The following is a 230,686-nucleotide window of genomic DNA, read 5'->3' as shown; positions in this document are numbered from 1 at the left end:
TTTTATCCATTTCTTTTTAGAGTTCACTACCGGCAAAATCACCGCGGAGGAAGCGCGGAGGGCCTTTGGCGTTTTTGTTGATAGTTACCGCAAAGTACGGCGCTTATCAGATGAAGAAATCTCGGCTATACCATATTTGGGGTTTGGATTCTGGGTTTTTTACCTCGGGTTTCAGTACGAAAATTTTGACGATTGGTCGAACCTGTTTTTCGGGCCTAAGTTTTTGAAAGAGCGTACTGCTTTGATTAAAAAGTGGATGGATACGGCCCATGTCTTGTTGCCGTAGCTGAAATTGCCAATCCGGTATAAAACAACAAAAGCGGCGTACAGCCGCGTTTGTTGTTTTATCAATAAAGATTTCGTTACCAGCCAGGTGTAAAGCCTAAGCCGAATACAGGTTTTTTAACGTCGGTACGGTTAAACGGCACAGCAAAATAAGGCTCGAGAATAAAAGCGCCGAAAACGTTTATTCTTAACGAAATACCCGCGCTTAAGGCCGGCACGCGCCCGTAAATATTTTGTGTGGTGATATTGCCATTACCGTCATTAAACTCCTGCGTACCAATTACGGGCGGGTCTTTGCGGAAATAGATATGATCGCCTGCGTTCCAGGCTAAGCCGGCATCAAAAAACAGGTTGAGATCGGTAAACAGGAATTTTGATTTAATAGCCGCCAGTTTTTCCGGACCGGTAAAGGGTAAACGGGTTTCAAAGTTAAATACCGCCAAACGGCTTCCCGAAAGCTGATCGATAGTGAAACCATTTGATGAAGTTTGGTTACGGTTGTAAAAAGTTTGTCCCTCGTAACCGCGGATATAGAACGGATAGCCCACAAAAAGCGGGTATAAACCCTTGTCTTCGCCAAAGCGGCCTGTTGCAAAAAAGCGGGCGGCAAACGTTACCGGCGCAACGCGTACATATTTCCTGAGATCAATTGTAGGCGAGAAAAATTTATAGGTACCAAAGTTGTAACCGGCTTCCAGCCTGTATCTGAAACCATTAAGCGGAGCAGTTACGCCAAAGTAAGAGTTATCGCCAATTAAAGCGGTTGAAAGCGTAAGTATGGAATACGATTTCAGGTTATAAAAATAAGTTGAACCGTAGTTTTGGTTGAGGGTGGCGGTTTCCTCATCGTTAGGGATTTTTTTCCTGTCAGAATTGATATAGTTTCCTATGTTGATCTGAGGTTTGCCGTTAACCATGGCAGTATCGATAGTATAGTAATCGGCATAGCGGTCGACACGGTAATAATTGTGCGATGCTGCTCCACTTACTTCAAAGCGTGTAGTACGCGAGAAAGGGTAGGAAGTGAATACCCTACCCGCATCCTCAAAGTTGCGGATGATATCAATATTGTCGGAATATACCGTTTGGTTTTTACCGCCAACATTCTTTACCGGGTAGGTAGCCGTATTAAAACCAAACTGGTAAGGGATGTGCGAAACGCCGACACCGAGGTTCCATCTGCCGGTTTGGTTTACATAAGTAACCGCTGCACCCGAGTCATAAATTTGCCCGTTGACCGATGCCGCCGCAAAGATCTGGTTACGTCCCAAAATATCGCTGAATACCCCCTGGATCCCGCTTGAAAGGCTGGTACCGTAAAAGTTACTCACCCCTACACCAATGCCGCTGCCCGCCAGGTAATCCAGCTTAAATTTGGAGCGGAAGGGGATAGCCTTTACCGAGTCGGTGGGGATTTTGCGATAGGCCAAAAAGTTGTTGAGGTTGGAGTTGATCAGATCAACACCTACCGAGCGGTTTGGCGGCAAGGTGCCTGCCGCAAAATTTACATCGCCTGCCTGTACTACAACTGGTGTAAAATCTGAAGCCTTAGCATTATAAATGGAATATTTTTGTGCACGGTAGTAGGAGTAAACCACATCATCATGATTGGAAATACTCAAAGCCGGCGAATATTCGGTAATGCCCGAAATGCCGGTGAACAGGTTGGTCATCTGTTCAATCTTACCGCCGTCGATAGTATAACGGTACAGGTTCCGGAAACCATCGCGGTTGGACAGGAAATAGATCTGTTTGCCATCGGCCGAGTATTGCGGGTTGAGGTTATTAGCCGTGTTAAAAATTTTCAGATCGGTGATCTTACCTGTTTCCAGGTCGAGCTCGGCGAGGTTGAAAGGGATATCCTGCTCCAGGCTTTGATCATAAGTTGTCCTGTCGCTCGAGTAGATGATCTTTTTACCATCGGGCGAATAACTCGGCTGGTAATCGGAATATTTATCGTTGGTAAGCCGGGTAATCTTTTTGGTATCGAAGTTATAGGAGTACAAATCGCTCTGTCCCTCAACCAATCCCTGGAAGGCGATATCCTTACCATTTGGCGACCACGACAGGTTACTAAACTGCTCAACCTGCTCCATCGAAATATCATCAACCACGTCGCCGCTTTTCAAATCAACCACATCCAGCCGGTTACGCCCCTTGCTGAACACGCTGAACGCAAACTTCTTCCCATCCGGAGACCATGCGCCGGCCGATTCGATAAAATTAAACTCATCGATATGGGTGTTGGATACCTTACTCGTGAGCTTTCGCAAGATCCGCCCGGTTTTGGCATCGGCCAGGTAAAGATCAATACTGAATAAACTTTTAGCCGAAAGGAAGGCTACATATTTGCCATCGGGGCTAACCGAAGGTGCAACCACCAGGTCGCCGCTATTTTTACTATCAACCAGTTTAATGCCTTTGGGCGTTTGGGTGGTATCTTTTAAAAAAGGTTTGTAGGTAGCCTCGATCGAGTTTTTCCAGAGGCGCGAAAGTGTACGATCGTCATAACCAAAAGTGCGCCTAATGCCGTATTCAAGGCCATATCGCGCAGCATTCTTAAAAAACGGAACAATCACGGTATCGCCATAAGTTGAACCAATGAACGACCAAAACGCCTCTCCGTAACGGTAAGGGAAATACTTGCTGCTCTCCGTCAAATCGCGTACGGTAGGTATATCGTGGTTTAAATAGGCATCGCGCATCCACATCGCCGTATAAGTATCTTTTTTACCCAACGACAGGTACTCGGCCATCCCTTCAATCATCCACAGGGGAATGTTATTGATATTTTCATATTCGGTTGAATCATGGCCCAGCAATAAACGATATTGAAAGGCGTGCACCAACTCGTGGCCTATAACGTGGCGGGTGGTTTGGTTGGTTTCCATCACCGGCATTACCACGCGGTTTTTAAGGCCCTCGGTAACACCGCCTGTACCTACGCTAATCTCACCGTCGATAGCTGTAGTTTGCTGAAAATCGGGGTGGTTGGCATATAGGATTATGGGGTTGGCATGTTTAAATGTATCCCTGAAAACCTGTTGATGCAGGGTGTACCACAATTCGCTTTCCTGGGCGAAGCGTTTTACCATGCTATCATTTTTCAGGTAGTAATAAATCTCAAAGTGTGGGGTTTTGTAAACGTTAAACTTCAGGTTTTTATACCTCACTTTATTCTGGCCAAAATACTGCGCCCTGGCATTGGTGCTTAACAACAATGAGCCAACAACTGCAATAAATATGATGGTATACTTTTTAACTCTATTGAAAAGTGAGTAAGCTTTATTCATATATTATTCAAGTAAATAGATATGGCTAATTTAACAAAATAAGGCTGCTTTTAATTAAAAAACAACCTTATTCATTTTATCTTCAAAAGTATAATAACTACCTGTTTTGTGCAGGAGGCGTGCTTTCCGGGTTCTCCGGTGCCGGTTCCTGTACAGGTGTTACGCCGGTTGTATCAATAGGGTTGCTTAAGCTATCGGTTGATGTGGTATCCTCTTCAATATGCGGCGACGGGCAGTTATAGGTTTTGCTGATCTTAGTCCACGGTCTCGGGAACGGGCCGTAGGTATAACCTAACGACTGATCGGCATAAACCTTTTCCATAAATCTGCCGAAGATAGGAAGTGCGGTATGTGAACCCTCACCGGTTTCGGAAGTGGTAAAGTGTACCGAGCGGTCGTCGGCACCTACCCAGATGCCGGTAACCAGATCTTTGGTGATGCCCATATACCAGCCATCCACGTAATCAGACGAGGTTCCGGTTTTGCCGCCTATCTGGTTATCCTTTTTCCATAAACCGTTGTATTCCCAAAGCGCCTGCGAGGTGCCGCCCGGCTCTTCCATACCTCCGCGGAACATATAAAGCATCAGCCAGGCTGTTTCTTCGCTTAATACCTTTTCGGTTTTAAGCTTAAATTCCTGTATCACGTTACCCTGCTGATCGGTAATTTTGGTAACCAGTAGCGGGTCTATCTTTTCGCCTTTGTTTAAAAAAGTGCTGTAAGCACGCACCATTTCATAAACTGAAACGTCGTTTGAACCTAAGGATACCGATGGCACCGATTTAAGCGGGCTTTCAATGCCGCAACGGTGCGCATACTCTACAATTTTATCCCAACCCACTTTTTCGGTTAGCTGCGCGGTAATGGAGTTAACGGATTTACCCATGGCCCAACGTAAGGACATTTCGCGGTATGAGAAGTGAAAATCGGCATTGTTGGGTTCCCAAACCTCGTCTTTACCGTTGTCTTTGTATTTGATGGATACCGGTTTATCGGTAAATTTATCACAGGGGTTATAACCATTATCAAGCGCGGTTAGGTAGGCGAAGGGTTTAAATGTTGAACCTGCCTGCCTGCGGGCCTGGTTTACGTGATCGTAGTTGAAGAAACGGTGATCGATACCGCCTATCCATACTTTTATTTTTCCGGTAGATGGCTCGAGGGTCATCATGCCGGTATTGAGAATTTTGGCGTAGTATTTAATCGAATCGATAGTAGAGAAAGTAGTATCCTGCTCGCCGTTCCAGGTAAATACCTTCATCCGTTTTTTGGTTTTAAAATACTCCTGTATTTTGATGGTATCGCCCTTGTATTTTTTGTCGAGCAGTTTATAAATGGGCAGGCGCTGCTCATTTTTCAGGATAAAATCTTTAATCTCAACACCTTTCGAATCCCGCCAGGGCGTTTTATTGCCCCACAGGTTATAAAAGCGTTTTTGCAACATTTTCATCTTTTCGGCAACGGCCTCTTCGGCGTATTGCTGCATTTTCGAATCGATGGTGGTGTAGATCTTCAGCCCGTCTTCGTACAGGTTATAGTCGTTTTCCTTGCACCATTTGTCCAGCCATTTTTCAACGGCGCGGCGCAGGTATGAGTCGCCATGCGAATCATCCTCCACATAGCTTAGGTCGAGATTAAGTGGGAGGGCTGTGTTAGCTTTATATTGCTCTGGTGTGAGGTAATGATATTTTTCCATCTGCCCTAAAACCACATTTCGCCTTTCGGTGGCGCGTTGCGGGTTACGGATGGGGTTATAGCTTGATGTAGCCTTCAGCATGCCGATAAGCAGGGCCGATTCGGCAGGGTTTAAGGCAGCAGGTTGTTTATTAAAATACTTTAGCGACGCAGTTTTTATACCATACGAGTTATTGCCAAAAGGTACGGTATTAAAATAAAGCGTTAATATTTGCTGTTTGCTGTAAACGTGTTCAATTTTAAAAGCAGTAAGCCATTCTTTGCATTTGTAAACTATGGTACGCAGCACAGGAACGCGTTTAATTATACCTTGCGACTTCTTTTTACGTGTTTCGAACAGGTTTTTGGCCAGTTGCTGGGTTACCGTACTGCCGCCGCGTTTATCGCCTTTAGCAGTTGACAGCATGCTGCTGAAAAACGAATAAAAATCTACACCGCCGTGACTGTAAAAACGGGCATCTTCGGTAGCTACAAGCGCATTTACCAGGTTGGGTGAGATCTCTTTAAACTCAATTGGCGAACGATTTTCCTTATAGTACTGGCCAATCAGCTTACCATCGGCGGTATAAACTTCCGAGCCTACTGACAGTACGGGGTTTTTAATATCCTGCATATCAGGAGAATATCCGAAAAGCCAGAGGAAGTTAAGTTCTATCGAACAGAAAAAGATAATTACAAAGTATATAAAGATGACAAAGTATCGTAGAAACCGGTTGCGTATGCGTCTGAACATTGGGTAAATATCAAAAATTATGGCACTATATCATAGCCCGTTTAACAAATAATAACAACGCCAAAAACAAGGGTAAATTTTAGGTTGATACTGGATTGATAACATATTTATGGTATGCAAAATACATAATAAATAGATTAAAAGTGATTTGGAGGTTAAAAACCAATTGTTGTGTGCCGGTAACGGTTGTTTTAAGTAGCGGGATTAAAACTTTATATTAGTTTTTGTGCTTTGTAAAAATATCTATTATATGAAAAACTTTACAGACCAATTTAAAGTAAAAAACCGCTCCAGATTCTCGCTTAAAGATCACGACCCCGCGTTTTGTGATGGCTATAAAAAAGAAGATGCCGCGACGGTATTACAGGGCTTAATTGACGAAACTTTCAAACTACAGGAGCAACTTTATGCTTCAAACAGTTATTCATTGCTTATTATTTTCCAGGCTATGGATGCGGCAGGAAAAGATAGCGCGATAGCACATACCATGTCGGGATTGAACCCGCAGGGCTGCCAGGTGTATAGTTTTAAGCAGCCAGGCCCTGAAGATTATGACCACGATTTTTTATGGCGGCATTATAAAGCCCTGCCCGAGCGTGGGAGGATTGGCATTCACAACCGCTCGCATTACGAAAATGTGCTGGTTGTTAAAGTTCACCCGGAACTTGTTTTGAAGGAAAATAACCCGGAGATAAGAAAGGTAAAGGATATAGGCAGGAAGTTTTGGGAGCAGCGTTATGAAAGCATCCGCAATTTTGAAAAGCACATCCATCATAGCGGCACCATTGTGATTAAATTTTTTCTCAATCTATCCAAAGAGGAACAAAAGGAACGCTTTTTGAAACGGATAGATCATCCTGAAAAAAACTGGAAATTTCAGATGGGCGATATTACTGAGCGCGAACTTTGGGATGATTATATGAAAGCTTATGAAAAAGCGATTGGAGAAACATCCACCAATGATTGCCCCTGGTATGTAGTGCCGGCCGATAAAAAGTGGTTTACACGGATTGCGATCTCAACCATTATCAGGGATACATTAAAGGGGCTGAAACTGCTATATCCCGTATTGCTAAAAGAAGAACTGGACAAGCTACAGGAAGCTAAGCAGCTATTGCAAAAACAGTAGTTGTGCAGTTATTGAGGAAGATGCACAGAAATTACTTGCTGTTGTCCCCCGCCGCTGTTGTGTTGTCACCAACAGCTCTACTCCATGCATGAAACGCGGGTTATCGTAAGTTTATAATCATTGGGGCTCGAAAAGTTGTTGGTGACAACACCATGGCTGTTCGGAAGATTTTTTGATTCCGCCTCTTGGGAGGGGTGTGATGGATTGCGCAGTGGCAGGGAGGGGTTTTTACACCTTGCCCGACGAATATGCAGGGTGTAGAAACCCCTCCCTACACCCTCCCAAGGGAGGGAATCGCACAATTCCCCGCTCTTTTATTTCTTCCGAACAGCTATGGTGACGACACCAACGACGGCAGTGAAAACTATTTAACCAATCCCTAACCTCCAATCACCAAATCACACCTACTTCACCGTTATCTCATCAGCAAAAATATATGATTGGCTTCCTTTATTCTCATGCCAATCAGGCAGCGGGCCATACTGCTTGGCTATCACTTTAATATAACGTGTACTGGTATTTAACGTAGCCGCAAAGTTTTGCGTTTGCACTTCGGTATCTTTAATACCAATTTCGGTATTAACGGTACTTGCTAATTTGTAGTTTTTACCGTCGTTTGATATCCAGAACTGAACATATTTAGGGAAAACAATCCAGGCGTCGCTATCCTGTAGCGTGTTCAGTCCTACCTCTGCAACGGGTTTAACAGCGCCCATATCAATAATGCCGATAAAATCCTTGCCCTGGTAGCCCTGCCAGTTGCCCAGTCGCCAGTTGGTGGTGCCGTGCTGGCCGTCAATCAGGCTCTCATCGCCTTTGGCGGCGTATTTGGGCAGGTATTTATTTACGATGGTTAGTTTAATATCATCGCGAAGCTTGATAAAGCTGGCTTCGTCAACAAAACTGCTTTTGTTATTTTTTATTGCGATGGCTTTTACGGTGATATTATTGCTTATGCTGATGGGCTGGGTGTACAATGTAGATGCAGCGGTAGGGGCCGAGCCATCCAGCGTGTAATAGATCTTTGCATCAGCATCCTGGCTTTTAACCTCGATGGTGAAAGGACGTTTAAATGATTTGGCCGGTGCTATGATGTAAGGATTGGCAACAATGAGGCTATCGGTAATTTTTGAGGTTGGTTTTTCCAAATCCTGCGTAAAAATGCGGTTGGCCAGTCGGCCGGTAAACACTTCAAAATCGCCCCCTTTGGTTATATCATCATAGTTGATAAAAAGTTTGCTGTACACTTTTTTATCAAGGTTCATGCCTTGCAGATAAATATTGGCGCGGGTGATACCGGCGCCGGGGTTCATGATGTTAAATTTTTTGCCGTTTTCGAGGTTGATAGTTGCCTTGTCAAACTGGGGGATTCCGATCTGAAAATCCTGCTGACCGGGAGCGATGTTATAAATCCCCAACGAACTCATCACGTACCAGGCCGACATCTGCCCGCAATCTTCATTCCCTGCCAAACCATCGGGTTTATTGCTGTATTCTTCGCGCAAAATGCGGCTTACATAAAACTGTGTTTTATCCGGCGAATCTGTAAAGTTGTACAAATAGGCTATATGATGGCTTGGCTCGTTGCCATGCGCGTACTGGCCAATCAGCCCGCTTACATCCGGAATATCCGCGCCTGATAATTTTGATTGGGTGCTGAACAACTCGTCCAGTTTTGTTTCAAAAGCTTGTTTCCCACCCGCTTTTTCAATCAGGCTTTCAACATCGTGCGGCACAAGGAATGAATACTGCCATGAATTACCCTCGGTATAATTTCCGTTAATCTCGGTAGGGTCGAATGGTTCAAACCAGCCGCCGTTAAAGCGGGCCTGCATAAAGGTGTTTTGGTTATTGTAAACGTTTTTCCAGTATTGGGCACGCTGAATATATTCGGCATAATCCTGCGGTTTATTCAGCATTTTGGCCATTTGAGCAATGCACCAATCGTCATAAGCATATTCTAATGTTTTGGATACCGAAGCATCTTCCACATCTGATAGTACCGCGCCGTTTTTGCGGTAAATATCCAGCCCAAACTGGTTGCGGTTTACCGCCGCTTTCATGGCGGTGAAAGCTTTTTCGGCATCAAAATCGCGGATGCCTTTGGCGTAGGCATCTACTATAACCGGGATGGAGTGATTGCCTATCATACAATAGGTTTCGGTAGTAGCCAGTGGCCATATCGGCAATAAACCGCCCTGCTCGTACATCGCCATAAAGCTTTTAATAAAATCGAGCGTGCGTTTGCGGTCAATCAGCGTTAACAGCGGGTTTTCTGCGCGGTAGGTATCCCATAATGAAAATACGGTGTAATAATCAAAGCCCTGGGCGGTGTGTACCTGCTGATCGAGGCCGCGGTATTGCCCATCCACATCGCTGTAAATATTGGGCGCTATCATACTGTGATAAAGCGCGGTGTAAAATATGGTTTGCTTTATTTTTGCATAGTCAACCTGTGGTACTTTTTTGGCCGGAGGCGCGTAGCTGTATGGCCCTGTACCTGCCGCCGGCTGGCTTTGCGGAACAGGGGCAGGAGCACCGCCTTCTACCTGAATCTTGTTTAACTCATGGTTCCAGGCTATGCGTGCATCTTTCTGTATTTTTTTGAAGTCGAAATCGGGCACTTCGGCATCCAGGTTTTTCAAAGCCCCTTCGGCGCTTACTGCCGAAATCCCAACTTTACTGATCACCTCGCCCGGGTTATCAAACTGTAAAAACAGTTTCACATTTTTACCCTGAACTTTGTTTTGCCCGGTTTGCACTACATTATTTAACGCTATACCATAGGTTTTAAAAGGTTTAGAAAATTTGGCATAAAAATATACCGGCTGATTATCGGCCCATCCTTTCGACATTCTGAAACCCCTTACTTCATGTTCGTTCACTACCTCCATCCACGAATCCACTACCTCATCGCGATGTTGTAAATCGATAATAATATTGGCCTTATCTGTTGATGGATAGCTATAGCGATGAACACCCACCCGCGTGGTTGCTGTTAGTTCAACGCCGATATTGTATTTATCAAGCAGGGTATGATAGTAACCCGGCGTGGCGTTTTCATTTTTTTTACTGAAGTGCGAGCGGTATTCAGTGTTTTTAAACTTCGGATCGCCGGTGGTGGGCATAAACAGTACGTCGCAATAATCAGGTACGCCGGTTCCGCTTAAATGGGTGTGAGAGAAGCCGTAAACCAAACTATCGGTATAATGATAGCCGGAGCAGCCGTCCCAACCCTCCAATCTCGTATCCGGACTTAATTGCACCATACCGAAAGGCATGACCGGTCCGGGATAAGTATGCCCATGCCCACCGGTACCTATAAACGGGTCAACCAGTTGCGCGTAATCCTTGTCTTTTTCTTTTTTCTTTTGTGCCGGTGAGATGAAAGGTACGGCGGTTAATAAGGCGATGGATAAAGATGAGCGAAATACGTGTTTTATGATTGACATATTGTTTATGGCCAGTTCTGTTTGAATGGGTACAAATTACATTAATTACGATGAATATTTGTTAACCATTACGGTTACTATTTTATTGTTATGATAGCATATAAAAAAACAGCGATGAATCCATGATTCATCGCTGTTTTTTCTTTTTAATGTAGAGACGCATAATTGCGTCTCCCGTATGCAATTCATGAAAGGAAAACGACTTTGCAAGGCTGCTTGTCCTATCGGAGACGCAATTATGCGTCTCTACGTTTTTTTAATTATCCCTTAATCACCCCAACTTTTTTCAAAAGTTTGCGGTTTTCCCTGCGGTGAATTAAACGGTAAACTATAGCGTAAATAATAGGTAATATCAGCAATGTAAGGATGGTGGAAGTCACCAAACCACCGATAACTACAATAGCTAAAGGTTTCTGCGTTTCAGAACCGATACCTGTTGAAACCGCGGCCGGCATCAAACCGATGGCCGCCATTAACGCCGTCATCACTACGGGGCGTACACGTGATATTACACCTTCCATAATGGCGGTATCCAAAGGCATATGTTCTTCAAGGTTTTTCTTAAATACCGAGATCAGGATCACTCCATTCTGGATACAAACCCCAAACAAGGCGATGAAACCTATGCCAGCCGAGATACTGAAGTTTGTACCTGTAATATGCAGGGCCAGAATACCTCCAATTAATGCGAACGGTACGTTCAGGATAACCAAAAACGCGTCTTTTACATTACCAAAAGTGATGAACAATATCAGGAAGATCACCAGTAAACAAATTGGCACAACGTGCGCCAGGGTAGCCGAAGCGCGTTGCTGGTTTTCAAACTCGCCCGCCCAGGCAAATGAATAGCCCTGGTCAAGGTGTACCTGCGCGTTAACTTTCTGCTGCGCCTCGGCAATGGTACTGCCCAAATCGCGGCCGCGGATAGAGAATTTTACCGCGATGTAACGGGTGTTGTTATCACGATAAATAAACGCCGGACCGGTTGTTGTTTTAATAGAGGCAATCTCCTTAATGGCAATTTTCGAACCGTTAAGTGTAGGTACCATCAGGTTTTCGATTTTATCCTGTGTATCCCTGAATTGTTTTTGATAGCGGATCCGTACATCAAAATGGCGTTCGCCCTCGTAAAGTTCGGTAGCCGCTTTACCGCCAATGGCCATTTCAATTACCGAGTTGGCATCGGCGGTTGATACGCCGTACAACGCCATCTTACGCTGATCGAGCTCGATCCTGAACTCGGGCTGGCCAAGGTTACGTAATACACCCAAATCTTCAACGCCCTGAACGCCTTTTAAAATGCTCATCACACTATCAGCCTTACGATCGAGCGTATTGAAATCCGGGCCGAAAATTTTAACCGCTAACGACGCGTTTACACCCGCAACGGCTTCGTCCACGTTATCGCGGATAGGCTGCGAGTAGTTGAATACCGCACCCGGTATTTTGGTGAGCTGGGCATCCATCTGGGCTATCAGCGCATCCTCGGTTAAACCTTTAGGCCATTCCTTTTTATTTTTCAAATCCACCTGGATCTGTACGTTGAAAAATCCTTTGGGGTCGGTACCATCGTTGGTACGGCCTACCTGGGCAAGGGTTTGTTTTACCTCGGGGAATTTTTCGAGGATCTGCATCATTTTCTGGTTGATGCTTTCGGCCTCGTTTAACGAAACGCTCATCGGCAGCTCGGCCTCAACCCAAAGGGCGCCCTCATTCAAATCGGGTAAAAACTCCGATCCTAAAAATCTGAAAGAAAAGAAAGTTACCGCCATAAAGGCTACAGCCACAATTAAACTCAGCTTTTGGTTTTTATAGGTAAAGCCAAACATTTTGCGGATACCGTTTTCAAAAAACAATACAACCGGGTTGTGTTTCTCTTTTACGTTTTTGCTTAGTAAGATACTTGAAAGCGCCGGTACCAGGGTAAGCGTAAATATCAACGCACCCAGCAACGCGAAACCAAGCGTGTAAGCCAACGGCGAAAACATTTTACCTTCTACCTTCTGGAAAGCGAAGATGGGCACCAAACAGGTAATGATGATGAGTTTGGAAAAGAAGATGGCTTTGCCCATTTCGGCACCTACATTTTTAAACAGACCCAGTTTGGCAAGGCCGTTAAACTTCTGCATGCCTACTTCTTTGGCCCGATGATCAAGCGCCACAAATATGCCCTCAACCATCACCACCGCGCCGTCTATAATAATCCCGAAATCTACCGCGCCCATCGAGAGCAGGTTGGCGCTCATGCCCTTTATGCGCATACATATAAAGGCAAACAGCAAGGCCAGCGGGATGATGATCACCACGGTAAGGGTGGTACGCCAGTCGGCCATAAACAAGAGTACGATTACGGTTACCAGTACAATACCTTCCAACAGGTTGTGGATCACCGTCTCGGTACAAAAGTCCATCAGGTTGGTACGGTCGTAAAAAGTATCTATCTTAACGTCTTTAGGCAGAATGTTTTCGTTCAGGTCTTTAACCTTGGCGCGGATCCTGTCTAAAACTTCGGCAGGGTTTTCGCCTTTACGCATTACGATGATTCCCTCAATAACGTCTTTCTGCCTGTCGCGGCTTACCTGGCCAAGGCGGGGCAAACCGGCTTCCTTAACCTCGGCAATATCGCGGGCCAGGATAGGCACGTTATTTACATTTTTGATAATGATGTTCTGGATCTCTTCGATGTTGTTGATCAAACCGATACCGCGTACTACATAAGCCTGGTCGTTTTTCTCAATCACATCACCGCCTACGTTAATATTACTGCGGTTAATGGCATTGTACACATCCAGGGAGGTTAGCTCGTATTTACGCAGCAGGGCAGGGTTAACACTCACTTCGTAAGTTTTTTCCTCGCCGCCAAAGCTGTTCACGTCGGCAACGCCGGGTACTGATTTAAACTGGCGGTCGAGCACCCAATCCTGTATAGCAGTAAGCTCGTGGATTGACTTGGTGCGGCTTTTTAAGGTATAGCGATAAATTTCGCCTGTAGGGCCGTATGGCGGCTCAACTTCTGGTTTTACACCGTCGGGTAAATCGGCATTGCCCAGGCGGCTTAGTACCTGCTGGCGGGCAAAGGCATCATCCACATCATCATCAAAAATGATACGCACGTATGATAAACCGAAAGCCGAAGTGGTACGGAGGTTAGCCTTTTTTTGTACCGAGTTTAAAACGGTCTCCATGGGGATGGTGATCATTTTTTCAACTTCTTCGGCGCTGCGGCCCGGCCACTGGGCTATAATAATGATCTGGGTATTGGTAACATCCGGAAATGTTTCAATAGGGGTGTTGGTATAGCTCCAAACGCCAATTACAGCCGTAATCAGTGTCATGAAAAACACGAAGTAGCGGTGCCTTAGCGAGAAATATACTATATTTTTAATGAATTTGTTCATTGTTAAATCGGTATTGAGTTTTAGGTTAAGCTGTTAAGTTTATAGTCGTTAGTCTTAAGTTTTAAGTCGAGAAAAGGAGTTCTTCAACTTGCCAAAAAGGCTTTTAACTTGCGACTAATGACTTTCGACTTAATACTTAGTCACCAGCAAGGGCATCGTACAACAGCAATTGGTTTTTTGAAATCACCCTGTCGCCCGGTTTTAAGCCCGAAGCGATATAGCTGGTATCCTCAACCGTTTTAATTACGCTTACTTCGCGCAGTTTTAGGTCGCATTTGTTGTTATAGATCACTACAAAGTTTTTGCTGTTATCAAAAACTACCGCTTTGGCGGGTACCGATACCGATTGTGCCTTATCTGTATTGCTGATCACCACATTGGTAAACATTTCTGGCTTTAACAACATGCCATCATTTGGCAGCACGATTTTGATTTTCATTACCTTATTATCCGGATCAAGCACCGAACTGATGGCATCAACCTTACCAGTAAAAACTTTATCAGGGTAAGCAACGGTAGTAACCCTTGCGGTATAACCGGTTTTAACCTTGGCAATGTCTGATTCGAAAACGTTGGCCCAAATCCAAACATCTTTCATGTTGGAGATAGTGAACATGGCGTTATTATTATCCGGGCGGATAAAGCTGCCTGCTGTGATGTTTTTCTCAACCACAAAACCGCTTTCAGGCGCTTTGATAACCAAGGTGCCACCGGCGCTTGTGTTGCCGCCGCCGTTAATGGCTATTTGCTCTTTTACTTTGTTATAAGCAGCTTCGGCCTTGTTGAAATTTTCTTTAGCCTCGGTGTAATCGCGTTCGCTCGAGATGCCGTTTTTGTACAGGTATTCTGCTTGTTCTAACTGGCGTTTGGCGATAGATACATCGGCTTTCGACGAGGTGAGATCAGTATAGTTACCGGCTACATCGGCGCTGCGTACAATAGCCAGGGTTTGGCCTTTGGTAACTTTATCGCCAAGGGATACCTTAACGTCAAGCACCTGTCCGCCCGAAAACGGGAATACCTTCACTACGGCGTTATCATCGTATGATACCTCGCCCGAGAGGCTCAGCTCATTTTTTATGGTTGTGGTTTTGGCAGTATCAATAGTGATCATGCGAGCCATCGAATCGGATACGCAAACCTGTTTGTTTTCAACCACAGGAGGCGTTTTGCCCTTGCAGGCGGCAAGCAATAGTAAAGCTGAGATGCCGGAAAACAGCGTTTCTCTTTTCATCATAGTAAGTTTTAAAAAATTTGTCAGGATTTAATTATGGTAGTGCCGGTAGCAAAGTTTAAATCGGCAATGGCTTTTTGCAGGTTGTATTGCTGCTGTAGTATTTTGAGCTTGGTATCTTTATAAGTATCAAAAAAATCAACAAACTCAACCAGGCTTATCTGGCGCTGCTGAAAGCTTTTCAGCATGCTGCCAAACAGTTTATCGTACTGCTCGTTAAAGGCAACCTGCTGGGTTGAAAACAGTTGTTGATTTAATTTATATTGATTAACTGCTGCTACAACATCATTTTTTAGCTGGAATTCGCTTTGCTTTAAAGTGCTTTCCTGGCTTTTGATATTGTATTGGGCCGATTTGATATTGCCCTGGTTGCGGTTAAACAAAGGGATAGGGAAACCGATCTGTAAGCCATAATAATGCGGCGCGTAGCTGCTGTTCTGGTCATAAGCTACACCAACAGTAACATCGGGCACGGCCAAAGCTTTTTGATAGGCGAGGTTATGGGTGGCCGAGCTTAACTGGTACTGGTTAGAAAGGTAATCCGGGCGGTTGGCCATGGCCTGGCTAATTAACGATTGGATGTCGAGATCAACGTTTTCAGCCGGTTTATCATTAACAATCGGTTGGATAAACGTGGTTTCTTTGGTTTGCAGCAGTGTTTTAAGCTCGGTTTGCAGATCGTTGATCTGGCGGTTGTTTTCCACCATGTCGTTTTGCAATCCAAATAACAAAGCTTTCAGTCGGATCAGATCCTTCATAGATGTGTTGCCCACATCGTACGATTTTTGGATGGCGTTAACCAGCTCGGTAGCCGATTTAACCTCGTTTTGGTAAACCATCTGCTGCGCGTTAAGCGTAGCCAGCTGGCTGAAATCAAGCTGCAGGTTATACTTCAGGTTGCGCATCAAATCATTAAAAGCGGCTTCCTGAACTTTCAAGTCGTCTTCGGCCACTTTAACCTGTTTGCCGCGCTTACCGGCCGTGGTAAAAACCTGGCTCAGCTGAACAAAAATTTGTCCGCCGCCGTTGCTGTGGTTAAAAAATTTGTTAGTGCTACCGTCATGAATGTTCTGATCGGTGCTCAGGGTAGGGTTATCCCACAGTTTAGCTTGTTGTATGAGTGCCTTTGAGGCATCAACATTATACTTTTGGGCAAGCAGGCTCAGGTTATTTTCAATAAACTGTTTTTCAGCGTCTTGAAAATTGATTTTTAACGTGTCTGTCTGTGCATCGGCCTTTTGTGATAATAAACTAAAAAACAAAGGGGATATAAATAGCAGGGATTTTATAGTTCGCATTTCCTTCTTCTAATTCAACAGAACAAAAATTCAAATTGGTTATGAATTTTGTATGAAGTGGAAGAAAACTAAGGGTTGTCTGAACCGGGATTTGGGTGGGGTGTGGGATGGGTTGGATTTTGTCTGAACCGGGATTTGGGTAGATTTATGGGATGGGCAGGATTTTGAACAGTTATTTTAAGGGGACTTTTTGTATAACAGAATTTTCTCTAATCAAAAAGAAAATCCTATTAATCAAAAAAATCCCCCCAAATCCCGGTTCAGACAATCCTAAACTCATCCGCATCCTTCAAAAAAGGCAATGCCTTACGTACTTTCGCCACTTCATCGCCAATAATGCTGAAAGTGTAAAGATCCTCTTCGTCCCGTTTATAATAAACCACATTGCCTGCAGGATCGATACAGGTTGAATCGCCGCTGTGGTAAACTTCGTTACCATCATGGCCAACACGGTTAACTGCAATTACATAAGCCTGGTTTTCAACCGCGCGGGCGGGGATGAGGGTGCGCCAGTGAGCGGCGCGGCGCTCGGGCCAGTTGGCAACGATGATGAGCAGATCGTAAGGGTTTTGCTCCACGTTACGCAGCCATACCGGGAAGCGAAGATCGTAACAGATTACCGGGCAAATGCGCCAGCCGTTTAGTTCAATAAAAAGCTTTTCGGTACCGGCGGTGTAGGTTTCATCTTCTTTGCCCATGCCGAAAAGATGGCGTTTATCGTAATGATTATAAGTGCCATCGGGGCGCATCCAGATGAGGCGGTTGTAGTATTTTCCGTTCTCTTTAATGATTAAACTACCGGTTATTACGCAATCATACTGTTGGGCGGTTTTTTCCATCCATTGCATGGTTTTGCCATTCATGGGCTCGGCCAGTTCGGCGGCGTTCATGCTGAAGCCGGTTGTGAACATTTCGGGCAGTATGATGAGGTCTGTTTTTTCGCGGATACCACCGGATAAGCGGAGCGTGATATTCTGAAGATTTTTATCGGTATTTTCCCAAAAAAGGTAGCCTTGAAAAACTGTAATTTTTAAATTTTCCATAGTTAGTAGTTCATGGTTGATGGATCATGGTTCATGGCAAAAAATGCATGGGGGGCTAATCCATTCCGGTAAAACTTAAACGACTCGGCCATGATCAATGAACTGTGATCCATGAACCTAATCAAACTTAAATGATTCGGCTATGATCCATCAACTATGAACCATGAACCAAAAAAATTAAATACGAATTAACCTATCAACGGCTTTATCCAAAGTTTCTTGCCTTTTGGCGAAACAAAATCGTAATACATGATGATCTATCCCCTTGCTGTAAAAGGCCGAAACCGGTATGGTAGCCACCCCAAATTCCTTGGCTATGCGGATAGAATAATCGGTGTCTTTTTCATCGCTAAGGCCACGGTAACTTACTGATTGAAAGTACGATCCGGAGCATGGTAAAAGCTCAAAACGGGTTTGCTCAAGGCCTTTGCGGAAGTAGTCGCGCTTCTCAGTAAAAAATGCTGTTAAGCCCAGGTAAGTTTCTTCATTTTTTAAATGTTCGGCAATGGCATACTGGATAGGCGTATTCACGGCGAACACCAAAAACTGGTGAATTTTGCGGAACTCATTCATCAAATAAGCCGGTGCCATACAATAGCCAACCTTCCAGCCGGTGGCATGAAAAGGCTTGCCGAACGATGCCACGATGAAGCTGCGTTGCTGCAGATCGGGGTAGCGGGCCATGCTGTGGTGGGTTTCGCCATCATATATCAGGTGTTCGTAAACCTCATCGCTCAAAATCAAAATATCCTGGTTTTTTACCAGTGCGCTTAGCTCGTCTATATCCTCCTTACGCAAAATGGTAGCGGTGGGGTTATGCGGCGAGTTAAGGATAATCATTTTTGTTTTTTGGTTGATGAGTCGTTTCACCATATCCCAGGCAATGCGATAATCGGGCGGTTCGAGCGCTAAGGATTTTACCACGCCGCCCATCAGTTTAATGGCAGGGGCGTAGCAATCAAAAGCAGGCTCAAAAATAATCACCTCATCATTAGGGTGGATCACCGCACTTATGGCCGTAAATATGGCCTGCGTGCCTCCGGCAGTGATGGTGATCTCCGTTTCGGGATTGTAAACAGCGCCGTAAAGTTTCTCTGTTTTTTCGGCAATACGCTCACGCAGGGCCATTACCCCGGCCATTGGAGCGTACTGGTTGTGCCCGGCTTTCATGGCCTTATTAACCAGCTCGATGAGCTCGGGCGAACAATCATAATCTGGAAAACCTTGCGACAGGTTGATAGCCCCCAGCTCGTTGGCCAGGGCCGACATCACGGTGAAAATCGTAGTTCCGGTTTGGGGGAGTTTTGAAACAACAGGTATCATCAATGGCTAAAGTAGGGAAAAAACCTTAGCAACCTATCCTTGTAACCCGGTATTTTTGTATTTAGAAATAATTTAATTTATAGGTTTAAACAAGTTGTCTGAATCAGAATTTACAGAATTTGAGAATTAACAGAATCAAGTCTGATCGTAACAAAGCAATTCTGAAAATCCTAAAATTCTGTAAATTCTGATTCAGACAAAATCCTGCCCATCCTATCAATCCCCCAAAATCACGGTTCAGACAATATCCCATCCGTAATCTTAGCAATATCATAACTGATCTTATTAATAAAACCCAGCTGCTCTTTTAGCAGCACATCTTCGGCCCGTTGTACCGGTTTTTCAGTTTCCGGATCCAAAACAGGGATTTTACCGATATTGAAATCAATATTTTGAGCTTCCAGCTTTTTGCCGGTATCATTAAGTACGGTGATGCTTTTTTTAATCAGCCTCATGGCGTCGGGATGGGCTACGGGAATTTCTTTTTTGCTTTGTGCCGAGGCTATGGTGGCGATGTAGGATGAGAGGATGTGGTTAAGTACCACAAACTTGTGTACATCTTTTATTTTACGCTGTTTGCTTTTGGGTTCGGAAGTCATCCGTTCGAAAGCGGCCGAGAGGTTGGCGGATTTTACGTAAACCTCTTTACGGGCCAGTTTATAAGTTGTTACGCTGATGGTTTTGCCCGAGATGCTTTCGGCAATGGTAACCAGGTAGTTGATATTGGCCACAATAACCTCGCGCAGGGTCTCCTGGATCTGTTCAAACTCCCAGGTGGGGAATATCAGGTAGCTGGCAATAAGCGCTATGCTCGAGCCGATAATGGTGTCGAGGATGCGCTCCTGGGCTACATCCAGTAATCCTACGCCTAAAAACTTAAACAGGATAAGCACATAAGGCGTCATGAAAATAACGCTTACTACATAATTAAGGCGCTGAAAGCTGTAAGCCCCCAGCATAAATATCACCAGGAAAATGAATTGTGCCGTTACATTGGGGATAAAGGTTAATATGGCAATGCCGATAACGCCGCCGCCAATGGTGCCTATTAAACGTTGGTAATTACGCTGTTTTGAGAGACTGAAGCCTGGCTTTAAAATTACAATAATGGTAAGCAACACCCAGTAACTGTGGTGTCCCAGCGATACAAATTTGGCGGTAATAAAGCCCACCAAACAAACCAGCGCCACCCGCAAGGCATGTTTAAACGCCCCGGAGGCCAGCGTAAAGTTATCAAAGAAGATATGCGGGGCAAAATCCTGGTGGGATACAAAGGCGGTGTACTCCACGTCGCCCTTGGGCGCGTTTAATGATTCGGCTGCTTTTGAGCTGTAATATTTGTAAATGTTATTGATCCCCTCGTTCAGCGAGCGCAGATTGATCAGGATTTTTTTAAGTACAAGGTTGCTTGTTTCGTGTTTGCTTTTGCCAATCGAATCAATTTTTAGTTTTAGCTTCTCCAGCTCGGTTGTAAAATCGGTAAGGTGGCGGCGGCGGGTATTGGATAGCACAATGTATGCTATATCGTCCAGTTCGTCGGCCATGCTGTGGATAATGCGGGCTATTTCGGCCAGGATGCCGGTATCTTTAAACTGCTCGCGGATGTGACCATAATCATAATGCGTAGCCATAATCTGCTCATAAATATCCACCAGGTCAACAAAAGTTAATACCAGTATCCTGCTCGGCGCGGTAGATTCGCGGGCCATAATGCGGCTTTTAAACAGTAGTTCGCGCACGGCATCCTGGTGTTGGCTCACCTGGATCTGTTTGGAAACCAGCTTGTGATAATTGGCATCGATATCGGTATCCGACAAATAAAAATCGGCCTTAATGCGTAAAAAGCGGGCTATATCGGTTACGTTTTCGCCAAGGGCCTGCTGGGCTGCGCGATAGGGGCGGATGCCGAAAAACAGCAGGCTGAATATCATATACCAAACGCCACCGGCCAGAATGATGGCACTGTAACCCAAAACCTCGGGTGCATCAAGCGCTTTATCCATCATGAAAATCATGATGAGCAATGAACAGGTACCTACCGAAGCCGCCCTGTTGCCATACACCGTAAACATGGAAAACAAAAAGGCGAAAAAGGTAATTTCGATACCGAGCGTAAATACATTAAGACGTGCGAAGCCGGTGATAACCGCCACCAAAAACAAACACAGGTTGCCCGCTGCCATGGCGTTGCGCTTGTGCGACACCGGTCCGGGTGTGTCAATTACGCAAATACACAATGCGCCCAGCGAAAGGGTTAGGCCCAGATCAAACTTGCCAAACTGCATTAACAGCAACGAAGGCAGTAAAATGCCTATACAGATCCTGATGCCATCTGAAAAATATTGACTGTAAAAGAAACTTTTTACTTCCCTTTTGTTTATTGACATGGTAACAGGTATACGTTGTAAATAGCCCAACTATTATAAGAAAATTTGTTTGCCCCGGCGCTGTTTTTATTAATATAATTTACAGGCCAAAAATGCGGTTGTAAATTTACATAATTTTAATTTATGGTCATTTTTTTGATGAAAATCATATTAATTGCATAATCGTGTTAATAAATATTTACTTTTTAATGAAATTAAATTAAAGATCAGTAAATTCACCCCCCGGAAAAAGGCCTCAGGCTAAACCAATCAATTTTACCTCAATTTAATTTTTTACTATGTCGCCAACGTTAAAACTCAACCAAAGAGAAGCAGCCTTTAACAACGAGGTTGTTACCCGATTTGAGTTATATAACAGTTTGTTTCAAACGCTACCGTTTTACCAGGTAAAAGATACCGGTATCTTATTGCCGTTCTTCAGTTCACATTGCGAAAAGGGTGCTATTACCCATGGCTCGCCAACCGAGATCATCGAATCGTTTTTCGAAAAGTACGTACCGGATATCGATCACCGGGAACAGATCAACCGTATGTTCAGGTTTATTCAGTATATTGAACGTCAGGTAGTTTTGTTTGATGCCATTGAAGATTCGTCATTTAATAAAATAGGTAAGTTTGATGATAGTGGTACCCTGCAAAGCCTTTTGCAACATGCTGCTATTAGCGATGAGGCCCGCCAGGACATTAGCGAAAAGCTGAAAGATTTTTCATTACGCCTGGTACTTACCGCACACCCAACCCAGTTTTATCCTGGTACGGTATTAGGCATCATGACCGACCTGATTGAAGCCGTAAAAACCAACGATATTACCAATATCGATGTGTTGTTGCAACAATTGGGCAAAACTCCTTTCTTTAATAAAACATCGCCAACGCCGGTTGATGAAGCCATCAGCCTGTCGTGGTTTTTGGAAAATATATTTTACCATGCCATATCAGACATTCAGGCTAAGCTTGAAGATGAGTTTGACATCGACGCTGCGAGCCGCCAGATATTGGAGCTTGGCTTTTGGCCGGGCGGCGACCGTGATGGTAACCCTAACGTAACCACCCAAACCACTAAAGAAGTAGCTGCTTACCTGCGTACGCGTCTGTTCAGGTGTTACTACCGCGATTTCCGTACGCTGAAACGCCGTATAACTTTCCGCGGTGTGGAGCAGGCTATGGCCAAACTGGAAAGCCTGTTTTACCGGAATGCTAATGAGCAATTAACCCCGGTTGATTTGCAAGGCGAGATATTGGAACTGTTGCTTTCAATAAAACAGGTTATCCTGAAAGATCACGACGGTTTGTTTGTTGATATTGTTGAGGATATGATCCAGAAGGTGCGCCTGTTTGGATGCTATTTTGCAACGCTGGATATCAGGCAGGATAGCCGCATTTTGCGCAAAGTATTTGAATACTGTACCAAAAATATTGATACCGAAGTACCTGAAGGCTACGGCGAACTAAGCGAAGTAGAGAAAATAAAGGCCATCATATTTAAAGAGGCTGATTTTGTTTGCCCTGAAGAAGAGCAGGACGCCATGATCCACGATACGCTGGATACTATAAGGCTGGTTAAGGAAATACAGAAAGGCAATGGCGAAAAAGCTTGCCAGCGCTTTATTATCAGCAATTGCCAGCGTGCATCTGATATCCTTCAGCTTATCGACCTGTTTTTATGGAGCGGTTGGAAAAAAGACAACCTTAGCATTGATTTTATGCCGCTGTTTGAAACTGTGAACGATTTGGAACATGCGGCCGGTATTATGGAGCAGTTATACACGCATCCGTTTTACGCCGAACACCTGAAAAACCGCGGCAACCAGCAAACCATTATGCTTGGTTTCTCGGATAGTACTAAAGATGGCGGTTATTTAATGGCTAACTGGTCTATTTACAAGGCTAAAGTTGAGCTTACCGCTATGGCCCGTAAATATGGTATCCAACTGGCGTTTTTTGATGGCAGGGGTGGTCCGCCGGCACGTGGTGGTGGTAAAACTCACCGTTTTTATGCATCGATGGGTAATGAGATCGCTAACGATCATATCCAGTTAACCATCCAGGGGCAAACTGTAAGCTCGCAATACGGGTCGGTTGAAACCGCAAGGTTTAACATGGAGCAGCTGATTAACGCGGGCGTGGTATCAGCCCTGCATCCAAACCGTAACGATTTGCTGGATAGCCGCCATAAAGAATTGATTCAGCAAATGGCCGATATCAGCTACAAGCTGTTTGTTGATCTGCGCGCGCATCCGCTGTTTGTAGAATATTTGGAAAAATTCAGTCCGCTGAAATTATTATCGAGAATCAATATCAGCAGCCGTCCAACTAAACGTAACGCCGGTGCGCAACTGAAACTGGAAGATTTAAGGGCTATCAGCTTTGTAACTTCATGGAGCCAGTTGAAACAAAGCATCCCCGGTTTTTACGGTGTAGGTACCGCGCTGAAAAGTGTAAAAGAAAGCGGCGGTTGGGACGAGATCAAAGAACTTTATCAAACATCAGGTTTCTTTAAAACCATGCTGGATAACTGTATGATGTCGATGTCAAAATCTGATTTCCGCGTAACAGCATACTTAGAGCAGGACGAGAAATTCGGTGAGTTCTGGAAAACGCTGAAAGACGAGTTTGTACTTACCCGCGAAATGTTGCTCGAACTAACCGGCAGCACCGTACTGATGGAAGAATACCCGGTTGAGCGCCGTTCTATCGCCATCCGCGAGAAGATTGTGTTGCCGCTGGTAATTATCCAGCACTATGCCCTGCAATGTTTAAATAACGAAAAAGACACCGAGCTTAATGATGTTTACAACAAGCTTGTGATCCGTACGGTTTACGGTATAGTAAATGCCGGCCGTAACCTGGCTTAGCAGTTTATTGTTTTAATTTTATATGTTCCCGCCACCTGTTAGTATTAGCAGGTGGTTTTTTTATTTGGTGAGTGGTTGATTGGGTTGATTTGGTGAGTGGTTGTATAGGTTTTCCGGAGTAGAAAGTTTGAGATTTCAGACACGCGAAGCCGCTAAGACGCAAAAGTTTTTTGTGGATGGTTGGTGAGTTTTAAGTGTGCAAAGAGGTTAAGGCGTAAAGGTTTTTTGTGGGTTGCTGGTTAGTTTTAGGCACGCAAAGGCGCGAAGACGCAAAGATTGTTTGTGGATTGTTGGTGAGTTTTAAGTGCGCAAAGAGGCTAAGGCGCAAAGGTTTTTTTGTGCGCTTTATTTTAATACCACATAGTTTGTTCGGAGGGAAATGTTTTTCCGTCAGTAGGAAAGCTTCGGGTGAAAGCGGGCAGAACGATGGTGGCCTTGAGCGTGGGGAGGGGCATAGCTACTTTTTGCAGAAGCGCAGGGTGGGAGCGAACGCAGTAGGGCAAAATTTAGCAGCCCGTGGTTCTGCCTGGTTTGCAGGGCAAAGGCTGAGGGATGGGGCGCGAGCGCGGACCGTAGCGCAAAGAAGCCTTCCTGGTGACTTGATTTATTCGTTATATTATTTGTTTTTTAAAGGTACTCATGAGCTCGTTTTACTCGGTTTTGGTTCTTTTTATCAAGAAAAAGAACAAAGCCTCCCCGCGGCGATTGAGCGGGCCAATGTTTGTTGGATAACATAAAGCTGTTTAGAACCGGATAGCCGTAGAATGGATAAACAGTTCCGATAGAAATGATCGGCTTCTATTGCCTTTCCCATTTCTTAAACCTAACTTTAAAAGGTTCAGTACTTTAAACCTTTTATCCGATGAAAAAAATCATTATCCCGGTAAGTATTTTGATCTTTGCCGCTTCGTGCAAACAAAAAACAGAAACTACTATGTATAAATGGCCCGACGTAAAACCACCCGTTGCCGAAATTAAACAGCATATCCGCGATATTCACAACGATAAAGTTGTTGATAACTACTATTGGATGATCGACTACTTTAAAAAAGGTCCCGATAGTACTAAAGCTGTTGATTACCTGAAAGCCGAAAATACCTACCTGGATACCATGATGAGTGGCACCAAACAGTTTCAAAAACAACTGTTTGATGAAATGAAAGGCCGGATCAAAGAGAAAGATGAGTCGGTACCGGTATTGAAAAACGGTTACTACTACTATTCGCGTACTGATGAGGGGGCGCAGTATTACAAATACTGCCGTAAAAAAGGAAGCCTGGATGCTAAAGAAGAGGTTTTGCTGGATGTAGATGAACTGGCCAAGGGGCATAGCTATTATTCGGCCACAGGGTTTAATGTTAGTCCGGATAATAAATTGCTGGCTTATGGGGTGGATATGGTTTCGCGCCGCCAGTACATCATACATATTAAAAACCTCGAAACCGGCGAGATTTATGCTGATGCACTGATCAATACATCCGGCGGTTCTGTTTGGGCAAAGGATAATAAAACGTTGTTTTACACGGCTAAAAATCCAGAAACACTACTAACCGAAAAAATCAAACGCCATACACTGGGTGCTAAAGATGCTGATGCGGTTGTTTATGAAGAAAAAGATAAATCGAACTATATCGGTGTAGATAAATCAAAATCGGGCGATTATATTTTTATTGAATCGAGGGCTACGCTCTCATCCGAGATCAGGTACCTGGATGCAGCTAAACCTAACGATGCTTTCGGAATTTTCCAGCCCCGCGTTAAAGATGTATTGTACAGCGTTACTGCCCTTGCCGATAAGTTTTTGATAACAACCAATCAGGATGCTATCAACTTTAAACTGATGGAATGCCCGCTTGACAAAACTGAAAGCAGCAACTGGAAGGAGGTGATCCCTCACCGTAAGGATGTGTTATTGGAAGGCGTTGAAGAGTTTAAAGATTTCATCGTAATTACCGAGCGTAAAAACGGACTGAACCAATTCAGGGTGCGCAACCTGGCATCGGGCAACGAGCATTATGTTGATTTTAAGGAAGCTGCTTACGCTATTTACGTTGGTGCCAATCCCGATTACAGTAGCAAAACCTTAAGGTATAGCTATACCTCGCTCGTTACGCCGTCATCAACCTTTGATTACAACATGGAAACCAAAGAATCAAAGCTGATGAAGCAACAGGAAGTATTGGGCGGCTACAAAGCGGACGGTTATGTTACCGAGCGCCTTTATGCCACTGCTACTGATGGTACTAAAGTGCCGATCTCGCTGGTGTATAAAAAAGGTTTTGAAAAAGATGGTAAAGCCCCCTTGTTGCTTTACGGCTACGGATCGTACGGTTATACTGATGATGTATATTTTTCAAGTGCGCGCTTAAGTCTGCTTAACCGGGGCTTCGCGTTTGCCATTGCCGGCATCCGCGGAGGGCAGGAGATGGGCCGCCAATGGTACCTGGATGGCAAGCTGATGAAAAAGAAAAACACTTTCACCGATTTTATCGACTGCGGCAAATACCTCGTAGATCAAAAATACACCAGCAAAGAACATCTTTATGCCGAAGGCGGCAGCGCTGGCGGCCTGCTCATGGGCGCGGTAGCCAACATGGCTCCCGACCTGTGGCATGGCATCATTGCCGAAGTTCCGTTTGTTGACGTAGTGAACACCATGCTCGACGAAAGCATCCCGCTAACCACCAACGAATTTGACGAATGGGGCAATCCTAAAAACGAAGATGCTTACAAATACATGAAAAGCTATTCGCCGTATGAAAACGTGGAGAAGAAGGCTTACCCGAATATGCTGGTAGTAACCGGTCTGCATGATAGCCAGGTGCAGTACTTTGAGCCTGCCAAATGGGTGGCCAAACTACGGGCAACCAAAACCGATAACAACGTGCTGATGCTGCACACCAATATGGATTTTGGACATGGCGGTGCATCCGGAAGGTTTGATTATTTGAAGGATGAAGCTTTGAATTACGCGTTTTTATTTGCTTTGGAGGGGATTGAGAAGTAGGTGAGTGGTTGACCTTGTACTTTTTTCCACCACGTCATTGCGAGGAACGAAGCAATCGCACGGAAGCCGAGCGGATATGCACGTCTGCCCTGCATAGTTCGCGATTGCTTCGTTCCTCGCAATGACGTGGTGGTGAAGCTATGTGCTTGTGAATTTTATCCTTTTAAAATCACTCTCCTCATCTTTCATGCTAATTTACAGTAAGTAGCCATTTTAATAAATTCCGGTTCATTATATTCGGCAAAACCCTTTCATAGCATGAAAATACTTTACAAGCTAACGTTTGCCTGCACCATGTTTTTAAGCGCTGGTGCATGGGCGCAGCAGCCGGCTAATATGCAGTATTCGGTATCAATGGAAAATGCCGCCGGGAATTTGTACCATGTTGAGCTTACCAATAAAACCCACCTCAAAACGCTCGGTTTTAAAATGTGCGTTTGGACGCCGGGGTACTATCAACTGATAGATTTTGCCGGAGCGGTTCAAAATTTTACCGTAACCGATGCCAAAGGTGCTGCCCTCAAATTTGACAAGCCCAATAAAGATACCTGGAAGGTTGCCAACCCAACAGCCGGTGATGTAAAGATAAGCTATGATGTAAAAGCAGTAGTGCCGTTTGTTGGCAACGTGTATCTTGATGAAACTCGTGGTTACGTTACTCCCGGTGGCCTGTTCATGTACCTCGATCAGGAACTACGCCACCCGGTTACCATCAAAATGAAACCTTACAGCAAATGGAAGGGTCTGGTAGCAACCGGGCTGGATACACTGAAAGGCCAACACCATGTTTATAAAGCAGATGATTTTGATGTGCTTTATGATAGCCCCTTTTTAATGGGAGAACTGGAAGTATTGCCTCCTTTTGATGTTCAGAATAAACCTCACAATTTTATAGGGTACAAATTACCGTCTTTCGATAGGCAGGGCTTTATGGATGATCTGAAAAAGATTGTAGTTACGGCCAGCGGTATCATCGGTGAGATCCCTTACACGCATTATACTTTTTTATCCATAGGCGCAGGTGGCGGCGGTATCGAACACTTAAACTCAACCTCATTAAGCTTTAGCGGTGGCGAAGGTTTCAATACGCCCGAAGCCCGTAAAAAACTATATAACTTTATAGCACACGAGTATTTTCATCATTATAATGTGAAACGGATAAGACCGGTTGAGCTCGGTCCGTTTGATTACTCTAAAGAGAACCATACCAATATGCTTTGGGTATCGGAAGGGTTTACGGTTTATTACGAGTACATGGTTACCCGCCATGCCGGTTTAATGAACAACGAAGATATGTTCGGCGATTTTCAGAACAACCTGCGCAATTACGAAAACCAACCGGGGCATTTATACCAATCGGCCACGCAAGCCAGCTATAACACTTGGGACGATGGGCCAAACGGCAGGCAGGGCGATGATTTTAATAAAACCATCTCGTACTATGATAAAGGCCCTATTTTAGGTTTGATGCTCGATTTTAGTATCCGTAACGCAACTCAAAACAAAAGAACGCTTGATGATGTAATGCGCCTGCTTTACTACAAATACTACAAAAAATTAAAACGTGGCTTTACCGAGCAGGAGTTTAGGGATGAGTGCGAAAAAATCGCCGGTGCACCATTAGCCGAAGTATTTGAATATGCTTCGACAGTTAAACCGCCCGATTATCCCAAATACTTTGCTTATGGTGGGCTTGCGGTTGATACCACAACCCAAACGGTATCCAACGCCTGGGCCGGATTAAACATGCGCCAGGTGCGCGATACCATGCGGGTTACAACCGTAAGCTACCAATCACCTGCCTGGAACGTGGGCATCCGTGGCCGCAGCATTGTTTTAAAGATTGATGACGAGGCTGCTACACCGGCAGCATTGGGTAAGGCGCTCGATAATCGTAAAGAGGGTGATGTTGTGAAGTTTACGATTTTAAAGGACGGTGTTACTAAGGATATCAATGTAACGCTGGGCAAAAAGCGTGAGAAATCATTTAAGATAACACCGCTGCCCAATCCGGATAAATTGCAGGCTGAGATATTTAAAAACTGGACTGAGGGAAAGTAATTATTTTATTGTCTGAATCAGAATTTACAGAATTTTATGATTAACAGAATCTATACGTTAACGCTTTATTATTCTGAAAATTTTCAAATTCTGAAAATTCTGATTCAGACTAAATTTGCGTTAGCGATAGTAGCGGATACCGGCCTTGTGGCTAAGGCCCGTGCAGTATGAGCGGATAGCGCGGGCCGCAGGTAACGCCATAGTTATTCTTGTTAGAACTAACCTTAATGGCTTTTTACATAAGACGGAAATATTAATTATTTTTGTTAATAGTCCAACTGAGAGAGAATGACCAAAAGTAAATTAACTAATCTGCAATTAGAAATTATTAAATTGTTTAATTACGATTTGGCAGATGGTCAATTGCTTGAAATAAAAGATATTTTGGCTTCATATTTCGCAAACTCAGCAACTAAGGAAATGGATAAGCTATGGAATAATAATGGCTGGAATAATGAACTGATGGAGCAATGGGCTAACGAACGTTTAAGAAACAATCATAACAGCTAATCATCACCCCAACCACTCACCTAATCCAACCCAATCAACCTCTCACCCAAAAATCCACCCACCCCTTGCATTTGCATAATTAATCACTATCTTTGCACCCACAAATAACAAAATAATTAACGCTTTAATATTATTCAAGTAATGTATTTAGGTAAAGAAGCAAAGGCAGAGATCTTTGCAAAACACGGTAAATCAGCAGCTGACACAGGTTCGGCCGAAGGTCAGGTAGCTTTGTTTACTACTCGTATTGCTCACTTAACAGGGCATTTGAAAAAAAACAAAAAGGATTTTTCAACTCAATTATCACTGCAAAAATTAGTAGGTAAACGTCGTGCGTTACTTGCTTACCTGTATAATAAAGACATTGAAAGGTACCGTGCTATCATTAAAGCTTTACAGCTTAGGGATATCATTAAGTAATTCTCTCCTTTTTTATTTAAAAGCCATCCTGTTTTGAGGATGGCTTTTTTACTTTTGAAACATATATTTACACACATAAAATCCCGACGCGCTCCCGAAGATGAAAAGCGTGTCACAAACAAAAAAAGATGAGTTTAAACGTAATTAAAAAAGTTATCGATCTGGGCGACGGACGCACTATCGAAATTGAAACAGGTAAACTGGCCAAACAAGCTGATGGCTCGGTAGTAGTTAAAATGGGTAACACCATGTTATTGGCTACCGTGGTATCATCGCCCGAAGCAAAAGAAGGCGTTGACTTTTTGCCATTATCTGTTGACTACCAGGAAAAATACGCTGCAACAGGCCGTATCCCGGGTGGTTTTTTACGCCGTGAGGCCCGTTTATCAGATTATGAGGTTTTGATCTCTCGTTTGGTTGACCGCGCTTTACGTCCTTTGTTCCCTGAAGATTATCACGCTGATACCCAAGTGATGATCTCATTAATATCTGCCGATAAAGATATTATGCCTGATGCGTTGGCCGGTTTGGCAGCATCTGCGGCTTTATCTGTATCTGATATTCCTTTTAACGGCCCTATCTCTGAAGTACGTGTTGCTAAAATTGACGGTCAGTTGGTAATTAACCCAACCTTAAGCCAGCTTGAAAACGCTACTTTAGAATTTATTGTAGCTGGTAGCGAGCATGATATCAATATGGTTGAAGGCGAATCGAAAGAAATTCAGGAAGCTGAATTGGTTGAGGCCATCAAATTTGCCCACGCTGCTATTAAAGTTCAGTGTTTAGCTCAAAAAGAACTAACCATTGAAGTTGGAAAAACCGAAAAGCGTGTTTACAGCCACGAGCACAGCAACGAGGATTTGAAAAAAGCCATCTACGCTGCTACTTACGACCAGGTTTACGCTATCGCTTCGGCTGCTTCGGCAAAAGAAGAGCGCGGTGCTAAATTTAAAGAAGTACGTGACACTTTTATCGAAACTTTAGGCGAGATTGACGATATCACTAAAACTCTTGCTAAAAAATACTACCACGATGTTGAGTATGATGCTATTCGTAACCTGGTATTAGACGAAGGTAAACGTTTAGACGGTCGTACCACTACCCAGATCCGCCCGATATGGAGCGAAGTTGGTTACCTGCCATCTGCTCACGGTTCGGCGGTATTTACCCGTGGCGAAACCCAATCATTAACTTCAGTTACCCTTGGTGGTAAAGATGATGAGCAAATGATTGATGGTGCTTTCATCAACGGTTACCAAAAATTCCTGTTGCACTACAACTTCCCGGGTTTCTCAACCGGCGAGGTTAGGCCTAACAGGGGTGCTGGTCGCCGCGAAATTGGTCACGGTAACCTGGCTATGCGTTCGTTGAAACAAGTATTGCCTTCTGAAGACGAAAATCCATACACTATCCGTGTGGTTTCTGATATCCTGGAATCAAACGGTTCATCATCAATGGCTACCGTTTGCGCGGGTACATTAGCTTTGATGGATGCAGGTGTTAAAATTAAAGAGCCGGTATCGGGTATCGCGATGGGCTTGATCACCAACGAAATGGGTACTAAATATGCTATTCTTTCGGATATCCTTGGCGATGAGGATCACTTAGGTGATATGGACTTTAAAGTAACCGGTACTAAAAATGGTATCGTTGCTGTACAGATGGACTTGAAAATTAACGGTCTATCGTACGAAGTGTTAACCAACGCTTTAAACCAGGCTAAAGACGGTCGTTTACATATCCTTGGCGAAATGGCTAAAACCATTACCGCGCCACGTGAGGATTACAAACCACACGCTCCACGTATCGTTACCATTAAAATCGATAAAGAATTTATTGGTGCGGTTATTGGCCCCGGTGGTAAAATCATCCAGGAAATGCAACGCGAAACCGGTGCGACTATCTCTATCGAAGAGAAAGACAACCAGGGTATCGTTCAGGTATTTGCCGATAACAAAGCTTCTATCGATGCAGCTTTAGGCCGTATCCGTGCTATCGCTTCTAAACCAGAAGTTGGCGAAATTTACGAAGGTAAAGTAAAATCGATCATGCCTTTCGGTGCTTTCATTGAGATCATGCCAGGTAAAGATGGTTTGTTACACATCTCTGAGATAGATCACCGCAGGTTCGAAACTATGGATGGTATCTTCCAGATTGGTGACGAGGTAAGGGTTAAATTACTTGATATTGATAAGCAAGGTAAACTGAAGCTTTCAAGAAAAGTATTATTGCCTAAACCGGAAAAACCGGAGCAAAAACCAAATAATTAATCAATTTATTGATAGTGCAAAACCCTCTTCACGAGGGTTTTGCTGTTTTGTTTGGAAATATTTTTATTTTTTTAAAACAAAAGCCGAATATTTAAACTTATTAGCAGTTAAGATATAGTTGGTAAAACCAAAAATCCGATCCTGTTTGATAATAAAATGACCCCTGCTACTAACGATCCTTTAGACTTTCTGAACAGCAACCCACCCGGGATGCAGTCGGCCGGCTCGACCGATCTGGTGCAGCAGCTTTTGTACGAAATTATCAGGGTTAAGGAAATTATTGTTTACTACGACTCCATCCCCAACGGAGGCGGTCAGTTAGGTTCATCCATCCTGAACGAACTGGTATCAGAAGCCTATCAATCCTTAGTGAATTACGATACGGTGCTGATGAAGAAATATTACGATTTGTTGTTGAATTGCGATTGATCAGAATTTACAGAATTTTGGAATTAACAGAATGCTTTTGCATGTGTACATTCTATTCTGAAAATTCTAAAATTCTGTAAATTCTGATTCTGACTACAATAAAAGTATATCAATCTGATGCGCATGCACCATCCCCACCATTGGCGACCATGCAAACACCGTAAACCTGCCATCCTGCGAGGCTACAAGGGCTAAGGCATCCTTCTGGTCATAAACAAATTGCGCTGCTGCCAAATGCCTTGTACCGCCGTTTTGGGCCGGGTGGATAACGCGGGTTGAACAGCCTACTATGGGTTCGGTAACTACGATCTCTTCAACAGGTGAACTTTTGGCCGATCGGCCTATTTTGGCACCAAAAGCTAATAGCTCATGTTTATCATTTATCAAGGTAGCTCCATCAATAGAGGTTAATCCGCCTATGGTATCAACCGCACGGCGCATTTTTTCCTGCCATGACGTATGATAACGGTCGATACCCTCGTGGATCATCAGATCTGTAAGGCCTGAAAACGGTGGATCGACAGGGTAGGAGATTGGGGTGATGATGGATTCGCGCCATTCTTCGTTTCCTGAAGGTACAACCAATAGTATGCCGCCACGTTTGTGCGCCTGCATGGAGGTTGCCAGTTGAACCAGTACGTTTACCGGATCATTCCATAGTGATGGCAAGGTGAAATCAAGCATGGCCGAAAGCACATTCGGGCAATCGGAAATGCTGGAGCCGTGTTCATCAACTATTTTAATATCGTCGCCTTTTAATATGGCGATGTTTACAAATTTGCCAAAACCTTCAATGCGGCGGTGTTTGATGACCAGCAGGCCCGGTTCAATAACTTCCAGTACAAAGCAGTAGGCCGGGATAGCCAATGTAGTGCCCCATATATATAGCTCATCATTCTCAATCCATACCCCTAAATGAATGCCCGGTTCCTGCACGGCCGAAGCGAATTTGGTTAGGATATTAGGTGCGAGCTTTAGCTTATTCCCAAACAATAATGGCTGTCCGGCAGCCTCGGGCGGTAAAAATGCAAGCGTAAATTTGGGTGAGAAACCTTCTTCCCGGCGCAAACTGGCCCAAAATGAAATATCGATAAGCGATTCGATAATGGTGCAGCTTGGCGTAGGGGCAAGGTCGATCTCATTATTATCAGCAAGGGCTTTGGCGTGGAAATGCCTGAAATGCTTTTCAATAATGGTTGCCACTTTACCGGCTGCTTTATATGTAGGTCCTGAACTCAAAGTTTTGGTGGTGTCTTTCATTTAAATACTTATCTCAAAAGTAAAGTTAAATAAACGGGCAAGCAAACAAAGGCCTCAATATTGCAATTGGATGAACCAGCCTCACCCCAAACCCCTCTCCAGAGGAAAGTGGTTTAAAAATCAAAGACGCATTTTTAAAGTCCTCTCTTCTGGAGAGGATTTAGGTGAGGCCCGCACTTTATTGTCAAACCTTTATCATACTTCCGCCCAATTATCTCCCCAACGTCAGTTGTTAATCTGCATCAATTATTTTTTGAAATGATTGTAGCACTTTTGCAGCCGGAAACGATAATGTAATCATGAAACTTCTATCACACATCATATCACTCACACTGCCAGATACTACGCCTTTGCAGGTATCAGCGCTTTTAAACTTAGGTTTAACCTACGTACAACAAGGTTTTAATAAAGTATTCCATAAACCGCAACCTAAAAACAATCCTTGCGGCGAGTTGCAGCCTTGTATGTAAGCAGCCAACAAATTGCAGATAGCGCATCCTTCCGGGCAATTTATTAGCTAAATTCGCCGCATGGATCAGTTATCGGCTGCGGGCAGGTCAAAAATGCGGATCGCCAACAGTGTATTCTTCTTTGTTTCGGGCTTCGGATACTCATCATGGGCCTCGCGTATTCCATCCATTAAACATCAGCTTAATTTAAATGAAGCCCAACTGGGTTTGGTGCTTTTGGCCATGCCTATCGGTTTAATGCTTACCATGCCGCTAACGGCTAAAATGATCAAACATTTCAGCAGCCGCCGTATGATGATGATCGGTGCTATCGCCTTTTGCGTGGTGGTTTGTTTACCCGGCTTTACCGCCTATATGTGGCAATTGATGCTGGTGCTGTTTTTTGTTGGTTCAACCCGTAATATTTTAGGCTTATCAATGAATGCGCAGGCAGTGGGCTTGCAAAAACTTTACGATAAATCTATCATGGTAACTTTTCACGGTATCTGGAGCCTGGCAGGGTTTGGCGGTGCTGCAACCGGTTACCTGATGGTGCTATTCAATATCGCTCCATCATACCATTTATTAGGTGTAGGTATTGTGCTGATGATCCTCTCGGCTATATTTTATCCTACTACTTATGATTACCGTCCGCCCGAAACTCCGGGAAAATCGGTATTCTCCATGCCCGATAAGCACCTGCTTAAATTCGCACTCATTTCTTTTGCCTCTATGGCCTGCGAAAATACCTTGTACGATTGGAGTGGTGTTTACTTTGAAAAGGTAGTACACGCTACCAAATCATTTGCCGAGGCCGGCTTTGTGGTTTACATGGTTACCATGACCATTGGCCGTTTTGTGGGCGACAGGGTAGTATCAGCCATCGGCATCAAAAAGGTTTTAAATTATAGTGCCATACTGGTATTGGCAGGCTTACTGGTAGCTGTGTTTTTTCCTTTCACTTTAACTGTTTATTTAGGCTATGGGATGGTAGGGGTAGGCGTCTCCTGTATTGTACCGCTTGTGTTCAGTATGGCCGGCAAATCAACTACCATGAACAGCAGCCAGGCTTTGGCAGCCATATCTACAGTGGGTTACTTAGGTTTTGTTATTGTACCGCCCTTTGTTGGGTTTATAGCCCAGGCAGCTAATTTGCAGGTAGCCTTTTTTGTGGTGGCAGGTTTTGCTGCAATGATGATCTGGATGGTGACAAAAATTGAGGATGAGCACTCTGCGGTATCATAGTTTTGTCAAATAAGGCGCTTCCGGGTTGCATCAAAAAGGTTTTGGCTTATTATTGTGACATCAAATCTGCAGGTTTGTTATAACATCTACAAAAAATGAGCACAAACATTACCGATATCAGCGTTCAGCCGTCAACTGAGTTATTTATCAAAATGGTAGTTTCTAACTGGGAACTGCAAAACAGCCGTGTTAACGGTTTGCTTGATAAATTAACCGACGAAGAGCTGGCCACAGAAACAGCACCAGGCCGCAACAGCGGCGTTTACCTGCTGGGCCACCTTACCGCTGTTAGCGACGGAATGTTCACTTACTTAGGTTTGGGTGAGAGGCTCTATCCCCAACTCGATCATATATTTCTGAAAAATCCTGAAGATGCCGGTTTGGATAAACCTTCGCTGGCCGAACTAAAGGAGTACTGGACTAAAGTAAATGAGGTACTTACCGAAAAAATGAACGCCATGCAGCCAGACGACTGGTTTAAACCGCACAGCGCCATTGCTTTAGATGCTTTTGAAAAAGAACCTCATCGTAACAGATTAAACATCCTGATTAACAGAACTATTCACCAGGGATACCACATTGGGCAACTGGTTTACCTGGTAAAAAAGTAAGCGTTTGCACGACGGGATTAAGCACCAGAGGTTTAATCCATGACAATTGCATGAAACGTTTTTTACAAAGCGATGGTAAATAAAACCAAAAACCATTATACTTTTGCTTAACACTGTTAAATGATTTATCGGTGTAAGTAAAATGGCAAGTAAAGAACGAATTCAGCGCTTAAAAGAGGAAACCAGGATCAATATTCTGGACGCCGCGCTACAGATAGTAAAGCATGAAGGCTGGCAAGCCTTGAGCATGCGCAAAATTGCCGACGTAATTGAGTACACCGCACCCATTATATATGAATACTTTGCCAATAAGGATGCTATCCTGATTGAGCTTACCCGTAAGGGCTATGCTATTTTAGGTAAAGACATGACGGCAGCTAAAAACGAGCATAGCCGTGTTGAAGACCAACTGGAAGCCATGTGGCTGGCCTACTGGAACTTCGCCTTTGCAAACAAGGAACTTTACCAGGTAATGTTTGGTGTACAAATGAACTGCTGTTGTTGCGATATGATCAAGTCGCTCCCCGAGGCTCAAATGCAAACAACATTGGTTAGCGAGGCAATTAAACAACTCATGAAAATTGAAGATATCAACGACGAAATGATCTGTACCAAATACTACACCTTTTGGTCGGTTGTGCACGGGTTGGTATCCATAAACTTACTAAGCAGAGGTTTCTCTGACGATGTTAACCGCCAGGTTTTGAAAGATACCATAGGTGGTATTATCAGATCAATGAAAGATTAATTTTCATTGTGTCCTATAAATAACGCTGTTAAAATATCTAACGGTGTTAAATAAATATTAAGCACATTTTAACTCAAACACTCTAATACAATGAACAAGCTCACTCACAACCTGCAAACAGCACTTAACAGTGTTAAACGATTTAACGGTGTTGTAACATCTAATTGCTGCCGTTAGCTCAGCTCACGATAAAAAATCGTGTAATAACGATATATAACAAATTTAAATCGGTATATAGTATAGTAACTAATTGATGTACAGTTTGTTAAATAAGTGGCACTTCAATTGGAAAATATCAGTCAATAAAAAAATGAAAACAATCAATTCATCATATAACACGAGCCCAACAGCTCATATCAATCCTGTTCATTCATCACTCTTAAAATCACCACTCATGAAAACACTCGTATTAGCCGCAGTTGCAGCTTTAACATTATATGGATGTTCATCTGCACCGCAGGCGCCAACCGCGCCGCCGCCACCGGCATTACCGGTAGCCACTATTACTTCAGGTACCGAAACTACCTTCCAGGAATATCCTGCTTCAATACAGGGCACTGTTAACGTAGAGATCAGGCCACAGGTAAGCGGTACTTTAGATAAGGTATTCGTTGACGAAGGTGCTTATGTATCTGCCGGCCAACCAATTTTTAAAATTAACGAACAACCATACCGCGCTGCCTTAAATAATGCGCTGGCCAGCTTACATGCTGCCGAAGCTGCACAGGTAAACGCACAGCTGGAAGTTGAAAAATTAACCCCGCTTGTTGCCAACAAAGTAGTATCAGACTACCAGTTAAAAACAGCCAAAGCAGCAGCTGATGTTGCAAAAGCCAATATCGAATCGGCTAAAGCAAATGTTGCAACTGCACAAATCAACCTGGGTTATACTTTAATTAAAGCTCCTGTTAGCGGTTACATCGGCCTGCTGGCAAAAAAACAAGGTAGTTTGGTTGGCCCGACAGATGTTGCTGCATTAACTCAGCTATCTGATGTGCACGATGTACACGTTTACTTCTCATTGGGCGAGAAAGATTTCGTAGCTTTTAAAGAACAATATCCGGGTGCCAGCCTGAAAGATAAACTGAAAAATGTTCCTTCAGTATCCTTATTACTGGCTGATAATACCGAATATCCAAAACAAGGTAAAATTGATATTGTTGACGGCCAGTTTGATAAAACTACCGGCGCTATCACTTTAAGGGCAAATTTTGCTAATCCTGATGGCTTGCTGCGCTCGGGTAATACAGGCAAAGTACGTTTAAGCCTGAGCCACAAAGACGCCTTGATCATTCCTGAGGCATCAACTATTGAGATGCAGGATAAGGTGTTTGTATTTATTGTTGGTGATAGCAGCAAAGTGAAAAAACAACCTATCGAAATAGTGGGCAAATCGGGCGATCATTACCTGGTTAAAGATAAAGAGGCCATTAAAGCCGGCGACCAGCTTGTATTGGAAGGCATTGATAAACTACAGGAAGGCATGGTAATTCAGCCGCAAAAGCAAGCTGATAAAGTTGCTGCCGTAGTTAAACACTAATACATACACTTAAACTTTAAACGTCATGTTTCAGAAATTCATAGAAAGACCGGTACTCTCAACTGTTATCTCCATACTGTTGGTGATAGTGGGTGTACTTGGTTTAACCAAACTGCCCCTCGAAAGGTTCCCGAACATTGCCCCTCCGGCAGTTTTGGTATCGGCAGTATATCCCGGCGCTAATGCCGAAACTATTTTGCGCTCCGTAACCCCTTCGTTAGAAGAAGCTATTAACGGTGTGGAAAATATGACCTATATGACATCTACCGCCAGTAACGACGGTACATTGGGTATCACCGTTTACTTTAAACAAGGTACCAACCCCGATCAGGCTGCGGTAAACGTGCAAAACCGTGTGTCGCAGGCTTCAAGCCAGTTACCTGCCGAGGTTTTGCAGTACGGTATCACCACCACCAAACAGCAAAACAGCTTTATCGGTGCGATGGCCATTTACTCTGAGGATCCTAAAAAATACGATCAGACATTTGTTGCCAACTACGCGCAAATCAATATCGTACCCGAAATTAAACGTATTCCGGGTGTAGGTTCGGCCAGTATCTTTGGTGGTATTAAAGATTACTCTATGCGTGTTTGGCTTAACCCAAGCCAGATGGCAGCACACAACGTTACCCCTGCCGAAGTTACCGCAGCAATCCAGGACAAAAACCTGGAGGCTGCACCAGGTAAATTTGGTGAACGCAGTAACGAAGCGTTTGAATACGTAATTAAATATAAAGGTAAACTTACCAAGCCTGAAGAATACCAGAATATTGCCATCCGCGCAAATGCCGATGGTTCGGTATTGCGCCTTAAAGACGTTGCCCGCGTTGAATTGGGTGCATACTCATACAACAGCGTAAGTAACCTGAACGGCCATGACGGTATCATTATCGGTATCATCCAGTTATCAGGCTCAAACGCCAACGAAATCCAGATTGCTATTGATAACCTGATGGTGAAACTATCTAAAGATTTCCCGGTAGGTATCAAATACAACCAGTTTTATCGTACCAAAACCGACCTCGACGAGTCGATCAACCAGGTTGAGCATACATTGGTTGAGGCCTTCGTGCTGGTGTTTATCGTGGTATTCATCTTCCTGCAGGATTTCCGTTCTACATTGATCCCTGCTATCGCGGTTCCGGTGGCTATTATCGGTACCTTCTTTTTCATGAACCTGTTCGGATTCTCGGTTAACCTGTTAACGCTGTTTGCATTGGTACTCGCCATTGGTATTGTGGTGGATGATGCCATTGTGGTGGTGGAGGCGGTGCATGCCAAAATGGAGCATGACCCAACGCTTACGCCTAAAGCAGCCACTACCGAGGCCATGCACGAAATTACAGGTGCTATTATATCCATTACCCTGGTTATGGCGGCGGTATTTTTACCGGTGAGCTTCATGACTGGCTCAACCGGCATCTTCTATCGCCAGTTTGCCTTAACCATGGCTATCTCTATCATTATTTCGGCTGTTAACGCTTTAACCTTAAGTCCTGCCCTGGCAGCCTTATTCTTAAAGAATAAACATGCCGATGGCCATAACGCGCCTAAGAAAAGCTTTGTTGAGAAGTTTTATGCAGGCTTTAACGGCGGCTTTAACTACATGACCAACAAATATGTTGGCGGTCTGAAAGTGTTGATCCGCAATAAATGGATTAGCATGGCCGGTTTGGCCCTGGTAATTGTTGCCACCGTTTACATGGTGAACAAAACAAAAACAGGCTTTATTCCTACTGAAGACCAGGGTTTCGTAGCCATTGCGGTTAACACTCCATCAGGTACTTCATTAGCAGGTACTAACAAAACCTTTAAACAGGCCGAAGATCAGTTAAAAACTTTACCGTCGGCAAGGTTTGTTACCGCACTGTCTGGTTTCAACTTCTTAACCCAATCAAGCAGCCCGTCTGCCGGTGTAATCTTCCTGTTGTTAAAACCAACCGAAGAAAGGGGCGAGGTTAAAAACATCGATGCTATTCAGAATATAGTGAGAGGTAAATTAGCCGGTATTCCTGGCGGTACCTTCTTCGTGTTCAGCTTCCCAACCGTGCCTGGTTTCAGTAACGTAGAGGCGCTTGACGTGATGCTGCAGGATAAAACCAACGGCCGTTTAGATAAATTTAGCGGTGTTGCCAATAACTTCATTGCCAAACTGATGCAAAAACCGGCTGTGGCATTTGCCTTTACATCATACAAAGCCGATTATCCGCAGTTGCAATTAGAAGTTGATGACGAAAAAGCTAACCAATTGGGCGTAAACGTGAAAGATATCCTTTCAACCATGCAGGCTTATTTTGGTACAGCCCAGGCATCTGATTTTAACCGCTTTGGTAAATATTACCGTGTAATTGTTCAGGCGGATGTTGCCGACAGGACTGATCCTTCAGCTATCGACCGCGTATTTGTTAAAAATAATCAAGGTCAGAATGTGCCTATCAACACCCTGGTTAAATTAACCCGCGTGTATGGTTCAGAAACTGCTTCACGTTATAACCTGTTCAACTCTATCGAGATTAATGCTATCCCTAAACCGGGCTACAGCTCTGGTGATGCCATTAAAGCTATTGAGGAAACAGCTAAAGAACAGTTGCCACAAGGTTTTGCCTACGAATTTACCGGCCAAACCCGCGAGGAGATTGCTTCAGGCGGACAATCAACCATCATCTTCCTGTTGTGTTTGGTATTCGTATACTTCCTGTTATCGGCACAGTATGAAAGTTATATCCTGCCATTGGCGGTAATCCTTTCAATCCCTACAGGTTTGTTTGGTGTGTTCATTGTACTGGGCTTAACCGGTATCGAAAACAACATCTACGTACAGGTAGCGCTCATCATGCTTATCGGTTTGTTAGCGAAGAATGCGATTCTGATTGTAGAGTTCGCGGTGCAAAGGCGCAGGCTGGGGCATGGACTGGTACAATCGGCTATCGAAGCTGCACAGCTCCGTATCCGTCCAATCATCATGACCTCGATGGCCTTCGTATTCGGTTTATTCCCGATGAGTATAGCAACCGGTCCGTCTGCACAGGGTAACCACTCTATCAGTATCGGTGCTGCCGGCGGGATGGTTTCGGGTGTATTGTTGGGCTTGTTCATTATCCCCGTACTTTACGTGATATTCCAGGCCTTGCAGGAACGCATCAGCGGCAAACCGCAACCTGTTAACCACGGCAATGCACATGGCGAAAATGCAGCTGTATTGGAAACCGAAGTTTCAGCTTAATCAATTAAATATCAACTAAAACTATCGCGGCTTAACACCGCGATAGTTTAAAAACGATACAACAATGAAAAATATATTAAGCAGTTTGGCCATTGCGCTGGTAGTGCTGGCAGGCTGTAAAGTTTCGAAAGATGTTGCTACGCCAACGGATGCGCAACCTGAAACCTTCAGGAACGCGGTTGCCACCGGCGATACCAGCAGCATTGCCGACTTACAATGGAAAAACTTTTTTACCGATGCCGCCCTTCAAAAATTGATTGACAGCGCTATTGTTAAAAACTACGATATGCAGGTGGCCGTTAAAAATATTGAGGCTGCCGAATTACAGTTTAAACAGGTTAAATGGAACTACGCTCCCTCTGTTGGTTTAAATGTTACTGCAAGCACTAACCGTCCGTCTGATAACAGCATCAACGGGTTAAGCATTAATCAATATGGCATTGGTACCAAACATATTGAAGATTACAATGCCAACCTTGCCCTTTCATGGGAAGCTGATATCTGGGGAAAGATCCGTAATCAAAACCGCCAGGCTTTAGCCCAGTATCTGCAAACAACCGAAGCAAAAAAGGCTATCCAAACCAGCATTGTTTCAAGCGTATCGCAAGGTTACTATAACCTGCTGATGCTTGACGAGCAGCTGGAAATTGCCAAAAAGAACGTAAAACTGAACGATAGCACTTTACGCATCATCAAATTACAGTATGATGCCGGCCAGGTAACTCTTTTGGGTGTACAACAGGCTCAGGCCCAGTTAGAGGCTGCTGCCCAGCTGGTACCGCAGTTTGAGCGCGATATCAATGTTCAGGAAAATGGTTTGAGCATTTTGGCAGGGAGGTTGCCTAACGCTATTGAGCGTAATGTAACCCTTAATGATATTACCTTCCCCGATGCACTTTCGGCAGGTATACCATCGGCAATGGTGAGCCGCAGGCCTGATGTACGCAGCTCTGAACTGGCTTTAAATATTGCTAACGCGAGGGTGGGTATTACCAAAGCACAGCTTTACCCATCATTAACCATCACCGGCCAGGGCGGGTTAAACTCTTTTAAATCAAGTAACTGGTTTAACATTCCGGCTTCACTGTTTGGTACAGTTGCGGGTGGTATTGCACAGCCTTTATTTCAGCGTAAACAACTGCGTACCCAATACGAAGTGGCTAAAGTTGATCGTGAAAAATCGGTGATCCAGTTCCGCCAGTCGGTTTTGAATGCTGTTGGCGAAGTATCAGATGCTTTAGTAAGGTTGCAGAAATTAAAAGAACAACAAACAATAGCAGCAAACCGCGTTAAAACCTTGCAGCAGGCTACTACCAACGCCAGCATGTTATTTAAAAATGGCCTTGCAAACTATCTTGAAGTAATTACCGCCCAAAGCAATGTATTGCAGGGCGAGTTAGAACTGGCCTCGATAAAAATGGCACAACTTAGCGCCAACGCCGAGCTTTACCGCTCATTAGGCGGCGGCTGGAAATAATCTTCTTCTATCCTATGAAAACAACAAACGGCTCTGAGCAATCAGGGCCGTTTTTTTTTGCGCATCAAAAAACGTTTATCGCTTACTAAGCAACCCGGTTTGCACCACTTTCTGTATCGATCCATCAGCATTAAAGTGCAGTTCATCAACGCATATCGAACGCAGGTTGCCCCGGCCTGTAAGAACGCTGTTGTGGTAAAATGCATACCATTTGCCTTTATATTCAACAACCGAACCGTGGCTGGTATCGCAACCGGTAGGGTCGAGGTAAACACCTCCATACGTCCAGGGGCCAAGGGGGCTGGTGCTTGTGGCATAGTTTAACCTGTTGGCGCCTTTTTTATCTTCTGTATGGTTATCGGCGTAGGTTAAATAGTAAATGTTATTGCGTTTAAATACCCAGGTTGCCTCGTGAAAATCCTTCAGGCCTTCCATTGGTTTTAGGGGTTCGGCTATTTCGGTCATGTTGGGTTTTAGTTTGGTGCCAACACAGCGGCCTCCTCCGCCATAGTAAAAATAAGCCTGGCCGTCATCATCAACAAAAACACATGGATCTATCATTGATCGGCTGTCGCTGCCCAGGTTAAGATAGCCCTGCACTTTAAAATTACCCGCCGGTTGTTTGCTGGTAGCTATACCAACCTTCCAGGTGGTATCCCAGTTGCTGCCGCTTGGGTGCGGGAAGTAGAAATAGTATTTGCCGTTTCTGTAAGCGCAATCCGGGGCCCACATAAAGCCGCCCTCTTTTCGCCCCCAGGGTACCTGTGTGGCGTTCAGTATTTCGCCATGATCTTTCCAGTGCACCATGTCATCGGTAGAATATACGTGGTATTTATCCATCAGATCGCAGCCCCGCGGCGGGTCGATATCGTGGGAGGGGTAAACATATAATCGCCCGTCTTTCCATACATGGGCAGATGGATCGGCCGTATAAATATCCCTTACGATGGGGTTTTGCGCATAGCTTGCCGTTGATAAAAAAAGAATAGATAGTAAATAAAAAAGCTTTGCAGATGTTTTTTTCATATTGCAGCAAATAATTTGGTTTGCCGGCAAATAACATCTGCGCAATTAAAAAAAGGTTAATAATCCCTTAATGCAGATATTTATCAATTAAAATGTGACATGAAATTAGGTGCTATTTCATAATTATCAACCCAAAGCAATTATCTGCCCATTTATTACCAGTTTTGCAATTTGTTACAAAGAAAATAAACATAATTTCAAATTAAATTCATATCATAGCGGCCCAAAATGATTTGAGCTGACTTTTAATGAAAATTAAATTCGTACTTGTATTTCTTTTGTTTTGCGGCTCGGTTAAGGCCCAAAATGTCAACATAATCCCTCAGCCTAAGTTAGTTACCGCAGGCACGGGGCAATTCACTTTCAATAACCATTCAAGTGTAGGCGTAAATGACGCTTCCTTATTGCCGGTAGCACGTTATTTCCAGAAACAGGTAAATCAATCAACCGGTTTAACGCTTAATGTAGATAACAAGGATGCAGGGAGCACTATCCACCTGCTGTTAACCAACGGCGATCCAACTCCCGGAGCTTACTCGCTTAAAATATCACCCGAAGAAATTACGGTATCGTCATCAAACCGGGATGGTGTTTTTTATGGAGCGATGTCGTTACTGCAATTGCTTCGCGATCAGCCCCGGGGCGAAACCATCAGTTTGCAGGCGCTTGCTATTAATGATGTACCGCGCTACCAGTGGCGGGGTTTGATGCTGGATGAGTCGCGCCATTTTTTCGGGATGGAAAAAGTGAAGCAGATATTGGATTGGATGGCTTACTATAAGCTTAACAAATTTCACTGGCATTTAACTGATGCGCAGGGCTGGCGTCTGGAGATTAAAAAATACCCTAAGTTAACCCTGGTTGGCGGCAGGGGCAACCATACCGATTCAACTGCCGATCCTCAGTATTATACTCAACCGCAAATTAAAGAGATCATCGCTTATGCGGCCGACAGATCGATCACGGTTATTCCTGAAATTGATATGCCAGGCCATGCTACGGCAGCCAACAAGGCCTATCCGCAGTTTAGTGGTGGTAGCGTTGAAGGGTACGAGAATTTTACCTTCAATCCCTCAATCGATAGCACTTACCAGTTTTTGGGTGATATTATTAAAGAAACTACCGCGCTCTTCCCATCTAAAATGATGCACCTTGGTGGCGATGAGGTGGCGTTGGGTGTAAAAGCCTGGTCGCTTAATCCATCTATCGCCGGTTTTATGCAGAAAAATAATTTTGCTGATGTTGGCGAGCTGGAGCGCTATTTTTTTAAGCGGGTTGCCGATACCGCTTTAAGCACAGGTGCTAAGGTATTAGCCTGGGATGAAGCAACCGGTACAAACCTGCCTGCCGATAAGGCCATTATTTTTTGGTGGAGGCAAAACCTGCCCGGCCAGTTGCATTTAGCGATACAGAAAGGCTACCAGGTGGTACTTTGTCCGCGCCTGCCCATGTATTTTGATTTTGTGCAGGATGCCGATCATATCTCCGGCCGCCGCTGGAAGGGCGTTTACAATACTGTGGGCAGCGTGTATGGTTTCCCCGAAAAATCAATGCAGAATAATGAAGACTTGCAATCCAAACAAATAATAGGTGTGCAGGCCAATATCTGGACGGAAATGATCGGTTCAGAAAAACGTTTGGATTTTATGCTCTTCCCGCGTATTGCCGGTTTAGCCGAAGCCGGTTGGACAGCACCCGAACTGAAAGATGAGGAGGCATTTGATAACCGCTTAAAAGCAAGCATCAAAATTTATGATGCAGCCAATATTTACTATTTCAATCCGTTTGATAAGTTTTTTCACGATGAGGCGATAGATTTCGGTCCGAAGATCAGGAGGATGCCAAAGCCCGAATCGGTTGATTACAGTGATGAGGACAGGCCCCGCAGGCGGAGGCATGGAAGATCTTCGAAAAAAAGCCATTCTTCGTCGAAGCATTCATCTTCAAAACATTCGTCTTCGAAAAAATCATCATCTTCAAAAAAATCTTCTTCTTCTTCAGGCAAAAGCCACAAGTCATCGCATAAAAAGAAAAGATAACACATTATTGTAAAAAAGAAAAGGTCTGCTTTCCCCAGGGAAAGCAGACCTTTTCTTTTTAAAGCACTGGCTTCGCTAAACCCGCGGCAGATAGGCCGGCAGGTGGTTTACAAGTGCCTACCTGTACGAAGATAGATGCGTGGTTTTGATATTAAGGATGAACGATTTGCCAACGCTTATCTTTACGTTTTTATCTTTAAGAAGCCCCCTGATCACTTCATCGGCTCTCAATAACTCATACAAATCGCGCGCAACGGCCGATGTACTGATCTTGTTGGTTGCCTTGCCATCTTCGATATTGATATTAAACATGTAGCCTGATTTTCCTTTATCGCCCGCCGATTCAAAATCGGTAATGTTTAACTTAAACTGTTGATCTTCTGTAAGGCTCCTTTTAATGTGCAGGCGGATAACCGGCATATACTTTTGCCAGGTGGCTAAATAACTTCTTTCGTCCATAATTTATTTTGTAAAAGCAAAGGCCCTTGCAGTGTTTCATACAAGGGCCTTTAGGTTATTAAGTTCAGGAGGATATGAATCTCCTTAAATGTTTCGACTGTGTTTTATGAAGACGAGCCGCGGCTGGTTTTCATGAGTTTCAAAGTTACTTAAATAAAACGGGTAAAATAGAGAAGTGGTTTCAGATTGTTTTATACCCAAAATACGACTGCTGCAGGTTTGATGCAGCGTAACCAGCGGCAAATAGCTTTTGTAGTGGTAAATTAGGGGCAGGTTTTCAGCACGCCAATAACGCCGGGTTTATAAATGCTGTAAATTGCGCCCATTCGGCATTGCCATTTAAACCGTATTTACATGAACCTGTTAAAACGCCAAATTATCCTTTCAATTTTCTTTGCCCTGTTTTGCTGTCTTTGCAAAGCCGATCCTGTTTTTTACATGAACCAGGTAGCTTTTGATGCTCGCGGAGCCAAAACTATTGTTGTTCGAAACGATGCTAAGTTTAACCCCGGCAGAACATTCCAATTGCAAAACGCAGCAGGTAAGGCGGTTTTTACAGGAAAGCTAAGCGTAGTATTACATGTTGAAGAATGGGCAAAAGGTGCCAGCTTTTACCAGGCCGATTTTTCGGTTTTTAAAACAGATGGCAAATACAGGATAGCAATTGGCAAATCGGTATCCGACTGGTTTGAGATCAAAGAGAACGCCCTTGCCGTTACAACCATTCCATCGGTGCTAAGCTACTATAACAGGCAACGCGCCAACACCCCAACCGAATGGAAGGCCGATTCGGCGGTACGGCTGTACGGAAGCGATAAAACAGTTGATTTACGTGGCGGCTGGTGCGATGCATCCGGCGATGTAAGTAAATATTTTTCGCACCTGGCTTATGCCAATTTTATGTCGCCGCAGCAAATTCCACTGGTTACCTGGTCTATGATCAATACGGTTCAAACCGCGCCTGGCTTGCTGAATAAGTTGCAGGTTTATGATGGCATGGTGAACGAAGCACTTTGGGGAGCCGATTATATGATGCGGGCCTTATCAACAGACGATTATTTTTACATGATCGTATTCAGCTATTTTAATAAAGATCCTAAAGCCCGCCGCGTAGTAGGTTTAAAAGCAAACAGCGTAACCACAGATGAATACCAGGCAGCGTTTCGCGAGGGCGGTGGCATGGCTATAGCATCACTGGCACGCATCTCAAAATTAAAAAAAGATGGCGATTTTAAATCTGCCGAATATCTCGCCGCTGCCAAACGGGCTTTTGCCCATCTATTGGTGAACAATACCAAATATGATGACGATGGCAAGGAAAACATCATCGACGATTATTGTGCCCTGATGGCTGCCACCGAGCTATGGATAGCCACCGATAGCACATTTTACCGCGACCAGGCCCGTAAACGCGCGCAAAATCTTACCAAAAGAATGAGCCCTGCCGGGTATTTTATTGCCGATGACGGCGACAGGCCTTTCTGGCATGCATCAGACGCCGGAATGCCCATTGTGGCCTTATCCCGCTATCTCGATAAAGAGAAAGATAGCAACGAACGGGCAGCCGCACTATCTACCATAAAAAAAGCGTTGGACTATAACCTGAAGGTTACCGCCAATGTAGATAACCCCTTTGGCTATGCCCGCCAGTCGTTCAAATTTAAAGGCGCTGTAAAAGATGGTTTCTTTATCCCACACGAAAACGAAACCGGCTGGTGGTGGCAGGGTGAGAATGCCCGACTGGGATCCTTAGCTACGGCAGCTTTAGTTGGAGGCAGATTGGTTTATCCGGAAAAAGGTGGTTGGGGCGTTAAGAAAGAACTGGCCGGATATGCATCGCACCAGATAGCCTGGGTTTTGGGTTGCAATCCGTACCAGATGTGCTTTATGTATCAATACGGTAAAAACAATGTACCGTACATGAGTTCGAATTTCGGTCATGGATCGGGCAAGGGGGGCATCTCTAACGGCATCACCGGAAAAAAAGAAAACCCTGATGGCAGCGGCATCGACTTTAAAATGAAGGACGATGGTAATGAATGGCGCTGGACAGAACAATGGCTGCCCCACGCTGCATGGTATTTGCTGGCCGTTACGGCAATGGCACAGCAATAACAATTAAGCTGGCATTTTTTATACCTCAAATTGTCGTAATTACCGCCCGGTGCATTATCTTCATACAGCTAAGTTTGTATAGAAATAAAACCTATGGATTATGACATTAACCAATAATGCCGGAAACTACGCCGTTGTTAACGGCCTTAAAATGTATTACGAAGTTCATGGCGAGGGCTTTCCGTTGGTGCTCATCCACGGAGGTGGCTCGGATATCTACGTTACTTTTGGCAGGGTGCTACACTTGTTTGCCCAAAAACACCAGGTAATAGCAGTAGATCTTCAAGCTCATGGCCGAACACCGGACAGGGGCGCTCCTACTTCTTTTGAGCAGGATGCTGATGACATAGCTGCCTTATTAAAAAGCCTCGATATAAAGCAAGCAGATGTTTTGGGCTTTAGCAATGGCGGTAACACCGCTATGCAGTTGGCTATCAGGCATCCGCAGCTGGTGCATAAAATAGTGATCGCCTCTTCGTTTTATAAACGCTCGGGCTTTTTTCCTGGTTTTTGGGATTTTATGCAGAGTGGGAGCCTTGATACCATGCCTCAGTTTTTAAAGGATGCTTTTTTGGCTATAAACAACGATCCCGAAGCCTTACAAACAATGTATAACCGGGATCGTGACCGGATGTTGATTTTTGAGGATTGGAACGACGATGCTATCCGTTCTATTAACATGCCGGCGCTGGTGATAGCCGGGGATAAGGATGTAATTTCGCCTGAGCACTCGCTTGAATTATACCGGATGCTGCCCAATGCGCAACTTTGCATACTGCCTGCCGGTCATGGCGATTACATTGGCGATATTGATGAGATGGTAGGAGAGAAGGAATATCCTGCGGTAGCTATTATTGAAGGGTTTTTAACCGAGGTAAAGGCTTAAGATAGTAAAACCTAAAAACGAAAAACATCATTGAGAGTAACTATCATGGGAAACTCTAAAAAAAACGTGATGATGTATGAGAATAATATTTGATAATCAATTGTTTATGATAACGTCATTGCGAGGTACGAAGCAATCGCGAACTGTGCAGAGCCGACCTGCTTCCGTGCGATTGCTTCGTGCCTCGCAATGACGTGATAGGAAATAGCTTCTAAGCCTTCAAAGCAGTCTCCCTCCGCACAACCGGCGCTATTTTAGTGCCATAAATCTCAATAGCTTTCAAAATATCTTTATGCGGCGTAAATCCTGTAACCAGTTGCGCCACAAAACGCGTATTGCCAAAAAGCTCGTACTGCGCCATGATCTTATCAATAGCCTGCTGCGGATCACCCACTACCAGCGGACCGAAATCACGAAGGTATTCAAACTGATCCCTCGTCATGGGCGACCAGCCCCTGTCGCGGCCAACACGGGTCATGAGGGCTTCGTAGCTCGGGTAAAACTCGTCGGCAGCTTGCTGTGAGTTTTCGGCCACATAAAATTGGGAGCTGATGCCCAGTTGAAGCTTACTCAAATCATGCCCTGCCTTGGCGGCCGATTCGCGGTAAAGCTCAACAAAGGTTACAAAATGTTTTGGGGCGCTGCCTAAAATAGCTATGATCATGGGCAGGCCCAAAGCGCCCGCACGTTTTGCCGATGCAGGTGTACCGCCAACGCCTATCCAAACCGGGATCTCCGGCTGTAGCGGACGCGGATATACGCCCTGGTTACGCACAGGTGCCCGGAAGTTTCCTTTCCATGAAACAATTTCCTGCTTATTGATCTGCAAAAACATTTCCAGCTTTTCGGTAAACAGCGCATCGTAATCATTCAGGTCAAATCCGAATAACGGGAACGATTCGATAAATGAGCCACGCCCGGCAATCATCTCCACACGCCCGCCCGAAACCAGGTCGGCCGTAGCAAAGTTTTGAAAAGTGCGTACGGGATCGGCAGAGCTTAATACCGTTACAGAGCTTGATAAACGGATGTTTTTGGTGATAGCCGCCGCAGCCGAGATCAGGATTTCCGGTGCAGAGATCACAAAATCCGGCCGGTGGTGCTCGCCGAAGGCATAAACATCCAGGCCCACTTCATCGGCCAGCTTTACTTCTTCCAATAATTCCTGTACCCGTTTGTGGGCGTTTACGGCTTTGCCGCTTGTACCGTCGGGATGTACTTCACCAAAGGTGCTTATTCCTAATTCCATTTTTAATTATAAAGATCGGCCGCGTTCAACTCTTTCTTTTCAAAAGTTCCGGGTGCGGTAACATATACTTTAAGCGGTGCTACACGGGGCCTGTACCGGCCTGTTGCCGGAGGCGGCGCGTTGTATATATACTTTACCCTAATTTGATGAAAACCCTTTGCCAGCGGTAGCGCGTATTCTGCTTCGGTTAGCTGTATGCCATCAATAAACAGCTGGCTGGCAGCATAACTTGCAAGGGCGAAGTTATAAGTACCATCGGCCAAAATGTTCAGATAACCGTCATAAACCACACCGAAGTTAGGATAGTCTTTTTTAAGAGGCTCTGCATCAATTTTCGCTACCGTTGCCGAATCGGTTAATGTAACATAACTCAACTGATCAGGCGAAGTGAATGTGTTTTTGGCCAGTTTATAATTAAGGCCTTGTTTATTGGCCGTATGGCTAACAGCCGGCAGCGGCGCTTTGTTATACATCAAAGTACGTGTAGCAATGCTCCGGCGGCCAGACGGCGTAATCACGCGGGTACGTAATTCACGTTTTTCATTTTGAGGGATGGCAAAAGTGATAGGGCCATCATATTGCAGATCGGTATCCAACGGATCACGACCGTTTAAAGTATAGTAGATCTTCGCGCCGGGTACCACCGATTTTAAGGTGTAAACAAAATGAGGGCCCACAACCATCGTATCGATAGTGGTTAGCGCAGTAGGCACACGGTAATTGTAATTCATGGCATCCAGCCTTGCAAAATGTTTGGCCAATCGCACTTCCGAGAAATCGGTGTAGCTCTTGTTTTCGGGTTTACTCCAGGCTACTTCAGAGAGGGCGAATACCCTCGGCATAATCTGATATTGCAGTTTGGCTACGGTCGGCACATACTCCGTCCAAAGATTACCTTGCGTACCTATTACATATTTTTGCTCATCGGTAGTTAATTGTTTTGAAACGGGATCGTAGTTGTATGTTTCCTGCAGAGTGGCGTACCTGCCAAATGATATAGGCTCCTGCGGCGAACCGCTTTGGTAATGATCGAAGTAGTTACCTGTGGTTTGCGGTGTCATGATCACGTTGTGGTGTTGGCGGGCCGCGTTAATGCCGCCTTCTTCGCCCTGCCAGCTCATTACCGTGGCGTTGGGGGCAAGGCCGCCTTCCAATATCTCATCCCAGCCAATAATGCTGCGGCCTTTGGAGTTGATGAATTTTTCTATCCTCTGGATGAAATAGCTTTGCAGCTCTTTTTCATCTTTCAATCCTTTTTCTTTCATCAAAGCCTGGCAAAACGCCGATTGCTTCCATGGTTCTTTACCCGCCTCATCGCCACCTACATGGATGTATTTGCTCGGGAACAGCGCCATCACTTCCGTTAGCACATCCTCCAAAAAAGTAAAAGTTTGCTCGGTAGGGCAGTACAGGTTATTGATATCTCGTGGAGCTTTCTGGCCAACTACGGTATCGCATTTAAGTTCCGGATAGGCGCGGAGGGCAGCTTCAGAATGGGCTGGCATTTCAATTTCGGGGATAACGTTGATATACCTGTCGGCCGCGAATTTTACTACTTCTTTAATTTGGTCCTGGGTATAAAAGCCGCCATAACTTAATGAGTCGGGCCAATCGCGGTTGCTGCCAAACATGGTTTGCTGGCGGAAAGCGCCCACCTGGGTTAGCTTGGGATATTTTTTGATCTCGATGCGCCAACCCTGGCCATCAACCAAATGCCAGTGGAAAGTATTGAGTTTATACGAAGCGATAAGTTCTATAACCTTTTTAACCTCGGCTATGCTGAAAAAGTGGCGCGATACATCCAGCATCATCCCCCGGTAACCAAACCTCGGCGAATCTTCAATAACAACGCAAGGCAGTTTGTACGAGCCCGATGTTTCAACCGGGAACAACTGTAGCAGGGTTTGAATGCCGTAAAACAACCCGGCATCTTTACCAATGATGGTGATGTTGTGGCCGGTGATAGTTAGCTTATAACCTTCTTTGGGGAGTTTATCAGCGCCTTTGGAGGTCAGGATCAAACCAGTGCCTTTGGCCGTTTTAAGTTTTGAATTGTATTTACTGACCTTATTATTGAGGTGCCTGTTATTTTGCAGATAATCCTTCAGCCATAAAACTGCTTTATCTTTCGGGTTGTCGGCCTTGATTAGTGTCAACTGGCTAAATGTGTAGTTGCCAGTGTTTTTGGTTAGAGATGCGGGGGCCGGAATGATACCCAAGTGTGGATCATCGGTTGTTGTTTGAGCAGATGCCTTTTCTGTTTGAAAAGTAGCAAATAACAAGGCTGCGACGGCAAAGCATTTGGGTAAGGTTAATGTTTTTAAGTTCATAAGAGCATTAATGGTAATGAGAGGTGAAAGGATAAATTTAATTATTATCCTTTGGCATCGGCGCATTAAAGCTTGTGTAACAAATAATTGACAGGTTGAGGTCTATAGTTCAATGCCAAGTTGATACCCATTGTATTACTCGGCTCTTAAAAGCCTATCCTCGTAGATGTGTTGCCCCTCTGGGGCAAATGCATTGATGGAATGAGTGCTACAAACCTTTACCCCCTCTGGGGGATTTCAATTCAGCCAAAAGTATCCCAAAAGGGAACAAGACTTCAGTTCACCCAAAAAAATCTCCCAGAGGGGGTAAAGGTTTGTAGAAAACGTTTTAAGTGAAATTAAGAACCCCAGAGGGGTTCAACTTTTCGTCAGCAGTTAATCATCTCCCGCATAGTCCCAAACACTTTGATAACCATTTAACTGCTCTGCATAAGCTATCATATCCGCATAAAAAGATGAATAAGCCAGCGTTGAGCTATCGCCAATAATCACCAGCTTTTTACGTGCACGGGTCATGGCCACGTTCATGCGGCGGACATCGCTTAAAAATCCTATCTCGCCATCGCTATTGCTTCGGGTAAGACTGATATAAACAACATCCCGTTCTTGCCCCTGAAAGCTATCTATTGTGTTAACAGAAATTTTTCCGGCATAAGGCTGCAGCTCCGGCGAATCAAGCAATAACTGGTTCATAATCCTGATCTGTTCTTTATAAGGGGAGATGACCGCGATTGTCGGGAAATCCTGCTCATTATAATGGGCTTTCAAATCACTGGTTAGTTTACGCAGATGCTTGAATAAAAATGCGGCTTCTTCGGGATTGGCAGTGCTTGTACCTTCCTGCTTTTCGTCAAAACCACTTCCCGCGGTATCTATAAAGCTAACGGGCACATCCCCCGGAAATAACAATCTACTTGCTACAGATACGTTGGCTTTCAATTTACCTTCATAAAACTCCTTAGATGAAAAGCCCATGATGGCTTCATTCATGCGGTATTGCTCTTCCAATAAAACAACGGCTTCCGGATGCTGTGCCGCGCATTTTTCAAGTAGGGTAGTGCTCAATCCGTCTTTAGCCGCTTGTTGCGATTTGATGGTAGGCGGAAGTTGCAAATGGTCACCGGCCAAGATCAATTTTTCGGCCTTCAATATTGGGATCCAGCAGGCCGGTTCGAGTGATTGACCGGCCTCATCAATAATAGCGGTATGAAATTTTCTGTCGCGAATGGTGTAGTGATTGGCACCTACTAAAGTTGCTGTAACCACCTGGGCTTTGCTCAGCAGATCATCGGTAATAAATTGTTCTGTTTTATCAACCTCTTTTATCAGCTGGTGTGCGGCGTCGAACAAGGCCTTGCGCTGATCGCGCTCAGCTTTGCCGAAGTTGCGCTTGTATTTATGCGCCATGTTTTTGTATTCGGAGGCTTGCTTTTTTAGCTTTTTGATCTCCTTCATATCGGCATGGGTGCTTATCTTGCTGTCTAAGGTTAAAGCCATCAGCCTTTCGGATACTCTTGCGGGATTGCCTATCCGGAGCACATTTAAACCTTCAAGGCTTAATTTTTCGCTTAGCAGATCAACCGCGGTATTGCTTGGGGCTGTTACCAGGATTTGCCGCCCGTTTTGTTTAATAAGCGCTTTAATGGCCTGCACCAATGTGGTGGTTTTGCCGGTTCCCGGAGGGCCGTGTACTATGGCCAATTCCTGCGCGTCGATGATCTTGTTAACGGCTTCCTGTTGTGATGCGTTGAGGTTATTTATGGGATAGTGTTTTATGTGGGATGCAAACACCGGCGATTGCCCGCCTGTAAGCACCCGTGCTAAATGCCCCTGTTTTTGATCGTCGATGAGTTTAGCGGCGGCTTTGAGGGCTTTGCGCATTTCATCGTAGCTGTTATCGTCAAATAGCAGGTCGATGCCTAATTTTCCGTGGCGGGTCCAGTCGGGGAGTTCATCGGTGTTCAGGGTAAGTTTTAGGCGGTCGCCGCCCTGGTAGGCGATGGTGCCGTTAATGCGGTCGGTTTTTGGATCGTGGTTTGAAAACATTGCTGCCGACGCCCCGAACCTGAATTGGTGGGCAACATCCTGGTGCGAAGGGCGCTCAACCTCTACAGTTAAATAATCACCCCGGCCAATTTCTGTACCTCTTATTGCTATTGGGTACCATGTTAATCCGGCCGCGCGGCGTTCGGCGCTTGATGATGTTTCTGTTTGTTTGAGGTAGGCCTGCCTGTCTTCGTCCTGTTCGGTTTGTAACAGGGCGAGCAGCTTTTCAAAATAATCCATCCTGCAAAGATAACATTGCCCGGCGGCTTAGCGTAAAAGATGCCGATAAAGGGCAAACGAAACTACAACTACGTTTTTTTGTTTAACTTGTATATTAATAATACACTACCATGAGCCGATCAACTTATCTATTTATTTGCCTGGCCTTTCTGGCTGCCTTGCAAGCCTGCCAAAGCAACCGCCAGGCCAATAGTTATAATAATAAACAGGCCGATGATAACGCGGTAAACTTTATTAAAAATGGCGAAGAATCAAGCATCGCCTCAGTAAAAGCATCCGGCCTGGCTATTGCCAACTCCAAAAATCAAAGGGTGATCCAGTTTGCGAAACTCATGATAGATGACTATACCATGCTGGCCGACGATTTTAAAAAGCTGAGAATAGATAACTCGATAGCCGATTCGATTGCTATAACGCCGATACACGAACAACAGATCAAAGATCTGGATGTTAAAAAAGCAAAAGTATTTGATAAAGCTTATATCCAGATGGTTATTGATGACCATGCCGACCAAATAGCACTATACAAAAACGTTATTGAAGATAAGAAAAATGTGGAAGTAGCTGATTTTGCCAAAAAAATGCTCCCAGGCTTGCAGGCACATTTAGATACAGCTAAGTTGATCAGTATAACGCTGAAATAAAAAGTTGGGAATAGGAATTTCAGTTGAAAACTGAAATGATTGGTAACCACGGGTTGTAAACCCGCGGCAGTTTTCTTTTAAAATAATTTCAACTGCGGTTCAACCGGAGGTTTTGCTTTACCGAACACCGTACGCCCGCCGTATTTCCAGGAATCGTTGCGTTCCTGCTCAATTACTTTATCAAAGTTGGCATTTGGCGTAAAATCCTTTTCGGCATTCTCAGCGATTTTTGATAATCGTTTTATGGCTTCATTTTTATCGCTATTGCCCAACTTAGCTTTCTGAATGGCGCTTTGCAAAACACCAAGGGTTTCATCATAAACTTTAGTAGGCACCGGGAAAGGCGCGCCATCCTTACCGCCATGTGCAAATGAAAATCGCGCCGGGTCTTTAAAACGTGATGGTGTACCATGAATTACCTCGCTCACTAAGGCCAGCGATTGTAAGGTGCGAGGGCCTAAGCCTTGCAACAACAATAGTTCTTCAAAATCTTTAGGTTGTTTTTCATGAGCCAACCAGAGTACAGCGCCAAGTCGCTTCAAATCAACATCTTTAGCATGTACCTGGTGATGGGCTGGCATAACCAGTTTATTGATCTCATTGATCATCGTTCCCGGCTTTTCAGCTGCTATCTGCATTACGCCGGCGCGTGAGGTATCTGCCTGCTTATCGGTCATGTTAAGGATATAACCGCCATTTTTTCCATAAATAAATGTGTGCGGATCATCCACAAAAGATTTCAATTGTTCCGAATGCCAATGGTAACGGCGGGCAGTTCCACTTGCATCGCTCATACCTTGCTGCACCACGGCCCATTTGCCGGTATCGCTTAAAATAAAATTGTGGGTGTAAAGCTGAAAGCCATCCTGAATGGCGGTATTATCAACCTTAGCGCTTAGCTTGCTGCATTTCACCAGGTAATCGGCATCAAGCCCGGTGATTTCGCCAACCTTAAGTAGCTCGGCAGGTGTTTGGGTAGAGTGCTTGCCCTTGCCGCCGCAAATGTAAATGCCCAACTCTTTGCTATGCGGGTTGATGGATTTTTTCAAAGCCCCCATCACCGAAGTTGTAATACCCGACGAATGCCAGTCCATCCCCATAACCGCGCCAAGACTTTGAAACCAAAATGGATCGCTCAAGCGGCTCAATACTTCCTCTTTACCATAATCCATCACAATGGTTTCAACCACAGCAAGGCCAAGCTTTGCCATACGCTCGGCAAGCCATTGCGGTACGTAGCCGTAATGTAATGGTAAGTCAGCAGAACCGGATCGCTTCATGCTAACAAAGTTAACCGTTGATTTTGGTGATTACGCTGATTTCGTTGATTTTTTTCTCTTTTGAGATTAGAGTGATTTTTTTGATTTCACCGATTCTCTGAGGAATTATTAGAATTTGCTCAGCATTCTGTAAATTCTAATAATTCCCCCAAATTCGGGTTCAGACAAAAAAATCGTGCTAATCCAATAAATCTCCTCAAATCCCGGTTCAGACATCAGCGAAATCAGCGTAATCAAAATCCATCAACGGTTAATCCTCCTCCGCTTCACCCACATACATCTCATCAATATCCGCAGCAAATTTCTTCTCAATCACTTTACGCTTGGCCTTCATGGTAGGGGTAAGCTCGCCCTCTTCAATACTGAACAGGTTACGCTTTACTTTAAACGATTTGATGCGCTCAAATTTGGCCAGCTCGTTACTGTATTTGCGGATGTCGGCACCTATCCAGTCTACAATTTCTTTTTCATTGATGAAAAGCTCCGGTTTTTCGAAGAATTCATTTTTTAGGTTGAAAGCTTCCTGCAGGGTTTCTTTGGCGGGGACTACAATGGCGGCTATGTACTCGCGTTTATCGCCCACTAAAAATATCTGCTCAATTTTAGGGCTTTTGAGGTACGTGTTTTCAACCGGGGTAGGGTAAATGTTTTTACCGTAGGCATTTACCAGCATGTTTTTAAGCCTGTCGGTAATTTGCAGGTTCCCGCGGAAGAACCTGCCGATATCGCCGGTGTGGAACCAGCCGTCGCTGTCAATAACGTTGGCAGTTTCTTCGGGTTTGTTCCAGTAGCCTTTCATTACGCAGTGGCCGCGTACAACGATCTCGCCTTCTTCGGTAAGGGTATCTTCTTTAAAATTATCGTGTGTTTGGATGCTGTAGATCTGTTTGGTATCCACGTTTTGGATAGCCACCTCAATACCCGGAATAATACGGCCAACCGTGCCATAAATTACCCTGTGGCGCTCAGTAACGGCCATCACCGGTGATGTTTCAGTTAAACCGAAGCCTTCTAATATCACAATACCTAAATCGCCGAAAAATTCGCCGATATTTTTAGGTAGGGCACCACCGCCCGATACCATGAATTTTAACCTTCCGCCGGTTTTTTCTTTGATTTTGCTGAATACCAGTTTCTCGGCAATGTTGTGTTTTGCTTTCAGGATTGCGCCCGGAGCTTTGCCGGCTTCCTGTGCCAGGCGTACTTTTTTGCCAATCTCAAAAGCCCAAAGGAAAATTTTGGTTTTAATGCCGCCTGCAGATGTTCCGGTTTTGATGGCTCTATCGTGAATGCGCTCCAGTAGCCTTGGTACGCAGCAAAGGATGGTTGGTTTAATCTCCGCCATGTTTTTGGCCAATAATTCCAGGCTTTGAGCAAACGCAATTTGCGATCCTTTATAAATGGCTATGTGGTAAATGGTACGCTCAAATACGTGCGAAAGTGGCAGAAATGACAGGAACCTATCCGTTTTTTCAACGTAAGGAATCTGGATGAGGCTATTGATGGCGTTTTGCGTAAGGTTATGGTGTGTTAATACCACGCCTTTAGGTACGCCTGTAGTACCTGATGTATAGATGAGGCAGGAAGTATCTGTAGTTAAAATGGCTTCACGTGCCGCGTTAATCGCCTGGCGATATTGCTCAAACAGTTTGCGGCCTTCTTCAATTACTTCGTCAAAGCCGATTACGCCGGCGTTCAGGTTTACCTTATCGCTAAATTTTTCGTAGTCGTCAAAGGCCGGGATCAGGCGGATCAGTTCGGGGCAGTTGTTGGCTACCTTCAGCACTTTACGGAACAGGAAAGGGTTGCCGCAAATGATGGTTCGCGCGCCCGAATCGTTCAGGATATACTCTATCTCGTTTTCGGTAAGGGTAGGGTATATGGAGGTATTAACCGCACCAATCTGTTGCAGGGCCTGGTCGTAATAAACATAATTCGGACCGTTTTCGATGATGAGCGAAAGCCTGTCGCCTTTTTTAATGCCGATATGCAGAAACCAGGCCGAAATAGCATCAACCTTTTCTAACACCTCGCCATAGCTTATCTCCACCCACTCGTCTTTAACTTTGTGCAGCAGAAAGGTATGATCTAAGGGATGGGTATTGGCAACGGTATTACGAATAAAACTCGGAACGGTTGAAAGTTCGGGATTGTTGGTCATTGATTGTAATTGGATATTGTAAGCAAACTTAGTTATTTAACAACAAAAACCAACGCCGATTATTATTTACGCTGTTTCATGTTTTCCGTCAAAAAAATGTATAGTTCCTCAATAGGAACCATGCTCCTCGAATCTTTATTGATATCTTTTCCTTCTTCTGTCCAAAGAAAGGGATAGAAATTAAAGCCTTGGTCGGCCGAAAGGTTTTTGAGATCTTCCTGCCATGTTATCCATCTTAAGCCATTATAAAATTTGGTAAGGTCGCCGGCAAAACAAAAGCTTAAAAACTGTTGATAGGTGACGTGAAGTGCTTCCCAGGCGAGACGGTCAGGAGCGAGGTAATAAATTTGGCCCAAATCCTGGCCAAATTCGCCTCCATTTATGGCAAAGAAACCGCCTATAGCATCATCCGCTATCAATAAAAAAGGAGGCCGCTCGCCGTATTCGTTAAATGACTTACCTTTATTAAAGCCCGGTAAACTCCTTTTTAATCGAGCGCTCCCTGATCCAAGTATTCTTATCCAGCCGTTATCAATCAATATTCCGCCGGTGAAATAAATTACAGCTCCCATAAAAGAATGGGTTGTAACCTGGGCTTGATATATAGCTTCTTTGTTTTGCCCGGCAATCACAGGTAATATCTCTACTTTGTTTTTTGCTTCTGTTATTTCCTGTCGCAAAAGTGGCCACGCAGAGGTATCGGCTGTTAACTCTCCAGTACTGCGCATTTTATTTTGCCCTGATAGGTTCGAAGTTATAGCGATAAGGCAAATTGAAAAAAAGATAAACTTCATGATATGGTTATAATACAAATATATTAAACCGCTTAACATCATTTTGTAATAATGACAATGCTTTTAGGATAGGCGATATCGAATTACTGCGATACTTGTTACCTTGTACCAAAATACATAACCATGAAAATAATAATTATCGGGGCGTCGGGTACCATAGGTAAAAAAGTTACCGAAGCCCTGCAAGGCAAACATGAAATCATTACTGCCGGTTCAAAAAGCGGCGCTTTTCAATTGGATATTACTTCGCCCGATTCTATCGAGGCGTTTTACAAGCGAGTGGGTCCGTTTGATGCTTTGGTGAGCACAACCGGTTCAGGGCACTTCGGCCCGTTAGGTAGCACTACGCCTGCCGATTTTAAAAAGGGGATTGAAAGCAAGTTTCTGGGGCAGGTTAACCTGGTGCTGATTGGTCAGCATTATATTAATGCCAAAGGTTCGTTTACGCTTACCTCTGGCATACTTTCTGAAGATCCGGTGGTGTATGGCGTAAATCTTGGTGCTATTAACGGGGGATTGAACTCTTTTGTAATTGGTGCCGCTATCGAATTGGAAAACGGCATAAGGATCAACGCGGTAAGCCCGGGTGTGGTTGAAGATTCGCCGGGATATTTTGAATATTTTCCGGGGCATGAACCGGTTGCTATGGATAGGGTGGTGAATGCCTATGTTAAAAGTGTTTTGGGGGCGATAACCGGGCAGGTGATCAAGGTGTTTTAATATGCGCGACCAGACTTACGAAGTTTTTAAAACTTCGTAAGTCTAACATTGTCAAACTTTCCTTATCTTCACTCCATAATTACTATCTCTCCATATCAAACAAGGGTCGCTTAGGGCCCGGCCTGCGGTGCAGGTTCGGTAACATACTGCAATCGCGGTGGTGTTTTGTATTAGCCTAAAATTTCTAATTAACTTATTAAAACGGTAATGAAAATTACTCAAACAACGGCATGGGCTTTCGGCTGCCTATTGGCATGCATTAGCCCATCCGCAAAAGCAAATATTGATATGGATACCATCAGCAATAAACAAAAGGTATTATCATTTTATAAACAGATAATAGGTCAGCGCAAAACAGAGCTGATCCCCGAATTTGTAGTTGAAGATTATAAACAGCATAACCCTATGGTTAAGCAGGGGAGGGCAGGTTTAACCGAGATGATTAACTATATGAAAACCTTACCACCTCCGCCCGAAAATGTTAAATCGCCAATTGTAAGGGTTATACAGGAACGGGATTTTGTTGTAACCCACCTGGATGTTCAGTTTATGGGGAAACATATGGCGGTGATTGATCTGTTTAAACTTAAAGATGGTATGCTTACCGAGCATTGGGATGCGATAGACTCATTGCCCGATGAAAGCGGAAAAGAAATAACCGCTACCGATGGTATTGCCGAAGCAGACAAAAAAGCTTCTGCTGATGATAGCAAGAAGGTGATAGTAGCTTTTTATGATGCGATACTTAAAGGCCTGGATGCTAAGCATTTTATTGCGGCGGATTACACTGAGCATAATGCAGAGGTACGTGGTTCGGGGCTGCTACCTTATTTATCTACGCCGGATAGGGGTGTAAAACTACACCGGTTTATAGCCGAGGGCGATTTTGTAATGGTACAATCACAGTTTAATCGGTTAGGGAAAGTTTTTGTTTTTTATGAGATATACCGGATAGCTAACCATCAAATTGCTGAACATTGGAGTGTTGAGCAGGTTGTGCCGGATGGGGTAAATGTGGAGGATATGTTTTAGGTGTTCAGGTTTTGGAGTTTCAGTCAGAGACTGAAAGGATGGTTTACCACGGGTTACGTTGCGCTAAACCCGCGGCAAATTGTGGGTGAACTTAGCGCAGATTACTTCGTCCGCAGACTACTAAAAACAACAAGAGGCGCTCATCGCGCCTCTTGTTTGATATTTTAAGGTTGAAATTATACCGAAAAACTTTCGCCGCAGCCGCAGGTGCGGGTGGCGTTAGGGTTGTGGAAGTTAAAACCTTTGCCGTTCAATCCATCAGAAAAATCAAGTTCGGTACCGGCAAGGTAAAGGAACGATTTCATATCCAGCGCCATGCGAACGCCCTGGTCTTCAAAAAACTGATCTCCTTTTTTCTCTTCGTTATCAAAATCAAGGTTGTATGATAAACCTGAGCAGCCACCTCCCTGAACAGATACACGCAGAAAATACGAGGCATCAAGCCCTGCATCCTGCATCAGGTGTTCTATTTTGCTTTTTGCTTTATCAGTTACAGTTACCATGTTGTTGGTGAATAGTGAAAGGTGAGTTGTGCGTAGTTATAGCGAATTTTTAACCATTCACCATTCTCTGCTCTCCACTCACCAAACAATTAATGATGTACTTTTTCGCTTTCAATTGGCTCTAAGCCGTTTTTAACGCGGTAATCGTTGATGGCCGCTTTAATAGCGTCTTCGGCTAATACCGAGCAGTGGATTTTTACCGGAGGAAGAGCAAGCTCTTCTACAATATCCATGTTGTCGATTTTCATCGCGTCGTCGATGCTTTTGCCTTTAAGCCACTCGGTAGCTAAAGATGAAGAAGCGATTGCCGAACCGCAACCAAAAGTTTTAAATTTTGCGTCGGTGATAACGTTATTATCATCAACCTGAATTTGCAGGCGCATAACGTCGCCGCACTCGGGTGCACCAACTAAGCCGGTACCTACTTTGTGGCTGCTTTTATCCAAAGTGCCCACATTGCGGGGGTTAGTGTAGTGATCAATTACTTTATCTGAATATGCCATTTTTTTAAAGTGCTAAGTAGTAAGTTAAAAGTTCTGAGTCTTTGAAAGACCCTTTATATTAGTTCGAAAGTGGTAAATCCGAAATCGAAAATCCCAAATCCGAAATCAAATTAATGTTCCGCCCACTCAATTGAGTTAAGGTCGATACCTTCTTTAAACATTTCCCAAAGTGGTGAAAGTTCGCGCAGGTGGGTAACCGCTTTTTTGGTTACTTCAACAGCGTAATCAACTTCCTCTTCGGTAGTGAAACGGCCTAAACCAAAACGGATAGAAGAGTGTGCCAGGTCATCAGACAGGCCTAAGCTTTTCAATACATAAGATGGCTCTAACGAAGCCGAAGTACAGGCCGAACCTGATGATACAGCCAGATCTTTCATGGCCATCATCAAACCTTCGCCTTCAACATATTTAAATGAAATGTTGGCTACGTGTGGTAAGCGGTGTTCAACGTTACCGTTTACATAGCTTTCTTCCAATACGGTTAACGCTGATTGCAATTTATCGCGTAAAGCTGAAAGGCGTTTTGCTTCGCTTTCCATCTCTGCAATGCAAAGTTCGCAGGCTTTACCTAAGCCAACAATGCCCGGTACGTTAAGGGTACCTGAACGCATGCCGCGCTCGTGGCCACCACCGTCCATCTGGGCGGTAACTTTAACCCTTGGTCCTTTACGGCGAACGTATAATGCGCCAACACCTTTAGGTCCATACATTTTATGTGCAGATAATGCTAAAAGGTCGATACCATCGGCGTTAACATCAACCGGAATTTTACCAACAGCTTGTGTAGCATCGGTCATGAATAAAGCGCCATGTTTGTGAGCGATGGCTGCAATTTCTTTAACCGGTTGAATAACACCGATCTCGTTGTTGCCATACATGATCGATACCAGGATAGTTTCTGGGGTCATGGCTGCTTCAAGCTCGGCAAGGTCAACCAAACCGTCTTCTTTAACAGCAAGGTAAGTTACCTTACCGCCCATTTTTTCAACGTGTTTGCAGGCATCGAGCACAGCTTTATGTTCGGTTACCGCGGTTATAATGTGGTTACCTTTATCTTTATACATTTCAAATACCCCTTTAATAGCAAGGTTATCTGATTCTGTAGCACCAGAGGTAAAGATGATCTCTTTTTCAGATGCGCCGATCAATTTGGCTACCTGTTCGCGTGCGTAATCAACTGCCTCCTCTGCAACCCAGCCAAAAGCGTGGTTACGGCTTGCCGCGTTACCAAATTTTTGTGTAAAATATGGTATCATGGCCTCCAAAACCCTCGGGTCCATTGGGGTGGTTGCATTGTTATCTAAATAAATTGGGATATTCATAGTTCCTTCTGAAATATTAACAGAACAAAGATAAGCAAGTTTTTATTGAAATTCAGCTAAAATACTTCGCAAACAATTAAAGCTGACCAATAATTTACAATATTTGGACATGAACAAAGTTGAGCACATAGGCATAGCGGTTAACAGTGTTAAACAAGCGGGCGAGATCTACTCAAAACTGCTCAATACACCGGTATACAAAACCGAAACTGTTGAGAGCGAGCATGTGCTCACCGCTTTTTTGCAAAGCGGGCCAAATAAAATTGAATTGCTGGAAGCGCTTAATGATGATAGTGCTATAGCTAAGTTTATAACTAAAAAAGGGGAGGGGATACACCATATCGCTTTTGACGTAGACGACATTGAAGCGGAAATGAAGCGGCTTAAAGCAGAGGGTTTTGTTTTATTAAATGATGAGCCTAAACGTGGCGCTGATAATAAACTGGTTTGTTTTGTGCATCCGAAGAGTGCTAATGGGATACTAATAGAGTTGTGCCAGGAGATTGTCTGAATCAGAATTTACAGAATTTTAGGATTTTCAGAATTGGAAAGACTTATTTTATAAATACTTAGTTTTGATTCGATAGTTACAGTTGGTATTCTGTTAATCCTAAAATTCTGTAAATTCTGATTCAGATAATATTTTTATTTTTACGTTTCTGATATTCACTTTTATTATTACATTTGCACCTCTTTTAAGTAAAAAGTACAGAAGGTAAGTTTATATATAGATAATGAAAAAAGATCTGCATCCATCAAATTACAGATTAGTTGTATTTAAAGATATGTCTAACGACTATTCTTTTATCACTAAATCTTGCATCGATACCCGCGAAACCGTTAAATGGGAAGATGGTAACGAATATCCATTGGTTAAATTAGAGATTTCTCACACTTCGCACCCTTTCTACACCGGTAAAATGAAACTGGTTGATACTGCAGGTCGTATCGATAAATTCCGCTCACGTTACGCCAAAAAGTAATTTTTGTGTGACTAAATATTTACAGGTCCCGGCTTTGCAGTCGGGACTTTTTTTATTTTTGCGCCATGGCAATTATCCTTTTCGACGATAACGCACACCAAACGCTACTGCCCCTCACTTATACCCGGCCGGTTGCCGATCTGCGCATCGGTATCATGACCATTGCCGAAAAATGGGCTAAATACCTTAACAGCACCTATTCATTCCATACGCTTGATTATTTACAGGCTAAATTTCCTGTAAAAATTGAGGCCGATAATATTTTTATAAACGGTGCTGTATGCCCCGATGAGGGCCTGCTTGAAGCTATTGATAAGCTACAAACCGGTCAGGCGTTAAAGTATAATGATCAGCTGATAGCAGTTCGCCTTAACGCCACTGATGCTGCCGCGTTTGATGCCGGGGCTGATTTTGGCGATTTAGTGGTCTATACCAATTTATTTGTTGCCATTAAATACCCCGAAGATATTTTCAGGAAGAACGATATCGAGCTGCGTAAGGATTTTCAGTTGTTAACCAAAGGCCGTACGAGTGCTTCCATTAGCCCCACCAATACCATTATAGGTACTGATTTTTTTGCCGAGGAAGGTGCGGTGGCCGAATGCTCAACTTTTAATACCCATAACGGCCCAATTTATTTATCGGCCAATACCCAGGTATGGGAAGGTACCAACATCCGCGGAGCTTTCGCTATCTGCGAACATTCGCAGGTGAAGATGGGTGCTAAAATTTATGGTGCCACTACGGTTGGCCCGTATTCGAGGGTGGGTGGCGAGATTAACAACGCTATCATCTGGGGATATTCATCAAAAGGGCATGAGGGCTATTTAGGTAACTCGGTGCTGGGCGAGTGGTGCAACATCGGTGCCGATTCAAATAACTCCAATCTTAAAAACAACTACGCCGAAGTAAAGCTTTGGGATTATACCACAACCCGTTTCCGCAAAACAGGATTGCAGTTTTGCGGATTAATCATGGCCGACCATGCCAAATGCGGCATCAACACCATGTTTAATACCGGCACAGTGGTGGGGGTGGGGGCCAATGTTTTCGGGGCGGGCTTCCCCAGTAATTTTGTGCCCGATTTTTCGTGGGGTGGTGCAAAAGGTTTTGAGGTTTACGCGTTTAACAAGATGCTGGAAACAACGCAACGGGTTTTTGACCGCCGCGAGCACCGTACCTTTAACGAGGTAGAGCAAAACCTGCTGAAAGCAGTATTTGAACAAACAGAAGAATACAGACAACTTTTTATGTAAGGGTGAATGGTTGATTGGGTTGAATAGGTGAGTAGTTATCATGTTTATATTAAATAAGCCAACCACTCACTCAATCAACCCAATCAACCATTCACTAAATAAAACAACCCATTCACTAAACAACATAAAACAACATGAGAAAGAAAATTGTTGCCGGCAACTGGAAAATGAACCTTGACTACAACGAGGGTTTAGCTTTGTTTTCAGAGATCATCAATATCGTAAATGATGAAATTACCGGTACACAGCAAGCTGTAATTTGCAGCCCGTTTATCCACATTCACAGTTTGGTACAACTGGCCAAAGGTTATAATAAGGTTGCAGTAGGTGCGCAAAACGCACACCAGGCCGAAAGCGGTGCTTACACCGGCGAGATCTCTGCAAAAATGATCAAATCAACTGGTGCTGCTTATGTGATCTTGGGTCACTCGGAGCGCCGCCAGTATTTTGGTGAAACCAATGCTTTGCTTGCTCAAAAAACTGATACGGTTTTGAAGCATGATTTAACCCCGATTTTTTGCATTGGCGAAACTTTGCAGGAGCGTGAAACCGAAACTCATTTTGATGTGATCAAAACCCAACTGGTTGAAGGTATTTTCCATCTTAACGCCGAAGATTTCGGCAAACTGGTTATTGCTTACGAACCTGTTTGGGCTATAGGTACCGGTGTTACCGCAACATCAGCACAAGCGCAGGAAATTCACGAGTTTATCCGTAAAGAAATTGCCGCTAAATACAACCAGGAAGTTGCTGATGCTACTACTATCCTTTATGGCGGTAGCTGCAACCCTAAAAATGCTGCTGAGTTATTTGCCCAGGGAGATATTGATGGCGGCCTGATTGGCGGTGCATCATTAAAATCGCGCGATTTTGTAGATATCGTGAAAACTTTCAATTAGTAGATAGATGTGAGACGTGAGATTTGAGACATGCTCAAACAGAAACAGGGAATGAGTTGTTCATTGTAAATGAATTCTCATATCTCAAATCTCATATCTCAAATCTAAAAAAGCAAATGAAGCTTTTAAGAGTTCTTTTACCTGTTTTGGTAGACTTTGGCGTTTTCGGGCTGGTGGTATATTTTAATATGCCCGACCATCCCATGCGCATTGGCGAAATAGGTAACGGCAACTTATACAGCCTCATGGCATACTTTCATTTGTTTTGGGGTTTGCTGCTGGCCGATGGCATCCTTACCCAATATCTTATTATCATTCCCCTTTGGAACAAGGCTGTACACGGAGGTGCTAATTCCCGCTGGATTATAGGTGCTTGTATTGCCCTTGTTTGCGTATTGTTTGCCGGCGCATTGAGTTATATCATTTGGTTACCGGAGCAGGGTTATGACCCGCTGATTAGTTTTTGGTGGTATATGACCGAGATCCAGGCTGTTTATTGGCTGATAAACTTTGCGGTATTATACCTGCTTGATGTGAAAAAGATAGGCGCACCATCCAAACCCGCTGAGCCGGAAATGGCAACGGAATAAGATCTTTTGTTTGTTGAAGTTTTGGGCTGCAAAAGATGAAATTTTTTTAAAATGAATTATTACGAATTACTTTTTACCACCATCACTACCGAAGATTACCAGCAGGATCTGTTGATCAATGCTTTGGGCGAGATTGGTTTTGATACTTTTGAAGAGCTTGAACTTGGTTTTAAAGCCTACGTTCCCGAGGATATTTTTAACCAGGAGCTGCTTGACGAACAGTTGCTGCCTTACAAAGAGCTGTTTACCTTTAGCTATGAAATAACCCTAATCCTACAAAAAAACTGGAACGAGGTATGGGAAAGTAATTTTGAACCGATAGAGATAGGGGATAAGATTTACGTAAGGGCAACTTTTCATCAGCCCAAACCAGAGTTTGAATACGAAATAGTGATAGACCCGAAAATGGCTTTTGGTACCGGGCACCATCAAACTACAGCCATGATGCTCGGCTTAATGCTGGAAAATGAATTTGCCGGTAAAAAAGTATTGGACATGGGCTGCGGTACCGGGATACTGGCCATTATGGCTGCCAAACTTGGCGCAACGGATATCACAGCTATAGATTACGACCCGGTTTGCTACGAAAGCACCATCGAAAATTCGGCCTTGAATAATATTGATAACATCAAACCACTCTGTGGCTCAAAAGAAGTTATCCCCGACGAACAGTACGATACCATCCTCGCCAACATCAACCGCAATATCCTGCTGGACCAGGTGGAACGCTACGCCCAGGTTTTAAAAACCGATGGCGAAATCTATTTCAGTGGTTTTTACGAATCGCCAGATTTGGATATCATTACCGATGAAGCCCGTAAGTATGGTTTGAAATACATCACCCATAAAAAAGATAAAGAATGGGTGGCGGCTAAGTTTATAAAGTAAAGGGACTCGATAACATCGATGCATTATAACACCACGTCATTGCGAGGAACGAAGCAATCCCAAACTATACAGGGCGAACGTGTATAGCCCCTCTGTAAATAGGGGATTGCTTCGTACCTCGCAATGACGTGGTTTGTTTTTATCAGGAAACTTTGAAGATTAATACCCCACAGTAAATCTCCTCTTCACAAACCGGTTGTTTTCCAGTTCATCCAAAATAGCAACAGCCAAATCTGCTACCGAAATTTCGTGTTCGTGCTTATCGTTAAATACAGGCTCATCGGTACCTGTACGGTAAACGCCGGTGCGGGTGCCGGGATGAAGGTGGATGGCAGGGCTCAGGAAAGTCCAATCCAGTTCTTCTTCTTTTTTAATGATGTTCAGATAGTCGCGGGCGGCGGTAGCACCTTCTTTCCATTCGGCGGGGAATTGCGGGCTATCAACCAGTTGCTGGCCGGCTATGTAAAGACTGCCTGCACCACCAACAACCAACAGGCGTTTTACGCCGGCTTGTTTGGTAGCCTGCTGTATAGCTTCAGATCCTTTAATGAAATCGCTGTACAGGTTAGGGTTTGTCCATCCGGCATTAAACGCGTTTACCACTGCGTCGGCACCTTTTAAAGCTTCGGTTAGTTCATCAACATTGTAAACATCGGCGGTTTTTAGGATGATTTTATCGCTTTCAATATCGGTTTTGGGGTTACGGGCTATGGCGGTTACTTCGTATCCGCGTTGTAAAGCTTCGTTCAATACAGCTTTTCCTACAAAGCCGGTGGCTCCAATCAGTGCAATTTTCATGTTGTTGTTTGTTTTAATTGTAATTAAATATGTTACAGTTTTGTTTAAAATTTTTTAGTCGAACTGATTTACAAAATCAAAAATGGTTATGGTGCTTAATTTTTTGATGATGGCAGCCTCAACATCATCGGCCAGATGGTCAAGATGGGCATTGATTTGCCTGCCCACCGGGCAATCCGGATTGGGTTTGTTTTTGGCCTGGCCCAAAGCAGGAGGTAACTTTACAGCTTTATAAACATCGGCCAGGGTAATTTTTTGCGGCGGTAAGGCCAGGCTGTAGCCGCCGGCTTTACCCTCTTTACTTTCAATCAGGCCATAGGCGCGCAGTTTGCGCATCTCTTTACGTACCAAAACGGGGTTTACATTCATGCTGCCGGCCACATAATCAGACGATAACAATTGGCCCGGTTGTTTGCATAACAGGGTGAGTACGTGGGTTGCTATTTGAAATTGTCCGTTCATTTATCTGTAATAAAAAATATTACAGTACAAAAGTGTAATTTAAATTTTAAAAAGAAGAATTTTTTGCGGTTTTTTGCCAGCTAATTACATTGCGATGAGAATTGTAAGCGGGGAATTTTAATTAAAAAATACCCTGTTGTGGGTATGTTTTGGAGTAATTTATTTACAGTACTTTAAAGGATTTGCCAATGGTTGTAATTAACTACACTTTAAAATAAAAAATTATGCAAATTAGTTGATAATTAGCGTGATAATAAATATTATTGTAAAGTAATTAACTTTTGCGAAACCTACACAATTAATTAAGTTCACATGAAAACACTTGGAAAAAAAATCAGATTATTACGTCATCAAAAGGGGTGGAGCCAGGAGGATGTTGCAAAGCGATTAGACATTTCCATACCCGCTTTTTCAAAAATCGAAACCGGGATCACAGATATCAACCTTTCAAGGCTTGAGCAGATTGCTAACCTTTTTGAAATGACAGTGGTTCAGCTACTAACATTTAACGATACCGAACAGGATCAGAAGTTTGTTAACGAGCTTGAAACAGTTAACAAGCGTTTAATGGACCGCGAAACTGAAGTAATCGATTTGCAGAAAAAAGTAATTGAGCTATTTGAAGAACTTCGACACTCAAAAGTAACAGCATAAATTAAATAGCCCGGTTTACGCCGGGCTATTTAAATATATAACGCATTGTTAAATGCTTTTTGCCAAAGGTTGCACCCACCGCTTCATGGATGGCAATCATTTTGTCGTTAAAATCTCCTACCCACGATAACTCCAGTTCATCATAACGTTTTAAGGGTAATACATATTCCTTCAGTTTAATGAACATCCCCGATTCGAGGCCATGTTTCTGAAATTTTTGTTTAGTGCCCATCACAATAGCGCGCATGCGCGATACACCTTTCCACCTGTAATATAAAAACTTGAGTTTTCCTACCAGGTTAAGCTTGCCGTTAAGGGGTTTGATCATTTGGTTGGCATCCGGTAAAATAATCATAAACGATGCCGGTTCATTATCCACATAAGCAAACCAGATGAGGTTTTCATCCATGAGGGGTTTCATTTTTACAAAACTTTCCATAATGGTGCTGTGGGTTATGGGCACAAAGTTTTCAAAATCCTGCCAGCCATCGTTATAAATCTCCATAAAGTCGGCCGCGAACCGGCCGATCTTTTTGGCTTCCAAATGCCTGAAATCATAGCCGGGTTTTTTGGCAACCCAGTTGGCTATTTTAGTAAACCTTTCGGGGAACGGTTTATGCGCATCAACATGGTTGGTGATCTGGGCGTATTGGGTAACAAAGCCGTAGTCATCAAAAAATGATTGATAATAGGGGTGATTATAGTTCATGCCATACGAGGGTTGCGTAAACCCTTCAACCAGTAAGCCCCAAAAGTTATCGTTTTCGCCAAAGTTGATGGGGCCGTCCATGGCTTCCATTCCCTGTTGTTTTAACCAGTTTTTAGCGGTATCGAATAGTAAAAACGCAGCTTGCTTATCGTTAATGCATTCAAAAAAGCCCATGCCGCCGGTTGGCTGTTCATAGTTATAGGCTTTTTTATCGTTAACAAAGGCGGCCACACGGCCAATCAGCTCGCCGGCATCGTTACGTAAAATCCAGCGGGTGCATTTACCGTGCTGATGAAAATTGTTTTTTGCCGGATCAAAAACCGCTTCGATATCATTATCAAGCGGGCAAACCCAGTTATCGTCGTTTTTATAAATGATCCGCGCAACGTTTAAAAACGCTTTTTTTGATGCTTTGTCTTTTACTTCGGTTATAGTCATATATCAATTTGCCCTTCAGGCCGAAAATAAAAAAAAGCACTCAGAGGCATAGTCTGAATGCTTTTATAAAAGTACTATATGTTTAGCGATTAATAATCGTCTTCGTCGTCATCATCAAATGATTCGAAACCGCCGCGACCCAAATCGTCATCTAACGGACCATCAAAGTCATCATCATCGTCATCAAACTTCTTCTTGGCAGATTGTGGTTCAAGATCGTCATCCTCCTCATCGTTTTCTGAATCCTGGATCTTTTTAGTGTTCGGTTTCTTTGGCGCTCCCATTGTAATGGATTTTATAAATTAAACTTTAATCAATAATAATAATTTAAATCAGATAACGAAAAGCGTTTTTTTCAAATCTTTTATCCCTACCGATTTAATAGTAAAAATAATTAAAATTGATTTTTTTTAAAAACGTAAATTAAAATTATTCTGATTGTTCGCCAATGCTGGCTGTATTGTTTGTAAGCTCCTTAAGTTGAGGTAATTCGTCGATGCTGTTGATGCCAAAATAATCCATAAACATGCCGCTGGTGCCATATAAAATAGGCTTTCCGATAGCTTCCGACTTGCCAACTATAGCTATTAGCTCTTTTTCGAGAAGTTTTTGGATCGAATAATCGCAGTTAACCCCGCGGATCTGCTCAATATCCGGTTTGGTTACCGGTTGCTTGTAGGCAATAATGGCCAGGGTTTCTAACGCAGCCTGGCTCAGCTTTTTCTTTGATCGTTGGAGTTGTAACAGATTAATAACCGCGTGATATTCCTTTTTGGTTAAAAACTGGTAACCGTTACCAATTTTTACCAGCTCGATGGCTAAACTATGGTGCTGATATTTTTCGTGAATGCGGTTAATGGCATCGGTAACTTCCTCGTTAGCAAAATCGCGCTCAAAAGCTGCCTGCAAACAGTACATAATCTCCTCCATCCGGATAGCCTGTTCCGACGCGAAAATAAGAGCCTCTATGTATTGTTCCATTTTTTAAGTCAGAAGTCTGAAGTTTTAAGTCGAAAGTCAATATAGTTCAATACTACAGACTTTCGACTTAAAACTTCAGACTTGATACTAATAATTAATAACCTGTTCTTCAATTTCAACCGGAATATCGCGCCACTCGTAACGTTGGGTGCGGAGCTGAGGCTCAAAACCGGCTTCTTTTATGGATTCCTGGATACCTTTGGCGGTAAAGCGGTGTGGGGCGCCTGCGGCCGATACTACGTTCTCCTCAATCATGATCGAACCGAAATCATTCGCGCCGGCATGCAAACACAATTGTGCTACCTGCTTACCCACCGTAAGCCATGAGGCCTGGATGTTTTTAATATTAGGCAGCATAATACGGCTGAGGGCTATCATGCGGATGTACTCATCGCCGGTTACGTTGTTGGTAATGCCGCGCACTTTACGCAGCAGGGTGCCATCATCCTGAAAAGGCCAGGGTATAAAGGCGATAAAGCCATAATGGCCTTCCGGCTTTTCGGCCTGTACTTCACGAATCCATACCAGGTGCTCAAAACGCTCTTCGATGGTTTCGATGTGGCCAAACATCATGGTTGCCGAGCTTGGCAGGTTAAGCTGATGAGCGGCACGCATTACATCAAGCCATTCTTTACCGCCACATTTACCCTTCGAAATTAAACGGCGAACACGATCATTCAAAATTTCGGCACCGGCGCCGGGCAGTGAATCTAAACCGGCTTCCTTCATGGCACGCAGTACATCAATATGAGCCATGCCTTCCAGTTTGGCAACGTGTGCTATCTCCGGCGGACCTAAAGAATGCAGTTTTAATTTGGGATAAAGCTGTTTCAGCTCGCGAAACAAATCGGTATAAAATTTCAGGCCCAGATCAGGGTGATGGCCGCCCTGTAATAAAAGCTGATCGCCGCCATAGCGGAAAGTTTCTTCGATCTTCTTTTTATAAGTTTCAATATCAGTAATGTAACTTTCATCGTGGCCGGGGCGGCGAAAAAAGTTACAAAATTTACAATTGGCTATACAAACGTTGGTGGTATTAACATTACGGTCAATTTGCCAGGTAACCTTGCCATGCGGAACCTGTATTTTACGGAGTTCGTTGGCGGTATACATTAACTCGGCAGTCGAGGCGTTGTTATACAGGTAAACGCCTTCTTCAAGCGTCAAAAAATCAAACCGCAACGCGCGTTGCAACAGATTGGCTGTATTCATATCAGGCAAATATACGTAAGTTGGTAATTTGATTTAGCCCTTGTTAAATAATTGACAAAAAAGTTAAGAAGCTAAAAGCATAAAGCCGAAAGCATAAAGCTAAAAGCATAAAGCCGCTTTACTTATTTGCTCTGCTTTCAGCCTTTTTGCTTTTAGCTTTCCGCTTTCTGCTTTAAGCTTAAAAAGCCACACGTCCTTTCTCCAACCTCAAAACCTTATCAACGCTGTTGGGTATTTCGTGTTGATAGTGGGTTACATAAATTAGCGTGACATTGCTCAGGCTGCAAATGGTATCAACAAGATTTTTAAAATGAAGCTGTTGATGATCGTCCATACCCTGGCAAGGCTCATCAAAAATTAGCAATGCCGGGTTTTTAATAAGCGCCCGGGCCAGCAGGCAAAGGCGCTGTGCGCTTGCGGGGATATTTTTGAGCAACACACGGGCATATTTTTCAATCTCGAGTGCCTTCATCCATCGTAAGGCAATTTCTGCGCGCTCTTTATTGCTTGGTCTGAATAAGCCTAAGGTATCATAATAGCCTGATTCAATTACCTGTAAACAACTGTTATCGGTGGGGAAGTACTGGTGCAGCTCTGGCGATACAAAACCTATCTTCTTTTTAATATCCCAGATGCTTTCGCCGGTGCCCCGTTTTTTATCAAATAAAATAATGTTGTTGGCATAGGCCTGCGGATTATCGCCGTTAATTAAACTTAACAGGGTTGATTTGCCTGCGCCGTTCGGGCCCAGCAAGGCCCAGCGCTCAGCCGGGTTGATCTGCCAGTTTATATCATCCAATACCGGTTTATCGCCGTATTGAATATGCACCTTGTCCATTTTAACAATAAGGTTGTAGGTTGCCGGGTTTTTATCAATGTTAAGCAGCGCGCTCAATTCGCCGTTATCAATGGTATCTGTTTTATCCTGCTCAAAAAGTTCGGGTTTAAAATCTTCTTTTTTGCTTTGGTGCACGATGGCTCCTTTGCTTAACACCGCCACATTCGTAATAACTGTCGGAATTTCGTGAATGGAGGTAGCCATGATGATATTGATGCCCGATGCTGCAATTTGTTGGATAATGCCATTAAACTCTTCGCGTGTTTTTACATCAAGCCCGGTTAACGGGTTATCCAGCATCAGCAGTACCGGGTTTTTAAGCAGGGCGGCGGCAATCATGAGGCGTTTGGTTTCGCCGTTTGAGAGTTTGATGATCTGTTTATCCAACAATTCATCAAGCCTTAAAAGTTTGGTAACCCTTTCAAGCGTCCATGAATTTTTATTGCCCGGAATCTGTTTTATGGCGTTGAGATAGTCGGTAACCGTTAAAGCATCTTCCGAGTCGGATGAGTTATAGCGTTGCTGATAATAAAAATCGGTAGTGTTTGAGAGGTTGCGGAAATGGTGCCGCGGTTCAACCAGTGCTATCAGTTTATGCGGGTTGGTTACTTTATCGGCGGGAATGAGGCTTGAAAACTTGTCCCAAAAATGATAGATGATCTCGCCGCCGGTAATATTAAAACGCCCTGCTATGGTTTGTAGCAAGGCGCTCTTGCCTGATCCGCTTTCGCCTATCAGGGCCCAGTTTTCGCCTTTGTTAATTTTAAAGGTTAAACCTGTAAAAAGTGTGGTATTTAAATATCGTACAGTGGCTTTATTTATTGATAATAGTGTATGAAGCATAATTTACAAGCAGAGTAGCCCGTAAATGTAACGATCTGCTTCAACACGATAAAAATTTTTAAAGTTTAGTACTGTAATGCTTTTGCTGGTTTAGGCCGTTTGCTTAAGTGTTTCGTGTCCTTGTTCGGTAGCAAACCCTGCGGCTTTTTTATTAAGTCTGTTCCACGTTGCAAAATCGGCAATAGAACTTTTTACAAAATTTTTGCAGTTTTTATCAGGGCAGGCAATATTCCAATAGCGTTTATGTTGCTCAACATGCGGACGCTTTCCGCATTTTATACAATTCTCACAAGGAAAATTAGGTTGTATTTGTAGTATCATGTTAAAATAGAATAAAGTAAAAAAAATAAGAATAGCAAAACACATGCCCGTTAGTAAAAAAAGCGGGGGATTAAGGTATTAGTTTTATAAAAAATTAACTATGGTGTCTGGTTTATAATGTTACAATGTAAACATTTAACTTTCAGATTTGTTTTTTATTATTTAAAGATTAATTTTTTAAAAGCACTTGGTTTGCCGTTGTCAAAAAAACGCTGTAGGACTGTATTAAACAGCAATTGATTTTTAAAATACTGTATACTTATCCATACAGTTTCAGCTTCGACCTGAAGCCCCGATGCCTCAAAATGTTCCTATTGCCATTGCCTGACATACAGGCCCGATTATTGAAATTCAATACCAACTTAATGAACCGGAAATAAAACCATCATTAAACTTTATCAAAAAAATCAACCATGAAAAATTTACAATTTTTATTATTCGCCCTGGTGTTGTTCACCTTAAGCAGTTGCTCGGTTATTACAGGTATTTTTAAAGCAGGAGCCATAACCGGTGTTATAGCGGTAGTTGTGGTTATTGCCATTATCATTTGGCTGATCTCCTTGTTTCGCGGCAAAAGCTAATTTCTTTGTTTGATAATTTTTATATAATTAATTAAACAATTTGGGTTAAGACGGGTTGGTAATTATATAAAACATCTAACCATGGAAAATACACAAGCAACAGTGCAAATTTTAAATGATCTGATACAGATCAACAACGACAGGATTGAAGGCTATCAACGCGCTTCGAAGGATTTGGGTGATGGTGATGCTGATCTGAAATCGCTTTTTACAAGACTAATTGGACAAAGCCAGGGTTATAAACTGGCGCTGGGTACCGAGGTTAGCGCTTTTGGAAAGGATATTGAAACAGATACCACTACCGGCGGCAAGCTGCACAGGTTATGGCTTGATTTGAAAGCGGCCTTTACCGGGCATGATACCCATAATGTATTGGAAGAGTGCGAATTTGGTGAAGATGCCATACTGAAAGCCTACCGCACAGCCCTGGAAGACGAACATCTGCCGGCTTACCTTCGTGAAACCATCAGCCGACAGGAGAGTGAATTGCTCGATGCTCATGACGAAATTAAAGCGTTACGCGATAGTGTTCACTAAATAGTGATTCAAAACAAATTAGCTAAGAGGGATGATCTGCAGATTATCCCTCTTTTTTTATGGCCGGGATGTAATGGTAACTGCAACAGGTTGCCAACTGTTTCTCTCGGCCCAGTCGCCATCGGTATACTTCATTTTAACTTCCCACACCGAGCGTTCCATCCTGCCACCGTTGTTTTCAATTTTAACCGATGAGGATATGTAATAAATACTTGTTGCCGTATCAATAAACAATGCTGTAGCACTACTGGCAAATACGGCTTTTTCGGGTTGTTTAAGTTTGTCTTTAATAAATACTTTGGCCATAGCATAAGCCTCAGTTTTAGTAGGCTTACGGTTAATATGAACCGTGCTGTTTTTACTGATACCAAGCGTTACAACAATTAAGGCTGTGATAAACAAGGTTGTAAAAATGCTGGCTATGCGTACAGGAGGGCGGCGATGCCAATTGGTGTTTTTTTGCTCATCGGCGTCGAGCGTTTTCCATTCGGAATATTTCATTGTGAATTGCTTTTTTGCATTAAGCAATAGTGAAGCAAATTGTTTGCAAGGCACTGCGCAAAAAAAAAACTCCCGGCAAGGCCAGGAGTTTTTTTCTAAAAGTTTATCCGTTAAACGGAAATTATTTTTTAGTTGAGTCTTTTTTAGTTGAATCAGCAGTCATTTTAGCTGAATCAGCAGTCATTTTAGACGAATCAGCAGTCATTTTAGCTGAATCGGCAGTCATTTTAGCTGAATCAGCTTTAGTTGAATCAGCAGAAGAAGCTGAAGATGAACCTTTACAAGCAGCGAAAGAAGCAGCGATAGCTAAAGCTAAAAAGCCTAATTTGAAGTTTTTCATTTTTTAAATTTTTTAATAAGTGATTTAATAGTTTACACCTTAATACCGTAAACAGAAAAAGGTAACCCATAATTTTTAAATTAATTTCAAAAAAAATTACAGACCGTCTTTTTTGTTGATAATCAGGCAAAAAAATGATGCAAAAGAAATAAAAACTTTATTAAACCACCAGTTTTTTTAAAACAGCAAGGAAATAGCTTCTAAAATAATGTAGCAATCCGGAAAAAAGGTACTTAGAAATTTTTACACGAATTGATTTTCAACCAGTCCGCAATTATTCGAATTACACGAATTTTAAATTTCTGATCAAATAAAATCCGTGTAATTAGATAATTCGCAAACATTCGTGCGGGAATTTCTTAGCTACTCATTTGGCTCTACAAAAGTCATTTCCTTTAACCTCAGCAATTATTATTTTACTGAATCTTTTTTTACAGTGTCGGCAGGCGCTTTGGTTGTGTCTGAACCTTTGGCTGTATCAACAGCGTTTTTTGCAGTGTCAATCGGAGCTTTAGATGAATCTGTTCCTTTTGGGGGATCGCAGGCGGTGAAAGAGGCGGCGATTGTTAAAGCCAAAAGGCTTAATTTGAGTGAGTTTTTCATTTTGCTAAATTTAAAAAGTTAATTTTTTTTGGTTTTTGTAGCTTAATACCTGCTTTTAAAAAAAGGTAACCCGCAAAAAAAATATAGTTAAATATCACGGTTTTTCGTTTAAATGAAGGGTTACCTTATCCAATTGGGCGGTATTAAGTGTAAATTTGCCGCAACGGAATGTGGCTTTAAACCTGAACCGTAAATGTCATCTGTATGTTATCAGATGGCATTTATTTGATTTTTTTTGAGATTGATGGGTTACAATTTCGCCTAAATAGTATTAAGAGTGAATAAAGACTTAAAAGCTTCGGCACCAACAGATAGCGAGATAGTACTTGGGATACTGAATAACTCGGAAGTTGTATTAAAAAGGTTGTACACAACTTACTTCCCTATGATATTGCAGTTGATCATTAATAATAATGGCGATGAAGACGATGCCAAGGATATTTACCAGGAAGCCATTATAGTTCTTTACAATAAAATTAAATCGGGCGATTTTGAGCTTAACAGTAAGCTTAAAACCTATATATACTCCGTTTGCCGCAGGCTTTGGCTTAAACGCTTAAGCCAGATGAACAGGTACGGAGGCGATATCAGGGATTTTGAAGAGCATCTGCCCGTTGAAGAAGCAGTTGATGACCATAGTGACAGGGATATACAGTTTGGCAAAATGGAGAGTGCACTCCAGTTATTAGGCGAACCCTGTAAAACCATTATGGAAGATTTTTATATCAAAAACAGATCGATGCAGGAGATTTGTGAACGTTTTGGCTATACCAATGCGGATAATGCCAAAACCCAGAAGTATAAATGCCTGCAAAGGCTGAAGAAATTATTTTTTCAGCAAAAGTAAAGGATCAAGAGATGAGTGACAACCAGATTACCCAGTTTATTGAGCGGTACCTTGACGGCAGCATGACTGCCGATGAGCGTACCCAATTTGAGCTGCTTCGCAAAAACGACGCGGCTATCGAAAGCAAATTTGTTGAGCACGTTCAGTTTATAGCTTTAATGAAGCAATACGGCGAACGCCTGGAGCTTGAAAAGCGCCTTAACGCAATTCATGACGAGATTGATGTGCACGCGCTGAAAGAAGAGCTGATCATCCACCCGGTGTGGATAGTGAGGATGTGGCGCAACCATCATTCAAAAATTTCGGTGGCTGCTTCGGTATTGATATTTGCCGTGTTAAGTGTGTTGATTGTTACCGGCAAGCTGAGTAGCGATAAATCGAAGTATGAAGAACTGAAAGGCCAGATCAATTCGCTAAAAACCGAAGTTGGACATATCGGGGCGGGCGGCCATCCTCAATCTGTAAAGCCCAAAGTTTTAAAAACACCTCCTGCTAATTTCAGGGGTACAGGTTTTGCTTTAACATCAAACGGTTACCTGGTTACAGATTACCATGTAATTAAAAATGCCGATTCGGTTTATGTGCAGAATGCGGCGGGCGAGTCCTTCCATGCCAAAGTAATTTATACCGAACCTCAGTACGATCTGGCTATATTGCAGATCAATGATTCGACATTCAGAAATCTCGGGCCTGTGCCTTACAACGTTAAAAAAGCAGAGAGCGATTTAGGCGAAAATGTTTACACATCGGGTTATCCCGGCGATAATGTAGTATATGGATACGGCGCTTTAACATCAACGGCCAATTACTCGGGCGATACTACCGAATACATGGTATCTATCCCCGTGAACCCCGGCAACAGCGGCGGGCCCTTGCTTGATGAAAAAGGTAATGTTATAGGTATCCTTACCGCGCGGCAAACACAAATGGCAGGTGCCGCTTTCGCAAAAAAATCGGCATACCTGTTAAAAACCATTCAGAATATCCCTACAGATTCATTGTCAAAAACACTTAATCTGAATAATAAAAATACGCTTGCAGGTTTAAACAGGAAGCAACAACTTAAAAAGCTAAAAAACTACGTGTTTATGGTTAAAGTGTATAACCAGTAATCAATTTGCCCAAGTTCCAATAAAAATTAATAATTAAGTGAGAGGGGAGACGCTGAGAAGTGTTTCCCTTTTTTGTTGAATGATGATTTTCTCCGCTACGTCATTGCGAGGTACGAAGCAATCCCCAAGAGGCAGAGGGGCTAAGCAAGTCCGCCCTGTACAGTTGGGGATTGCTTCGTACCTCGCAATGACGAGACGAGGATACTGCAGGTTTCTACCTATCCACCTCCCCCAAAACAAAATCAATCGAGCCCACAATTGCAATCAAATCGGCAATTAAAACGCCTTTGGCTAATTCCGGAAGTACGGAGAGATTGTTGAAACTTGGTCCGCGGGATTTTACGCGGGTTGGGATTTCTGATTTGCCATCGGCCATAAAATAAAAACCCAGTTCGCCTTTCGCTCCTTCGCAGCGAACGTAGTAATCCTGTGCTTTAGGGATGGTTTTGCGGGGCATTTTGGCCCGGGGATCAAAATCGGGCGTGCGTTTTAGTTCTTTTTGCAGGCGATCAAGGCATTGCTCAACTATACGTAATGATTGCTCAATTTCGTCAACACGCACTTTATAACGGTCCCAGCAGTCGCCAACCCGGCCCATCAGGCCTTTACCAACCGGGACTTCGAAATCAATTTCAGGATAGGCCGAGTAGTTGTCGATACGGCGCAAATCCCATTTTAAGCCGGATGCCCTTAGCATTGGGCCGGAGCAGCCGTAGTTTATAGCAACATCAAGCGGCAATACGCCAACATTGGCCGTACGCGATATAAATACCTGGTTATCGGTGAGCAGTTGATTAAGCTCAACCATTTTGGGCTTAAAATAATCAACAAATTCGCGGCAACGCTCTTCAAAGCCAACCGGCAAATCGTAAAACAAGCCGCCTACCCAAATATAGTTGTATAGCATGCGCGAGCCGGATGCCCATTCCAGCATCCCCATAATATGCTCCCTGTCGCGAAAGCACCACAGGAAAGGGGTAAAGGCACCAATATCGATGCCGTAAGTACCGATAGCAATCAGGTGCGATGCGATGCGGTTAAGTTCGCAAACCAGCACCCGTATGTATTCAACCCGTTTGGGAATTTCTTTATCGATACCCATCATCCGCTCAACGCCCATTACAAAGGCATGGCTGTTGTTCATGGAGGCCAGGTAATCAAGCCTGTCGGTAAAAGGGATGGTTTGCTGATAGGTTAATGATTCGGCGTGTTTTTCGAAACAACGGTGCAGGTAACCTATGTGGGGTATAACTTCTTTAACTATTTCGCCATCGGTAATCAGCTCCAGTCGTAATACACCATGGGTTGAGGGGTGCTGAGGGCCCATGTTAAGTACCATATCCTCAACACTGGCTTCGGCTATTTTTTTGTTGTACCTGCTTAGGGCTTCTTCGTATTTAGCGTTCGTGATAACCAATTTTTGCTCTCCGGTTAAAAAATAATACCCGGTGTATAGTATAAATACGCCGGGTATCAAAAATCAGTTTTTTTTTTCAATTATCAGGCTTCCGAGGCCCTAAATCGATCAAAGCCGGGTAATTATTTAACGGTCGACTTATCAGTCATTTTGCTTAGTTGGGTTGCTACCCATGCATAACTATACATGGCAATGGCTTTGGCCTTGCTGTCGCGGCTTTTAAAGGTCCAAACATCCTTCATAAATTCTTTATGGTTTTTGTTGTTCAGCGTATCAAAAGCTACCGAGATGGTTGGTGTTAATGAATAGGCCGAATGCCAGGTACCGAACGGAATAAACAAAGTTTCGCCGGGGCCTACCACAAAATGGATAGGGGTGGCATCTTTATATTTAGGATACTTTTCGTAATCAGGTTCAAAAATATTCAATTCAGAGCGCCAGGGGTCATCCGGGCGGGGGTATAACATTTCTTCCTGTCCGCGGGGGAATACAGTGAAACGTTTTTCGCCGTAAAGCTGGGTAATCCAGGCATTAAGGTGATAATAATCAATATGCATGTATGGGAACCTGCCACCGGGGCCGCCAACAAACATCTCAATAGCGCCACCCCATTTACCAATGTTAAACATTTTGTTGCGCAGCCAGTTGGGAGATGCATAGTTTAAATCCAGCGGATCTAAAAGCGGCATCAATTCAGGTATGGTTGAGGGGATATCGAATATCATAGGATAGGGAGCCGGCTTATCTTCGGTGCTGGCCTCAACCATATCCATAACCTGTTTCATAGTGTAAGTAGTACCACGAACATCTGTTTTTCGGTCGGGATAATTTTCGCGGAACCAATCGGGAGTGAAGAGCCCGTTTGCTTTCCAAACCCTGGCAGCCTTGGTAAATACCAGCGGGATGCCGGGTTTATAATGCTCTTCAATAAATTCCTCGTAAGTGATGTTATCTCTCCTGATGATATCCATAGTTTATAAGTTTGGGTTATACAATCTTACTAAAAAGATTTAATTAAACTATGGAGAATTATACGGTATGGAGATCAAATAGTTAAGGCCGGAATTTAATATTCATGGAAATTTCATGCTGGGATGGGATGAATGAATTTTCATCGTGAACCGGTATGAGCTACGGCATCTGAAGGAAATATTACGCCCCCTTGTCATCCTGAGGAACGAAGGATCTTCTTCGCCCTGTATAGCCGCTATGTAAATTGTAGAAGATGCTTCGTTCCTCAGCATGACAACGTTTTTTAACATGCCATAGGTAGGTGCGAAGCGAAGACGCCATGATCCGGGCTTGTTCAAATAAAAAAGGCGCATGTTTCCGCCTTTACTTAAAATATCTCAATACCTTAATCTATCTTGATGCCCTTATAATACTCCGCATTCTGATAATCCTTCCTCAACGGGAAACCTTCCCAATCATCCGGTAATAAAATCCTACGCAAATCGGGGTGCCCTACAAAATAAATTCCAAGCAGGTCGTAAGTTTCACGTTCGTGCCAGTCGGCAGTACGGTAAACCTCGTTTATGCTTAAAAACTCGGGGAGCGTGTTGCTTTCCTTATCGTGCGGCTTGCTTATTTTTAAAGTAAGCTGTGTTTTGTAGGGCATAGAGGCCAGGTGATAAACCACACTATAACGGTTAGCTTCATCATTATAATGCACGCCGGTAAGGCTCGACAAAAAATCGAAATAGGTTTTGGGGTTGTTCCGTAATTCAAGGCAAACAGCAGCAATATCATCCGGATTGATAAGTAAAGCCGGTTGTAAACCGTTGGTTTCTTCGCCAACAACTACACCGTCGCCAAATTTTTTAATAAGCAGGTTTTTAATATCTTCAAAACTCATGGTGCAAGGCGTACTTTTTTCCAGCTTTTTTTATCAGTTTTTTTATACAGGATACGATCGTGCATGCGGCTGGGGCGGCCCTGCCAAAACTCTATCAGCTGCGGTTTTAAGATGTAGCCACCCCAATACGATGGTTTGGGCACTTCTTTATCGGCATATTCAGCTTCCAACTCGTTCCATTTTTGCTCAAGCTCTTCGCGGCCATCAATTTCCTGGCTTTGCGGCGATACTACGGCTCCAACCTGGCTGCCTTTTGGGCGCGAATGAAAATATCTTTCAGATTCTTCCTTGCTTACTTTCTCAATAGTCCCTTCAATCCGCACCTGGCGTTCCAAACCCGACCAAAAAAAGGTTAAAGCCCCTTGTGGGTTTTTAGCTATCTCCTTACCCTTGCGGCTTAGGTAGTTGGTGAAAAACATAAAACCATCTGTATTAAAGCCTTTCAACAACACAATACGGGCCGATGGTTTGCCGGTTACCGTGGCTGTTGCGAGCGTCATGGCATTAGGTTCGTGCAATTTTGCCTCTAATGCTTCGTTAAACCATTGGTCAAACTGTTTCATCGGGTCGGCTTTGGTGGTTTTTTCCGACAGGGTAGAGGCGCTGTAATCCTGCCTTAAATTTTGTAGTTCCTGCTGATTCATTATGTTGCAAACTTACAAATTAATTAAACCGTATATAATGATGTAAATCATTATATGTAATTGAACATATTTTTACTATGCTTGTTGTGTATTTAAACAGCTAAACTTTATGCTTAGTCCTATATCGGCCGCGGCAGGCCATTTACTTATTTCGGAGCCTTTTATGATGGACCCGAATTTTAAAAGATCGGTAATTATTTTAACAGAATACTCTGAAGATGGTGCCATGGGTTTTATCCTGAACCACCAAAGCGAATATTTATTAGGCGATGTACTGCCCGATGTTTCTTATTCGGAGATAGCGGTTTATGAAGGCGGCCCCGTAGCCAAAAACACCCTGCACTTTATCCACTGCGCTCCCGATAAAATTGACGATGGCATTGAAATAGCCGATGGTCTATACTGGGGAGGCGATTTTGAACAGGTAAAACAACTGGTATCCAACTACCAGTTAGGCCCCAACGAGATCAAGTTTTTTGCAGGTTACTCCGGCTGGACACCGCAACAGCTTGACGAAGAAATAAAAGAAGACAGCTGGATAGTAGCCAATAAATTTGATGTAGAAAGCCTTTTTACCCTCGATGAGCAGGAACTTTGGAAACACGTAGTGGTTAACCTGGGCCAGCGTTATGCCCACATTGCTAATTTTCCGGAAAATCCGGCGCTTAATTAGAGAGATTAGAGGTTGGAGATTAGAGATTAGGCAGCATATTACTAAACAAATAAGGTCGCCATTTATCCGCGACCTTATTTGTTTACGGGTTTTTTCCATCAGACAACTAATCTCTAATCTCCAACCTCCAACCTCTAATCTCTATTCACCTTCCATTTCCCTTGCCGATTCTTCAACCTTCTTTTTAAGGGTTTCTTTAAAGTCGATAAGGTTTTTTACCAGGTAATCATCGGCGGTTGACAGGATCTGCGCTGCAAGGATGCCTGCGTTTTTTGCAGCGTTTAATGCTACTGTTGCTACCGGAATGCCGTTTGGCATTTGTAAGATAGACAGGATAGAATCCCAGCCATCGATAGAATTGCTTGATTTTACAGGTACACCAATAACCGGCAAATGAGTTAATGATGCCACCATGCCCGGTAAATGCGCTGCACCGCCGGCACCGGCAATGATCACTTTAATACCACGATCGGCAGCTGCGCGGGCGTAGCTGAACATTCTATCGGGTGTGCGGTGGGCCGATACTACGGTTATTTCATACTCAACGCCTAATTCGGCTAAAACATCGGCAGCATCCTGCATTACATTCAAATCGGATTTGCTGCCCATTATAATGGCGACTTTTGTACTCATAATTGGTTCATGGTTCATAGATCATGGTTCATGGTTCATGGTAGAATGGGCTAAATAGAGTTTTTTAGCGCGGTGATCATTTTTACCAATACTTCATAATCGGTGTATAATTCCTTAAATTTTTCTTCAGTGATATAATTTCGTCTTTTCGCAATAAAAAGACAACTCACAACTTCAATTGCAGATCTTAGGGAATATCCTAAAAAGACTTTAAAAACTGCTTTACTTTGGCCTGTTGAACCTTCAGCTATATTAAGAACAACAGAATCGGCAGCACGTTTTATTTGCGACGTTAAAATATAAATTTCTTCCTTTGGAAAGGTTTTTGTCAACTGATTTATGTATTCATCCAAATCCATGGCCTTCTGCCAAACCTGGAGGTCTTCGAATCTAAAAGCCATTTTCTACTATGAACTATGATCTATGAACCATGAACTTCTTAGCTTATTACTTTTAGTGTTTTCTGGACAAACTTTGCTTTTTCGATGGCTTTTTCCCGATCAGCATCAACAATAGTTACATGGCCCATTTTTCTGAACGGCTTAGTCAAAGCTTTACCGTAAAGATGAATATATACGCCTGGCACCTTCAGTACTTTCTCTATGCCCTGGTAAACAGCCGGACCTTCATAACCGGCCTCTCCCAAAACATTCACCATAATGGCATTGTTCAGGCTGGCGGTATCGCCTAAAGGCTGGTTAAATATCGCCCTTAAATGCTGCTCAAATTGCGATACCACGTTACCTTCAATGGTTTGGTGACCGCTGTTATGCGGGCGTGGGGCCAATTCATTAACTAAAATTCTACCTTGTTTATCCAAAAACATTTCAACAGCCAATAAGCCAACTATTTTCAGGCTATCAGCTATTTTCTTGGCTATCTGCTCGGCTTTTTGCTGTACGGCGAAGGGTAGGGTTGATGGTGCTATCAAAAACTCAACAAGGTTGGCTTTGGGGTTAAACTCCATCTCAACCATCGGGAAGGTGCTGATTTCGCCGTTTTCGTTACGGGCTACTATTACGGCAATTTCCTTTTCAAAATCAATCCATTGTTCTATCAGGCTTGGCTCTTTAAAAGCTCCGGCCAGGTAGCTTTCGTCAATTACTTTGTAAACGCCTTTGCCATCATAGCCATCTTTACGCAGCTTTTGGATGTATGGGAAAGGGATTAAGCTTTGTTGTAATTGTTGTGGCGATGTGATGATCTGGAAATCGGCGGTAGGGATGTCGTTTTCTTTAAAAAACTGTTTCTGCAAGCCTTTATCCTGTATCAGGCGGATAACGCGCGATTGCGGGTATACCAGCACGCCTTCTTTTTCCAGTTGCTCAAGCGCATCTACGTTAACCTTTTCTATTTCGATGGTTAACAGGTCGACAGTTTTGCCGAAGTTGTAAACGGTTTCGTAATCGCCTAATGAACCTACGTTAAACTCATCGCACAGCTTACGGCATGGGGCTTCGCGGTCGGGATCGAGTATTTTAACAGTAACGTTGTAGTTTATTGCTTGCTGTATCAGCATGCGGCCCAATTGGCCGCCGCCTAAAATACCCAGTTTTAAGTCTCCGTAAAATGCTTTCATATTTTTTGAAGATGCAAGTTTAGCCTAAATCTTTTAAAAAGCCTATAAAATGCGCAAACATCAGCGTTTCAACACCCGCTTTTTTGTCATGAGGTAATAAAATACGCTATGCACAACAATAAAAGTTACGGCAGTAATAAAATAAAGCGCCTTGTTATCCGGGCTTAAATTCTCCAGCCTGAAAGCTGTGATCAGGAACACTATCGATCCTGCATAATAAAGCACTAATCGGATAGATAAGTTATTGTAATATGCCGGATTAGCTAAAAACAGCGTAGGCAGGCTCATTACAAAAATGATAATATTTAAAAAAGCCACACTTTCGCTTAGTGATGGCAGAATGCTTTTCAAATCCTGATCAACCCCTTTGTTTTGTAAGGCGTAATAGGCGCAACTTGCCACGATGGATATGATTACCGAAAAAAGGAATGTTTTAAAAAGTTGCCTGGCGAGTGCCTTCATATAGTGATTTTGTTTGATAAGTATAACCGGCTTTTTCCGGCTTTTAAATATGCAAATTAACGCATCAATCGGCTAAATGCGCTAATCGTAATGTCACAAATTGATGGTGCATCGCCCGCACCAAATTCAAAAAGCCGTACCTTTGCCCCGTTTTTTACATTTTTAACATCTTTTTTATGAAAACTAAAATAGCAGTAGCAAACGGCGATGGCATTGGGCCGGAGATAATGAGCGCCGTTTTGAATATTTTTGAAGCTTGCAACGTACAGCTTGAGTATGAGTTTGTTGAAATGGGTAAATCTTATTTTGATGCGGGCCACTCAACCGGTATGACGGTGCTTGCCAAAGATACCATCGAAAAATTAGGTATCCTGTTTAAAGGCCCGATGGAAACGCCAAAAGGCAAGGGTGTAAAAAGCATAAATGTAACCGCCCGCAAAGTATGGAACACTTACGCCAACCAACGCGATTTCCGTACACTGAACGGTGTTGATACCGTGTTTTCAAAAGCCGGTATCCCTATCAATTTAACCATCATCCGCGAAAATATTGAAGATACTTATGGCGGCATTGAGCACCTGTTGACTTATGATGTTGCTGTTGGTCGCAGGATCATTACCCGCCCCGGTTCGGAGCAGGTAATCCGTTATGCTTTTGAGATGGCGCGCCGTAAAGGTTATACCAAACTGGCTTGCGGCCATAAAGCCAATATCATGAAACTTACTGATGGTATGTTTTTAGAGGTGTTTTATGAAGTAGCGAAAGATTTTCCGGAGATCCAGGCATCTGATATTATTGTTGATGATTTGTGCATGAAACTGGTATCACGCCCCGAAACTTTTCAATCTATCGTGTTAACAAACCTGCAGGGCGATATTGTATCTGATTTGTGTGCCGGTTTAGTTGGTGGTTTAGGTTTTGCTCCATCGGCTAATATTGGCGATAATATTTCCATTTTCGAGGCTGTACATGGTACCGCTCCTGATATTGCCGGTAAAGGTATTGCTAACCCAACCGCTTTGTTGTTATCGGGTATTTCAATGCTCCGTTTCCTTGGCGATTCGGCTAATGCCGCTAAAATTGAGAACGCTTTATTGTATACTTTAGAGCAAGGCGTGCACACCGGCGATTTTGGTGATAAAGCTATCCCATCGTCAAATACCAAAGAGTTTGCAGATGCCATTATTGCCAACCTGGGTAAACTGCCCGCCAATGGCGCTGCTATTGCAACCCAGGGCTTTGATGAAAAAGGCGAAGTATTTAAACCAAGCAAAAACAAGCTTACTTTAACCACCGGCGTAAAAGAAGAAATGATAGGCGTTGACGTATTTGTGCGAAGCGACCTGCAACCTGCCGAGCTTGCCGATTTGGCCAAAGTCGCCCTTACCGATAACTTTAACCTCGTGATGATCTCCAATCGGGGCACCCAGGTTTGGCCAACCGGATCTATCTATACCGAACTGGTGAACGAATACCGGGTACGTTTTGAGAAAAAAGACGGCCGCGAGGTGAGCCAGAAAGAACTGCTGCATATAGCTGCCGACCTGTCGGCTAAAGTAAAAGTTTGCTCGGTAGAGTTCCTGATGAATTTTGATGGTAAAATTGGTTATACCCTGGCACAGGGGCAATAATCAAGTCCTTAATATTACTAAAGCCTCCGGATGACTATTCGGGGGCTTTTTAGTTTAACTTACTATCTTTGCGACGTTGATGAAGACCGTTAAAAGCGGCGGCCTGAGCGATTCCCTCCCCTGGGAGGGTGTAGGGAGGGGTTTCTTCGATAGGCTTATTTGTTAAGCATAGCGTATAAACCCCTTCCCGCCATTTCACAGCCTGCCGCACCCCCTCCCGAGGGAGGGAATTAAAATGCGTTTCGTCAATAGTAATACCACCAAACACCATCTATGAAAGTATCCGGTTTTACCTTTATCAGGAACGCTGTACGTAACGATTACCCCATTGTTGAGGCCATCACATCCATACTGCCGCTTTGCGACGAGTTTATTGTGGTTGTAGGCAACTCCGACGACGGTACCCGCGGATTAATTGAAGGCATCAATTCGCCCATTATCAAAATCATTGATTCGGTTTGGGATGAGTCATTACGGGATGGCGGCCGTGTTTTCGCGGTAGAAACCGATAAAGCTTTCGCGGCCATATCGCCCGATGCCGACTGGTGTTTTTATATCCAGGGTGATGAGATGGTGCACGAAAAATACCATCCGCTGATAAAAAAGGAAATGCAGGAGGCTTTGAACAAACCCAATATTGAAGGGCTGTTGTTTAAATACCTGCACTTTTATGGTTCGTACGATTATTACGGCCATTCGAGGCGCTGGTATCGCCGCGAGATCCGCTTGCTGAAAAATATCAAAGGCATCCATTCCTACCGCGATGCCCAGGGTTTCAGGCTGAATGATCGTAAGATTAATGTTAAACTGATCGATGCTTATATTTACCACTATGGCTGGGCAAAACCACCCAAAGGCCTAAGCAACAAGGTGCGCAACTTCAACCAGTTTTATCACGACCAGGACTGGATGGAACAACATCTGCCCGAAACCTACGAATTTGATTACAGCAATGCCGACAGGCTGATCCGCTTTACCGGTACCCACCCGCAGCCCATGCAAAAACGCATCGCGGCTACCAACTGGAACATCGATTTTGATCCGAAGAAATTTAAAGATGGCATGAGTTTCAGGAGGAAGCTGCTTCAAAAAGTTGAAGATTTGACAGGATGGAGGGTAAGCGAGTATAAGAATTATAAGATTGTGGAGCGGTAATTAAACGCTCGCAGGCCGGAGGCCTGAAGATAGTCGACACTCGGCAGGAACCGAGCGTCTGCTTTAAGTGGCTGAGTGCAAAGGAAAATCGGTGAAATCATCAAATAATCGGTGAAATCCTATCAGCGAAATCAACCTAATCAAACAAATCAACGGTCATAGATTCTGCGCTATCACAAAACCGCTTGCCCAGGCCCACTGAAAGTTATATCCACCCAGCCAGCCGGTCACATCCACGCATTCGCCGCCAAAAAACAACCCGGGAACTTTTTTAGCTTCCAATGTTTTTGACGATAACTCATCGGTAGCAACCCCACCGCGCATCACTTCGGCCTTATCATAACCCTTATCGCCGGCCGGTTTTACTTTAAACTCGTGGATCAGCGCGCTGATCTCTTCAATATCGGTTTTGGTTAATGAGGCCATGTTTTTTTCAACCGGCAGCTTATCGCTTAAAGCTTCGGCGAATTTGCGGGTGTAAAGGCTTGCTATAAAGGCCAGCAGCATTCGTTTTCCGTTAGCTTCGCGTTCCTGTTGTATCAGTTCGGCAATGTTTTGGTTAGGGAGCAGATCGATATAAATAAACTCGCCGGGTTTCCAGTAGGATGAGATCTGAAGAATGGCCGGTCCGCTCAGGCCCCAGTGGGTAAACAGGATGTTTTCTTCAAAACTGGCTCTATCATTCCAAACACGGCAAAAAATACTGTTGCCGGATAACTGCTCGTACCATGGCTGATCTTTACCGGTAATGGTAAGCGGTACCAGGGCAGGGGCGGTATCAATAATCTGCAGGCCGAAGTTACGGGCGGTGCGCAATCCGAAATCTGTAGCGCCCATTTTTGGGATGGGTAAACCACCGGCGGCCATCACCACACTTGGTGCACTTATATATTCCTGTTTGCCATTCACTTCGGCACGAACAGTAAAACCATCGTCCGTTTTTTCAACTGCTTTAACTTCGGCATTGAGCCAAATTTCCTGGCCAAGGTCATCGCAAAGGTTGGTGAAAACTTCTACCACATCTTTGGCTTTGTCACTCTCCGGGAAAAGCTGGCCCAACGTTTTTTCTTTTCCGCTGATGCCGTAAGTTTCAAAAAAACTGATGGTATCATCAACCGTCCATTGCGAAAAGGCCGATTTACAGAAATGCGGGTTTTGCGATATAAACTGCTGATCTGTTGCGTACAGGTTGGTGTAGTTACAACGCCCGCCGCCGCTGATGAGGATCTTGGCACCCACACGGTCGTTTTTTTCAAGTACCAATACCCGTTTGCCTAAAAAGCCCGCCTGTACGGCGCACATGAGGCCGCATGCGCCTCCGCCAATTATTATAGCGTCGAAATCTGTTTGTTTTACTAAATTTGTACTCATGACGGATGTTTCGCAAATATCAGAATTTGGAAAGATACTCATCTTTATTATTACCGGGATAATAATGGTGTGCGTGATATTTTTTATCAACAGGCTTTTGGCTCCCAATAATCCTAATCCCGAAAAACTAAGCTCGTACGAATGCGGCGAAGAGCCAACCGGCAATGCCTGGCTGCCTTTTAACCCTCGTTTTTATGTTATAGCGCTGGTTTTTTTACTGTTTGATGTAGAGATGGTATTCATTTTTCCCTGGGCAACGGTGTTTGGCAGTCACGAAATTGCCGCGCAGGATGCCCGCTGGGGATGGCTTTCACTTACCGAGATGTTTGTATTTTTAGGCATCCTGATATTGGGCCTGATCTACGTTTGGAAAAAAGGCGACCTGGACTGGATCAAACCTAACCCCGTATTACCGCAAACCGACGTAATCATCCCGGTTTCTATATATGAGCAGCTAAACCAGGAGCAAAGCGCTTACGCAGTAAAGCCCTTCAGTACAGAAACAACTGTAACTGCCACTGCAACTGCTACTACCACTACCACTGCTACCGCAACTGAACAACGCAAACCCATGTTTAAACCCGCCTTTAAAAAGCCCGCAAATGAATAACGATATAACCAGCGAAAACGGTGGCGTAGTAATAACCAAAATGAACGATCTGCTTAACTGGGCACGTTTGTCATCACTTTGGCCTTTAAGTTTTGGGATAGCCTGCTGTGCTATCGAAATGATGGGTTCGATGGCTTCTACTTATGATCTTGACCGTTTTGGCGTATTCCCGCGCCCTTCAGCCCGCCAGGCCGATGTGATCATTATTGCCGGTACCGTTACCTTTAAAATGGCCGAGCGTATTAAACGTTTGTACGAGCAAATGCCCGATCCTAAATATGTGATCTCGATGGGCTCTTGCTCCAACTGTGGCGGCCCATACTGGCAGCACGGTTACCATGTAGTAAAAGGTGTTGACAGGGTGATACCGGTTGATGTGTACGTGCAGGGCTGCCCGCCGCGGCCCGAAGCATTGATTGGCGCTATTCTGGAGTTGCAGAAGAAGATAGAAACCGAGCAGTTGATAAAAGCATAACCCTTTAACCAAATAAATCCTTATGAAAGTCCTGCTCGTTCTCCTCATAAGTTTTATCCTCACATCGGTTTTATCCCGCTTTTTTATGGGCGATTGGAACTTTATCCTCGCCGGTAACGTGGCCATGATGCTGATGCTTTGGTTCGCATCATTAGGGCATTTTATGTTTACCAAAGGCATGGTGATGATGATGCCCTCGTTTATTCCGTTTAAAGGCCCGCTGGTTTACTTAACCGGCATAATGGAGATAGTGCTTGGGCCTTTACTCGTAATTAATGCCACAAGGCATGTGGCCGGTATTATTTTGCTGCTGATGTTTGTGATTATGCTACCCGCTAATATCAACGCCGCCATTAAACATGTCGATTTTGAAAAGGCCACCTACAATGGCAGCGGCAGAGGCTATCTGTGGTTTCGCATCCCGCTGCAAGTACTATTTATAGCCTGGGTATTATATTTTTCTATTGGTATTTGATTAGGGATATATCTTATCTTTAGGCAACCAACCAATTATGAAAAAGATAACCCACAGCGTGCTGATCGCCCTGTTCAGCTTTTTATCCATATCCGCTTTAGCGCAAACATCAACCCCAAAACAACCATTTTTCCCTAAGGGTACAATATTGTATGGCGATATTAATTACGCCGGCGATACCCTCAAAAAACACCTATTGGATATTTATCTGCCACCGGTTGTAAAGGATAGTTACCCGGTAATCATCTGGATCCATGGCGGGGCATGGATGCTGAATGATAAGTATGCCGATATGGGCTATATGCAAAAAACGGTTCAGGGTTTTATTGATAACGGTTATGCTGTTGCTTCTATCGATTACCGCTGGAGCACTACTGCACCATTCCCTGCACAAATTCAGGATTGTAACCAGGCTATCGAGTTTCTGTATCAAAACGCTTCGAAGTATAAACTTAATAAAGATAAGTTTGGACTGATAGGTTTTTCGGCAGGAGGACACCTCGCTTCCTTGCTGGCTTTATCCAATAATAACAACATCAAACAGTTTTATCCCGAAGGAAATAAACCTCATTTTAAAATAAAGCTCGCGCTCGATTTTTATGGGCCGTCAAATTTCCTATCGTTAAAAGGTGCGGATGTTAATGATCCTAAAAGCCCTGTGAGTTCATTGCTCGGCGCTTATGCTGTTGAAAGGCCCGATCTGGCTAATTTTGCCAGCCCGGTTACTTATGTTGATAAAAATGATCCGCCATTTTTAATTGTCCAGGGCGAAAAGGACGAATCTGTCAATTATACCCAATCGGTTTTGCTGAACTCTTATTTAAAACTTGCCGGTGTTAAAAATGAGTTGATCATTGTTCCCAATGCGCCGCACTACGGGGTAATGTTTGATGCGGAAGAGATCAGGAAGAGGGTGTTTTATTTTATGGATGAGTATCTGAAGTAGTGTCCGGGGTGTCAATCAGGTGTTCTTCTGTTATGGTTTTTAGCAGGTATTTTAATACCAGTGCGTTCCAATCCTGCATAAAAGTATAGCCTTTTTGCTGGGTTTTGTTCAGCTTGTTGTATACCATAAAGTAGTGGCGGTAATTGCTGATGCCAACGTCCCTGATATTTAGGGAAGTTTTGTCCCATGCAATGCTATCTTCGTTAAAAATCATTCCGCAAAGCTCAAAGCTTTGGCCTTCTTTAAACCTGTTATAGTATTCGGTATATCGCTTTAGAAAATGATGGCTCCAAACGCTGTTTACGAGGTCGGCCCAGTTTTTACCATACGCTTTTTTGCGTAAGCCATAATAACTGCTGAATTTTATAATGATATTTTTTTGATGCGTTGTTTTAAACTCGATCATAAAATGCCTGCCGATGGTAAAAGCACGACCGCTGATCCATTTGAAACCGTACCTGAAAGCTACCAGATCATCTACGGGTATAATAACAGGAATGCCGTTTGGTGCCATATCGATAGTGATGCCATCTTCGCTGATGGTGACTTTTTTATAAGGTTCTTTGCTTAAAAGTTTTGGTATTTCGATGGTGACAGGCGGTTTCATGTTGCTATTTAAATCTGATTTTTTTTGTAGAGACGCATCACACGCGTCTCCCATAGAACAAGCGGTGAGATTTGAACGCGGGAAACGCATGTGATACGTCTCTACATCAAAGAAAATCTTTACCCGTTTTTAGACATCGCCTAAGATAATTTAAATTAATTTTATGTTTGAGCAAAATATCGGGTATGGCAGTAATTACAGGTCAAAATCAAAAAAGTAAAGTAAAAAATATCCTGTTTGCGGGTTTTATTGCCGGTACGCTGGATGGCCTTGCAGCCATGCTGTTAAATTATAAGCTTAACCCTGCCGTTATTTTTAAATTTATTGCCAGCGGCGCGTTCGGGCCTGCGGCTTTTGGCGGTGGTGCCGAAATGATTGTTGCCGGGGTGTTTTTTCATTATATTATCGCTTTTGCTTTTAGTGCAGCTTTCTATCTTGCTTATCCTTTCTTTTTAAACGGATTGAAAAATAAATATGCCGTGGCCTTTATTTACGGCATAGCTGCCTGGATAGTGATGAACCTCGGTGTTGTACCGCATAGTAAAATAGCCATGAAAAATGGCTATCATATCCCGGTTACCACCATATTAACCGGTATGGCAACCCTCATTATTTGTATTGGCCTGCCCATTGTGTTGATAGCCGACAGGCAAAATAAAAATAAGCCCGACAACCATGCTGCAAAAAGAGATTGATACCCAACGCTTGAGTTTAAGGCAGCTTACCGAAGCCGATGCGCCGGACATTATGGCCATCCGGGCTAACGAGCAGGTAAACCAATACCTTGAACGCCCTAAAACCTGCACGCCGGATGATGCCCGCAACTTTATCAGTAAAATAGCAAGCATTGTAGCCGGAGGTGATGGTTATTATTGGGCGATAACCTTAAAACAAACCAATGAATTGATAGGAACGATATGTTACTGGAATCTTGAACCGGCCCAAGCCAAGGCCGAAATAGGCTACGAGCTTCACCCGGATTACCAGGGCAGGGGATATATGACTGAAGCTATTGATGCCGTTATATCCTTTGGATTTAACTCCCTCAATTTTGAATTAATAACCGCATGCCCGCTCAACGGCAATTCAAATTCGGTAAAGTTACTGGAGCGAAGCGGCTTTTTATTTTCCGGAGATTTTACGGATCAGGATACTGGAAGCAGATACCTCGATTATAGGCTAAGCAAATCCCGCTGGTTATCTGCAAAACCATAAAAAGAAAAGACCCGGTTAAAATAACCGGGCCTTCCTGGATTTAAAATTTAAAAAACATTTATTGATCACTATTAAGGCATCATGATGCCATTAATGCCATGTACCACACCATTGCTGGCTTCGGTATCGAAAGCAGTAACCAGTACGGCATTGCCTTTGGCATCTACAATTTGCAGGTTGCTTTTATCATTCACAGATAAATGAAGGGTTTGCCCATCTATGGTTTTCAGATCGGCCTTGCCTTTGCCGGCACTTAAGGCTTTGATAATATCGGCCTTGGTGTATTTACCCGCAACCACGTGATATTTCAGGATGGGAGCAAATTTGGCCGGGTTTTTCATTAAATCATCAAACTGTGCTTTCGGCAATTTGCTAAAAGCTACATCATTTGGTGCAAATATGGTGAACGGGCCAACAGCCTGCAAAGTAGGCTCTAACTGCGCCGATTTTATAGCAAGGGCCATTGGCGCGTAATTGGTTGAGGTGGCCATAACGCCAACCACATCGCCCGATGCGGCTGCTGTTGCTGTTGCAGCAGGAGCGGCAGTTGTTTTAGCAGTATCTTTTTTGGTTGTATCCTGTGTTTGAGCCATGGCCCTGGTAGAGAAAAATCCGATGGCTACCGAAGCAACGGCTATTAAAACTGACTTTTTCATGTTCATCTTTCTTTCTGTTTTTGTTAGTAATAAAATGTAAATGAGTAGCCGTTTGTGTCGATATAATTAATTAAAAGTTATTTAATTGGTTAATTACAATAGTTTAATAACTGGTAATTACACCAAATGGTTTTTAATTAATTGACATTTGTGGGTAACCCGGTGAGGGAGAGGAAGAAAAAAGCCCGTTTAAACTTGTTTTAAACGGGCTTTTTTATAAAAATCAAATGAGATGTTATTTTCTCGCCTTTTGCAATTCGGCAAAATAAGCAAGCAGTTTATCTATATTTCGTAAAGTGTATTTATGCTCGTGAATTTTGTCAACGGCCTCTGGCTCATCGCCCATTACATCGCTCATAATATCCTCAAAATTTTCGTCGGTAAGGCGCTTCATGCCGGCGGTATTTTCTCCGTAATAGTAAATAGTTTTCGAGCTGCCGCCACGACCGCCACCGCCGCCAAGGTTAATGCCAATGCCGCCGCCAAGTCCGCCGCCGTAGCCACCGCTTCCGTAACCAGCCGAAATACCCGGTGAGATACCGAAACCACTTCCGCCGCCGCCTCTGCCGCCTTTGGTCATATATAGTTTTACCGGTTCATCAAGCACTACCTGTACAAAGTCGGTTTCTTCTTTAGCCCAGGTTTCGTTGGCAGGGGCGTGAGCTACCACAAAGCTGTCTTTCCCGGCTACGTACGATTGCAGGTCGCTGGCGCTCAGTTTATAAGGATTTGTTTTCTCGTTTTCTTTAAATTCAATAAAGCCTTCATCTTTAATAGGGCTTTTGCCAGGCGGATTAGTGCGGATCAGCCCCGTTTCGCGATTGCCTTTAATATCGGTAAAACTGCCCGGCTGCCATTTTTGCGAATAGGCGGATATCCCACAAAAAACAAAAAATAAAATGAAGAGAATTGAACGCATAATAAGTTAAAATACTGATACAAATGAACGCAAATTTTAAGCTTTTAATATCAATCCGGTCTATTTTACATTTTTTGGCAGCTCGCCGGTTTTATAGTATTTAACCAGGTCGCCGATGTGTTTATGATCGAATGTTTGGTTGCTGATCCGTGCAAGTACTTCCGGTTTATCAGCCATTACTTTTGATAACAGTTCGGCAAAGTTTTCTTTGGTAACGCGGGTAAGATGTTCAGCGTCGGGCCCGGTATAGAATACAGAATAATTTAAATCAATACCACCGGCAAAGCTATATCCGGGTAAGCCGTTCATCGCTGCGGTGGGGTTGCCATAATTGCCGCCGGGGGTATAAGGTAAATAGCTGTACAATTTTTCGGGATTTTTGCTTAGCACGATTTTAATGATCGGGTTCAATTTAAAATCTTTGTTTTTGATCACCATAAAGGTGTCGGCCTCCATGGTGAAGCTTTTCATGAAATTGGTTGATACATAAACAAAATCGGCATCCTTGTTTTCCTTATAGCTGATGCAGCCGCCCTTGCCTTTGCCGAAAATGTTTTGATCGGCCAGGGTCCAGCTTACGTATCCCGTGTAAACTTTGTTGGTCGTATCAACAAACGAGCCGGGGACAAATTTATCAAAACGTTTGCTTTGCGAATGAGCGGTAACAGTAACACTTAAAATACACAACAACAGAAAAATAGTACGCATAAGATTTAGATATTTGAGGCGAAAATAAACAATTATTAAATGCATTTAACTGTTGATTTACGAAGCGATACCGTAACCAAACCAACCCCCGGCATGCTCGAAGCCATGTGGAGCGCCAAAGTGGGTGATGATGTGTTTGGCGAAGATGAAACCATAAACGCCCTCGAGGCCAAAGCCGCCGCCATGTTTGGCATGGAGGCTGGGATATTTTGCCCATCAGGCACCATGACCAACCAGATAGCCATTAAATGTTTTACCCAACCGCTTGATGAATTGATTGCCGATCAAACGGCACATGTTTACCGTTACGAAGGTGGGGGCATTGCCTTTAACTCGGGCGTATCAACCCGTTTGCTTGAGGGTTACCGGGGCATTATAACTGCCGAAATGATAGCGCCGGAGATTAACGCCGAGAATATTCATTATCCGCATACCAGCCTGGTGGTGCTTGAAAATACGGTTAACAAGGGGGGCGGCAGTTGCTATACGCTTAACGATATTAAACCTATTGCAGATTTATGCCGCGATAAGGGTTTAAAACTTCACCTTGATGGAGCACGCATTTTTAACGCGCTTACTCACACCGGTGATGCTGCTTTGGATTATGGTAAATATTTTAATGGTATTTCTGTTTGCCTTTCTAAAGGTTTGGGAGCTCCGGTTGGCTCGGTTTTACTGGCCGATAAAGAAACTATTAAATATGCACGTCGCATCCGCAAAGTATTGGGCGGAGGTATCCGCCAGGGCGGCTTTTTAGCAGCCGCGGCTATTTACGCTTTAGATCATCATATAGAGCGGTTAAAGATTGACCATGCCCATGCGCAGGTTTTGGGAGAAGAGTTACGCCGCCTCGCCTGGGTAAGCAACGTGATTCCTGTACAAACCAATATTGTGCTTTTTGATACTGTTGAGCCTGCCGCCGTTGTGCTGGCTAAGCTTGCTGAAAAAGGTATAAAGGCTGTTGATACCGGCAAACACCGCATCCGTTTTGTAACGCATTTAGATGTGCATCCGGAGCAGGTGGAGTATACGGTTAAGGTTTTAAAATCGCTGTAAAATCTCATTAAAAAGTAATGCCGAACTTGTTTCGGCATCCCACTTGCAAAGCAGCCAGTTAAGCAAAGCTGGCTACCTGTCCTGTGGGATGCCGAAACAAGTTCGGCATGACGGTGGGTGATATGTTATTCAGAAATCGCAACGTTTGTCTATTCAGGCGCCGAGGCTAATTACCCCCTATCAGCCGCCTGCCTTTCAACCATCCATTGCGGATATTCTTTAGTAAGGGCGCTTACTTCGTCAATACGCATCAGTTCATCGGCAGATAACTCCAGATCGATAGATTTAAGGTTATCATTTAGCTGATCGATAGTTTTGGCACCTATGATGGTGCTGGTTACGCCTTTCTGCAAACGCACCCAAGCCAGCGCCACCTGCGCCGCAGATACGTTGTGCTGTGCGCCAATTTCGGCTATCACATCAATAATATCATACGCTTTTTCTTTATTCACCGGCGGGAAATCGAAAATATCCCTGCGCGAATCGCCTGCCTTTTCGTTATTGCGGGTGTATTTACCTGATAAAAAGCCACCGGCCAGCGGGCTCCATGGCATTACGCCCAGGTTCAGATCTTCGGCTACGGGCAGCACTTCGCGCTCGATATCGCGGCCGGCCAGCGAATAGTAGTGCTGCAAGCCAATAAATTTATTCCAGCCGTGCTTTTCAGCAATGCCTGCGGCTTTCATAATCATCCAGGCTGGCCAGTTGCAGCAGGCTATGTAGCGTACTTTACCGGTTAGCACAATATCGTTAAGGGCGCGCATGGTTTCTTCAACCGGGGTGCGCTGGTCAACACCGTGGACATACAATATGTCGATATGATCTAATTGTAAACGCTTTAAACTGGCATCAACCGAATTAAAGATGTGAAAGCGCGACAGGCCTATGCTGTTAATACCTTCGCCCATTTTGCCGCGTACTTTGGTGGCAATCACCAGTTCGCTGCGATCAAAGCCTAAATCGATAATAGACTGGCCCAGTAATGTTTCTGATTCGCCCTGCGAATACACGTTGGCAGTATCAATGAAGTTAATGCCTGCATCAACAACGGTTTTCATCAATTGGTTAACGCCGTCTTGTTGCAGTTTACCTATTGCCGACCAAATGCCCTGCCCACCGCCAAAGGTCATGGTGCCAAAGCAAATTTCGGATACCAGCAAGCCGGTACCGCCTAAAAAATTGTATTTCATAAGTAGATGGATTTGTGTGGCGTGAAGTTAGGATGACATCCAGGCAATGTCAACCACAAAAAGTCAGCGAAAGGTAAAGTTGGGTATAGGTAACGAGGCTGTTACCAGGTAAATGAATGTGGTGAAAATAGATGAATAAATTTTTTTAATTAATTCTACTAAGTTTATAGATATTATAGTATATTTGTTGGCACAGCAATTAAGTACACATGATTATTAATATCGAAATAAAATCAGGCCTGTCTCCAACCTTTTACAAGGTTAGTAGCCCGCTGTGTATGTGTTGCTGTTATTAGTTTATTTCGCTCCCCCGCCGGTTTTCATTAAAATTTCACTGACCTCTTTAATCAATATATTTATGAATGCATCCTATAACACACAAGCTATAAAAGCCCATACGCAGGGCTGGCTAATGCGTTACAGGGTTATTTATGGATTATGCCGTTGTTGTTGCCAGGCTATCTGATACCAAATCCTAATCACCTGGAAAAACAACATTTATCTGATAACACATAATCTATTTTAACATGCAAACCACAAATAAAAATAAATACCCGTTTTTTGATCTTCTTGAAGTTGTTGCCGAACCCGATCTTTCTTTTCGTAAAGTAAAGTCGCTTAACCCGGTAAAAGCAGGAAACTTTGTACCTGATTTTAAATTAAGCAGCGATTACAGCCGCTGGCAGCAATTTTATAACGGTGCCGAAACACATGGGCGTTTACTGGTCAATAGTTTACTGAGCAAGCCGCTGGTAGTATCATTTTACTCGGGCCACTGGGGGGCTTACGGTTTAGAACAGCTTAAACAGCTCAACGCCCTGCAGCATGAGGTTAAGGCAAGTGGCGGAAGCTTGCTCATTATCACCGATGAGCGTACCGACGAATTGGAAAAGCTGGCCTGGGAGCACAGCTTGTCATTGAATTTTTACCATGACGCCGATAAGCAGATAGCACAGCAATTCAGAGTTTATTCGGACGATTACCCGGTATGGGACAGATTTTCGGGCATCGATGAAAATGCGCCGCTGTTGGCTACATACGTTATCGAGCCATCCAAACAGGTAGTGTATAATCATATCGACTGGGATTTTTTAGACACCTTTTCTGCAGGCGATATCATCAGTGCGGTTTACGAATCGGCTTTGATTGCAAACAGTAAGAAATCAGCATAAATTTTAGGCTAAAAGCAGAAGGCACAAAGCCTTAAGCTGATTAATGATTTGACCGTATATAAAGCAGCATACATTAAAACAAAAGCCGGACTAATGTTTAGCACATTGTCCGGCCTTTTTATTGTGTTGGGGGAAGAGCGTTTTATTTTAATTCGAGGGTTACCACCGATTTTGCAGGGAGGGCAACAACCAATTTTTCGCCATCTTTTTTGGCACCGTTAAATGCACTCAAATGAATTTTATTGGTGTCTTTAAAAGTATTAACATCGGTAAGATTAGCCGAGGTTAATACCTGGCCGCTAACGGTTTGCCATTTAATATCGCTCAAACTGGTTGTGATGGTAATGGTGTTATGCGGATCGAGGTTAACCAGCGAGATGTGCACTTTGCCGGCAGCATCCTGCGAGGCAGATGCGTTTACCGCCTCAATCTTTTTGCCGTCAACTTCATAATCAGGAACGTTTAATTTAATTGGTAGATATTTAGCGTCCTGGTGCACCTTGTACATGTCAAATATATGATAAGTAGGGGTGAGGATCATTTTCTCCTTATCAGTTAGTATCAATGCCTGCAATACGTTGATGGTTTGTGCGAGGGCTGCCATACGCACGCGGTCGCTGTGGTTATTGAATATGTTGAGGGTGGTGCCGGCAATCAGGGCATCGCGAAGGCTGTTTTGTTGATATAGGAAGCCTGGGTTGGTGCCCGGTTCGGGATCTGTCCATACGCCCCATTCGTCAACCACTAATGCCACTTTTTTATCAGGATCATACTTATCCATAATGGCCGAGTGCTTGGTAACCAGTTCTTCCATTTTAAGGCAGTTAACCATAGTGCCGAAATATTCCTTTTCGTCAAATGCCGTTGCCGAACCTTTTTTGCCCCAGTTACCGGTTGGGATGGTATAATAATGTAAAGAAAGACCTGACATCAGCCAGTTAGGGATGTTTTTCATACAAACTTCAGTCCACCGGTAATCATCAGAGTTTGGCCCGCTGGCTATTTTTTTCAGCTTGGCGCCAGGGTAATCTTTGGCAAAAGCCGCATAGCGTTTAAACAAATCGGTATAATATTCGGGCGTCATATTACCGCCACAGCCCCAGCTTTCGTTACCAACACCCCAAAAGGTTACTTTATAAGGCGCAGGATGACCATTTTTAGCCCGCAGCTGTACCACGGTGCTGCTGCTGTTAGAGTTAAGGTATTCAATCCATTTCGACATTTCGTCAACCGTGCCGCTGCCTACATTACCGGCTACATAGGGCTCACAACCCAGTAAATCGCAAAGCTGCAAAAACTCGTGCGTGCCGAAGCTGTTATCCTCGGTAATGCCGCCCCAGTTGGTATTTACCATGCGCGGGCGTTGCGCCGCAGGGCCAATACCGTCGCGCCAATGATACTCGTCGGCAAAGCAGCCGCCGGGCCAGCGCAGGTTGGGGATCTTGATTTTTTTCAGCGCATCAACAATATCCAGGCGAATCCTGTCCTGTTTTTTTACAGGCAGATTTTTATCAACCCAAAAACCACCATATATGCCATGGCCCAAATGTTCGGCAAACTGGCCGTAAATGTGCTTGCTGATGGTTGTTTTTGAATCGGTACTGATATTAAGTGTACCGGTTTGCCCGAATGCCGACGAGCCTAATAACGACAAAGCGATAACGCCAAGGTGTAAAAGCGGGTTCTTTTTCATTGAAACTTAGGTTTAACAGAATGAGCAGTAAAGAAAAGAAAAAAATATTAATAAGTGTTAAAATAACAATAAAAAATAACCGTTGATTTTTGGGGTGATTACGTTGATTTCGCTGATTGCTTGTATGGTGGGGAGTTGACCGTTGATTTTTGGGGTGATTACGTTGATTTCGCTGATTGTTTGTCTGAATCAGAATTTACAGGATTTTAGAATTAACAGAATGGGACGGTTTATTATCCAATTGGCAAAATCAAAAATCAATTGCCCCGTTGCCAATTCATAAAAACAATCAGCGCAATCAGCGTAATCAAACATCATCAACGGTCAAAATCGGTGTAATCAAAAAAAATCGGTGTAATCCCAGCAAAAAAAATCAGCGAAATCAACGTAATCAAGAACAATCAACGGTTCAGACGAATAAACTCATCAAAACCCTTGCTGCTGTAATCAGCCACGCCGGCATGCTTAAAAATCAGCTTTCCCTGCTTATCAAAAACGAGGGTAGTGGGGATGGTACCGTTCATCAGGCTATCGGGCACAGCGTTGGTTTGGGTGTAAAGGGGGAGGGAATAGCCGTTTTTATCCATAAAAGCTTTGGCTTTACGCAGATCGCCGTCAACATCAACCATAATGAATTTTACGTGCTCATCATTTCTGTACTTATTATACAATTGGTTTATGGTTGGCATTTCGGCAATACAAGGCGGGCACCAGGTAGCCCAATAGTTTACAAATACAACTTTGTTATGAAGAGTTTGAATAGATGACAGATTGCCCTCTGTGTTTTTAAACTGCAGATCGGGGATATTGCTGAAGTTTTTTTCTTCGGATGCAAAGCCGGCAGGATTGGGGTTGAAAATACCTATAGCCATCAACCCACGGATAAGATAGCTTCTGGCTTCGGGTTTAAAAATAACAAGCAGCAACAATGCGATGGTCAGCATGCTGATGATGTTTGATATCGATATTTTTTTCCGCTGGATCATAATTAATTTTAACTTGTATTAAAATAGCCTGCTTCGCGCCTTGCGTAAAAATCAGCCTAATGCGGTAACTTATCCCTTAACAGGCCATAAACCCATGTTCCCAGGATAGCGCTTAAAAGCGTAACCGAAGTAACCAAAAAGCCGCTGCCTATCTGCGCAAACAACGGACCGGGGCAGGCACCAGTAATGACCCAGCCGAGCCCGAAGACCAGTCCGCCGTAAACGTTTCCCCAATTAAACTTTTTATCGGGGATGATGACCGGCTCGCCACTTGCGGTTTTAATATTAAAACGCTTAATAATTAAAACCGAGATCATTCCTACCACAATGGCGCTGCCAATAATACCGTACATATGGAACGACTGTAACCTGAACATCTCCTGGATCCGGAACCAGGAAATCACCTCCGATTTTACCAGTACAATGCCAAACAACAGGCCTGCAAACATATATTTAAGGTTGCGCATATTATAGTTGTAAAAGGTAAGGTAAAATAAACCAGGTCATGATAAAGCCGCCTGCCATAAAGCAGCAGGTAGCTATTAATGATGGCCATTGCAGGTTGGAGATGCCCATAATAGCATGCCCGGAGGTGCATCCGCCGGCATAGCGGGTACCAAAGCCCACCATGAAGCCGCCAATCACCACAAAAACAAATCCACGAAGGGTAAGTAGCTGTTTAAAACTGAAAATATCGGCAGGCAACAAACCGGCAAAGCTTTTGATGCCCTGTTGTTGTAATAAGTTATGGGTATGCGGATTGATATTAACAGCGTGGTTACCATCTAAAAAATAAACTGCAATAAATCCGCCCACAACAATGCCTGCTACAAAAAGCAGGTTCCAGCTTTCTTTTTTCCAATCGTACTTAAAAAACGGGATTCCGGCCGGCAGGCAAGCCGCACAAATATGCCTTAATGATGATGAGACGCCAAAGGTTCTGTTCCCGATAATAAGTAAAACAGGTACAACAAGGCCAATTAGCGGACCGGCCACATACCAGGGCCAGGGTTGTTTTATAAGGTCCATATTAAAATAAACTTTAGCGTGTAAATATAGCTTATTGAAAAACTTTGCCAGCCCGCCTTAGCCGATTAAAAGTTTTATGGCTCCAATTTTTAATTTTATTTGCTTTAACAACAATGTTACAATATATTTACCCTTAATTATACACCCAATTAATAAACCCATCTGGTGAAAAGGCTTATTGCCATACTGCTGTTAAATGTGCATCTGTTCAATCTGGGCGGATATAACCTGGCATTTCAGTATTTTATCCACCGATCGGAAGTGCAGATTGTTAAAGAGATTTACGAAAACAAGATAGATAAAACCAGGCTTGTTGAAATTAAGATCCCGGTGCGGTTGCCAAACATAAGCAGTTGGAATGGCTATGTACAGGATCAGGGGCAATTACAATTAAAAGGCGTGTATTATAATTACCTGCGTTATAAAATAACGCGCGATACCATGTCATTTATATGTATAGCCAACGCAGTAAAAACGCGGTTGGTTAGTGCCAACCTTATTGTGGCCAAAGAAATAAGTGATGTACCGCTTGGCAAAAAGGGCGGGCATGAAGCTCCCCTTAAAAAAACAGGAGCTGCCAATGACTACAGCCTTCAGTTTATGCACTACCAGTTTCTTACTTATGGTGCCATGCTTAAGGTAAAACCCAATACTCTACTCTACCTACATACTTCACCCTTCATCGAGTCGCCCGGCAAACCACCTAATGCCGCCTGTTAATCATTACCTGTAAATTGTAAGTTTTTAGTTTTGCAGTAAGTAGCAGCTTATATGGCCGCCTGAGGTAGTTTTATGTCGATCTGGATTTTTGGGAAAGCCATATCCCTTTCAATCCCGCTAATTGCGTAAATGCTTCCGGTGTTATATCGGCTAAAACCAGGTAAGTTAATTGTGGATGTTTTTTGTACGATTGCTAACTGGATAAACCACTACCCAATCAAGTCAATCAACCATTCACAAAATTACAGCCCGTTCTGCAACAGTGTGTTATTACTAACCGTTCCCTAATTTTTTAAAATGAAATTTATGTCGCTGTATTATTACAGATGTAGTATAGTTATTTGCTTTTTTGTTGCCTTAGCGCAATTTGCCAAAGCTCAAACCGAAACCGATGCTTTGATGATCCCTAAAAACTATTTTTGTGCCGCCGCAGTATATTCCCACGGAAGTTGGGATCACTACTGGGAGGGGACATTTAAAAGGGATAATCCAAACTTAGGTACCGTAAGCACCAATACGTATACGCTGGGTGGCAACTACGGTTTGTCAAACCGTATCAACCTGTTAATGATGGTGCCTTTTGTTACAACCAACGCATCGGCAGGCACCCTGAGGGGCGAGAAAAAATTCCAGGATTTGATGTTTGCCTTTAAGTGGATGGCCGTGAAGGAAGAGATAGGCAGGGGCTTGTTCAGTTTCCATGCCATAGCCTCAGGCTCGGTACCGCTAAGCAATTACGAAGCCGATTTTCTGCCGCTTTCGGTTGGTTTACACAGCAAAAACGTAGCTATCCGCGGTTTGCTTAACTACCAGATAGGCAGGTTGTTTGTTGCCGGTGCCGGCCAGTACGTGCGCCGCAGCAATATCACTATCGACAGAAATTCATACTACACCACCGAAATGCATTATACTAACGAGGTTGAAATGCCTAACGTTACCAACTTTTTGGCAAGCGCCGGCTACCGCAGTTTGAGATTTAACGCCGAAGCCACCTTTACCAAAATGACAACTTTGGGCGGGTTCGACATCCGTAAAAACGATATGCCTTTCCCAAGCAACAAAATGAACGCCAATGTTGTGGGGGCCTTGTTTAAGTACAGCACGCCAATGGGTATTGAGGTTACCGCGGGCGGCAACTATGTTTTAAGCGGCCGTAACGTTGGCCAAACACGTTCGGGTTATATCAGCGTGTACTATGTGTTTAATACCAAGGGTGAGAAAAAGTAAGAAGGGGAATTTTTAAAGAATAACAAAATGAAAAAAACATTACTTAACATAATTACAGGTACCCTTTTAACCGCCACTGTTTTCAGTTCGTGTAAAAAGGATATTTTAGATCGCACTGCCCTGTATCCGGCGCTGGCGCCATCAAACCTTGATTTAACAGCCGATACCTGGAAGCCTGTTTTGATTTCCGATTTTAATGCCTTTACTGTAGCTGCGCCGGATGCTGTTACCTCGCCGGCTTATATAGCCGATTTGAACGAGATTAAAGCCTACCAACGTAACCTTACCGATGCCCAGCAGAAAGTGATCCAGTACTGGAGCGCGGGTTCGGTTTTAAGGTGGAATGAGATTTTGCGCGAGTTGGTGGCTAAGCACAATGTACCGCCTTATCAAAATGCCGATGGCTCTTACCCGGCACCAAATTCGGCCAACCCGTTTAATTATCCTGAGTTCCCGTTTTCTAACCCTCCTTACGCAGCGCGTGCTTATGCCTATGTAAGTGCATCGCAATATGATGCTTTGATTGCGGCCTGGCATTTTAAAAACCAATATAAGCGTACCGCGCCTTATAAAAATGATTCGGGCGTAAAAGCTTTAATTCCCGCTTCCGAGTTGCCGTCGTATCCAAGCGAGGATGCTGTAGTATCGGGTGCCACTTCCGAGATCATGAAACTGCTTTTCCCTACCGAGGTAGCCTACATTCAGCAAAAGGTTGATGAAGAAAAGTTTTACCGCATAGCATCGGGCGCTAACACACGTGCCGAATTCACAGCCGGCGAATCATTAGGTCGCCAGGTAGCATTGTTGTTTGCTGCCCGTGCCCGTGCCGACCGTGCCGGTAAAGCCATTGGCACACCCGACATTTGGAAAAACTTTGAAATAACGACCGCTGCCAAAGGCGAGCAGTTTTGGGTGAGTTTAGAAACACCGAAAAGGCCGCCGATGTTACCGCTGTTTTCAAAAGTGATCCCGTTTTTGTTTGATACGCTTACCGTTGCAGCCATCAGGCCTCCGGCACCTTATGCCACCAATTCGGCCGAGTTTAAAAAAGAAACCGAAGAGGTGCTGTCATTCAGTAAAAACCGCAGCCGCGATCATGAAGAGCTGGTTGCATTTTGGGCTGATGGTGTTGGTACCTACACGCCTCCGGGCCACTGGAACGCAATTGCCGCCGACGAATTTGTAAAACAAAAATACAGCGAGGTACGCTGCGCCCGTAACTTCGCCCTCTTAAACATGGCCGAAATGGATGCGGCGATAGTTTGCTGGGATACCAAGTATTTTTATTTTAACCAGCGCCCGTCGCAGGCCAACCCTAATATCAAAACGCTTACAGGTGTGCCTAACTTTCCGGCTTACACATCAGGTCACTCTAACTTTAGTGGTGCAGCGGCTACGGTGTTAACCTATTTACTGCCGGATAGAGGCAGCAAGTTTAATGATATGGCACACCAGGCGGCCATGTCAAGGTTGTACGGAGCTATTCACTACCGCAGCGATTGCGAAGTTGGTTTAATAACCGGAAATAAGGTAGGCACTTATGCCGTTAACAGGGGTAAAGCCGATGGCGCGGATGCCAAATAACAGGATGTTGAATTTGACGACGAATAAATAACAAATGCGCGGCTTAACTATCAACCAAAAAATATATTTCACGCTTCGCCTTGCGGTGGCTATGTGCTTTATCGGGCATGGTGCTTTTGGCATCATCACCAAAGCAATATGGTGCAATTATTTTGCTGTAGCAGGCATAGGGCATGATACGGCTTATACGCTGATGCCAATTGTAGGTACTGTTGATATCCTGATGGGTATCTCCATGCTGGTGTACCCAACCCGGGCAGTAGCCGGCTGGTTGGTGATCTGGGGACTGGTTACCGCTTCGATGCGACCGCTCTCGGGCGAGCCTTTTGCCGAGTTTATTGAACGCGCAGGTAACTATGGAGCACCATTTGCACTGCTGCTTTTGCAGGGTGGTTTTAACACAGGCTTTAAACAATGGTTTAGCCGCATGAACGATGAGATTAAGGTTGACGCTGCAACACTTTCAAAAGTGACAATCTGGCTTAGAGTATTTGGTTTTTTGCTGCTGATAGGCCACGGTTGGTTAAACCTGATTCAAAAACAAGGTTTATTAAACCAATATAACGCGCTTGGCTTTGGCAATCCGGCTCAAACAGCTCAGTTTGTTGGCTTTTTGGAAGTGCTGGCTGCACTGATGGTACTTATTCGTCCTTTTAAAAATATACTGTTTGTATTTATTGTATGGAAAATAACCAGTGAGCTTTTTTATCCCAAATATGAAATGTTTGAGTGGATAGAACGCGGCGGAAGTTATGGTGTACTGCTGGCCCTGTGGTTTGCGGTAAAGAAAGCACCCGCCCGTGCTATGCTATGGCCCTTTAAACAAACATCTGATTTGGAAGCTTACTAATCCGTTTTAAAAATTACTGAAAATGCTTTTTAGCAGGGGTAAAATACCCTGCCTTGCTATACTATTATCTAAACAATTATAAATGCTAACCAAAACGCCCTACTACAAAACTATGAAGAACTTTACTTTGAAAACTATTGGTGCTGCTGCCATCCTTATATTCACTGCCAATTTAAAGGCAAATGCCCAGGGCTGTGTGGCCATTAAAGGCACCGGAGGTTTAATGACTATCGAGCATCCGATGGAGGATTCAACCGGATCTGAACAAAGCTGGGAGATTACCGCCTCTTTCAGGTATTTTAAATCATTTCGCCACTTTAAAGGAAGTGAAGAACAAAAACAGCGTCTGATTATCGGCAATGAGGTAATTAACCATCAAAGCACCTACGATTTGTTCCTTACCCGTAATTTTGATCGTTTCTGGTCGGTTTCGATAGGTGTGCCTTATCTTATCAATACCCGTTCGTCATTATATGAGCATGGCGGCAAGGAACGACATAAATCGTACTCAAACGGTTTTGGCGATACCCGGATCATGGCCAGCCGTTGGTTGTTTGACAGCCACAAAACAACCAAGGGCAATATCCAGGTTGGTTTGGGTATTAAACTGCCTACGGGTGATGCCGACTACATGTCGAACTTTTACAATGTGATCCCATCAAAACGCCCGGTTGATCAATCTATCCAGCTTGGTGACGGTGGGGTTGGTATCATTGCCCAGTTTAACGGCTTCCTTAACTTTAACAGCCATTTTAGCGGTTATACCAATTTATACTACCTCAGCAATCCGCGTAATACAAACAATACCCGTACTTACCGCGAAACCCTGAGCGCAACACTGGCTAACGAAGCAATTTCGAGCGTGCCCGATCAATACCTTGCAAGGTTGGGTGTAAATTACACTTTTGGTGGTGCTTTACGTGCATTAACACTATCTGCCGGCGGCCGTATTGAGGGCATCCCGGTGCATGATGTGTTTGGCAAAAGCGATGCTTTCCGTCGCCCGGGCTATATCATTTCTGTCGAGCCATCGGTTAACTATGCCTTTAAACGCTTTAATGTATTTGCCAGCGTACCAATTGCTGTAAGGCGAGATCGTACCCAAAGTGTTACCGACAAAGAAAACTCGGCCATACAGGGCAAATACGTAATTGGCGATGCGGCTTTTGCCGATTATGCCGTCAATTTTGGTGTGTCTTTTAAATTTTGAGATTTTATATATACTTAGTTGAATTGGTGAAGCCGGGAGTGAGATCCCCGGCTTTTTTTGTTTACCGGAAATCTGTTTGGAATTTCCTTTTATATTAATCGAATCGTTTTTCGGTAGTGGCATTAGGTATGTAAAATATATTTTTTGTAATACTTTTTTCTTTAAAAACAATAGTTTTACGCTCATGAACACTCCCGAAGAAAACTTTGCGGCGCTGGGTTTAAACCTGCCGCCTGCACCAAAACCACTTGGCGTTTACAAGCCTTGCTTAGCTGATGGTAAATATTTATACCTGTCGGGCCATGGCCCTGTGCAGGATGATGCCAGCCTGATTATCGGTCGCGTAGGCGATACCATTAGCCAGGAGGATGGCAAGCTTGCCGCCCGCCAGGTTGGCCTAACCATGCTGGCTACCATTAAAGCCAACATCGGCAGTTTTAATAAAATCAAACGGGTTATCAAAGTATTGGGAATGGTAAACTGCACGCCCGATTTTGAAAAACATCCATTCATCATTAACGGGGCCAGCGAACTTTTTGCCAAAGTTTGGGGCGAAGAAAACGGCATTGGCGTACGCAGTGCCGTGGGTATGGGCTCGCTGCCTGATAACATCCCGGTAGAGATTGAGGCGCTTTTTGAATTAGAAGATTAATTTTTGTAGAGACGCATAATTGCATCTCCCGTATGCAAATTAGCGTAGATTGTTGCTCACAACGAACCTAAAAGAGACGGATTTGATGCGTCTCTACCTCAAATTAGACCAATTTTAACTCATGTCAGCAAACTGGTACAACATACAGGATCTTGATAGGCTGGATACCCCGGCGCTGGTAATTTATCCCGATAGGGTAAAAACCAACATTGCCACCATTACCGGTATGATTGATAACGTAGCCCGGCTTCGCCCGCATGTTAAAACCTATAAAAATGCCGAGGTAACCGGCTTACTGCTTGAAGCCGGGATTAATAAGTTTAAATGCGCCACCATTGCCGAGGCCGAATTGCTGGCCATGAGCAAAGCGCCCGATGTGTTGCTGGCTTATCAGCCCGATGGCCCTAAGCTGCACCGTTTTATAAGGCTGATTCATGCTTACCCCAAAACGCATTTTGCCTGTTTGGTTGATAACGATGCTTCGGCCAAAGAAATATCTGATGCTGCCGAAAGGTACAAGTTAAAGATTGACGTGTATCTGGATATGAACGTGGGCATGAACCGTACAGGCATTGCCCCTGGTTTTGAGGCTTTGCAACTTTATATGGATTGCGGTGTGCTGCCCGGCATTAACCCCGTGGGCTTGCATGCTTATGACGGGCACATCCATGATGTTGATTTACAGAAACGTGCCGAACGCTGCAATTTTGCATTCGATCCGGTTTTAAAGCTTCAGCAAAATTTAAAGCAAAAAGGCTACCCGGAGCCGGTTATTGTTGCGGGCGGCTCCCCAACTTTTCCTATTCATGCCAAACGGCCGTATGTTGAATGCAGTCCCGGTACATTTGTTTATTGGGATAAAGGATATCAAACAGGTATGCCCGAGCAGGAGTTTTTACCCGCAGCTTTGGTTATTACACGGGTTATCTCCCTGCCTGGCCCTACCAAGCTTTGTTTGGATGTTGGCCATAAATCAATCTCGGCCGAAAATGAGCTGAGTAAGCGTATCTACTTTTTAAATGCGCCCCAACTTTACCCGGTAAGCCAAAGCGAAGAGCATTTGGTGGTTGAGGCCGGTAAAAATCATCAATACCAGGTTGGCGATGTGCTGTACGGTATTCCGCATCATGTTTGCCCTACCGTAGCGCTGTACGAACGCGCTTATACAATCGAAGAAGAAAATATCAGCGGCGAGTGGCTTAACCGGGCCCGTGACCGTAAGATCACCATTTAAATCCCTCTGAAAAAAATGTTTGTTGTTGATGCCCATCTTGATTTAAGTATGAACGCCCTCGAGTGGAACCGCGATCTTACGCGCTCCCTCGCCGAAATAAATGAGCGTGAACAAGGTTTAACCGACAAACCAGACCGCGCCAAAGCTACCGTATCGCTGCCCGAATTACGCAAAGGCAATATCGGCCTGGTTGTGGCTACGCAGATAGCCCGCTATGTTGCACCCGGAAACCCGTTACCCGGCTGGCACTCGCCCGAACAGGCCTGGGCACAAACACAAGGCCAGGTAGCCTGGTACAAAGCTATGGAAGATGCCGGCGAAATGGTACAGATAAATGATCTTGCCTCCCTCGAAAATCATTTAAAGCTTTGGAACGATGGTACGCCAAAAGATAAAAAGCCGGTAGGGTATATATTAAGCTTGGAAGGTGCCGATTCGATAGTGACGGTGCGTCATCTTGAACGGGCTTACAATTATGGCCTCAGGGCAGTTGGCCCGGCTCATTATGGGCCGGGCAGGTATGCGCAAGGTACTGATGCTACCGGGTATATGGGGCCAAAGGGACACGAACTGTTAAAAGAAATGGAACGCCTCAATATTATTTTAGATGCCACCCATTTGTGCGACGACAGCTTTTGGGAAGCGCTGGATCATTTTAACGGACATGTTTGGGCAAGCCACAATAACTGCCGGGCTCTTGTAAATCACAACCGCCAGTACAGTGATGAAATGATTAAGGCGCTTATTGAACGTGGCGCGGTGATAGGTGCCGCATTGGATGCCTGGATGATGGTACCTGACTGGGTTAGAGGAGTATCCACACCAAAAGGCATGAACTGCAATATGGAGGTGATGGTTGATCATATTGATCATATTTGCCAGATTGCCGGCAACGCGCTGCACGTAGGTATGGGTACTGATCTGGACGGCGCTTTTGGCCGCGAGCAATGTCCTTATGATCTGGAATCCATTGCCGATTTACAAAACGTGCCCCATCTGCTTAAAAAACGTGGGTATACAGATGAGGATATTCAAAATATGATGCACGGTAACTGGCTGAGGTTTTTGAGGAAAGCCTGGGCGTAGTTTGGTTTGCAGTCGTCTGAATCAGAATTTACAGAATTTGAGAATTAACAAAATTTAATTACAATACAAGAATTCTGAAAATCCTATAATTCTGTAAATTCTGATTCAGACAAAAGATATACAAAACCCATCCCTTTCTTCACGCAATAGTAAAACCTGCCTTTAATATCTTTAACTTTCCTCAATAAAATCTACTTTGCAAAACACTTACCTTAAACTGGGGTATTGTGTAAATTGCTATCTATACTATGAATGCAGAACAATCGAGGTTAAAAGATACCGGCTGGAAAAAATGGGGGCCTTACGTGAGCGACCGCCAATGGGGAACCGTGCGTGAAGATTACAGCGCCAATGGCGATGCCTGGAATTACATTACCCATGATATGGCCCGCAGTAAAGCCTACCGCTGGGGCGAGGAAGGCATTGCCGGTATTTGCGACAGGCAGCAGCTGCTTTGCTTCGCGATTGCTTTGTGGAATAAAAAAGATCCTATTATTAAGGAACGTTATTTCGGATTAAGTAACCCCGAAGGAAACCATGGCGAAGACGTAAAGGAAATGTACTACTACCTGGATAGCACGCCTACACACTCGTACATGAAAACTTTGTATAAATACCCCCAAAATGAGTTTCCGTACAAGTTGCTGGTTGACGAAAACAAACGCCGCGGCCGCCACGACCCGGAGTTTGAGCTGATGGATACCGGTATTTTTGATAAAAACGAATACTTTGACGTTTTTACCGAATACGCCAAAAACGCGCAGGAAGATATCCTGATTAAGATAACCATCCATAACAGAAGCTATCAGGATGCGCCGTTGAATGTGATGCCTACTTTATGGTTCCGCAACACCTGGGGCTGGGGATATGATTCGCGCAAGCCTGATTTTACCGCTCACTCAAATAAGGTAATAAGCGTTTTTCAAAAAGAGCTTGGCCAGATGTGGTTGCATATTGATGGCGAGGCAGAGCTGTTGTTTTGTGATAATGAAACCAACTCGCGCAGGTTATATAATTATGATGACGGGCGTAAATATTATAAAGATGGTATAAATGATTACCTTATTCATGGCGCCGATACTGTTAATCCGGCCAGAATAGGTACCAAAGCCGCTGTAAATTACGATCTGGTTGTCCCTGCCGGCCAAAGCGTTACCCTGCGCCTGCGCCTTTCGGAAGATGCCAATTACGGTTTTGAAGATTTTGATGAGATTTTCGCTACCCGCCTAACCGAAGCCGACCAGTTTTATAACGACATCCACGGCCAAACCATGAACCCTGACAGGCGACTCATTCAACGCCAGGCTTTTGCCGGCATGATGTGGAACAAACAGTTTTATTACTCAGATATCCGCCATTGGTTAAGCGGCGATAAAGGAATGCCCCGTCCGCCCGCGCAAAGGGAAAATGCCCGCAACAGCAAATGGAAGCATTTAAACACCCGCGATATTGTATCCATGCCCGATAAATGGGAATACCCCTGGTTTGCCGCCTGGGACCTGGCTTTTCATTGCATGCCGCTGGCTACCATAGATATGGCTTTTGCCAAAAATCAGCTGGTATTGCTAACCCGCGATTGGTATATGCATCCCAATGGACAGTTACCTGCCTATGAATGGGATTTTGGAGATGCCAATCCCCCCGTGCATGCTATGGCCGTATGGAATATTTACAAAGCCGATAAGGAAGCCAACGGCGGCAAAGGGGATACTTATTTCCTGGAGCGGGTTTTTCATAAACTAATGCTCAACTTTACCTGGTGGGTTAACCGTAAGGACGAAGCCGGGAACAATATTTTTGAAGGTGGTTTTTTGGGAATGGATAACGTCGGCGTTTTTGATCGCAACACCCATTTGCCTTCGGGCCAACACCTGGAACAGGCCGATGGTACCAGTTGGATGGCCATGTATTCGCTCAACCTGCTGCGGATTGCCACCGAACTGGCCGAAACCGATAAAGCTTACTCCGATATTGCCTCCAAGTTTTTTGAGCATTTTATCTATATCGTAGGTGCCATGTCTAACTTCGGCGATAGCGATGAAGGGCTTTGGGATGATGAAGACGGTTTCTTTTACGATCAGATCCGCTTTCCGGATAATGGCTCGGTGAAAATGCGGGTGAGGAGTATTGTGGGTTTGATACCCTTGTTTGCCACCGAAGTGCTTGATGAAAAAGATATTGCTGATAACCCGATTTTTCAGGACAGGCTGAAATGGTTTGCCGAAAAACGCCCGGACCTGGCCTCGCTGGTATCGCGCTGGAACGAAAAGGGGCATAACGGCAAACACCTCATCAGTTTATTAAGGGGGTACCGCATGAAATCGCTGCTGAAATACATGCTTGATGAAAATGAGTTTTTGAGCGAATACGGTATTCGCTCCTTATCAAAATATCACCTCAAACATCCTTTCCATGTTTCGGTAAACGGTGTTGAATTTGGCATAAGCTATGTACCCGGCGATAGCGACAGCGGCCTGTTTGGCGGTAACAGCAACTGGCGCGGCCCGATATGGATGCCCATCAACTACCTCATCATCGATAGCCTTCACCGCTTTCACCAATATTATGGCGACGAGTTTAAAATTGAATGCCCCACCGGATCGGGCAATTTTATGAACCTGAAAGAGGTGGCCAATGAACTTTACGGTCGTGTTTCTAAACTGTTTATGATAAATGAAAACGGTGAGCGACCGGTGTACGGAAAAAATAAAAAGCAACAAACCGATCCCCATTTTAAAGATCATATCCTGTTTTACGAGTTTTTTGACGGCGATACAGGCAAAGGTCTGGGTGCAGCCCACCAAACCGGCTGGACGGGGTTGATAGCTAATTGTTTATATGTGGAGTGATTTTTTTGATTTTGGATTGCGAATGTTCGATTTCGGATTTTTTTGCGGGGATTAAACCGATTGATTTTTGCTTACACCGATTTTGACCGTTGATAATGTTTGATTACGCTGATTGCGTTGATTTTTCCATGAATTGGCAATAGGTCAATTGATTTTTGCTTTCGCCGAATGGGGGGTAGACCATTTCATTCTGCTAATTCTAAAATTCTGTAAATTCTGATTCAGACAATTCCTACGGTGAAAATGTGGTAAAATGAATTATTTTTATCAGCTTATAAACAAAATCTCATGGCAGATCAGGAGTCATCATCGCAATGCGCACAACAACCCGCCGAGGTTGATTTAGGTATTGAAACACTTTTAAAAGTTACATCCAGTACCGATCAGCGCCTTAGCGATATGGCTGATAATAAGGCCCAGATCCTGATCACGGTAAACTCGATCATTATATCGGCCATTATCAGTTTGGTGCTCCGTAAGCTTAAGGATAACTCGTTTTTGATAGTACCCTCGTACCTGCTGCTTACTGTGAGTTTAGCAACTATGATCCTCGCTATTTTATCAACCCGGCCATCAATACCGCGGGGCAAGTTCAGCGTAAAAGATTTAGAGAATAAAAAGGCCAACTTATTGTTCTTTGGCAATTTTTACCGCATGAAGCTGGATGACTTTGCTGTAGGCATGAAGCAGGTGCTAAACGATAAGGAATATTTATACGAAAGCCTTATTAAGGATATTCACACCCAGGGCGTAGTTCTCGGCCGCAAATACCGCCTGCTTAGGGCGGCTTATAACGTGTTTATGTTTGGGTTAATTATCGCTATTATCGCCTTTATTGTTTCATCAATGAAACATAATAGTTTGCCGGATATTATTTGAACCATGATTTATAGGATTCGAGTTCAGACAACATTCGTCAAATCCCGGTTAAATTTATTGTGTCTTTTTTACACAATAAATTTAATTTGCTGATAATTAATAATTAGCTTTACTGTACCAGTTAATTATTAACCATTATCAAAACATGATTTACAGCAGAAGAAACTTTATTAAAGGTGCCGGTGCGCTTGCTTTGGGCAGTGTGGCCTTATCTGGCAAGGCGGCAAGCTTTTTAACGCCGATGGAACATCACCCGGTTGGTTTGCAGTTGTTTACCTTTTTCGGCATTATTGATGAGGACGTTAAAGGCACTCTTACCAAAATTGCGGGTGTAGGCTATAAAGAAATAGAGTCGGCTTTCAGCAAAAAAGGTGGCTACTATGGCATGAAACCTAAAGAGTTTAAGGCCATGGCAAACGGTTTAGGTTTGAGTTGGGTATCGCACCACGTACTGGGTGCGCAGTTTAAGCTGCCTCCGGGTGCTAAAATGCCCTTAGGAGCGGATGGTAAGCCAATAGTGTTGCCGCCGGTATTAAACCTGCGCGATAATATGCAGCAGGTAGTTGATGAAGTTGCCGAGGGCGGTGTAAAATACCTGGTATGCGCCAATTCGCCTACCGCCACTTTAGAAGAAGTTAAAAGCACCATTGCTGTATTGAATAAAACCGGCGAAGCTGCAAAAAAAGCAGGGATTCAGTTTGCTTACCACAACCATGATATGGAGTTTAAAGCGGTTGATGGTAAAGTGCCTTACGATTTGTTGCTGAGCGAAACTGATGCCCAAAATGTAAAAATGGAGCTTGATTTGGCCTGGGCTGTTAAAGCAGGCAAAAATCCGGTTGAGATGTTTAAGGCTCATCCGGGACGTTTCCCGCTATGGCATGTTAAAGATCTGGACGCCTCACGCCAGAATATACAACCGGTAGGTGGCGGTACAATTGATTTTAAACCAATTTTCGCGGCAGCAAAATCGGCAGGAATGAAACACTTTTTTGTAGAGCATGATATGCCTAAGGATGCTTATGCCAGTATTACGGCCAGCATGGGCTATTTGAAAAATAAGCTGATGGTATAGCCGCTGTATATCTGAAATTTATTGTTATAAAATTACTGCCGGTGATAAAATTACCGGCAGTTTTTGTTATCAGTTGGTTCTGGTGGTAGTGTTTAAGGTTTTATTTGATTTTACTACTATAAAATTGACTTATAGCGCTATGAATTCGGCCTGATTTTGAAATAGCTCCTCTTAACAATTCCATAATGTGCGCTAATTTTGATTTAACTTGCCGTTTAAGTAATTTAAGGCGATAATTATTATTTGAATCGGGTGGTTTATGGCAGAAACATCTACAGAGCAACTAAAAAAAGTTTTAAAACCGGTTCATTTATGGGCTATTGCTGTAGGTTTGGTGATTTCGGGCGAGTATTTTGGCTGGAACCTGGGTTGGGCCGTATCCGGAACCATCGGTTTGCTGATCGCCACGCTGGTAATTACGCTAATGTATATCACTTTTATTTTTAGCTATACCGAATTAACCACTTCCATACCTCATGCGGGCGGGGCGTTTGCTTATGCTTACCGGGCTATGGGGCCGTTTGGTGGTTTAATAGCCGGCTATGCAACGCTTGTTGATTTTTTGGTAGCCACTCCGGCCATTGCGGTATCCTTGGGTAGTTATCTGCACTTTTTATACCCCGGTATCCCGGTAACCGAAGCAGCCGTGGGCTTTGTAGCTTTGTTTATCCTGCTTAATATGCTGGGTGTAAAGGAATCGGCCACGTTTTCGGTATTCATTACCATATTGGCCGTTATTGAGTTGTTGCTTTACCTGGGCATTGTATCGCCGCATTTTAAAACGGCTAATTATCTTGCCGATCCGATGCCTTTTGGCTGGGCCGGTGTGTTTGCGGCGCTGCCTTATGCAGTGTGGTTTTACCTGGCGATAGAAGGTGTTGCCATGGTAGCCGAAGAGGTGGATAATCCTAAAAAAAATATTCCCCGCGGATATATCTCTGCCATTATCACCTTAGTTGTACTGGCATTAGGTGTAATGATAATAACCGGCGGCTTAACCGACTGGCATAAACTAAGCCACCTGGATTATCCGTTGCCCGAAGCCATCGGTATTGTTTTGGGCAAGGGAAATGGCCTGACAAAAATTTTTGCCAGTATTGGTTTATTCGGGCTTATAGCCTCGCTGCATAGTATTATACTGGCATCATCAAGGCAGGTATTTGCCATGGCGCGCAGCGGTTATTTGCCGCGTGCGCTATCAAACATCAACCATAAATTTAAAACCCCGCACTGGGCGCTTATAGTAAGCGGCGTAGTGAGTTGTATTTTTATTTACCGGTTTAAAACAGACCAGATCATTATGCTATCTGTACTGGGTGCCGTGGTGATGTACATTATGAGTATGCTGAGCATTTTCATTTTACGCAAAAAGGAACCACATTTAAACCGGCCATTTACAGCACCACTATATCCGGTTTTCCCGGCAATAGCGCTGATTATTTGCATAATATGCCTTTTTGCATCGGTATATTTTAACCCGGATATGAGTTTGATTTTTGCCGGAGGCCTGGTAATTGTGTTGATAGTTTTTGTTGCGATGGGAAAACACAAAGTTGCATTAAACGAGGATATGATGAATGCGCCTGCAGAGCAAGGCGTCATTGAGTCATTGGAATAATCATTGGGTCATTAAGTCATTAGGTCATTGGTTTAGCGGAGGCACTTATTTAAATACTTTCAATAGCCTGATGAAAAAAGTGACATGATATCCCAATAATCTGCAGAAATAAAAAAATGACCCAATGACGCGCAGCAAATGACACGTAGTAAATGAAATAACAATGTACCGCCACACCATACATCACCGGGTTTATAAATTTGCCGATTTGAAAGCATTGCTCGGCAAGGCTTCGCCTTTACGCTCGGGCGATGAGTTGGCAGGCTTGTGTGCCGATGGCTATGAGGAACGTGTGGCAGCGCAGATTACCCTGGCCGATGTTCCACTTAAAAATTTCTTGAACGAGGCGGTGATTCCTTATGAACAGGACGAAATAACGCGCCTCATTATTGATGAACATGATGTTTTAGCGTTCAGCCACATCAGCCATCTTACCGTTGGCGAACTGCGTGATTGGCTTTTAAGCGATGAAACAGACTGCCATACTTTAACTACTATTGCGCCCGGTCTAACTCCCGAAATGGTTGCCGCTGTATCAAAACTGATGCGCAACCAGGATTTGATAGCCATGGCCGCCAAATGCGAGGTGGTTACCCGTTTTCGTAATACAATAGGTTTAAAAGGGCATTTCAGCACGCGTTTACAACCCAATCACCCTACAGATGATCCACGGGGGGTGGCTGCCAGTATTATAGATGGTTTGCTGTTTGGCAGCGGCGATGCGGTTATCGGCATTAACCCTGCTACAGATAGCCCGGCTGCGGTGAGTAGTTTACTTATTTTAATGGACGAATTACGCCACAGGTTTGAGATCCCCACACAAACCTGTGTTTTAAGCCACATCACCACTACCTTGCAACTGGTTAACGAAGGCGCACCGGTCGATCTGTGTTTTCAATCCATCGCCGGTACCGAAAAGGCTAATGCCAGCTTCGGCGTTAATTTGAGTTTGATTGAGGAGGCTTACCAGGCTACGCTGTCGTTAAAGCGGGGTACTGTTGGTAATAATGTAATGTATTTTGAAACCGGGCAGGGTAGTGCGCTCTCGGCGAATGCCCATTTCGGGGTAGATCAGCAAACCTGCGAGGTTAGGGCTTATGCTGTGGCCCGTAAGTTTAAGCCTTTACTGGTGAATACGGTAGTGGGCTTTATCGGTCCCGAATATCTATACGATGGCAAGCAGATTATCCGCGCAGCGCTCGAAGACCATTTTTGCGGGAAGCTGTTAGGCCTGCCCATGGGCGTTGACGTTTGCTATACCAACCACGCCGAAGCCGACCAGGACGATATGGATAACCTGCTCACCCTGTTGGGCGTGGCGGGCTGTAATTTTGTAATGGGCATTCCCGGATCGGACGATATTATGTTGAATTATCAATCCACTTCCTTTCATGATGCACTGTACCTGCGCAAGGTGCTTGGTTTAAAACCCGCACCCGAATTTGAACGCTGGTTAATTAAGCAGGGGATTGTTGATGATAAAGGAAATATGCTGCCGGTTAAGGAGCATGGGCTGTTGGGAGAGGTGAGGTAAAAGGGTAAAGGTGAAAGGCAAAAGGTGAAGGTTCTTTTCCATCCTTGCGCTCGTTATAAACGAGCGCTTAACATGGCTTCGCGATTGCATCGCGCGGTTTGCGTTATAAACGCAAACCCAATTAAGCACTCGTTGCAAACGAGCGCAAGATTATTGATATAAAGATTAAATGAAACGCAATATCCCACACGAAATAGAGCCATTAAAAGCCCTGCAGGAATTTACTTCGGCACGGATAGCTATCGGGCGCGTGGGAACGAGTATCCCGCTCAAACAATCGCTTGAGTTTAAGTTGGCTCATGCCCACGCACGCGACGCGGTTTATTCTGAATTGGATCTGGATAAACTTACAACATCACTTAGTCATTTCGGTGTGCCTGTAGTACATCTGCACAGCCAGGTTACCGACAGGCGGCAATACCTGCAGAGGCCCGATCTGGGGCGTAAGCTAAATAACGCATCTTTGGCTCAGTTGCAAAGCTACCGCGCTGAATTTGATGTTGCCATTATGGTTGTTGATGGTCTTTCGGCTACTGCCGTAAACGAAAATACAAAAGGCCTGCTCGAGGCACTGATCCCTTTATTAACCGACAGCGGGTTTAAACTGGCTCCGATAACTTTGGTTGAACAAGGCAGGGTAGCCATTGGCGACGACATAGGCTATGGCTTAAACGCCAAACTTTCGCTGATACTAATAGGCGAGCGGCCGGGCCTGAGCGCAGCCGACAGCCTCGGGGCATATCTCACCTACAACCCTAAGCCCGGCTTAACCGATGAGTCGCGCAACTGCGTTTCAAACATCCGCCATAAAGGACTTTCTTACAAAAAAGCCGCAAAAAAAATATTTTACCTTATTAGTGAAGCTTTTAAACGCCAGCTATCGGGTGTTGATTTAAAGGATAATGCGGGGCTGATAGCTGAAGGCTGAAAGCTTTATTTGCTTGTGCCGCGCTTTCAGCTTTTAGCCTTCGGCTTTCCGCTTATTTCTTCCTCGCTTCAATATAACCGTTAAATGAAATAGCATCGCGGTTGCTGCTGATCACCTGTAGCTGGCCGTAACCATCTTGCGAAATGCTTAGATTAAAGGTTTGTACATCGCGCCAGTCGGCTATGTTTTTATCTTTTGGTTTGATGATGATGTTCCAGCCGGTGCCTTTCGGGGTTGATGTATAGCTAAATTTGGTGGTGTTTAATTTAATACCACCATCGGTACTACCGGGATTAGGAGCAACGTATGCGCGGCCAAAATAGGGCAGAAATGCAACAATGGTATCCTTACCAATGGTTAAATCATAGCTTGATGTAAGCGCTCTACTGCCTCCGCGAAGCGGGACAGCAAAAGTTGCATTGAATATAAAATTTTGCGCCTCAACCATCTCCTTTATCTGGGCACGTGCAGCAGCTTTCTTTTCGGCTTTGGTTTGCGCATTGGTAATATTAATACCAACAAATATAAATGCAGCCAATAAGGCCATTTTGGTTAAAAGTTTCATGATAAAAATGTTTAAAAAAGGTTTGACGGTAATGGATAGTTCAGGTTTAATTACACTCAAATTTAAACAATCTTTTAAATAAAAAAGCCACCCCGAAAGGAGCGTCTTTAAATGAGAATATGGAAAGCTTAGATCGGGGCAATTCTCCTCTTGGTGTAGGGGACGGGTTTCTGCGCCATGTAAACTGATATGCGCAGCAAAGAAACCCCTTCCTGCCATCACACAATCCTAAACTTCTCTCGCCGGGGAAGGAATAAAAGCATCATTTCCAACTCCCGTAATCCCGGAATAAAAAAATTAACTTTTGAGGCTTTTTGCAATTTCCTCAATCCGCCCCGCAATAGCGTTAAACGATAAGTTATTTTGATAATATGCTAAAGACAACCTCCGCTTTTCCTTTAAATTCATTTGCCCGGTTTGCATAAGCACATCAAACAAAGCCTGCTCATTACCTGCCTCATACAGCATTCCGCATTCACCATTATTGGTAATCATCCGGAACGACTGGATATCGGTAACCAAAGGCACACACCCGCAGGACATAGCCTCGCAAACCGCCGTGCCGCTGCCTTCATAATGCGAACCCGACAGGATAAAATCAGCGCTGTTAAACCAGTAAAGCAGATCGGTATGCGGCCTTTTGCCTATGAGCCGGATTGCTTCCTTGTTAGGATGGATTTCAAGTAGTGATTGGATTTCGTCAAGTAACTCTTCAGTATGATAGATCATATAAAGCCTTGCACCGGGTATTTTTTCGGCAAATCTCAAAAAAGCCCTGGTCACATTTAAGGGGTCTTTATTATCATTAAGCCGACCGACCCATAAAAACGCCGGGTTGCCGGTTACTCCCGTTTTAGCCAGCGCTTCTTCCCGGTTAATGGGATAAAATACCGACGATACTTCCATCACCTCAAAAATTTTCCGGGGCGAGGATATATTGCCCTCCGTAACCCATTCCAGCCCCATATCGCGCGAGGCAAAAAGATAAGCGTCAATATACCTGTCTACCAGTTTTTGGGCAAGCTTTTTTAAGCCGGTAAAAGGTTTTTCGGCATGGTTTTGTACCATGATCTTCACCTTGGGGCCAAGCATTAAACGCAACTGGATAACCTGCAACGGAAAATGCAGGCTTTGAACAAATACCATATCCGGCTTAAGGCTTTTAATATAATTGTTAAGTTTCCAGGGTAAATACCGCGACCAGCTTGTGGCGAAGCGTTTAAAATGATAGTCAATGCCGTTTTTTTTCGCACGGCCTTCAAAATCGATATGCTCAATGCTGATCACTTCATTGGTACGGGCAAGCGCTTCCATGATGCCGGCATAGGCCCGCGTGCGTTCAAACCAGGCTTCGGGCCGGTTAAATTCGGGAATTTGCACGTAGCTGTTAAAAACGTATCTCATTTAAAAAATATCAATATCGGCAAAAGTGAAAGCCATTTTGTGAACCGGCAGATCCGCACCAAGGTTTTTTATAATTGTCGGGAACGAGGGGATAGGTTGCGCGTGATTTTTAAGCAGCATATACAGCACCGTCCGTTTATCGGCCTGGAAAATTATTTTTTGTAAGCCAAGTTTGCCCGCAATTTTTTGCAGTTGGGGGATGATCTTATCCAGATCGTTCAAAGCCAGGTCGATATCGCCAATAAACAATCCATCATTAATTTTGAACCAAACCAGTGTAGTATCCACTTTAATAGTGAAACTGTTGGTGTAATTGGTTTTATAATCCACGTAATCCGGGTCGCGCTTTACGCCGGCATAGCCTTCATCAATTACAGAGTTACGGATGCCGTTTCGAGGTGACAAATATGGCTTTAACCGCCGTTTCACAAAGCCATTATAGAGGTTTTTTAAAAACGGGAACTTATCAGCCAGTTTTTGCAAAGGCAACGTTTTAACGGGGATAATAAAACACTCCATATTGCCACCAATCTGCCAGTCCAGCTTGTTCACAAAGCCTGGTAACGAATTTTGATTGGGGAAACCAAACAACGTGCGGATCCCTTCGTTACGGCAAAGCTGGTATGTGAGTTCGGCAAGCTCAATAAACAAACCTTTGCCGCGGTGGTTGGGGTGAGTCATGGTATCTGCCGATTGGGCTGCTAATACTTTTTCTCCCTTACAATCTATAAAACAAGGAATCACCCCGTAAAACGCCGCGGGCCGGTTACCATCGTAAGCCAAAAAACCAACGTACATAACACCAGTAAAGGCGGTATTATATTTCCGCTTAAAAAAATCGGGGGTTATGTTTTTTTGGTAAACGGCCTCATGTAGCCTGGTTAGATCGGGCAGCCGCTCTTCGGTTAAACGCTCTATTCTATACCCTGCGTTATGCATAATGTCCCCTTATTATGGCGTTCATTTGGTTGGCTGTGGATATGAACGGGTTTACGGTAAAGCGCTCACGCATGCTTAGGTCGGTTCCGTCCTGCGGGTTCAAATAATCCGTGGCCAGTAGTTGGCTATATCCCGCCGCTTTAGCCGCCGATAAAACATCAGCATTGTACGAACCATAGGGAAAAGCAATGCCGGTTACTGCTTTGCCGGTTATGTTTTCGAGATAGGTTTTGCAGTTTCGCATTTCTTCACAAGCATCCGCCAAAGAGATACCGGCCAGGTCGTTATGATAATAACCGTGAGCGCCAATGGTTACCAGCGGCGAGGCGGATAGGGCCCTGATCTGATCGCTTGTTGTTTGTAACCAGTAATCATCATCCTGTCTGTTGGCTTTAAAATCAACCATCGTTTCAAGATAATTCATCAGTTCCGCTTTCTCATCAAACCCGGTTTTCCTGAATTCATCTGCAAGTAATTTCCCCGTTTGGGTAACGTATTTAAAGTTTCGGTTTTTATGGCAGGCGTAATTTTTATAAATGAGTTTTACCGGACCATACTTCCCTGCAATACTTAAAAAATCGTTCCATAAAATATCAAACCCTGCATCGCGGATAGCGGTGATAAAAAATGTGGCCGGTATTTGATATTTGTTAAGCAGAGGAAGCATGTAATGATAATTGTTGGCCAGGCCGTCGTCAAAAGTTAGGCAGATATTATATTTATCGTTACTGAATTTACCTGCGTAATAATCGGTTAGCGAAATTACATTAAAATGCTTTTTATAAAATTGCAGATGCTCCTCAAACCGTTCGACAGGTATAAAAAGCGTATTGAATTTATGTGGGTTGGTTTTGCAAACGTTATGGTAGAGAATAATTCTGCTGCCGCGGGCATTGCTGTAAAAAGTCGTATCCATGCCCAAAGCATGACGCGCGTTGCCGCTAAAGTAAGTGGCCTCACGCCTGGATCGTTGCCATATTTTTTGCAGTAAACTCATGCGGCCGGCAGTGCAGGTTGAGGTACAGGAAAATTGGCGTTGGGCTTATAACTTTTTATCTCATCCATAAGTTGGTGAATATCGCCCTGTATATATTTAAAATGGCCGCCTGTAAATATTTTACTGTACCGGGCCGTTAAAATATTGTTAAGTTGATGATAAAGCGATTCATCAAACAGGCGGATCTCGCCGCCCTGTATCACCAGTAAAATATCATCTGGAGTGATGTTATAAAACGCTGTTAAGCCGGTTTTACGTTTGGCTTTGGCCACCACAATATCAGCATCCAAACCTGCGGCAATTTGCCCTTTATTTAGTTTCCAGGTTTTGGCGGCTGCAATAGTTAATGACTGGTATAGCTCATCACCGCTAAGCAAAGCGGTTTTGCGGGCCAGCCTGATGTGCTGCCACACGTCCCAATGCCCGGTAAGGGTACTGTCGGTACCAAACAAAATAGTGGTTTGCTTTTTTAACTCATCTATCGGTGCGGTTTTATTAAGCAGATAATAGTTTGATTCGGGGCACCAAACCAACGCTTTAAAATGTTTGGCCTGCTTAACATCCATAGCCACCCCATGAATGCCGATCAGTTTCCGGCCAAGCATGTTCCATTTAATCAGTTCGCTGATCTCGTTATGAGCTATATCATCAGTTCCTTCGCCAATGTGAATTACTGCAGGTTGCCCCATCTTCATCGGGTTGTTTAGGCGCTTTTTCCAGTTTTTGTCAAATTGTACCGAGTGGATGCTTTGGTAACGATCGATTATATCGATCAGCGCGTTATCAATAACCGGTTTTTCGCCATGGTTTACCACGGTGGTAACCCCGCATAGCAGGTTTTTGTAAACTCCCCATTTTTCGCGTAGCCCAATAGGTATTTTCAACACAGAGGCTATTTCATCGGCATAAACCTCATGGATATAATTACCCCATTGGGTATAGTTTTGATAGATTTTAATACCCAATTGCGGGAACAGGTTAAAATCTAAATGATCGTGCGAGTTGATCAATCCCGGAAACGCCAGTGCATCCACAAATGTGATCTGGTTTGAATCGTCCATAGGTGCGGGCGCAACGGTTTCAACAAGGCCGTTATTCAGCCTGATGTTTACCGCGCCATCGGTTCCGGGTATCAAAACATTATTCAGTACCATCGCCGCGTTTTAAATGTAGCCCGTAAATAATGGGGTAGCCTTTGTATTTTTCGTACACATGAAGCGCGTTTTTATCTGCATAATAATGCTTCATGCTTTCATCTATCTTTATTTCCTCTTCGGCAACTAAAGTGAAACCGTTTTCAAGCAGTAGATTTTTGATGAGGCTAACCGGGTGCACAAAATTCTCGACCGCTATAAAATCGCGCCCGTGCTTAAAAGTACGTTTGCCGCCGTTAGCCAGTGTTTGCGGGTGGAAATCGGTTATTACAATATCTCCGCCGGGTTTCAGGATGCGCATCCAGGCTTGCAATGCCGTTTTTATATCGGGAATGTGTGCCACGGTAAGCGTGGATACGATGGTATCGAAACTGTCATCGACAATACCTGTAAATGTATCCTCTGTAATCTGGTAAGTATCTGCCTCCGGAAATTTTTGCTGTAACCGGGCCAGCATCCCGCCCGAGGTATCAAAACCTGTTAAACGCGCCGGGTTTAAAGCAATTAGTTTACTCCAGTGCCTTCCGGTGCCGCAGCCTATATCGGCAACCTGCTTGCCGCTGATAATGGCGCTGTTTACCAGGCGGGGGAAAAGGATCTCATCCAGGTCAAGCATCAGGTTGCCGGGTTGCTCATCGTAGTTTTCGGCCCAAATGTCATAGGCTTCAACCGAATTTTTCTCCAATATGGCGGCTGGGAATAAACGTTGTTTGATATAGTTTTTAACGGTATGGATCACGGCCCTTTTGTTTTAAGTTGAATAATTCATGTGTTGAATTGTTAAAAAAGTGAAGACCGTGCGATTCCCCTCTTGAGAGGGGTGTAGGGGTGTGTTACTCTGCGCCTGCTTTATCGCTCGTATAACACACCCCTTCTATCACACTTATCCTTCGCGCCCCCTCTCAAGAGGGGAACTTAAAAGCCCAATAGTTAAATTGAAGGCTATGCTCTCAAGAGGGGGAACTAAAACATTCCAACACTTATGCTTTATACCTCAATTACGGACGATAAATACCAATGGTTGCCAGCCAATTTATTTATAAGCACAGGCAACCCGCCACAAAACCGGGGCGTATTTATTGTGTGAAAACGATGAGTGTGGTTTGAAACTCAATTGTTGTATGGGCAATCCCCCACATTTGTGATTGGGTATGGCAATGGGGCTTATTTTGAAAGTGTAAACACTCCTTTTGTGAGATGGGGAGTAAAACCAATAAAAATAACGGGATGGGTATTCAGGGTACCTTATACATTCCGGTAAACAGGTGTTGAGCTTTCTGGTAAACCCATTGCCGGGGGGATTGAAGGGAGTTGTTAGTTCTAAGTTGGTAGTCTTAAGTCTAAAGTCTGTTAGCATTGGGTTTTGACTTAGAACTTAAGACTATCGGCTTCAGACTTTATCAAAAAAATAACAAATGAACAAAATACTATTATTCAACCCGCGGAGCGCCAATAACAAATACCGGATCCCAAATTCGATATTGAATATCGCGGCTTCGGTTGAGGGTAAATACGATTGGGTAATTGTGGATGGCAATTGCGAGCTGGACCCGATGGTGAAAATAGATAGTTATTTACGTACGGGCGAGTTCAAATATTTCGGCTTTACGGTAATGCCTGGTCCGCAGTTAAGGCAGGCCATTATTGCGGCCAAAAAAATCAAGGAGTTATATCCCAATACCAAAATGATTTGGGGCGGGTATTTTCCATCGAATCAACCTAACGCTGTATTGTATTCCGGCTATGTTGATTTCATTATAAACGGCCCCGGCGATCATGCTTTCCCGTTGCTGATAGATGCTTTGGAAAACGGTACGCCTTACGAGTTTATCCGTAACCTGATCTATAAAGCCGAGGACGGCAAGATCATCAAAACCGCGAAGGAAGACCTGATTGAGCAGGATTCCTTACCGGCATTGCCCTATGATAAGCTGAACACGTTTTATCCCATTACCAAATTTTTAGGCAAAACTTACCTCGGCGAAAAAACAATGGCCTATCACTCCAGTATCGGTTGCCCGTTCACTTGTTCGTTTTGCGCGGTGGTACCTATTTATGAGGCCCGGTGGAAAGCCAAATCGGCACAAAACGTTTATAACGATGTAAAATACATTAAAGATAAATGGGGTGCCGATGCCATCGAGTTTCACGATAATAACTTTTTTGTATCCGAAAAACGCGCGGTTGAATTTGCCAACCTCATCAAACCTGAAAACATGACCTGGTGGGGCATGGCCCGTATCGATACCATGTCGAAGTTTAAAGATTCGTCGCTGGCCGCCATTCGTGAGTCGGGTTGCAAGATCATCTTTTTTGGAGCCGAGAGCGGCAATAACTCCATTTTAGAGCAGATGGACAAAGGCGGCACCCAAACCGGCGATCAGATCATCGAGTTTGCCGAGCGCCTTAAAAAGTTTGACATCATTCCCGAATACTCGTTTGTATTAGGCACACCGGCACCAACGCCTGAGCAGGTACAATCGCAAATTGATTTCGAGATAGATTTTATCAAAAAGGTAAAAGCGGTTAACCCCAAAACCGAAATTGTGATATACACCTACAGCCCCGTACCAACCGAAGGCTCTGAACTGTACAAACAGGTGATCAAAAGCGGTTTCCGTTTCCCCGAAACGCTGGAAGACTGGATCAGCCCGGCATGGGAAAGTTTCGACCTGCGCAAAAATCCGCTTACCCCGTGGCTTACACCCGAGATGATAGATAAGATCAGGAATTTTGAAACCGTATTGAATGGCGTGTACCCAACGGTTACCGATATCCGCCTTAACATGATTAAACGTGCGGCCATAAAGCTGATAGCCACCATGCGCTACAAGGCCAGCATGTACCAATATCCGTATGAAATTAAACTGCTGCAAAAAGTTTGGCGCTACAGGCAGCCCGAAATACAGGGATTTTAAGCTATGCAGATAACAACGCAATCCATATCGCACACTTTTAAGCGTTTCCGTACGCTGCAAACGCACAAAATAGCGGCGTTGCCGATCGTTATTTTGATGCCGCACAGCGCTTGTAACTGCCGGTGTGTAATGTGCGATATATGGAAGGATAATAAAAACCTTAAACAACTTACCGAGGCTGATGTAACCAATCTGCTGGGCGCGTTACGGAAATTCGGCACCAAACAGGTACTCATGTCGGGCGGGGAAGCTTTGCTGAATACCAATTTTTTCAGGCTGTGCGAAATTTTGCGGACCGAAAAAATCAAGGTTACGTTGCTCTCAACAGGTCTTTCTATCAAAAAAAACGCGCTCAATATCCTGAAGTGGGTTGATGACCTGATCGTTTCGATAGATGGCGACGAGGCCCTGCATGATGCTATCCGTAACGTGCCCGGTGCTTTTAATAAGCTGAAAGAAGGGGTGGAGACCATCAAATCAATCGATCCAAAATACCGCATTACAGCCCGCACGGTAATCCACCGGTTAAATTTCAGGAACTGGCCAAATATTATCGAGGCGGCAAGGCAAATGGGTATCGACCAGGTAAGCTTTTTACCTGCAGATGTTAGCAGCCACGCCTTTAACCGTCAAACTGCCTGGGCCGAGCCTAAACAGCACGAGATTTTACCCGGCGAGCGCGAACTGATAGATTTTCAGCAAGTTGTTAACAACGTGTTGAGTAAGCAGGATGATTTCACCAATCGCTTCATTGCCGAATCGCAGGCTAAGATCCGGGATATCTATCATTATTATGCCGCGTTTTATGGGCATAACGCGTTCCCTTTTAAAAAATGTAACGCGCCATGGGTATCGGCAGTAATTGAGGCCGATGGCGAGGTGCGGCCGTGCTTTTTTCATGAGGGGATAGGTAATATCAGGGATAATAAGCTCGATGAGATATTGAACAGCGAAAAGGCCATGAGCTTTCGCAAAACGTTGGATATGGCGAATGATTCAACCTGTGTTAAGTGTGTTTGCTCGCTGAATTTATCGCCCTTGGCGAGGTTGGATTGAGAAGACAAGAGAATAATTAAAAGAGATAAAAAGCGGGGGGAATGTGCGATTCCCCTCTTGAGAGGGGCGGAGGGGTGTGTTATATGCCATGCGGATAAGTCGCTTGTATAACACACCCCTTACACCTCACGTTCCTTCGCGCCCCCTCTCAAGAGGGGAGTTTAAAAGCCAGGGTTACCATGAACAATATACTGTTTTCACATTCCTACTTTTTACGTTTCGATCCCAAACAATGGTCGATAGGGCAACCTTATGCGCCGCTGGGGACTATTTACGCAGCCGCGCTGATGCGGGAGCATGGTTATAAAGTAAGTTTGTTTGATACCATGTTTGTAAAAAGTCCGGACGAGGTTATCCCGGAGTTAGATAAACATAAGCCCGATTTTTTTGTGATTTATGACGATGGCTTCAACTACCTCACCAAAATGTGCCTCACCAACATGCGCGAGGCTGCTTTTAAAATGGCAAAACTGGCCAAAGCGCGGGGCTGTAAGGTGATTGTTTCCAGTTCTGATTCAACAGACCGGTATGCCGTTTACCTGGCCGAAGGTGCCGATTTTGTGATCCTGGGCGAAGCAGAACAAACTTTATTGGAGCTAACTACGCTCATAAAAAACGGGGGTGAGGACTATTTCGATATCAAAGGCCTCGCTTACATGAACGGCCGCGAAATCATTAAAACACCTCAACGCCCCGTAGCCAAAGATTTAGATAACCTGCCAATGCCCGCCTGGGATTTGGTAGATATGCATAGCTACCGCGAAATGTGGCTCAAAAATGCGGGGTATTTTTCGCTTAACGTGGTTACCACCCGTGGCTGCCCTTTTAAATGTAACTGGTGTGCCAAACCTATTTATGGCAACCGCTATAACTCGCACAGCGCGCAATATGTGGTGGATCAGATCAAAATGCTGAAGGCACGCTACGGCATGGACCATATCTGGTTTTGTGATGATATTTTTGGTTTGAAACCAGGTTGGGTGCAGGAGTTTTCAAAACTACTGAAACGGGAGGGGATCAGCATCCGGTTCAAGATCCAGTCGCGGGCCGATTTATTGGTAGATGATGAGGCGGTTGAAGCCCTTGCATCGGCCGGTTGTGAAAATGCCTGGATAGGCGCCGAAAGCGGCTCGCAAAAAGTATTGGACGCGATGGATAAAGGTATTACCATCAATCAGATCCACACGGCTACCCATCTCATGAAAAAGCATGGCATTAAACCATCCTTCTTTATCCAGTTTGGTTACCCCGAAGAAACAAGGGATGATATCACATCAACCATTGATATGATCAACGAGTTGCTGCCCTACGAAATAGGCATTTCCGTATCATACCCCTTACCAGGTACCGGCTTTTACGAACGCGTAAAAAACGAACTGAAGAAAAAAACCAACTGGACAGATTCCGACGAGATGGCCTTGATGTTCAGCAACACCTATCCGGCTTTTTTCTATAAACAGCTGCACAAATATGTACACCGCAACTACCATAAACACCTGGCCAAAAACAGCATGCGCAAATTGCTCAATAATCCATTCGGCAGTTCGGCAAATAATGTAAAAAAAGCGCTTTCGGTGTTTTACTACACGCCGCTTACCTACATCGAAAAGCTGAAGCTGGATAAATTTGAAAAAGCGATATGACCGGCACAGCACCACATAAAAACGAGCAACTGGCCGAGGCAGCATTCAGTAACCAATCGGTAGTTTTTGATGAGCTTTATTCGGCCGATAGCATCATCGCTTATAAGCGCAAGCGGGTGCGCGATCATATCCTTCAATATGTTAAACCCGGAGGGCATATCCTTGAGTTAAACAGCGGTACCGGCGAAGATGCCTTGTATTTTGCGCAACAGGGTTTTAAAATACATGCTACCGATATTTCGGTAGGTATGCAACAGCAATTGAGCGATAAGATGGCAACGCATGGTTTTCAACACATTGTAAGCAACGAGATATGTTCTTATACCCGGCTTGAACACTTAAAAAATAAAGGCCCTTACGATTTGATCTTCTCCAACTTTGCCGGCCTTAACTGCACCGGCGAGCTTGATAAAGTGCTTAGTTCATTTACTGATTTGCTGAATCCTGGCGGGATGGTAACCCTGGTGGTACTCCCTAAATTTTGCCTTTGGGAAACGCTGTTGATTTTTAAAGGAAAGTTTAAAACAGCTTTACGTCGCTTTTTTAGCAGCAGGGGCAGGAGGGCACATGTGGAGGGTGTTTACTTTGATTGTTTTTATTACAATCCATCTTATATCAAAAAACAGTTGGCTGATGATTTTGAGTTATTAGGTTTGGAGGGTTTATGCACCATTGTTCCGCCATCATACATTGAAGGTTTTGCCGAAAAACATCCGCGGGCTTTTCGCTTTTTAACCGGGTGGGAAGATAGGCTTAAAACATTGTGGCCATGGAAGTATGTAGGGGATTATTATATTATTTCGTTGAGGAAGAGGTAAACCCGACACTGGTTGAAGTTTAGCGACAGCGTAACTTCGACCTAAACTGTGTTAAGCTTTCAGCTTAACTTTGTAACTATTTAAATTGAATTTTTTTTGGTACCGTGCTTCGGAAGCAGAATGCTTCCAACACTTTAGGACGAAGATACGCTGTCGCTAAACTTCGACCAGTGTTAGGATTATTATATTATTTCGCGCCACTCGGCTGGAGCCAAGCGGCGGCTGATGGGAAGTTACTGCGCCAACCGTTCTTCCGATTCCTGCAACAACATCGAAACTTTCAACCTATACCTTTCAATCAACTTACGCTGAAAATTCTCGGGCGAAGGCTTGGCAAAATGCTTGCTGGCCGCCATGCTCATTACCGTACCCCGCATATTCAGTTTCTTTTGCTCGGTTTTTTTGTTCCAACGGCCTGCGGTTATGCGCATAAAAGTGTTATCAAGCCAACTGCCAAAGCGATTGTTAAATAACATTTCTACAAGACTCTTATACCAGTGCTTTTTTAACGGATTTGCAATAGCCAGCCGCATGCATTTATTGGGCAAAAAATCGCTGCTCCAGGCGTTGGCCTTATAAAAATTTTCGAAGGTGGCATCGCCTTCAACCGGGATGATGGTTGCTACTTCAATAGCGGTGTAAATGTTTTTTTCAACTATTTGTAGCTGCGCTTCGTCAATGAAATAGTTCATGCAGTAGTTATGCTGTTTACCCACCAAAAAAGTAAGTTTTTTAAACAGGTGCATAAAGGTACGGGCCAACCACAGGCGGTTGGCTTCGGTAATAATGAAAAAATCGATATCTGAATTATCATCGGCACAGTTTTTTGATAGCGAGCCAGAGATGGCTATGCCGCGCACATAGGGAAATTTAACCAGGAAAGCGCCAACCTCTTTGGCTTTGATAATAAGCTCGGCGGCCTTTTTGTTACCTTTAATGCGCCTTACGGCAATCATATAATCGTTTTTGAGCGAGTAGAATTTATCAAAACGGAAAACCAGCTTATTATCTGTTATGTAAAGTAAAGCTTCGTCAAAATCGTTCTGGCCGTATTTGTTTTCTAAAAACAGATAAATTTCGCCCCGGGTAAGGGGATAATCCCACATATCAAAATATGCAAGGGTAGCTAAAATATTGTTACGAGTAATTAGCAATTGCCTGTTGTTTTGCCGGGATATTGTCGCTATACTTTTCACGTGTGGTTATATATAATGATGACGTGGCTAAGCGGGCGTGGGTTGCCTGTAACAAAACAATTTACACAGTAATTTTATGTTGATTTTCAGTTTGTTGTGCCTGCGATGAGAAAAAGAACAGCGAAAAGAATACCCCGTAAAAAAAGATGCCCTTATCCACATCCAAAAAGTTTTCGGAAAAGGAAACGCAGGTGATGATGAGCATAAAGCTCAGTAGTAAAATATCGCGTTTGATGATGGCCGTTCTGAAGCCAAATACCAGTACAAACAAGTAAATCAGCACGCCGATAACGCCCGATTTAATAAAGAAACTGATAAATTGGTTATGTGCGTTAAGTTCGGCAAGGTATGAGCGGTAAAAATGATGATCAAAAAACGGATCCTGGAGCAAATCAATCTCGGTACCGGCCCCATGCCCTATCACCGGCGATTGGGCGGCTACATTCAAAGCCACGCTCCAGCGGGCCAGTCGCGGGTCGGTCAATTCAACATCGGTAGGTTTGCTGAGGTCTTTTTTAAATTCGGTAACGAAGCGGTCTTTAAAGGCATCGGCAGTAAAAATGCCCGCTATCACCAGTAAAGAAACCGAAGCAGCAACAGTAATAAACTTTTTGCGCACACCTTTAGATAACAGAAACAGGGGTACAGCAATATTTACCACAACAATTATAGCTATAAACACCGATTTGGCACTCAATTGTACTATACCTACAGCCAGTACAGTGCAGCAAAAAAAGTAAACTATTTTAAGCCATCCGCGCGACTGGATAATAAACCGGTAAATAAAGTAAATAAGCCCGATGCCTATCTGCATCGAAAAAAAGGTGGCATGAATTTCAAGCGGTTCCGAAAAATTATGGTTGGTGAAAGTCGGCGAGGCCAGCGCCCGGAAAGGCAAATGGTAAAAACGAATGGTATAAAGCGCCTGCAAAAACAGGTAGATAATGGCAACAACACACCCTGCCGAAAAAAGGAGCAGCAGGTTATCCCGGTATTTTTTAAAATCGAGGGTGTTAAAGCAGCATATCAGCGGGATAAGCAAAATGGTAACCTGCCGGCCCAGTTCGGTAAAGCCCTGGGGCCTGTTGCTGGTGTAAATAATGCTGAACAGCGTTACAAAAAACACAGCTGTTAAAGCAAAGGTAGCCTTTGTAAAAACCGGTTTAACGTCGTCTTTACGGATCTGCACTATGGTATGCACCGCCAAGCCTATCAAAAACAGGTGACTGTAAAACAGGTTGTACGGCAAACTAAGCAGCAATAAGGCCACCAAATAATAACTTATCCGGTTATTGAGGGTATCCTCAGGCTTTAGCAGCTTTTCCATCGTTTTGCTTGCGGTAGCATTCTATTATAAAATCTTCGTAGTCGTTTATCACCACATCCCAGTTAAACTGGTATTGTATTTTGTGCAGGTTGTTTTTCACCATGGCGCGTTCGTTGTCATGGCGCTGCACGTTCTCTACCAAATGCCTCACCTCGGCCGCGTTATCAAAATAAAAAGCATCAGAATTAAGCACCGATTTATTGAACGGGTTGTTATGTGCGGCTATCAGGGCTTCGCTGGCCATGGCCTCTAACAAGGATGGGTTGGTGCCCCCAACGCTGTGCCCGTGAAAATACAGGTAGCTGTTATTCTGCAATGCCCGCACAACCGAGTTATCAAAATTGGCCCCTTTAAACTGGATGCGATCGTCGTTTTTAAATTTATGGGTGATGAATTTGCCGAAGCGGTTGCTGGTATCGCCCAAAACCATAAAGCTTTTTTGCGATGAACTGTTGTTAAAACCCTCTAAAATGGTTTCGATATTGTTTTCGGGCTCCATGCGGGCCATCAGTAGAAAGTAATCCTCTTTAAGCACTTCGCTTTTGTCAAACTGCTCGCGTTCCTGTTCTGAAAATAAGTCGGCCCCATAGGGGATGTAGCGGCTCTCTACATGGTATTTATCCTGTAAATAGGAGCGGATCACCCGCGAATCGGAGATGTAATACTGGCTGTGTTTTACGGCCAGCTTTTCGGCATATTTTAAAAATTTTTGAACAGGTTTGGAGTATTTGCTGCGTTTCCATTCCAGTCCATCCATATTGGTAATGATGGTACTGCCCGATGGATACAGGTGTCCCCAAACCGAGCTGCTGGTGTAGCCCATCAGCAAAACCACATCAAATTTGCGATTGCGGGCATCCATAATGCAGTTAAAATCATACGCAAACTGCCCGGCGGTACCCACCAGGTATTCGGGATCGTAACAATGCACTATGTTTACGCCGTTCCAGGTATCGGCTGTATAGGGGTGGTTGTGCGAATTATAAACCGTAACCGAGTGCCCTTTTTGTACCAACCCGGCCGATACATATTCAGAAATATGCTCAAACCCTCCATAATAGTTCGGGATTCCGCGCGTGCCTAATATCGCTATGCTCAGTTTCATGTTGTTTGTAGTTTACTTTTAACAGATTATAAAATAGGGTGCTACTGTTTTGCCAGTTGTATTGCTGTGCTACCTGTTCGGCTACCCAGCTTGTAAAAGTTGCCGTTGGAGGATAAAGCGCCATTTGCAACAGCTTTTGCTCAAAAAATGATTCATCGGCCGGATTAAAAGTATGCGGCTTAAAAAAGCCGAAGCTTTGCATGGCCGTGGTATGTGAACTAAGCACCGGTGCGCCGCAAATAGCCGCCTCCAACGGAGGGATGCCAAAACCTTCGGCTTTGGATGGGTAAACAAACAGGCGGCAGGCGTGGTAAAAGGCGGCCAGGTCTTGTTGTTCAGCCTGTTTTATCCACAAAAAAAATTGTTGTTGTTCGGGTGTAAGGTTGGCAATCAGTTGTCGTAGCCCCGGTGTTTTGATGGATTCTTTGCCGATGAATACCAGGCCAATGCCCTGTTCATACAGTTTCAGCTTCAGGTATTTTTTTAACAGTAGTAACTGATTTTTACGCGGCTCAATCCGGCTGGTGTACAGGATGAAGTTTTTAATGCCGAATTTCTGTTCTATCAAATCAACAGCTTCCTGTTTTGAGGCCTGATATTGCAGCAATGAGTTACTTACACCATTTGATATGATATGCACCTCACTACCGGGAATTTCATAATAATCGCAAATACGGGTTTTCGAATAATCGGATACGGTGGTTTTGATATCGGCCTTCAATAAACTACGCCCAAAAAGGTAATTACGTGGGATGCTGAACAACAACGGAAAATCCTCCCTGAAATCATTAAACAACATATCGTGCATGGTAACTATGTACCGGCACCCCGCCACTTTTCGCGGACTGATATATTGAAAATGCGCAAAATCAAACCGGTATTTTTTGATAAAAGCAGGGATATCAAAAACAAAGCGCAGGATATTTACCCCCCGGTTTTTATACTGAAGGATATTTTGCCAGGGCAGTTTAGGGAATAGCTTATGGATGTTGGCCGTATCGCGCGCGCCGATATAGATGTCCAGCTCCGGGTGATCATTGATGAGGCGGTTATAAAGCTCGCGGATAAATGTTTGCGCTCCCTGAAATTCCTTATCAAAGGAGTGCGCATCAACAAATATTTTGATTTTGTTAGCTGCCATAGTTCAACTCTTTTTGCGTTAAAACCGGTGTAGGTATTTCCGCTTCCTCCAAACGGAAATTGCCCTTGGCTAACTGATAAAGCCTGCTCAATGTGCTTTCGGGCAAAAAAGACATCAGCAGTAAAAAATAATTTTTGATATGCAGCGGACTAATCGACAAAGTTTTTAACAGGTTCTTTCTCGCTTTTTTAGGCTGATAGTTATTCCACAGGTATTTTTTACCCAGCAAGGCGTAGTAAGCTCCTTTTTTTATGCGGGGCGATAACTGCCTGATACCGATCTCGGCCAGTTGCCTGCCTTCATCCTCGGTAATGCTCAGCTTACGCAGCGTATTGTATTTAATTTGCCTGAACCGGCCGGTACGCCATTTTTCATCAATGGTTATCGATTCGGCATTGAGCCTTACTTTTATCAGCGGCTGGTTGAGGTTAAAAGCTTTTTCGTGTTTCAGTATCCCCGCCCATAAAAAATGATCCTCAAAAGTATAGGCCAGTTCATTGTAACCGCCTGCTTTTAAAATAGCTTCCTTTTTGTAAAACACGCTCGAGTGGATAAAAGGGCAGATCTTATAACTCAACTGCCTGATCTCGTTATGGCTAAAAGCATCGGGCTGCCAGGTGAATATCAAATCGCCACGCACATCGGTATAATCTACTCCCGAACCGATGATGGTGTAGTAGGGGTGCGAGCGCATAAAATCGTACTGCACCTGCAGGCGGTAGGGGTAGCACACATCGTCGGCATCAAAGCGGGCAATGTATGGTGCGCGGGCATGCTGCAAACCGGTGTTGAGGGCGGCGGCTACACCTTTGTTTTCCTGGCTGATCACTACAATCCGCTCATCGTTAAAGGAGTAAATTACATTGAGCGTATCATCGGTAGAGCCATCATTCACTATCAGCAGTTCAAAATCGGTAAATGATTGTTCCAGTACCGATTTGATGGCCTCGCCAATGTATTTCCCGGCATTGTAGGCCGGCATTAAAACGGTAATTTTAGGGCTAAGCATATACAAGCCCCTCCGCAACTTTTGTTTCTGTTTTCAAGGTAGATGTAGGGGTAGTTTCTTTGATATTGAGGAGCAACAGCAGTTCGAAAACTACCATTACCGAAAGTTGCTCAAACCAGTAATCGATAAAAAGCACCCCGGCAGCCAGCATCAGGATAGGGATGCCATAACTCAGTTTTTTATAATACCGGGCAAAGTAACCGAGGTAATACACCATAAAACCGACGAGCCCCAATATGCCGTACTCACTCAGCAACTGATCGTAAGTAGAGCTTGGGCTGTTGCGCACCGAGCGGAAGCTGATATTTTTGCTGAAAAAGCAGAGGTACAGATCGAGGTGATTGGCCATAAAAGCGGGATGGATATACACCCTTTTTGGCGAATACTGTCCCCTGATACCGGCACCGGTTGCCCTGAAAGCTATTTTTGATGAAAAATTGCCTATCCCCAAACCCACAATACTTTTTTGCGGATGTGTTTTAAGGTAATTGATGGTTTGAATCATCCCGGTTATTTTTCCCTGTTGATGCGGGATGTAATCCTTGATCTGGCAAAGAGGCAGTTGCGCGTAGTGCTGATTAATAAAATCAAGCAGCTGCTTCCTGTCGGGCGTGGTGTCGTGGCTGATAAAATATTCGGGCTTAAACGTATCCGGCGGCGGAATGTATACCCGGCCATCGCCGGTTTGCGGCAATTTTTTCAGGGTTTTATCAAGCGTAGTTGTTTTTTCTTTTTTTGCCTCGGCATTGCTCAGGCTATCCAGGTATTGTTGGGCAAATTTCCGGCGTTGTTCATCACGGCTTAGGGTACCGCCCGTTTGGTTTGATGGATTTACGTTTGGATGGGCCGCTGAAGCTTTACTTAAGGTTTGCTTCATCATCTCATCAATGTAGCCTTCATTTTGCGGCGATATTTTCACCAGCGAAACCACATACAACAGGATGGCCACAACGATGAGGCTTTTCTGATCGCGGGTACTTTTAAAAATAAAAGTGAAGGCCAGCACCAGTGAAAAAAGCATGCTTACCAGGTTGCTGTAAGTAAGCGCAAGGGTACTCATACAAACAATTACCATGGGCAGGTTGCGTTTGAAAACGAAGTACAGCACTCCAAACGCGCATATAATGGCATTGGTTGATGAAATATCAAAACTGATGCCGGCTATATTATCGCCGGTATTGATAAAATACTGTTGGTTCATCCCCCTGAAGGTATAGGGGTTAATGGTTTTGGTAACCCACATAATGTAGGCAAGGTTACCGGCTGAGAACAGGGCGTTGATGATAAAAAAAACGATCAACGTATGGTAAATGGTTTCGGTGCTTAATTTATCAACCATTAATTTAAGCTGATGGATGGCCAGTAAAGCTAACAGCCAGCAGGCCATGCCCCAGCCAAATACAACCAGGTAATTAAGCATGAAAAGGCTTTTATCTGTAATAAATGCTATCGCGGCTATCGGGAAAACAAGAAGGTAAAATAGCGGCAACCTGCTGTTTTTAAGCCGGAAACCAAACTTAAAATCGGGCTGGGATAGGTATACAAAAAGTATAGCTACGGCTTTTACCGGTATTTTTACATTAATAAAAAGCAGCAGGAAAATAAGCAGCCGCCAATCGGCATAGCTTTTCCATTTTTTGATGTCGAACCCCGGCAAACCTGCAGTCATTAGTCGCTTTTGTATTAATTTGTTTTTTAGCCGGGAAATCGCTTTTAGAACACGAGGCACCTACGGAGCCTTAAACCGCATTTTATTTTTTTTCTATAAACACGTTACCCCTACGGGGTATTTACAGTTAAATTTTATTACTCCGTTAGGAGTACCGTGTTTATAGCAATATCTCCGAAGCTGATTCATGGCTCCGTAGGTGCCCCATGTCGCCGTTTTGCTCTAAAAGTGATTTCCCTTGTGCGCTATCCCAATCTTATTCAATCGGTGCTTAGCACAACTACTATTTCAAAAGGAATTACGGCTCAAAAAATGGAATGGTTGCCTCGGTATTAACAGGATATTGCGGATATTTATCCGATCTATAAAAATACTACAGGCAACCCGCCTGCAAAAAAGGCGGTATAACCTATAAAAAACACGGCATTGCTCAGGAATAAAGCGTTTGTAAAAATTTTCTCGTCGGGCTTGCAGGCCCTTGCTGTGCAGGTGTTGGGCAGTGTTTTCTTTTACCTCATCTCGGTTTATTTAAGTAAGGATAGTTTCGGGGCCATCAGCTGGATGAATGCCCTTTCTATTTTTATCACCACCATTTTAGGTTTCGGATTGGAGCAGGTGGTGGTGAGGCGGATTGCCGCTTCGGGCCGGTCAGATTGGGCCGCCGCGGCTTTCCTGTTCCATTCTATTGCCGCCTTTTTTACGGCTTTGCTGGTTTTGTTATTGTTGAGTATGCTGGTTAAAGATAGCGCGGGTATATACAGAATACTCCCCTGGTTTTTTGTGGCGCAGGGCCTGCTGTTTATCGGCATCCCGCTAAAACAATATTTAAATGCCAAAGAAAAATTCACGCCCTACGGCATCATAGCGGTAATAACCAACAGCGCACGCATTGTAGCGGCTGTTTGGCTCATCGACAATAAGCAATTGGAAGTAAGCACCATTGTTACCGCAATGATCTGTACCGCAGTTGTCGAACTGTTAGCCTTGTTGATCTACATCATTACCAAAACAGGCTTTGTTTTCAAGGTGCGGTTCCAGGCCTATAAAAAATTGTTGAAGGAAGCATCGGCACAATATGTTTCGGTAATATTTGATATGAGCCTCTCGCGGATGGACTGGTTGCTGCTCGGTTTTATGGCCAGCAAGGCCGTACTGGCCGATTACAGTTTTGCTTACCGGGCTTATGAATTGTCGCGCCTGCCCATGCTCATTATCGCCCCGGTTATTTTGCCGCGGCTTGCCCGGTTGATGGCAGTTAAAATAAATACAGGATTTGAGGAAAGGGTAAACGCATTTAACCGCGTTGAACTTTTTTTAGCGATGTTGATTACGCTGATATTAAATATTTTATGGACACCCCTTGTAGGCCTGATAACCGCAGGGAAGTACGGAGCAACCAATGCCACCGAGTTTCTGATCCTTTCGGCCTGTATCCCGCTCCAGTTTTTTATCAACCTGCTGTGGTCGGTAAGTTTCAGTGCCAAAAAATATAAAACGGTTTCTACCATTACCGTTGCCTGTGCTACAGCCAATATCGGCTTAAACCTGGTAGCTATTCCATTACTGGGTGGGATAGGATCGGCCCTGGCATTTTTGGCAACCAACCTGCTGCAGGCTTTTTTATACTACCGGCTGGTGAATAAGCAGGTAATGAAAATAGGACTGTTGCCCTTCGGGTTTTTCCTGGTTGCAGCCCTTGCCGCCTGGTTTGTAAGCGGATTGTTGGTTGTTCATTTTACTATCAGACTTTTGCTGGCCATGTTTGTTTATATAACGGCAGCACTGATAACCAAACAGCTTAACAAAAAGCATCTCCAAAACAGTAAACAATTTTTAGCCCGATGAATATCCTTTACCTCTGCGATGAGTATCCCCCAGGCCGGCATGGCGGTATTGGCACCTATGTACGACTGATAGCCCGGCAAATGGCGAAACTGGGGCACAAAGTGATAGTGGCGGGAATGTACAGCACAGGTTATGGCGGAGATAGTGAGTTTATTGATGAGGGTGTAAAGGTGTACAGGTTTAGGTGGAAAAGCGATGGTACCTGGGCAGACGACAGGCAGTTGCTTTTAAGCAAACTTACCAACCGGATTTTGCGGGACACCGGAGTTATTGAAAATCATATTAAGCAAAGCCTCATATCGTACGAGGCAAAATTGGAGCAGCTTATAACCGATGAGCAGATTGATATAGTTGAAATGCCCGATTATAACGACTATATCCGCTTTTGTAAATCGTATGTGCCTTTTCCGCAATTATCAGTGCCTGTTGTGGTGAAAATGAACGGTACCATTACCTATTTTGATAATGAAGCAGGATTACCCACGGGGGCGCATATTGTTAAAATGGAACAAGCTATCCTGAACCAGGCAAGCGCCGTAAGCAGTGCCAGCCGTTATACCGCGGAAAAAAGCGCCGGTTATTTGAATTACGATAAACCTATAACGGTTTTGTATAACGGTATCAATACAGATTTGAAATTAGCTGAGATTCTGCGCAATCCTTTGCAAGTGGTTTTTACAGGCAGTTTGGTACAGAAAAAAGGCATCTATCAGTTAGCAAAAGCCTGGAATATTGTTAATAAAAACATACCCGATGCCCGTTTGCTGATACTGGGCAAAGGCCCGCAAAAAGCTGTTGCTGATTATTTAAGTGATGGTGTTAAAAGCAGCGTAACATTTAAAGGACATGTACCGGCTGATGAATTGTATGGTATTCTAAGTAGTTCGGCCATTGCAGTTTTTCCATCCTATGCCGAGGCCTTTGCTTTGGCACCGCTTGAGGCCATGGCTTGCGGTGCTGCGGTAATTAATTCAAACCGTACATCCGGGCCCGAATTGGTTGAGGGTAGCATAAACGGGTTACTTGTCGATCCGGATAATATCAATCAACTGGCAGAAGCTATTTTATTGTTGTTGAAGGATGCAGAATTGTGCACAAGGCTCGGCAAAGCCGGGAATGAGAAAGTGAAAGCTTTTTTTGATATCAATATTATCGCGAAACAAACATTGGAGTTTTATGAGGGGGTGTTGAGCAACGCTTAGCCTAAATTTGGAAACGCAATTTAAATTTTGTATTTGCTATTCTTTTAAGCTAATTTAAAACTATGATTTTTTTAAATCTCTTTAAAAAAGACCCACTTAGGCAGAAAATATTAGCTATCAAAAAAGATATAAAAAAAATTATATCAAAAGTTTGTACTGAAAGATATTGGATTGAATGGGTTGGTGCATACCATATAAATCCTAAACACCTCGCTTTTCGAATTTGTGTGAAATCAGATGATATGAAACTTAAATTAAAATCCGATGCGGAACTTTATAAAGTGCTTAGAGATGTCCTCGATAAGCATGACTATCCTGTCGAAGCACGTGATAAAGTATTTATTGGCTTTGAATCACAGCAAACCGTAGATCGGGAATCGGACGGGAAATGGCATATTCATGTTCAATGAAGATGCGGCGCGTTGTGTATACATAACCTACAAAACCAATCACAGCCAAATGTCGAAAATCACACCCGCTCAACCACCAAATCATTCCGGTAAATATTTTCTACATCCGGTTTGGTTTCGTACTGTTTCAGGTAGCGGTATTTAAGCCTGGTATTTTTATAAATTACCCGTGCAATGGCCAATCCCTCGGCACCATCTAAAAATCCTAACCTGATAACATAATTCCTTACAAAGCCAAACGTGGCCGAGAAGTGCAGTTTTAAAAATGTGGCTTTTTTGCCTGCCTTATAATATTTAGCTGCGCTAAGCCGCGCATAGTGAATGGCTTTGGTGTTAAAATCATCAATATCAGTAACCGAATGATGATGCAGGTAACCGTCAATTTTAACTATTTGCGAATTGGGAGGCAACACCAGCGTTTCATGCACTTCGGTTTCACTCCATTTTACCAGCGCCCGGTTAAACAGGCGCAGGTGATGGTCATTACCCCAGTTACCGTACCTGATCAGTTTTTTGCCGAAATATGATCTGAAACGGATATCGTAAACTTCATTAGGGTTGTCGAATTTTAAACCGTGCACGGCATCAACCAGTTCCTGATCGGGTACTTCGTCGGCATCAATACTCAATATCCAGTTGTACCGGGCCTGGGCTATGCCTTTATTTTTGTTGGCGCCATAGCCGCTCCAGTTTTTTTGAAATACGCGGCAGCCTAAGCGGGCGGCTATTTGCGGGGTACCGTCGCTGCTGTCGTTATCAATCACAACAATATCATCTGTAATGAGGCCGGCCATTTTTACGCAATCGGCAATAAACGCGGCTTCGTTTTTAGTAATGATCACAACAGACACAGGTACCATCAGCAACAGTATAAAGTATATTATTTAAATCCCGGTTTTGCCTGCCGGTTATAAAGTATATCGTTTATAAATTGAATGTGGTTGCCTCGGCTGTTAAATTTCGGATTTCGAATGTGGGATTTCGGATTTTTGTTTTTTGGGATTACACCCTTTAGTTTCTGATTACATCGATTTTGACCGTTGATGGGAGGAGTGATTGCGTTGATTCCGCTGATTTTTTCTGAACAGGGATTTGGGTGGATTTTTAAGATTGATCAGATTTTGTTTTGTCTGAACCGGAATTTATGAAATTAATGAATTAACAGAATGATTAGCAAATTCCAAAAATTCTAATAATTCCCCCAAATTCGAGTTCAGACAAAATCCTGCCCATCCCATAAATCTCCCCAAATCCCGGTTCAGAAAAAATCATAATTTCACAATCGATTGCAATAATTAATTTTAATTGATATACTTGTTTTAACCAATTCCTACCAACCAATTTTAAACAAACTAACCAATAGTAGTATTATGCCATTAACTAACATAAACGGCAAGGCTAAGGAGAATAACACCTACGACGCGATTGTAATAGGCTCGGGTATCAGTGGCGGCTGGGCTGCCAAAGAGCTTACCGAACTTGGGCTTAAAACCATTATGCTTGAACGCGGTCGGAATTTTGAACACATCAAAGACTACAAAACCGCCAATCAAGACCCATGGGATCGCCATCACGCCGGTGCACCAACGCAGGCACAGCGTAAGCAACGCCCGGTAATTTCGCGTAACTGGGGCGCGAGCGAACCTATTATGGATTACTGGACCGATGAGCAGGCCGCACCCTATACCGAGATCAAACCTTTTAACTGGTGGCGATCATATCAATTAGGTGGCCGTTCTATTTTATGGGGAAGGCAAAGTTACCGTTGGAGCGATTTTGATTTTGAAGCAAACGCGAAGGATGGCTGGGCGATTGATTGGCCCATCCGCTATAAAGATTTAGCACCATGGTATGATCATGTAGAAAAATTTGCAGGTATCAGCGGTTCGTTGGAAGGATTGCCGCAATTGCCCGATGGGCATTACCTGCCGCCAATGGATATGAACGCGGTTGAAAAGGATGTAGCTGCACGGATTAAAAAACATTATAATGGCACACGGCACATGATCATTGGTCGCTCGGCTAACTTAACGGCCGCTATCCCGGGGCGTACGGCTTGCCAGTTCAGGAACCGGTGCTGGGAGGGTTGTCCGTTTGGCGGATATTTCAGTACGCAATCGTCAACCTTGCCGGCAGCTTTGGCTACGGGCAATTTAACGGTTAGGCCATACTCTATCGTTACAAAAATCCTATATGATAAGGATACTAAAAAGGCGAAAGGGGTAGAAGTGCTTGACGCCGAAACCAATCAAACCTATGAGTTTTACTCGAAAATAGTTTTCGTAAATGCATCGGCCTTGAACAGCGCCTGGGTGCTGATGAACTCGGCTACCGACATCTGGCCTGATGGTTTGGGCAGCAGCAGCGGGGAGTTAGGACATAATATTATGGATCACCACTATAACCTCGGCGCAAGCGGATTGGTGGAAGGATTTGAGGATAAATATTACTATGGCCGTCGCGCAAATGGCATTTATGTAGTACGCTTTGCCAACCTGTTTGGTGATAAGCGCCATTACCTACGTGGTTTTGGCTACCAGGGCGCCGCGAGCCGCATGGGTTGGAGCCGGGAAATTGCGGAGTTGAATATTGGTGCTAACTATAAAGATGCGCTTACCGAACCGGGGCCGTGGACTATTGGCATAGGTGGCTTTGGCGAATTGCTGCCATATCACGAAAACAAAATCACCCTTGATAAAACCCGAAAGGATAAATGGGGATTACCAATATTAGCCATGGATGCCGAGATCAAAGAAAACGAAAAGAAGATGCGTATCGATATCGTTCGCGAAGCCAAAGCCATGCTGGAAAGCGCGGGCGTTAAAAACGTTGAAACCCACGACCGCGGCCACAACGTAGGTGACGGTATCCACGAAATGGGCACCGCGCGTATGGGCCGTGATCCAAAAACATCGGTACTAAACGGTAATAACCAGGTTTGGGATGCCAAAAACGTTTTCGTTACCGATGGTGCTGCCATGACTTCGGCAGCTTGTCAAAACCCATCGTTAACTTATATGGCCATGACGGCGCGCGCTGCTCATTTTGCTGTAGATGAATTAAAGAAAGGAAATTTATAGTTGGTTGATTAGGTGAGTGGTTGATTGAGTGAGTGGTTCTGCTTCATTCGCCGGATGACCACTCACTTAATCAACTCAATCAACTACTCACTAACAAATCAACCATGAAAAAACTACTTACCCTATGCCTTTTAATAGGCACAGCCTTAAGCCAGGCAATTGCTAAAGAGAAAGTACTGGTATTCTGTAAAACTGCCGGTTTTCACCATAATTCGATAGCGGTAGGTGTTCCTGCTATTATGAAAATGGGAGAGGAAAATAACTTTAATGTGGATACTACAACCAATGCAGAAAAATTTACTGCCGATAATTTAAAACAGTATAAAGCGGTGATATTTTTAAGTACCACCGGCAATGTATTGAACGATAGCCAGCAGGCTGCGTTTGAGCAGTATATTAAGCACGGAGGTGGTTTTGTGGGCGTTCACTCTGCAACCGATACCGAATATGATTGGCCATGGTACGGTAAATTGGTAGGCGCTTATTTTAAAAGCCATCCTAAGCAACAACAGGAAGCCGTATTGAATGTGGTTGATAAAAATTTTATTGCCACCAAACACTTGCCCGAAACCTGGAAACGCCTCGACGAATGGTATAACTACAAATGGATTGCCGACGACCTGCATGTGCTGATTAAAATAGATGAGAAAACTTATACCGGCGGCGAAAACGGCGATAACCACCCCATGAGCTGGTATCACAACTTTGATGGCGGCAGGGCTTTTTATACCGCGCTTGGACATACCGATGCATCGTATTCAGAACCGTTGTATTTGGAGCACCTGCTGGGTGGAATTAATTATGCGATGGGGAGAAAGAAATAGTCTGAACCGGGATTTGGGGAGATTTTTGGGATTCGCAGGAATTCCAAAAAAGTATAAAAAGAGAAGGCTCGCGAGTACTGCGAGCCTTCTCTTTTTATACTATCCTCAGATCCTATTAACCCCAAAAATCTCCCCAAATCCCGGTTCAGAAACTACGCATGCTTAATAGCATGTTCCAAAGCCTTATTATGCTTATACCTGAAAACAAACGGGAATATAACGGCGATCACCAACGCGTAGCTTGCAAAGCTTAACCAGATGCCATGCCAATCTTTCTCGCCGCCGGGCAACAGGAAAAATTTGTCGATCACAATACCGCTTATGATACTGCCGAAGAAAGCACCGAAGCCGTTCACCATCATCATAAACAAACCTTGTGCACTGGCTCTGATATCTGGAGTAGCCTGTGTTTCAACAAACAATGAACCAGAGATGTTGAAAAAATCGAAAGCCATACCGTAAACAATACATGATAGGATGATCATCCAAAGGCCGCCTGCAGGGTCGCCGAAGGCAAATAACCCAAATCGTAATACCCACGCCAGCATGCTGAACAGCATCACATATTTGATACCGAACTTGCGTAAAAAGAAAGGGATAGCCAGGATAAAGAATGTTTCAGAAAACTGCGATATCGACATGATGATAGCAGGGTATTTAACACCCACAGAATCTTTATAAATGGAAATATTTTTGAAATCCTGTATAAAAGTATCACCGTAAGCGTTGGTTAATTGTAATGCAGCTCCTAATAACATTGAAAAGCCAAAGAAGATAGCAAACTTTGGATCTTTAAATAATTTGAAAGCATTTAGCCCCAGCGAATCGGTAAACGATTTATGCGTAGTTTTTGCTGAAAGAGGCGGACATTTAGGTAAACTGAAAGAATACAAACCCAAAGCTAATGCTACAGCCGATGCAATATAAAACTGGTTTGGAGAGGTTTCGTTGTGGGTTAAACTCACCGTCCATAATGCAGCAATAAAACCTATAGTTCCCCAGATACGGATTGGCGGGTAATCTTTAACAACATCCTTACCTCCGCCTTTTAATGCTGAATAAGCTACTGTGATAGATAATGATAATGTTGGCATGTAAAATACCATGTTCAATAACATCACCCAGAAAAATGCCGATGGATTAGTTATTTGAGGTAAGGTGAACAGGGTACATGCACCTAAAATGTGCATCATGCCGTATAGTTTTTCGGCATTGATAAACCTATCAGCAATAATACCTGTTAGTGCCGGCATGAAGATAGCCGAAATACCCATCGTGCTGAATATTGCCCCAAATTGTGCGCCCGACCAATGTTTGTCCTGAAACCAATATGCACCGATGGTAAGCAACCAGGCCCCCCAGATAAAAAACTGCATAAAATTCATCAGTATTAAGCGGAACTTAATATTCATATGGTACCGGATTTAAAAAATTTTGATCAGTATTAAATTAAAAAGCGGAAAGTAGTGAAATAAATGTAAATCAGAAAACTACCCTTGCAGAAATTACGCTTATTAACAGAAACCCGGTTAAGGGTTCCTGTTATTTTTATTGATGGAGAATACTAAATAATAAATTGAAATAAAAGAAGGCATTCAAAAATCCGAAATCTCAAATCCGAATTCCGAAATCAGGAAGCTTTTCGCTTATTCAGTTCATCGCGGATTTTGGCTGCTTTCTCGTACGATTCTTCGGCGAGAGCTTCCTGTAGTTTGGCTTTAAGTTCTTCGGTGCTGATTGAAGCGTATCCGCTTACAGATGCGGCTACCGATTTTTCTTCTGGCGCTTCGTTAATGTTCTCTAAGTAAACAAAGTCGTTTCCTTCAATCACAATGCCAGCTGTCGAAAGAATAAATTCGTAAGTAAAAATAGGGCAATCAAAGCGTACGGCTACGGCAATGGCATCAGATGTACGGGCATCAATCTCTACGTTGCGTTTGCCATCGCTGCAAATAAGCTTGGCGTAAAATATGCCATCAACAAGATTGTAAATAATCACTTCCTGCACCTCTATCTGGTAGGCCTGGGCAAAGCTTTTAAATAAGTCGTGTGTAAGCGGACGGCTGGGCGTCATCTTCTCAATTTCGATGGCAATAGCCTGGGCCTCAAAGCTTCCGATGATAATCGGAAGCCTGCGGCGACCGCTTACCTCGCCTAACACAAGTGCGTACGCGCCGGATTGCGTTTGGCTATAAGATAATCCAACAATATCCAGCTTAATTTTTTTCATGTTATTCCCCATCACCAGTATTTATGCCGAAGCTTTATATTGTTTAACGGCTGCTATTAATTGAGGCAGTACTTCAAAAGCGTCGCCCACAATCCCGTAATCAGCTACCTTGAAAAACGGTGCTTCGGGATCTTTGTTTATTACTACAATAACTTTTGATGAACTCACTCCCGCCAGGTGCTGAATAGCACCCGAAATTCCGACTGCAATATACAAATTTGGACTGACAGCTATGCCGGTTTGTCCAACGTGTTCGCTATGCGGCCTCCAACCGGCGTCTGATACCGGTTTTGAGCATGCGGTAGCCGCACCTAAAAGCGATGCCAGCTCTTCAATCAGTCCCCAGTTTTCCGGGCCTTTCATACCGCGGCCACCCGAAACTACGATCTCGGCATCCGGTAAGGATACCTTATCGCTTGCGCGAACAATATCTTTGATCATCGCTTTAAAGTCCGAATCTTTGGCTTCTGCTTTAAAGTCAACAACTTCGGCGGTGCCATCGGTTTCAACTACTTTGTAGGAGTTAGGCACAAGTGAGAGCACTTTAATTGCCGAAGTAAGTTCGACGGTTGCGAAAGCTTTCCCTGAAAAAGCCGTCTTTTTTACTTTGAATGATCCGCCATCCTGAACCGGCAACGCAACAACACCATCAGCCACACCGGCTTCCAGTTTAACACCTATACGAGGCGCTAAACCACGGCCCGAAAAAGTATTGGATAAAACAACAATAGCCGAGCCTTCGCTTTTAGCAGCCTCGGCAATAACCGAAGCATAGGCCTGGTTTACAAAATCCTTCAGCTTATTGCCCGATACATTCAGTACCTTGTTAGCTCCGTATTTGCCTAAGGTGGCAAGTTCGGCAGCGTCAACATTGCCTATGGATACGGCGGTAAGGGTAGTATTATTTTGATCGGCAATGGCACGGGCGTAAGAAACGGCTTCGAAAACCGATTTTTTGAATGTGCCCCCGGCATTTTCCGCATATATTAAAACTGACATAGTTATCTGTAGTATTAGATGTATTTATATAACACGAGCTTCGTTGTGCAACAATTCAACCAATTTGGCTGTTTCGGCAGCAGCAACCAGTTTTACCTGGCCACGTGGAGCAGGTGTTTCATAGCTCACAATTTCCGAAAAAGTTTTTACTTCCACCGGCTCAACAACGGTTAGCGGTTTGGTACGTGCTGCCATAATACCGCGCATGTTCGGGATTTTTGGTTCGGCAACGCCTTCGGCTGCACCGGCTACAAAAGGATAGGGGATGGTTAATACTTCCTTGCCGCCTTCTATTTCGCGTTCAACGGTAGCGTCACTGTCACCGGCGTCTAATTTTTTAATGATGGATACCGATGGCAGATCGAGCAGTTCGCCCAGCATACCGGCAACTTTCGATCCGTTATAATCAATCGATTCGCGACCGGTAAGGATCAGATCGAAATGGTTGGCTTTTACATATTGCGCTATCTGATAGGCTACATACCAGGCATCGTGCGGTTTAGCGTTAACGCGAACGGCATCCGTTGCGCCAATGGCCAAAGCCTTGCGGATAGTTGCATCGGTAGTAGCGTCACCAACATTAATTACAGTTACCGTACCTTTGCCGCCGTCGGTTAGTTCGATGGCGCGGGCAAGGGCTATTTCGTCGTAAGGGTTAAGGATAAACTGAACCCCGTTTGTATTAAATTGCGTGTTATTATCGGTAAAAGTTATTTTTGTGGTGGTATCAGGAACATTACTTACACATACCAGAATCTTCATATCAATAGGTTTTTGCAAATTTAGTTAAAAAAGAGAGAGTTTAAAATGGAGTTGAACAGATTGAACAAGCTGTTGGAATTTATAAAAAGTGAGCCGAATGATGAGTTTCTGAAATATGCGCTGGCCACCGAGTATCTGCGTTTAAATGAGACAGATAAGGCGCTTGAATACTACGAAGACCTGGTAAATAACCACCCCAATTACGTAGGTACCTACTATCACCTCGGCAAACTTTACGAAGCCCTGAACCGTAAAGATGATGCCATCAAAACCTACGAAACCGGCATGAAGATCACCAAAGAGAAGCGTGATAACCATGCGTTTTCTGAGTTGCAGGCAGTATATCGCCAGGCTATTGGTTTTGAAGAGGATGATGACGATTATTAATTTTTAAACGAGATAAAAGCAAGGGCTTGTGCGATTCCCTCCCATGGGAGGGTGTAGAGAGGGGTTTCTTCGCCAGAAATGTCAAAAAAACATAGCGTACAAACCCCTCCCTGCCACCACACGGCCCAACACACCCCTCCCAAGGGAGGGAATTAAAAAAAATAGATTCCCTTACTTAGATGAAAAAACGGCAGCTCTTATTTCTCAGGGATGTTTTGATCTATACATTCACTGCCTTTGGCGGTCCGCAGGCGCATATTGCCGTTTTGCTGCGTGAGTTTGTAGAGAAGCGGGGTTATGTTACCGAAGATGAGTTGATGGAACTTAATGCCCTATCGCAGGTGTTACCGGGCCCGTCATCTACCCAAACGCTGGTGGGAGTAGCCTGGAAGGTTGGCGGTTTAAGGCTCGCTATCATTACTTTTTTAATCTGGGTGCTGCCTTCAGCTGCTATTATGTGCGCGGCGGCTATCAGCTATAATATGTTTGCCAACAAAGCCAAATTTGCGCATGTTATCAGTTATGTACAGCCTATAGCGGTGGGGATAGTTGCCTATGCTACCTACACTTTTGCCAATAAGTTTTTGAAAACCAAGGTGAGCAGGATGCTGGCCATAGGATCGTTGCTGGTTACGCTGATCTTACAGAATGCTTATGCTTTCCCGATATTGATTTTGTTGGGTGGTATCATATCATCAGCTATGGAAACCCATCAGCAGGAAAATGAGTTGCGGGTTAAACTTTATGCCAATGTTAACCCCAATAAAGTAGGCTATTTTATTGGTATCCTGCTGTTCTTTGCTGCGTTGGGCGCGGTGGTAAATCAAACATCGCCATTTAGTTTACCTATTCGTTTGTTCGAAAATTTTTATCGTAATGGCATCCTCATTTTTGGCGGAGGGCAGGTTTTGGTTCCTTTGATGTATACCGAGTTTGTGGAGGTGAAACATTACTTAGGCCGGTCCGAATTTCTTTCAGGATACGCTTTGCAGCAAGCTTTACCTGGGCCGACTTTTTCCTTTACTTCGTTTTTAGGAGGAATAACGCTCGGTAACAAAGGTTATAATGTTTGGGGGCAGGTGATAGGTAGCCTTGTAGCTGTTATCGGCATCAATACGCCAGGGCTGATTCTTATCTTATTTATAGTTCCCTTTTGGGAGGATTTGAAAAAGATCACCCGTATTAAAAACTCGCTAAGCGGAATTAATGCTGTGGCGGTAGGTTTTATGGCTACAGCGCTTATTTTGTTGGTGCGCCCCTTTGGGTTAAACTGGATAGCTTACCTCTTGATGGCCGGCACTTTTTTGCTGCTGCACTTCACCAAAATAAAAACGCCATTTGTGATTATTATAGGCGTAATATTAGGATTGATTTTTTGATTTAGGATGATTTTGACTTGGGATTTCGGATGTTCGATTTCGGATTTAATTAATAATTTTTAAAATTAAAGCTTGCGCTCGTTGCAACCTGTCATGTCCTCATATCTTACTAAAGGTGAATGACAAAATACTTAATTAAACTATTGGCTTAACAAGATATGGGTACACGTTAGGTTAAAAACGAGCGCAATATACAGGGGGTATAAAAGAATAAAAGCTTGGCCTTGGCCAAGCTTTTATTCTTTTATCTAAATGTTAAATCCGAAATCGAACATCCGAAATCCCAAATTAAAACGGCGCTTCATCATCCATATCATCCATCCTCGATGGGCGAATAATAAAGTTACTTTGCTTATCAAAATCCTGTGATGGAGTTAATCCTGAAAAGGCATTGCCGGCCGGAGGCGGGAAGCCATTCATATCCTCTTCCAGGTTGGCAAACTTCACGTATTTACCAACGAATTTGAGCCGGACCGTACCCGTTTCACCGTTACGGTGTTTGGCGATAATTACTTCACCCACGCCCTGCGTTGGGTTACCCTCCTCATCCTCGGTTAAACCATAATATTCGGGGCGGTAAAGGAACAGTACCATATCGGCATCCTGCTCGATAGCGCCCGATTCACGTAAGTCTGATAGCATTGGCCTTTTCGAGTTACCCGGCCTGCTCTCAACCGCGCGGCTTAACTGAGATAGCGCGATAACCGGCACACTCAATTCTTTCGCTACCGATTTCAGTGCACGGGAAATGCTACTGATCTCCTGCTCACGGTTACCGCCACCGCCTTTACCTTCGGCTTTACCGTGCATCAGCTGCAGGTAATCGATGATGATGAGCTGGATATCGTATTGTGATTTTAAACGGCGGCATTTGGCCCTGAACTCGAAAATGTTAAGTGCCGGGGTATCGTCGATGATAAAAGTAGCTTTTTCTAACCGGCCGATTTTAGAGTGTACCTGCTGCCATTCCCACTCTTCCAGTGTTCCTTTACGGATCTTTTCCTGTTCAATTTCGGCCTCACCGGCAATCAAACGATTAACCAGCTGTACCGACGACATCTCGAGCGAGAACACCACCACCGGCTTGTCGAAATCAACGGCCGCGTTACGGGCACAGCTTAATACGAAAGCCGTTTTACCCATCGCCGGACGAGCGGCAATGATCACCAGGTCGGATTTTTGCCAGCCCGAAGTCATCCTGTCAAGGCCGGTGAAGCCGGATGCAACGCCGGTTAAGCCGTCTTTTTTATCTTTTAGTGCTTCGATATCGCGTAAAGCTTCATGAACCAAATCGTCCATATTACGGGCATCGCGGCGTAAGTTGCTTTGCGCTATCTCAAACAGGTTTTTTTCGGCCATATCCAGCAGGTCAAAAACGTCGCTGGTTTCTTCGTAAGCGTTATTGATTACTTCGGTAGAGATGCGGATCAGTTCGCGCTGGATGAATTTTTGGATAATAATACGCGAGTGGAACTCGATATTAGCTGCAGAAGCTACCCGGCTGGTAAGCTCGGTAATGTAGTATGCGCCGCCCACCATTTCCAGTTCACCCAATCGGCGTAATTCGGCTGTAACGGTAAGTATATCTACCGGTTGTGTTTTTTCAAACAGTATTTTTATTGCCGAAAATATTTTCTGGTGATTGGTTTGATAAAAAACTTCGGGCTTTAAAACATCAATAACTGATGATAGGGCATCCTTTTCCAGCATCAGCGCACCTAAAACGGCCTCTTCTAAATCAGTAGCCTGAGGGGGAAGCTTGGCTCCCGCCGGGAAGGGGCTTGGATTGGCTATTCGGCCCCGGCGTTCAAAAGTGTTCGGTTTGTTGTACTGGTTGTTATTATCAAAACTCATAAGGGTACAAAAATATACAAAAAATGTTTGGGCCGGTTAGCCAAACACTTAACATAGTGTATTGGTAATTTAAAATAATCATACACAGGGCAATAATTTGAAGCTTTTTAACTAACAATAATGTGTGGAAAACTTGTTGAGAATGTTTGCGCGGATTTGATTCACAGTAGTTTAACCAGATGTTAATAAAGTTTTGAGGTGTTGATAGCAATACGGGCGCCTTGATTGTAAACCGATTAGGGTTATCAGTTCAATAAGTGCTTAATCAATTAATATAGCTACTTTTGCTAAAATTTGATTAGTAAAATGGCATTTAATTCAAGACCTCAGCGCGAGAGTAACCAAATGGTTTTCGGCATCAGGGCGGTAGTGGAAGCTATCCGTTCGGGTAAAGAGATTGAGGCATTATTTATACAAAGGGGCATAAGCGGCGGCCTAATCCACGAGCTTAAGGAGTTGATGACCGAGTATCAGATCACGGCCCAGCAAGTACCGGTTGAAAAGCTGAACCGCATCACCCAGAAAAATCACCAGGGTGTAATTGCGGTTATTTCGCCCATAGTGTATCAAAAAATTGAGAATATCATTCCCGATGTGTTTGAAAAAGGAGAGGTACCGCTGATATTGGTTTTGGATAGTGTAACCGATGTACGCAACATGGGCGCCATTGCCCGTACTGCCGAGTGTGCAGGTGTGCACGCCATTGTGATCCCCGCAAAAGGCTCGGCACAGATTAATCCGGATGCTATCAAAACTTCGGCCGGGGCGTTGTATAAAATCCCGGTATGCCGCCACGATAACTTTATGCAAACAGTAAGGTTTTTACAGGAATCGGGCCTGCAACTGGTTTGCTGCACAGAAAAAACTCAGGATAACATTTATAACCCCGATTATACCGTGCCTACGGCGATAGTAATGGGCTCAGAAGAAGACGGGATCCGCAACGAGATCATCCGTATCTCAGATCATTTAGCCAAGATCCCTATGTTTGGCGAGATCGAGTCATTAAATGTATCGGTATCTACGGGGATTATTTTATATGAGGCGATAAGGCAGAGAACCCACCCCGCCCCCTGAAGGGGGTGCTAAAACACTTAAAAACAAAAAGCGTTACCAGGAGCAACGCTTTTTGTTTTTAAGCCTATAGAAAAAATGCTGATGCAAGTAAGCACCCCCTTCAGGGGGCGGGGGGGGGGTTAAATATACTTCGCCCCAAACCTGCTTTTCACATCATTTACAATCTGCTTCACATTTTGCTCCTGGTCGCGGGGGCAGATGAGGAGGGAGTTGTTTGATTCTACCACGATAAAATCGTGCAGACCCTGTAGTATCACAAGTTTTTCGCCGGGTACGTTTACCATGCAGTTTGACGAATCGTACATGATCACTTTTTCGGCAGGGATTACTGCGTTGCCTACATAGTCTTTTTCGGCCAAATCATAAATTGAGGCCCAGGTACCCAAATCGCTCCAGCCAAAATCTGATGGCAAAACGTAAACATTATCAGCTTTTTCCATGATACCGTAATCAATCGAAATATTGATACATTGCTGGTATGCGGTGTGGATATATTGTTTTTCGTTATCTGAATTGTAAACTGATCTCGCTTCAGCAAAAATCTCATGCATATCCGGCAAGTGCTGGCCAAAAGCTTTTACAATAGCCCGCGCCGACCATACAAAAATGCCCGCGTTCCACAAAAAGTCGCCGCTTTGAATAAAAGTTTTGGCTATCTCGAGCGTTGGTTTTTCTGTAAACGTTTTTACCTTATGAAATTCATCATTAATAACGTTATCGGTATATTGGATATATCCGTAACCTGTATCGGGGCGCGAGGGTTTTATGCCAAGTGTTATGAGGTAATCGTTTGCAGCAGCAGTTGCCAGCGATTTTTCGATGGCTGTTATGAAAGCTTCTTCATCAAGGATCTGCTGATCGGATGGGGCAACAACAATGGCTGCGTTGGGGTTAAGGCTTTCAATTTTAAAGCAGCCATAGGCCACACAGGGTGCTGTATTGCGCATTACGGGCTCGGTCAGGATTTGCTGATCGGCCATATCCGGTAGTTGTTGCTTAACCAGTTTTGTATAATTTTCGTTGGTGACAACGTAAATATTTTCTTTAGGGCATACTTTCAGGAAACGTTCGTACGTGTTTTGAATTAAAGTTTTGCCTGTTCCAAGGATATCGATAAACTGTTTTGGGTGTGTTGTGCGGCTTATCGGCCAAAAACGGCTGCCAATTCCGCCCGCCATAATTATAGCATAATAGTTTTCGTTCATGGGGTTATAAAAGAATTTTAATTTGGTACCACCTGCGTAAAATTGAACAATAATCTGTTAATAATCCATTAAATAAAACTAAATAATTTAGCGGAAAAATTTAAGCAGGTTCATTGGGTTTATAAATGACAATACAAAGAAATTGTTTTTCATTTAATAATCATTTTTATATAAAATTTAAAAGTAAATCCATCGTTTATTCTTAAAATTTTGTTACTTTAAACTTTTAAATACAATTTAAGAATTTGTTAAAATAATGATAGAAGCAAAGAAATCGCTATTTGACAATCTCCAGAATTTTTTCGGGTTTGATAATTTTAAGGGGGAGCAGGAAGCGATAATAACCAACATCCTGGCGGGCAATGATACGTTTGTTATTATGCCTACCGGTGGCGGCAAGTCGATGTGTTATCAGTTACCCGCTTTAATGAGCGATGGCACAGCAATAGTAATTTCACCACTGATAGCCCTGATGAAAAACCAGGTTGATCAGTTAAGGGCTTTCGGCGGATCGGATAGTATAGCCCACTTTTTAAATTCATCTCTTACAAAATCAGAAATAGCCAGGGTTAAGGAAGATGTGCTGGGCGGCAAAACCAAATTATTATACGTTGCGCCCGAATCATTAACCAAACAGGAAAATATCGATTTTCTGCGCCTCAATCATGTATCATTTGTAGCGGTTGATGAAGCACACTGTATTTCGGAGTGGGGGCACGATTTCAGGCCCGAGTACCGCAAAATACGCCAGGTTATCAGCAATATCGGCGAAAACATACCTATCATTGCCTTAACAGCTACGGCTACTCCAAAAGTTCAGCAGGATATTCAGAAAAACCTGCAGATGAACAATGCTACTGTTTACAAATCATCATTTAACCGGGCCAACCTGTTTTATGAAGTGCGTGCCAAACGCAATGTGATAAAGGAAATTGTAAAGTTCGTGAGGCAAAATCAAGGCAAATCCGGCATAGTGTATTGCCTGAGCCGTAAAAAAGTTGAGGAAGTTGCCGAAGCGCTCAACCTTAACGGTGTAAAAGCCCTGCCTTACCATGCCGGCCTCGACGCCAAAGTGAGGGCAGACACGCAGGACAAATTCCTGATGGAAGATGTTGATGTAATTGTGGCCACCATAGCCTTTGGTATGGGCATCGATAAACCCGATGTACGTTACGTGATCCATCATGATGTGCCTAAAAGCATGGAAGGCTACTACCAGGAAACCGGCAGGGCCGGCCGCGATGGTGGCGAGGGTGTTTGTGTGGCTTTTTACTCTGAAAAAGACATTGATAAGCTACAGAAATTTATGAAGGATAAACCTGTTTCGGAACGCGAAATAGGTACCCAGATATTAAAAGAAGTTATTGATTATTGCGAATCATCGGTTTGCCGTCGTAAACAGTTGCTGCATTATTTTGGCGAAAACTTTAATGAGGCCGGCTGCAATAACATGTGCGATAACTGCTGCGCCCATAAAGAACATTTTGACGGCGAAGAGCACCTGCATAAAGTTTTAAGCCTGATTAAACACACCGGCGAGAAATTTGACGATCATCACATCATCAGCATTTTGATGGGTGAGGAAAACGCCCAGATCAAAAATTACGAGCACGATCAGCTGGATTACTACGGATCGGGCAAGGAGCAGGGTAAAAACCTCTGGAACTCGCTTTTACGCCAGGCATTGCTCAATAACTATGTTTCGAAGGATATTGACCAGTATGGTTTATTGCGCTTAACCAAATCGGGTAATTCATTTATTGATAATCCGCACGGCATCCGCTTTGTGCTGAACAGGGTAATGGAAGCCACCGACGATGATAGCGATGATGAAGGCCCAAAACAAAGCGGCGGTGCGCTGGATACCCAACTGCTGCAAATGCTTAAAGAGCTGCGTAAAAAACTGGCCAAGCAAAAAGGTTTACCGCCTTTTGTAATATTCCAGGATCCATCATTAGAGGAAATGTGCACGCATTACCCAATCAATACCGAAGAGTTGAAACAAATTTCGGGTGTTGGTGCCGGTAAGGCCTTAAAATTCGGCAAGCCATTTACCGATCTGATCCAGAAATACGTTGAAGATAATGATATTGACCGCCCTATTGATATGGTGATCAGGAGTGCCGCCAATAAATCGGCATTAAAAGTGTTCATTATCCAAAATATCGACAGGCACCTTAATCTTGATGATATTGCCGCTTCAAAAGGCCTTACTTACGAGGAGATATTGAAAGAGGTGGAAACAATAGTTAACTCGGGCACCAAACTTAACCTTAACTATTATATAGACGAGGTTATTGACGAGGATAAGCAGGAAGAAGTATTCGATTACTTCCGCACAGCAGAAGCCGACTCGATAGATGAAGCTTTGGCCGAATTGGGAAGCGATGATTACACCCGCGAAGAAGTACAGCTAATGCGTATTAAATTCATGTCGGAATTAGGAAACTAAGAAAATTTTGTGATTTTGATTAAAGGCCTTCGAATGCAATTTGAAGGCCTTTTGATTTATCAATTTTGCCGATGTAAATGAAATCTAAGTTCATATTGCCGTTAGCCACAATATGTAACCTGATTAAGTGGATCCCTTTTTTTAACCTTATTGTACCAATAACGTCCGAAACATTCCAATGATGCCACTGTCTCCATTTAACGGTGTCGCGATCATCATGTGTAGAAGCTATTACCATCGGTCCTGTCGCATCCTTTCCATCAACGTCAAGGGATATAGAACCATTACCATTGGATGTATATAGTGCCGCGATAGAATAAGTACCTGTTTTAGTTACCTGGACTGTGTAGTTTATCCATTCGCCAGGCTGTGTCCAGCCGATATAAAGTTGATTCCCTTCACGTAGTGCCGCTTTATTAAAATTAAATGGGCTATTATCAATATCATTGCCTTTAGTATAAGAAATATCTACGCCCTCCTTCATCCTGAATTCGTTGAGAAAAGTTCCGTTTGCAGGGTTAAGTTTGCCGCTTCCGTTGTTTACACTATCGGTATCGTGGTATGCTATACCTTCACCGCCTTCATCATAAAATTCACATTCAAGCCTGCCCGGTAATTGCTGCATTTTGCCTTGCCAGGGTTTGCCGGCATCAATAGTTTTATAAACAAACGCGCATGCAAGTAAGCCAGTACAAAGTAACGTTATCGATTTTTTCATTTTTAGGTAATGAGCTGAAAGCTTAGGGCCAAAGGCATAAAGCTTTTATCATGAATTTAGAGTTTATATTGATTTAGTTTATAGTGCTTTTAGCTTTCTGCCTTAAGCTTTCCGCTTACTTAGCTATAATCATAAATTCGGTACGCCTGTTTCGAGCCCGGTCGTCATCGGTTGTGTTTGGTGCAATGGGTTGCGTTTCTCCGTATCCTTTATAAACCAGGCGCGATGCCGCAATGCCATGTGCCACCAAATATTGATAGACCGATTTTGCCCTGTTTTCGGATAGTACCTGGTTGTTTTGGTGTTGCCCAACATTATCGGTATGGCCCGAAATCTCAACCCGCACAGTTTTGTTCATCTCTAAAAAGTCAATCAACTTTAACAGCTCGGCTTTTGATTCGGCTTCCAGATCAAATTTATTGGTATCAAAAAAGATGTTTTTCAAAATTACCTTATTACCAACCTCAATAGGCGAAAGAAATACAGCGATATCAAATGGTTTGTTAGCCTTGTAGTTTCGCAGCGAAAAGTTTTCCGAATAAAACAGGTAGCCGCTTTTTGAAATATTAAGGCCATAGTTTTTGCCCGACGTTAGCGTAGCCAGGAAATCGCCAAGTTCTTCGCCGCTGTAATCCTGGTAAACAGGGGTATTGCTTTGCAGATCGATAATCTCTACAGCAGCTTCCAGCGGTTGTTTGGTTTTGATGTCCTTTACCAATCCCTTAACATAGGTGACTCTGCGTGGCCGCACGTTAACCGGTAACTCAAATTTATAGATATCATAACCGCCGAAACCATTCAGGTTATTAGATGAGAAAAAGGCATAATCGCCGGTGGCCGTTAACGACAGGCCGCCCTCATCGCCGTTGCTGTTAATGGGGTAGCCCAGGTTTTCGGGTTTTTGCCATTTGCCATCCTTGCCCATGCGGCTTACAAATAAATCTTTATTGCCCATTCCCGGCCAGCCGTTACTGCTAAAATACAAAGTGCTGTCGTCGGGATGTATAAAAGGCGATTGCTCATTGTACGCGGTGTTAATGTTTGGGCCCAGATTTTCGGGTTCGCTCCAGCCTTTATCGCTCAGCGTACTTTTCCAGATGTCATAACCGCCATAGCCACCCTTGCGGTTACTTACAAAATAAAGCGTACGCCCGTCGTAGTTTATTGATGGCTGCGATTCCCATCCGGGGGTATTTACGGGGCCGCCAATGTTAAAAGGCTTTGCCCAATCATCGCCTTTTTTCTGTACAATAAAAATATCGCAGCGACCTAAACCATCTGGGCGGTTACAACCGGTAAAAAACAGGTACTTGCCATCCTGCGATATCGACTGTGCACCTTCGTTATATTTTTCGGTATTGATCTGGCTGCTCAGGTAAGTAGCGGTATCCCACTTGCCGTCTGTTTTATCGCTTTTATAAAAATCTTCGTTGTTGTTTATTTTACGGGTAAATATCAGCATCCGCTCGTCTGCTGTTGCTACCGGCAGGTACTCGTCGTTAGCGGTGTTTATTTCGGCACCCATATTAACGGGTTTAAAAGGCACCGGGTGTTGCATTGCCTGTATGCTGAATTTAGCATCGGCTAAAAGTTTTTGCGCATAAGTGCCGCTTTCAATAGGGAGACCGGTGTAGGTGAGATATTTTTCGAGATGTAGTTTAGATTGGGGATAAAGCGCTTCGTTTATTTCTATTTCGCCAAGCTTTAAATAAACAGCGCGGTTAAATTCGGGGTTTTGTGCAATAACCTTTCCGTATTGTTCAATAGCTTCCTTGTACAGGCGTTTCATCCGGTACAGGTCGCCAAGTATGGCGCGGGCATCTATAAATTTCTGATCTTCTTTAAGGGCTTTCTGGATATTTTCGATGGCTTCATCGTACAAATGGTCATCAATGTTTTGATTAGCCAGCGAGATGAAATTGAGCGCCTCTTTGTTGGTGGTAGAGTATAGCTTTTGTTGTGCCCATACACTAACAGACAGCAGGAACGACAACAGGAAAGCTAAAGCAACCCTCATTTGTTTTACGGTAAATTAATAACACCGTAAGTTACAAATATTATGGAATATTGAGGTATTTGTGTGTTTGTAAAGAAATTTCCCACTGCGGGTTTTCTTTCACATAGTCAACAATAAGTGGGGTCATTTCTTTTGATTTTGACCACTCGGGTTGCAGGTACAGCTTGCAATCGGGCGATACCATTTTAGCGTGATACTCGGCCCATTCAAAATCCGATTTATTGAAAACGATCACCTTCAGCTCGTGTGCGCATTCGGCCACATGCGGGGTGGGCGCCTTGAATTTTTTTGGCGAGAGGCAAATCCAGTCCCAATCGCCCGAAAGGGGATAGGCACCCGAAGTTTCGATAAAGGTTTTAATACCTTTTTCGTGAAGTTGGTGGGTAAGGTAATCTAAATTGTAAATAAGTGGTTCTCCGCCCGTAACCACCACCGCTTTTGCCGGATGCAGGGCTGCATTAGCTACAATGGTATCCGCCGCAGTAAGCGCATGCAACTCGGCATCCCAGCTCTCCTTAACATCGCACCAGTGGCAACCCACATCGCAACCGCCGAGGCGGATAAAATAGGCCGCTTTGCCGGTATTATATCCCTCGCCCTGTATGGTGTAAAACTCTTCCATTAAAGGAAGCAGGGAGCCGTCGTCTGGTATTTGGTGTGCCATAGTAATTTGAGGGTGCAAAGGTAGTTAAATAAGCTGAAAGCCTAAAGCTTAAGGCTAAAAGCATTACAGCAGGATGAGATAATGACATTGCGTTGATTTAGCTATCAGGCTGAAAGCTTAAAGCCGATTGCTAAAAGCATCAAAGTGGTAAAATGATAATGACACGGTGTTGATTTGGCTTTCGGCTTTCGGCCTCCTGCTTTTAGCTTTTTAACTTTGCCGTTAATCATTTAATTACGTAGTTTTAAACGAACCAATTAAACCGTATTTCGTAAAAATGAAATAATCATCTATTCACCGCTTAAAACCGACGCGCGTATGAAAAAAATTTACCTTCCTTTTGTTTTATTGGTAATGTTATGCTGTAGTTCGTGCGTGGATATTGAAGAGCGGTATGATTTTCAGGACGATGGCAGCTGTAAAGTAACCTATGGTTTTGATATGAGCCGGGCTGTATCGGTATTGGTTAACCTCATGGCCGATTCGGTAAAGGAAACGCCGCAGTTTAGTTTGGTTAAGGATACAACGCTTAATTTTTACAGTGCTATCCCCGATAGTTCACAGCAGAAATTAAGTCCGGGAGAAATTGAACTGGCAAAAACCAGCGAGCTTTCGGTTAACATGAATTTGAAAAGGAGTGTGATGAAGGTTACCTTAAATCATACGGCCAAAGACGCTAACGACTTGCAGTACTATCTGCAAAATGTATCCAAAATTGCCCTCAGCAGCCAAATCAACGCAGTTACATCCAATGATAAGGCAAATAAGGCCATTGATGCGCGGCAAATGGTGGCCGGGCAGGACTATTACTCGTACGATATTACGCCGCATAAATTTTATCGCATTATTGACAAAGCCAAGTTCAACGCCTTCCTGAAAAAAACAAAGGCAACTTTTATGATGGCCAAAGCTATGCTGATTGATATGCCCTACAAGGTGATCCTCAGGTTTGCCCACCCGGTAAAAAAAATCGATAACTCAAAGGCCGTACTCTCGGCCGACAGGAGGGAGGTTACCCTCGTTACCAGCATGGACGAGGTGATCCGCAACCCCAATGTAATGAATCTGAAAATAGATTTTTGATCTGTACTGTTTTATGAAATGGTATAAGATTGAAGATGTGCCCGCAGCAGATCAGCCCTTTATAAAGAAAGTAAAAGCAGGTGGCAAAAGTATCTGCCTGGTTGGTTTTGAAGAAAAACTTTACGCCACATCAGCCAAATGCCCGCATGCCGGTGCTGATATGAGCGAGGGCTTATGCGTACGCAAAATGATAGTATGCCCATATCATCGTTACACTTACGATTTGGAAACAGGCAAAGGCGGCGAAGGCCAAAATGATTTTATCGAAACTTATCCGGTTGATGTGAGGGAGGAAGGCGTATTTGTTGGAGTTGCCTCGTTTTGGGATAAGATGAGGGGAGGGTTTAAGTGAGACGCACTCTATAATAACGTCATTGCGAGGCACGAAGCAATCCCGAACTATACAGGGCGAATCTGCTAATCGGGGATTGCTTCGTACCTCGCAATGACGATAATGTTTATTTATAAACCTCTTTATTAGCCGAAGCCAAAGTATTCTTCAACAAACCAACAATGGTCATCAAACCTACGCCTCCCGGTACCGGGGTGATCCATGATGATTTTGGTGCCACGTTCTCAAAATCAACATCACCGTAAAGCTTAAAGCCCGATTTGGTAAGTTCTGAGGTTTCGCGGTTCATACCCACGTCAACTACCACTACGCCTTCTTTTACCATATCGGCAGTGATAAAATTCTTTTTGCCGATGGCTACAATCAGTATGTCGGCATCCAGCGTAAATTTCTTGATATCGGGCGTACGGCTGTGGCAAATGGTTACCGTGCAGTTGCCCGGAGTGGTGTTGCGCGCCATTAAAATACTCATTGGCGAGCCCACAATATTGCTGCGGCCAACAACTACACAATGTTTACCGGCTGTTTCAATGCCGTATTCCTTAAGCATTAAAGTGATACCATAAGGTGTAGCCGGGATAAACGATGGCAGGTTGCGCTGCATGCGGCCAAGGTTAACCGGGTGAAAGCCATCCACATCCTTACGGTGGTCAATACGCTCGGTTACTTTTTCAGGGTCGATATGTTTTGGCAACGGAAGCTGAACAATGATGCCGTCGATATCAGGATCGGCGTTCAATTCTTCAACTTTCTTCAATAATTCATCTTCAGTTACATCATCTTCATAACGCACCAATGATGATTTAAAGCCAACCTTTTCGCAGTTTTTCATTTTGCTGGCTACGTAGGTTTCGCTGCCCCCATCATGACCAACCAACACCGCTACAAGGTGCGGTTTCCTGCCGGTTTTCTCCAATATTTTAGCTGCTTCTTCAGCTATTTCAACCTTAAGTTTTTCTGATACGTATTTTCCGTCTAAAAGCTGCATATTATCTGGATATGAGACGTGAGATGTGAGATATGAGAAAAATGAAATTGTTTAATCTCAAATCTCTCGTCTCAAATCTCGCATCTAAATTAATCTAATTTCAAAACCGCCATAAACGCCGATTGCGGGATCTCTACGTTACCCACCTGGCGCATGCGTTTTTTACCTTGTTTCTGTTTCTCCAATAATTTACGCTTACGCGAGATGTCACCACCGTAACATTTGGCGGTTACGTCTTTACGTAATGCTTTCACTGTTTCACGAGCGATGATCTTGGCTCCGATAGAAGCCTGGATAATGATCTCGAATTGCTGGCGTGGCAAAAGCTCTTTCAGTTTCTCGCAGATCTTTTTACCAAAATCGTACGAGTTACCGCGGTAGATTAGTGATGACAGGGCATCCACCGGCTCGCTGTTCAGGCGGATATCCAGTTTTACCAGGTCCGACTGGCGGTAGCCAATCTGGTGATAATCAAATGAGGCATAACCTTTCGAAATCGTTTTCAGCTTATCGTAAAAATCAAATACAATCTCACCCATCGGCATCTCAAAAATCAACTCAACGCGCTCGGATGTTAAGTAGGATTGATTGGTGATGGTACCACGTTTCTGGATACAAAGCGACATTACCGGGCCAACAAATTCTGATTTGGTGATGATGGTTGCCTTAATATAAGGTTCCTCTACATAATCAATTTTCGAAGGATCGGGAAGATCTGAAGGGTTGTTTACAATCAGCTCATCGCCTTTTGTTGTATGGGCCAGGTATGATACGTTGGGTACGGTGGTAATAACCGTCATGTTAAACTCACGCTCCAAGCGTTCCTGGATAATTTCCATGTGAAGCATACCCAAAAAGCCGCAACGGAAACCGAAGCCCAAGGCTGCGGATGATTCCGGTTCAAAAACCAATGAAGCATCGTTTAACTGAAGCTTAGCCATTGATTCGCGAAGTTCTTCATAGTCTTCGGTATCAACCGGGTAAATACCGGCAAATACCATTGGTTTTACCTCTTCAAAACCCTGGATTCCCTCTTCACAAGGGCGATCAACGTGGGTAATGGTATCACCTACTTTAACCTCTTTGGCTTCTTTAATACCCGAGATGATATAGCCTACGTCGCCGGTTTTAATTACATCCTTAGCCAGCGGGCGAAGCTTCAGCGTACCTACCTCATCAGCCAAATATTGCTTTTCGGTAGCTACGAATTTTACTTTATCGCCTTTGCGGATCTCGCCGTTAACCACTTTAAAGTAAGCGATAATACCGCGGAAAGAGTTAAATACCGAGTCGAAGATTAACGCTTGCAGGGGTGCCTTAGGATCACCAACCGGTGCCGGTACACGTTCAACAATAGCACGTAAAATATCATGCACACCCATGCCTGTTTTGCCCGAAGCTGCCAGAATTTCTTCGCGTTTGCAGCCAATCAGGTCAACAATCTGGTCTTTTACCTCTTCGGGCATAGCGCCCGGAAGGTCCATTTTATTGAGGATAGGGATAATTTCCAGGTCGTTTTCTAACGCAAGGTAAAGGTTGGAGATGGTTTGCGCCTGGATACCCTGGGCAGCATCAACAATCAGTAACGCGCCTTCGCAGGCCGCTATCGAGCGTGATACCTCGTACGAAAAATCTACGTGTCCGGGGGTATCAATCAGGTTGAGCACGTATTTCTGACCGTCAAGCTCATAGTCCATTTGTATGGCATGGCTTTTTATGGTAATACCGCGCTCGCGCTCCAGATCCATATCGTCAAGCAGTTGTGCCTGCGATTCGCGCTGGGTGATGGTGTTAGTATATTCTAATAACCTATCGGCAAGTGTACTTTTGCCGTGGTCAATATGTGCTATGATACAAAAATTACGAATGTGCTCCATTGAACCGCAAAAATAGCTTTTTAGGATGATAATTTGGTATTGAGTTTATTAATTGCCGTTTTAATTGTTTGATGCTATAGCAATTCAAATAAACAGGCGGTTAAGTTAAAGCAAAAATGAATACAGATCCCGTACCAGATGGTGTTTTCTTTAACACGGGTATAACCCAGTAATAATGCGAAAGGTATTAACCAAAATAAAGAAATGAAACTGAAATGGATAATGGCAAACAGGAATGCCGACATAAAAACGGCCTGCCCGGTATCAGCAATGTTTAATAAGTTTTTAAGCAGATAGCCTCTGAAGCCAAGCTCTTCGAACAGGGCGGGTGTTACCGCCAGGAAAAATATCAGCAAAAAAGCACCACCCGGCAAGCCTTTAAAAGTTGAATAATAATCGCCATCGCGCGAGAAAACGGTTACATTGATCCAGGTAACGGAGTAATGAACTATTACACCGCCTATCATGGCAATGGCGCAATAACCGGCCAGTTTTTGCCACGAAAATGAAGGCCAGCGCAACAGTTTTTTACAATCATCCCAGTTATAAGCAAAAAAAATGACGGCTGTACCGGCAATAACAACTTCAACGATCAACGACCAGCCAATGTCTTTAAAATAATTAACAAATGATGATAGCGCGCAAACCAGTATGTTGATGCCGTAAAACAGCGCGGCCTGCTGTAGCTGCTGCCAGTTATTCGGGCGGCTTTGTTCGGCATTTATTTCTGATTGCCGGTGACCGCAACTGCCACAAAACCTTACACTTATAAAATTGAGTGCCCCGCACTGGCTACAGTACCTTGTTTGAGATATTTCCTGCTCTTCGGTAATCAAAAGTGTTAAGCGATATTATTTTCTTTACGAATTTTTTCTACGTCCATGGCAGATTTAATACCTCTGATCATGTAACCAATGATGATGATCTTAACGAGTATTCCCTGCAAAAGGCTTGTAGGAGAAACCACGGCGTTCAAAACCTGTACAATAACATAAAGCGAGAGGCCTGATACGAGGCAGGCTAAAGGTTTACGCTTACTATAGCTGCCCAATACCAAAAATATAGCAGCCATGATAATATTGGTGATAACTACAGCCACAACGTCGGGGTCGTCTTTATGAAGACCGAAATATATCAAAGCAGCAAATACAAAAATACCCGAGAGGTAATACAAGGTATTTGTAGCCTGCCTTAATGATTTATTGTAGGTAAACAGATCTATTTCCTGTATCTCGCGCTCCGAGATAAAGTGGTTTTGCTCGGTTTCAGTACCTTTTACAGGATAACCGCATTGCGTACAAAAGGTATCTTCCGCTTTAATTTCGGTATTACAGTATGTGCATCTTTCGGCCGGTACAACCGCTGCAGGAATTTGATTTTCCATTGAATTATTGTGATAAGGACTAAATATGAACGTAGATAATTATTGAAATTTAATTAAGAGATAAAAAATATATTTTAGTTGAACGGTATTAACAACTTTACCAATAATCTATGGTTCAAAATCTGATTCCTGTTTCGCTGATCAATAATCTTCAGAACAAGCTCGATATAACGATAACCGGTGTTAATACAGTTAGCGGCGGAGATATAAACCATCTATACAAATTGCAAGGGGCTGATAATGATTATTTGTTAAAGTTGAATGACAGGTATGCTTATCCCGGTATGTTTTTAAAAGAAAAGGAAGGCTTATCAGCAATCAGCAAAACTGCCTCGGTAGCAGTTCCCCAGATTATTTTACAGGGCGATTTTGAGGCTTATAGTTATTTGGTTTTGCAATGGATTGATGCGGTACCGGGGAACAGCGCATCATCGGCAATGCTTGGTACCCAACTCGCTCAAATGCATGGTAACACCGATAGCCGCTTTGGTTTTTTTGCTGATAACTATATGGGGTCATTAGCGCAAAGCAACAGATGGCACAATACCTGGAGTGGTTTTTTTATTGAAGAACGCCTGCAACCTATGGTTAAAATGGCAGTTGATAAAAATGAATTAACCAAAGCAGATGTACGTTTATTTGAAGAGGTATATAAAAAGCTCCCCTCACTTTTTGATGAAGAGCCACCATCGCTTATTCACGGTGATCTTTGGTCTGGAAATTATCTCATCGGTACTGATGGTGTTCCATACCTTATTGATCCGGCTGTGAGCTACAGTAACCGCGAGTTTGATATTGCCATGACAACCCTGTTTGGTGGCTTCGATAACGTTTTTTACCAGGCCTATCACGAGGCGTTCCCTTTACCGAAAGGCTGGCAGCAACGCCTCAAACTTTGGAATTTATACCCTTTGCTTATACACGTAAACCTGTTTGGCGGCGGCTATGCCCGGCAGGTGAGGCAAAATCTCTCCTCGTTTATTTAATTTACAGGTTCAACAATAACCGGCGTTTCAGATACATTTACGCTTAACTTGCCATTATTGGTATCAACTGTTTGTTTAGCTGCATCATTTGCTCCGGGTGTTAAGGTATAAATGTTTGCCTTTGCCGCAGCTACATTAAGCACATAGTTGGCAGTGCGCCCTTTCTGGTCGGGCACGGCTAAAATATACATGGTTTTTGAACCGGAAACGTACTTATCAACCAGCGGATCTGTATTTATGGTGCCGGCATATTTATAATTCCCCAGCAACTTGTTTGCCTGCAAAATATAATCGGCAGCGGGGCGGCGCTTACCGTTTTCGGCCAGGCCCGATGTTGCATATTGTACATCAGCATTTGGGGTATCATCTAAAAGCTGGTAAAAAAACAAGCGCTGTATGCCATGACGCATATACAGTAATGATGTGCGTAAAATCCAATCGCCCTGGGTTTCAAGCGGCGTTTTATTACCTATGTAGGAGGCTTTCTGGTAGCTGCCCTGGTTAATATCATAGCCGGCCTCGGTTACCCAAACGGGCACGGGCTTGCTTAACGATTTTGCAAGTTTTACAAACTCATCCGCAATTTCGCCCGCCATGGATAATTCGGGCGCTACGCCGGTGGTCGATTTAGCGTGGGTTAAAATATTACCGTTGTTACTGTAGTAATGATAGTTAATTACATCAAAACATAAATTAATGCTGCCATCAGCCCGGTAGCCGCGGTTTGTTTTGCACCATTCAATCATCTTTTTAACAAAGTTAATATCGCATGTTGCTAATCCGCCCATTACTACCAACATAGCTGGGTCGGCCTGTTTTACACCCACATCTTTACCCAATTTACCGAGGTTGCCATCATAAAACGCCGACATATTGGCTGCATATTCTTCGGCGGTTTGTTCGGTTGCCGGGCCTTTCCACCATTTATCGCGTTCGTTATCGCACTCAACATATTTTACCAGATCCAATCCAATTTTTATTTGGTTGGGCGGGTCATTCGGCCAGCGGGTGCTTGCATCAGCTTTAACCAGATTTCTATCAATATTTTTATTGGAACCATAACGTGCGGCAAACTGAAAAGCCATGCGGGCCTGATTGGTATAACTGGCAGGATCCGATTTGTTCAATCCATAGGGGAGAGGGGCATTCTCCTTATCCTGCATATCTTTAGGATAAGTATCTACAATCCAGGGCGGACAGGTTTTTATATCAGCCAAAACAAAAATACCATCCTGCTTGCAACGGGCGTAAATCAAATCATAATCCCAGCTGCCATCATGCGCCGGACTGAAAGTATAATTGCCTTTAGTACTCTCCATTCGCCCCCAGTTAAGATAATGCCTGATGCCGCTGAATGATTTAATGAGCGACATGTTGGTTTCGTAAATGGTGCTTTTAAGATTAGGATTCGCCGGATCCTGTAAAAAATTCCACTCGTAAGTGTTTACGCCAAACATGTTTTTGAGTGGAACTATAGATGGAGCCGATGTAAGGACTTTATTATTTGGAAAAGCCTGGCTGTTTCTTTTTACACTGTCAGCAGGCTGTGTATGGCAGCGGTTAAGCGATAGGCTGAATAATGATAAGGTTACCAGTATTTTATAATGAAATAGGATAGACATGCCTTTTTAGGATTTGTGTACTCAAGCTACAAATAATTAAGATTATTAAAAGACATAAAAAATGAAAAGCCCGGCAATGCGGGCTCAGGTATCTTTTCGAAATTTGTGGCTGATTACTTCACCTTCACATAAGTCTCAATTATCTCGTGATCTACCTTCAGGCTGTCAATCTTCTCAATACCTTTTTGCACCAGGGTATCGTTAGTAACGGTAAGCTTGAATTTAAAATCGCGGTTTTCCCAATCACGGGCATCGCAGTAGGCCAGGTGTTCGGTGTAATCGTCGCCGTTTAAGGTATAAGTGCCGGCGCCCGAAGAATAATATGGCTTAGCCGTTTTACCATGCACCAAATCGTGCGTAAAAAACGCGAAGTTGGTGGCGTTAAACATCTTAAACATTTCCTGGTCTTTTGGCGGGGTGGTTACTGTAGTGTCGCCTTTCTGGATGCTTTTGCTCGAGATAAGGTGCCAGGTGCCATCAAGCGTGGTTGCCGCTTTTGGTGTTTCGGTAACTTCTTTTGATTGATTGTTGCAGGCCGCTAAGGTTAATAACAAAAAAGATGCTAAGTAATAGGTTTTCATGCTGTTAATAAAGGTTATTGGATATACAATGATAGCATAAAAAAAAGCATAGACAATAATTTTGCCTATGCTTTTTAAAATAATTTCAAAAGTTATTATTACTCGCCTCTTTTCAAACCAAATTTTTCAATTTTACTGTAGAGGTGACTACGCTGAATATCGATATCATCAGCCGTTTTGGATACATTCCAGTTGTTTTTTTCGAGTTTGAATTTGATGTACTCGCGCTCAGCATAATCCTTGTACTCCTGGAAGTTATTAAACTGGTCGAAATCAGTTTGTGGCGCTGCCGCCGCTTCACCCGCAACCGCGGTAACCGGTGCCGATGGGTTAGCAAAAGCTTTTACATCGCTGTCGGTTATGATCTTATCGCTCAAAATAATTAAACGCTCAACCATGTTGCGCAGTTCGCGGATATTACCTGTCCAAGGTAATGATTTTAATGCTTCCAGCGCCGCATCTGAGATCTTTTTAACCGGCATGCCGTACTCGCTGCAAATCTCATCCAAAAAAGCCTGGGTTAACAGGGGGATATCGTCCTTACGTTCAATGAGTGGTGGCACATGGATCAGGATTACGCTCAGGCGGTGGTACAAGTCCATCCTGAAGTTGCCGGCTTCAATTTCTTTAAGCAAATCTTTGTTGGTTGCCGCTACCACACGTACATCAACATCAATTTCCTTTTCGCCGCCAACCCGGGTAATTTTATTTTCCTGCAGGGCACGCAATACCTTGGCCTGTGCCGATTGGCTCATATCGCCAATCTCATCCAAAAACAGGGTACCGCCATTGGCCGATTCAAATTTGCCTATCCTTTGTTTAATAGCCGATGTAAACGATCCTTTTTCGTGACCGAATAGTTCGCTTTCAATCAACTCGGAAGGAATGGCCGCGCAGTTCACCTCTATAATAGGGGCCGATGAACGGTGTGATTTTTCGTGCAGCCAACGTGCAACCAGTTCTTTACCGCTGCCGTTGGCACCGGTTACCAATACGCGGGCATCGGTGGGAGCTACCCTGTCGATAGTTTCCTTTATTTTAATTATTGCCTGCGAATCGCCTAAAATAGGGCGAACCTTAGATACTTTGCGTTTTAAAACTTTGGCCTCAACAACCAAACTACCACGATCAAGCGCGTTGCGAACGGTGATAAGCAGGCGGTTCAGATCAGGCGGTTTCGAGATAAAATCGAACGCGCCTTTTTTACTGGCCTCAACGGCGGTTTCAACCGTGCCGTGGCCTGATATCATGATAAAGGGCAGGTCGGGTTTAATGGCAAGGCCTTCGGTTAAAACCTCCATGCCATCCATGCGATTCATTTTGATATCGCAAAGTACCAGGTCGTAATCCTTTTTTTCAATAAGCTGTAAACCGTCAACTCCGTTGTCTACGTCTTCAACTTCATAATCTTCATACTCCAATATCTCGCGAAGCGTGCTCCGGATCGACCGCTCATCGTCAATTATTAAAATTTTAGCCATGTTTTATATTTAAATCCAGGTAGTTATGTTTAAGCGCTAATATATAGGGTTTGTATAGAAAAACAAACACTTTTAATGTGCTTAAAAGGTTTAAAAGGCATAAATGTTTGCCTTATTTTCAAATTAATTGCAAAATGTTTGCGATAAAATAAAAAACCCCTCGCTTTGCAGCAAGGGGTAATACAGCAGCAAACCTGTAAGCCGGGTTCTGTATTGCCAGTTAAGGCAACTTCTATCATTTATCTGGCCCTGTTATCACTAACAGGTTTAAACAACCTACCCATCCCAACGACCGGCCTTACGACCGATACGGGAGCGAGCAACTCCGCTTTCGGGACCTATTTGGTTTTTCAACTCCTGAGGTTTACCGTCATAGCCGGTCGCCCGGTTATGCCGTGAGCTCTTACCTCACGTTTTCACCCTTACCCACCTAAGCGGGCGGTATTTTCTCTGTGGCACTTTGCTGTCGCCGGCTGCCGGCGCCTTCCCGTTAGGAAGCAGGATGCTCTATGTTGCCCGGACTTTCCTCCGCCAAACAAGCTGGCAGCGATAGAACGTTTTGCGGGTGTAAAGATAGGGAAATTTGTTGGTGGTTCATGGTTCATAGATCATAGTTCATGGTTTTTGGGGAGGATTGCCCAAAATGCAAAATGCAGCTACCATGATCCATGAACTATCAACTATGAGCTAAAAGTTATTTACAATTCTTCAAATCGCCCTGCACCTGTTCAAGGTTAATGGTTCCCAGTTTGTTGCCGAACGAATTGGTGATGTAGGTAAGCACTTTAGCAATTTCGATGGGTGAAAGATCATCACCCTGCATCTGATCGTCAAAAACGCGGCCGTTGACAGTTATTTTACCTTCAAGGCCTTTTTGTACAAAACAGGCCAGTTTTGTTTTATTGTTCTTTAAATACGTAGAATCAGTAAGCGGTGGAATGAGCGACTGCAGGCCCAGGCCCTCCTTGCCGTGGCAATTTTGGCAATACTGCTGATAAAGCGCACTGCCGCCCGAGTAGTAACGGTTAAACTCTATCTCCTGTTCGTTTTGGCACGATGCGGCCAAAATAACCACCATCATAGCAAGCAAACCGCAAAAAACTAATTTCATTTCGCGCTGATTTGATCTGGTTCGGCTTTGAGGGTTTTGATATCGGCTATCAGTTTGGTTACCTCTGCAGGGTCGGTACCTTCGTAGCTGCCGCGGATGCGTTTTTGCTTATCAATCAAAATAAAAAAACCATCATGAATGTATTCGCCTTTCGGATTTTTTTCGGATACGCTTTGCAGGTAGTTTTTTGATATTTTATAAGTATCGCCCTTTTCGCCATGCAATAGCCACCAGGTGTTGCCGGCAATGCCAAGCTTATCGGCATGCCGTTTTAATACCGGTACGGTATCGTATTTTGGGTCGATAGTATGCGAAATGATCCTGAAATCGGCATCATCCTTAAACTCTTTATATACATTAAGCATATTGCGGTGCATAACCGGGCAAATAGAAGGGCAGGTGGTGAAAAAGAAATCGGCAACGTAAATTTTGCCGGCCAGGCTTTTTTCGGTAATGGTATCGCCGTATTGGTTTACAAACTTAAATGCCGGTATGGTGGCATATTCGGTATCCGTTACGGTTTTGCCGTTAACCGTTTTGGTAACCGGTGTTTTGTATCCCAATATAGGCAGCGCGGTTTTGTTATCGTTTGATTTGCAGGCATTAAAAAGCATTATTGCAATTACGCCTATCCATAGTTTCTTCATTATTTAACCGGTATTTGGGTAATATATTTAGTTGAGCCAGCTACAGCACTTGCAATTTGTGTATCTATTTTAACAATCAGTTTTTTTTGATCTTCAAGATAAGTCATAATCTCCTGGTGTGTTTTGCCCTTGTTTTCGGCATCAAAATTATGCATCCAGTCGCTCATGGCATTATCCGCATCATCAATTTGTTTGATATATGCTTTAGCCGTGTCCATATTCACAGCAGGCGAAGCGTGCTTAACAAGGCTATCAAGCAGCATTTTGTTTTTCATCAACTGCTCGTCGCTGGCCATTACCTTATCATGTACGGCAATTACCTGGTTTAAAAGGTCTTTTTCCTGTTTTTTGGTATCGTTGCAGGCGGATAACGCGATGCCGGCCAAAAGCGCTAAATATAATTTTTTCATAGTTTTTGATAGCCTGGTGAACCCTGCAAATATGCTAAATGTTTAGCTGTTTAGTAGTCTTAAATAATAACTATAATCTGTAATGGGTAAAGTTTGGGCACCGGCAAATTTTAGTTGCTGTCCTATCTGGGCCCTTGTATGAGTACCATGATTAATTACGTGGGTTATAATTTCGTTGAGTTGGTTTTCATAATAATCGCCGGCAAAGCTGTGATAGGGGATTACCTTATCAAAATCAGCTTCGCTCAACTCATCAATAAATGAGGTCCAGGCCTGGTGTCTCGGGCTAACCAACTGCTTGCATTGGTCGATGCTAAGCGGTTCGGGCCAGGGCGTGGTCATGGTAGGGGTGGCGAGGCTGCAGCGTTCAAGCCAAACCAGCTCGGTGGTAAGGAGGTGCGTCATCAGCTTTATGGTAACGGCGGGTGTGTCTTTATCGGCCATAGCCGTTAAAATCTGTTGGGTGGCAAATTTGTTGTAATCAAACAGTTTGATAAAATAGGCTTTCATACAACTCAAAAATAACAAACATACTCCAATAAAAAATTTGTATCTTGCTACGTGAAATAGGCTGGTTAACAATTATATAACATGGTTGTTATATTCAGCAAACATCTGCTTGCTACCTTTATGTTGTATCTAAAAGGCAATGTTATGAATTTCATTTTCAATATCACAAAATTGATCACCGGTTTTCGCCAGTGGATGATGCTTAAAAGTATGCGTTCATCGTTTATACATTAAGTTATCATTTTGTAGTTTTTCATTTATAAATATAATTGCACTTTTGGGCTTTTGTAGCTCAAATTAATGGAACTTACTGACCGGAATATACAATTAAGCAAGGATCTTTTTGGCAGCGACTTTGACTGGGGTGTTTCTACCGCCGCATTCCAGGTAGAGGGTGCACATGATGCAGATGGTAAAGGGCTATCCGTATGGGATGTATTCACCGCTAAAAAAGGGAAAATCCTTAACGGCGATCACGCCATTGAAGCCTGTGATTTTTATAACCGGTACGAACAGGATATCGACCTGATCAAACAACTCAGTATCCCCAATTTCCGCTTCTCTATCTCCTGGACCCGCATTTTACCCGATGGCACCGGCAGAGTTAACCAGGCGGGTATTGATTACTATAACCGGGTAATAAACTACTGTATTAAACAAGGCATTGAACCATGGCTTACCGTTTACCATTGGGATTTGCCCCATGTGCTTGAGGTAAAAGGAGGATGGACAAACCGCGAGGTTATAGGCTGGTTCAGCGAGTTTATCACTATTTGCGCTCAAAACTTTGGCGACAGGGTAAAACATTGGATGGTAATGAACGAGCCGGTTGTTTTCACCGGTGCCGGATATTTTTTCGGCATCCACGCGCCCGGGCGAAGCGGTATGAAGAATTTTACACCTGCCATTCACCACGTTACCTTAAGTATTGCCGAAGGCGGCAGGATTTTACGCAAACTGCTGCCCGCATCGGCACAGATAGGTACTACGTTTTCCTGCTCGCAAATTACACCGTACACCGATAAACCTAAGGACATTGCTGCTGCCGTACGTGCCGATGCATTGATAAACAGGCTCTACATCGAGCCTTTGCTGGGCATGGGTTACCCTATAGCCGACTTGCCTGCATTGCGGGATCTTAAAAAATACTTTTATCCCGGCGATGAGGATAAGCTGAAATTTGATTTTGATTTCATCGGCATTCAAAACTATACCCGCGAAGTGGTGAAACACTCGTTTTTTACGCCATATATCCAGGCCAGTATGGTTAAGGCCGAAAAACGGGGCGTTGAGCTTACAGCTATGCGCTGGGAGGTTTATCCGCCTTCTATTTATCACATGATAAAAAAATATGATGCATATCCCGGTGTAAAAAAAATTATCATTACCGAAAACGGTTCCGCTTTTCCCGATTCTGTTACCGATGGTGAAGTAAACGACCCGCAAAGGCGGCAATACCTGCAAAACTACATAGCGCAGGTTTTGAAGGCCAAAAACGAAGGCTGCAAAGTGAGCGGCTATTTTGTTTGGACATTAACCGATAATTTTGAATGGGCCGAAGGCTATCACCCCCGTTTTGGGTTAATTCACGTTGATCACGCCACGCAAAAACGAACGGTTAAAGCATCGGGCCGTTGGTATGGTGAGTTTTTGAAGGGATAATAAGGTTGAGCTGGAAAACCACATCCTGATAGTCGCTATCATAAATGCTGCCGGGGCGATCCGTAGAGACACGGATCGGAAGTAAAAATAGAAAACCATTTTTTTTCAAGGCTTTCAGCTTTTAGCCTTCTGCCTTTAGCTCTTCCTTCGGCAATGTAAAATAAAAGGTTGTACCGTTTTCGGTATCGCTGTCAAACCAGATGCGGCCACCATGTTTTTCGATGATCTGCCGGCAGATGGACAGCCCCAGGCCAAACGATTTTTCGCCTGCGGTGCCCGGGCGTTTGGCATTGGTGAACATGTTAAATACCTGGCCTTTAAGTTTATCAGGGATCCCTATCCCATTGTCTTTTACTGATATTTTCACCTCACGCTCCAACTCCTCGGCCTTTACCAAAATAGCCGATGCCACCGGACTGAATTTAATGGCGTTGCTGATGAGGTTACTGATAACCCGCCAGATTTTTTCACGACTGATGCAAATTTCCAATGGCCGACTTAAGGTTATAATGCTGATGATCTGTTGTTTTTCGGCAGCTTTAAAACGCAGCAACTCGGCGCTGTTGTTTAATAATGAATTAATTTCAACAGGCTCCTTATTTAACACAACCGATGTGGAATTGGTGGCTTCCAATATTTCGTTAATCAGTTCGATAGAGTTAAAAGAGGTTTCCCTGATCAGGTTGATCATTTCCTTTTGCTCGGCGGTATAATTTTCGCCGCTCATTACACTGGTAAGCGATGCTATACCGCCAATGGGGTTGCGCAGGTCGTGTGCTACGGTGCGCAGTATGCGGTCTTTTTCCTGGCTGTTAAGGCGTAACTCCTTAAGTGCCTTTTCCAGGTCGTGGTTTTGGCTGTTAATCTGGTTGTTGAGGCCGCCAAGCGTTTTTATATTCTTTTTTGATTTTTGCCAGTTGAAAAATATCAGTGAGATAATAACAATCAGCATAATGGCAAAAACACCGGTTACATTTAAATACAGGTGCTGTAGCTGGTTATTCTTTTTCAGGTTGTTAAACTCGTTGTCCTTTTCCAGGCTTTTAACCTGTTCGGCCACATCGGCTTCTTTTAATTTACGGCTGTTGCTGGTAATGGTATCTTTAAGTTCATCATACAATTTAAAATGCATCATGGCCCGTTGATGGTCGTTCATTTTTAAAAAGTAATGCGACATAAACAGGTGCCAGTCCTGCTCGGCATAGATGCTTTTTACGCTGTCAAACTGCAGGCCGATAGTATTAAGGATACTCAGTAACGAATCGTTGGCATTTTCTTTATCGTAAATGTCGGCCAGTTTTAATTCGGCATATTGGGCATCGTTATTATCATTACCCTTACGAAGGTTTATGGCTATGCTTTTTTTAAGCAAACCTTTGGCCTTGTCATAATTTTTTTGCTTAATGTAAATATCGGCCATATTGCCATAAATCACCCCCCGGGCTACTTCGCCCATTTGCGGCCTGTCTTTAAACCTGTCTTTATTGTTTTGCAGGTATTCAAGCGCCTGTTTGTAAAAGTACATGGCGCTGTCGGTCATCTGCTTTTTACTGTAGCTAAGGCCGGCGTTGTTCAGTAATTCCTGGCGACGATAAAAATAGTTGAAGTTACCATCGCAGGATGCCGTTTCTTCAAAACTCTTTTTAAAAAAACGTGCAGCCCGGCCATAATGCTCTTGTTTGTAAAGGATCATACCCATGCGGTAACTGTAATCGCCCAGTGTACAATCGTCAAGGTTGTTATTGGCAATCACCTTGCCGCTGTAAAAGTAGCCGTAAGCCTCGTTATAGCGGTGCATATCAAACAAAACATCTCCCTTTGATAAATGGGCCTGGCCGTATTCGTTAGTGAATTTTAATTTTTTCTCGGGCGTATCAAACATGTTCAGCATACTATCGGCATATAGCAGGGCCGTATTCCGATCATTTTTGATATGCGAATTGTAGTTGTAAACAAAAAAATAATAATTGTAAACCTGTTTAAAACCAAGGCCTGAAGAATGATGGAAGGCCGAATCGAGATAGTGCACCGCCTTTTCGTACTGCCCGTTATCATACAACTTATTTGCCGTGTCAGCTATGCTGTTGTATGCCGATGAGGATAATTGTCCGCCCTGTTGTTTTTTGCATGAACTGCCGGTTAAAAAAAAACAGGCCACAAACAAGCTTATCCATAAATTACAGGATAACCATACAGGTACGGAACTCTTATTTATAAACATTAAAAAGTACTAAATTATGGCAGGTTTGGCAGTATTATAAAGTTGGGTTAAACTAAAAATAATTTAAAAATTATCACAGCTTTTTTAAGAATATTGTTAATTAATTATCTATAATGAAATTTTTGATCTGATTTAAAAAGTTTAGCGATGTTACCCGGTTATTTAAACCTCCGTGGGGAGATAAACATGAAAGCTCGATCCGGTATTCACTTCGCTTTCCAGCCAAATCTTTCCGCTGTGTTTTTCAACTATCTGGCGGCAGATGGACAGCCCAAGCCCGAAAGATTTTTCGCCATCTGTGCCTGCCCGCTTAGCGTTGGTGAACATGTTAAATACCTGTTGCTGCAATTGGTGCGGGATGCCTATACCATGATCTGTAACACATAATTCAACTCCGCCGTCTTTTTCGGTTACATGCACATTTATTACCGCGCCTTTGGGGCTGAATTTTATTGCGTTACTGATCAGGTTGCTCATAACCCGCCAAATTTTTTCGCGGTTTATCAGTAGTTCGGTTGGGTTATCTAACAGGCAGAGTATAATTTCCTGTTTCTTTTCGGCGGCTTTAAACCGTAAAAGTTCTACGCTGTTACCAACCAGGCTGTTAATTTCCACCCACTCTTTATTAAAAGCAGCCGACGCAGTATTGGCCGCCTCTAAAATTTCATTAATCAGTTCGAGCGAGTTGAAAGAGGTTTCTTTGATGAGATTGATGAGATTGTTTTGTTCCTCATCGTTAGTATCCTCAACCATGGCCGTTGATAACGAGGCTATCCCACCCAGCGGATTACGCAGGTCATGGGCCACTGTACGCAGAATCCGGTCTTTTTCTCTGCTGGCCAGGTTAACTTCTTCAAGCGTATTTTCCAACTCAGTTTTTTGCAGCCTGATCTGGTTGTTTAATTTTTTTACAGCGATAACGTCTTTTTTTGAGCGTTTAAGATTGCGGAACACCAGGAAGATGATGATAACGGCCATCACCGAAAATAAAACAGCCAGGTAAATGTAAACAAGCTGCAGCGTGTTATGGCCCTTAAGGTTTTCAATCTGGTCCTGCTTATCAAAACTGGCCTGCTGCTGGCTGATATCCGTGCGCTTTAACGATAAAGCCCGCTTTGCTAACGAATCTTTTAAGGCCGAATAGTTTTGCAGGTAATGAAGCGCATTCTGGTCGTCCTGTTTTATTACATAATAGCTGCTCATTAGCTTATTCCAGCCGGTTTCGGCCTCTTCATTTTTCAGGGTATCAAGCTGGGTGCGCAGGGTTTGCAATATTTTAAACAGATCATCGGTTCTGTTGGTTTGCAGGTAAAGGCGGGCAAGCTTTATTTCGGTTAATTGCGCGTCGCGGTTATCATTATGAGGCTGCAGGTTTATGGCGATGCTCTTTTTCAGCAGCTCTTCGGCCCGGTTATAGTTTTTGGTGTTCAAAGCAACATCTCCCTGGTTACCATAAACTACACCACGCGCAACCTCCAGTTTTGATGGATCGTTGCCGAAACGTTTTGCGTTTACGTTAATATAATCAAGCGTTTTCTGCAGGTAAAGGCTGGCACTGTCAATATCGCCGCTATTTTTATAGCTTTCGCCAATGTTATCAAGCAGTTCCTGCCGCTGGTAAAATGACCTGAAATCATCGTGGTAAGCAAAACTTTGTTTGTAGCTTATTTTGAAGTAATTGGCTGCTTCGCGGTAATGCCCCTGTTTAAACAGCATCATGCCCATGCGGTAAGTATATTCGGCTAAAATGGCATCGTTAAGGCCACTTTTACCAATGTAATATCCCTGGTAAAAATATTTATAGGCATCATCGTACTGTTGCAGATCTGAGTAGGCATCACCTGCGGCAAAGCTTGCTTCGGCATATTGCTGCTGGTATTGTTTTTGGGTGATGCTTTTTTTTGCCATGGCTATCATGCTGTCGGCATAGGCTATGGCTACCTTTTGGTTATGAAGTTCTTTACGGTTATACAGAAAATGAAAGGCATAATAGCGGAACTGATCGGCCACGAAAGGCTTTTTTACGTACCTGTATGCTGAATCGAGATATTTAATGGCCTTGTGCGGATTTTTCCAAACGGTATTATATAGGGTAACGGTATCATATACCGGCTTGAATTGGGCTGAGTAATCGCCGGTGTCGTTGGTTTTGTCGGTACAGGAATTTAATAGCAATAGCCATACAATAGCCATCCAGGTAAACCGGAGACGTTGAAAATCTTTAAATCTGTTTAAGCTATTGGGGGTCGAAAACATTAACTGTGCAATAGCAACAAATATAAGGTTCGTAACTATTACGAACAATATTTATGTGTGTAAACAAAAGTTATGTTACTATTGACTAAATATACTGATTATCTGTTATTTGAAAGCATCCAGGCCCGTTACGTCCATACCGGTTATCAGCAGGTGGATATCGTGCGTGCCTTCGTAGGTTATCACCGATTCGAGGTTCATCATGTGCCTCATTATCGGGTATTCGCCGGTAATACCCATGCCGCCAAGCATTTGCCTTGCTTCGCGGGCAATGGTGATGGCTGTTTCAACGCTGTTTCGCTTTGCCATGGAGATTTGAGCAGGAGTAGCCCGGTTTTCATTTTTTAAATTGCCAAGGCGCCAAACCATCAACTGCCCTTTGGTGATTTCGGTTATCATTTCGGCAAGTTTTTTTTGTTGAAGCTGAAAACCGCCGATAGGCTTGCCAAACTGCTCGCGTTCTTTGGCATAACGCAGGGCGGTATCGTAGCAATCCATGGCGGCACCGAGAGCTCCCCAGGCTATGCCATAACGGGCCTGGTTTAAACACCCCAGCGGACCTTTTATACCTATAACATTGGGGAAAATATTCTCTTTAGGTACTTTAACATGATCAAAAACCAGTTCGCCGGTGGCTGATGCCCTTAACGACCATTTGTTGTGCGTAGCCGGGGTTGTAAAACCTTCCATACCGCGCTCAACAACGAGTCCGCGTATTTTTCCTTCCTCATCTTTAGCCCAAACAACGGCTATATCGGCAAAAGGCGAATTGGAGATCCACATTTTGGCCCCATTTAAAATATAATGATCGCCGGCATCTTTAATATTGGTGGTCATGCCGCCGGGGTTTGAACCATGATCGGGCTCGGTAAGGCCGAAGCAGCCCATCATTTCGCCGCTGGCCAGTTTGGGCAGGTATTTTTTACGCTGCTCTTCGCTGCCGTAAGCGTAAATGGGGTACATTACCAGTGATCCCTGTACCGAAGCCGTTGAGCGAATGCCCGAATCGCCGCGTTCCAGTTCCTGCATAATAATGCCGTACGATGTATAATCCAAGCCTGCGCCGCCGTATTCAACCGGGATTGTAGGGCCGAATGCGCCTATCTCCGCCAAACCTTTTAATAACTGCGACGGGAACTCGGCACGCTGGGCGTAATCCTCAATAATGGGGCTTAATTCCTTCTTTACCCAATCGCGCACTGAGGCGCGGATCAGCTTATGCTCGTCGGTAAGAAGTTCATCTAACAGGTAATAATCGGGAGCCTCGTACAGGTCTGTTTTAGCCATAACATTATAGTTGGTAAGCAAATATAACGGATTTGTTAGCGGTAAAAGCAAATGCAAAATGGCGTTTTTTGATGCCTGTGGGCTGTTTTGGGCTGAAAAGTAGGTTTAAATGATTTAAAGTGGGTTTTTGTTGAGAGAAAAAAATGAAAGAAATTTGAGCATTGGCGTATATTGACTCACCCCGACATCGCTACGCTCGTCGACCCTCTCTACGTTGCACGTTAAGAGGGTGCGGAAATTAAGTAAACAAGAAAAATTCTCTCTTTGTGCTTGCGCATATACGGGTGGCGACTATAGCGACGCCGGGGTGAGTAGGTTTTGCTGTTTAAAACTTTTTCATCCTGTCGGGGCCGTATTTACATGGTGTTATTTACATTTGACGCATGATCAATATAGCCTTGCAGGGCGCGGAATTTTTCGCGTACCATGGATTTTATCCCGAAGAACAAAAAATAGGTTGCCGTTTTGTGGTTGATGTAAATGTGGGTTTTATTCCTCCCGGCGATTTGCTGGAAGATAACCTGAGCAAAACCGTTGATTATGAACGCGTGTATATTATAGTATGCGAAGAAATGAAGCACCCGCGCAAACTGATAGAAACCGTGGGGCAAGCCATTATCGATCGCATAAAAAAGAAATATCCTTTTGTTGAAACGGTAGAAGTGGTTATCAAAAAACTTACGCCGCCTTTAAGCGGTAAAGTGGCGCACTCGGCCGTTATTATCAATTATAAAAAGGCCTGATTATGGAGTATAACAAAATAACTGAGGGTATATTAAATAGTATAAAAGCTATTGTGGGAGAGGAAGCTGTATTAACCGGACCCGAAAACCTCGAAAAATACAGCCACGACGAAACAGAAGACCTAATTTATTACCCCGAGGTAGTGGTTAAGCCGCAAAATCCTGAACGGGTTTCAGCATTGCTGAAGCTCTGCAATGAAAATATGATTTCCGTAACGCCGCGAGGTGCGGGTACCGGGTTAAGCGGAGGTGCGCTGCCGGTAAAAGGCGGTTTATTAATTGCAATGGAGCGCTTTAATAAAGTGCTTGAGATAGATGAGCAAAACCTGCAGGCCACGGTTGAGCCCGGCGTGGTTACCGAGGAATTTATGAACCAGGTAGCGGCCAAAGGCCTGCTTTACCCGGTTGACCCGGCCAGTAAGGGCAGTTGTTTTATTGGCGGGAACGTGTCGCACGGATCAGGCGGGCCGCGGGTGGTTAAATACGGCACCATTCGCGAATATGTGCTTAACCTGCAGGTAGTACTAACTTCGGGCGAGATTATCTGGACCGGGGCAAATACGCTTAAATATGCATCGGGATATAATTTAACCCAACTGATGATCGGCTCGGAGGGTACGCTGGGTATTGTTACCAAAATTGTAGTGAAGCTTATTCCGGCACCTACATTGGATGCTTTGATGCTGGCATCTTTCCCAACCAACGAAATGGCCTGCGCGGCAGTTTCGGCAATTTTTAGGGCCGGGATCATTCCATCGGCCCTGGAGTTCATGGAGCGGAAAGGAGTGGAGTGGGTAAAACAGCATGATGATATCGCTTTTGATTTACAGGATGGCATCGAGGGTTTTTTATTAATAGAAGTAGATGGTACCAACCAGGACGTAATTTTTGCCGATTGTGAAAAAATTAATACCGTACTGGAAGAGTTTGACTGCCTCGATGTGCTCTTTGCCGATTCATCGGCACAAAAAGACGAGTTATGGCGCCTGAGGCGTACGATGGCCGTATCGGTTAAATCAAACTCGGTTTATAAAGAAGAGGATACCGTTGTGCCCCGCGCAGCACTACCTCAGCTTATAAAAGGAATTAAAGAAACCGGTGCCAAATACGGCTTCGAATCGGTATGCTACGGTCATGCCGGCGATGGTAACCTGCACGTAAATATCATTAAAGCCAATATGAGTGATGAGGACTGGAACAATAAACTCAAATTCGGCATCCGGGAGATCTTTGAGTTAACCGTATCGTTGGGTGGCACCCTCTCGGGCGAGCATGGTATCGGCCTGGTGCAAAAGGAATTTATGCCAATAAAATATACCGATGCCCATTTTGCCCTTTGGAAGGGGATAAAGAATGTTTTCGACCCTAAAGGGATTCTGAACCCGGGCAAGATATTTTAGGTGGATGTGCAGATTTTAAATGTGCAGATATGCAAATGAAGGCGAATGTTATTGTAATTAAGCGTTTCTATTCATTTGCATATCTGCACATCTGAAATTCGCACATCTAAAGATCATTTGCACATCCGCACATCTGAAATCTGCACATCTGCCTCAATTCGTATTCAAAATCAACCGTGGCTCGTCGTAATTGATCATCCTGTGTCGCTCGGGCGTAGGTATAGGCACTGATTTATTGGCCGAGTAATCATAGCTGATACAAACCGTTTTGCCGGTGGTCACAATTTCCTCGCCCTGAGGGGTGATCTTCACAAGCACATGCATCATATCAAAACTGCTGTTACCTATGCGGATGGTACGCACATAGCAGGCTATGTTATCCTGTACGGTTAAGGGTTTCAGGTAATTAATCTCTGATCGGCCCAATATAATACCGGTATTGCTCCAATCCCAATCAATAATTTCTTTCCAATATCCTATGCGGGCAATCTCAAAATAGGTTAAATACACCGCGTTATTTACATGTCCGAACGAATCGATATCCGAAAAGCGGATAGGGATAGGCGTTTTATATTTGTAATCAGTAAGTTTTTCAGTCATTTTAGGTCATTTTGTCTGCCTTAATTAAATGTATGTGACTTTTTGTCTTTTAATTTAGGCGATTTTGCCGTTGGTACAGCAGTTGATTAATAGGTTGTGAAGTTAATAAAAACAAAACTTTTAGGAGGATATAACAATGACATTAGTAAAATTCAACAACGGCCTTAAAAATACTTCAGCTAACCCATTTTTTAGTGATGTATTTGATTCCCTGATCAATGATTCGTTTTTAAGCGATAAATTGATTGCCCGTGTGCCCGCCGTAAATATTGCCGAAACCGAAAGCGAATTCCACATTGAATTAGCCGTTCCCGGTTTGAAGAAAGAAGATTTCAAAATCAACATCGACAAAAACGTATTAAGCGTTGCTGCCGAAAAGAAAGCCGAAAACGTTGAAGAAGGTAAAAAATTCAGCAAACGCGAATACAGCTACAACTCATTTGTAAGATCATTCACTTTACCTGAAAGTGCCGATCAGTCAAAAATTGAAGCTGATTACGCTGATGGAATCCTGAAACTTACCGTAGCCAAAAGAGAAGAAGCTAAATTTCAGTCACGTGAAATTGCTGTAAAATAATTAAAGACTGTTTTCATAAAGTTTAGTTTGGTTTGAGGGCCGCCCCGTTAGGGGCGGCTCTTTTTTTGAGATTAGAACCAAAAACTTTTTAAGTTTACGGCATAAAACTTAAACGTTATTATGAAAAACAAATCAATTAAAATGTTAGGCCTTGCAGTAGTTGTGGCTTTTTTTTCGTGTAAGGGTAATCAAAAAAAGAACGATCTTGATGCTCAAATTAAATCTTACGTACAGTCTGCAAAAACATTAAATGATACTGCCAAGGGTTTTACCATCAATATTCCCGAAGGCTGGCAGCGTGTTGAAAAAGAAACAAATGGCGTAAGGTTCACCTTTCTTATGGGGCCAAAAGCTAATGGTTTCCAGGTTAACCTGAATATTCTTAAAGATAATATGAAAGGGATGAGTTTTGATGATTATATTGATTATAACCTTAAACACATGGGGGGAGTAGAGCCAGTCAATCTTAAGCAAACCGACATTATATTAATGGGATAAAGGGCAAAGTAATAAAATATAACGCCGTTATTCAAAACCTTGATTTACAATTTGGTTCATATGTAATACCGCTTCATGACGGTTCGGCTTATATCATTACCACTACCCAACTGGCCGCAGATAAACCTGGTTTTCAGGATGTACTTGATAAGGCAATTAACTCTTTTAAGGTTAATTAAGTACTTTGAAAATAAACCATGCCGACATGAAAAATGTCGGCATGGTTTATTTTAATCTGCCAATACTTTAACCGCAATGTTATTTCGTGTTGCCTTTGAATATGGACAGGCACGGTGCGCTGCTTCGGCCATTTTTTGGGCAATATCCCAGTCAACGCCGGGAATGTGCACATGTAATTCGGCGGATAAACAGTAAGCCGCTTCACTTTCTTTATTGAATGAGATATGCACATCAACAGTGGCCTGGGTTACATCCACGTTATCCCGCTTGCCAACCGAACCCAAGGCGCCCAGGTAACACGCGCCCCAGGCGCCCGCAAATAATAATTCAGGGTTGGCGTAGCCATCTTCGCCGCCAAGTGCTGCGGGAGCTTTCAGTTCCATATCGATAATGCCATCTTCCGATTTAATATGGCCATCACGGCCGCCTTTTGCTGTTACTACAGCGGTATATAATTTTTCCATGATTGTGTCCCTCCTTTATAAAAGCAACCTCACGGCTGTTGATTTGTTTGTCTGAACCGGGATTTGAGTGGATTTTTGAGATGGGCAGGATGGTTTGTCTGAACTCGAATTTGGGGGAATTAAGAAATTGACAGAATGCCTGGCATCGCAAAAAGGTCATTTAATTTGAATCAGCGAAATCAACGTAATCAAAAAAATCAACGGTTCAAAATATAGGCGTGTAAGTGGTCGTGGAGACACGACCACCGGGCAGGAATAATCTTTATCCTCATTATTTTTTAAATCCTGAAAATTAAGGTTCATAACCCCGGTTCAGAAAAAAATTATTCTAAAACAATATGATTACTAAAAATATTAGTATTTTTGATTTGGTATGAATGCGGATAGGATAACAGAAAAGCTTAATATTTTGGCCGATGCGGCTAAATACGATGTATCATGTGCATCAAGCGGGAGCAACAGGAAAAACAAGGATAAAGGTTTGGGCAATGCCAGCAACGGAATCTGTCATAGCTATACCGAAGACGGGCGATGTGTTTCGCTATTGAAAATTCTGCTTACCAACCATTGCATATTTGATTGCGCTTACTGTGTATCCCGAAAAAATAATGACATTAAACGCGCTGCTTTCACTGTGCAGGAGGTGGTTGATCTTACCATTAATTTTTACCGCCGCAATTACATCGAAGGGTTATTTTTAAGTTCGGGAATTTTTAAAGATGCTGATTATACCATGGAGCGCCTGGTTAGGGTAGCAAAAAAACTGCGTACCGAGCATAATTTTAATGGCTATATCCATCTCAAATCCATTCCAGGTGCAAGTGATGAACTGATGCGTGAAGCCGGTCTGTATGCCGACAGGCTAAGCGTTAACCTGGAAATGCCAACCGAAGCCGGGTTAAAACTATTGGCTCCGGATAAAAACCGCCAGGATATGATTGATCCGATGCGGTTTCTGAAAAATGAAATTGTTAAAAATACCGAAGAGAAAAAGCTTTTTAAAAGTACGCCGATGTTTGCACCTGCCGGGCAAAGCACACAGGTAATTGTAGGGGCCACACCCGAGAGTGACCAGCAGGTGCTGCAATCGGCTAATTATTTTTATAAAAACTTTAATTTAAAGCGGGTTTATTATTCGGGCTATGTGCCGGTTTTAGCAGATCAGCGTTTGCCGGCTTTAAATACTGCTGTACCTATGGTGCGCGAAAACCGGCTTTACCAGGCCGATTGGCTGATGCGCTTTTATGGCTTTCATGTTAACGAGATTGTAAACGATGGCAACCCGCTGCTCGATCTGGATATCGACCCAAAGTTGAGCTGGGCTATCCGTAACATGCAGGTTTTTCCTGTTGATATTAACAAGGCCGATTTGCAATTGATTTTGCGTGTGCCGGGCATCGGCCTGCAATCGGCACAAAAAATAGTAGGGGCGCGCAAATTTGCAAGGTTGGGTTGGGAACAGTTAAAGAAAATAGGAGTGGCCATTAACCGGGCCCGGTATTTTATTACCTGTAATAGTAATGAGTTTGAACGGCGCGACCTCACCGGGCAAAATATCAAACAGTTTATCATGGCCGAATCGCAGAGTAAGTACATTAAAAATTCGCAAACACAATTTAGTCTGTTTTAATATGAATACGCTGTTGTACGATGGGACATTTGAAGGCTTGCTGACCGCCGTATTTGAAATTTACGACCGGAAGCTGCATCATGTAAAACTGATAACGGGGGAGTGGCGTAACGAGGCTTTGTTTGAAGAAGTGATCCCTGTTATTACAGATGAATCGCGGGCCAACCGGGTATTGCGGGGCCTGCGAAAAAAGCTCTCGACTGCGGGCGTTCAGCGATTGTATATAACGCACATGGCCGAAATTGCAGGCGAAGACAGTAATATTCTTGGTTTTATCCGCTATGTTTTTGACAGCGATATCAATATCGAAGAAGATTATGGCAACAGGTATGTGATGCGCCTATCCGAAATTTTGAAAATGGTTCGGCGCGAAAAACACAGAATGGAGGCCTTTGTCCGTTTTCAGAAATTGAAAGACGGTACTTTTTATGCCGGCATTGAACCCGATTTTAATGTGCTGCCGCTGTTGATTAAACATTTTAAAAGCCGCTACGCCGATCAGAAATGGATGATTTACGATATAAAAAGAAGTTACGGCTTGTATTACGATTTGCACGATACGCAATTTATAGCAATGGATTTTGCAGATGGGGGCAAACCTGCTAATGTGATTGCCGCTTACAGCGAAGATGAAGGCATTTATCAAACTTTATGGAAAAACTACTTTACCAGCGTAAACATCGCATCGCGCAAAAATACCAGGCTTCATATCCGCCATATTCCTAAGCGATATTGGCGGCATTTAACAGAGAAAATTTAGTGCTTTTGTGATTTTACGCGTTTTTATCTTTCGCTTATTGGTGATTTTTGATCTGTTGGTGGAAAAATGGCGATGTTAATAACTGTGGTGTGTATGTGTTTGATTAACAGTATTTATAGCTAAATTTGATGGTTTTGTAATGTTGATAACTCTTAATTAACGGTTGATAACCTGTTAATAAAAACAATGAAAAATATTTGCCAAATAGCCATTATGTCCCGATATTGAAATCATCAAGAACGACGTACTTTGACAGCCTTTCAGGAAAACGGAAATTGAATCGGGTGAACCTTCGGGGGAACTAAAGATCAAGGGAAGTACCTGAGCCGAAAGAAAAAATGAAGAGGGCGAAAGCCTTTAGAAAAAAGAAAGCGGTTAAAGGAGGTACCGGGATTATGGCGAAGAACTTTACGGAGTGAAACAACGGAAACCGGTGACATTGAAGATAGCCAACCGCTCGTGAGAGCAACCGGTAAAGATCATGTCGGTTAAAAATACACAAAACTTGATGCTGTTGGGCAACTACGGTTAAGCAACAGTTTGGAAACGGGAGTTCAAATCGCAAGAGATGACTCCCGTTTTCGCTTTTATAGGTTTTTTGTTTTTTGGAGAAATTTTTCTCCGATAACTAAAATCGTTATTTTAGACGGATATGAATAAGGACGGCCAGCGTAACCAGAAGAAAATATTTGTTTTAGATACCTCGGTGATCCTTTATGATCACAACGCATTTCAAAACTTCCAGGAGCATGATGTTGCCATACCTATCCAGGTGCTGGAAGAGCTTGATAATAAAAAAAACGGTAATGATACCCGCAATTTTGAAGCCCGCAGCTTTATCCGGCTCATGGATGAATGGTCGGGCAGCGATGTAGTTAACGAATGGTTGCCTCTAAACGGCAAAAGTAAAGGGCGGTTTAAGGTTGCCATGGATGCAAAAAACACCGGCCTTGATGCCGAGCAGGTTTTTGGATCGGATAAAACCGACCACCGGATCCTGAACGCTGCGCTTGGTTTGCAGGAAGAAAATCCGGGCAAGAAGGTGGTGCTGGTATCAAAGGACATCTGCCTGCGCTTAAAAGCCAAAGCTTTAAATTTACATGCCGAGGATTACGAAACCGGCAAGATCAAAAACCTTGAGGAACTGTATACAGGTAAAACCGATGTAAGCAAGGTGACCGAGAAGCTGATCTCCACCTTTAATAAAAATGAAAACCTACCTGCCGAAAGCCTTAGCGTAGCGCCGTACACCAATAATCATTTTTATGTATTAAAGGGCAAGAAGAGCGATGTTGTGGGTTTTTACAACTCGCATACCAAACAGCTTGAAAAGGTAACAGAGCAACCGGTACTTAATATTTATCCGCGTAATTTAGAGCAATCGTTCGCAATCCATGCCCTGCTGCATCCGGATATTAAACTGGTAACTATACAGGGCAACGCAGGCACCGGCAAAACCCTGCTGGCGTTGGCCAGTGCGCTGGAGCAGCGCAAATACTATCGCCAGATTTTTGTAACCCGTCCCATTGTGCCGCTAAGCAATAAAGATATCGGCTTTTTACCCGGCGATATCAAATCAAAAATAGACCCGTACATGGCACCGATATGGGATAACCTGAAATTTATAAAAGATCAGTTTGCGGATGACGAAAAAATGCAGGCCAAAATTGATGAACTGGTTAACAACGAAAAGATCTCGATAGCGCCGCTGGCCTTCATCCGCGGGCGTACGCTGAGCAAGATTTTTTTTATTGTTGATGAGGCGCAAAACCTTACCCCACACGAGGTTAAAACCATCATTTCACGCGCAGGAGAGAACAGCAAGTTTGTATTTACCGGCGATATTTACCAGATAGATACCCCATACCTCGACGCCGAAAGTAACGGTTTATCCTACCTGATTGACAAAGCCAAAGGGCATCCGCTTTATGCCCACATCACGCTGCAAAAAGGAGAAAGGAGCGAGTTGGCTAACCTGGCAACGGAATTGTTGTAAGGATTTTTTGTAGAGATTCTGTGTTAACATCAAATAATTTTTAGATTTGTTTATTAAGGCGGCACAAGCCAGCCAGATTAGGGCGGTTCATCTTATGATGTCACCGCTCTAACTATTTATAACTACTTTTTCGTTCTCTGTTACTTTGTTCAGGAATTTGGGATCATATTTAATATCAGTTTTCCAAACGATATAGATGAGCCCCAGTAGCTTTCTTTGTACCGCAACAGCTGCCTTCATCTTAATACCGTGTTTACTTACCAGCCGAATAAATACAGCTTTAAAGCGATCGTCATGCCTGATGGCTGCTAATGCCGGCATATACATGGCTTTACGTAAGTGCCTGTTCCCTCTTTTTGATATTTTGGATTTTCCTTTTACCGATGAGCCGGATTGCTTTTCCTTTACATCAAATCCCGCATAGCTTTCGATTTGCTTTTTACTTTTAATCAGGTTAAAGCCATTGGTTTCTGCCATGGTAATTATGGCTGTAAGCTTCCCAACCCCTGGTATTGTGCTGATATTGTTTATCTTTTCAACCAATTCCTTATCCTTTTTGATTATTTCAGCGAGGTCTGCTTTAATTTCCTTTTCCTGTTCATTGAATAACCGGATGCGTTGGTGTAGCCTGGCTATGCTTCTTTCGTTGGGAAACGCTTCTGCATTTTCTGCATGCAGTTGATTTTTAGCTACCGTACGTTCTGCGATTATCTGATTCCTTTCGCGTGTCAATTGTTTAAGGTCTCTGAATATTTTTTTTGGTGGTTGCCATAAACTAATCTTCTTTTCCAGTCCAAACTGGCAGATAGCCTGTGATGCTGTTTTGTCGGTGACCGTTTTTGTTTCGAGTGACTTAGCATAATTGTTGATCTTATTAGGAAGTACAATACTTACTTCATAGCCCAGGCCTGAAAGATGATACGCTAATTTTTCGTGATAAACGCCCGTTGCTTCCATTACAAACCGGACCTTTACCTGTTTATCCGTATGTTTCTTTATCCATACTTCTAAAGCAGAAAACCCAGATGGTTTATTGGCAAATGTTTTGAAAGCATAGATATCTGGTTCAATAGAATCATCCATACGTCCAAGAGAAACTACCAACTCTTTTTGAGCTACATCAATGCCTGCTACCTGTTTTAAAATTTTTGCCATCACTTATTAGGTTTGTATTTTCTTAAGTGAACAACCTTTCTTCGTCTTGTCTCCTGGTCGGATATCCTGAATATACAGACCTGCTGTATTCCTTACATTCTGTTCAGACTCTAAAAGGTAAAAAGAATGAGGCCTGATCTCTACATGTACATACTATAAAAGTTGTTTAGACGCGACCCAACTCTCATTCTTTTCACTTAAGATTTCTAATTTATTCCCTTTTTTATTTGATGACAAACATAGGAGACGCATAATTGCGTCTCCCGGAGGACAAGCCGCTATCGTAAATTGCATCTGGGAGACGCAATTATGCGTCTCTACATAAAAAAATCGCTTATATCAAATCATATTTCTTAGCAAAGGCGGCCGCATCAAGCTTCCTGAAATCGCTGATACCGGCAATAAGCTCTTCCCGACTCCAATCCCACCATTTAATACGTTTTAAGGCCGCTTCAACATCTTCGGTTACCCTGCGGCGGATTACACGTGCCGGGTTGCCTGCAACTATCGTATAATCGGACACATCTTTAGTAACTACCGAACCTGAACCTATGATAGCACCGGTACCCACAGAAACTCCCGGCATCACAATGGCGGCATGACCAATCCATACATCGGGGCCGATAATAACCCGGTTGCTGTTGCGCCAGTTGGATACTTCATCATGATCGTCATCCTCATTATCCATAAAATGCGATTTGGCGCGATAGGTAAAGTGGTGCAATGTTGCCCGCCACATAGGGTGGTTAACCGGGTTAATGCGCACGTGCGAGGCAATATTGGCAAACTTACCAACCTCGGCATTAAACACATCAGCATCCCGTATCATGTAGGCATAATCCAGCAAATCGCTGGCAATAACTTCGCAGCGCTGCCCAACGGTGGTCCAGGCACCCATGCGGCTGTTTTTTACTATGGCTGTTTCGTGAATCCAGGGGGCTTCTGTCATTGGCACGGGGCCTCTCCATGGGTCGGCAAATTCGCCGTGATCAACTTCTGTCATCTTTAAATATATAATTCAATAATTGTATCAGTAATTTAAATGCCTATGCTTTGCGTAGACGCAACACCGGTAACCCGCGATCCGTTCACCTTTAATTTATTAAAAAAGTAAATAAAGGAGAAAGCAATGGCCAACACACCGGTAATTCCCATACAAACGCAGATGTTTATAAAAATGGATAATACCGAATCTGTAGAAGGTACAAGGTACCTGAAGAACATTAAAATAATATACCCGGTATATCCAACCGAATCAACAATATACATCAGGAAGCCCACGTTGGCGCGTTCGCGGGTAATGGCTATCAGGCGTTCAAACACAATGGCGTGCACAGCAACATAGGGCATGTAAACACCAAGGCCGGCCAGTACCATAAAATAGAACTTATCAAGCCCCAGGTTTAAGCCTAAAACAGTAAGCAACAATATTAAAAAACCGGCAAGGCTTATCAATAACGAAAAACTGAATGCCTTAAAATTATCCTTTATCAGCACTGCCAGGCCTATCACTATGATTATACCAAACGAAACAATCAGTTCAGATTGGGTGAATAGCTGTGGGGTTTTGCGATAGCCCAGCCCGGTCCACAGTTCTACAGCAAAATCGGCCCGGATGCTGCGCGTCAGGGTAACAAATAAATACACCAGGGTAACGGCAATCAGTCCCGGAGCATATTTCAGGAAAAAACGCCATCTGTCGTTTGCGTCCATAGGGTTACGTGCCGACCGCTTTTTAATATCAGCCTTGGTTGGCGGGGGAGTTACCGCAAGCATGGTGGTAAAAATAAGTGTGGGGATTAAAAAAATGGCACCTGCAAGGGCAGGCATCCAGTTTTCAGAAACGCCGTAGCCAAGCAGCAGCGAACCTATTGATTTTGAAACTCCATCCGATACAATAAAGCTGGCACACAGACCGGCAATTAAAAACTCGGTATTGTTTCGGCCCTCTACAAAGCCAAGTACCAGGCCAAAAACTACACCCAATGGTAAACCGTTCAAAAACAAACAACAGATATTCCAGGGGCGTGGAACCAGGCCAAAAAGCAACAGCATTAATTCGGCAAATGCAATCAAGCCTAAAATTCCGCTAATGCGTTGTTGTGGTTTTATTTGCGATACTATTTTAATACCCAGCCATTTGGCGGTTACATAGCCGAGGGTTTGCGCAATGATGAGTAAAATTTTGTAATCGATACCAAAAAAAGAAGCATCAGCATAAGCCGAAGCGGTATACGGTTTCCTGAAACCATACATGCAAAAATAAGTTCCGAAAGCAGCCACAAGAACCCATGCCGGATGCGCGATTATTTTTTGCCAGCGTGTTTTCTGTTCAAATTCCTGCCGGGTTGTGCTGTTCTCCATGTTGTTCTTTTATTTAAGCTGCCTGGGTAGTTGAGGTATTGAAGCAGCCTAAATTGAATAATCAGCATTTGGGCACGGTTAGGCAAAAATTAGATTTATGTTAGGAGATAATGCACCAGATATTTAAGTAAACAAAATTGATGATCAATTATCCAGCAAACGCCTGTGATAATTGATTTGCCCCAAATGATAACCTAAATGCATAGCGAGGTGCATAAAAAAGTACCCGGTAGTTGCATCTTTCAACATAATTTCGGCCGGATATTTTTCATTCAGCTGATCTTCAGAGATCATATCAAAGCTGTTTTCGATCATGATGATCGTTTTCTCTATTTTATTCACCAGTTCTGCGCGGGGTACGTTTTTCAATGCAAACTCATCTTCACGGTTCCTGATATAACCGGTTTTGCCAAATTCTGCGCCGATATACGTATTCAGGTTACCAACCAAATGCAGGCACAGGTTACCGGCCGAATTCAGTATACTTTTTTCTATATACCAAAGCTTTTCTTCATTTTGGTAAGCTTGTATTTCCTGCTTCAATTTTTCAAGGTCGCGGATGATCAGTTGTTTTAGTGTATCTTTTATCATAGAGTTCGTGTTGCGGTTTATTAGGGAAATCTTCCGGTTTAATAATGCAAGGTATTTATTTTATAGTTGACCGCCCAATCACAGAACTTTTTAAAACTACCTCACATTTCCTATGTATATTTAAAGTGCAAAGCATCAACCTATATATAGTTTATGAAAATCTCCAAATATCTTCACTCGTGCCTTTTATTTGAATTGGATAATTACCAATTGTTGTTCGATCCCGGTAAGTTTTCGTTTGCCGAGGGTTTGGTAACAGCAGAGATGTTTAAAGATGTGCAAAGCATTGTAATTACACATATCCACCCCGATCATTTCGATATAGATATCTTAAAAAGTATTGTTAACCTAAGCGGAGCAACGGTGATTACCAATACCCAGGTAGCTAAAGAACTTGATGGTACAGATATTAAATATATTATTCTGGAAGAAGGCACTCACAAAGCCGGCCCTTTTAAACTCCAGGCTTTCCCGGTTAAACACGAATTGATTATGGATAATCCCTTGCCACAAATGACCGGCTTTTTAATTAATAATAAAGTACTGCACCCGGTTGATTCGATGGAAGATAAACTGTTGAATTTTAAAGGCATCGAACTGCTCATTATGGTTACCATGGCACCCTTTACCAACGAGCCTACCATAGCTGCCTTTGCTGATGAACTGAAACCAAAACAGATTTTCCCGGTGCATGACGGTTATGCCAAAGATTTTTTCATAGCCCAGCGATATGCTGCCTACGTAAAGCATTTTGATAAACAGGGCATCAAATTTCATGAAATTTATAAAGTAGGGGATGGGATTAGTATTTAGTTCTAAGTCTTAAGTCGGTTCGTACTATTAACTAAAAACTTTCGACTTAAAAAAAGAAACCCCCACCGGGAGGCGGGGGTTCTTTGCGGGGTCAGCCTCCTGCTAAGCCGACCCGCGTTAACCTTATCACAATGCTAAGTTGAGGATTAATAATGAAGAAAACATGAACATTAATTCATGTTAATTTTTCATCTTAGCAAAAAACACAATTTCCCCTATGCAGAAACCCGATAGCCTCATTTTTGATATGGACGGAACCCTTTGGGATGCCGTTGATACCTACGCCGAATCATGGAATTTGATTTTTCAAAAGCATGATATAAAGCGGATTATCAGGCGCGACGATCTTTTACACGTTATTGGTTTGGATGGTAAACGGCTTGCCAAAGTAATGCTACCCGAATTTGACGAGGAACCGGGGATGGAAATTTATTATGAAGTAAACCAGGTACGGCGCGAAATTTTGCCCACCAGCGGCGGAGTTATGTACAAAGGCGTAACAGAAGGGATCAAACAACTATCCACCAAATACAAAATTTTTGTGCTGAGCAACTGCGCTGTAGGTATTATACCTTTGTTTTTAAATTGGGCCGGTATAACCGATGTTGTTACCGATACTATGGCCTATGGCACCAACCAGATGCCTAAAAATTATAATATGCATTTATTAATGGATAAGCATAACCTGCAAAGCCCCATATATATTGGCGATACCAATGGTGACGCTGAGCAGACACGCCTGGCCGGCTTACCCTTTATATTTGTAAGCTACGGCTTTGGTAATACCGATGATTATGATCAAAAATTTGATGATTTTGAATCGCTTACCCAATATTATATGAGTTTGTAAGTTTTATGTACATGAAACATCGTCTGCTTTTTCTGTTCGTTTTTATTTTGTTTGGCGGCCCTGTGTTTGCACAACACTCAACAGTCGAATCGGAAAAGTGGATTTCTGAAGATCTTGGTCACCTGTACTTTAACGGCGGAAAGGTGTATTTTAATTTCGATGGCTTTGATAAACATAAAAACGGTTATAAAATTGAGCGCGATACGCTTAAAATAATTGATACTTATAGCAGCAGTGCCGATGATTTTAAGCAACAACATGTTGATGTATCTAAGTTTATTATCAATTATTTTGATGGAAAAAAATTGGTGATAAAGGCAGTGAATGAAAATGCGGTTAAACTGGCGGGCCGTACACCACAGGAGTTTAAGAATTATAAAGCCAGCTTTGATAACAGTATCAAATTTTCAAAACTGCGTTTCTTATCTTCAACCTGTTACGGCGAATGCCCTCAGCTTGCTATAAACATTTGGGCCGATGGTACCTACCGTTTAAAAGGCGGCGAATTTGCAGATCCGTATAAAGGCGATTATGCAGGCAAACTTACTGCCGCCCAACTGGATAGTCTCAACTACCTGTTAAAGCGAAGCGAACTGAAAAAAATGTATAACTGGAAGCAAGGCAACCAGGTGGTGGATGCACCAAACTACTACTTTGATATTGATTTTGTAAACAGCAAGGATAAACTAACGATCACCACCGACGAACCACCTCTGAATATAACCGAACTGGTTGCGTTTTTAATCCAATCGTACAAAAAGGTGAAGCTTGTTCCTTTTAAGGAAGCGGGCAATTAAGCCGGAAGCGTAAAATAAAAAGTTGATCCTTCGCCTTCAACACTTTCAACGCCTATTTTGCCTTTATGGCATTGAATAATTTCGGCGGCAAGGTAAAGGCCAATGCCAAACCCGGATACGTTACGGATTTTCTCGTTCTCTACACGGTAAAAACGCTGAAAAAGCTTTTTCTGATCCCTTGGTTTAATGCCAATACCCCGGTCGGTTATCGAAACTTTTGCGCCCGAATCTGTAAGCCTCGTTTTAATATCAACGCTGGTGCCTTTGTTTGAATATTTGATGGCATTGCTTAACAGGTTTGTGATTACCTGGCCTATTTTTTCCCTGTCGGCATTTACACTCAAATTGCCCTGGGGCGTAAAAGTTAGGTTATGGTTGCTTGAGGTTTGGTTAAATTCGGTAATTATTTCTGTTATCAGTTGGTTAATATCAAACAACTCGGGCTTAAACTGTAGTTTACCTGATTCAAGTTTTGACAGGTCGAGAAAACCATGAATCAGATCGGTCATTTTGTTTACCTGGATATTGGCTTTGGCTAAGGCATTGCTTACAAAACTATCGTTACTGTCGGCAAGCTTTTTAGCCAGGATCTGGATGTACGATTTTATTGAAGTAAGCGGTGTTTTAAGCTCATGGCTGGCCATGGCAATAAAATCATTTTTCCTGATCTCGTCGCGCTTGCTTTCGGTAATATCAAGTATCGTACCCAGCACGCGAGTACAATTGCGCGGCCCATCGGCTATTTGTTTGCCCTTAATGCACACCCAATGCAGGGAGCCATCGGGCCAGATCACCCTTAACTCGTACCCAAAAACGCCGGTATTAGCGGCCTCGTTAAAAGCATCAATCACCACCGGTCTATCATCGGGATGAACCATATTGAATATATCGGTCGATGTTAATACCGTAGCAGGCGGGTGTCCAAACAATTCTGCAATTTGTGGCGAGCAGTAACGCTTTTCTTCATTCAAATTCCAATCAAATGTAGCAAAGCCGGTTGCTTCGGCGGCCAAACGAAGCCGGTGTTCACTTTCGATGGCTTCCTGCCTGGCATTTACCTCGGCGGTGATATCTACAACCGTGTTTAAGATGTAAGTAACCTTATCATTACAGGTAAAAGGAATATTACTGCACGACCAGAAACGTTTTTCGTAAGTTTTACTTTCGGCATTGTACACATCATAGCGATAACAGGGTACATCAATTTTTTGCCCGGTTTGGGCCACCTTGGTAAATATTTTGCGCGCGGTGGTAACATCGTCAGGATTTTCGGCATCATCCGGGAAAACTTCAAAAAATCCTTTTCCAACTATCTGTTGCCTGTTTGTTGATGTTGTGCTGAGGTAGCCGTCACTTGCCGCTATGATGGTAAACCGCGGGGCATCGGCCTGAACCAACAATGAGCCGGGCGAATTTTCAAATATGATTTTGAAAATTCCATCGGGTAATATCAAATGTTGGTTTTCGGGCATTGATGTGATATTAGTAGGCCTGTAAAGGTAGCGTAAAATTCATTAAGGCGTATTGATAGTTCCCGGAAGTGGTTTTAATGAACAGGAAATGTTACAAGGCGCTGCTTAATTGCACGCACTTTATGCTGTTTGTTTAACTGTTAGCTTTTTGTAGCTTAGTTAGCAAATTATACATCTGCATGAAAACTAAAACCAAGGTTATTATCACACTCATTTTGCTGCTTGTTGTTACCATATTTGTTTATTTCAGGTATTATTTTGTTTTTGGCGAGGGAACAAAAGCCGGCACCATGAACTATTTTGTAAAAAAGGGGTACCTGTTTAAGACTTATGAAGGGCGCCTCATTCAAAGCGGCATCCGCTCGCAAACGCAGGGTGGTACCATAGGCTCGAACGAATTTATGTTTTCTGTTACCGACGAGAAGGTTGCTAAACAACTAAGCAGTAATGCAGGCTCGTTTCTCGAACTGCATTACAAAGAGTATACACATACATTACCCTGGAGGGGCGTTAGCGTATTTGTTGTGGATAGTATAGTTTCGGCAAAACCCGTTTCGCCGGGAATGTAGTGAAGAGATTTCTGATTTCGGATGTTCGATTTCGGATTTGGGTATTTTGAAATTTTCAATTTCAGATTTAAAAATTTCAAATCAAAAATTAAATAAATCCGAAATCGAAATTCCGAAATCCGAAATGAAAAATCACTCTACCAGATTATAGCTTAACTCGCCGTTTAGGCGGGTTATCTTAACCATTCCCCTGGCAAACAGGTAATCGAGCACTTCGGCGGCGTTTTTTTGATGGGTGTAAGCATTTACCGATGGTTCAAACTCGCTTAGTTTTTCGGCAATATCGGCCACGGTAGCTTGTTTCAACTGTGAAAGGGCGAAAATTACTTTATCCTGTGTGCACGATACTTTCGCAAAGCAGTTAGGTACCTGCAGGCTTTTATGCGCCTCAATAAACGATCTGTTGGTGCTGTTCATCTGTTTATTCAATAATTATTTATCAGGCGTTAACCGCATCTCTTAACGATTTTACGGTGTCATGCGCTTTTTTTAATCCTTCAAGATGATCGGTAAGTATCGCTACCACCTTCTCATCTTCCCATATCAGTTCCTTATCATCAAGTGCGGCACGGTAGGCTTTCTTGGCTACATCTTCGCCGTACTCACAACCGGCCAGAATACTGTGCCTGTCTTTACCTGTAAAAACCGATTTTACATCTATCCAGGCATGATAAAATTTGCCCGAAAGGGTTGTACCGTCTGCCGGTGCGCCACCTAATACGTGTATGTATTCGCGTATTTCACTAACGTAATTTTTGCTTTGTTCAATATACTCATTAAAAAGTAAATTCAAACCGGTTTCGTCTGTAGCTTCATTTGCTTTCTGATAACCTGCAATCCTGTCGTTGTTTATTTTAATCAGATCGTTCAATGCCCCGATCTGGTGCTGTACGTGTTGTAAAACTCCCATAGCTTTTGTTGTTTTGTTATAATAAATAACATAGCTTATGGGTTAATGTTTTTTTATTCAGGTTGATTTTGTGCCGTAACTGATTAATGAAACCGAAGTTCACCGGGCTAAGCGGCGGCCGGGTGAGACGGCCGTCGTCAGGGCTTGTCCGGATTAGGGGTACTATTTAGTTGATCAGTTAAGAATTTTTAAAATCAGGCCACGTCCCGCTTTTGAGTATAGTAGGCTATTTTTTTAAGCAGTTGATCCATTTCAAAAGGTTTGGCTAAAAAATCATCGGCCCCGGCTTCCATGGCCGATTCGCGGATATCGCGGCTGGCCGAGATCATAATAACCGGTAGGCTCTTAGTGGCTTCGTCCTGCTTTATTTTTTTGCAGATGTCGCGCCCGTCCTCACCGCTCATCCAGATATCAAGCAATAGCAAATCAGGCTGTTCCTGTTTCATGTCGAAGATAGTTGTCGATCCGTCGAGCGTTGATATTACCTCGTAACCTTCAAATTTCAGCAGCATTTCCACGGCATCAACAATACCGGGATCATCATCCGCAATCATAATTTTTACATTTTTTGCATTCATTGTAGGCGCAAGGGCTTGGTTAAACCCTCTGAAATAATGGTGATGAAATATTTGAGAAAAATGGCTTAACAGTTATTAACTATTACTATCGCCATTTACGGGTAAAGCAAAGCAAAAAGTAGACCCTTTGCCTTCAACGCTGTTTACCCACATTCTGCCGCCTTCGCGCTTAATTATTTCTGATGAGATGTATAATCCTAACCCCAAACCGGGGAAAGTATGCTGCTTGTTCCCGCTTACGCGGTAAAACTGCTCAAACACTTTGTCCTTTTTATCTTCGGGAATACCAATACCAAAATCCTGTACACAAACAATGGCTTCGTTGCCCTCCACCCTGGTGCTGATGATAATTTTATCAGTATGCGGCGAATATTTAATGGCGTTGGTAATTAAATTGGTGATTACCTGGTTTATCCGGTCGCGGTCTGAATAGATTTTGCCCGTTGCCGAAAAGTCTTCAACCAGTTTATGCTTTTGGGTGGTATGTTGCAGGTCTTCAACGGTTTCTTTAACTGCCGAATTAAAATCAAACCAGGTTTTATTGAATTGCAGCCTGCCCGAGTTTATTTTGGTAACATCCAGCAAATCGCCAATTAAATTGGTGAGCCGGTTCACCTGGGCATCCATCCTCAGCACCATTTCGGCCTTTTTATGTTCGCCTTCCCTTTCAAGCATGGCGCCAAGCACCTGGGCGTAAGCTTTGATGCTGGTAACGGGAGTTTTAAGTTCGTGACTGGCAATGCCTAAAAAGTCGTCCTTTTGGCGTTGCAGTTGTTTTTGCTCGTCAATATCGGTGTTGGTGCCAAACCATTTAATGGTTTTTCCGTCAATTATAAAGGGGAGGGCGCGGGTAAGATGCCATTTATAATTACCGGCCTTGTCTTTCAGCCTAAATTCGTACTGATAAATGTTACCCGTGGCAAATGCTGTATTCCAGGCCTCAATGCACCCGGGCTGATCTTCAGGGTGGATGCCGTCAAGCCAGTCGGGCTCCGCTATTTTATTGGCTGCTAAGCCAAAGTAGTCAATAGCACGCTTGTTTACATAATCTATCACGCCATCGGTACGGGCCGTCCATAATTGTACGGGCATAAAATCGGTAACAAATTCAAACTGCTTTATCTGTTCGTTTAGTTCCTGGTTTTTGAGTTTGAGCTGCAGTTCGGCCGTCATTTTATCGGTAACATCCACACAAGTGCCAATATAACCGGTAAAATCGCCGTCGGCATTGTACTGCGGATTGCCCGAGGCTATGCAAAAACGAATTTCATTATCGCGGCGTTTTATCCTGAAATCAACCTCGTAAAAACGCCGGGCCTGCAAATCGCTGATAAAGGTGGCAATAGCACGTTCCCTGTCTTCAGTAATGATCGAATTAGCCCAGCCCTTACCTATATGCTGCTGATAAGGGATGCCGGTCCAGTCAACCCAGGTTTGGTTAACGTAAATAATGTCGCCATTTTTATCAGCCATCCACAAGGCCGCCGGCGATGCATTGGTGATGCTTTGCAGCAGGCGCTCGCTATCCATCAGGGCTTTTCTATCTGCAATTTCGCGGCGTAAGTCGCGGGCCAGGCTGGCGCGACCCTGCGGTTTGCCGGTTGCCGCATCATAAACCAGCATGGTAGTGCCATAAACGGGGATAGCTTCGCCGGTTTCAAAATGCCGGTAAATAACTTCGCCGCTCCATTGGCCCTTGTTCATTAATGAGGTGTTGATGTTGTTTTTAAGCTTCTCCAGCTCGCCGGGCATAATGTATTCGCTATTATGCCTCTTGGCATCCTCTTTGTTTTTTATACCCAGCATTGCGCGGCCGGCAGCGTTCACGTAACTCACATTGCCGTCCAGATCCGAAAGGCTTACAAAATCCGAACTATGATCAATAAGCGAGAGCAGTTTGTATTGTTCATTACGGGCTTCCTTTTCGGGCCGCAGGTCGCGCGCAACAGAAGCCATCCCCATAGCCTGTCCGGTTAGCGGATCATCAATCCTGAAACAGCTTAAATATACAGGAATCGTTTCGCCGGTTTCAAAATGGCGGTAATGCATTTCGCCGTTCCAGCGGCCGGTTTTGCGTACCGAAGGTTCAATCTCGTCGGCAACCCTTTGTTTATCACTATCAGTAAAATAGTCAATACCGGGCCTCAGTGCATCTTTGGCAGTGCTGATACCCAGCATGGCATACCCTGTTTTATTGATATAGGTAACATCGCCATGCATATTGCCAAGGGCAACAACATCGGCAGTATTGTTAATAAGTGCTATCAGTTTTTCCTGTTCCTGCCTGTCAAGTATTTCGCGGGTTATATCCTGTACGGTACCTGTAAAACGCATGGGCTCGCGGGCTTCATTAAAATATGCGTTGCCCTTAAGGTGGATCCAGTATTTCAGCGAGCCATCGGCGTTAATGGTGCGGATAATTACATCGTAGCTTCCGTTTTTTTCGGGATTGTAGGCATTCAATACCGCCATGCGTAGCCTGTCGGCATCCTCGGGATGAACGTAGGTTAACAGATCGGGATATTTTATATCGTCGCCTTTTTTAAAACCACAGAGTTCCTTGCAGCGGTCATCCCAAATTACAATCTGTTGGTTAGGGTACAAGTCCCAGGTGCCCAGTTCGGCGGCTTGCAGTGCAAACTGCATGCGTTCTTCCTTTTCGGTAAGCTGTTGACGGGTAAGCACCAGTTCGGTAACATCGGCAGCTGTGTTTAATATTCCCCAAACCTCGCCGTTTTCATCGCGCAGGGGTTTAAAGGTAAAATTGAAGTAAAACGTTTCCAGGCGGCCGTTCATCACCAGGTCAACCTGCTGTTCCTTGCCCTCGTAAGCCGTGCCATTATAAAAAACATCGCGCAGCACATCGTGATATCCCTGGACTTCCAGTTCGGGCAACAATTCGAAATATGTCCTTCCTATTACATCAGGCCCTTTCCCCCATATATCGATGACGGTTTTATTTGCTATCATGATAGTCATTTCAGCCCCCACATACAAGGCTACGGGCGAGGGCGATTGTTCAATCAGGATGCGAAAAACATTTTCGTTAAGTTTAAACTGGTTATTGGGCGGATAATTCATTTTATAGGTAAAACGTATAAATATAATCCAATTAATTATCAAATACATCAACGGCTTGTTTGGGCCATCTTCTGCAAATTAATTAGGCAACGAGCGTTATACGCAAATGCTGTGGACAATGATAAGGATGTTTATAATTATTAAGATAAAATTTATATAATCAGTTATATTCCCCTTTCGCAGAACCTATATTTATCCAAAATGTTTAAAATTATTTTTTCAGTATCTATGTGATGTTTTAACAATAAACGCACTCAAAATTTACAGTTTGTTATACCTTGATTTCCTTTTAAATCTTAGGCTTATGTATACTTTTTTATTCACAAAATTGAAAGCCCGAAAACAATTTGATAAATATTGATATTATTATCCCATTAAAATAAAGAAACTAATTGGCTGATATTTAGCCATATTGTAATTTTTTTAAGTAATAGTTATATGTCGATGTCGAAAAAGAAGCAGAGGGATATTAGTTATACCTCCTTGCCTAAAACAGCAACCGGTATTAACGGTTTAGATGAAATAACCGAAGGCGGCTTGCCAAAAGGCAGGCCAACATTAGTGTGCGGCGAAGCGGGTTGTGGTAAAACCCTGCTCTCGCTGGAATTTGTTATAAGAGGAGCAATGGAATTTAACGAACCCGGTGTTTTTATGGCTTTTGAAGAAAAAGCCGATGAGCTTGCCATGAACGTAACTTCGCTCGGGTTCGACCTGGATAAATTGCAGGCAGATAAAAAAATCAGGCTCGATCATGTGCATATTGACCGCAGTGAAATTGAAGAAACCGGCGAATACGACCTTGAAGGCCTCTTCATTCGCCTGGGCTATGCCATTGATAGCATAGGTGCTAAACGGGTTGTACTTGATACACTCGAAAATCTTTTTTCAGGTTTATCAAACCAAACCATACTAAGGGCTGAACTGCGCCGCCTGTTTGGCTTTTTAAAGGAAAAAGGCGTTACCGCTATCATTACCGGCGAAAGGGGTGAAGGCTCATCCTTAACACGGCAGGGACTCGAGGAATATGTATCTGATTGCGTTATCCTGTTGGACCATAGGGTTATCAATCAAATTTCAACCCGCCGGCTGCGCATTGTGAAGTACCGCGGCTCGCAGCATGGCACCAACGAGTATCCTTTTTTAATTGATGAAGACGGTATTTCGGTTCTACCGGTTACTTCCCTAAAGCTGGAAAAGGATGTATCGTCGGCCAGGATTTCATCAGGCTTACCGGCGCTTGACCACATGCTGGGTGGAAAAGGCTTTTTTAAAGGCAGCAGCGTATTGGTATCGGGTACGGCAGGTACCGGTAAAACCAGCATTGCCGCTTATTTTGCCAACGAAACCTGTAACAGGAAAAATAAGTGCCTGTACTTCGCTTTTGAAGAATCGCCTAAGCAGATTATCCGCAACATGAAATCCATCAATGTCGATCTTCAAAAGCATGTCGATTCGGGATTGCTTTTTTTTCATGCATCGCGGCCAACATTGTATGGGCTGGAGATGCACCTGGTGGCCATTTACAAGCTTATTAAAAAGCTTAGGCCAACGGCTGTTGTGCTTGATCCTATTACCAACCTGATAACCGTAGGTTCGGTAAGCGAGGTGAAATCGATGCTGATCAGGCTGATTGACTTTTTGCAGGAAGAGCAAATTACAGTAATGTTCACCGCCTTAACGCTAAATACGGTTATCAGCGATCAAACAGACGAAGGTGTTTCATCACTGGTGGATGCCTGGCTGCTGGTGCGTGATATTGAAAGTAACGGAGAGCGCAACCGCGGAATGTATATCATGAAATCGCGGGGGATGAAACACTCCAACCAGGTGCGTGAATTTATTATCACCGATAACGGGCTCGACCTTGTTGACGTTTACCTTGGTCCCGATGGTGTTCTGATTGGTTCGGCACGCGAGGCACAGAAATTAAAAGAAAAAACAGGTGTTGCGTTGCGTGATTTTGCAGTTACCCGTAAAGACAGGGAGGTTATGCGCAAGCGTATGATGCTTGAAGCAAAAATATCAAGCCTGCAGGCCGAGTTTGAATCGGCCGAGGAAGAACTGAATAAAATGTATCTTGAAGAGGAACTAAAGCAGAACATTCTCGAAAAAAACAGGCAGGAAATAACCAACATCCGCCGCGGAACTGCTGATACTCCGAAAGAAGGTGTTAAAAAGAAAAAATAATGGAAACAGAAGATATAAAATACGAATTAAGGTTATATATAGCCGGTAAAACGGCTAAATCCGTTACGGCGTTGGCTAACCTTAAAAAATATTGCGAGGAACATTTAAAAGGTCAATACGTTATTGAAGTGATTGACCTGTTGGTGCAGCCGCAACTGGCCGAGGGCGACCAGATTTTTGCCATACCAACATTGGTAAGGAAAGTACCTGAGCCAATCAGGAAAATTATAGGAGATTTATCAAACGAAGAAAAAGTTTTGGTGGGTTTAAACATACGGCCCGTAAACTAAATATAAATGACAGAGCCAAACCAATTGCCTTTAACGGTTGATGATGCCAATGGTGCCGGTATTTTCAGGCTACGCCTGTTTATTACGGGTGCATCACCAAATTCAACGCGTGCCGTGATCAACCTGAAAGATATTTGCGAAAAGTATTTAAAGGACAATTATGCGCTCGAAATTATAGATGTTTATCAGCAGCCATCCATAGCGCAAACAGAACAGATTATAGCCCTACCCTTGCTGGTGAAAAAAACACCGGGTATGGAACGGCGGCTGATAGGGGATATGTCAGACGTGAAGAGGGTATTGAGAGGGCTTGGTATTTATACAGAAGATTGATGATGGAAACGGATAAATTAACATATGAACAGTTGCTGGTTGAAAACGACCAACTCCGTTTCCGCCTGGAAGAAGCCAATGATACCATCGAGGCTATCCGAAACGGACAGGTTGACGCACTGATTGTAAAAAATGGCGACGAACACCAGCTTTACACCCTTAAAACTGCCGATCAAACATACCGCGTTTTTATCGAAAAAATGAATGAAGGCGCGGTTACATTGAATCGCGACGGCGTTATACTGTACAGCAATTCGCGTTTTGCTGCTATGGTGGATGAGCCCCTGGAGAAGGTGATAGGCTTAAAATTTAACGTTTTTGTTCCGGAGATCTCCTGCGATAAGTATGATGAGATAATCAACAATGGTTGGGACGCTGATTGTAAGGGCGAGATGCTATTATCAAGCCGTGATGATAAATTAACGCCTTGTTTAATTTCGTGCACAACTCTTGACCTTGACGAAGGTACGGCGCTTAGCCTGATCCTTACCGATTTAACCATTCAAAAAGAAGCCGAATGGGAACTGAAGGTAAAGAACGATCAGCTGGAGGAAGCACAGGATGCTGCCGAACGTTTAAATAACCAACTGGAGGATACCGTGCGCGCCCGAACCAGCGATTTGCTGATAAGCCGCGAGCATTTCAAGCTGCTGGCCAATAACATTCCCCAGATGACCTGGACTAACTTGCCCGGCGGTGAGGTTGATTTTTACAACCAACGCTGGTTTGATTATACCGGCCGCAGATACGGCGAGACGGAAGGCTGGGGCTGGCAGCAAATAGTACACCCCGACGATTTGCAAAAAACCATTGATGCATACCTGGCATCCTTAAAAAGCGGAAAAGTTTTTGAATTGGAAAACAGGTACCGCCGCTGGGACAATACCTATCGCTGGCACCTTAACCGTGCAGTTCCGCTGAGGGATGACACCGGCGAGATCATATTTTGGGTGGGTACCGCCACTGATATTGAAGAGCAAAAGAAGCAACTTGATCTGAAAGATGAATTTATCGGCGTTGCCAGTCATGAATTAAAAACACCTTTAACCAGTTTAAAGGGATACCTACAGCTTATCTCGGCCTATAAAAAAGAAGAATTGCCTCCCGTGGTGAAACAATATGTTGAAAAGGCCAGCGGAGCCCTCAATAAACTACAGCGACTGGTTAATGATCTGCTGGATGTAAGCAAAATTCACGCGGGCCGGCTTGAGTATATGTTAAGCGAGGTAAACCTTGGTAATCTGGTTAACTCATCTACCGAAAATGCAGCCCATATTTACCCCGAGTTTCAGTTTGTGAATACGGTACAGGGCGAGGTTCTTATCATCGGAAATGCCGAACGCCTGGAGCAGGTGATTATGAACCTGATCAACAACTCGGTTAAATACTCTACCGATGATAAAAGAATCATTATTAAAACCGAAGTTATTGATGATGTAGCGCGTGTATCGGTTACCGATTTCGGGATAGGCTTATCACCCGAACAGATTGACAGGATTTTTGAGCGCTTTTACCGTGTTGAGGATAAAAAATTTATGGCAAGTGGTTTGGGTATGGGGCTTTATATCTCGGCCGAAATTATCGGTAATCATCATGGTAAAATAGGGGTGGAGAGTGAACTGGGTAAGGGCGCAACCTTTTATTTTGAAATTCCCCTTATTAAAAGGTGAATTTAACCTGTAATTTAAGTTGCGCGTAACTTAAATACTTCTGATATTGGCAGCGCTATCTTTAAAACATAACCTATATGGCAGCAGAAAGCGGAAATGTTTCTGTTTCAATTTCTTCAGACGGTGTAGCTACTGTTAGCTTTTACCATCCCGCGCAAAATGCCATGCCTGCATTGCTTTTAAAGCAACTTGCCGAAACCATCGCATCTGCCGGAAACAATCCCGAAACCAAAGTTATCATCCTGAAAAGTGAAGGCGACCGTACGTTTTGTGCCGGGGCAAGCTTTGATGAATTAATAGCAATTAAGGATAAAGATGCCGGCGCCCGGTTTTTTGCGGGCTTTGCCGGTGTAATAAACGCCTGCCGTAAATCGCCTAAAATTATAATAGCACGTGTGCAAGGCAAGGCGGTAGGCGGCGGAGTTGGTTTGGCAGCCGTGGCAGATTATTGTCTGGCTACCGGTGCAGCTTCCATCAAACTGAGCGAGCTTACCATTGGTATAGGGCCATTTGTAATATCGCCGCCGGTTATCCGTAAAATTGGCTTGCCTGCTTTTTCTCAACTCAGCCTTAGGGCCACTGATTTTCAAACGGCCGTATGGGCAAAGGAAAAAGGTTTATATAATGAAATTTATAATGATATTCCTTCGCTTGATGCCGCTTTACAAAACCTGGCGCAAACTTTAGCGTCGTACAATCCGGAAGCACTTATCCATTTAAAACAAACCCTTTGGAGTGGTACAGAGCATTGGGATGAACTGCTTGCGCAAAAGGCTGCAATAAGCGGCGAACTGGTTTTATCAGCTTTTACACAAAATGCTTTGAAAGCCTTTTTAAAAAAGTGAGAACAGGCACTAAGTCAATTAATTATTGTTAATAATACCCTTAAAATTCGTTTTCTGAAGTTTTAAATAATAACTTTAATAGTGCGGGCCTAAACTGTTCTATCACCATAGAAAATCGTTTTACGGATGCCTCATCAGTAAATATTTAGTTGAATGAATTACCCTCATAAAAACAAGATAGTGATTACTGCAAGCCTGCTTGCTATGCTTGTTTTTAGCCACCTGATAACAGGTCTGCTTCCCGATTTAGTGATTTGTGCTGTTATTGCCGTTGTTGCCTTTGTACTGCTCGGTAAGATAGAAAAACAACGTATCGGAGCCGAGCAGCAGATATTATCCATCAACAACACCCTTAACGAAACCGTGGTGGAGCGGCTATCTGAACTGCGGCAAACAGCCGAAAAACTTGAAGTTACCGAACGGAAATACCACTCGCTTATTGAACATGCATCGGATGCTATTTATATTATTGATCTGAACGGAAGGTTTACCGAGGTAAACGCCAGCATGTGTAAAATGACGGGTTATAACCGGGAAGAGCTGCTGCAATTTAGGGTTGAGAAAATTATCGACCCGGAGAGTTTAAAAACAGATCCTGTAGTGCTTGGTCCCGACGATTTGCACACCGCAGTAATGCGCGAACGTCGTTTTATACGCAAAAACAGAGAGGTGTTTGACGTGGAAATTAATGTAAAACGCTTTACCGGCGATAGCGTACTGGTAATTGCCCGCGATATTACGAAGCGCAAATTGCTGGAAGCCGAACTGAAGGAAGCCGAGCTGAAATTCAGAACCCTGGCCGAAAAATCGGTACTGGGTGTTTATATCGTACAAAAAGGCCGTTTTGTTTATGTTAATCCCCGTTTTGCAAACGTATTTGGTTACGAACCTGATGAACTGATAGCCGCCTCATCCGTTGATGTGATTATTGACGATAAATACAAAGCCATTACGCTGGAACATGTACGCGCCCGCCTTATGGGAGAGATGGAAAGCGTAAACTACGAGGTAATGGGCGTATGTAAAGATGGTACAAACAATTGGGTTGAATTTTACGGTACAAGAGTACAACTGGATGGCGAGCCAACCATTATAGGCTCGATGGTTGATGTTACCGGCCGTAAAAAGATGGAAGAGGAGCTGCGCCTTTCTGAACAGAAATATAAATTGTTGTTTGATAGCAACCCGCTGCCCATGTGGATGGTAGCTAAAGATACGCTTGATAATATAGCTGTAAATGCCGCGGCAGTGCGGTATTACGGGTACAGCGAGGAAGAGTTTCTGAAAATGAATGTAAGGGATTTGCGTACAGAAGATGAGTGGGAACGGATGCAGCAAAGTTACAGCAACGTTACGCCAGAATCTGGCTATGTGGGTATGACCAAGCATCGCAAAAAGGACGGGACTATTATTGAAGTAGAGATCATTGCGCAGGATATTGTGATGGAAGGCCGCAAGGTGCGTTTATCTGTAGCCAATGATGTTACGCAAAAGCTTCGGGCCGAAGAATTGCTCCAGAAATCTGAAGCTAACCTTCAAACCATTTTAAATACCACCGATACCGCTTACGCCCTGTTTGATAAAGACCTTGGTGTTTTGGCATTTAACCACAAAGCTGCGGCTTTTGTAAAACAGCAGTATAATCATCAACCCGAAAGCGGCGATAAACTGGCCGATTATTTTCCGCCCGAAAGATTTCCGGAGTTTGTAGAATTTACCGCCATGGTTTTAGGCGGCAAGGATATCAGCTATGAGATTGATTACCCTCAGCCCGATGGATCGAAATGTTGGTTTTACGTTCGCCTGTTGCCGATAAGGGATAACCAGGATAAGATATTGGGGCTAATGATGGCGCTGTACGATATCACCGAAAGAAAAAATGCCGAGAATAACCTGAAAGTTGCTTACCAACGCATTCATAACCACATTGCAAGCATCAAAAACATGGCCTGGAAGCAATCGCACTATATGCGCAGCCCCGTGGCTAATTTAAAAGGCCTTGCTGCCATGCTTAAAGACGATCCCGGCGATACCGAAGCGTTACAGCACATGATTGACGAGCTTGAGCGGCTCGATACCGTAATTATTGAAATGGCCAATGATGCAGCTGATCATGATTAAATAACAAAGCCTTCTGTTAACAGAAGGCTTTGTTATTTAATACAGGGGGTATTAACTATACATGGCTTTTAGCTTTCTGCTTTTAGCCTTAAGCTTTCCACTCACAAATTACCAATGGTGGTAATACCGGTGTACGCGGTGATACCTGTGGTAATAAACCGGGCCGTTATAGTAACGGGCCCGATAGTAATGAGGGCGGCCGTAATAAACCGGGCGGCCATAGTAAACAGGCCTGTCATAATATCCTTCGCGATACACAACTCTGTGATATGGGCGACCAAAATGAGCGCTTACACTTACACTTTGAGCGTTTGCCAATTGTACCGATAACATCATCACAAACGCTATTATGGAGAATCTGATCAATTTCATGGCTTTAAAATTTAGTTATTAACCTTGTGTTTTGTACAGTTATGACCGTTGATAAATATTTTGGTTTAATTAAATTTTTATATTTTTATGTATGTATTACTTCCTCGTTGTTGCATTGGTTTTGATAGCCATGGTTGTGATTTTTTATATCAGGCTATATTACAGTAAGTTGAGCTGGACTAAAAAACGGCTGGCGAAAATACGAGGCAAATGGGCCAAGCCTGTTAGTGCACGCCGCAATTTCGATCTGATCAGGTTATATCTCGATGCAAGTGAGGCGCCCGATAAAATATCGGTACAAACGGCAAATGATCTCGACCTAAACAGCGTATTCAACTATATCGATCGTACCAACAGCAAGCCGGGCAGGCAATACCTGTATAACCTGCTACATCATCCCATAACAGATATCGATGCACTTCACGAACTTGATGCTGAGATTGAAGACCTGAATATTGATGTTCCCGCCCGCGACAGGGTTGAATTGGAGCTATCCAAACTAAACAGCAGCAGCGCCTACCACATTGCCGATTTGTTTTTGAAAACCCATCAGCCGGTTTTTCAATCGGTTTTGAGTACTTATATCAAGGTTTCGCCATTTCTTATCCTTGCGGCCTTTGTTTCGTTGGTTATTATACCCAATATTTTCAGCTTTATATTTTTGATTTTGCTGTTGGTGTATAACGTGGTTATTCATTACACAAGCCGCAAAAAAATCTCGGCGTATACCAACTCGCTTCCGCAGGCTTTAATTATGCACAACGTTGCTGTAGCCCTGATTAAAAGCGGAAAATTTAGCCGCACCGAAGCCGCAAAGGAAAGCCTTACAAGACTATTGGGCTTAAAACGCGCACTTACCCTTGTAAATATGGAAAGCGCTGTTGTTGGTGCCAATACTGATATAGGCTATGCCGTTTTCCAGCTATTTAAAGTTTTGTTTTTGGCCGAGCCTTATGTTTATACCTCATCGCTTAAACATATTGATAAGTATCGCGGCGACATCAGGGCGGTTTATGAATTTACCGGCCGGGCCGATGCCTTGATTGCCATACAATCGGTAAGGGAAGGGCTGCCCTTTTTCAATAAACCCGGGTTTACAGGTATCGATGGTAAACTGGAAGTTACTGATCTGTTCCATCCGCTTGTAGCCAATTGTGTACCTAACTCATTGCATACCACTAATGCCGATAGGGGTGCACTCATTACAGGCTCGAACATGGCGGGTAAAACTACTTTTATTAAGGCTTTAGGCTTGAATGCCTTACTGGCTCAAACCATATTTACAAGCTGCTCAAAAAGCTATAAAGCGCCGGTGCTTAAAATACAAACCAGTATCAAAACTTTTGATAATATTGACGAGCAGAAAAGCTATTTCCAGGCGCAGGCATCGGCAATTTTAAATATCATTGATCATAGTGCCGAAAAGGAAACCGTTAAAAGCCTGGTAATTATCGACGAGATTTTCAGGGGCACCAATACCATCGAGCGGATCGCCGCGGCAAAATCGGTATTATCGTACATCACCGCCAACCAAAACTTTGTATTTGTTTCAACCCACGACCTGGAACTGGCCGAGCTGCTGGATGAAGACTTTATAGTTTATTCCTTCTCCGACTCTAAAGACGGGCGCGTTTTGGTATTTGATTATATCCTGAAGCAAGGGCTGCTAAAAAGCACCAACGGCATTGCTATCCTCAAATCAATGGGTTACCCCGAATCGGTTATTGATGAGGCCAATATCGTTAGCGAGCGGATGATGAATAAGTATTTGGTGTAGTTATATTACTCGTACAAACTTAGTCTGTTATTCAAATACCTCAGTTCCGTTGCCGCTGTTGGTGTTGTCACCATAGGTGTTCGGAAGATTTTTTGATTCCCTCCCTTGGGAGGGTTGTGATGGATTGCGCAGTGGCAGGGAGGGGTTTTTACACCTTGCCCGACGAATATGCAGGGTGTAGAAACCCCTCCCTACACCCTCCCAAGGGAGGGAATCGCACAATTCCCCCGCTTTTCTATTTCTTCCGAACACCTATGGTGAGAACACCAACAACGGCAGGAGATAACGATGAGGGTAATCATTTTCACTCATACAAACTCAACCTGTTATTTAAATAACGCAATTCCTCATGTAATTTTTCAACCCTCGCCAATAGATGGGATATCGCTTCAATACCCGCTATATTGATATCCAGCTGATGCAGGTTAACCAGTTTTTCCAGCTTTTGCAACTCGGTTTGGGGGATCGATTCTATTTCGTTAACTACGATGATCTCAACCAAACCGGCCTCATGTAAGGAGATAATAAAAGTGTATTCAACATTATGATACACACAAAAATCATTTATAGTTATTAATTCTGCTGTTTTCATGATGTTTTTAATTTAGGTTGATGATTTGGCCAGTTCTTCAAATAATTGTTTTTGTCTTTCGGTGAGGTTTGTTGGCATTTGGATCTCGTAAGTAAGGTACAAATCGCCAAATTCATTATCCTTTTTGTAAACAGGCATGCCTTTTCCTTTTAGTTTTACTTTGGCTCCGTTTTGGGTTTCGGGTTTCACCTTTAGCTTTACCTTGCCTGTTAAGGTATCTGCGGTTACTTCTCCGCCTAAAACAGCAGTATACAAATCAAGTTTTAAGGTAGCGTAAAGGTTATTGCCATCGCGTTTAAAATCCGGATCGGGTGTTATATTAAACTTTATAAAAAGGTCGCCCGCGGGGCCGCCGTTTACACCCGGGGCACCATGTGCAGCAATTTTAATGGTTTGCCCGTTCTCAATACCGGCAGGTATGGTAATACGCAGGTTTTTACCATTAACGGTGATGGTTTGTTTATGCGTTTCCAAAACATCGCGCAGGTTTAAGTTTAGCGATGCATTATAATCCTGCCCCCTGAATTTTGCACTCCGGCCACCACGCGTACCCGCCGACCCGCCGCCAAACATAGATTGAAAAAAATCTGAAAAATCTTCACTCCCAAAACCTTCGTCATCGCCAAAGCCTCCGTATCCGCCAAATCCGCCTGTCTGTTGGTTGGCCTGTTGGCGCGCCTGCTGTTCGTAAGCCTCGCCGTGTTGCCAGTTTTCGCCGTATTTATCATACTTTTTTCGCTTTTCGGGGTCGCTCAATACCTCGTTGGCTTCATTTAGCTGCTGAAATTTTTTATTGGCTTCCTCGTCGTTGGGGTTAAGGTCGGGGTGATATTTGCGTGCCAGTTTACGGTAGGCGTTTTTGATATCCTTTTCCGATGCGTTTTTATCAAGTTCTAATACTTTGTAGTAATCTATAAAAGCCATGGTTGGGTTGATATAAACAGATGCGTTATTAACTAATAAATATACAGCTTGGTTTTTAATGGATAGCTTTTTTAGTGTCATTTGATGCTTATAACCTTTTGCAGTTTACCATTGTTGTACCTGTAAAGTCATTTGAAGTATGAATGGCAAAGTTGATGCCGGGCAAAAAAAGATTTCCGGTTTTACGCCTGGTCTGGCCAGTGTACTGTTGTTGACTTCATTAGCCATTATCGGATTAAAACTTAGAAGGAAAAACCGTAAAGATATTATCAGCGTATATCAACAGACAGGTCCGCATACCGGTATGTTTAACTATTACTTAAGGCTTTTAAAACAAAGTATCGGGCTTGCGAAAAAATACCTGTTTTTAGGTAGATAATTACAGACATAGACAAATTTTATGCATCTTTATTGTGCATCTGCCGCTGTTTATTGATTGATTTTAATGCTGTTAGTTAATGATAGAAGCGCGGTTGCCCGAAAATGAAGAAGCCCGGTTGCAGGATTTGTACCGCACAGGTTTGCTCGATTCGCCCCAGGAAGATGAGTTTAACGATATCGTTAAGTTTGCCTCTTCTTTATGTAATATGCCCATTTCACTCATTAGCCTGGTTGATGCCAACAGGCAATGGTTTAAAGCGAGGGTAGGATTGGAGGCTCCGCAAACAAATCGTGAAATATCTTTCTGCAGTCATGCTATTTTACAGGATCAGCTTTTTGAAATTCCCGATGCATCGCAGGATAACCGGTTTTTTGATAACCCATTGGTAACGGATTTTCCGGCGATAAGGTTTTATGCCGGAATGCCGTTGGTTACCGGGAATGGAAACAGGCTTGGTACGCTGTGCGTAATTGACAAAACACCCCGCCATTTAACCGACGAGCAAAAGTTTGGTTTAAAAGTGCTGGCAGCTAACGTGATAAAAATTGCCGAACTCCGCATCAAAAATAAGCGCCTGCACTATTTGTCTGAAACCCAGAAAACTGTCATTTCTATTTTAGCGCATGATGTTCGTAACCCGCTGGCATCCATCAAATCAATTATCGGTTTTAAGCAGTCGGATATCCTCAGCGCTACCGATGCTGCCGAAATGATTGATATGGTATCAGACCAGCTGGATAGCACAATCGGCATGGTTGATAACGTGGTGCGCTGGGGCGAACTGCAAATAAAATTTGCCCGTTTTAACTACACCGATTTTAACCTGCACGAGCTGGTAGAAAGCGTTTTTGCATCCGAATTGCTGAATGCTCACAATAAAGACAACATGCTTATCAATAATGTTTTTATTGAAACACTGGTAAACTCGGATATGCAGGCCATCGAGTTTATATTGCGAAACCTGGTAAGTAACGCCAACAAATACACGCAAAATGGTTTTATTACCGTTAATATGAGCCAGTTGGATAAACACCTGGTAATAGAAGTTACCGATACAGGCGTAGGTATGCCGGCTGATAAAGCCGAAAAGCTGCTAAGTGCCTCGAAGGAAGATAATAACTCAACCCTTGGCACCAATAACGAAAAGGGGAGCGGACTGGGCTTGCTGCTGGTACGTGAGTTTATTGACAGGCTGAATGGAAAAATTACAGTAAAGAGCGAAATAGGGGTAGGCACAAGTTTTAAAATTGTGATTTGATAATTCCTCTCCATTTGTAACTTACCGACGCTCTTTTTATCAAAAGCTTATGACAGCTTACCGGGTAAAAAGAGCAACAGCCGATGCCGCAATGATCATATTGCTGGTAACATTTCCGCATTTGGGTTTGCTACCCATGTATGCGTTTTCTGTATTGTTATTGCTTATAATCTGGCTATATCTTAAATTATGGAAAGAAGGGTTAGCTGAGATCAGCTTTCGTATAACCGATTTTAAGTTCAGATGCTTTTGGCTTGGCGGTTTAATAGGCTTAGCTTATGCAATATTTGCCTGGTGGATAATAAGGCCGCTTTTTGATGCATTGGGCTTCCCTCCGGCAGATGTATCTTCATTTTATTATATCCGCCATAATCCTTTCAATTTTCTGGTGTTGCTGGTTATAGCCGGCGTTTTGGTTATTCCGTTTGAGGAGATAGTTTACCGCGGTTTTATTTTAACGCGGGTAAAGGCAATGTTTGGTAATTACCCACATGCATTTATGCTAAGCGGCATTATAACCAGCTTAATATTTGCCTTGTATCATTACCAGGAAGGCTGGGGGGCTGTTACAGCTATTTTTATCGGGGCCTTGTTTACTATTTGGCTATACAAAGTGTTTAAGGGAAACCTTTGGTACCTGATATTTTTTCACTTTTTTTATGATGTATTCATGCTCGGCGCCATTTACCTGGGTTACAATTAACAGGCTCAATTAAATCATAACAGTTTAGTTTTATATCAGCTGCCGAAGCATTACATTTGCCGTCCTTAAATTTAATACCATGCCCGCTATAACCCAGGCAACCCTTGCCGATGTACCCGAACTGAATGTTTTAGTAAACAGCGCCTATCGCGGCGAAAGCTCTAAACAAGGCTGGACAACCGAAGCTGATATAGTGGGAGGTGCCCGCATTGATGAGGAAATGCTTACTGGCTACATGCAAGATGAAAACGTGATCATCCTGAAACATACCGACGATGATGGTTACATAACAGGCTGCGTATACCTTGAGGTGAAATACCCTAAACTATATCTCGGCATGTTCAGCGTATCGCCGCTACTGCAAAATAAAGGCGTGGGGAGGGCTTTAATTGAAGAGGCAGAACTTTACGCCCGCAAATACAACTGCCATACGCTCACCATGACTGTAATAAGTACCCGTTTTGAGTTGATTAGCTGGTATGAGCGCAGGGGCTACAACGCCACCGGCGAAATTCAGCCTTTCCATGCTCACGGCCGTTTTGGCGACGCCAAACAACATATTGAGCTGATTGTGATGGAGAAGAGTGTCTGAGTAAGGAAGTCGGAAAGTCCGCAGTCCGGAAGTCGGAAAGTCGGAAGATTTCGCCGGGCCTCCTGATTTACAGCCTTATTTTGCTTTTCAAACTTTCGGACTTCCGGACTGCGGACTTCCTGACTCAGCAACACCAACAATCTCCAGTACTTCGCTAATCTTATCCACCTGCTTAAAATTATCATGTGTTAATACCGTTTCCACATGCTCATGCGCCCAGGTGGTGTGGAAGGGAACATGTACGGCATGCCCGCCAATATTAATTACAGGCATCACATCTGATTTTAGCGAATTACCAATCATCATAAACTCATCCGGACTGATATCGAGGTGTTTGATCAGTTTGATATAATCGTCCTCCTTTTTATCGCTCATAATCTCGATATGGTGAAAATAATGCGCCAGGCCCGATTTTTTGAGTTTGCGTTCCTGATCCAGCAAATCACCTTTGGTGGCCACTACCAGTCGGTAACGGTCTTTTAGCGATGATAATACATGCTCTACATCGTTCAAGATCTCGATGGGCTGATTCAGCATGTCTTTACCGTACTGTAAAATGGTTTCCACAACATCAACGCTGATATTTTTTTCAGAGATGTTTAACGCTGCTTCAATCATGGATAGGATATATCCTTTAATACCGTAGCCATAAAGCGGCAGGTTATCCACCTCAACCTTAAAAAGTTCTTTGGATATGGTATGCTGCGGCGAAAAATTTTCGAGCAGGCTGCAAAAACGTTCTTCGGTGGCTTGAAAATACGGTTCGTTCACCCAAAGGGTATCGTCGGCATCAAAGGCAATTACTTTCAGGTTCATGTTTGGTAGCAAATTAACTGGTGCAATTATAGCACATCGGGGGCATTTATGCGCATAAACGGCATTTAATCAGCAATAAATATTTAACATTTATTAACCAATTGCTAAAACCGGCCGGGTTAAAAATAAAGTAAATTTGTATGCAACCTTATTTCAAAAGCTACGTCTCATAACTTAAATGGTCATCTTAATATTCGTTTAAATGGAAGAGATACTGCCCCCCTTAAAAGAATTTATCGTTGATTATTGCAACCGCTACAAAATACACAAGGTTGATCCGCACAGCCTGCACCTCGATACCAGTATTGACCTCGATCTGGATATTTTTGATATTGAGATAGATCTTTTCCTTGCCGATTTTACCGAACAGTTTAATATCGATACCTCCAAATTTACCTGGTATAAATATGGTTATCCCAAGGGCTCAACCCGGGTGAAAGTAATTAAGCTGATGTTTGGCTACAACACCACCTGGGCTAAAAAACTGGCCCAATACTGCTATACCCCCAAATTTAAAGTGCGTAACCTACAGGATGCTGTTAAAAGCGGTAAACTGGTTTAATTTTCCCAAAACATTATCAGTGCAATCAAAAAAAACAACCAAAATCCAAAAAAAGAAAAAATCGGTGAAATCAAAAATCAATCGGTGTAATCCCAAAAAATAAAAATCAGCTAAATCAACGGAATCAAACCAAATCAACGGTCAAAGATCAGCCACCCCGGTATGCTTGCGTTTGATAAAATTCCTGATATCCAATACAATACCGGCAAAAAAGTAAAATATTAATGGGAAACCTACTGCCAGAAACGAGGAGTAAATAAAGAAAAGCCTGATCTTGGAAATAGAGATATTAAACCGCTCGCCAAGATAGGTGCATACACCAAAGGAGTACCGTTCAAAAAATGTAAGTATTCGCTGTAGCATGTCAGGCCGGTTTTAGTATTTTATTACCAACGCCGCATTGCAGGCATTTCTTATAGTTGCAGTAATTATTTTTTAATTCGAGCAGTGCCTGCGATTCGAACGCGGTATCAATTTTCACTCCTAAGTTAACAAAATCGGAGATAATATTGTTCTTTTCGGCAGGTAAATTTTCTAATAATTTCAGGCTCCGGCTGATATAGTATTGCTGCTGGTGCTGTTTGCCATAACTGAACAGGAACAGAGCTACCGTGTTTAAGAGCAGGATATCTATCGAACCATCGCCCATGTTTTTTGACGAAGGCTTTGAAGGTACATCAAACCGATAATGATCGTCCCAATAATCATTAATCTTTATCTCGGTAAATAGCCCGCGTAAGGCCTTAACTTCCTTTATTTCCAGTATTTTGGATAGCAGGTGATTGGCCTGTACTATAAGCGCCGCAAACTGCGCCAGCCTTATGGTAGGAAAGTTTTGCGGCCTGAGGCGCATAAACTTCCACAAGTGGTTTTCTATCGGCGTAAGGTTATATTTTTTACGGAGATAGGCGTATTCTTTTTGCAGTTTTAGCGGATACTCATCTTTAAACTCAGCATCCAGAAAGCCGGCCTGTCCAAATATCAGCGCTTCTATCTGCATCGGGTTGTTTTTATTTTTGGCGAGGGTGAGCTGGGGCAATGATTTGGCCATTAGCTCAAATGGCAAAGCATTAACCTTAAAGCCAAAATTCGCAGCTAAAAACTGGTAAAAAGTTTCTTCCCAATCGCCTTTGTTCAGGGCTAAGGTTGCTGTTACGTTGGCCTGCCGTTTTTCCATCCGCTCAACCAGTACACGGGTGAGCCAGTTTTGCATGGTAAGACCGTCAACTGTGCCGATGCTGTTTTCGCAGGGGATAAAAGTTTGGTTGCCGAAAACAAGCTTGTGATACTTGTTATATAATTCTTCGCTGATACGGTTTTGCAGTTCGAGGGTTGGTACCTTACGTCCGTTTGGTAAAAACAACGGGGCATCATCGCGGTAAACCACATGCAGGATCACGTTGTTGTATGCACCATCGTTGGTGTGGCCATGCTTTTGCCAGTCGGATGCCGAAAGGTGTACTTCTACATTTCCGGCCCAAACGGTTTCGCCAATGCGGATGCGGGCATTGTGAAAATCAGGGCCCGAATCAGAATTATGCAAACCCGCCGAAAAAATCTCCAGTTCCTCGCCATCTGTGGTTTGTAAATTTTGCCGTTCAAACAGCCTGAACTTCCAGATATAATGCAGAAAATCTTCGGTGAGTAACATGGTTGGTGAGTGGTTGATAAGGTTGGATTGGGTTGATTGTGTTTGTTTTATTTGCGTTGTAACATACCTGTTATCGGCGGCTATTGCAGCTATATTTAAAAATCCCTAATATTACGGAAACCAATAATATCTGCCAAACCTATGAATGAAATAAAATCACCTCCATCCCAAACTACGGGAGGGCGCATCAAATCCATTATAGGCGGTTCGCTGGGTAACCTGGTTGAGTGGTATGATTGGTATGCTTACACGGCTTTTGCATTATATTTTTCGGATGCCTTTTTTCCATCAGATAATCAAACAGTACAGCTTTTAAATACGGCCGGTATTTTTGCGATAGGTTTTTTAATGCGGCCGATAGGAGGCTGGGTAATGGGTACCTTTGCCGATAAACGCGGACGAAAAACAGCACTCACAGCTTCGGTATTGCTCATGAGCGTGGGCTCGCTTATTATTGCCATAACACCGGGATACAAATCAATAGGCGTGGCAGCTCCAATCTTACTGGTTTTGGCCCGCATCATTCAGGGCTTAAGCGTTGGCGGCGAGTATGGCACCAGCGCCACCTACCTCAGTGAAATGGCCACCAAAAAGCATCGCGGCTTTTATTCCAGCTTTCAGTATGTAACACTTATTATGGGGCAATTACTGGCGCTGGGCGTACTGGTATTATTGCAAAGGGCGTTTTTAACCGAGCAGCAACTGCATGACTGGGGCTGGCGCATTCCGTTCGGTATCGGCGCTGTACTGGCCATTATTGCTATGTATTTAAGGCGAAGCCTGCAGGAATCGGTCTCGTTCGATCAGGAAAAAAATAAAAAAGATGCCATGCACGGTACTATCAAAGCGTTAACGCAACATCCTAAAGCCATATTCACAGTGATTGGCTTAACGGTTGGCGGTACGCTGGCCTTTTATACTTTCACCACCTATATGCAAAAGTTTTTGGTGAATACGTCCGGCTTCAGCAAAAGCGATGCTACGCTTATTTCAACACTCACGCTGGCTGTGTTTATGGTATTACAGCCCTTGTTTGGCTTACTGTCTGATACTATTGGCCGTAAACCTCTGCTTATTGGTTTTGGTGTGCTGGGCACCCTGAGCACCATCCCCATCATGACATTGCTAAGTCATACCAAAGATGTGTGGACGGCTTTCGCACTTATCCTGTGTGCCCTCGTTATTGTAAGCGGTTATACCTCTATCAACGCCGTAGTTAAGGCCGAACTTTTCCCGGCCAATGTGCGCGCCTTAGGTGTGGGATTTCCTTACGCCATAGCTGTATCGCTATTTGGCGGTACGGCAGAGTATATTGCACTTTGGTTTAAAAATGAGCATCATGCCACCTGGTTTTACTGGTATGTAACCGTTTGCATCGCGCTGTCGCTGATTCTTTACGTTACGATGAATGATACACGCAGGCATTCGAAGATGGAAGATGTGTGATCAAAATTTACAGGATTTTAGAATTGACAGAATAAGAGCTTGTTTGTAAAATGAATATTATATAATTGTTAATTTAACATTGTGTCTGGTTTATAGGTATTCTTGATATCATTCTACTAATTCTTAAATTCTGTAAATTCTGATCAAAGTATTAATTTTGCCCGTTCATCACCGGGGCATGTTCCCTTAATTTATGACTGATATCAATAATTTATTTCAACAGGCGGTAACCTTACTGCAGGAACTGATCTCGATTCCGTCGTTCAGCAAGGAGGAAGACCGCACTGCCGATCTGATCAACCAGTTTCTGCAATCGCACGGGGTAACTACGCACCGCAAGCTCAATAATATCTGGGCCTGGAACAAATATTTCGATCCTGACAAAGAAACTATCCTTCTTAATTCACACCATGATACGGTTAAGCCTAATTCGGGTTATACGCGCGATCCTTACGATGCCAAAATTGAAGATGGTAAACTGTTCGGCCTCGGCAGTAATGATGCCGGAGGCTGCCTTGTTTCGCTCATAGCGGTGTTCCTTTACTTTCATGATAAGGAAAATCTGAAATATAATTTTTGCTTAGCGACCACTGCCGAAGAAGAGATCTCGGGCGTGAACGGCCTGGAATTGATTATTCCTGATCTGGGCCAGCTATCATTCGGTATTGTGGGCGAACCTACCCAAATGCAGTTAGCCATTGCCGAACGCGGCCTGATGGTGCTGGATTGTACCGCTCATGGCCGTGCAGGTCATGCTGCCCGCGAGGAGGGGGAGAATGCTATTTATAAAGCTTTAACAGACATTGAGTGGTTCCGCTCATTTAAATTCCCTAAAGAGTCGGAGGTGTTCGGACCGATCAAGATGTCGGTAACTATTATTAATGCCGGCTCGCAGCATAACGTGGTGCCTGCCAGCTGTGTTTATACGGTTGATGTGCGTGTTACCGATGCGTACCGTAACGAAGAAGTACTGGAAATTATCCGCGAACATGTCGTAAGCGATGTTAAACCCCGTTCTATCCGTTTAAAACCGTCATCAATACCTAAAGAACACCCGATAGTGCAGGCTGGCATTGCCCTGGGGCGTACCACGTATGGTTCGCCAACTACCTCAGATCAGTCATTGCTGGATATCCCATCTATCAAAGTAGGCCCCGGCGATTCGGCACGTTCGCATACTGCGGATGAGTTTGTTTATGTAGATGAGATAAGAGAGGGGATTGAGTTGTACATTAAGATGTTGGAGAGTATAAATTAAACGAAAATAACGAAACGCGTCATAAGCGAAGTAACCGAAAATTAACCATCACGTCATTGCGAGGAACGAAGCAATCGCGAACTATACAGGGCGGCCTTGCCTACGTGCGATTGCTTCGTTCCTCGCAATGACGAGCAGGAGATATTTTTAGAATATAAGATTGCATATGAGCTCAAAAGCCCCGTTTACGGTTAGTAGACGGGGCTTTTGCATTTGAGATAAGGCCTTTTTATTTAACCGGCGTAGGCCTTGTAGGTGTAAGAGGAATCAATCCTTTAAACATCTTGGCACCATCGCCTGTAAGCCTCAGGTAATAATCTGCAGAGCAAGCTGTACCATCCTCGTCCAAAGTAACAAACGATGAGCCCGCCGGTACAAAGGCCTGGCTTTCGGCCGTTTTGGCAATCTGGTTGCCTTCGTTATATTCATCAAACATAGAAATATAAAGCCCTTGTGCACCAACACTTTTCATGTTGAAAAATTGCCTCCACATAAAATCGCCGTGGGCGCGCTGGTGCTCCTGCAAATCGCCGGGGAGGATGCAGGGCTGGTAGTCGATACCATGTGCCTTGCAATAAGCTACATCCGGGCGGTTAACCGAACCATAAAAATTGTCCGATTCGCTTTTGTTGCCTATGCGGCCAACCATCCATGGCGAAATCATATCCAGCGCATTATAGGCTGATAAGAAAGCCGGGCGCGAATCACTGTCTTCCGTGCGCCAGTGGGTAGGCACACCGCCTATAACATAGCAGCCTTTGCTTTTAAACCAGTTAATTACATCGATACATTGTGCTGCGGTAAACGGATGGTTTTCATCGCTGAAACCAAAACCCCAGATGCACACCACCGGTTTGCCATTCTGTTTGGCATAAGCAGGCGAAGAAGTGTAAACCGACATTTTATTGGTCCAGTCGGTTTTTAACTCCGATTGCATTTCTTTCCAGCCGCTTACATCGTACATAATGTAAAATTTAACGCCGTGTGCTTCGGCCGCTATTTTGGTTTTTGCAGCCATAGCATCGCGCACCGGGCCTTCAAGCCCGCTCGGATTGAAGCGCTGCAGGGCCGCGCCGTCAATACCATAATCGTGCATCCATTTAAACTGAACGTCGATAGTCTGATCGGAAAAAGAAGAAAATACATTAGCCGGTTGCCCGTTGTTTAAGTTGGCATATTTAGTGGGGAAAGTTTGGGTATAATCACGAACATCCGGCCACGATTTGATGGCTGTATTTGTGGGAGATGGTTGTTCTTCCCAGGTTTGTGCCCAATGCCAGTAACGGTTAATGGGCGAACCATCGCCTATGGCTGCAAACCAGCCCTGGTAGCCAACTACCACCTTGCCAACAACATCGCCAACAGGCGAAGGGGTAAGATCTATCGTATCTTTAGGTTTATCAATAGGTTTAACATCGCCGCCACCGCCGCCTTTTTTTGAGCAGCTTAATGTAAAGCCAAGCATCAAGCTAAGTGCAGCTGCTGTAAATGTTGTTTTTCTGATATTCATGATGTTTAAATTTAAGTTGTTATTTGCCGGCTGTAGGTTCAACCATTTTGATGGAACCATCGGCATTGAAATAAAGCTTATCTACGCAAATTGACCGCAGCCAATCGTCGTGCGATAAAGCGCTGGTATGATAAAATGAATACCACTGTCCCTTGAATTGTACGATAGAACCGTGATTGGTATAGCTATCGGTTGGGTCCATATAAATGCCGCCGTAGGTCCAGGGGCCGAGGGGGCTTTTGCTGGTAGCGTAATTCATGCGGTTATGCTTGCCGTTAACATCGTGATTATCTGAGTAAGAGAGATAATAGATACCGTTACGTTTATGCACCCAGCTGGCCTCGTGAAAATCCTTCAGGCCTTCCATCGGTTTCATTTCGCCGTCAATCTCGGTCATGTTGTCTTTTAGCTTGCCGCCCTTGCAGGTTCCGCCGCCGCCATAGTAAAAATAGGCCTGCCCGTCATCGTCAATAAATACACATGGGTCTATCATGGCTTCAAGGCCTTTTATATAGCCCTGAACGGTGAAACCGCTTGCCGGGCTTTTGCTGGTGGCTACGCCTATTTTCCATGTTGTATTCCATTCGGTGCCGCTTGGATGAGGGAAGTAGAAGTAGTAAGTGCCATTTTTATAAGCACAATCGGGTGCCCACATAAAACCTCCTTCGGGGCGTCCCCATGATACCTGGGAGGCACGGAGAATTTCGCCATGATCCTTCCAATGCACCATATCATCGGTCGAGAATACGTGGTATTGATCCATCAAATCGCATCCCCGGGCGGGATAGATATCGTGCGAGGCATAAACGTACAAACGCCCGTCGGCCCAAACATGTGCAGATGGATCGGCGGTGTACATATCGCGGATAAAGGGATTGGCGGCAATTGGGGTTTCGACAGCAGGTTTGGTGTTATCCTGTTTTGGTTGTTTATTTTGTGCCTTGCTACAGCTTGCCGCCAAAACAACCAAACTTAGTGCCATGGCCGAAGGGGCGCTTTTGCGGGCTATTGATTTAAATAGATTAGATATACTCATTATAACGTTATTGAAGCCCGGCACAGGTTATTACTGCTCGCCGGGCTTGTTTTGAAATTTAGGGCTGTTTTATTTAGAGATGAACCTCAAGTCGTCGATACCTACAGTC

General features: G+C 43.7%; 206 protein-coding genes and 1 other RNA gene (2 of these 207 only partly in view). 102 read left to right on the top strand and 105 right to left on the bottom strand.

Annotated features, from left to right (window positions below; translation table 11 throughout):
* Nucleotides 1-286: the 3' portion of a phosphotransferase enzyme family protein gene (locus tag HYN43_RS12815; RefSeq protein WP_119409721.1), read on the top strand. 716 nt of this gene lie to the left of the window's left edge; 286 of the gene's 1,002 nt are visible here — the last part of the coding sequence; the start codon falls outside the window, past its left edge; its stop codon occupies nt 284-286.
* 76 nt (nt 287-362) lie between these two features.
* Here HYN43_RS12815 and HYN43_RS12810 read toward each other — a convergent pair whose 3' ends face one another.
* Both HYN43_RS12810 and HYN43_RS12805 read right to left on the bottom strand, forming a co-directional pair.
* The gene (locus HYN43_RS12810) at nt 363-3,578 is read right to left on the bottom strand and encodes a DPP IV N-terminal domain-containing protein (protein ID WP_119409720.1); all 3,216 of its coding nucleotides are present in this window, start codon (nt 3,576-3,578) and stop codon (nt 363-365) included.
* A 97-nt stretch (nt 3,579-3,675) separates the two neighbouring features.
* Nucleotides 3,676-6,006 (bottom strand): penicillin-binding protein 1A, encoded by a 2,331-nt coding sequence (locus tag HYN43_RS12805; RefSeq protein WP_119409719.1) that lies wholly within the window; start codon nt 6,004-6,006, stop codon nt 3,676-3,678.
* A gap of 250 nt (nt 6,007-6,256) precedes the next feature.
* Between HYN43_RS12805 and HYN43_RS12800 the strand changes: the two genes are divergently transcribed.
* Nucleotides 6,257-7,135 (top strand): polyphosphate kinase 2 family protein, encoded by an 879-nt coding sequence (locus tag HYN43_RS12800; protein WP_119409718.1) that lies wholly within the window; start codon nt 6,257-6,259, stop codon nt 7,133-7,135.
* 404 nt (nt 7,136-7,539) lie between these two features.
* Here HYN43_RS12800 and HYN43_RS12795 read toward each other — a convergent pair whose 3' ends face one another.
* The 7 genes from HYN43_RS12795 to HYN43_RS12765 all read right to left on the bottom strand — a co-directional run bounded on the left by HYN43_RS12795 (nt 7,540) and on the right by HYN43_RS12765 (nt 21,270).
* On the bottom strand, nt 7,540-10,587 hold the full coding sequence (locus tag HYN43_RS12795) for a GH92 family glycosyl hydrolase (RefSeq protein WP_119409717.1): 3,048 nt from the start codon (nt 10,585-10,587) through the stop codon (nt 7,540-7,542).
* A 260-nt stretch (nt 10,588-10,847) separates the two neighbouring features.
* Nucleotides 10,848-13,985: an efflux RND transporter permease subunit gene (locus tag HYN43_RS12790; RefSeq protein WP_119409716.1), complete on the bottom strand. Its 3,138-nt coding sequence runs from the start codon at nt 13,983-13,985 to the stop codon at nt 10,848-10,850.
* 136 nt (nt 13,986-14,121) lie between these two features.
* Entirely contained in the window at nt 14,122-15,222 is a 1,101-nt protein-coding gene (locus HYN43_RS12785) for an efflux RND transporter periplasmic adaptor subunit (RefSeq protein ID WP_245447265.1), read from the bottom strand.
* Between the two features lie 20 nt (nt 15,223-15,242).
* Nucleotides 15,243-16,517 carry a TolC family protein gene (locus HYN43_RS12780; RefSeq protein WP_119409714.1) on the bottom strand — a complete coding sequence of 425 codons (1,275 nt, stop codon included), beginning with the start codon at nt 16,515-16,517 and terminating at the stop codon, nt 15,243-15,245.
* Between the two features lie 260 nt (nt 16,518-16,777).
* Nucleotides 16,778-17,560 (bottom strand): amidohydrolase, encoded by a 783-nt coding sequence (locus tag HYN43_RS12775; protein ID WP_119409713.1) that lies wholly within the window; start codon nt 17,558-17,560, stop codon nt 16,778-16,780.
* A gap of 177 nt (nt 17,561-17,737) precedes the next feature.
* On the bottom strand, nt 17,738-18,883 hold the full coding sequence (locus HYN43_RS12770; protein ID WP_119409712.1) for a methionine aminotransferase: 1,146 nt from the start codon (nt 18,881-18,883) through the stop codon (nt 17,738-17,740).
* A 230-nt stretch (nt 18,884-19,113) separates the two neighbouring features.
* Nucleotides 19,114-21,270, bottom strand: a complete 2,157-nt coding sequence (locus HYN43_RS12765) for an FUSC family membrane protein (RefSeq protein WP_119409711.1) — start codon at nt 21,268-21,270, stop codon at nt 19,114-19,116.
* A gap of 278 nt (nt 21,271-21,548) precedes the next feature.
* Here HYN43_RS12765 and HYN43_RS12760 point away from each other — a divergent pair, with 278 nt between their 5' ends.
* The 7 genes from HYN43_RS12760 (at nt 21,549) to HYN43_RS12725 (ending at nt 32,822) form a co-directional block, all read left to right on the top strand.
* On the top strand, nt 21,549-24,125 hold the full coding sequence (locus HYN43_RS12760; protein WP_119409710.1) for a phosphoenolpyruvate carboxylase: 2,577 nt from the start codon (nt 21,549-21,551) through the stop codon (nt 24,123-24,125).
* 862 nt (nt 24,126-24,987) lie between these two features.
* Complete coding sequence (locus HYN43_RS12750) at nt 24,988-27,132, top strand: S9 family peptidase (protein WP_119409708.1); 2,145 nt, start codon at nt 24,988-24,990, stop codon at nt 27,130-27,132.
* Nucleotides 27,133-27,390: 258 nt separating this feature from the next.
* Nucleotides 27,391-29,193, top strand: a complete 1,803-nt coding sequence (locus HYN43_RS12745) for a M61 family metallopeptidase (protein WP_119409707.1) — start codon at nt 27,391-27,393, stop codon at nt 29,191-29,193.
* Nucleotides 29,194-29,481: 288 nt separating this feature from the next.
* Entirely contained in the window at nt 29,482-29,703 is a 222-nt protein-coding gene (locus HYN43_RS12740; RefSeq protein WP_119409706.1) for a hypothetical protein, read from the top strand.
* 141 nt (nt 29,704-29,844) lie between these two features.
* Nucleotides 29,845-30,123, top strand: coding sequence for a 30S ribosomal protein S15 (gene rpsO / locus HYN43_RS12735; protein WP_090524765.1), 279 nt, complete (start codon nt 29,845-29,847; stop codon nt 30,121-30,123).
* Between the two features lie 128 nt (nt 30,124-30,251).
* Nucleotides 30,252-32,393, top strand: coding sequence for a polyribonucleotide nucleotidyltransferase (pnp, locus tag HYN43_RS12730; RefSeq protein ID WP_119409705.1), 2,142 nt, complete (start codon nt 30,252-30,254; stop codon nt 32,391-32,393).
* 156 nt (nt 32,394-32,549) lie between these two features.
* Nucleotides 32,550-32,822 (top strand): hypothetical protein, encoded by a 273-nt coding sequence (locus HYN43_RS12725; RefSeq protein ID WP_119409704.1) that lies wholly within the window; start codon nt 32,550-32,552, stop codon nt 32,820-32,822.
* Between the two features lie 93 nt (nt 32,823-32,915).
* Here HYN43_RS12725 and HYN43_RS12720 read toward each other — a convergent pair whose 3' ends face one another.
* Nucleotides 32,916-34,082: a putative sensor domain DACNV-containing protein gene (locus HYN43_RS12720; RefSeq protein ID WP_119409703.1), complete on the bottom strand. Its 1,167-nt coding sequence runs from the start codon at nt 34,080-34,082 to the stop codon at nt 32,916-32,918.
* A gap of 299 nt (nt 34,083-34,381) precedes the next feature.
* On the opposite strand from HYN43_RS12720, the gene HYN43_RS30315 reads away from it, so the two are divergent.
* The 7 genes from HYN43_RS30315 (at nt 34,382) to HYN43_RS12690 (ending at nt 43,375) form a co-directional block, all read left to right on the top strand.
* Nucleotides 34,382-34,552 carry a hypothetical protein gene (locus HYN43_RS30315; RefSeq protein WP_162996443.1) on the top strand — a complete coding sequence of 57 codons (171 nt, stop codon included), beginning with the start codon at nt 34,382-34,384 and terminating at the stop codon, nt 34,550-34,552.
* Nucleotides 34,553-34,612: 60 nt separating this feature from the next.
* Nucleotides 34,613-35,776: an MFS transporter gene (locus HYN43_RS12715; RefSeq protein ID WP_119409702.1), complete on the top strand. Its 1,164-nt coding sequence runs from the start codon at nt 34,613-34,615 to the stop codon at nt 35,774-35,776.
* 95 nt (nt 35,777-35,871) lie between these two features.
* Nucleotides 35,872-36,387: a DinB family protein gene (locus tag HYN43_RS12710; RefSeq protein WP_119409701.1), complete on the top strand. Its 516-nt coding sequence runs from the start codon at nt 35,872-35,874 to the stop codon at nt 36,385-36,387.
* Nucleotides 36,388-36,529: 142 nt separating this feature from the next.
* On the top strand, nt 36,530-37,135 hold the full coding sequence (locus HYN43_RS12705; RefSeq protein WP_119409700.1) for a TetR/AcrR family transcriptional regulator: 606 nt from the start codon (nt 36,530-36,532) through the stop codon (nt 37,133-37,135).
* Between the two features lie 394 nt (nt 37,136-37,529).
* On the top strand, nt 37,530-38,675 hold the full coding sequence (locus HYN43_RS12700; RefSeq protein WP_119409699.1) for an efflux RND transporter periplasmic adaptor subunit: 1,146 nt from the start codon (nt 37,530-37,532) through the stop codon (nt 38,673-38,675).
* Between the two features lie 25 nt (nt 38,676-38,700).
* Nucleotides 38,701-41,898: an efflux RND transporter permease subunit gene (locus tag HYN43_RS12695; RefSeq protein ID WP_119409698.1), complete on the top strand. Its 3,198-nt coding sequence runs from the start codon at nt 38,701-38,703 to the stop codon at nt 41,896-41,898.
* A gap of 64 nt (nt 41,899-41,962) precedes the next feature.
* Nucleotides 41,963-43,375: a TolC family protein gene (locus HYN43_RS12690; protein ID WP_119409697.1), complete on the top strand. Its 1,413-nt coding sequence runs from the start codon at nt 41,963-41,965 to the stop codon at nt 43,373-43,375.
* Between the two features lie 75 nt (nt 43,376-43,450).
* Here the strand turns inward: HYN43_RS12690 and HYN43_RS12685 are convergent, their stop codons facing one another.
* Nucleotides 43,451-44,401 carry a family 43 glycosylhydrolase gene (locus tag HYN43_RS12685; RefSeq protein WP_119409696.1) on the bottom strand — a complete coding sequence of 317 codons (951 nt, stop codon included), beginning with the start codon at nt 44,399-44,401 and terminating at the stop codon, nt 43,451-43,453.
* A 248-nt stretch (nt 44,402-44,649) separates the two neighbouring features.
* On the opposite strand from HYN43_RS12685, the gene HYN43_RS12680 reads away from it, so the two are divergent.
* A complete protein-coding gene (locus tag HYN43_RS12680) occupies nt 44,650-46,440 on the top strand; it encodes a beta-N-acetylhexosaminidase (protein WP_119409695.1) in 1,791 nt (596 codons plus the stop codon).
* A gap of 117 nt (nt 46,441-46,557) precedes the next feature.
* Here HYN43_RS12680 and HYN43_RS12675 read toward each other — a convergent pair whose 3' ends face one another.
* A complete protein-coding gene (locus HYN43_RS12675) occupies nt 46,558-46,899 on the bottom strand; it encodes a hypothetical protein (RefSeq protein WP_119409694.1) in 342 nt (113 codons plus the stop codon).
* Nucleotides 46,900-47,253: 354 nt separating this feature from the next.
* Here HYN43_RS12675 and HYN43_RS12670 point away from each other — a divergent pair, with 354 nt between their 5' ends.
* The gene (locus tag HYN43_RS12670) at nt 47,254-49,014 is read left to right on the top strand and encodes a glycoside hydrolase family 9 protein (RefSeq protein ID WP_119409693.1); all 1,761 of its coding nucleotides are present in this window, start codon (nt 47,254-47,256) and stop codon (nt 49,012-49,014) included.
* Nucleotides 49,015-49,114: 100 nt separating this feature from the next.
* Nucleotides 49,115-49,900 carry an alpha/beta fold hydrolase gene (locus HYN43_RS12665; RefSeq protein ID WP_119409692.1) on the top strand — a complete coding sequence of 262 codons (786 nt, stop codon included), beginning with the start codon at nt 49,115-49,117 and terminating at the stop codon, nt 49,898-49,900.
* Nucleotides 49,901-50,111: 211 nt separating this feature from the next.
* Here the strand turns inward: HYN43_RS12665 and HYN43_RS12660 are convergent, their stop codons facing one another.
* From HYN43_RS12660 to HYN43_RS12650, 3 genes are all read right to left on the bottom strand, one after another.
* Nucleotides 50,112-51,149, bottom strand: coding sequence for an LLM class flavin-dependent oxidoreductase (locus HYN43_RS12660; RefSeq protein ID WP_119409691.1), 1,038 nt, complete (start codon nt 51,147-51,149; stop codon nt 50,112-50,114).
* A 2-nt stretch (nt 51,150-51,151) separates the two neighbouring features.
* Nucleotides 51,152-53,479: a family 20 glycosylhydrolase gene (locus HYN43_RS12655; RefSeq protein ID WP_162996442.1), complete on the bottom strand. Its 2,328-nt coding sequence runs from the start codon at nt 53,477-53,479 to the stop codon at nt 51,152-51,154.
* A 375-nt stretch (nt 53,480-53,854) separates the two neighbouring features.
* Nucleotides 53,855-55,765, bottom strand: coding sequence for an AAA domain-containing protein (locus tag HYN43_RS12650; RefSeq protein ID WP_119409690.1), 1,911 nt, complete (start codon nt 55,763-55,765; stop codon nt 53,855-53,857).
* Between the two features lie 110 nt (nt 55,766-55,875).
* Between HYN43_RS12650 and HYN43_RS12645 the strand changes: the two genes are divergently transcribed.
* Nucleotides 55,876-56,409 (top strand): DUF4142 domain-containing protein, encoded by a 534-nt coding sequence (locus tag HYN43_RS12645; protein ID WP_119409689.1) that lies wholly within the window; start codon nt 55,876-55,878, stop codon nt 56,407-56,409.
* 77 nt (nt 56,410-56,486) lie between these two features.
* Here HYN43_RS12645 and HYN43_RS12640 read toward each other — a convergent pair whose 3' ends face one another.
* The 3 genes from HYN43_RS12640 to HYN43_RS12630 form a co-directional block, all read right to left on the bottom strand.
* Nucleotides 56,487-57,689, bottom strand: a complete 1,203-nt coding sequence (locus tag HYN43_RS12640; RefSeq protein ID WP_119409688.1) for a DUF763 domain-containing protein — start codon at nt 57,687-57,689, stop codon at nt 56,487-56,489.
* Between the two features lie 250 nt (nt 57,690-57,939).
* Nucleotides 57,940-59,850 (bottom strand): AMP-dependent synthetase/ligase, encoded by a 1,911-nt coding sequence (locus tag HYN43_RS12635; RefSeq protein WP_119409687.1) that lies wholly within the window; start codon nt 59,848-59,850, stop codon nt 57,940-57,942.
* Nucleotides 59,851-59,912: 62 nt separating this feature from the next.
* Nucleotides 59,913-60,578: a DUF2625 domain-containing protein gene (locus HYN43_RS12630; RefSeq protein ID WP_119411226.1), complete on the bottom strand. Its 666-nt coding sequence runs from the start codon at nt 60,576-60,578 to the stop codon at nt 59,913-59,915.
* 189 nt (nt 60,579-60,767) lie between these two features.
* Between HYN43_RS12630 and HYN43_RS12625 the strand changes: the two genes are divergently transcribed.
* Nucleotides 60,768-61,364 (top strand): short chain dehydrogenase, encoded by a 597-nt coding sequence (locus HYN43_RS12625; RefSeq protein WP_119409686.1) that lies wholly within the window; start codon nt 60,768-60,770, stop codon nt 61,362-61,364.
* A 207-nt stretch (nt 61,365-61,571) separates the two neighbouring features.
* Entirely contained in the window at nt 61,572-62,396 is an 825-nt protein-coding gene (locus tag HYN43_RS12620) for a nuclear transport factor 2 family protein (RefSeq protein ID WP_119409685.1), read from the top strand.
* A gap of 176 nt (nt 62,397-62,572) precedes the next feature.
* Here the strand turns inward: HYN43_RS12620 and HYN43_RS12615 are convergent, their stop codons facing one another.
* The 3 genes from HYN43_RS12615 to HYN43_RS12605 all read right to left on the bottom strand — a co-directional run bounded on the left by HYN43_RS12615 (nt 62,573) and on the right by HYN43_RS12605 (nt 64,724).
* Nucleotides 62,573-62,899 carry a HesB/IscA family protein gene (locus HYN43_RS12615; RefSeq protein ID WP_119409684.1) on the bottom strand — a complete coding sequence of 109 codons (327 nt, stop codon included), beginning with the start codon at nt 62,897-62,899 and terminating at the stop codon, nt 62,573-62,575.
* 89 nt (nt 62,900-62,988) lie between these two features.
* Nucleotides 62,989-63,402, bottom strand: coding sequence for a Fe-S cluster assembly scaffold IscU (iscU, locus tag HYN43_RS12610; protein ID WP_119409683.1), 414 nt, complete (start codon nt 63,400-63,402; stop codon nt 62,989-62,991).
* Between the two features lie 110 nt (nt 63,403-63,512).
* Nucleotides 63,513-64,724 (bottom strand): IscS subfamily cysteine desulfurase, encoded by a 1,212-nt coding sequence (locus tag HYN43_RS12605; protein WP_119409682.1) that lies wholly within the window; start codon nt 64,722-64,724, stop codon nt 63,513-63,515.
* A 109-nt stretch (nt 64,725-64,833) separates the two neighbouring features.
* On the opposite strand from HYN43_RS12605, the gene mce reads away from it, so the two are divergent.
* From mce to prmA, 6 genes are all read left to right on the top strand, one after another.
* A complete protein-coding gene (mce, locus tag HYN43_RS12600) occupies nt 64,834-65,235 on the top strand; it encodes a methylmalonyl-CoA epimerase (RefSeq protein ID WP_119409681.1) in 402 nt (133 codons plus the stop codon).
* Between the two features lie 223 nt (nt 65,236-65,458).
* Nucleotides 65,459-65,707, top strand: a complete 249-nt coding sequence (locus HYN43_RS12595; protein WP_022834046.1) for a type B 50S ribosomal protein L31 — start codon at nt 65,459-65,461, stop codon at nt 65,705-65,707.
* 65 nt (nt 65,708-65,772) lie between these two features.
* Nucleotides 65,773-66,963: a putative sugar nucleotidyl transferase gene (locus HYN43_RS12590; RefSeq protein ID WP_119409680.1), complete on the top strand. Its 1,191-nt coding sequence runs from the start codon at nt 65,773-65,775 to the stop codon at nt 66,961-66,963.
* Nucleotides 66,964-67,097: 134 nt separating this feature from the next.
* Nucleotides 67,098-67,862 (top strand): triose-phosphate isomerase, encoded by a 765-nt coding sequence (gene tpiA, locus HYN43_RS12585; RefSeq protein WP_119409679.1) that lies wholly within the window; start codon nt 67,098-67,100, stop codon nt 67,860-67,862.
* A gap of 116 nt (nt 67,863-67,978) precedes the next feature.
* Complete coding sequence (locus tag HYN43_RS12580) at nt 67,979-68,452, top strand: hypothetical protein (protein WP_162996441.1); 474 nt, start codon at nt 67,979-67,981, stop codon at nt 68,450-68,452.
* Nucleotides 68,453-68,503: 51 nt separating this feature from the next.
* Entirely contained in the window at nt 68,504-69,340 is an 837-nt protein-coding gene (gene prmA, locus HYN43_RS12575) for a 50S ribosomal protein L11 methyltransferase (protein WP_119409677.1), read from the top strand.
* Between the two features lie 159 nt (nt 69,341-69,499).
* On the opposite strand, the gene HYN43_RS12570 is transcribed toward prmA, so the two are convergent.
* Together HYN43_RS12570 and HYN43_RS12565 are read right to left on the bottom strand one after the other, a co-directional pair.
* Complete coding sequence (locus tag HYN43_RS12570) at nt 69,500-70,138, bottom strand: NAD(P)-dependent oxidoreductase (protein WP_119409676.1); 639 nt, start codon at nt 70,136-70,138, stop codon at nt 69,500-69,502.
* Nucleotides 70,139-70,192: 54 nt separating this feature from the next.
* Nucleotides 70,193-70,600 carry an Rrf2 family transcriptional regulator gene (locus tag HYN43_RS12565; protein WP_119409675.1) on the bottom strand — a complete coding sequence of 136 codons (408 nt, stop codon included), beginning with the start codon at nt 70,598-70,600 and terminating at the stop codon, nt 70,193-70,195.
* A 312-nt stretch (nt 70,601-70,912) separates the two neighbouring features.
* Between HYN43_RS12565 and HYN43_RS12560 the strand changes: the two genes are divergently transcribed.
* A complete protein-coding gene (locus tag HYN43_RS12560) occupies nt 70,913-71,254 on the top strand; it encodes a helix-turn-helix domain-containing protein (RefSeq protein ID WP_119409674.1) in 342 nt (113 codons plus the stop codon).
* A 25-nt stretch (nt 71,255-71,279) separates the two neighbouring features.
* Here the strand turns inward: HYN43_RS12560 and HYN43_RS12555 are convergent, their stop codons facing one another.
* The 6 genes from HYN43_RS12555 to HYN43_RS12530 all read right to left on the bottom strand — a co-directional run bounded on the left by HYN43_RS12555 (nt 71,280) and on the right by HYN43_RS12530 (nt 76,596).
* The gene (locus HYN43_RS12555) at nt 71,280-72,401 is read right to left on the bottom strand and encodes a GNAT family N-acetyltransferase (RefSeq protein ID WP_119409673.1); all 1,122 of its coding nucleotides are present in this window, start codon (nt 72,399-72,401) and stop codon (nt 71,280-71,282) included.
* Nucleotides 72,402-72,490: 89 nt separating this feature from the next.
* Entirely contained in the window at nt 72,491-72,685 is a 195-nt protein-coding gene (locus tag HYN43_RS12550; RefSeq protein WP_119409672.1) for a hypothetical protein, read from the bottom strand.
* A gap of 145 nt (nt 72,686-72,830) precedes the next feature.
* Nucleotides 72,831-73,382: an SMC-Scp complex subunit ScpB gene (gene scpB, locus HYN43_RS12545; protein ID WP_119409671.1), complete on the bottom strand. Its 552-nt coding sequence runs from the start codon at nt 73,380-73,382 to the stop codon at nt 72,831-72,833.
* Nucleotides 73,383-73,469: 87 nt separating this feature from the next.
* Entirely contained in the window at nt 73,470-74,594 is a 1,125-nt protein-coding gene (gene mqnC, locus HYN43_RS12540; protein WP_119409670.1) for a cyclic dehypoxanthinyl futalosine synthase, read from the bottom strand.
* A gap of 178 nt (nt 74,595-74,772) precedes the next feature.
* Nucleotides 74,773-76,275: an ATP-binding cassette domain-containing protein gene (locus tag HYN43_RS12535; protein ID WP_119409669.1), complete on the bottom strand. Its 1,503-nt coding sequence runs from the start codon at nt 76,273-76,275 to the stop codon at nt 74,773-74,775.
* A 90-nt stretch (nt 76,276-76,365) separates the two neighbouring features.
* Nucleotides 76,366-76,596, bottom strand: a complete 231-nt coding sequence (locus HYN43_RS12530) for a hypothetical protein (RefSeq protein WP_162996440.1) — start codon at nt 76,594-76,596, stop codon at nt 76,366-76,368.
* Nucleotides 76,597-77,009: 413 nt separating this feature from the next.
* Between HYN43_RS12530 and HYN43_RS30310 the strand changes: the two genes are divergently transcribed.
* Together HYN43_RS30310 and HYN43_RS12525 are read left to right on the top strand one after the other, a co-directional pair.
* Nucleotides 77,010-77,177 carry a hypothetical protein gene (locus HYN43_RS30310; RefSeq protein ID WP_162996439.1) on the top strand — a complete coding sequence of 56 codons (168 nt, stop codon included), beginning with the start codon at nt 77,010-77,012 and terminating at the stop codon, nt 77,175-77,177.
* 81 nt (nt 77,178-77,258) lie between these two features.
* On the top strand, nt 77,259-77,714 hold the full coding sequence (locus HYN43_RS12525) for a PA2169 family four-helix-bundle protein (protein WP_119409667.1): 456 nt from the start codon (nt 77,259-77,261) through the stop codon (nt 77,712-77,714).
* A 57-nt stretch (nt 77,715-77,771) separates the two neighbouring features.
* Here the strand turns inward: HYN43_RS12525 and HYN43_RS12520 are convergent, their stop codons facing one another.
* On the bottom strand, nt 77,772-78,215 hold the full coding sequence (locus tag HYN43_RS12520) for a hypothetical protein (protein WP_119409666.1): 444 nt from the start codon (nt 78,213-78,215) through the stop codon (nt 77,772-77,774).
* A 29-nt stretch (nt 78,216-78,244) separates the two neighbouring features.
* Between HYN43_RS12520 and HYN43_RS30305 the strand changes: the two genes are divergently transcribed.
* The 4 genes from HYN43_RS30305 (at nt 78,245) to HYN43_RS12500 (ending at nt 81,117) form a co-directional block, all read left to right on the top strand.
* Complete coding sequence (locus HYN43_RS30305) at nt 78,245-78,562, top strand: hypothetical protein (RefSeq protein ID WP_162996438.1); 318 nt, start codon at nt 78,245-78,247, stop codon at nt 78,560-78,562.
* Between the two features lie 339 nt (nt 78,563-78,901).
* The gene (locus tag HYN43_RS30300; protein ID WP_162996437.1) at nt 78,902-79,180 is read left to right on the top strand and encodes a hypothetical protein; all 279 of its coding nucleotides are present in this window, start codon (nt 78,902-78,904) and stop codon (nt 79,178-79,180) included.
* Between the two features lie 255 nt (nt 79,181-79,435).
* A complete protein-coding gene (locus HYN43_RS12505) occupies nt 79,436-80,005 on the top strand; it encodes an RNA polymerase sigma factor (protein ID WP_119409663.1) in 570 nt (189 codons plus the stop codon).
* An 11-nt stretch (nt 80,006-80,016) separates the two neighbouring features.
* Nucleotides 80,017-81,117: a S1C family serine protease gene (locus HYN43_RS12500; RefSeq protein ID WP_119411225.1), complete on the top strand. Its 1,101-nt coding sequence runs from the start codon at nt 80,017-80,019 to the stop codon at nt 81,115-81,117.
* Nucleotides 81,118-81,331: 214 nt separating this feature from the next.
* Here the strand turns inward: HYN43_RS12500 and HYN43_RS12495 are convergent, their stop codons facing one another.
* The 4 genes from HYN43_RS12495 to pdxH all read right to left on the bottom strand — a co-directional run bounded on the left by HYN43_RS12495 (nt 81,332) and on the right by pdxH (nt 85,033).
* Entirely contained in the window at nt 81,332-82,456 is a 1,125-nt protein-coding gene (locus HYN43_RS12495; protein WP_245447279.1) for an NADH-quinone oxidoreductase subunit D, read from the bottom strand.
* 200 nt (nt 82,457-82,656) lie between these two features.
* A complete protein-coding gene (locus HYN43_RS12490; RefSeq protein WP_119409662.1) occupies nt 82,657-83,505 on the bottom strand; it encodes a cupin-like domain-containing protein in 849 nt (282 codons plus the stop codon).
* Nucleotides 83,506-83,891: 386 nt separating this feature from the next.
* A complete protein-coding gene (locus HYN43_RS12485; RefSeq protein WP_119409661.1) occupies nt 83,892-84,389 on the bottom strand; it encodes an NADH-quinone oxidoreductase subunit C in 498 nt (165 codons plus the stop codon).
* Nucleotides 84,386-85,033 carry a pyridoxamine 5'-phosphate oxidase gene (pdxH, locus tag HYN43_RS12480; RefSeq protein WP_119409660.1) on the bottom strand — a complete coding sequence of 216 codons (648 nt, stop codon included), beginning with the start codon at nt 85,031-85,033 and terminating at the stop codon, nt 84,386-84,388. The genes HYN43_RS12485 and pdxH overlap by 4 nt, the downstream gene beginning before the upstream one ends.
* A gap of 109 nt (nt 85,034-85,142) precedes the next feature.
* Between pdxH and HYN43_RS12475 the strand changes: the two genes are divergently transcribed.
* Nucleotides 85,143-85,706, top strand: a complete 564-nt coding sequence (locus tag HYN43_RS12475) for a YqgE/AlgH family protein (RefSeq protein WP_119409659.1) — start codon at nt 85,143-85,145, stop codon at nt 85,704-85,706.
* Nucleotides 85,707-85,847: 141 nt separating this feature from the next.
* Here HYN43_RS12475 and purE read toward each other — a convergent pair whose 3' ends face one another.
* The 4 genes from purE to HYN43_RS12455 are packed head-to-tail and all read right to left on the bottom strand — an operon-like array spanning nt 85,848 to nt 88,380.
* Nucleotides 85,848-86,339 (bottom strand): 5-(carboxyamino)imidazole ribonucleotide mutase, encoded by a 492-nt coding sequence (gene purE, locus HYN43_RS12470; RefSeq protein WP_119411223.1) that lies wholly within the window; start codon nt 86,337-86,339, stop codon nt 85,848-85,850.
* Between the two features lie 50 nt (nt 86,340-86,389).
* Complete coding sequence (locus tag HYN43_RS12465; RefSeq protein WP_119409658.1) at nt 86,390-86,740, bottom strand: four helix bundle protein; 351 nt, start codon at nt 86,738-86,740, stop codon at nt 86,390-86,392.
* A gap of 38 nt (nt 86,741-86,778) precedes the next feature.
* The gene (locus HYN43_RS12460; RefSeq protein ID WP_119409657.1) at nt 86,779-87,918 is read right to left on the bottom strand and encodes a 5-(carboxyamino)imidazole ribonucleotide synthase; all 1,140 of its coding nucleotides are present in this window, start codon (nt 87,916-87,918) and stop codon (nt 86,779-86,781) included.
* 60 nt (nt 87,919-87,978) lie between these two features.
* Nucleotides 87,979-88,380, bottom strand: a complete 402-nt coding sequence (locus tag HYN43_RS12455) for a hypothetical protein (RefSeq protein ID WP_119409656.1) — start codon at nt 88,378-88,380, stop codon at nt 87,979-87,981.
* Between the two features lie 176 nt (nt 88,381-88,556).
* Here HYN43_RS12455 and HYN43_RS12450 point away from each other — a divergent pair, with 176 nt between their 5' ends.
* Together HYN43_RS12450 and HYN43_RS12440 are read left to right on the top strand one after the other, a co-directional pair.
* The gene (locus HYN43_RS12450) at nt 88,557-90,011 is read left to right on the top strand and encodes an NADP-dependent isocitrate dehydrogenase (RefSeq protein WP_119409655.1); all 1,455 of its coding nucleotides are present in this window, start codon (nt 88,557-88,559) and stop codon (nt 90,009-90,011) included.
* A gap of 273 nt (nt 90,012-90,284) precedes the next feature.
* The gene (locus tag HYN43_RS12440; protein ID WP_119409653.1) at nt 90,285-91,166 is read left to right on the top strand and encodes a glycosyltransferase family protein; all 882 of its coding nucleotides are present in this window, start codon (nt 90,285-90,287) and stop codon (nt 91,164-91,166) included.
* A 156-nt stretch (nt 91,167-91,322) separates the two neighbouring features.
* Here the strand turns inward: HYN43_RS12440 and HYN43_RS12435 are convergent, their stop codons facing one another.
* A complete protein-coding gene (locus tag HYN43_RS12435) occupies nt 91,323-92,537 on the bottom strand; it encodes a BaiN/RdsA family NAD(P)/FAD-dependent oxidoreductase (protein WP_119409652.1) in 1,215 nt (404 codons plus the stop codon).
* Here HYN43_RS12435 and HYN43_RS12430 point away from each other — a divergent pair.
* From HYN43_RS12430 to HYN43_RS12415, 4 genes are read left to right on the top strand one after another with little or no spacing between them, the layout of a single operon-like run.
* The gene (locus HYN43_RS12430) at nt 92,536-93,147 is read left to right on the top strand and encodes an NADH-quinone oxidoreductase subunit A (protein WP_119409651.1); all 612 of its coding nucleotides are present in this window, start codon (nt 92,536-92,538) and stop codon (nt 93,145-93,147) included. The genes HYN43_RS12435 and HYN43_RS12430 overlap by 2 nt on opposite strands.
* Nucleotides 93,140-93,622 carry an NADH-quinone oxidoreductase subunit B gene (locus tag HYN43_RS12425; protein WP_119409650.1) on the top strand — a complete coding sequence of 161 codons (483 nt, stop codon included), beginning with the start codon at nt 93,140-93,142 and terminating at the stop codon, nt 93,620-93,622. Before HYN43_RS12430 ends, HYN43_RS12425 begins: the two co-directional genes overlap by 8 nt.
* Before the next feature lie 22 nt (nt 93,623-93,644).
* Complete coding sequence (locus tag HYN43_RS12420; RefSeq protein ID WP_119409649.1) at nt 93,645-94,097, top strand: DoxX family protein; 453 nt, start codon at nt 93,645-93,647, stop codon at nt 94,095-94,097.
* Between the two features lie 37 nt (nt 94,098-94,134).
* The gene (locus tag HYN43_RS12415; RefSeq protein WP_119409648.1) at nt 94,135-95,043 is read left to right on the top strand and encodes an alpha/beta hydrolase; all 909 of its coding nucleotides are present in this window, start codon (nt 94,135-94,137) and stop codon (nt 95,041-95,043) included.
* Here the strand turns inward: HYN43_RS12415 and HYN43_RS12410 are convergent.
* Nucleotides 95,021-95,650, bottom strand: coding sequence for a hypothetical protein (locus HYN43_RS12410; RefSeq protein WP_119409647.1), 630 nt, complete (start codon nt 95,648-95,650; stop codon nt 95,021-95,023). The genes HYN43_RS12415 and HYN43_RS12410 overlap by 23 nt on opposite strands.
* A gap of 185 nt (nt 95,651-95,835) precedes the next feature.
* Here HYN43_RS12410 and HYN43_RS12405 point away from each other — a divergent pair, with 185 nt between their 5' ends.
* Both HYN43_RS12405 and HYN43_RS12400 read left to right on the top strand, forming a co-directional pair.
* Complete coding sequence (locus tag HYN43_RS12405) at nt 95,836-96,345, top strand: hypothetical protein (protein WP_119409646.1); 510 nt, start codon at nt 95,836-95,838, stop codon at nt 96,343-96,345.
* Nucleotides 96,326-96,865: a GNAT family N-acetyltransferase gene (locus HYN43_RS12400; protein ID WP_119409645.1), complete on the top strand. Its 540-nt coding sequence runs from the start codon at nt 96,326-96,328 to the stop codon at nt 96,863-96,865. Before HYN43_RS12405 ends, HYN43_RS12400 begins: the two co-directional genes overlap by 20 nt.
* Before the next feature lie 71 nt (nt 96,866-96,936).
* Here HYN43_RS12400 and HYN43_RS12395 read toward each other — a convergent pair whose 3' ends face one another.
* From HYN43_RS12395 to HYN43_RS12385, 3 genes are all read right to left on the bottom strand, one after another.
* Entirely contained in the window at nt 96,937-97,521 is a 585-nt protein-coding gene (locus HYN43_RS12395; RefSeq protein WP_162996436.1) for a fasciclin domain-containing protein, read from the bottom strand.
* 235 nt (nt 97,522-97,756) lie between these two features.
* Nucleotides 97,757-98,440 (bottom strand): hypothetical protein, encoded by a 684-nt coding sequence (locus tag HYN43_RS12390; protein ID WP_119409643.1) that lies wholly within the window; start codon nt 98,438-98,440, stop codon nt 97,757-97,759.
* Nucleotides 98,441-98,500: 60 nt separating this feature from the next.
* Nucleotides 98,501-99,148: a hypothetical protein gene (locus tag HYN43_RS12385; RefSeq protein WP_119409642.1), complete on the bottom strand. Its 648-nt coding sequence runs from the start codon at nt 99,146-99,148 to the stop codon at nt 98,501-98,503.
* 39 nt (nt 99,149-99,187) lie between these two features.
* Here HYN43_RS12385 and HYN43_RS12380 point away from each other — a divergent pair, with 39 nt between their 5' ends.
* Nucleotides 99,188-100,204 carry a threonine aldolase family protein gene (locus tag HYN43_RS12380; RefSeq protein WP_119409641.1) on the top strand — a complete coding sequence of 339 codons (1,017 nt, stop codon included), beginning with the start codon at nt 99,188-99,190 and terminating at the stop codon, nt 100,202-100,204.
* Nucleotides 100,205-100,374: 170 nt separating this feature from the next.
* Here HYN43_RS12380 and HYN43_RS12375 read toward each other — a convergent pair whose 3' ends face one another.
* Complete coding sequence (locus HYN43_RS12375; RefSeq protein ID WP_119409640.1) at nt 100,375-101,394, bottom strand: aldo/keto reductase; 1,020 nt, start codon at nt 101,392-101,394, stop codon at nt 100,375-100,377.
* Nucleotides 101,395-101,921: 527 nt separating this feature from the next.
* Here HYN43_RS12375 and HYN43_RS12370 point away from each other — a divergent pair.
* Entirely contained in the window at nt 101,922-102,566 is a 645-nt protein-coding gene (locus HYN43_RS12370; RefSeq protein WP_119409639.1) for a redoxin domain-containing protein, read from the top strand.
* Nucleotides 102,567-102,708: 142 nt separating this feature from the next.
* Here HYN43_RS12370 and HYN43_RS12365 read toward each other — a convergent pair whose 3' ends face one another.
* The 4 genes from HYN43_RS12365 to HYN43_RS12350 all read right to left on the bottom strand — a co-directional run bounded on the left by HYN43_RS12365 (nt 102,709) and on the right by HYN43_RS12350 (nt 106,274).
* Entirely contained in the window at nt 102,709-104,259 is a 1,551-nt protein-coding gene (locus tag HYN43_RS12365) for an alpha-N-arabinofuranosidase (protein WP_119409638.1), read from the bottom strand.
* Nucleotides 104,260-104,660: 401 nt separating this feature from the next.
* The gene (locus HYN43_RS12360) at nt 104,661-105,245 is read right to left on the bottom strand and encodes a TlpA family protein disulfide reductase (RefSeq protein WP_119409637.1); all 585 of its coding nucleotides are present in this window, start codon (nt 105,243-105,245) and stop codon (nt 104,661-104,663) included.
* A 56-nt stretch (nt 105,246-105,301) separates the two neighbouring features.
* Nucleotides 105,302-105,712: a DUF6691 family protein gene (locus tag HYN43_RS12355; protein ID WP_119409636.1), complete on the bottom strand. Its 411-nt coding sequence runs from the start codon at nt 105,710-105,712 to the stop codon at nt 105,302-105,304.
* 1 nt (nt 105,713) lies between these two features.
* Nucleotides 105,714-106,274, bottom strand: coding sequence for a YeeE/YedE family protein (locus HYN43_RS12350; RefSeq protein WP_119409635.1), 561 nt, complete (start codon nt 106,272-106,274; stop codon nt 105,714-105,716).
* Between the two features lie 165 nt (nt 106,275-106,439).
* Here HYN43_RS12350 and HYN43_RS12345 point away from each other — a divergent pair, with 165 nt between their 5' ends.
* From HYN43_RS12345 to eutC, 14 genes are all read left to right on the top strand, one after another.
* Nucleotides 106,440-106,994 carry a hypothetical protein gene (locus HYN43_RS12345; RefSeq protein ID WP_119409634.1) on the top strand — a complete coding sequence of 185 codons (555 nt, stop codon included), beginning with the start codon at nt 106,440-106,442 and terminating at the stop codon, nt 106,992-106,994.
* Between the two features lie 306 nt (nt 106,995-107,300).
* Entirely contained in the window at nt 107,301-108,221 is a 921-nt protein-coding gene (locus HYN43_RS12340) for a hypothetical protein (RefSeq protein WP_162996435.1), read from the top strand.
* A 27-nt stretch (nt 108,222-108,248) separates the two neighbouring features.
* On the top strand, nt 108,249-109,805 hold the full coding sequence (locus HYN43_RS12335; protein ID WP_119409632.1) for a vanadium-dependent haloperoxidase: 1,557 nt from the start codon (nt 108,249-108,251) through the stop codon (nt 109,803-109,805).
* A 34-nt stretch (nt 109,806-109,839) separates the two neighbouring features.
* A complete protein-coding gene (locus tag HYN43_RS12330; protein ID WP_119409631.1) occupies nt 109,840-110,655 on the top strand; it encodes a hypothetical protein in 816 nt (271 codons plus the stop codon).
* 112 nt (nt 110,656-110,767) lie between these two features.
* The gene (locus HYN43_RS12325; protein WP_119411222.1) at nt 110,768-111,865 is read left to right on the top strand and encodes a hypothetical protein; all 1,098 of its coding nucleotides are present in this window, start codon (nt 110,768-110,770) and stop codon (nt 111,863-111,865) included.
* Nucleotides 111,866-112,049: 184 nt separating this feature from the next.
* A complete protein-coding gene (locus tag HYN43_RS12320; RefSeq protein WP_119411221.1) occupies nt 112,050-112,517 on the top strand; it encodes a RidA family protein in 468 nt (155 codons plus the stop codon).
* 121 nt (nt 112,518-112,638) lie between these two features.
* A complete protein-coding gene (locus tag HYN43_RS12315; RefSeq protein ID WP_119409630.1) occupies nt 112,639-113,751 on the top strand; it encodes a D-TA family PLP-dependent enzyme in 1,113 nt (370 codons plus the stop codon).
* A gap of 15 nt (nt 113,752-113,766) precedes the next feature.
* Complete coding sequence (locus HYN43_RS12310; protein WP_119409629.1) at nt 113,767-114,837, top strand: dipeptidase; 1,071 nt, start codon at nt 113,767-113,769, stop codon at nt 114,835-114,837.
* A 248-nt stretch (nt 114,838-115,085) separates the two neighbouring features.
* Entirely contained in the window at nt 115,086-117,686 is a 2,601-nt protein-coding gene (locus HYN43_RS12305; RefSeq protein WP_119409628.1) for an MGH1-like glycoside hydrolase domain-containing protein, read from the top strand.
* A 288-nt stretch (nt 117,687-117,974) separates the two neighbouring features.
* Nucleotides 117,975-118,565, top strand: coding sequence for a Pycsar system effector family protein (locus HYN43_RS12300; protein WP_119409627.1), 591 nt, complete (start codon nt 117,975-117,977; stop codon nt 118,563-118,565).
* Between the two features lie 145 nt (nt 118,566-118,710).
* Entirely contained in the window at nt 118,711-119,640 is a 930-nt protein-coding gene (locus tag HYN43_RS12295; RefSeq protein ID WP_205589925.1) for a sugar phosphate isomerase/epimerase family protein, read from the top strand.
* A gap of 259 nt (nt 119,641-119,899) precedes the next feature.
* Nucleotides 119,900-121,258, top strand: a complete 1,359-nt coding sequence (gene eat / locus HYN43_RS12290; protein ID WP_119409626.1) for an ethanolamine permease — start codon at nt 119,900-119,902, stop codon at nt 121,256-121,258.
* A 163-nt stretch (nt 121,259-121,421) separates the two neighbouring features.
* Nucleotides 121,422-122,792 carry an ethanolamine ammonia-lyase subunit EutB gene (locus HYN43_RS12285; protein WP_119409625.1) on the top strand — a complete coding sequence of 457 codons (1,371 nt, stop codon included), beginning with the start codon at nt 121,422-121,424 and terminating at the stop codon, nt 122,790-122,792.
* A 169-nt stretch (nt 122,793-122,961) separates the two neighbouring features.
* Nucleotides 122,962-123,720: an ethanolamine ammonia-lyase subunit EutC gene (gene eutC / locus HYN43_RS12280; RefSeq protein WP_119409624.1), complete on the top strand. Its 759-nt coding sequence runs from the start codon at nt 122,962-122,964 to the stop codon at nt 123,718-123,720.
* 52 nt (nt 123,721-123,772) lie between these two features.
* On the opposite strand, the gene HYN43_RS12275 is transcribed toward eutC, so the two are convergent.
* The 6 genes from HYN43_RS12275 to HYN43_RS12250 form a co-directional block, all read right to left on the bottom strand.
* Nucleotides 123,773-124,285, bottom strand: coding sequence for a DUF4251 domain-containing protein (locus tag HYN43_RS12275; RefSeq protein WP_162996434.1), 513 nt, complete (start codon nt 124,283-124,285; stop codon nt 123,773-123,775).
* A 297-nt stretch (nt 124,286-124,582) separates the two neighbouring features.
* A complete protein-coding gene (locus tag HYN43_RS12270) occupies nt 124,583-125,689 on the bottom strand; it encodes a glycosyltransferase family 4 protein (RefSeq protein WP_119409622.1) in 1,107 nt (368 codons plus the stop codon).
* The gene (locus HYN43_RS12265) at nt 125,690-126,628 is read right to left on the bottom strand and encodes a GNAT family N-acetyltransferase (protein ID WP_119409621.1); all 939 of its coding nucleotides are present in this window, start codon (nt 126,626-126,628) and stop codon (nt 125,690-125,692) included.
* Nucleotides 126,621-127,625 (bottom strand): polysaccharide deacetylase family protein, encoded by a 1,005-nt coding sequence (locus tag HYN43_RS12260; RefSeq protein WP_119409620.1) that lies wholly within the window; start codon nt 127,623-127,625, stop codon nt 126,621-126,623. Before HYN43_RS12260 ends, HYN43_RS12265 begins: the two co-directional genes overlap by 8 nt.
* Nucleotides 127,622-128,779, bottom strand: a complete 1,158-nt coding sequence (locus HYN43_RS12255; protein WP_119409619.1) for an amidohydrolase family protein — start codon at nt 128,777-128,779, stop codon at nt 127,622-127,624. Before HYN43_RS12255 ends, HYN43_RS12260 begins: the two co-directional genes overlap by 4 nt.
* Nucleotides 128,766-129,518: a class I SAM-dependent methyltransferase gene (locus HYN43_RS12250; protein WP_119409618.1), complete on the bottom strand. Its 753-nt coding sequence runs from the start codon at nt 129,516-129,518 to the stop codon at nt 128,766-128,768. The genes HYN43_RS12255 and HYN43_RS12250 overlap by 14 nt, the downstream gene beginning before the upstream one ends.
* A gap of 676 nt (nt 129,519-130,194) precedes the next feature.
* On the opposite strand from HYN43_RS12250, the gene HYN43_RS12245 reads away from it, so the two are divergent.
* From HYN43_RS12245 to HYN43_RS12230, 4 genes are all read left to right on the top strand, one after another.
* Complete coding sequence (locus HYN43_RS12245; RefSeq protein WP_119409617.1) at nt 130,195-131,697, top strand: B12-binding domain-containing radical SAM protein; 1,503 nt, start codon at nt 130,195-130,197, stop codon at nt 131,695-131,697.
* Nucleotides 131,698-131,700: 3 nt separating this feature from the next.
* Nucleotides 131,701-132,753: a radical SAM/SPASM domain-containing protein gene (locus tag HYN43_RS12240; RefSeq protein WP_119409616.1), complete on the top strand. Its 1,053-nt coding sequence runs from the start codon at nt 131,701-131,703 to the stop codon at nt 132,751-132,753.
* Nucleotides 132,754-132,932: 179 nt separating this feature from the next.
* Nucleotides 132,933-134,396, top strand: a complete 1,464-nt coding sequence (locus HYN43_RS12235; protein WP_119409615.1) for a B12-binding domain-containing radical SAM protein — start codon at nt 132,933-132,935, stop codon at nt 134,394-134,396.
* Nucleotides 134,393-135,214: a class I SAM-dependent methyltransferase gene (locus HYN43_RS12230; protein WP_119409614.1), complete on the top strand. Its 822-nt coding sequence runs from the start codon at nt 134,393-134,395 to the stop codon at nt 135,212-135,214. Before HYN43_RS12235 ends, HYN43_RS12230 begins: the two co-directional genes overlap by 4 nt.
* Before the next feature lie 233 nt (nt 135,215-135,447).
* Here HYN43_RS12230 and HYN43_RS12225 read toward each other — a convergent pair whose 3' ends face one another.
* From HYN43_RS12225 to HYN43_RS12200, 6 genes are all read right to left on the bottom strand, one after another.
* Nucleotides 135,448-136,410 (bottom strand): hypothetical protein, encoded by a 963-nt coding sequence (locus tag HYN43_RS12225; protein ID WP_162996433.1) that lies wholly within the window; start codon nt 136,408-136,410, stop codon nt 135,448-135,450.
* A gap of 61 nt (nt 136,411-136,471) precedes the next feature.
* Nucleotides 136,472-137,737: an O-antigen ligase family protein gene (locus tag HYN43_RS12220; protein WP_119409612.1), complete on the bottom strand. Its 1,266-nt coding sequence runs from the start codon at nt 137,735-137,737 to the stop codon at nt 136,472-136,474.
* The gene (locus tag HYN43_RS12215) at nt 137,715-138,842 is read right to left on the bottom strand and encodes a DUF1972 domain-containing protein (protein WP_119409611.1); all 1,128 of its coding nucleotides are present in this window, start codon (nt 138,840-138,842) and stop codon (nt 137,715-137,717) included. The genes HYN43_RS12220 and HYN43_RS12215 overlap by 23 nt, the downstream gene beginning before the upstream one ends.
* A complete protein-coding gene (locus HYN43_RS12210; RefSeq protein ID WP_119409610.1) occupies nt 138,781-139,983 on the bottom strand; it encodes a glycosyltransferase family 4 protein in 1,203 nt (400 codons plus the stop codon). Before HYN43_RS12210 ends, HYN43_RS12215 begins: the two co-directional genes overlap by 62 nt.
* Complete coding sequence (locus HYN43_RS12205; protein ID WP_119409609.1) at nt 139,973-140,992, bottom strand: glycosyltransferase family 2 protein; 1,020 nt, start codon at nt 140,990-140,992, stop codon at nt 139,973-139,975. Before HYN43_RS12205 ends, HYN43_RS12210 begins: the two co-directional genes overlap by 11 nt.
* A complete protein-coding gene (locus HYN43_RS12200; protein WP_119409608.1) occupies nt 140,985-142,661 on the bottom strand; it encodes a hypothetical protein in 1,677 nt (558 codons plus the stop codon). Before HYN43_RS12200 ends, HYN43_RS12205 begins: the two co-directional genes overlap by 8 nt.
* A 426-nt stretch (nt 142,662-143,087) precedes the next feature.
* Between HYN43_RS12200 and HYN43_RS12195 the strand changes: the two genes are divergently transcribed.
* From HYN43_RS12195 to HYN43_RS12185, 3 genes are all read left to right on the top strand, one after another.
* The gene (locus tag HYN43_RS12195; protein ID WP_162996432.1) at nt 143,088-144,506 is read left to right on the top strand and encodes a lipid II flippase MurJ; all 1,419 of its coding nucleotides are present in this window, start codon (nt 143,088-143,090) and stop codon (nt 144,504-144,506) included.
* On the top strand, nt 144,503-145,708 hold the full coding sequence (locus tag HYN43_RS12190) for a glycosyltransferase family 4 protein (protein WP_119409606.1): 1,206 nt from the start codon (nt 144,503-144,505) through the stop codon (nt 145,706-145,708). Before HYN43_RS12195 ends, HYN43_RS12190 begins: the two co-directional genes overlap by 4 nt.
* 62 nt (nt 145,709-145,770) lie before the next feature.
* Entirely contained in the window at nt 145,771-146,118 is a 348-nt protein-coding gene (locus tag HYN43_RS12185; RefSeq protein ID WP_119409605.1) for a hypothetical protein, read from the top strand.
* 59 nt (nt 146,119-146,177) lie between these two features.
* Here HYN43_RS12185 and HYN43_RS12180 read toward each other — a convergent pair whose 3' ends face one another.
* Nucleotides 146,178-146,978, bottom strand: a complete 801-nt coding sequence (locus HYN43_RS12180; protein ID WP_119409604.1) for a glycosyltransferase family 2 protein — start codon at nt 146,976-146,978, stop codon at nt 146,178-146,180.
* A gap of 510 nt (nt 146,979-147,488) precedes the next feature.
* Between HYN43_RS12180 and HYN43_RS12175 the strand changes: the two genes are divergently transcribed.
* Together HYN43_RS12175 and HYN43_RS12170 are read left to right on the top strand one after the other, a co-directional pair.
* The gene (locus HYN43_RS12175; protein ID WP_119409603.1) at nt 147,489-149,198 is read left to right on the top strand and encodes a GMC oxidoreductase; all 1,710 of its coding nucleotides are present in this window, start codon (nt 147,489-147,491) and stop codon (nt 149,196-149,198) included.
* A gap of 104 nt (nt 149,199-149,302) precedes the next feature.
* Entirely contained in the window at nt 149,303-150,022 is a 720-nt protein-coding gene (locus HYN43_RS12170; protein WP_119409602.1) for a ThuA domain-containing protein, read from the top strand.
* 152 nt (nt 150,023-150,174) lie between these two features.
* Here the strand turns inward: HYN43_RS12170 and HYN43_RS12165 are convergent, their stop codons facing one another.
* The 4 genes from HYN43_RS12165 to HYN43_RS12150 all read right to left on the bottom strand — a co-directional run bounded on the left by HYN43_RS12165 (nt 150,175) and on the right by HYN43_RS12150 (nt 154,013).
* Nucleotides 150,175-151,434 (bottom strand): nucleoside permease, encoded by a 1,260-nt coding sequence (locus HYN43_RS12165; protein ID WP_119409601.1) that lies wholly within the window; start codon nt 151,432-151,434, stop codon nt 150,175-150,177.
* Between the two features lie 218 nt (nt 151,435-151,652).
* Nucleotides 151,653-152,252 (bottom strand): bifunctional nuclease family protein, encoded by a 600-nt coding sequence (locus HYN43_RS12160; RefSeq protein WP_119411219.1) that lies wholly within the window; start codon nt 152,250-152,252, stop codon nt 151,653-151,655.
* A gap of 21 nt (nt 152,253-152,273) precedes the next feature.
* On the bottom strand, nt 152,274-153,251 hold the full coding sequence (locus HYN43_RS12155) for an electron transfer flavoprotein subunit alpha/FixB family protein (protein ID WP_119409600.1): 978 nt from the start codon (nt 153,249-153,251) through the stop codon (nt 152,274-152,276).
* Nucleotides 153,252-153,275: 24 nt separating this feature from the next.
* Nucleotides 153,276-154,013, bottom strand: a complete 738-nt coding sequence (locus HYN43_RS12150; protein ID WP_119409599.1) for an electron transfer flavoprotein subunit beta/FixA family protein — start codon at nt 154,011-154,013, stop codon at nt 153,276-153,278.
* A gap of 45 nt (nt 154,014-154,058) precedes the next feature.
* On the opposite strand from HYN43_RS12150, the gene HYN43_RS12145 reads away from it, so the two are divergent.
* Together HYN43_RS12145 and chrA are read left to right on the top strand one after the other, a co-directional pair.
* Nucleotides 154,059-154,400: a tetratricopeptide repeat protein gene (locus tag HYN43_RS12145; RefSeq protein WP_119409598.1), complete on the top strand. Its 342-nt coding sequence runs from the start codon at nt 154,059-154,061 to the stop codon at nt 154,398-154,400.
* A 179-nt stretch (nt 154,401-154,579) separates the two neighbouring features.
* Nucleotides 154,580-155,779 (top strand): chromate efflux transporter, encoded by a 1,200-nt coding sequence (gene chrA / locus HYN43_RS12140; RefSeq protein ID WP_119409597.1) that lies wholly within the window; start codon nt 154,580-154,582, stop codon nt 155,777-155,779.
* Nucleotides 155,780-156,067: 288 nt separating this feature from the next.
* Here the strand turns inward: chrA and dnaB are convergent, their stop codons facing one another.
* On the bottom strand, nt 156,068-157,633 hold the full coding sequence (gene dnaB, locus HYN43_RS12135; RefSeq protein WP_119409596.1) for a replicative DNA helicase: 1,566 nt from the start codon (nt 157,631-157,633) through the stop codon (nt 156,068-156,070).
* Between the two features lie 306 nt (nt 157,634-157,939).
* On the opposite strand from dnaB, the gene rlmB reads away from it, so the two are divergent.
* Nucleotides 157,940-158,710 (top strand): 23S rRNA (guanosine(2251)-2'-O)-methyltransferase RlmB, encoded by a 771-nt coding sequence (gene rlmB / locus HYN43_RS12130; RefSeq protein WP_119409595.1) that lies wholly within the window; start codon nt 157,940-157,942, stop codon nt 158,708-158,710.
* Between the two features lie 119 nt (nt 158,711-158,829).
* On the opposite strand, the gene HYN43_RS12125 is transcribed toward rlmB, so the two are convergent.
* Nucleotides 158,830-159,915, bottom strand: a complete 1,086-nt coding sequence (locus HYN43_RS12125) for a mannose-1-phosphate guanylyltransferase (RefSeq protein WP_119409594.1) — start codon at nt 159,913-159,915, stop codon at nt 158,830-158,832.
* A 259-nt stretch (nt 159,916-160,174) separates the two neighbouring features.
* On the opposite strand from HYN43_RS12125, the gene recQ reads away from it, so the two are divergent.
* Entirely contained in the window at nt 160,175-162,367 is a 2,193-nt protein-coding gene (recQ, locus tag HYN43_RS12120) for a DNA helicase RecQ (protein WP_119411218.1), read from the top strand.
* Between the two features lie 19 nt (nt 162,368-162,386).
* On the opposite strand, the gene HYN43_RS12115 is transcribed toward recQ, so the two are convergent.
* The 3 genes from HYN43_RS12115 to HYN43_RS12105 form a co-directional block, all read right to left on the bottom strand.
* Nucleotides 162,387-163,085 carry a carbohydrate-binding protein gene (locus HYN43_RS12115; protein ID WP_205589924.1) on the bottom strand — a complete coding sequence of 233 codons (699 nt, stop codon included), beginning with the start codon at nt 163,083-163,085 and terminating at the stop codon, nt 162,387-162,389.
* Nucleotides 163,086-163,200: 115 nt separating this feature from the next.
* A complete protein-coding gene (locus HYN43_RS12110) occupies nt 163,201-165,102 on the bottom strand; it encodes an OmpA family protein (RefSeq protein WP_119409593.1) in 1,902 nt (633 codons plus the stop codon).
* A gap of 40 nt (nt 165,103-165,142) precedes the next feature.
* The gene (locus HYN43_RS12105; protein ID WP_119409592.1) at nt 165,143-165,766 is read right to left on the bottom strand and encodes a 7-carboxy-7-deazaguanine synthase QueE; all 624 of its coding nucleotides are present in this window, start codon (nt 165,764-165,766) and stop codon (nt 165,143-165,145) included.
* A 318-nt stretch (nt 165,767-166,084) separates the two neighbouring features.
* Between HYN43_RS12105 and HYN43_RS12100 the strand changes: the two genes are divergently transcribed.
* Nucleotides 166,085-166,849 (top strand): hypothetical protein, encoded by a 765-nt coding sequence (locus HYN43_RS12100; protein WP_162996431.1) that lies wholly within the window; start codon nt 166,085-166,087, stop codon nt 166,847-166,849.
* A 13-nt stretch (nt 166,850-166,862) separates the two neighbouring features.
* The gene (locus tag HYN43_RS12095; protein WP_119409590.1) at nt 166,863-167,201 is read left to right on the top strand and encodes a Rieske (2Fe-2S) protein; all 339 of its coding nucleotides are present in this window, start codon (nt 166,863-166,865) and stop codon (nt 167,199-167,201) included.
* Between the two features lie 106 nt (nt 167,202-167,307).
* Here HYN43_RS12095 and HYN43_RS12090 read toward each other — a convergent pair whose 3' ends face one another.
* The 4 genes from HYN43_RS12090 to HYN43_RS12075 all read right to left on the bottom strand — a co-directional run bounded on the left by HYN43_RS12090 (nt 167,308) and on the right by HYN43_RS12075 (nt 171,450).
* On the bottom strand, nt 167,308-168,189 hold the full coding sequence (locus tag HYN43_RS12090) for a bifunctional 5,10-methylenetetrahydrofolate dehydrogenase/5,10-methenyltetrahydrofolate cyclohydrolase (protein WP_119409589.1): 882 nt from the start codon (nt 168,187-168,189) through the stop codon (nt 167,308-167,310).
* A gap of 89 nt (nt 168,190-168,278) precedes the next feature.
* On the bottom strand, nt 168,279-170,066 hold the full coding sequence (lepA, locus tag HYN43_RS12085; RefSeq protein WP_119409588.1) for a translation elongation factor 4: 1,788 nt from the start codon (nt 170,064-170,066) through the stop codon (nt 168,279-168,281).
* 74 nt (nt 170,067-170,140) lie between these two features.
* Nucleotides 170,141-170,902: a CPBP family glutamic-type intramembrane protease gene (locus HYN43_RS12080; protein ID WP_119409587.1), complete on the bottom strand. Its 762-nt coding sequence runs from the start codon at nt 170,900-170,902 to the stop codon at nt 170,141-170,143.
* A gap of 5 nt (nt 170,903-170,907) precedes the next feature.
* Nucleotides 170,908-171,450, bottom strand: a complete 543-nt coding sequence (locus tag HYN43_RS12075) for a zinc ribbon domain-containing protein (RefSeq protein ID WP_119409586.1) — start codon at nt 171,448-171,450, stop codon at nt 170,908-170,910.
* 110 nt (nt 171,451-171,560) lie between these two features.
* On the opposite strand from HYN43_RS12075, the gene HYN43_RS12070 reads away from it, so the two are divergent.
* Nucleotides 171,561-172,436 carry a fructosamine kinase family protein gene (locus HYN43_RS12070; protein ID WP_119409585.1) on the top strand — a complete coding sequence of 292 codons (876 nt, stop codon included), beginning with the start codon at nt 171,561-171,563 and terminating at the stop codon, nt 172,434-172,436.
* Here HYN43_RS12070 and HYN43_RS12065 read toward each other — a convergent pair.
* From HYN43_RS12065 to HYN43_RS12030, 8 genes are all read right to left on the bottom strand, one after another.
* Nucleotides 172,433-174,058, bottom strand: coding sequence for a hypothetical protein (locus HYN43_RS12065; RefSeq protein WP_119409584.1), 1,626 nt, complete (start codon nt 174,056-174,058; stop codon nt 172,433-172,435). The two genes, HYN43_RS12070 and HYN43_RS12065, sit on opposite strands and share 4 nt — an antisense overlap.
* Nucleotides 174,059-174,171: 113 nt before the next feature.
* Entirely contained in the window at nt 174,172-174,639 is a 468-nt protein-coding gene (locus HYN43_RS12060) for a lipocalin family protein (RefSeq protein ID WP_119409583.1), read from the bottom strand.
* Nucleotides 174,640-174,737: 98 nt separating this feature from the next.
* On the bottom strand, nt 174,738-176,120 hold the full coding sequence (locus HYN43_RS12055) for a sigma-54-dependent transcriptional regulator (RefSeq protein WP_119409582.1): 1,383 nt from the start codon (nt 176,118-176,120) through the stop codon (nt 174,738-174,740).
* Nucleotides 176,121-176,301: 181 nt separating this feature from the next.
* Nucleotides 176,302-176,686, bottom strand: an RNA gene (rnpB, locus tag HYN43_RS12050) — RNase P RNA component class A.
* A 128-nt stretch (nt 176,687-176,814) separates the two neighbouring features.
* Nucleotides 176,815-177,231, bottom strand: coding sequence for a c-type cytochrome (locus HYN43_RS12045; RefSeq protein ID WP_119409581.1), 417 nt, complete (start codon nt 177,229-177,231; stop codon nt 176,815-176,817).
* Nucleotides 177,228-177,878 carry an SCO family protein gene (locus HYN43_RS12040; RefSeq protein WP_119409580.1) on the bottom strand — a complete coding sequence of 217 codons (651 nt, stop codon included), beginning with the start codon at nt 177,876-177,878 and terminating at the stop codon, nt 177,228-177,230. The genes HYN43_RS12045 and HYN43_RS12040 overlap by 4 nt, the downstream gene beginning before the upstream one ends.
* Nucleotides 177,878-178,288 (bottom strand): hypothetical protein, encoded by a 411-nt coding sequence (locus HYN43_RS12035; protein ID WP_119409579.1) that lies wholly within the window; start codon nt 178,286-178,288, stop codon nt 177,878-177,880. The genes HYN43_RS12040 and HYN43_RS12035 overlap by 1 nt, the downstream gene beginning before the upstream one ends.
* 42 nt (nt 178,289-178,330) lie before the next feature.
* Nucleotides 178,331-178,798, bottom strand: a complete 468-nt coding sequence (locus HYN43_RS12030) for a DinB family protein (protein ID WP_119409578.1) — start codon at nt 178,796-178,798, stop codon at nt 178,331-178,333.
* Nucleotides 178,799-179,098: 300 nt separating this feature from the next.
* On the opposite strand from HYN43_RS12030, the gene HYN43_RS12025 reads away from it, so the two are divergent.
* Nucleotides 179,099-180,460: a GH1 family beta-glucosidase gene (locus tag HYN43_RS12025; protein ID WP_119409577.1), complete on the top strand. Its 1,362-nt coding sequence runs from the start codon at nt 179,099-179,101 to the stop codon at nt 180,458-180,460.
* 121 nt (nt 180,461-180,581) lie between these two features.
* Here the strand turns inward: HYN43_RS12025 and HYN43_RS12020 are convergent, their stop codons facing one another.
* The 3 genes from HYN43_RS12020 to HYN43_RS12010 all read right to left on the bottom strand — a co-directional run bounded on the left by HYN43_RS12020 (nt 180,582) and on the right by HYN43_RS12010 (nt 186,224).
* Nucleotides 180,582-182,618 carry a tetratricopeptide repeat-containing sensor histidine kinase gene (locus tag HYN43_RS12020; RefSeq protein WP_162996430.1) on the bottom strand — a complete coding sequence of 679 codons (2,037 nt, stop codon included), beginning with the start codon at nt 182,616-182,618 and terminating at the stop codon, nt 180,582-180,584.
* A 225-nt stretch (nt 182,619-182,843) separates the two neighbouring features.
* On the bottom strand, nt 182,844-184,874 hold the full coding sequence (locus HYN43_RS12015) for an ATP-binding protein (RefSeq protein WP_162996429.1): 2,031 nt from the start codon (nt 184,872-184,874) through the stop codon (nt 182,844-182,846).
* 168 nt (nt 184,875-185,042) lie between these two features.
* The gene (locus HYN43_RS12010; RefSeq protein WP_119411216.1) at nt 185,043-186,224 is read right to left on the bottom strand and encodes an acyl-CoA dehydrogenase family protein; all 1,182 of its coding nucleotides are present in this window, start codon (nt 186,222-186,224) and stop codon (nt 185,043-185,045) included.
* A gap of 383 nt (nt 186,225-186,607) precedes the next feature.
* Between HYN43_RS12010 and folB the strand changes: the two genes are divergently transcribed.
* A complete protein-coding gene (gene folB / locus HYN43_RS12005) occupies nt 186,608-186,967 on the top strand; it encodes a dihydroneopterin aldolase (protein ID WP_119409574.1) in 360 nt (119 codons plus the stop codon).
* 2 nt (nt 186,968-186,969) lie between these two features.
* Complete coding sequence (locus HYN43_RS12000; RefSeq protein WP_119409573.1) at nt 186,970-188,367, top strand: FAD-binding oxidoreductase; 1,398 nt, start codon at nt 186,970-186,972, stop codon at nt 188,365-188,367.
* A 153-nt stretch (nt 188,368-188,520) separates the two neighbouring features.
* On the opposite strand, the gene HYN43_RS11995 is transcribed toward HYN43_RS12000, so the two are convergent.
* Complete coding sequence (locus HYN43_RS11995) at nt 188,521-188,967, bottom strand: acyl-CoA thioesterase (protein WP_119409572.1); 447 nt, start codon at nt 188,965-188,967, stop codon at nt 188,521-188,523.
* A 136-nt stretch (nt 188,968-189,103) separates the two neighbouring features.
* Between HYN43_RS11995 and HYN43_RS11990 the strand changes: the two genes are divergently transcribed.
* Both HYN43_RS11990 and HYN43_RS11985 read left to right on the top strand, forming a co-directional pair.
* Nucleotides 189,104-189,544, top strand: coding sequence for an Hsp20/alpha crystallin family protein (locus HYN43_RS11990; RefSeq protein WP_119409571.1), 441 nt, complete (start codon nt 189,104-189,106; stop codon nt 189,542-189,544).
* 120 nt (nt 189,545-189,664) lie between these two features.
* Nucleotides 189,665-190,042 (top strand): hypothetical protein, encoded by a 378-nt coding sequence (locus HYN43_RS11985; RefSeq protein WP_119409570.1) that lies wholly within the window; start codon nt 189,665-189,667, stop codon nt 190,040-190,042.
* Nucleotides 190,043-190,272: 230 nt separating this feature from the next.
* Here HYN43_RS11985 and HYN43_RS11980 read toward each other — a convergent pair whose 3' ends face one another.
* Entirely contained in the window at nt 190,273-190,686 is a 414-nt protein-coding gene (locus HYN43_RS11980) for an Ohr family peroxiredoxin (protein ID WP_119409569.1), read from the bottom strand.
* 373 nt (nt 190,687-191,059) lie between these two features.
* Here HYN43_RS11980 and HYN43_RS11975 point away from each other — a divergent pair, with 373 nt between their 5' ends.
* From HYN43_RS11975 to HYN43_RS11965, 3 genes are all read left to right on the top strand, one after another.
* Entirely contained in the window at nt 191,060-192,316 is a 1,257-nt protein-coding gene (locus HYN43_RS11975; protein ID WP_119409568.1) for a putative DNA modification/repair radical SAM protein, read from the top strand.
* 1 nt (nt 192,317) lies between these two features.
* Nucleotides 192,318-193,076 (top strand): TIGR03915 family putative DNA repair protein, encoded by a 759-nt coding sequence (locus HYN43_RS11970; RefSeq protein ID WP_119409567.1) that lies wholly within the window; start codon nt 192,318-192,320, stop codon nt 193,074-193,076.
* 652 nt (nt 193,077-193,728) lie between these two features.
* On the top strand, nt 193,729-195,072 hold the full coding sequence (locus HYN43_RS11965; RefSeq protein ID WP_119409566.1) for a PhoH family protein: 1,344 nt from the start codon (nt 193,729-193,731) through the stop codon (nt 195,070-195,072).
* Nucleotides 195,073-195,180: 108 nt separating this feature from the next.
* Here the strand turns inward: HYN43_RS11965 and HYN43_RS11960 are convergent, their stop codons facing one another.
* The 4 genes from HYN43_RS11960 to HYN43_RS11945 form a co-directional block, all read right to left on the bottom strand.
* Nucleotides 195,181-196,227, bottom strand: coding sequence for an IS110 family RNA-guided transposase (locus tag HYN43_RS11960; protein ID WP_119406621.1), 1,047 nt, complete (start codon nt 196,225-196,227; stop codon nt 195,181-195,183).
* A gap of 334 nt (nt 196,228-196,561) precedes the next feature.
* Nucleotides 196,562-197,230, bottom strand: a complete 669-nt coding sequence (locus HYN43_RS11955; RefSeq protein ID WP_205589923.1) for a DapH/DapD/GlmU-related protein — start codon at nt 197,228-197,230, stop codon at nt 196,562-196,564.
* Nucleotides 197,231-197,265: 35 nt separating this feature from the next.
* Nucleotides 197,266-198,591, bottom strand: coding sequence for a DUF5690 family protein (locus HYN43_RS11950; RefSeq protein WP_119409565.1), 1,326 nt, complete (start codon nt 198,589-198,591; stop codon nt 197,266-197,268).
* Between the two features lie 144 nt (nt 198,592-198,735).
* Complete coding sequence (locus HYN43_RS11945) at nt 198,736-199,182, bottom strand: DUF1572 family protein (RefSeq protein ID WP_119409564.1); 447 nt, start codon at nt 199,180-199,182, stop codon at nt 198,736-198,738.
* 153 nt (nt 199,183-199,335) lie between these two features.
* Here HYN43_RS11945 and HYN43_RS11940 point away from each other — a divergent pair, with 153 nt between their 5' ends.
* The 3 genes from HYN43_RS11940 to HYN43_RS11930 all read left to right on the top strand — a co-directional run bounded on the left by HYN43_RS11940 (nt 199,336) and on the right by HYN43_RS11930 (nt 201,642).
* Entirely contained in the window at nt 199,336-199,995 is a 660-nt protein-coding gene (locus tag HYN43_RS11940) for an MBL fold metallo-hydrolase (protein ID WP_119409563.1), read from the top strand.
* Nucleotides 199,996-200,212: 217 nt separating this feature from the next.
* Nucleotides 200,213-200,845 (top strand): HAD family hydrolase, encoded by a 633-nt coding sequence (locus tag HYN43_RS11935; RefSeq protein ID WP_119409562.1) that lies wholly within the window; start codon nt 200,213-200,215, stop codon nt 200,843-200,845.
* Nucleotides 200,846-200,856: 11 nt separating this feature from the next.
* Nucleotides 200,857-201,642 carry a DUF6438 domain-containing protein gene (locus tag HYN43_RS11930; protein WP_119409561.1) on the top strand — a complete coding sequence of 262 codons (786 nt, stop codon included), beginning with the start codon at nt 200,857-200,859 and terminating at the stop codon, nt 201,640-201,642.
* Here the strand turns inward: HYN43_RS11930 and HYN43_RS11925 are convergent.
* The gene (locus tag HYN43_RS11925; RefSeq protein ID WP_119409560.1) at nt 201,639-203,114 is read right to left on the bottom strand and encodes a sensor histidine kinase; all 1,476 of its coding nucleotides are present in this window, start codon (nt 203,112-203,114) and stop codon (nt 201,639-201,641) included. The genes HYN43_RS11930 and HYN43_RS11925 overlap by 4 nt on opposite strands.
* Nucleotides 203,115-203,293: 179 nt before the next feature.
* Between HYN43_RS11925 and HYN43_RS11920 the strand changes: the two genes are divergently transcribed.
* Nucleotides 203,294-203,683 (top strand): hypothetical protein, encoded by a 390-nt coding sequence (locus HYN43_RS11920; protein ID WP_119409559.1) that lies wholly within the window; start codon nt 203,294-203,296, stop codon nt 203,681-203,683.
* A 132-nt stretch (nt 203,684-203,815) separates the two neighbouring features.
* On the opposite strand, the gene HYN43_RS11915 is transcribed toward HYN43_RS11920, so the two are convergent.
* The 4 genes from HYN43_RS11915 to HYN43_RS11900 all read right to left on the bottom strand — a co-directional run bounded on the left by HYN43_RS11915 (nt 203,816) and on the right by HYN43_RS11900 (nt 208,252).
* Nucleotides 203,816-204,100 (bottom strand): hypothetical protein, encoded by a 285-nt coding sequence (locus HYN43_RS11915; protein WP_119409558.1) that lies wholly within the window; start codon nt 204,098-204,100, stop codon nt 203,816-203,818.
* A 22-nt stretch (nt 204,101-204,122) separates the two neighbouring features.
* Nucleotides 204,123-204,593 carry a ferritin-like domain-containing protein gene (locus tag HYN43_RS11910; protein ID WP_119409557.1) on the bottom strand — a complete coding sequence of 157 codons (471 nt, stop codon included), beginning with the start codon at nt 204,591-204,593 and terminating at the stop codon, nt 204,123-204,125.
* Nucleotides 204,594-204,787: 194 nt separating this feature from the next.
* The gene (locus tag HYN43_RS11905) at nt 204,788-205,171 is read right to left on the bottom strand and encodes a response regulator (RefSeq protein ID WP_119409556.1); all 384 of its coding nucleotides are present in this window, start codon (nt 205,169-205,171) and stop codon (nt 204,788-204,790) included.
* Between the two features lie 75 nt (nt 205,172-205,246).
* Complete coding sequence (locus HYN43_RS11900) at nt 205,247-208,252, bottom strand: PAS domain-containing sensor histidine kinase (protein WP_162996428.1); 3,006 nt, start codon at nt 208,250-208,252, stop codon at nt 205,247-205,249.
* 438 nt (nt 208,253-208,690) lie between these two features.
* Here HYN43_RS11900 and kaiC point away from each other — a divergent pair, with 438 nt between their 5' ends.
* From kaiC to HYN43_RS11870, 6 genes are all read left to right on the top strand, one after another.
* Nucleotides 208,691-210,439 (top strand): circadian clock protein KaiC, encoded by a 1,749-nt coding sequence (gene kaiC / locus HYN43_RS11895; protein WP_342633828.1) that lies wholly within the window; start codon nt 208,691-208,693, stop codon nt 210,437-210,439.
* Nucleotides 210,439-210,729, top strand: coding sequence for a circadian clock KaiB family protein (locus HYN43_RS11890; protein ID WP_119409553.1), 291 nt, complete (start codon nt 210,439-210,441; stop codon nt 210,727-210,729). The genes kaiC and HYN43_RS11890 overlap by 1 nt, the downstream gene beginning before the upstream one ends.
* A gap of 6 nt (nt 210,730-210,735) precedes the next feature.
* Nucleotides 210,736-211,062 (top strand): circadian clock KaiB family protein, encoded by a 327-nt coding sequence (locus tag HYN43_RS11885; protein WP_119409552.1) that lies wholly within the window; start codon nt 210,736-210,738, stop codon nt 211,060-211,062.
* Nucleotides 211,062-212,732, top strand: a complete 1,671-nt coding sequence (locus HYN43_RS11880) for a PAS domain-containing sensor histidine kinase (RefSeq protein ID WP_119409551.1) — start codon at nt 211,062-211,064, stop codon at nt 212,730-212,732. The genes HYN43_RS11885 and HYN43_RS11880 overlap by 1 nt, the downstream gene beginning before the upstream one ends.
* 77 nt (nt 212,733-212,809) lie before the next feature.
* Nucleotides 212,810-213,577 (top strand): enoyl-CoA hydratase/isomerase family protein, encoded by a 768-nt coding sequence (locus HYN43_RS11875; RefSeq protein WP_119409550.1) that lies wholly within the window; start codon nt 212,810-212,812, stop codon nt 213,575-213,577.
* A 153-nt stretch (nt 213,578-213,730) separates the two neighbouring features.
* Complete coding sequence (locus tag HYN43_RS11870) at nt 213,731-215,698, top strand: PAS domain-containing protein (RefSeq protein ID WP_119409549.1); 1,968 nt, start codon at nt 213,731-213,733, stop codon at nt 215,696-215,698.
* A gap of 108 nt (nt 215,699-215,806) precedes the next feature.
* Here the strand turns inward: HYN43_RS11870 and HYN43_RS30295 are convergent, their stop codons facing one another.
* Nucleotides 215,807-216,070 carry a hypothetical protein gene (locus HYN43_RS30295; RefSeq protein WP_162996427.1) on the bottom strand — a complete coding sequence of 88 codons (264 nt, stop codon included), beginning with the start codon at nt 216,068-216,070 and terminating at the stop codon, nt 215,807-215,809.
* A gap of 91 nt (nt 216,071-216,161) precedes the next feature.
* Here HYN43_RS30295 and HYN43_RS11865 point away from each other — a divergent pair, with 91 nt between their 5' ends.
* Nucleotides 216,162-217,847: a MutS-related protein gene (locus HYN43_RS11865; protein ID WP_119409548.1), complete on the top strand. Its 1,686-nt coding sequence runs from the start codon at nt 216,162-216,164 to the stop codon at nt 217,845-217,847.
* A gap of 304 nt (nt 217,848-218,151) precedes the next feature.
* Here HYN43_RS11865 and HYN43_RS11860 read toward each other — a convergent pair whose 3' ends face one another.
* Nucleotides 218,152-218,439 carry a chaperone modulator CbpM gene (locus tag HYN43_RS11860; RefSeq protein ID WP_119409547.1) on the bottom strand — a complete coding sequence of 96 codons (288 nt, stop codon included), beginning with the start codon at nt 218,437-218,439 and terminating at the stop codon, nt 218,152-218,154.
* A 12-nt stretch (nt 218,440-218,451) separates the two neighbouring features.
* Complete coding sequence (locus tag HYN43_RS11855; RefSeq protein ID WP_119411214.1) at nt 218,452-219,363, bottom strand: DnaJ C-terminal domain-containing protein; 912 nt, start codon at nt 219,361-219,363, stop codon at nt 218,452-218,454.
* Between the two features lie 139 nt (nt 219,364-219,502).
* On the opposite strand from HYN43_RS11855, the gene HYN43_RS11850 reads away from it, so the two are divergent.
* The 4 genes from HYN43_RS11850 to HYN43_RS11835 all read left to right on the top strand — a co-directional run bounded on the left by HYN43_RS11850 (nt 219,503) and on the right by HYN43_RS11835 (nt 222,298).
* Nucleotides 219,503-219,742, top strand: a complete 240-nt coding sequence (locus tag HYN43_RS11850) for a hypothetical protein (protein ID WP_119409546.1) — start codon at nt 219,503-219,505, stop codon at nt 219,740-219,742.
* A 79-nt stretch (nt 219,743-219,821) separates the two neighbouring features.
* Nucleotides 219,822-221,003, top strand: coding sequence for a GAF domain-containing sensor histidine kinase (locus HYN43_RS30890; RefSeq protein ID WP_119409545.1), 1,182 nt, complete (start codon nt 219,822-219,824; stop codon nt 221,001-221,003).
* Between the two features lie 49 nt (nt 221,004-221,052).
* On the top strand, nt 221,053-221,706 hold the full coding sequence (locus HYN43_RS11840; protein WP_119409544.1) for a CPBP family intramembrane glutamic endopeptidase: 654 nt from the start codon (nt 221,053-221,055) through the stop codon (nt 221,704-221,706).
* A 79-nt stretch (nt 221,707-221,785) separates the two neighbouring features.
* A complete protein-coding gene (locus tag HYN43_RS11835) occupies nt 221,786-222,298 on the top strand; it encodes a GNAT family N-acetyltransferase (protein ID WP_119409543.1) in 513 nt (170 codons plus the stop codon).
* A gap of 87 nt (nt 222,299-222,385) precedes the next feature.
* On the opposite strand, the gene HYN43_RS11830 is transcribed toward HYN43_RS11835, so the two are convergent.
* On the bottom strand, nt 222,386-223,114 hold the full coding sequence (locus HYN43_RS11830) for an HAD family hydrolase (protein ID WP_119409542.1): 729 nt from the start codon (nt 223,112-223,114) through the stop codon (nt 222,386-222,388).
* Between the two features lie 202 nt (nt 223,115-223,316).
* Here HYN43_RS11830 and HYN43_RS11825 point away from each other — a divergent pair, with 202 nt between their 5' ends.
* Entirely contained in the window at nt 223,317-223,676 is a 360-nt protein-coding gene (locus HYN43_RS11825; RefSeq protein WP_119409541.1) for a DUF1493 family protein, read from the top strand.
* 141 nt (nt 223,677-223,817) lie between these two features.
* On the opposite strand, the gene HYN43_RS11820 is transcribed toward HYN43_RS11825, so the two are convergent.
* Entirely contained in the window at nt 223,818-224,039 is a 222-nt protein-coding gene (locus HYN43_RS11820; RefSeq protein WP_091206176.1) for a PspC domain-containing protein, read from the bottom strand.
* 1 nt (nt 224,040) lies between these two features.
* Nucleotides 224,041-225,327 carry a DUF2851 family protein gene (locus HYN43_RS11815; protein WP_119409540.1) on the bottom strand — a complete coding sequence of 429 codons (1,287 nt, stop codon included), beginning with the start codon at nt 225,325-225,327 and terminating at the stop codon, nt 224,041-224,043.
* Between the two features lie 141 nt (nt 225,328-225,468).
* Here HYN43_RS11815 and HYN43_RS11810 point away from each other — a divergent pair, with 141 nt between their 5' ends.
* Both HYN43_RS11810 and HYN43_RS11805 read left to right on the top strand, forming a co-directional pair.
* Entirely contained in the window at nt 225,469-226,773 is a 1,305-nt protein-coding gene (locus HYN43_RS11810; RefSeq protein ID WP_119409539.1) for an MFS transporter, read from the top strand.
* 193 nt (nt 226,774-226,966) lie between these two features.
* Nucleotides 226,967-228,031 carry a M20 family metallo-hydrolase gene (locus tag HYN43_RS11805; RefSeq protein ID WP_119409538.1) on the top strand — a complete coding sequence of 355 codons (1,065 nt, stop codon included), beginning with the start codon at nt 226,967-226,969 and terminating at the stop codon, nt 228,029-228,031.
* Between the two features lie 229 nt (nt 228,032-228,260).
* Here the strand turns inward: HYN43_RS11805 and HYN43_RS11800 are convergent, their stop codons facing one another.
* The 3 genes from HYN43_RS11800 to HYN43_RS11790 all read right to left on the bottom strand — a co-directional run.
* Nucleotides 228,261-229,541, bottom strand: a complete 1,281-nt coding sequence (locus tag HYN43_RS11800) for a glycoside hydrolase family 99 protein (protein WP_119411213.1) — start codon at nt 229,539-229,541, stop codon at nt 228,261-228,263.
* 19 nt (nt 229,542-229,560) lie between these two features.
* Nucleotides 229,561-230,577 carry a family 43 glycosylhydrolase gene (locus tag HYN43_RS11795; protein ID WP_205589922.1) on the bottom strand — a complete coding sequence of 339 codons (1,017 nt, stop codon included), beginning with the start codon at nt 230,575-230,577 and terminating at the stop codon, nt 229,561-229,563.
* Between the two features lie 69 nt (nt 230,578-230,646).
* A protein-coding gene (locus tag HYN43_RS11790; protein ID WP_119409536.1) for a hypothetical protein crosses the window boundary here: on the bottom strand, nt 230,647-230,686 show its end. 1,109 nt of this gene lie beyond the right edge of the window; 40 of the gene's 1,149 nt are visible here — the last part of the coding sequence; its start codon lies beyond the right edge, outside the window; it ends in the stop codon at nt 230,647-230,649.

Origin of the sequence: Mucilaginibacter celer, from assembly GCF_003576455.2 — a bacterium.
Taxonomy (GTDB): domain Bacteria; phylum Bacteroidota; class Bacteroidia; order Sphingobacteriales; family Sphingobacteriaceae; genus Mucilaginibacter; species Mucilaginibacter celer.
Note: the sequence above shows the minus strand (reverse complement) of the source record. Positions and strands in the feature narration are given on the sequence as shown.

Excerpts from the sequence above, each read along its gene's own strand:
- HYN43_RS12775 (WP_119409713.1), bottom strand. The coding sequence starts at position 17,560 with ATGGAAAATTTAAAAATTACAGTTTTTCAAGGCTACCTTTTTTGGGAA.
- HYN43_RS30890 (WP_119409545.1), top strand. The coding sequence starts at position 219,822 with ATGATAGAAGCGCGGTTGCCCGAAAATGAAGAAGCCCGGTTGCAGGAT.
- HYN43_RS11950 (WP_119409565.1), bottom strand. The coding sequence starts at position 198,591 with ATGGAGAACAGCACAACCCGGCAGGAATTTGAACAGAAAACACGCTGG.
- HYN43_RS11935 (WP_119409562.1), top strand. The coding sequence starts at position 200,213 with ATGCAGAAACCCGATAGCCTCATTTTTGATATGGACGGAACCCTTTGG.
- HYN43_RS12300 (WP_119409627.1), top strand. The coding sequence starts at position 117,975 with ATGGCAGATCAGGAGTCATCATCGCAATGCGCACAACAACCCGCCGAG.
- HYN43_RS12680 (WP_119409695.1), top strand. The coding sequence starts at position 44,650 with ATGAAAATTAAATTCGTACTTGTATTTCTTTTGTTTTGCGGCTCGGTT.
- HYN43_RS12335 (WP_119409632.1), top strand. The coding sequence starts at position 108,249 with ATGAAAAAAACATTACTTAACATAATTACAGGTACCCTTTTAACCGCC.
- HYN43_RS12670 (WP_119409693.1), top strand. The coding sequence starts at position 47,254 with ATGAACCTGTTAAAACGCCAAATTATCCTTTCAATTTTCTTTGCCCTG.
- HYN43_RS12090 (WP_119409589.1), bottom strand. The coding sequence starts at position 168,189 with ATGCAGCTTTTAGACGGAAAATACGTATCAGAAAAACTTAAGGTTGAA.
- HYN43_RS12795 (WP_119409717.1), bottom strand. The coding sequence starts at position 10,587 with ATGTCAATCATAAAACACGTATTTCGCTCATCTTTATCCATCGCCTTA.
- mqnC (WP_119409670.1), bottom strand. The coding sequence starts at position 74,594 with ATGAATACAGCCAATCTGTTGCAACGCGCGTTGCGGTTTGATTTTTTG.
- HYN43_RS12435 (WP_119409652.1), bottom strand. The coding sequence starts at position 92,537 with ATGAGTACAAATTTAGTAAAACAAACAGATTTCGACGCTATAATAATT.
- HYN43_RS12590 (WP_119409680.1), top strand. The coding sequence starts at position 65,773 with ATGGCAATTATCCTTTTCGACGATAACGCACACCAAACGCTACTGCCC.
- HYN43_RS11835 (WP_119409543.1), top strand. The coding sequence starts at position 221,786 with ATGCCCGCTATAACCCAGGCAACCCTTGCCGATGTACCCGAACTGAAT.
- rpsO (WP_090524765.1), top strand. The coding sequence starts at position 29,845 with ATGTATTTAGGTAAAGAAGCAAAGGCAGAGATCTTTGCAAAACACGGT.
- HYN43_RS12560 (WP_119409674.1), top strand. The coding sequence starts at position 70,913 with ATGAAAACACTTGGAAAAAAAATCAGATTATTACGTCATCAAAAGGGG.
- HYN43_RS12370 (WP_119409639.1), top strand. The coding sequence starts at position 101,922 with ATGCAAACCACAAATAAAAATAAATACCCGTTTTTTGATCTTCTTGAA.
- HYN43_RS12450 (WP_119409655.1), top strand. The coding sequence starts at position 88,557 with ATGAAAACTAAAATAGCAGTAGCAAACGGCGATGGCATTGGGCCGGAG.
- HYN43_RS12355 (WP_119409636.1), bottom strand. The coding sequence starts at position 105,712 with ATGCGCAACCTTAAATATATGTTTGCAGGCCTGTTGTTTGGCATTGTA.
- HYN43_RS12620 (WP_119409685.1), top strand. The coding sequence starts at position 61,572 with ATGAAAATTACTCAAACAACGGCATGGGCTTTCGGCTGCCTATTGGCA.
- HYN43_RS11980 (WP_119409569.1), bottom strand. The coding sequence starts at position 190,686 with ATGGAAAAATTATATACCGCTGTAGTAACAGCAAAAGGCGGCCGTGAT.
- HYN43_RS12675 (WP_119409694.1), bottom strand. The coding sequence starts at position 46,899 with ATGGACGAAAGAAGTTATTTAGCCACCTGGCAAAAGTATATGCCGGTT.
- HYN43_RS12530 (WP_162996440.1), bottom strand. The coding sequence starts at position 76,596 with ATGATACTACAAATACAACCTAATTTTCCTTGTGAGAATTGTATAAAA.
- HYN43_RS12490 (WP_119409662.1), bottom strand. The coding sequence starts at position 83,505 with ATGGATATCATCAGGAGAGATAACATCACTTACGAGGAATTTATTGAA.
- HYN43_RS12420 (WP_119409649.1), top strand. The coding sequence starts at position 93,645 with ATGAAAGTCCTGCTCGTTCTCCTCATAAGTTTTATCCTCACATCGGTT.
- HYN43_RS30310 (WP_162996439.1), top strand. The coding sequence starts at position 77,010 with ATGAAAAATTTACAATTTTTATTATTCGCCCTGGTGTTGTTCACCTTA.
- HYN43_RS12655 (WP_162996442.1), bottom strand. The coding sequence starts at position 53,479 with ATGAACTTAAAAACATTAACCTTACCCAAATGCTTTGCCGTCGCAGCC.
- HYN43_RS12305 (WP_119409628.1), top strand. The coding sequence starts at position 115,086 with ATGAATGCAGAACAATCGAGGTTAAAAGATACCGGCTGGAAAAAATGG.
- HYN43_RS12350 (WP_119409635.1), bottom strand. The coding sequence starts at position 106,274 with ATGGACCTTATAAAACAACCCTGGCCCTGGTATGTGGCCGGTCCGCTA.
- HYN43_RS11865 (WP_119409548.1), top strand. The coding sequence starts at position 216,162 with ATGTATTACTTCCTCGTTGTTGCATTGGTTTTGATAGCCATGGTTGTG.
- HYN43_RS12460 (WP_119409657.1), bottom strand. The coding sequence starts at position 87,918 with ATGAAAGCATTTTACGGAGACTTAAAACTGGGTATTTTAGGCGGCGGC.
- chrA (WP_119409597.1), top strand. The coding sequence starts at position 154,580 with ATGAAAAAACGGCAGCTCTTATTTCTCAGGGATGTTTTGATCTATACA.
- HYN43_RS11805 (WP_119409538.1), top strand. The coding sequence starts at position 226,967 with ATGACTGATATCAATAATTTATTTCAACAGGCGGTAACCTTACTGCAG.
- HYN43_RS12175 (WP_119409603.1), top strand. The coding sequence starts at position 147,489 with ATGCCATTAACTAACATAAACGGCAAGGCTAAGGAGAATAACACCTAC.
- HYN43_RS12180 (WP_119409604.1), bottom strand. The coding sequence starts at position 146,978 with ATGGTACCTGTGTCTGTTGTGATCATTACTAAAAACGAAGCCGCGTTT.
- HYN43_RS12205 (WP_119409609.1), bottom strand. The coding sequence starts at position 140,992 with ATGCTTAGCCCTAAAATTACCGTTTTAATGCCGGCCTACAATGCCGGG.
- HYN43_RS12170 (WP_119409602.1), top strand. The coding sequence starts at position 149,303 with ATGAAAAAACTACTTACCCTATGCCTTTTAATAGGCACAGCCTTAAGC.
- HYN43_RS12725 (WP_119409704.1), top strand. The coding sequence starts at position 32,550 with ATGACCCCTGCTACTAACGATCCTTTAGACTTTCTGAACAGCAACCCA.
- HYN43_RS12360 (WP_119409637.1), bottom strand. The coding sequence starts at position 105,245 with ATGATCCAGCGGAAAAAAATATCGATATCAAACATCATCAGCATGCTG.
- HYN43_RS12750 (WP_119409708.1), top strand. The coding sequence starts at position 24,988 with ATGAAAAAAATCATTATCCCGGTAAGTATTTTGATCTTTGCCGCTTCG.
- HYN43_RS12695 (WP_119409698.1), top strand. The coding sequence starts at position 38,701 with ATGTTTCAGAAATTCATAGAAAGACCGGTACTCTCAACTGTTATCTCC.
- HYN43_RS12765 (WP_119409711.1), bottom strand. The coding sequence starts at position 21,270 with ATGTCAATAAACAAAAGGGAAGTAAAAAGTTTCTTTTACAGTCAATAT.
- HYN43_RS11870 (WP_119409549.1), top strand. The coding sequence starts at position 213,731 with ATGAATTACCCTCATAAAAACAAGATAGTGATTACTGCAAGCCTGCTT.
- HYN43_RS12325 (WP_119411222.1), top strand. The coding sequence starts at position 110,768 with ATGAAGAACTTTACTTTGAAAACTATTGGTGCTGCTGCCATCCTTATA.
- HYN43_RS12535 (WP_119409669.1), bottom strand. The coding sequence starts at position 76,275 with ATGCTTCATACACTATTATCAATAAATAAAGCCACTGTACGATATTTA.
- tpiA (WP_119409679.1), top strand. The coding sequence starts at position 67,098 with ATGAGAAAGAAAATTGTTGCCGGCAACTGGAAAATGAACCTTGACTAC.
- HYN43_RS11945 (WP_119409564.1), bottom strand. The coding sequence starts at position 199,182 with ATGATAAAAGATACACTAAAACAACTGATCATCCGCGACCTTGAAAAA.
- HYN43_RS12220 (WP_119409612.1), bottom strand. The coding sequence starts at position 137,737 with ATGGAAAAGCTGCTAAAGCCTGAGGATACCCTCAATAACCGGATAAGT.
- HYN43_RS12200 (WP_119409608.1), bottom strand. The coding sequence starts at position 142,661 with ATGACTGCAGGTTTGCCGGGGTTCGACATCAAAAAATGGAAAAGCTAT.
- HYN43_RS11965 (WP_119409566.1), top strand. The coding sequence starts at position 193,729 with ATGAATAAGGACGGCCAGCGTAACCAGAAGAAAATATTTGTTTTAGAT.
- HYN43_RS12025 (WP_119409577.1), top strand. The coding sequence starts at position 179,099 with ATGGAACTTACTGACCGGAATATACAATTAAGCAAGGATCTTTTTGGC.
- HYN43_RS11855 (WP_119411214.1), bottom strand. The coding sequence starts at position 219,363 with ATGGCTTTTATAGATTACTACAAAGTATTAGAACTTGATAAAAACGCA.
- HYN43_RS11955 (WP_205589923.1), bottom strand. The coding sequence starts at position 197,230 with ATGACAGAAGTTGATCACGGCGAATTTGCCGACCCATGGAGAGGCCCC.
- HYN43_RS12665 (WP_119409692.1), top strand. The coding sequence starts at position 49,115 with ATGACATTAACCAATAATGCCGGAAACTACGCCGTTGTTAACGGCCTT.
- HYN43_RS12075 (WP_119409586.1), bottom strand. The coding sequence starts at position 171,450 with ATGGAAAATCAAATTCCTGCAGCGGTTGTACCGGCCGAAAGATGCACA.
- HYN43_RS11885 (WP_119409552.1), top strand. The coding sequence starts at position 210,736 with ATGACAGAGCCAAACCAATTGCCTTTAACGGTTGATGATGCCAATGGT.
- HYN43_RS12425 (WP_119409650.1), top strand. The coding sequence starts at position 93,140 with ATGAATAACGATATAACCAGCGAAAACGGTGGCGTAGTAATAACCAAA.
- HYN43_RS12285 (WP_119409625.1), top strand. The coding sequence starts at position 121,422 with ATGTACCGCCACACCATACATCACCGGGTTTATAAATTTGCCGATTTG.
- HYN43_RS12255 (WP_119409619.1), bottom strand. The coding sequence starts at position 128,779 with ATGGTACTGAATAATGTTTTGATACCCGGAACCGATGGCGCGGTAAAC.
- HYN43_RS12410 (WP_119409647.1), bottom strand. The coding sequence starts at position 95,650 with ATGAAACCGCCTGTCACCATCGAAATACCAAAACTTTTAAGCAAAGAA.
- HYN43_RS12310 (WP_119409629.1), top strand. The coding sequence starts at position 113,767 with ATGTTTGTTGTTGATGCCCATCTTGATTTAAGTATGAACGCCCTCGAG.
- HYN43_RS12660 (WP_119409691.1), bottom strand. The coding sequence starts at position 51,149 with ATGGAATTAGGAATAAGCACCTTTGGTGAAGTACATCCCGACGGTACA.
- HYN43_RS12230 (WP_119409614.1), top strand. The coding sequence starts at position 134,393 with ATGACCGGCACAGCACCACATAAAAACGAGCAACTGGCCGAGGCAGCA.
- eat (WP_119409626.1), top strand. The coding sequence starts at position 119,900 with ATGGCAGAAACATCTACAGAGCAACTAAAAAAAGTTTTAAAACCGGTT.
- HYN43_RS12265 (WP_119409621.1), bottom strand. The coding sequence starts at position 126,628 with ATGCATAACGCAGGGTATAGAATAGAGCGTTTAACCGAAGAGCGGCTG.
- HYN43_RS11875 (WP_119409550.1), top strand. The coding sequence starts at position 212,810 with ATGGCAGCAGAAAGCGGAAATGTTTCTGTTTCAATTTCTTCAGACGGT.
- HYN43_RS12185 (WP_119409605.1), top strand. The coding sequence starts at position 145,771 with ATGATTTTTTTAAATCTCTTTAAAAAAGACCCACTTAGGCAGAAAATA.
- HYN43_RS12190 (WP_119409606.1), top strand. The coding sequence starts at position 144,503 with ATGAATATCCTTTACCTCTGCGATGAGTATCCCCCAGGCCGGCATGGC.
- HYN43_RS12690 (WP_119409697.1), top strand. The coding sequence starts at position 41,963 with ATGAAAAATATATTAAGCAGTTTGGCCATTGCGCTGGTAGTGCTGGCA.
- HYN43_RS12525 (WP_119409667.1), top strand. The coding sequence starts at position 77,259 with ATGGAAAATACACAAGCAACAGTGCAAATTTTAAATGATCTGATACAG.
- HYN43_RS12395 (WP_162996436.1), bottom strand. The coding sequence starts at position 97,521 with ATGAAAAAGTCAGTTTTAATAGCCGTTGCTTCGGTAGCCATCGGATTT.
- HYN43_RS12605 (WP_119409682.1), bottom strand. The coding sequence starts at position 64,724 with ATGAATATCCCAATTTATTTAGATAACAATGCAACCACCCCAATGGAC.
- HYN43_RS12705 (WP_119409700.1), top strand. The coding sequence starts at position 36,530 with ATGGCAAGTAAAGAACGAATTCAGCGCTTAAAAGAGGAAACCAGGATC.
- HYN43_RS12700 (WP_119409699.1), top strand. The coding sequence starts at position 37,530 with ATGAAAACACTCGTATTAGCCGCAGTTGCAGCTTTAACATTATATGGA.
- HYN43_RS12330 (WP_119409631.1), top strand. The coding sequence starts at position 109,840 with ATGCGCGGCTTAACTATCAACCAAAAAATATATTTCACGCTTCGCCTT.
- HYN43_RS12790 (WP_119409716.1), bottom strand. The coding sequence starts at position 13,985 with ATGAACAAATTCATTAAAAATATAGTATATTTCTCGCTAAGGCACCGC.
- HYN43_RS12740 (WP_119409706.1), top strand. The coding sequence starts at position 29,482 with ATGACCAAAAGTAAATTAACTAATCTGCAATTAGAAATTATTAAATTG.
- HYN43_RS12630 (WP_119411226.1), bottom strand. The coding sequence starts at position 60,578 with ATGCGCAGTACTGGAGAGTTAACAGCCGATACCTCTGCGTGGCCACTT.
- HYN43_RS12105 (WP_119409592.1), bottom strand. The coding sequence starts at position 165,766 with ATGGCACACCAAATACCAGACGACGGCTCCCTGCTTCCTTTAATGGAA.
- HYN43_RS11890 (WP_119409553.1), top strand. The coding sequence starts at position 210,439 with ATGGAAACAGAAGATATAAAATACGAATTAAGGTTATATATAGCCGGT.
- HYN43_RS11830 (WP_119409542.1), bottom strand. The coding sequence starts at position 223,114 with ATGAACCTGAAAGTAATTGCCTTTGATGCCGACGATACCCTTTGGGTG.
- HYN43_RS12780 (WP_119409714.1), bottom strand. The coding sequence starts at position 16,517 with ATGCGAACTATAAAATCCCTGCTATTTATATCCCCTTTGTTTTTTAGT.
- HYN43_RS12065 (WP_119409584.1), bottom strand. The coding sequence starts at position 174,058 with ATGTCTATCCTATTTCATTATAAAATACTGGTAACCTTATCATTATTC.
- HYN43_RS12155 (WP_119409600.1), bottom strand. The coding sequence starts at position 153,251 with ATGTCAGTTTTAATATATGCGGAAAATGCCGGGGGCACATTCAAAAAA.
- HYN43_RS12715 (WP_119409702.1), top strand. The coding sequence starts at position 34,613 with ATGGATCAGTTATCGGCTGCGGGCAGGTCAAAAATGCGGATCGCCAAC.
- HYN43_RS12315 (WP_119409630.1), top strand. The coding sequence starts at position 112,639 with ATGTCAGCAAACTGGTACAACATACAGGATCTTGATAGGCTGGATACC.
- HYN43_RS12710 (WP_119409701.1), top strand. The coding sequence starts at position 35,872 with ATGAGCACAAACATTACCGATATCAGCGTTCAGCCGTCAACTGAGTTA.
- HYN43_RS12245 (WP_119409617.1), top strand. The coding sequence starts at position 130,195 with ATGAACAAAATACTATTATTCAACCCGCGGAGCGCCAATAACAAATAC.
- HYN43_RS12100 (WP_162996431.1), top strand. The coding sequence starts at position 166,085 with ATGAAAAAAATTTACCTTCCTTTTGTTTTATTGGTAATGTTATGCTGT.
- iscU (WP_119409683.1), bottom strand. The coding sequence starts at position 63,402 with ATGGCATATTCAGATAAAGTAATTGATCACTACACTAACCCCCGCAAT.
- HYN43_RS12405 (WP_119409646.1), top strand. The coding sequence starts at position 95,836 with ATGGCAGTAATTACAGGTCAAAATCAAAAAAGTAAAGTAAAAAATATC.
- HYN43_RS12295 (WP_205589925.1), top strand. The coding sequence starts at position 118,711 with ATGATTTACAGCAGAAGAAACTTTATTAAAGGTGCCGGTGCGCTTGCT.
- HYN43_RS12030 (WP_119409578.1), bottom strand. The coding sequence starts at position 178,798 with ATGAAAGCCTATTTTATCAAACTGTTTGATTACAACAAATTTGCCACC.
- HYN43_RS11995 (WP_119409572.1), bottom strand. The coding sequence starts at position 188,967 with ATGACTGAAAAACTTACTGATTACAAATATAAAACGCCTATCCCTATC.
- HYN43_RS11900 (WP_162996428.1), bottom strand. The coding sequence starts at position 208,252 with ATGAATTATCCGCCCAATAACCAGTTTAAACTTAACGAAAATGTTTTT.
- HYN43_RS12270 (WP_119409622.1), bottom strand. The coding sequence starts at position 125,689 with ATGAGATACGTTTTTAACAGCTACGTGCAAATTCCCGAATTTAACCGG.
- HYN43_RS12495 (WP_245447279.1), bottom strand. The coding sequence starts at position 82,456 with ATGGTACTTAACATGGGCCCTCAGCACCCCTCAACCCATGGTGTATTA.
- HYN43_RS12500 (WP_119411225.1), top strand. The coding sequence starts at position 80,017 with ATGAGTGACAACCAGATTACCCAGTTTATTGAGCGGTACCTTGACGGC.
- HYN43_RS12045 (WP_119409581.1), bottom strand. The coding sequence starts at position 177,231 with ATGAAATTAGTTTTTTGCGGTTTGCTTGCTATGATGGTGGTTATTTTG.
- HYN43_RS12615 (WP_119409684.1), bottom strand. The coding sequence starts at position 62,899 with ATGGTAACTGTAACTGATAAAGCAAAAAGCAAAATAGAACACCTGATG.
- HYN43_RS12720 (WP_119409703.1), bottom strand. The coding sequence starts at position 34,082 with ATGAAAGACACCACCAAAACTTTGAGTTCAGGACCTACATATAAAGCA.
- HYN43_RS11910 (WP_119409557.1), bottom strand. The coding sequence starts at position 204,593 with ATGGGAGTTTTACAACACGTACAGCACCAGATCGGGGCATTGAACGAT.
- HYN43_RS12770 (WP_119409712.1), bottom strand. The coding sequence starts at position 18,883 with ATGATACCTGTTGTTTCAAAACTCCCCCAAACCGGAACTACGATTTTC.
- HYN43_RS12520 (WP_119409666.1), bottom strand. The coding sequence starts at position 78,215 with ATGAAATATTCCGAATGGAAAACGCTCGACGCCGATGAGCAAAAAAAC.
- HYN43_RS12150 (WP_119409599.1), bottom strand. The coding sequence starts at position 154,013 with ATGAAGATTCTGGTATGTGTAAGTAATGTTCCTGATACCACCACAAAA.
- HYN43_RS11920 (WP_119409559.1), top strand. The coding sequence starts at position 203,294 with ATGAAAACTAAAACCAAGGTTATTATCACACTCATTTTGCTGCTTGTT.
- HYN43_RS12380 (WP_119409641.1), top strand. The coding sequence starts at position 99,188 with ATGCATTTAACTGTTGATTTACGAAGCGATACCGTAACCAAACCAACC.
- HYN43_RS12595 (WP_022834046.1), top strand. The coding sequence starts at position 65,459 with ATGAAAAAAGATCTGCATCCATCAAATTACAGATTAGTTGTATTTAAA.
- HYN43_RS12375 (WP_119409640.1), bottom strand. The coding sequence starts at position 101,394 with ATGAAATACAATTTTTTAGGCGGTACCGGCTTGCTGGTATCCGAAATT.
- prmA (WP_119409677.1), top strand. The coding sequence starts at position 68,504 with ATGAATTATTACGAATTACTTTTTACCACCATCACTACCGAAGATTAC.
- HYN43_RS12805 (WP_119409719.1), bottom strand. The coding sequence starts at position 6,006 with ATGTTCAGACGCATACGCAACCGGTTTCTACGATACTTTGTCATCTTT.
- HYN43_RS12440 (WP_119409653.1), top strand. The coding sequence starts at position 90,285 with ATGAAAGTATCCGGTTTTACCTTTATCAGGAACGCTGTACGTAACGAT.
- pnp (WP_119409705.1), top strand. The coding sequence starts at position 30,252 with ATGAGTTTAAACGTAATTAAAAAAGTTATCGATCTGGGCGACGGACGC.
- HYN43_RS12475 (WP_119409659.1), top strand. The coding sequence starts at position 85,143 with ATGCTTAGTCCTATATCGGCCGCGGCAGGCCATTTACTTATTTCGGAG.
- HYN43_RS12110 (WP_119409593.1), bottom strand. The coding sequence starts at position 165,102 with ATGAGGGTTGCTTTAGCTTTCCTGTTGTCGTTCCTGCTGTCTGTTAGT.
- rlmB (WP_119409595.1), top strand. The coding sequence starts at position 157,940 with ATGGCATTTAATTCAAGACCTCAGCGCGAGAGTAACCAAATGGTTTTC.
- HYN43_RS11970 (WP_119409567.1), top strand. The coding sequence starts at position 192,318 with ATGAATACGCTGTTGTACGATGGGACATTTGAAGGCTTGCTGACCGCC.
- HYN43_RS11850 (WP_119409546.1), top strand. The coding sequence starts at position 219,503 with ATGAATGGCAAAGTTGATGCCGGGCAAAAAAAGATTTCCGGTTTTACG.
- HYN43_RS12095 (WP_119409590.1), top strand. The coding sequence starts at position 166,863 with ATGAAATGGTATAAGATTGAAGATGTGCCCGCAGCAGATCAGCCCTTT.
- HYN43_RS12645 (WP_119409689.1), top strand. The coding sequence starts at position 55,876 with ATGAGCCGATCAACTTATCTATTTATTTGCCTGGCCTTTCTGGCTGCC.
- HYN43_RS11820 (WP_091206176.1), bottom strand. The coding sequence starts at position 224,039 with ATGCTACAGCGAATACTTACATTTTTTGAACGGTACTCCTTTGGTGTA.
- mce (WP_119409681.1), top strand. The coding sequence starts at position 64,834 with ATGAACAAAGTTGAGCACATAGGCATAGCGGTTAACAGTGTTAAACAA.
- HYN43_RS12745 (WP_119409707.1), top strand. The coding sequence starts at position 27,391 with ATGAAAATACTTTACAAGCTAACGTTTGCCTGCACCATGTTTTTAAGC.
- HYN43_RS11800 (WP_119411213.1), bottom strand. The coding sequence starts at position 229,541 with ATGAATATCAGAAAAACAACATTTACAGCAGCTGCACTTAGCTTGATG.
- HYN43_RS12365 (WP_119409638.1), bottom strand. The coding sequence starts at position 104,259 with ATGAAAAAGAACCCGCTTTTACACCTTGGCGTTATCGCTTTGTCGTTA.
- HYN43_RS12275 (WP_162996434.1), bottom strand. The coding sequence starts at position 124,285 with ATGAAACTTTTAACCAAAATGGCCTTATTGGCTGCATTTATATTTGTT.
- HYN43_RS12550 (WP_119409672.1), bottom strand. The coding sequence starts at position 72,685 with ATGGGAGCGCCAAAGAAACCGAACACTAAAAAGATCCAGGATTCAGAA.
- HYN43_RS12625 (WP_119409686.1), top strand. The coding sequence starts at position 60,768 with ATGAAAATAATAATTATCGGGGCGTCGGGTACCATAGGTAAAAAAGTT.
- HYN43_RS12240 (WP_119409616.1), top strand. The coding sequence starts at position 131,701 with ATGCAGATAACAACGCAATCCATATCGCACACTTTTAAGCGTTTCCGT.
- HYN43_RS12580 (WP_162996441.1), top strand. The coding sequence starts at position 67,979 with ATGAAGCTTTTAAGAGTTCTTTTACCTGTTTTGGTAGACTTTGGCGTT.
- HYN43_RS12810 (WP_119409720.1), bottom strand. The coding sequence starts at position 3,578 with ATGAATAAAGCTTACTCACTTTTCAATAGAGTTAAAAAGTATACCATC.
- HYN43_RS11975 (WP_119409568.1), top strand. The coding sequence starts at position 191,060 with ATGAATGCGGATAGGATAACAGAAAAGCTTAATATTTTGGCCGATGCG.
- HYN43_RS12235 (WP_119409615.1), top strand. The coding sequence starts at position 132,933 with ATGAACAATATACTGTTTTCACATTCCTACTTTTTACGTTTCGATCCC.
- folB (WP_119409574.1), top strand. The coding sequence starts at position 186,608 with ATGATCAATATAGCCTTGCAGGGCGCGGAATTTTTCGCGTACCATGGA.
- HYN43_RS12385 (WP_119409642.1), bottom strand. The coding sequence starts at position 99,148 with ATGCGTACTATTTTTCTGTTGTTGTGTATTTTAAGTGTTACTGTTACC.
- HYN43_RS11985 (WP_119409570.1), top strand. The coding sequence starts at position 189,665 with ATGAAAAACAAATCAATTAAAATGTTAGGCCTTGCAGTAGTTGTGGCT.
- HYN43_RS11990 (WP_119409571.1), top strand. The coding sequence starts at position 189,104 with ATGACATTAGTAAAATTCAACAACGGCCTTAAAAATACTTCAGCTAAC.
- HYN43_RS11840 (WP_119409544.1), top strand. The coding sequence starts at position 221,053 with ATGACAGCTTACCGGGTAAAAAGAGCAACAGCCGATGCCGCAATGATC.
- HYN43_RS12485 (WP_119409661.1), bottom strand. The coding sequence starts at position 84,389 with ATGAGTTTTGAAGATATTAAAAACCTGCTTATTAAAAAATTTGGCGAC.
- HYN43_RS12400 (WP_119409645.1), top strand. The coding sequence starts at position 96,326 with ATGCTGCAAAAAGAGATTGATACCCAACGCTTGAGTTTAAGGCAGCTT.
- HYN43_RS12685 (WP_119409696.1), bottom strand. The coding sequence starts at position 44,401 with ATGAAAAAAACATCTGCAAAGCTTTTTTATTTACTATCTATTCTTTTT.
- HYN43_RS11795 (WP_205589922.1), bottom strand. The coding sequence starts at position 230,577 with ATGAGTATATCTAATCTATTTAAATCAATAGCCCGCAAAAGCGCCCCT.
- HYN43_RS11940 (WP_119409563.1), top strand. The coding sequence starts at position 199,336 with ATGAAAATCTCCAAATATCTTCACTCGTGCCTTTTATTTGAATTGGAT.
- dnaB (WP_119409596.1), bottom strand. The coding sequence starts at position 157,633 with ATGAGTTTTGATAATAACAACCAGTACAACAAACCGAACACTTTTGAA.
- HYN43_RS11925 (WP_119409560.1), bottom strand. The coding sequence starts at position 203,114 with ATGCCCGAAAACCAACATTTGATATTACCCGATGGAATTTTCAAAATC.
- lepA (WP_119409588.1), bottom strand. The coding sequence starts at position 170,066 with ATGGAGCACATTCGTAATTTTTGTATCATAGCACATATTGACCACGGC.
- HYN43_RS12000 (WP_119409573.1), top strand. The coding sequence starts at position 186,970 with ATGGAGTATAACAAAATAACTGAGGGTATATTAAATAGTATAAAAGCT.
- HYN43_RS12760 (WP_119409710.1), top strand. The coding sequence starts at position 21,549 with ATGTCGCCAACGTTAAAACTCAACCAAAGAGAAGCAGCCTTTAACAAC.
- HYN43_RS12165 (WP_119409601.1), bottom strand. The coding sequence starts at position 151,434 with ATGAATATTAAGTTCCGCTTAATACTGATGAATTTTATGCAGTTTTTT.
- HYN43_RS12055 (WP_119409582.1), bottom strand. The coding sequence starts at position 176,120 with ATGGCTAAAATTTTAATAATTGACGATGAGCGGTCGATCCGGAGCACG.
- HYN43_RS12800 (WP_119409718.1), top strand. The coding sequence starts at position 6,257 with ATGAAAAACTTTACAGACCAATTTAAAGTAAAAAACCGCTCCAGATTC.
- HYN43_RS11905 (WP_119409556.1), bottom strand. The coding sequence starts at position 205,171 with ATGAATGCAAAAAATGTAAAAATTATGATTGCGGATGATGATCCCGGT.
- purE (WP_119411223.1), bottom strand. The coding sequence starts at position 86,339 with ATGAGTACAAAAGTCGCCATTATAATGGGCAGCAAATCCGATTTGAAT.
- HYN43_RS12340 (WP_162996435.1), top strand. The coding sequence starts at position 107,301 with ATGTCGCTGTATTATTACAGATGTAGTATAGTTATTTGCTTTTTTGTT.
- HYN43_RS12010 (WP_119411216.1), bottom strand. The coding sequence starts at position 186,224 with ATGGCTAAAACAGACCTGTACGAGGCTCCCGATTATTACCTGTTAGAT.
- HYN43_RS12260 (WP_119409620.1), bottom strand. The coding sequence starts at position 127,625 with ATGAGTTTACTGCAAAAAATATGGCAACGATCCAGGCGTGAGGCCACT.
- HYN43_RS11880 (WP_119409551.1), top strand. The coding sequence starts at position 211,062 with ATGATGGAAACGGATAAATTAACATATGAACAGTTGCTGGTTGAAAAC.
- HYN43_RS12160 (WP_119411219.1), bottom strand. The coding sequence starts at position 152,252 with ATGAAAAAAATTAAGCTGGATATTGTTGGATTATCTTATAGCCAAACG.
- HYN43_RS12015 (WP_162996429.1), bottom strand. The coding sequence starts at position 184,874 with ATGGCTATTGTATGGCTATTGCTATTAAATTCCTGTACCGACAAAACC.
- HYN43_RS11810 (WP_119409539.1), top strand. The coding sequence starts at position 225,469 with ATGAATGAAATAAAATCACCTCCATCCCAAACTACGGGAGGGCGCATC.
- HYN43_RS12465 (WP_119409658.1), bottom strand. The coding sequence starts at position 86,740 with ATGGCTTTTAGATTCGAAGACCTCCAGGTTTGGCAGAAGGCCATGGAT.
- HYN43_RS11960 (WP_119406621.1), bottom strand. The coding sequence starts at position 196,227 with ATGGCAAAAATTTTAAAACAGGTAGCAGGCATTGATGTAGCTCAAAAA.
- kaiC (WP_342633828.1), top strand. The coding sequence starts at position 208,691 with ATGTCGATGTCGAAAAAGAAGCAGAGGGATATTAGTTATACCTCCTTG.
- HYN43_RS12455 (WP_119409656.1), bottom strand. The coding sequence starts at position 88,380 with ATGAAGGCACTCGCCAGGCAACTTTTTAAAACATTCCTTTTTTCGGTA.
- HYN43_RS12555 (WP_119409673.1), bottom strand. The coding sequence starts at position 72,401 with ATGACTATAACCGAAGTAAAAGACAAAGCATCAAAAAAAGCGTTTTTA.
- HYN43_RS11815 (WP_119409540.1), bottom strand. The coding sequence starts at position 225,327 with ATGTTACTCACCGAAGATTTTCTGCATTATATCTGGAAGTTCAGGCTG.
- HYN43_RS12390 (WP_119409643.1), bottom strand. The coding sequence starts at position 98,440 with ATGCGTTCAATTCTCTTCATTTTATTTTTTGTTTTTTGTGGGATATCC.
- HYN43_RS12040 (WP_119409580.1), bottom strand. The coding sequence starts at position 177,878 with ATGAAGAAACTATGGATAGGCGTAATTGCAATAATGCTTTTTAATGCC.
- HYN43_RS12210 (WP_119409610.1), bottom strand. The coding sequence starts at position 139,983 with ATGGCAGCTAACAAAATCAAAATATTTGTTGATGCGCACTCCTTTGAT.
- HYN43_RS12035 (WP_119409579.1), bottom strand. The coding sequence starts at position 178,288 with ATGAAAAAATTATATTTAGCGCTTTTGGCCGGCATCGCGTTATCCGCC.
- HYN43_RS12320 (WP_119411221.1), top strand. The coding sequence starts at position 112,050 with ATGAACACTCCCGAAGAAAACTTTGCGGCGCTGGGTTTAAACCTGCCG.
- HYN43_RS12570 (WP_119409676.1), bottom strand. The coding sequence starts at position 70,138 with ATGAAAATTGCACTGATTGGAGCCACCGGCTTTGTAGGAAAAGCTGTA.
- HYN43_RS12785 (WP_245447265.1), bottom strand. The coding sequence starts at position 15,222 with ATGATGAAAAGAGAAACGCTGTTTTCCGGCATCTCAGCTTTACTATTG.
- eutC (WP_119409624.1), top strand. The coding sequence starts at position 122,962 with ATGAAACGCAATATCCCACACGAAATAGAGCCATTAAAAGCCCTGCAG.
- HYN43_RS11930 (WP_119409561.1), top strand. The coding sequence starts at position 200,857 with ATGAAACATCGTCTGCTTTTTCTGTTCGTTTTTATTTTGTTTGGCGGC.
- HYN43_RS11860 (WP_119409547.1), bottom strand. The coding sequence starts at position 218,439 with ATGAAAACAGCAGAATTAATAACTATAAATGATTTTTGTGTGTATCAT.
- HYN43_RS12215 (WP_119409611.1), bottom strand. The coding sequence starts at position 138,842 with ATGAAACTGAGCATAGCGATATTAGGCACGCGCGGAATCCCGAACTAT.
- HYN43_RS12565 (WP_119409675.1), bottom strand. The coding sequence starts at position 70,600 with ATGAACGGACAATTTCAAATAGCAACCCACGTACTCACCCTGTTATGC.
- HYN43_RS12060 (WP_119409583.1), bottom strand. The coding sequence starts at position 174,639 with ATGAAAACCTATTACTTAGCATCTTTTTTGTTATTAACCTTAGCGGCC.
- HYN43_RS12115 (WP_205589924.1), bottom strand. The coding sequence starts at position 163,085 with ATGAAAAAATCGATAACGTTACTTTGTACTGGCTTACTTGCATGCGCG.
- HYN43_RS12430 (WP_119409651.1), top strand. The coding sequence starts at position 92,536 with ATGACGGATGTTTCGCAAATATCAGAATTTGGAAAGATACTCATCTTT.
- HYN43_RS11915 (WP_119409558.1), bottom strand. The coding sequence starts at position 204,100 with ATGAACAGCACCAACAGATCGTTTATTGAGGCGCATAAAAGCCTGCAG.
- HYN43_RS30315 (WP_162996443.1), top strand. The coding sequence starts at position 34,382 with ATGAAACTTCTATCACACATCATATCACTCACACTGCCAGATACTACG.
- HYN43_RS12145 (WP_119409598.1), top strand. The coding sequence starts at position 154,059 with ATGGAGTTGAACAGATTGAACAAGCTGTTGGAATTTATAAAAAGTGAG.
- HYN43_RS12125 (WP_119409594.1), bottom strand. The coding sequence starts at position 159,915 with ATGAACGAAAACTATTATGCTATAATTATGGCGGGCGGAATTGGCAGC.
- HYN43_RS12650 (WP_119409690.1), bottom strand. The coding sequence starts at position 55,765 with ATGGATTATTTTGAAAAGCTGCTCGCCCTGTTACAAACCGAACAGGAC.
- HYN43_RS11825 (WP_119409541.1), top strand. The coding sequence starts at position 223,317 with ATGGAAGAGATACTGCCCCCCTTAAAAGAATTTATCGTTGATTATTGC.
- HYN43_RS12635 (WP_119409687.1), bottom strand. The coding sequence starts at position 59,850 with ATGACCAACAATCCCGAACTTTCAACCGTTCCGAGTTTTATTCGTAAT.
- HYN43_RS30295 (WP_162996427.1), bottom strand. The coding sequence starts at position 216,070 with ATGAAATTGATCAGATTCTCCATAATAGCGTTTGTGATGATGTTATCG.
- scpB (WP_119409671.1), bottom strand. The coding sequence starts at position 73,382 with ATGGAACAATACATAGAGGCTCTTATTTTCGCGTCGGAACAGGCTATC.
- HYN43_RS12415 (WP_119409648.1), top strand. The coding sequence starts at position 94,135 with ATGAAAAAGATAACCCACAGCGTGCTGATCGCCCTGTTCAGCTTTTTA.
- pdxH (WP_119409660.1), bottom strand. The coding sequence starts at position 85,033 with ATGAATCAGCAGGAACTACAAAATTTAAGGCAGGATTACAGCGCCTCT.
- HYN43_RS12640 (WP_119409688.1), bottom strand. The coding sequence starts at position 57,689 with ATGAAGCGATCCGGTTCTGCTGACTTACCATTACATTACGGCTACGTA.
- HYN43_RS12070 (WP_119409585.1), top strand. The coding sequence starts at position 171,561 with ATGGTTCAAAATCTGATTCCTGTTTCGCTGATCAATAATCTTCAGAAC.